Source organism: Marinicellulosiphila megalodicopiae (assembly GCF_045862395.1).
Lineage (GTDB): Bacteria > Pseudomonadota > Gammaproteobacteria > Pseudomonadales > Natronospirillaceae > Marinicellulosiphila > Marinicellulosiphila megalodicopiae.
The window spans coordinates 2,422,202-2,652,887 of record NZ_AP023087.1; the positions used below are offsets into that span (position 1 = coordinate 2,422,202).

Below are 230,686 nucleotides of genomic sequence, written 5' to 3' on the forward strand. Positions count from 1 at the left end.
CCAGCTATTAATCCAGCCAAGCACAGCAAAGCTGAAATTGAATCCATACAACCCTATTCAAACCTTCCTTTAAAACAAGTTAGCAATTTAGCCAAAGTATTTGATTTGATCAAAACCCATTACGTCGAAGAAATAGAAGATGACACTTTATTAAAATATGCCATTGAAGGTATGGTAGAACAACTGGATCCACACAGTGCTTACTTTGATTCAGAATCATTACAATCTTTCACTGAATCCACTTCAGGAAAATTCAGTGGACTGGGAATTGAAATCACAATGGAAAATGGCTTAGTTAAAGTTATTGCAGCAATGGACGGTTCCCCAGCTCAACAGGCAGGCTTGCAATCTGGCGATCTTATTTATGAATTAGATTCTCAAATCGTACAAGGAATGAGCCTAAGAGAAGCATCCGAAATAATGCGTGGCAAAATAGGATCTAAAATTCAGTTAAAAGCAAAACGCCCAGGACAAAAAGAACCGCTCACTTTTAATATCATCCGTGCTGAAATTTCAAACAGTTCAGTAAAATCTTTTTTACTTAATAATCAGATTGGTTATGCAAAAATCAGCTCGTTTCAATCTGAAACCGGGAATGATTTTGAAAAAGCAATATTAGATATGCAACAATCCAGCGATCAATTTAAAGCAATAATATTAGATTTAAGAAATAATCCAGGCGGCTTATTGCAGCAAGCAATTAAAGTCAGCGATATTTTCCTTGAAGAAAAATTAGTGGTTTACACTCAAGGTCGTTCTGAGCAAAGCAAAGAGCATCATTACACCTCTTTAAATACAATTGGTAAAGATTTAAAAGTCATAGTATTAATCAATCAAGGTAGCGCATCAGCATCTGAAATTGTCGCAGGCGCACTACAAGATCATAAGCGCGCTGTCATCATGGGACAAACCAGTTTTGGCAAAGCAAGCGTACAACAAATATTAAATTTAGATGATTCATCCGCAATTAAGCTTACAATTGCTCGATATTTTACCCCACTTGGCAGAACCATTCAGGCTCATGGTATTAAACCAGATATTACAATTATTCCTTCCGTTGTTTCAAAATTAGAAGACAGACAATATGTTTCTGAATCTCAACTTTCTGGACACTTAGAAGGTGATTTGGACCAATCAGCACAAGCCAACAACATTAATAACCTTGATGTTTTGACAGATGATTATCAACTGCAACAGGCATTTCAACTTTTACAAGGTGCATTAATTTTATAATGAATGTTTTGACACTTAAAAACCTAAGCTGTTTACTGTTTTTATTTTTCCATTTTAATTTTGCAAACAGTGCATCAACCCAATCCAGCCATGAATTTTCAAAACCCAAAATTGCAGTGGTGATTGATGATCTTGGAAACCAATATGACTTTGGCGAACAAATCATCAATCAATCAATCATCAAAACCGTTGCGGTAATGCCATTAAGAGCTTATACATTTTCATTATCTAAGTTGGCGTATGAAAACAAAAAAGAAATCATCATTCATATGCCAATGGATAATAATGGACGCTTTCCCATGGGAAAATTAGGCCTAAGTGTAGACTATGACAAACAGGAAACGTTTTATACTTTAGAAATGGCCTTTGCTGAAAACCCTTATGCTACTGGACTAAACAACCATACAGGCAGTTTTTATACCGAACAATATGATCAAATGGGCTGGGTGATGGAGTATTTAAAACTGAATAATATGTTTTTTTTAGATAGCAGAACATCTGCCAAATCTCAAGGTGTCATTCAATCTAAAGAAAAAAAACTACCATGGGCTGGACGCCATGTGTTTTTAGATAATAAAAAAGACTTCGACTCTTTAAATAAACAATGGCTCAAGGCGCTATCTCTTGCAAATAAAAATCAAAAAGTCATTATTATTGGACATCCTTATCCAGAAACCATTGCGTTTTTTAAACAGTTAAATCATTCAGATTTAGAAATGCACTTTGAATTTGTAAAAGTTTCAGATTTATTGGAACGTAATTTTCAGCAATAAAGTTTGCATCTATTGAGTACAACTTAAAACAGTTTCAAAAAATTATCTAAAAAAATCACCTGCCGTTTGGTACATCTTTATTGCCAATGCAGAATCGTAACGTTCACCTTCATCACGCATAAAAGCATGCTGAGCATCCACTTCTAACCATATATAATTCAACCCGTTTTGTAAAAAATGTTGATACAACTTTAATCGAGCATCTTGTGGCACATGAGGATCTTGTTTACCAAAAACCAAATACACCTCTGCTTTTATATCTTTCGAACGAGTCAAAGTGTCGTTATTTTTTTCACTTGGTAATGTATTACTATGAATATCTGTTGGATACAAACAAAATGCATGTTGGATATTTTTATTTAATGCGGCTCTGAAAGCCAAGTGCCCACCAATACAAACCCCCATTGCACCAATTTTACCTGTACAAAACTCATAGGATTGTAAAAACTCGACCATAGCTTGAGTATCGCTGTCATGGTCTTCTAAAGATTTTTCCCACTTATCGGCATTACCTTTATCTTTGCCTGCATCATCATAAGCAAGCACACAACCTATCGGATTCAGTTCATGAAACACTTCAGGCACAATCACCACATAACCTAATCCGGCTAATATTTGGGCACTTCTTTTAATCGGCGCTGTAATTTGAAAAATTTCTGAATAAAAAATGATTGCATTAAATTTCCCAGATTTTACTGGTCGGTATATCTCTGAGCGCATTTTTCCAGTTGGTGTATCTAAAATGGCAGTTTCAAATTGTGTGATCATAATTGGTTTACTTTTGTTCGAAATGGTTTTTTGCTTGCTGTTTAGCTTGAATAAAATGACTGTGATGCAAATGCAACAAATCATTTATTTTACGAATTATAAAATCTTCATGAGGATCAATCACTCCATCACTGTATGCAATCATCCACAATGCCACTATCATATTAAAACGCTGGGGTTCATCAAATTGATCGCGAATGCGTTTAGTAAAAGAATACACATCATGACTGTTTTGTTTGATTTCTAATGCACTAAAATATACCGATTGAACGTCCTGTTTTTCAACATTATATTGATCATGTAATAATTCAAATACGCGCTCACGTTCTCGCTCATCGGTATCTAAATCAACCATCATCACCTCAACCATCAACACACAAATAGCCTGTTCTACAGTAATTTCTGCTTGTTCTTGTTGATTTGAAGTATCTAGTGACAGCCATTGTTTAAATTTATTTAACATCGTTAGCTCCTTAAAAATCTATGCGTATACCAGCTGACAAATCATAAGCGCCCTGCTGATCAAATAATCGAGAATATTCAAAATATGCAACCCCCTGTTCACCAATTAAAAAATCCATGCCAAGCATTAAATTAGCTTCGACTAAATCAGGTAAATCTAAAACATGCAAAGAAGATTTAGTAATTAATGTATTACTTTGATAAGACAATGCAGTATCCCAAGTATTCACCCCTTCTCCTTTGGAATACGTGATTGCATATTTTGATTGAGCTGATCGATAATCCAAAGCAATTGCCCAATATTTTTCATTATTTATATTATCTTTGAATGTCATGTAAGTAATAGAACCTTCATCACTTACAATTCCAATGCCTGCAGTATAATCATTAAATAATTCATCCCCATCTTCTGCGTCCATTTCAAATTCGAAATAAGTCATTAAATTTTGTTCATATGGAAACTGCATTTGAAATACATTGGATTTATAAGGGGCTGCACTTTCAGAATGATTAAAAGCAATGTGTTCCATTGAACGCTGAGAATGCATAATATTATTCGGTTGAACCATAATTTGCGTCACTAACGACATGATTGACCCAATACGATAAAATCCGCCATTTTGCCCCAGCTCAACAAAGCTTTGTTTAGTAGTTAAGTTGCCTCCTAAAGTGGAACCGTTCATGTCTACTTCTAATCTGCCTCTGACATAAAACGTATCGTATCCAGAATAAGCATCCAAACCGATAAACGATCCTTGATCATTATATACTTCAAGATCTTTGCTTTGCGTTATAGGCGTACTATTAAAGCGCACCCCAGTATTAAAAGAGCCATACCACGTTGACTCAACTGCTGAAACAGCATGCGTTGAACAAAGTGCCATACAACACAACGTTAATGATGTTAAAAGTTTGTTAACGGACATAATATTTCCCACATATTTTTTTATTGCCAATTTTGACATGGTTAGTTTATTTAAAATCAATCCAAATAGGTTCAATTTCTTTTGGTACATGTTCGAATTTTCCTAATTCGCACCATGATAAATCTGGTTGATGAAAATCACTGCCACTTGAGCCTTTAAGTTCGAGCTCTTTGCACACTAAAGTTAGTCGCTTGCGTAATTGTGGATTCATTTGCGCAACGCCTAACTCGACGGCATTACCACCTGCTGATTTAAAATACTCAATACAACTTATCAGTTTTGTTTGTGTCATTTTATATTTATGAGGATGAGCAAATACGGCTATACCACCCGCTGCTTGAGTGATTTTAATTACTTCTTCAATACTAGGAAAATTGGTTTTAACATCACCGGGTTTGCCTGCCCCTAAGTACTTATTAAAGGCAGCTTGACTATTTTTAACCTGTCCAGAATCCACTAAATATCGCGCAAAATGTGGTCTTGCAGGATGGTTATCTCCACTTAATGCTTTCACATCTTCATAAGTAATGTTAAGTCCTGCCTTTTGCAAACGCTCAACAATAATAAATGAACGCTGATCACGAGTGTTTTGCAACTCATTGATTGCAGAAGTCACGGCTGGATGGTTAGCATCAAAATTCAAACCCACAATATGGATATTCATACCTTTGTATAAAGTTGACCATTCAATGCCACTGATTAATTTTGGGACACCTTCTTTATTAGCAAGCTCTTTGATCGATAAATAACCATCAACTGTATCATGATCAGTTAATGCGTAAATTTCGATTCCTTTTTCTTGAGCTCGCTCATACATCGCTTTGGGACTTAACATACCGTCTGATGCAGTACTATGACTATGCAAATCAGCAATTACATAGTTTTTTTGAGAATCAAACACATTAATGACCTTAGTTTGGTGGACAGCTGCCAAGTGTAGTTTTATTATGGCTGACTGTATAGTGCTTCATAGTGCTACGACATTGAACAAATATATGATTTTTGAAAAATCTCCATACACTAACAATTCAAAACACATTTATTTAGCATCTTTATATTACAATTTTATTTTACCAATGAACTTACTCAAAATAGTAAGTCAAAAAATATCCAGAATTTAAATTAACATTAAGGGTTTTCATGTTATACAGTATCATCAGTCAAGATGTGGAAAATAGTTTACCACTTAGAGTGCAATCAAGACCTGCGCATTTAGAACGACTTAAAACACTAAACGCTCAAGGCAGATTAATTCTTGCAGGCCCGAACCCTGCCATTGACAGTAATGATCCTGGTGACGCAGGATTTACAGGATCAACAGTTGTTGCGCAATTTGACAGCTTGGAAGACGCTCAAGCTTGGGCTGATACCGACCCTTATATAAAAGCAGGCGTTTATGCCAGCGTAGTAGTAAAACCATTCAAACTAGTACTACCTTAAAGGAACACAATATGAAATTTCAATTTAACATTGCGATCAGTATTTTAATTGCTTCTGTCTCATTATCGGCATTTTCAAAAAATGCATGGCTGTCAGATAATCAAGCCATTCATTTAAGAGATGTTCCAGCAAGTCAATATACACCATTAGAAACCTTGTATTCTGGTGCCCTACTTGAAGTAATCAGTGAAACTGAATCCAGCATTTACGATAAGGTCAAAGCCCCTTCAGGTAATATAGGTTGGATCAATAAACGATTTGTCTTAGATGAACCGGTTGCATCCGTTCAATTAGAAAAATTAAAAGAAGATTTTGAATTACTTCAAACTGAACATAATGAATACATTAATGTTCACAAGGACACACTAAAAGAACTTGAAGAGAAAAAAGCATTAAAAAAAGAATTAACTGAATTAAAAGCAAAATATAACAGTCTTGAATTATTATCTAAAAAAGAACTGACACTAGACAGTGAAAACTCTCAGCTACTAAAGAAAAAATCCATGCTTGAATCGGATCTAGAAAAAGCACAGATTGAACTTGCCTCCTATAAAGCCTCAAATACCACTCGCTCTTGGATTACAGGTGCAGCACTGGTTTGTTTAGGCGTGGTGTTAAGTTTAATTTTAATTAATCTTCCTAAGAAAAATAGCCGCAAAGACGGTTGGAGCTGATATGGCTTGGCAAGATGATCCAATCAGCAAAGCATACACAAAAGAATCGTTGATGGAAATTTTGGCCCAAGGTTTACTTGGGTCCATGTCACGGTTTACTCATTTTCAAATCATTGAGTGGTGTGTTCGTTTTCGCGAACAACATGAAAATGACGTAAAAGCTTTTCACATACAGGTATCAGATGATGTCATTGTGCAGTGGGAGCTTTTTATCGCAAGTTCCTACACACTTGAACAGATGCGCAGCTTTTCACTTAGCGATATAGTTTTGCCGAAAACCTATTTTGAGCAATGGCTAAATCAATTAATAGAATTTGAAGACACATTACCCGTACACTAGTGAACAGACCAATTATCCCAGCAAAGATCAGTTATAACCCTCGAGGCACACTAATAAGTGAGTTATATTCTGATCAATATTATTCCAATCAAGGTGCGTTAGAAGAAATTGAACATAATTTTTTAAATGCCAACAACCTCAAACAACGTTTTTCTCAATTACAAGACAATCAAACTTTCACTATTGCTGAAACGGGTTTTGGAACGGGGCTTAATTTTTTAAAAACTTGGCAATTATTCAATCTCGCAAATACTGCAAAATGTAGCACTTTGCACTTTTTTTCAGCTGAAAAACATCCACTAACAAAAAAAGATTTAATTAATGCCATAGCACCTTTTAATGAACTTAAACCTTTATATGATCAGTTGATCGCTCAATACCCAAAACTGTTGCCTGGGTTTCATACATTGTATTTTGGCAATGTGACATTAACATTGATTTTTAGCGATGCAACAATAGGGTTTTCTCAAGCTCATTCATCAATTGATGCATGGTTTTTAGATGGGTTCATGCCTACAAATAATGAAAAAATGTGGGACACGCAATTATTTGATCAAGTCAGCAGATTAAGTCATTTAGAAACTACCCTTTCAACTTTTAGCTGCGCTCGAGTAGTTAAGGATGGATTACTTGGTGCTGGATTCAAAATAAAAACAAAAAAAGGATTCGCAAAAAAACGTGAAATGCTGACGGCCACCTTTATTGGAAAATGTGGACCTTTACGCCCAAAAAGCAATCAATTTTATTCATTAGATCCAATCAAAAAACGTTTTAAAACTAAAAAAATAGCCATTATAGGAGCTGGATTTTCAGGATGCGCCACAGCCTATGCCTTGAATAAAAAAAATCACAGCGTCACAATTTTTGATCAGCAAGCTAAAATTGCACAAGGAGCCTCAAGCAATCCTAAAGCTGCCATTTATTTAAAACCCGGAAGTAAAAATAGTTATAACAATCGATTTTATCTTTCTGCTTTTTTTCATAGTTTGCGTCAAACACAATTGGATTCATTACCAATTGAAACTTGTGGCATGATTCAATTAATTCATAACGAAAAAGAATTAAAAAAACAACAAGAGTTAGTTGAGTGTGGTTTGTACTTTGATGATATTTTTCAAGTTAAAAATAACAGTGAATTATCTGAAATATCTGGAATTAACATCGATAAAAACGGATTATTCTATCCATTAGGCGCAATGGCAACACCTAAATCATTATGCAAATATTGGTCACAACATGCTGAGTTTGTTGGTAACACACAAATCACTTCAATTGATCAAAATACAGATAACACTTGGCGATTAACCTCAAACAATAATGAAATATTTGAATTTGATCAGGTGGTAATTTGTAATGCGTTTAGTGCCATACAATTTAAACAAACCAAGCACTTACCCTTAAAAAAAATTCGCGGCCAAGTCACCTCAGCGCCAACTGGTCGTTTATCTAAGGATCTTAAAACCATCATTTGTGGCGAACATTATATTACCCCTGCTGAAAATGGCGTTCATTGTTTTGGTGCCACTTTTGATTTAAAAGACGATGACAGTCAGGTACGAGATTCAGACAATATTAAAAATATTCAAAATATAGAAACCATGATTCCAAGCATTCAAGGGGAATTTGATCCAACTAAATCAATTGGCAATACAGGATTCAGATGCACAACACCTGACTATATGCCCATTGTTGGTCCTTGTGTCCCAGCTAAACAATACTCTTTGCAATTTCAACATATTCAAAATCCGCAGCTGCGGAGCATTAAGGCGGCACCAATTTATGAGGGTCTATATATTAATGTGGGATTTGGTTCAAAGGGGGCAAGTACAGCAAGCATGTGCGCAGATATCATTTCAAGATTAATTGATCATCAATCATTGCCACTTGAAATTGATTTACTCGATCATTTACATCCTGGTCGTTTTCTTATTCGGGATATTTCTCGTAAAAAATCCCAATTTATTTAATGAATTAATAAATAATTCCAGCATTTGCATAAAAAACCGTTTCCCATTTTTTATCTTCCCAGTCATGTAAATATCCAACACCTAGCTCAACCGGAAATTCAAATTTGGTTGTTTTAAATAAATTTTGACCCACACCAATTTGCAATCCTCTTTCATGATGCACAGTGGTATCATTTTTAAATTTTGGCACCTTATTAGCAAAATCGAACACAATATATTTCATTCTTTCATTATTGTAATGCTTAATAGACAATCCATAATTGATATTTTTATTAGGCTCCCAATAATGAGTTTCTATTGCCCAATCACCTATGATAAACATACCTACAAAAAAACCACCACGCGTTCCAGCGCCTGCGGAATAACTTAACCCCACATATGAATGCGCCATGACAGGTAAAATAAGGATTGCGATCAGTATGAATTTTTTAATCATGAGATTTCCAGTTCAATTTTTTTCATTAAGCTAAATGCGTCTTTTTTGTCATAATACGCAGCCTCATTAATAAAACAAGCGGTTAACATGCCAATTTGATCGTAATTATTTTCAAAACAGATATCTTGACCGTCTAACGTTTTAAAAATAGGGTCACCTTGCTCTAAAGGCTGATAATCTTGAGAATCAAAATCCTGATGAATCATTCCCACTATTTCATTTTGCTCGTTTAGCATAAATGGTATTTTCTGTATAAATTGATACGCACAAACCGACTTAGGTAAAGGTATTTGTATGTCTTCTTTATATAATTTTATAAATTTAAGACAAGCAAAAACAGCACTTAATGTTTGCTCATATACTTCTTGTTTTAATGTGCCTTGAGCGATTGGCCCTACTTCTATTAATAGTCCAGAATATTTTGCAATGGACAATAAAAAATTATCTTCAGTTTGTTCAGTTGGCTCAAAAAAGATATTCACTTCTGGAAGTTCTTGCTGAATGTACGCCACTAATTTACGATGAAACACGCTATCTTGGTTAATTACCAGGGTTAACCCCATATTTGTTGTGGTGGTATGCAGATCAATAATAAAATCAGTTTGCTGCTTGGCTTGGGTTCCAATCAATTGATTGATTTGTCTAGCACGATTCGCTTCGATATTTTGGATGGACTGACTTAATAACTCTAAAGAAAATTGACGATTTAAATCTTGATCCACATAACGCACATTCTTTTTAATGGCCTGTTCATTAGCCAATAAAAATTGAATATCTAAATCGTATTTTTCAAGTATTTGAGGTTGTGATTGAAGATATTTAACAACATAAATACCTGACAACTCGTTGCCATGAGTTCCACCGACTATCGTTACATTATTAATGTCCATCATTTACTTCCACAATTTAATAAAACAGCTATTCAATATGACCATCATTCAATATTACAATCATTCAATAAAACCACTATTGCAAATTTCATGACTGCCTAACCAAAGGCAATCATGTTAAAGGCAATTAAGCTTCGTATTTTTTAAATACTAAACTAACGTTAGTGCCACCAAATCCAAAACTATTGCTCATTGCGTATTTGATATCTTGATTTTCAAGTTTCTCTTGAACTAACGGCAATCCTTCTACTTCAGGATCTAATTCCGTTACGTTTGCAGAGGCTGCAATAAAATTCTCTTGCATCATAATTAACGAATATACTGCCTCATGGACACCTGCAGCACCTAATGAATGCCCCGTTAATGATTTAGTGGATGCAAATTTTGGAAAATTACCTTCACCAAATGCACGTTTCATTGCTTTAACTTCAACAATATCCCCAGCTGGCGTAGATGTACCATGAGTATTGATGTAATCAATTTTATCAGTGCCCGCTTGCTCGATCGCATATTTCATTGATTGATATGCACCATCTCCACTTGGAGCAACCATATCGTAACCATCAGATGCCGTGCCATAGCCAACTACTTCTGCCAAAATATTCGCGCCACGTGCTTTAGCGTGCTCTAATTCTTCTAAAACTACGATTCCGCCTCCACCTGCAATTACAAACCCATCACGGTTGGCATCATATGGACGCGATGCTGTTGTTGGGGTGTCATTGTATTTACTTGAAAATGCTCCCATTGCATCAAACAATACTGATTGTGTGTAATGTTCAGCTTCACCACCACCTGCAAAAACGATGTCTTGTTTACCCCATTGAATTTTTTCAAACCCTTCACCGATACAATGCGCACTAGTGGCACAAGCAGATGACATGGTCATATTTAAACCTTTAATTTTAAACGATGTTGCAAGACAGGCTGAAACTGTTGAACCCATGGTTGAGGTTACTCGATATGGCCCAACACGCTTAATGCCTTTAGTTTCTAAAATTTGATTCGCTTCAACGATATCTTGAGTGGTTGCACCACCAGAACCTGCCAATAATCCAGTACGTAAATTACTCACTTGATTCTCTTCAAGGCCTGCCATTTTGATCGCTTGTAACATAGCTTCATAAGTATACAAAGCTGAATCACCCATAAAACGCTTATGTTTACGATCTATTTCTGTTTCAAAATTTTGGATATTACCAGCAACATGAGAACGAAATCCTTTTTCTGCATAGATATCTTGAAAACGAATACCTGATTTACCCTCTTTTAAAGATTCAGAAACTTCTTTGATATTATTACCAATACTTGAAACCACACCCATGCCCGTAATTACTACACGCTTCAACATAACTTAACCTTTGATTACAAATTTATTTAAAGTTGCGATTATACGGAGCCTGTATGCATTTGTCAGCCTTTGAGAAGCGCCGTTACGGTACCTATTCGTGATTTTGAAAATTTCTTTAATCTAAAAAACAGCTAAGTGGCTTTTTTTGTTAAACTTGGCCCAAAATCAAACTCAATTAGCGATTCATTCGATGCAAACTCCCCCTATAAAACTGATCTCAATCGCCAAGCGCATTCACAAAAATCAACCCATGATTGAACTGAATCAAGCGTTAATCAGCAGATATTCAGGTCTAGAAAATGACACAAGAGGAAAATTCGGACCAAGACAGATCACTCTTTTAAGCCAAGAAAGTTGGCAACAAGCTTGTGACGCTATCCATCAACCTAATATAAGCTGGCTAACTCGCCGCGCCAACTTACTTGTAAGTGGTAAGCAATTTTCATCTTCTGACATTGGTAATTATGTTCGCATTGGAAAAGCTGTATTAGAAATCACTCAAGAGTGTGAACCTTGCATTCAATTGGATTTCCAATTTAAAGGATTACAAAACGCATTAAACACATCTTATGCAGCGGGTGTTTGCTGTAAAGTGATTAACAGTGGAAAAATAGAAATAAATGACAGGGTATTTTTTGAAGTTAGCCAACATCAAGAATGTTTGTTTGATTTTAAATAAATAAACCTCCGCATTTCAACTCATAAAAAAAATCCCACCACCATCCATTCAAACCTACCCAACAATAACATCCCTATCAATTCACTTAAAAATTAAATATTCAAGCTTAATTATTAATGAATTAAAAACTGTTACAATCGCGCAAAAATTCAAACCACTTTTTAATTGAAGGAAAAAACTATGCTGCATAGATTATTGCCAAAATCCATTATCCCCCTTATATTTTCAACCCTTCTGGTAGGTTGTATTGACAATCCATTTGAACAAAAAGACCCTGAAACGCCCATCAACCAACCGCCTATTGCTTCTTTTTTAAAGCAAGAAACCACTCTTTTAGCAACTTCAACAGACTCCGATTCAGCGACACTGACCCATACTTGGTCCGTGAATAATCAAGTTTTATCATCCGATGCACAACTTGATTTAACTCAACAATATTTTGTTAATGATGAAGTTTTATCTGGCAAACATACATTAAGATTAACCACTTCAGATGGTGAGTTGTCCTCAAGCATTATCATTGAAAACATAAGTTTTACTCCAGACATTACCGTGATTTTAAACAGGGCTCCAACAGCAATAATTTTAGCCGATACCCTTACTGCTAATACAACTGAGTCCATCACTTTTGATAGTACTGGATCAAATGATACAGAAGATGGCACTAACCTTACCTACCAATGGTTTATTGATGATGTGTTAATTGCTGCAGAAACAAACAGTACGCTCGAACATACGTTTGTATCAGCTAATACATATAGCGTTTCGTTAATAGTAACGGATACCGAAAACCTAGCGTCTGACTTAGTAAGTACTGACGTGATTATCACTGAAGTTATATCAAATAGCGCACCAATTGCTGTAATCACTTCTGATTTATCAGAAGCACTAATTAATGAAGTCGTTACTTTTGATAGCGCAGGCTCAAACGATACTGAAGACGGAACGACGCTAACTTATCAATGGTTTATTGATGATGTTTTAGTATTGAATGAAACTAACAGTACTTTTGAATATAGTTTTGAAACAGCTGAAACTTACAGCGTTTCGTTAGTTGTAACTGATACTGAAAACTTAGATTCAGATTCTGTCAGCATGGATGCTGTAATTAGCGATGTAGTTTTCAATAGCGCACCAATTGCTGTAATCACTTCTGATTTATCAGAAGCACTAATTAATGAAGTCGTTACTTTTGATAGCGCAGGCTCAAACGATATTGAAGATGGAACGACGCTTACTTACCAGTGGTTTATTAATGATGTTTTAGTATTAAATGAAACTAATAGTACTTTTGAATATAGTTTTGATACAGCTGAAACTTACAGCGTTTCGTTAATAGTAACGGATACCGAAAACCTAGCGTCTGACTTAGTAAGTACTGACGTGATTATCACTGAAGTTATATCAAATAGCGCACCAATTGCTGTAATCACTTCTGATTTATCAGAAGCACTAATTAATGAAGTCGTTACTTTTGATAGCGCAGGCTCAAACGATACTGAAGACGGAACGACGCTTACTTATCAATGGTTTATTGATGATGTTTTAGTATTAAATGAAACTAATAGTACTTTTGAATATAGTTTTGAAACAGCTGAAACTTACAGCGTTTCGTTAATAGTAACGGATACCGAAAACCTAGCGTCTGACTTAGTAAGTACTGACGTGATTATCACTGAAGTTATATCAAATAGCGCACCAATTGCTGTAATCACTTCTGATTTATCAGAAGCACTAATTAATGAAGTCGTTACTTTTGATAGCGCAGGCTCAAACGATACTGAAGACGGAACGACGCTAACTTATCAATGGTTTATTGATGATGTTTTAGTATTGAATGAAACTAACAGTACTTTTGAATATAGTTTTGAAACAGCTGAAACTTACAGCGTTTCGTTAGTTGTAACTGATACTGAAAACTTAGATTCAGATTCTGTCAGCATGGATGTTGTAATTAGCGATGTAGTTTTCAATAGCGCACCAATTGCTGTAATCACTTCTGATTTATCAGAAGCACTAATTAATGAAGTCGTTACTTTTGATAGCGCAGGCTCAAACGATACTGAAGACGGAACGACGCTTACTTATCAATGGTTTATTGATGATGTTTTAGTATTGAATGAAACTAACAGTACTTTTGAATATAGTTTTGAAACAGCTGAAACTTACAAGGTTTCTTTAGTTGTAACCGATACTGAAAACTTAGATTCAGATTCTGTCAGCATGGATGTTGTAATTAGCGATGTAGTCTTCAATAGCGCACCAATTGCTGTAATCACTTCTGATTTATCAGAAGCACTAATTAATGAAGTCGTTACTTTTGATAGCGCAGGCTCAAACGATACTGAAGATGGAACGACGCTTACTTACCAGTGGTTTATTGATGATGTTTTAGTCTTGGATGAAAGTAACAGTACACTTGAATATAGTTTTGATACAGCTGAAACTTACAGCGTTTCTTTAGTTGTAACCGATACTGAAAACCTAAGCTCAGACGCTGTATATACTGATGTCACCATTTCTGAATCGATGCTTCCAGTTGCAATGTTTACTGCCCAAACTGCTGATTTATTAATTACTGTCGATGCGGCATTATCTGCAGGCGACAATTTAACGTATGCCTGGGACTTTAACTCAGAATCCACAGGATCAGGCAGGACGTCTTTCTATCAATTCACAACCGAAGGCGAGAAAGTTATCACCTTGGTGATTAGCAATCTACAAGGACAAAGCGATTCCTATTCTCAAACTATCACTATCAGTGAAAGTGAAGTTAATCCAGCAATTATATTTGAAGAAAACTTTGAGCAGTATGATGATGATTCTCAACCAGCTGGATGGAGTATTTTTGCGGATTACCAAAAAAATCCTTACATTGGAAATTATAATACCAAAATTAATGTCATCTCCACCGACTCCAATTCTGGAGAAAAATCATTAAGAATAATTGGCCCTGAAAATGGACCAATGCAAATTTTCAAAGCTTTACCTGCGTCTGCAAACAAAATTTACACAAGGGTCTATGTCAAACAGACTCTGCAAATGGGAGGGTTAGCTAACACAAATCATGACCATATTATTGCTTTGCGAAGTGACGATCCAAATCCGGCTAACAAAGAAGTACGCTGGGGTGAAGCGAAAGGCGCAATTGGCACAACATTAGTAAATAACAATCCTAATATTGATGACGGTGCGCCTGATCCACAATCTGAGAATTTTGGTGAGCATATTGTGAATGCTGATCAATGGTATTGTTTAGAAGTTGGTTTTGATGACACTCAAGAGGTATCAAAATTATACTCTTGGGCAGACGGCGTGTTGGTTCACTCAATTGAACAAAACTCAGATTTTACAAATATCAAAGATAGCGTAGACGATCATTGGATGAGTGACATGTTCCATGAAATTGTATTTGGGTGGCATAGTTTCTCACAAAATCAAAACACATTATATTTTGATGACATTGTGGTTTCTACTGAAAGAATTGGTTGTGATGACACTCTTCAGCGTGTGATTTTAGAGCCTGCTTTTGAATTATCTCAAAATTCTATGGTTGTGACTGCTGACTCAACAGAGTCTGCTGGAACTGCTGCATTCACTTATTTGTGGGATTTTAATGGTGAGTATACTTCTATGGATGCGATCCCAAGTTATACCTTTTCTACCGGTGGTAACAAGACAATCACATTAACAATTACAAGTGGAAGCTCTAGTAAATCATTAGAGAAAACCATTAATGTGATTGATACTTTATACATAGAATTACTGCAAAGAGTGTCCACTAATATTGTTGAGCAAACTTGTTTTGAATGCCATGAAAGCTCACAAGCCAAACCTTTAATGTTTGATTCATTTGCACCGGAAGATGTGGAATTGGCATTAAAAAATTACATCAAGGACAATGACACTCAAACTTTAATTGATGTACCAAATGGTATAGACCATGGCGCGATGCCAGCAGATCAAATAACCGACGCAAACAACGAACAAGACTGGAGTGATTTAGTTTTAGCCATTGACGCGACACCAACAAGAGGCGAGCAACCTGAAAATGCGTATATTTTTGATAACTTTGAAAATCAAGAACATAACGCCATTCCAGCTGGCTGGAAAACCTGGGTTGAATATGGCGTTAATAGCTCACTTAACAATCCAGGAAACTCATCGTTTGTGTTAATTGATACGACCAAAGCCTACTCTGGAACAAATTCAGTAAGAGTGAAAACATCGAACTCAGTTATTAAACCCACCTTCTTAGTCCAAGATTTACCAACAGATCAAGATGCATTTTATTCTCGTGCTTGGATGTACCTTCCTGCAGAATTAGGCGGTGGAGAATACGGAGCAAGTGGGAACCATGTACACTTTATGGCGTATTCAACGGCACTTGATGGGTCAAATCAAGAAGAGTTACGTTTTGGCGCAGCAAAAGACAAAGTACTATCGGCATTTCTACCCAATTCAATTGATGACTCTACAACCAAAATTGTTCCAACCACCATCATTCCAGCAAATGAATGGGTTTGTGTGGAATTTGCAATGATCAAAGATCCAGTATTTGATCAAGCAATTGCATGGGTAAATGGCGTTCAAACCTTTGCAGCCATATCACCAACAGATTGGGAAAAAACACCCGCCCAATATTTCAGTGATCATCCTGAGTTAGGGAACTACATTACCTTTGGCTGGAGAGCGTTTGGTGACACTAAAGGGGTTGAAGATGTTTGGTTTGATGATATTGCGGTTTCAGATGAATATATTGGATGTAATTAAATAATTAAAGTTGAATCAAAAATCTGACACAGATAAATGTTAATTACATTTATCTGTGTTTTTAATCGTAAGCTTTAAAGACTTCCCTCCCCCATCAATAAACCCAACTCTCATACAACTCTCATACAACTCTCATAGACACCCATAATTATTTTTCAACTGCCAGTTGATATATTGAACTGAATCTCAAACTAACAAAGATGGAGAATAATCCCGCAAGAAATTGGGATTACACTCATTCAAGATATTCGAGAATGCACGAATAAATCTTGGGTATTTAGGCACACCTAAATTTATCGAACACATAGAACAACAGCTTAATATTCAAGCCAAACCAAAACCTAAAGGAGGCAATAAAAAACAAAAAAACTGGCAAGCTAAACGAAAAAAATACTTGTTTAACACCAAAAATTTAAGCAGTGTGTTTAGAGCTAAATTTATAGAATCCTTAAAAACTCAAGATATCCATTGCCCAACCACCTATCCAAAAAACTGGATTGCGCATTGCAAAAAAATAGGCAATGGTTCGCCTGCATTAAAATACCTGTCTCAATATTTATATCGAGGTGTATTCAGCGAAAAAAACCTACTGTCATTAAAACAAGACCAACTGACATGGCGATATAAAGACAGTATAAGTAAGCAATATGTCGTAAAAACAGAACCTATCATGAATTTTTTATTAAGATTATTGCAACATGTATTACCAAAAGGATTTCAGCGAGTTAGAAATTATGGATTATTGCATGGCTCAAATCGAACATTATTAATGAAAATCCAACTCATGCTAAGAGTAACCTTGCCTGAACTTTGTGAATCGTTTCATTACGAAGTCATCTGTCCTTGCTGTAAAAAAGTAATGACATTTTGTGGATTTATAAAATCAAAAATGAAGATAGAAAAAATGCGAACGATCAGGGCGTAAAAAAGGATAGGTATACGGGATAGGTTTAAATCAGAAAACTAATGGGGTAAAAATATTATATGACACTGAATTAATTAAGAATTACCCAAAAAAAGGAAACAGTAGAATGAGAGTAAGGATGCCTCTCAAATTTTAAACATGAAAAAGTTGAAGGAAGCCAAAACCCAGAAAAAGTCACAGAAAAGAAATACACTATAAATGAAGACCGGGTGATGACGTGCATGGATGCACTAATGGCATGACAGCAGGATGCTTTGGAATGACCAACAATAGGTTAATTTAAATCAAAGTAGTTGCGGCTACGCGCAACCTATTCTTATTTATTATGCGTATACGGGATAGAAGCCAGGATGCTGCATGCCGTTACCAGCTATATGGTCCCATTCCGCCCTGTCTGATACAAATATATGGTTTTTAATTTGCGCACCCTTCAATCCTAACATTGCCCCAGCGGGAACCCAATATTTATCACCCGAACGAAACATATTTGGAACAGTTGCGCCACAACAGCTACAAAAAGAATAACTGTAACCTGTTTGCTTGCTGTAGGTAATAATTTTATCTTCGCCAGAACACCATTTAAAATTTAGCGCACTAACAAATGCTCCGGTTTGGCACGATGAACCCGTCTGAATCTGACAAATTGAACAATGACATTGGTACAATGTTTCAATTTTTTCGTCTATCTCATATGAAATTTCACCGCAAACACACTTTCCATTATTCATATTTCTCTCGATCTAAGTACACGCAATCACGGTAGAACGACCCATTACTGAGCCGACCCCGTACAGATCCGGACGTGCGGAATTACCGCATCCGGCTCTTCAGTTTATTCACCCGTGTAAAGGCAAACTATTTAATACCAGTCAACAACTATGTATTTCTTGCTAACTCGCATCGGCTTAATTTTAAAATACTCTAACATCTTCATGTAATTTTGCCAGTTATAACTTTTACGACCACTTCGCCTATTCAACCACTTGAACAAACTGTGTATCACAAAATTTGATAACGTTGATAAACTTCGACTATTATCTGGAAGTCCAAAATAATTTTGAAATCCAATTAATTTCCTTCTCAGCTCTGGCAACCAACAATTTAACCTTCTTGATCGCGACGTCTTGATAAAATCATAATATTTTTCAAAACTAGCACGCATCTTTTTAGTAGAAGTTCGACGTCTTAATCTTGGTTTTCCCTTTTTATCTTTACACCAATTAAAGGCAAACCCAAGAAACTCAAAACGGTGCTTTCTACTCGGAAAATATGCACTAAACTTGATTAAGTTTGTTTTCTCTTTAGCTAATTCAAGACCAAACTTTCTTAATCTCTCGGGTAATGATTGATAAAATCTGGCCGCGTCTTCTTCCATTTCAAAAGCACAAACAAAATCATCCGCATAACGAATCAACATTGCCTTACCTTTTATTTTGGGTTTCACGACTTTTTCAAACCATAAATCCAGCGCATAATGTAAATAGATATTGGCTAGCACAGGGCTAATTACACCACCCTGTGGTGAACCTGATTTCGATTTTACACACTCACCTTCAGGTATTTTCACCTTCGCTTTTAACCACTAATTAATCAAGTTTAGAAACGCTTGATCATCCACTCGTAGTTTCAACATGTCCATTAACCATTTATGATCCAACTCATTAAAGAAACCTTTAATGTCTGCCTCAACAATATAATGATAATTCTTATATTGAAGATTTAGATTAAGACTATAAATCGCTTGATGCGCACTTTTGTTTGGGCGATAGCCATAGCTATTTGGTAAGAAATCCGCCTCACAAATACTTTGCAGAATTTGACTGGCGCACTGTTGCACTAACTTATCTTTTACCGTCGGTAATCCAAGCGGACGAAGTTTATCTTTACCTTTTGGGATAAAAATTCGCTTCACATGATCCGTTCGATACAGGGGCATTTTTTGAAGGGAGAGAGGGCGATTTATTTTAAAACATTGATGTGCTTTAAAACTAAGCACATCAATGTAAGTAGCTACTATTCTTTCAGGAACTTATCTGGATTAAACAAAATGCATTATTGCGAACGCGCTATTTCATCTATACCACCTTGATCAATTAAGCCCTCTGGTCCATATAATTTAAAATCCATAATGGATTCAAATGTAAATTCATATTCCGATCCTGATTTTAAACGGTCGTTACTTTTAGGTTGGCTGAGTAATACACCTATCCCACTTGTTCCATTAAATGCTTTTACTTCTACCCAAACTACTTCTGGTGCATCGGTTAATTCTGTTGCAATGAGCATTCTTATCCCATCAGCTTCTAGTGTATGTCCATTTTCTAAAATTGTTCTTGCTTTATTTCTTGCTTCGATAATAGCAGCTTCCAAACTTATGGATTGTGTGACATTAGATACTGCGCGGTCTTTGCCAAAAACTGATTTTAGTAATTCAGATTGTTCAGTCCATAGTGGTTCGCCAAGTTTTGATTTAAATCGAATTGCTAATAATTTTTGTGGGTCACCGTCTAATGGTTTAGCGATTTCTAGTGTAATGGTTGTTTTGCCAGTTCCGTTGGTGTCTATAAATTCGTTTATGTTGTTACGCACATGTTTATTTGTAATTGTTGAAACATCAATCGTCAGTTTACCTTCAGTTATTTTATGATCGGACTCGATAACCTGTTGTAGAACTAAGTTGAAAAATTTATCTATGTATCCCATATGATGTTCTGAAAAATTTTCAATGACCAAATTGTATTGACCAAATTTCTCAAGGCCCATGCTTACACTTCTGACTCCTTCTTCTACTCGATAAGCTCGTACGCCAAATTGCTTAGCACTCATCAGGTTTTGGTTTAATTCATTTAGTCGTATTTGTTGAAAGGCCTCAGGGGTAAATGTAAGTGAGTCGGCTACATCAAAAACAAAAGAATCATATGTGTTACTCATGCTTGCGGCACATTTTGATATTGTTTTGAATAGTGAGTGCTGTTTATCAAATGGCCCCATTGCTACAAGCGACACTGAAAATGCAGAACTCATTATTTTTTCGGCTTGGCTTTGATTAAACCCTCGTCCAAAATACTGTAATAATTGCATACTGGGAACAGCTAGCTCTTCAAGACTGTTTTTGCTAATGAACACACTTGGTCCTTTTACCGGTGAATCAAATGACTCTATTTGTGTCACTTCATTTAAATCACATTGTTCTAATAATGCCTCAGTGGTGAATGATTTATGTTTTGCGCTAAAGAACATCGCGTAGTGAATAAATACATCGGGCTCTGTAGTGGTTGATATGCTTTTCATAGACATTGCCGTAAAAAATATGAGTGTCATTAGTTTCGAGACAGCGAATGGATTATTTCGTATGTTCATATATAACCTTTTTGAATGTTTTAATTTCCTAATCCAATGGTCATCATAAATGATTGACCATTGGATTTCACTCAATTAGTCCTTACATTCATATAGAAAACAGTCGATGATTATTGCTTTGTAGGTGAGTTTTGATGGTATTTGTTGATAATCATGTAATTGATTTGTGACAGCTTATTTATCAATATTGCCATTTGGCAGTTGAAATATTTCTTAATGTCTATGAATCTTCAATTCCCCCATCTTTTCTTAGGAGTCTTCTTCCTATCGTGACTTCACTCCTTTATATTCTACAACTAATCATTTTTCCTTATTGTGAGCCAATTAATTTTTGAATCTTGCTATTATCGCTATCATAAACTACCATAAATGATACTTAATGTTTTAAATTTTGACTCAAAGTATCACAAATGATACTTTAAAAATATATAGAAGACGTATTATGAAATATCAATTAATGACTGACGCTCAAATTATGGAAGATTTAGGAAAGCAGTTTGAACAGTTACGCTTATTTAAAAATTTAACAGTTGATCAAGTTTGTGAACAAGGCGGTACTAATAAACTTACCGTCAATCGATTTACTCATAATAAAAATGCGATTCGTTTAGATGGTCTTATTTCTATTTTAAGGGGCATTGGCGAGCTTGATAAGTTGGAAACTCTGTTTGAAATGCCAGAAAAAATTACTTTTGAAAAAACAGACGTTATCAAAAAGAAAAGAGTTCGAAAACCTACTCAAACTTCAAAAGTAAATGAGATTAAGTGGGGCAATGATGAGTGATATTAATCAATTAGAAGTGTATTTATGGGGAACTAAAATTGGTGTAATTGGTTGGGCAAAAGCTGATAGTCCTACTATTTATTTTGAATACACAGATGAAATGATGTCCATCCCAATTGAAATTTCGCCAATCAAAATGAAACGTCAACAAAAACTCCACGCATTCACCGATATCAGTGAACGAACATTTAAAGGATTACCTGGCATTTTTGCTGATAGTTTACCTGATAAGTTTGGCTCTTCTTTAATTGATCAGTATATGGCACAAAAAAATATACCAGTTGAAGATATTACCGCTTTAGATCGACTCGCTTATATCGGTAATCGAGCGATGGGTGCTTTGGAATATGTACCTATGGTTAATTTGGGCGATAATGCCTCAAAGAATGTGTTGGATTTAAAATCTTTGGAACAACTAGCCGATATGGTATTAAACAATAAAAGTGAGTTAGCAAAAAATCTGCAATCGAATCAAGATCACGAACAAGCCATCAAATTTATTCGAGTAGGTTCTAGTGCGGGTGGTGCTAGAGCAAAAGCTTTAGTTGCTATTTCTCACGATAAAAGTGAAACCCTGTTTGATGGAACCGTTGACCATGGAGAAGGTTTTAGTTATTACTTAATTAAGTTTGATAGTGAAAGTAATTCTGATCGTGATTCTAAAGATCCTAAAGGCATGACTGAAATTGAATACAATTATTTTCAGATTGCAAATCAATGTGGCATAGCCACCCCTGCTACCAAAGTTATTAATACTCAAGACAGTGATAAAAAACTACATTTTCTAATTGAACGATTTGATCGTTATTGGGACAACAACAAAAAACGATTGGAAAAACTGCATTATGCTTCTTGGTGCGCCCTAGCCCATGCCCATCGCGATACTGCTGGGACCTATTCATACGAACAATTAGTGTTATTAGTCAAACAAATGAAACTTGGCCAATCTGCTGTGACAGAAATATTCAAACGTGCAGTATTTAATATTATTGGTCGTAACCAGGATGATCATACCAAGAACTTTGGTTTCTTAATGGACAAACAAGGTAATTGGTCGTTATCACCTGCTTTTGATTTAACCTACTCATATGATCCATTAGGGCAATGGACCAGTAAACATCAAATAACTTTAAATGCTAAACAAGATGATTTTACTCGTAATGATTTAATTGAGTTTGGCAATTACTGTAATTTAAAAGACAAACAGATTAATAACATTATTGATAAAACAATTGATGTATTTAAAAATCATGAATATTCAAATTACAGTGCATCGGATGAATTAATTACGTTGATAAAACAAAATCAACGTTTGGGTCTTTAATTAACATAATCAATCGGGAGGCATTAAGTCTATTCATGATTTTTCAGGAAATAAGTGTCGATTGCTCTCCAGGTTCAAATGCTATTTCTAAAGCTCTTTCGTAATCTTTATTGGCTATTGAAATTAGATATTCTTTATCAAAATTATCCCAAGTTTCTTGAATGTCATTTGAATAACTTAGAAAGCTTAAAACTGTAAAAGCTAGTAGTACAATTATTTGTTTCATAGATTACCTGGCAACTAACGCTCTAATAAACCACGCAACAACGCGGAGGCTTCTTTGTGTATACTTCGCGAAGCGAAACACAAAGAAGCCGGAGTGTTTTGCGTCGGTTTTGATTAGCTTTGTTATGTACCGCTTGAAATTACGGTGCCATACCCAATTATTGCACTACCTTCTCTAATAGTGAAGGTAGTCCCTATAGTAAGTTCAGTATAATCTACGTTTTCATACATCTTAATAGCTGTTGCAATAACTTCTTCTTCAGCAATTAATTTTTTTGATTGACTAATGAAGGCAACACCCAAATATTCTTCTGAATTTTTTTTATCGATTACAACAAAATGCGGTCGATACATACCACTTGATAACAAGTCTTCAGGTAGTACCTTTCTTCCTCCATTTTGATGGGATAAAAATTTTACATTTACTTTTAATTCGGAGCTCATAAGGTTCATAACGAGGCTGTAGAAAAATTAACTTTCTACAACCAGTTAAAAAATTGTTTATTTTATAGGCTAAAAATAGCCTCGTTTTTTAAAATCTAGATAGGTTATGGCATTAAAAAATAATTTTAAGCCACTCACCGCACGATGATTTTTTGTGGTTTTAATTTTTCTACAGCCTGAACGCCCAAATAAACCGCGCAACAACGCGGAGCCTTCTTTGTGTATACTTCGCGAAGCGAAACACAAAGAAGGTGGAGTGTTTTGCGTCGGTTTTAATTTGCTTTGTTATATGCTTTTTAACTCGGGGAAGCAAAATTCTAATTCTCGGATAGCATACATACAGCCAACAGCCTCACCTGTAAGCCTTATCAAATCATCACCTTCAAATTCTTCTAGTTCTTCTGATTTTAAAACTACCCATCCTTTCAATTCATTAAGTAATATACTTAACCTTTCATTATTATCAACATTATCTAAAGGTGATTTTTTCCACGACTTAGGTGTATCATCTTCACCCAATAGTTGCTGAGCAATAATGGAATTATTTAAAAATACTTTCAATGCATTTTCGTATTCAGTTTCATTAATGCGCATGATTTTTCCTTTGGATGATTTGCATATAACGAGGCTGTAGAAAAATTAACTTTCTACAACCAGTTAAAAAATTGTTTATTTAATAGGCTAAAAATAGCCTCGTTTTTTAAAATCTAGATAGGTTATGGCATTAAAAAATAATTTTAAGCCACTCTCCGCACGATGATTTTTTGTGGTTTTAATTTTTCTACAGCCTGAACGCCCAAATAAACCGCACAAAATGCGGAGCCTTCTTTGTGTAAACTTCGCGAAGCGAAACACAAAGAAGGAGGAGTGTTTTGCGTCGGTTTTAATTAGCTTTGTTATACGCTCATTAGTATATCAATAAATAAATTACTTTTTTCATCTTCTTTATAAATTGGAGTAAGTATTTTTTCTATTGGAATAATAATTTCAGTGCCATTATTTTCGAAAACCAATTCAAAAAACACTATTAATTTTGAGTGTTCTAATTCCAATTTATCGTCAGATGAAGCAGGTTCCCAGTATGCAAACCAATATTTACGATAATTTGACCACTCAACACCCACTATACCTCCTTGATTATTATAAATTGTATTATCATCCATTTTAATCGAAATATTTCTAAAAATTTTAGGTAGATTTTCTTTATTTTCAGAGTGGAATGAAATAAAAATCTTATATGGACTACCGTATGTTCCAGTTAATGAAAACAATCCTGAATATGTCCAATCAGGTACCAGTCTAACTTTATATTCTCCGCCATGAATCTGTGCATTAGTGCCATCAAATTCACGATACTTTGAAGTTGTGCATCCTTGAAATAAGGTAAAAGTTAAAATGCATATTATTAATTTGATAGTGACTCCAGCATATAACGCTCTAATAAACCGCGCAAATACGCGGAGCCTTCTTTGTGTATACTTCGCGAAGCGAAACACAAAGAAGGCGGAGTGTTTTGCGTCGGTTTTGATTAGCTTTGTTATATGCTTTATAAGCCATCAAAAATACTTCCAATTGCTTCACCTACAAATTCCAACGCTCCACCGTCATCATTTGAACAAGTTGAACCTTTGCTAGAAGACGATCCATTACCAAAAACAGTTAAACAATCAAGTGTATGGTACCATTTTAAATCATCCTTTTTACTTACGTGATTATTTTTTTCAGTAATAACATCTTCGCCAGCGTCAAGCCAAACACATTCGCAGTTTTGACATATATCGATTACAAATTTTTTATATGTAAATTCACGCATCTTCAGAGAGCAGTACGGGCAATATAATTCGGATGTTTTTAAAGAATTTAATTTACTCTGATTTAGATTTCTTATTGATGGAATATTTTTAATATCGATAAGTACACCTAAACATGAAGAACAATCATTTGTACCAATTTTATTTTCATCGTTAATTAAAGAGTTATCATCTCTCGGACATCTTAAATCAAAATTATTCATAAATTTGCCATAGTGTATTAATATTGATGTTCGCTTGCATATAACGCTCTAATAAGCCGCGCAACAACGCGGAGCCTTCTTTGTGTATACTTCGCGAAGCGAAACACAAAGAAGGTGGAGTGTTTTGCGTCGGTTTTAATTAGTTTTGTTATATTTACTTCATACCATTTTCAACGATTTCAGTCGCAATTGCTAATTTTATTTTTTTACTTTTCTTCAAACCTGATTTGTATTTAGAAAGTTCTATAAATTCAATAATGGGATCTATCGTTAAGTCGACTCTACTTAATTCAATTGAAATAATTTTAAAATCATTGACCAATACAACATAAATATCTTCATACTGCTCGTGAATATTGTGTAATATACATCCACATTTAAAGTCAGGATAGAATTTCTTTAACTCAGTTCTAAGCCTAAAATTCGATACATCATTTAACAAAGATTCATATGATTTTGTTAATTCTTCCCTTAAGTCATTTTCAGTTTTTGTAATTCCTAATTTCATATCAAATTATCGCTAAGAAATATAACGCCGTTATAACCTGCATTTTGGGTGGAGTGTAGTGCTGTGCAATAATGAGCGCAGCGAGTGCACAGAACGAAGCGTAGCCCAAAATGTCAGGTTTATAACCTTGTTATGAGAGACCACTAACCACACCTGCAACACCTTAAATTTTTAATACTAACCAAATAGATTAGCACCCCATATATGCTTTTGATCTTACTTAAGCAGCGTTACCCAAAAGCCAATAAAACAATACAAACCTGAAGACTATTTACCAAACAGGCACACACTTGATGACTAGCACCAACGAGGTTTAACTAATTTGTGTGTTTTTACAATTTAGTTAAACCGGGTTAAAACTGCCAAACAACGGCTACGAAAGCACGTTGTAATTGGCTAAGCCTATTACTTTTCTAAATGGAATGAAAGTGAAAATCAAAGAGAGATAGCCATTCCATAGCACGTAGAAAAACAATTCCAATTTAGGCCTTAAAACTGACCTTGGCGATACCTAGCTGGTAGCTCATAACGCTCTAATAAGCCGCGCAAAAACGCGGAGCTTTCATTGTGTATACTTCGCGAAGCGAAACACAATGAAAGCGGAGTGTTTTGCGTCGGTTTTAATTAGTTTTGTTATATGGCACTTATATCTCAAATTCTCGAGTTACCTTGAGCTCGAATATTTCAAATAATTTTACAATTGCCGAGTAAGGTACATTAGATTCAAATGTATTAAATTCAATTTTTCGAATCGAATCATTTCGGAATACTTCAGCTATGAATATCTCTTCATCTGAAATTATTTCATTTAATTCAACACCTAATCCATTCCGAATATTATCGGTAGCTATTGTGAAACTGAATTCCCTACCATCGATATTGATCATTACTTAATGCCATATAACGCCGCAATAAACGGCAAGATAAATGTTGGCTATAATTGTTGTGAGGAACGAACAGCAGCCAACGTTTAGCTGTCCGTTTTAATTGCCTTTGTTAGTTTTCGTACCAAAATTCTTCAATAGCTCTCTGAATATGTGGCTTTTCAAATTCATAATCTGGTTGCATAAAACACCATTCTAAAAATGTGACTACTGCATGGCTTTGCTCTGAATTCAAGATATTAAACTTATCTTTATGATATTTATAGTTATGTGTTAAATGAAATAAAACACTACCATTACCCTCTCTATTTAATTCTAATATTACAAATGCTGGTAAATGAAAACACATACCTTTTCCATCAAAGAACGATAAGCTACTATCGCAACGCGTTAGATCATCTGCAGATATTTCTTGCCAATTATCTTTAATGTCACGATTTCTTGCAACAAGTTGATTAGCTTTACTTTCATAATCATCAATTGCTTGAGCTTCCCAGAGTCCAACTCCATTCTCTAGTTTTATATCTTGAAATGCAGATAATATTAAATTTTTAATGTAATCGATAATTTTTACTCAGAGAACTAACGCCCAAATAAACCGCACAAAATGCGGAGCCTTCTTTGTGTAAACTTCGCGAAGCGAAACACAAAGAAGGAGGAGTGTTTTGCGTCGGTTTTAATTAGCTTTGTATGCTTCCACCACCAAAACTATCCTCAATGAGTAAATTTAGATCACCTATGGATTTAGCTTTTTTTCCAATATCATAATTGGATTCTACGGCATACGATTTAAAACTAATTAATACTAATAGTAAAATGATATATTTCATGTCTTGTCATCTAACGCCTGCCACAACGGCTTGGGTGAGGTGGCGGCACATTTGCGTTTCTTTGCAAAAGTGGTGACAGCTTACCCAAGTCCGATTTGATGGCACTTGTTATGCTTTTCATAGGTCTGCCTTAATTTTATTTACCTGATTATCAACAGGCTCGAAAATATAGGTGGTGCTTTTACCTTGTTTAGTTTTACTTGATCTATTTTCATAGTTCTCAATGTGAGTTTTAAGACTATTAGAATAGCTTTCTTTTAATTCAGCTAGATCACCCAAGGTTGAAACTGAGTTTAGATCATTGACAATTTTTTTAGCTGCTTTCAGGTTTTTATAATTCTCTGATAAGGCCGTAAGTTCATCTGTTTGTTTAATGGTCATTTTTATAAGGTCAGCTTGGTTGAACTTATAGGCCTCATAAAAGTGAAAACCAAAAATAAAACCAATTGATGCTGCCATTGAAATCGAAAACACAAACAAGATTGTTTTTTTCATAATTAATTCAACATTTCATTTATCGATCAAAGTTAGCCCAATTCATTAGCATAACGCTTCAATAAACCGTGCTAACACGGATCTTCTTTTGTGTAATACTGAGCGAAGCGAAACACAAAAGAAGAGGAGTGTTTGCATCGGCATTAATTGATTTTGTTATGTGTTTGGTAGTGTATCGTTAATTTTGAATGGCCACTCATCTTGATGTAGATATATTTGTCTTTCTTTTTCTCTTATACCAGAAATTTTTGCATAAACTGTAGAGCCAACAGGAAGATATTTGTCTTCTTTATAAATTGCAGGAGTCATACCTTTTACAACAATTGATTCTAATAATGCTGGAAAACCAAAACCTAAATCTATCCAGATACCGTATGGTGCTCTTGCGACAACAATTCCTGAAACATTGTCATTTTTATTTATTTTAGATTTCAGGGTATCCCATTCTTTAGCCATTTCGATAGATGAATAGTCTCCAAATAACTCTTGCAAAACTTTTGACCAGTTTATTACTTTCAAGAAATTCTCTCTAATTAACCAATGAATTGAGACACATAACGCTCTAATAAACCGCGCAACAACGCGGAGCTTTCATTGTGTATAATTCGCGAAGCGAAACACAATGAAAGCGGAGTGTTTTGCGTCGGTTTTAATTAGTTTTGTTATGTTTAATCGGAATCGTGAATCCAATTTACAACATCCTCATTATCATTTTCAATAATTGTGATATCTAATTTTGTTTCAGGATTAATTTTACTGTATTCCATTATCAAATAGGACTCTACCTTCTGAAAAGCCCCTTTTTTGACAACAAATTCTTGGACTACTTTGTTTTCATAAACAGTAAAATCGTAATTCACGAGTAAATTTTCAGCATCAAGTTTAACAGAAACTTCTTCAGCTATATCATATAACAAATCTGAATTAGCCATTAAACTTCCAGTAAAAATAAGTGTAATAATGAAATATATAATTTTATGCATAATTTAGAAACATAACGCTCTAATAAGCCGCGCAAAAACGCGGAGCCTTCATTGTGTATAATTCGCGAAGCGAAACACAATGAAGGCGGAGTGTTTTGCGTCGGTTTTGATTAGCTTTGTTATATGCTTTTAAAAAACTTTTCATTTGGATGCGGTGTAACTTTCGCCATTTTATCCATATGTGCTTTTTGCGTTTCTTTTTCTAATTTACGAATAGCTCGGCATTTTGGACACCTAGAAGCTTTTGACCAAATTGAACCTTTAGCCGACTCATACCACCATTTCTGTGATTTTGCTGTCCAAATAGATTTCGCTGAACACTCAATACACACAAAGTCTTGATCGAAGTAATATTCAGGTAATTTACCCTCTGTAATATTATGCTTCAATTCAGACTGATCAGCCCAAATTATACTGCCTGAAATTAACTTTGCTTCATCATAAGTTTTGCCTTTCAATAAAAGCTCTAATGGTAAGTCATTCTTTTTTCGCTTAGATTTAATTTCAGATTTACGTTGCTTGCCACTTTTCATAGAATGATGCCGAATTACGCATATAACGCTCTAATAAACCGCGCAACAACGCGGAGCCTTCTTTGTGTATACTTCGCGAAGCGAAACACAAAGAAGGCGGAGTGTTTTGCGTCGGTTTTGATTAGTTTTGTTAGGTTCTGACTCGTGATCTAATTTTTTCACCCTTTGCCGTATCACCAATAAAATCATAGAGATTTGCCATTCGTGTTAATAGCTCAGGTGTTTCACCATACTCTCTTATTTTGAATTGTATATTTTTAATCTTCATGAATGCCATACCTTTTTTTCATTTTCTGTAGTCATATGAACATTGAGACTTCCAGTTAGTATTCCTTTTTCGGATCCATTATCATATTCAAATGCTGTACACTTACCTTCATTCGCCCATTTTATAAGTTGAGCATTATTATTGGAAAAGTACACATTACTCTTACATCCATTACAGAAACGAACATCAGGTGAGGTACTTTCTTCTAATTCCTGCCAGAGCTTAGGGCACTTAAATTCCCATTCAAGAAAATCACATTTTATATGTCGAGAAATACTCATTGAAGACACCTAACGCTCTAATAAACCGCGCAACAACGCGGAGCCTTCTTTGTGTATACTTCGCGAAGCGAAACACAAAGAAGGCGGAGTGTTTTGCGTCGGTTTTAATTAGCTTTGTTAGGTTTTTCAATTAGTATTCTTCACCTTCATCACCAATTAAGATTCCACCCAATTCATTAGCAACTATTTTTAATGAAGGTATATCTTCATCATCTGGGCTAGATATTGTGATTAATATTTCATCTTCGCGCTCGTTAAACTGATAAATAATTCCAGTTGTAGAGATTGCAGAATTAGGAGTTTGCATAATTATTATTTCATTTGTAAAAGGATTTATAGCTTCAACCTGGTGCTGAATTTTTAAATCACTATTTTCAGAAACAAAACTCAGCCATTTTTCTAAATTTAAATCTGCTTGAACTATATGTAAATCATATGCCATTGAATTACTCGCTACTAATAATATTATTAACTTGATGATGAACTTCACTAGAAACACCTAACGCTCTAATAAGCCGCGCAAAAACGCGGAGCTTTCATTGTGTATAATTCGCGAAGCGAAACACAATGAAAGCGGAGTGTTTTGCGTCGGTTTTGATTAGCTTTGTTATGTGCTACGTCCGAAGTTATAATAATGGGTTAATGATTTCAAAGCAGTCATTATCTGGCATATTACCAGAAAAGAAACCTTCTATGACACATTGAAACCGTTCACTAAAATTATGTAAATCAATATCTTTAATATTCTTTAATGAAAAATAATCATTCGGATTATAATGAGCTTGAATGCTCATCATAATAAAGCTAAATATTCGAGTGATTGGCCACGCAATTTCTCTTGAGATATTTTCCTTGATCTGAATTTTAGATAAATCATAAATATCTTTTTCTAACTCCCAATATTTATCAAGATTTACAACACATTTCTCATGCCAAATACTGGTAAATGAATTTTCATCGAATTCATCGCAATGCGGAAAGTTTTTTAAAATATTAATCATATTGATGAACCAAGTTTAGTACACATAACGCCCAAATAAACCGCGCAACAACGCGGAGCCTTCTTTGTGTATACTTCGCGAAGCGAAACACAAAGAAGGAGGAGTGTTTTGCGTCGGTTTTAATTTGCTTTGTTATATTTCGTATCGAATTTTAAAACCAACGCCTTTTCATTGCACGCAAGAATTCTCTAGTAATCGGGACACCTGAATGATCACCTATTACAGAATCGATAGCACAATTTGGACAAAGTGCAGTGTCATTGTCATCAACTCATTCTACGACATCTTTATATTCGAACTCTGCTAAGCAATGGAAACAACCACAAAGATTACTATTCTTTAAATCGTCACGATGATAAATAGATTTCTTACGAGCTAATTTAATTAAAAGTCTAAATCTAGCATTCATTTTATTGCCTAGAAATATAACGCTCTAATAAACCGCGCAACAACGCGGAGGCTTCTTTGTGTATACTTCGCGAAGCGAAACACAAAGAAGGCGGAGTGTTTTGCGTCGGTTTTAATTAATTTTGTTATACGCTACGCTGGTGGTTTCATGTAAGAATCGAAGTTTTCAATATAATCATCAAGATTTTCTTCAAGCATTTTTTTATATTGAGTTACAAAATATTCTAAAGTTTCTTCTTTATTTTTAGCCATTTCATCTGAATTGTTCCACCCAGAAGCGCTCACCCAAGCATTAAATCTGGCTGTCGCAAACATATTTGAAGAACTAACTTTTCCGAGCGTAACTTCATCATTTATTTGTTCATTCGAAAGTCGAATATGTTCGTCTGCGCGCTTGTAAAAATTTTCGTCAACTTCTTTCATAATATTACTCGTGCGTATAACGCCTTTATAAACCGCACAATATGCGGAGCTAACTTGGTGTAAAATTCGCGAAGCGCAATACCAAGTTAGCGGAGTATATTGCGTCGGTTTTAATAAACTTTGTTATGTTTTTAGTTGCACCCCAATTTTAGCGCAGTAGTTTGCAATCAATTTCCACCGATGGCTATAAACTTCGGTAAACTCTTCTCTCCAGTCAGGACATTTCATTAAATATTCATCAGTAGCTGTACACAAAAAATTTTCAATACTTTCTGGATTAAATGAAACACCCATTTCCTTAAAATGATTACGATAGTTTTCTAAAATATTTAAAGATACCGAATCTTCTGATAACTTTAGTAATTTAATTAAGTCTGGATAGTATTCCATAGTATAAGTGAAAAAATGATCCCATCCTTGCATATCAGCGATTGATTCTAAATAAGCAACTGAGTAGATTAATTTTTCATCGTGATCTAATGAATTTTCGTCTTCCAATCCTTTATCTAATATATCATCGACTTTTAGAATTCTCATAATTTCAGAAACATAACGCCGCAATAAGCGGTCAGATAAATGTTGGCTAAAATTGTTGTGAGGAACGAACAGCAGCCAACGTTTAGCTGTCCGTCTTAATTGCCTTTGTTAGGTTTTGGGCCACAATACTTTTGTTCCAGAATTGTTCGAGACTGGATCACCCCATTGAATTGAAATCTCGTTATTTAAAGTATCGATAAATAGGATTACTTTTGAATCCAAGCTACATGCCTCCAGATATAACCAAAGTTTCTTGCCACCATGTGAAGTAATAGTTGTTGGCTGTAAACTTTTAATGCTATTTGGCATATCTTCAATATTGAAAATGCTACTTGATTCATTTCTATAAAATAAACTTTTCCCATCTTCAATTAATTCAACAAGTTCTTCTTCATTTAAATTCTGTGCTTTAAAAACCGATTTTGAATTTTCATCACAATTATCGCAAGAAGAAAGAATAAGTAAGGTAATTAATAAAATTTTAAAATTGATATAAACTTTCACTCGAGAAACCTAACGCTCTAATAAGCCGCGCAAAAACGCGGAGCCTTCATTGTGTATAATTCGCGAAGCGAAACACAATGAAGGCGGAGTGTTTTGCGTCGGTTTTAATTAGTTGTTATGTGCGTAACTCGAATTCTTCAATAGCTTCTTGGTAATATTTACGAACCCAAGAATATTTAGTTGTTGAAATTCTATTCTTAAGTTCTTTCAATGCTCTCTTGGATGACATTATACAATAAAGTCCAGATACAGCATCTATATAATCCTCATTTACTTCATCATAAGTTTCGTCAATCCAATTAAGAATTCTATTTTCTTCATCACTTGTTATTGCGCCCGCATATGATTGGTATGTAATTACATCATAAAAAGCTTCGGCATAATCCGTATTCGAACCTTTAGCATTATTTTTAATAAGATCGAAGACCAATGAAATTCCATTAGATAAATCACGTTGAGAAGTCGATATTGGTAAATTTTTTAATTCTTCCAGTGATCTCATGATATGCACATAACGCAAAGCTCACCGGCAAATATTGCGGAGAGCGTTTTTGTGTAAAATGGAGCTACGCGACATACACAAAAACGAGCGTAGCAATGTTTGTCCGGTGCAGCGTATTGTTATGCGATTCTCTGCTTACTCGACAATACAAAATTTTGTATATTCTCAAAGGTAACATCGTCTGTTTGGAACTTCACATCAAAAACATTGCCGTTTCTCGTGACCAAATTAAGAGATGTTTTTGTTAAATTAATTTCCTTAATTTTCTGCCCACCATCATAACCTTCTCCATCGCACCACTCTACCAAAGTGTCGCATGGAGGGAACTCGTAATTAGCTGAAAAAACTATTCCCTTAATAGGAGGCGGCATTACCTTAGAGTAATCTAAATCAGGATCTGGGTACTCCTGAAAAGAAACCTGAATGATATCACCACCAAGTGCTTCATTATAAGTAACCTCTAGGGCTTCAAAAACTAAATGCATAGTAAGCTATCTAAACCTCTGGTAGCGCATAACGCCCGGCTCACCAGCGCCCAAGCCGGAGAGGTTTTTGTGGTAAAGTGAGCGCAGCGAAACCCACAAAAAGCGCGCAGGTTTGGGCGTCTGCGTGGAGCCGCTTGTTAGGCATTGCTCGTATAGAAACATATTTTATTACTGTCTAAATCTCTTATATAAGCGGAATGCATATTAGAACGTATCCTTGGTTCACCTTCACTAACGCCACCTAAATCAAGTGCTTTTTTATGTAATCGATTTACTTCATTAATTGAGTCAACATGGAAACCAAGCATAGTGCCATTTCCGTTTGATGCTGGTTTTTCATCGAACGGCTCGGCTATGGCAAACATAAACTCTTCGTTTCCCCATAGCGTCATTCGACCTTGATCGTGAATTTTATTTAATCCACACCCATCAAATAACTCATCATAAAACCCAACGGATTTTTCTTTATTATTTGTTCCAAATACAAAATAATTCATTTTCATTGTAAATACTCTAGATGCCTAACGCCTTGCTAAGCGGCGCAGAATAGTTGGCTAAAATGTGCAAGGAACGAAGCGCAGCCAACTGTTATGCGTCCGTTTGAGCAACTTGTTATAAACCGCCGTTATTAACACTTAAAAATGAAGCTATTGCATTATTAACTTCTTCGGCTTGTTCAATGTTCACCCAATGCGCGGCATCTTCAATACTGACAACTTTAGCATGAGGAATTAGTTTCGAAAGTTTTTCCGTATTAGAATAAGGGAAGCTAACGTCCTGCTTGCCCCAAATGAACATTGTTGGTTTACCAAGATTTCCTAATTTCTTCCAACCATCAGTGTAATCCAAAACGGGAGAATTCCTAAGAGTAGAGAGCGCCGAACGCATAAAACCTGGATAACTTGCAAAAGTGTCCCACTCTTCAACGACTTCGTGAAATTTTGATAAGTTGAATAGATACGCTTCTACTTTAGGTCTTAGAATTTGTTGACCAAAGTAATGAAATACCAATTCACCGATAATTGGTGTATCTAATAGTCGATTACGCCCATTCTCGTTAGGCCAGCCTGCTGGCCCCACCATAACGATACTTTCTACTTTTTCAGGGTGGTGATTAGCATAATCAGATACAATGACACACCCGAAAGAAGAGCCAACTAGATGAACTTTATCTGCCCCAACTTCGCTTATAACTGAAGCTAGTTGGCGTCGAAAAAGCCTAAGATCGTAGTTAACACGAGGACGATCGGAAAGCCCTCTCCCAAAAAGGTCATAAAGTACAACTCGATAACCAGCATTTACTAGCGAGTTAACATTGGGATTCCATGACTCTAAAAAACCGTTAAAGCTATGAACTAAAATAACTGTTTTGGTATTTCTCTCACCAAATATCTGGTATCGAGTAACACCTGCTTCTGAATTGATAAGTTCGTCACCAGCTGCCTTTCTAGCCGCAACTAGTGTGGTCATATCCTCATTATGATATTGATAAATCGTTACCAAACTAAATAAGGAAAGGGCAGAAATAAAATATAAGAAAACCTTCGATTTCAAGATGCACTCCATTGAGGTTTATAACGCCCAAATAAACCGCGCAAAAACGCGGAGCCTTCTTTGTGTATACTTCGCGAAGCGAAACACAAAGAAGGTGGAGTGTTTTGCGTCGGTTTTAATTTGCTTTGTTAGATGTAAGGAGCCACTAAATTTTACTTATTTGATGAGATTGTAAAAATAATGTTTGTCCACATTTTATTTCATCGTCAGTATCTTTTATTAAATCTACCCAAGCACGATCATTTTCATCAATAAAGTCGAAAACCAATTTTTGGCCAACAGCCTCTCTAATTTCTTTAGCATAATGCGGTTCTAAAAATTCAAGGCTTTCCTCATTAATACTTAATATTTCAACATAGTCACCTTCAACGATAACAACACTTTTTGAATCGATCATATTTATCCTAGATGACATCTAACAGCTATATCTACCGCAACTGACAAAAAAGGTCACTTGCAAGTTGATTTTTAAATTTATAAAGGCCAACTATACCTTTGAATGCGCTAGAGGTCTATATATGGGGTTCATCGACTGTATAACCAAATGACAATGTCCCAATTACAAAAGCAAACACGGCTTCATTGTTTTCAGTGCAGGTTGATTTGGTTAAACACAGCAAAGTCTAAATTGCTTTAACCCTTATAAATACTGGTTTACATAATGTTACGCAGGTTGATTTAGTTTTCCACTGCATGGCGTTAAATTTACAAAAATGGTTATAAAAAATTCATATTTTACAAAAATATACAAAGTATTTTCAGAAGATTTTCAATACCTGTATATACTGTATATATATACAGTTATGTTGGTTTGTTTATTATGAAATCGTATGATTTAGAAAGTAATGATGTGATTGCCAAGGTAATCCCCAAAAATCCAGTCAGGCTGATGGATCAATTTCGCTATTATATACGAGCAAAAAATTACGCTTTAAAAACTGAAAAGACATACTGTTATTGGGTGCTCACATTTATTCGTTTTCATGAAATGAAACACCCAAAAGGCATGGATGCCGATGAAATTGATTTATTTCTATCTCATTTAGCGGTGGATTGTCATGTGGGTATTAATACTCAAAAAACAGCTTTGAATGCACTTGTTTTTTTCTTTACGAAATTTTTACAAAAAGAAATTAGAAAATTAGCATTTCGATACAGTAAAGTGCCAAGGCGCATTCCTACTGTTTTTTCTCATAATGAAGCAACTAATATTATTAACGTACTTAAAGGAGATAAGCAACTAGCAATACAACTAATGTATGGTTCAGGACTTAGGGTCATGGAGGTATGTAAGTTACGAGTGATGGATATCGATTTTGAAAATAATTACATTATCGTTCGTACTTCAAAAGGGAATAAATGGAGAAAGTGTTTACTTCCTGAAAACATAATTGTGCAGTTGCAAGATAGAATTGATCGTACAAAAAAAATGCATCAACAAGATTTAAAAAATGGTTATGGCTCTGTTCAACTGCCTAATTCTCTAAATAAAAAATACCCATCAGCGCCAACACAATTTAAGTGGCAATATTTATTTCCATCCAAAAAACTATCAGGTAATACAACAACAGGTGAAATTCAACGTTTTCATATGCACGAAAGTCAGTTACAAAGATCCGTTGCCCAAGCAATTATTCAGTGTGATATTAATAAAAAAGCAAGTTGTCATACTTTTCGCCATAGCTTTGCTACACGGCTTTTAGAAAATGGCACGGACATTCGTAATATTCAAGAGTTAATGGGGCATTCGGATTTATCAACAACTGAAATTTATACTCATGTAGTCGGGGTCAAAGACCGTTCTATTGTGAGTCCAATTGATTTGCAGGATACCTATGACAGTTTAAAAAAAGCGCTTATCTAACAGGATCAATAGTCGTTTTCCGTCCATCCGTAATCGTTCTAAACGTCAAATTAATTCGAGGCAGCTTACTCTTTAAATTAATAGGCAAGCTATGTAGCCAATATATTTGAGTCTCACCTTGCATCATCAGCAAGCTACCAGCTTCTAATTCGATAGAGCAGGAGTTTTTTTGTTTTTTGTTTTTTGTTTGATTGGAAAACTAGACAGACATTTTTAGAAATTTTTGCAGAGTTTGTATGATTGTTTTTGATTGAAACCGCTGGGTGATATTTTTCGTATTGATTTGGATAGTTTTTTGGAATGATTTAGATAGTTTTTTCGTAATGAATCACGAACCTACAGATATGGATACTAGACAAGCATTTTAGAAATTTTTGCAGAGTTTGTATGATTGTTTTTGATTGAAACCGCTGGGTGATATTTTTCGTATTGATTTGGATAGTTTTTTGGAATGATTTAGATAGTTTTTTCGTAATGAATCACGAACCTACAGATATGGATACTAGACAAGCATTTTAGAAATTTTTGCAGAGTTTGTAAGATTGTTTTTGATTGAAACCGATGGGGATATTTTTCGTATTGATTTGGATTGTTTTTTTCCGAATAAATCCGGAACCTACAGGTGCGATTAATTTCTGCATCGAGATCGTCTTTTGGAAGGTATTTTTTGAAATGATGTGGATTGTTTTTTCCGAACGATTGCATGCTCTTCGGCTTTGGCATCCCTGCGTCGCTCTACCACCTAAGTCGATTTAGGCGCGCACAATTCTAATTAGTCACATCCCTGTGACGATAATTCCGGAACCTACAGTTGAGATTAATTCTTTCTTCGAGGACAAACTTTGGATGATTTTTTTGGAGTGAATCACGTACCTTGTTTCTACCATATGGGAATATTCTGTGCTGTTGATTATGTGGGTATTTTCAATCGAATTGATACTTAACTCCTTTGATAAACAGACATCACCCAAAACTTGATGTATGATTTTATTTTTTCATTAATATTAAATAAGGGACAGCATGTCAGTTGAATCTTTGCATTATCAAATTAAAGTTAAAGACACGCACGCACATTTATTTGAGGTTTCTTTAACGTTTACGCCCATTAGCGACACAACGGTTTTATCATTGCCTTCATGGATTCCAGGTAGTTATTTAATTCGCGATTTTGCTAAAAATATCATCCAAATTCAAATTACCGATTCAAATCAAAGCGCTGTTCCATTGATTCAGCTGGATAAAAATCATTGGCAGTTTGAATCCACACAAACTGTGACTGTTTGCTACCAAGTTTATGCGTTTGATCTGTCTGTTCGTTCGGCTTATTTAGATCAAAATCAAGGTTTTTTTAACGGCACGAGTGTGTTTTTATGCCCCCAAGGTTTAGAGCATTATTGTTGTGAATTAAATGTTATTGAAAATCCTCACACCCCCACTTGGAAAGTGGCCACAAGCTTAAAAACTGAACACCTGTATCAATTTGGTTTGTATCAAGCCCAAAATTACGACGAATTCATTGATCACCCTTTTATTTTAGGCGACTTTGATTTACACAGTTTTTATGTAGGGGATGTTCAGCACGATGTGGTGTTAATGGGCAAACATTATTGCGATATGGCACGTTTATGTGATGATCTTCAAGCAATATGCCAAACCCAAATTGGCTTTTTTAATGACGATGCGCCATTTACAAACAAACGCTATGTGTTTATGACCTTGGTAACCCAAAGCGGTTATGGCGGTTTAGAACATAGAGACTCTACTGTTTTAATGTGTCCTCGAAATGATCTACCTCGTATTGGTGAAGACAAACAAACAATCAGCGATGAATACTTAAATTATTTAACGCTATGCTCCCATGAGTATTTTCATAACTGGAATGTGAAACGTATTAAACCCAAAGCCTTTGCGCCTTATCAATTAGACAAAGAAAGCTACACCACACAGCTTTGGGCCTTTGAAGGTTTCACCAGTTATTATGAAGCGTTAATGGTTGCGCGCGCAGGTTTAATTGACTCTCAACGGTTCATCAAGTATTTAGCGCAAACCTTAACTCGAGTATTTCGAACTCAAGGCCGCTTCAGTCAATCATTAAGCGACTCAAGTTTTAATGCTTGGACTAAGTTTTATCAGCAGGACGCTAATGCCAATAACGCCATCGTCAGTTATTACACAAAAGGGGCCTACATCGCGCTAGCGTTAGATTTAATTTTGCGTGAAAATCAATCCAGTTTAGATGCGTTAATGCAACTTTTATGGGACAAATACAAAGACGGCTCAGGTGTGCCAGAGGGTGAAATTGAATTATTAGCTGGGCAACTTGCGGGTATTGATTTAACCAACTTTTTTGATCAAGCGTTAAATGGGACACAGGATATCGATTTATTTCCATTGCTTGCACAAATGGGAGTTAAATTTGGATTAGGGAACGTATCTAGCTTATCAAAACTCGGCGGTCATAAAGCCAATTTAGATGGTAACGAGAAAGCATTTATTGGTGCAAGATTAGCCCCCCACCCTTGGGGCGCAAAAGTTGTATTTGTTGAAAACAATGGCGCCGCTTATAAAGCAGGTCTTGCAAGTGGCGATATTATTATTGCCTTGGACAATTTAAAAGTTTCTGATAAAACCATTGAAAAAGAATTAAGTAAATTCCCCCTTGGCACTAAAGTGAGTATTCACGCCTTTAGAGACAGTGAATTATTTGAAATGCAATTGCCCACCATAACCAGTACCAACCATACCGTTTGGTTAGATGTGCTCAATCAAGATTTGTTAGATAAGTGGGTTTTGACTTCTAATTAACCCAAGCAAAAAAAAGCCCTCACAATTTAAATTGTGAGGGCTTTTTTACATCTGTTTTTATCTATGGCGCTACTGCACGACCTGTTGATGGACTTAATACACCTGGGCACAACCCTTTAGCTTCCATGTTAGCTGAAATTTGAGCCAATGCGGCATTGGTATTCCAACCACCATTATCATGCATCAAAATCGAATCGCCATTTTGCATTTGATTGATCACTTCGGCAATTTGCGCAGAACTTGCCCCGTCCCAATCTGCTGAATCTGCATCCCAATTCATAGTGATCATACCAAGTGAAGTTGCAGCACTTCTGACATTATCATTGGCTTCGCCATAAGGCGGTCTAAAAATAGTTGGCCTTGGTGCGCCCACATTTTGAATAATATCACTGGTACGAGTCAATTCACTTAAAATGTCGTTATAGCTTAAATCCGTTAAATGCGGATGGGTGTAACTGTGGTTTTGCATGACTCCCACACTTAATAATGTAGGCGCCATATTTTGATTGTTTGCTAAATACTGCCCTTGAATAAACCAAGTAACGGGGGCCAGATCATGTTGATTAATTAAATCCACTAACGTTGATGTATTGCCTGTTGGGCCATCATCAAAAGTTAAAGCGATGTAACCGGCATCACATGAACGGGTACTGACTGTGTTGATGTTGGCATTGGCATTGGTGTTGGTGTTGGAAGCACCGGGATTATTCAATATCAACACTTCTTCTACACCAAAAAATGCAGGTTTTTTCTGAAGATTGTCGTTATACAATAATGGCCAATCAGGTAAGTTTGCATCGCCATTATTTTCATAATACCAGCTATCTACATCTGCAATACCCCAAATTGTAATGCCGCCTCGACGCGCCTCTGGAACCACATCGTAATAAGCTTGAATGATATCGATGTAGGTTTGTTTTTGCGTTTCAAGACCAGTACAACTATTTAAACAATCATTACGACCATTAAAATCATTGCTTGTATTATTATCATATGGATTATTAATTCTCACATCCATTTCGGTAATTTTAATCAATAGATCATCATCTAAATCCACAATTTTTTGCATTGATGTACGAATATTTGCAATGGATGGGAATCCATTAATAACGTGCATTTGAAAACCCACGCCATCAATAGGTACACCTTGATTTACAAGTTCTGAAATTAATCCAACTAATGCTGTAGTTTTTGATCCATTTTGTTCAGTATTGAAATCATTGTAATACAATATGGCATTGCCATCGGCTGCTTTGGCTGCTCTAAATGCTTCACCTATGTAGCTTTGATTACCGTATTGCTCATAGAAAACTGAATTGCGATACCCAGTACCATTGTCTCCACCCCCACTGTCTGCACCATCATATAACGCTTCATTTACGACATCCCAGCTATATACTTTACCTGCAAAATGCGTGGCGGTATTTGTAATTTGATTCAAGTATTGCTGTTTGAAATTATTACCTGGGTTGGTCGCCCAACTTGGTAGTTGATAATCTGGATGCCAAACTAAAGCATGCCCGTGTACCGTTAAATCGTTATCTAACGCCCAATTTACAAGTGCATCAGCATTAGCAAAGCTGTTTTCTAAATAGCTCATTTTCATAATATTTTCAGCGGTAATTTGCGTAAAATCACTTTTCACAATATTTTGACGTGGGGTATTGGTTAAAATATCCACTCCACTAGTGCCTGTTCCGTCTGGAACAGCAATACCTAAAGGAAATGGCACCAAGGCAGAAAGACCATTACCGTCAAACTCAGGTATAGGGGGCTCAATCACTAACACTTCACCATTTTGCGAATAGATAACAAACCCACTGATAGTGGCGTTATCTATAATTGATTCCAACTCAATGGTTAAGCTATTGTCATTAACGCTCACAACATTAGAGCTGAGCGAGTACATCGTATCGTGACCTACTGTATTGTATAAATCTATCTGAGAAACCACTGATGTATTTTCAACATTCACATTAAATGAACGCAGGTTCGAGTCTTCTTGATACATTTCAACAAAAAATAATTCCACCTGATATTGATCATTTGAAACGGGAATTTCATAACGATACGACCCATAACGTTCAGTTTGCAACATGGCAAATTCTTGGGCGCCAGCTATATCATCTGTAGTTGAATTGACTGTACCACCGGTAGAGTATTGATCCGCCTCAAAGGTAATGGAGTCATAGATGACTGAAGTATTTGAACCCGAATTAATCGCTTTTAATACAGGCAATGTATTTGCGATGGGATCTGTAACGTTGATTATTTTTTCAAACGCATCGGATGATTTGCCTTCATTATCTACCACAATTAATTCAATCGTATAGGTACCAGCCATTGTAAATTCATGACTAAACTGCTCCATTGTATTATCCGATACGCCATTGATACTCCATAGATATTGATCAATTTGTCCATCTTGATCACTTGAAAGCATGGCATCGAAATCCACTGTAAGCGGCGCAATCCCAGATAACACTGATGCACTAAATATTGCACTTGGTTCTTGATTTTCATTTACGCTTTGAGTTACCGTCACTTGGACAACATCTGTGGTAGTGCCGCTTACTGGGTTACTTGCAGAAAATTCAACATCGTAAATGCCGGCTGTTGCAAATGTATAAACTGCCGTTAATTGATCAAAATTTTCACCTTCAATCGTCCATTGATACGTTAATACACCATCGTAAGGATCACTAGCGGTTGCAGAAAATTGCGCTTGTTGGTTTTGCTCGATTGTAAAATCATCGCCGGCATAAACAATCGGTTGTGTACGTGGTTCAACTTTGACTGAAATGGCAACTGTATCTGACTCGCCTTCTAGATCTTTTACGGTCAACTCAACAGGGTATTCGCCAGCTTCAGTAAAAGTATACTCTAAAGTTGAACCGTTAAATGACTCACTGCCGATCATCCAAAGAAAACTGGTTACTTGTTTATCATCGTTAGATAAACTGCCATTAAGCATCACTGGCTGATTCACAAACACCACTTGATTTTGTCCCGCATTGGCTGTTGGAGCTAAATTTGTACTCCCTTGGCCAGCGCTGACATTGATAGTGGATGTTTGAATATCAGTCACCCCATTTGTATCCGTTACTGTTAATGTAATGGTGTATTCACCACTTGTATCAAACTTGTAATCTAATTCACTTAGATCAGAGACAAACTCCCCATTAACCGTCCAGGAATACAACACAATACCAGTATCATCAAATGAAGAGGTACCATCTAAATTCACAGTTAATGGCGCTGTACCAGCTAAAGTATCCGCTTTAATAATGGCTAAAGGTGGCTGGTTTTGTTGGTTATTTTGATCCGTTGGATTGTTATCAAAGGCTGTAGTGCAGCTTGAAGCGAATATTGTTGCTGATACTAATGTATATATTTTGTTCATATTGTTCTCATTTATTTCACATTATGTAAACTATACATAGGCGAAACATTATTAACAATGAAAGCGCATACAAAACAAAATACAACATTGCAAAATGTGAATCATGCACGTTTTTTAAGACCATTTAAAGGACAAGAAAATTGAAGTCCTAAGCACTTTTGGCAATGTTTTTCAGTAATTAAAACAATGATTCACTCAAAAATGTCATTCTTTGAGACTTAGTTGGATGGGCAAACTCTAGACTATACGCATTGAGCATTAATCGATTGGCTGATTGTTGGCATAATTCATCGCCGTATAAATCATCACCTAAAATACTATGACCAAAAGCTTGGCTGTGAATGCGTAATTGATGGGTTCTGCCAGTTTTGGGAGTAAATATCACCTTGGTGGAATTGGGAAAATCCGAAGAAGCATCATTTCGACCAACCACCTTATAATGGCTCTCGCTGTATTTACCCTGCAATTCGCACACAACATGTCGTGGAAATTCTCCCTTTTTAAGGGAAAACGTTAACACACCCTCTTCATTTACAACGGATCCCATCAATACTGCTTGGTAGGTTTTTTTAATGCTGCGTAATTCAAATTGGCGATTAATATGGGCAATTGCAGGTTTATTTAAAGCGATAATCATCACACCCGATGTGCCTAAATCTAATCGATGACACATTAATGCATTTGGGAAATCTTGCACAATTCGATGATGCACTGAATCCTTATTTAATGGATGTTTACCTGAAAGACTTAATAACCCTGAAGGTTTATCAATCACGACAATATCATCATCTTGATACAAAATTTCGATCGATTCTAAACACTTGGGTGCGACAAAATCATCTGCTGGGTTACTTTTCATAATAGAGAAACACTTCTTTACAAGTTTATGGGGTGTTTAATTAATGTCTGACTAAACTTAATATATCAAACTGGGATTTTTAATGATTAGGCTAAGCCAACTGCTTCAAATAGGCACACATAACGACGATATCGCTCTTAATTTCGCGAATCGAATGTTTAATATTTCTGCTCTGATATTAGGTTCAGCTTGCGCATTTTATGCTGTCATTTTTTTAATACTCGGCAATCACTATTTAGGTCTTTATGTCGGAGCGAATGCTTTAGTATACGCAATTTGCCTCACCCTTTCGTTTAATAAATTTTTTACTTTTGCTCGCCTATTAATGATCCATTGTTTCAACAGTGGTGCAGCGGTAATGGTGTTAGTGATAGGTTATGACAGTGGTTTAATCTATCTTTTCTTTTTTATCATTTCAGCAAGTAGTTTTTTTATCGTACACAAAGAAGTGAAACTTCGTGTGTATTGTATATTATTACCCCTGCTCATTTTATTTGCATTAACGTTCATCAAAGACATTTACACCCCCATTGTTGAAATACCTAAAGCATTATCCCTTGCTTTTATTGTCACGATTTTCTCATTTTTTGTCTGTACTGAATTTTGGCAGTTTATCTTTCATAATCGACACATCCATCAATTACGCATTGCCAGAGAAGAAGCCGAAAAACTTACAAAAGTGAAAACTGAATTTTTATCAACCATGAGCCATGAGATTCAAACCCCAATAAATGCTATTGTGTCGATGGGTAATTTTTTAAATGATGAATCACTATCAAAAAAAGAGCGAAACAATTTTACAGAAACTTTAAATCAAAACTGCCAAACCTTAATGTCGATTGTTGACAACATCATGGACTACAGCCAACTTGAAGATCCCCATGGATTGTCAATGTATATTGCAAAAAACAATCTAAACGACACATCAAAAAAGTTAGATAATGAATTCAAATTAAAATGTTCAGCTAAAGAATTAAAGTGGACACTATCAATCGATAGCACTCTTGAAAATAACCATTGCTATTACGATGAAAAAAGAATCTACCAAATACTGTCACACATAATCGATAACGCAGTTAAGTTCACATCAAAAGGGGCCGTCACCTGTAACATAGAACAACTTAGCATGGATACCACAACCATGACCGTGCGTTTTACCATCACAGACACAGGAATTGGCATAGATCGTGAAAAAATAATCGCCATCGACACCCCATTTAACCAAGGTGATAATTCCTTAAAACGTGAATTTTCTGGCCTAGGTTTAGGGCTGGCCCTTAGCAATAAAATTCTCAAAAATTTAAACAGCGAATTGGTTATCGAAAAAAGTGACGCCTCTGGCAGCAAAATTTCTTTCACATTAGTGCTCGATACTAGCGAACAACCCTTTAATATGAAAAGTTTAAATTTAATGGGTAAAAGAGGATTACTAGTTGAAGACAATCCCATTAACATTCAAATCACACGATTACTATTATCAAAATGGAATATGGACATCGACATTGCCACTGATGGATTACAGGCGATCAATTTATTAAAAGAGCGACCACTTAGCTATCACATAATTTTTATGGATTTGCACATGCCTGTTATGGACGGATTGGAAGCAACTCAACGCATTCGCGAATCAAATTTATTTGAAGGGCCGATACTTGCGATAACAGCAGAATCACAAAACAAAATACTTAATGGATTAAAAGAAAAAGGTTTTACCGATTTTATTACAAAACCGGTATCGCCTAAAATATTCGCTGCAAAATTATTACAATATTTAAAATAATTCAAGCCAGCCTTTTTGCCCAGTTTCCATTATGTTCACGTATACATTTTTCTTGTGTGTCAAAAAATATATGCTTATTAGTTATTTCAATATCTATATTTTTAAATTGTTTTTGAATATATCGCCCAAATGATACGCCATTATTTATGATTAAATAATCATTTAAATGTTCAATCGAATCAAATACACAGATAATTTTCAAACTTTTTGGAAAATGAGAAAAATTAACGCTATGGGTTAACCATATAAATCCATTTATTTCTTCTAAGGCAACCTCACAAATTTGTGTTAACGCTTTTATAATTTGATTGTCTATTTTTTTATCTATTTTACGCATTTTAAGATCCAAAAAAAAATGGCCTTTGACTTTACATCATAGGCCATTTTATTTTAATTTAATTCACTTTATCTAACTATAAATCTAACCTGCTAACCTGCTAACCTGAACCTGCTAACCATAGTGATTTATTGTATCGCTTTAATTTTAACAACGTGTTTCAACGTTTTTGTATATTCTTGATTTTGAGAAGTGATGACTAGTTTTACTTCATATAACCCATCATTAGTATAAACATGGTCAATCTGACTCAGCTCGATTCCATCATAGCTCGTGCCATCTCCAAGCTCCCATGTATAATTTAATGGCATTGCATTTAATGCAATGCCATTAAATGCAGCACTCGCAGTTATACTGACTTGATTACTATTTACTACAGCCTCCATACTCGCGATAATTTTGTCAATATGTTCAACCTCTACTTCAAAAGAATCCGTTATTTGTTCTCCTGTCATTAATGCAGCATTCACACTTATTTGATATGTTCCACCGACTACATATTCATGTTGATAGTAAGAACCGTATGCTTGATCTAAATCGGTGATATATTGAGTTGAGTCACCAAAATTCCATTCATACTGATATGCGAAATCCACATTAGGGGCCGGCAGTGTGCTTGGCATATCCGTGTCTTGGTTTTGTATCAATTCAGGCTGTTCGTTGTTAATTTTAATTTTGTGTGCCAAGGCTGAAAATTGCACATATTCATTTAAAAAATAATACTGGCTTCTTAATATAATCGTTGAAGAACCAGTGAGCGCCTGAGTATTCAGCTGAGCACTGACTTGATTATGATTATCAGTTTTTAACGTAATTAAATATTCCCCATGCTCTTCAAAATTATGAGTGACAACAGCTTGTGAAGTTTCATACTCTTGTGAATCACCAAAGCGCCAATGATAATTTAAACCCACACAACCTGAAGAAGTGCCACTTGCATCAAATCGATATTCAAATTCATTTAATTGAGTAATTGAAAACGTTGGGTAAGTCGTTTGAACACATTGATCATTATTTACAATAATGGTTTGACGATCCATTCCCCAAGGTGTTTGTAACAGAACATCATATTCACCTGGACTTTGATAGGTATGAATGATTGTAGATTCTTCGCTTTCAATAACCGTGCCGTCACCTAAATCCCAAACGTTTATTTCATTTCCATAACAATCAGAACGCTGAGTATTTGAAGTTAACTTAACGGTTAATCCTTCAATGTCAACATTTATAATTCGGGCATCTTCCAGTGGCGCAATAGACGCATATGAACAATAATCATACTTCACTTCATATTGAATTGAAGATGACCATATAAAATAATTCGGCCCTAATATTTCTACTGTAATAATGTAAATTCCATTTTCAGAAAAGGTAATATCAAATTCTGACTGCGTACTTGATTGTCCATCACTTGAATGCCATTGATAACTTAATTGCTCTGGAGTAAATGCATTTTGCTCAACTGAAAATTGAACCCTATCCGCATTTTGAATGATCGGATTTTGTTGTAATGTAAATGAATCACAATTTGGCAATAACACAATATTTTGAACGATTTCTTCATTTGACGCAGGTACAACTACATCAACACAACTGCCCACATCCTCTATGGTAATTACTTTTGAATAACTGGCTATTGGATTATGTGCATGATCACTTAATGTCACTTCATATTCACCATTATGTTGATATTGATGACTGATATACGCGTAATCCGTTGTACTGGTTGTTCCATCACCAAAATCCCAATAAAAATTATTTAATTCATTGTGTGTACTACAATCATAATTGTAGCTGGAAGATGCGTCAAAATTCACTGTACTTTTTTCACTATACATCTCTTCAAATTCCACATGTACATCATAAACAGTTATGCAATTTAAGTCTGTGTCCGAATGTGAAACTACGATTGTAATCGCATTTGAAATTTTCGCTTGACCCAAAGTGACAGTTAACGTGAGAGTGTAAAAGCCAAATTCTGGATAAACATATATGATTTCTGAACCTTTTGCGCTTTGGCCATTGCCAAAATCCCAATGATACTCAGTTGCAAATTCTGCACATTCAGGTAATAACATCGCCTTAAGTTCCGCTTCTTTACCCAGTATGTTGTTATGGATAAACATAGCCTCATCACAATCTTGCACTGACTTATAGTCAATATGTTCAATGTATTTAACTTCACGACCTTCATTAATAATTGTTAATTCCACGGTTTGTGGTCCAGAAAATTCATATGTATGTGAGATAATCGGTGTATTCGATTTTACAATCACTCCGTCACCAAAATCCCAGCTGTATTGCTCCACTGCTATAAACTGACAACCTTCGAAAAAATAACTTTCTGAAGCGTCAAATAACAACGCATCCTCAGTAATGGTGGTTTTAAATATTGCTTGCGATGCTAGGGCAATACACACATCGGTATCCGTTTGGGTTTCACAATTGCTTTGATTCAATGAAATATCTGCACATGCATTTTGTTCTGAAATGATAATTGTTTGAGTTACTTTTAAATCAGCTGACAGATTTAACGTAACTTCATACTCTCCCACACTTTGGTATTGATGTGTGATCAATGGAGAATTGGTTTCAACTATAGTGCCATCACCAAAATTCCATTTATACAAGCCTATTTCAAGGGTGTCATTACAACCTGTTACATAACTTGATGTCGCATCAAAATTAGCAGTTTTATTATGTATTTCACTTTCAAAACTCAAACTGGATGCTAATGCAACACATGTAATTGGATCATCATCAGTTTTGGTATTGGTATTGGTATTGGTATTGGTCAAAGTTTCAGTGTCATCATTTAATACATTTTTAAACTGATCTAAACAACTACTGAGTAATAAACAGGACAGTAAACTTAAAATTAGTGGGGTGATTTTCATATCAATGCCTTTTTAATATATATCTAAACAGAAGGTTGATATTGTAAATGGATTGTTTGCATAATAATGAGATAAGTGTCTATTTTTTATTCACTTATCATTTTGCTTCATTAATCTTTATCATTTTATTTTATTTTATTATTCTTTATCATTTTAAGAGTAGGTATATAGTTTTATTTGACTCTTCATTTGATCTGATTCAATCTTTTTTCGATCCTTTAAAACTAGGTCTTACTTTATTTTTTACTATTTTAGACAAAAAAAATCCCCGATGGGATTTTTAAAACACATTCAAATGAATCGCTTTAATTAAAACAATTCATCAATTTTCGCAATATCACTTGGCCAAACCTGCGCGCTTGCTTGATCAAATATTTTCATGAATTTCTCATTGGCTTCGTTAGCTTGTTCCATCCATTGACCTAACTTTGGCAACCCTGCGCTTTCTAAGTTTTTATCAAAGCCTTCTAAAAATCCTAACCATTGCTCCATCGCTACGGGTTTGTTTTGCTCTGGCACCATTTGTTTGTATTGATCAATGCCATGTTTAGCAGATTGGCTTTGTGGTATTTGCGCCCCTGCTGTAGAGGGTCCAAATGATGAGCGTGTCGTGGTTGAGCTATAACTTGATAAATTCAAGTCCATTGATTTTAATGAGGATCCATTAATATTTAAATCACGGGCTAAATCAAAGGCTTGATCCATGTTGCCTTTGTAAAATTGCTGGCTTAACTCAGACACATCTTTAAATAATGATTTGATGTCTTCTAATTCTTCTTCACTTAAATCCCCTACTACATCTAAGCGAAATTGATCCATATCCATTTGTGATAAATCTAGCCCTGACGCACTTTCACGCCCTTTTGAATGATGGGACTGATCAAATAACAATCGTACTTGATCGCCCTCTTTAGTGGTTAATTCTAAAGCAAAGCTTTTTTGTTGTTTGTGCTCAAAACTGGATTCAATTTTATTAAATTCACGTACGGATTGTTGATCATCTATACGCTCAAATAATTGTCCTTGGGCGCTGTCAATTTTGTCATTCAAAGCATCATCCATTTGACCAAATGACTTAAGCACGTCTTTAGCCTCTGCAAATCCTGCGGCAATACCTTCCTTGGCTTGTTGCCATAATGCCTCTTGCTCTTGCTCATTACCCTTTGAACGAAGTGTGACTTTTGAGGCGAGTTGATCATACAAATCTTTCACTAACGCATCGACATCAAAAGTTTTAGAAATCGCTTGCGCTTCCTTCACATCGGTTTGATCCGTCTTTTCAAGGGCGTTTTGCTTTTCTACTGTTTTGCTTTTGATATCGGCATGATTATCGTGATGCGCAAATGTTGGCGCACCGGTGTGTTGTGAGAAATTTGAATGACCTAATTGGGAAATCATAATGTTTTCGCTATTTTTCGAATTCCTTACATATATCGGCAGTTTTATTCATCCCTTTAGCGCTTTTTTGAACTTTTACAAATATTACTTCTAGTTAGCGCCTTGATTCAGTAAAATGCCCACCCTGTTTTGATTTGAGTGCCTGTTTTGTCCGATCTTCGATCTAATCTTCCCCATTTAACCGTTGCTAGCATCGTACATAATGATGGTAAATTTTTATTGGTTGAAGAACACAAATTTGGCAAATCCGTTTATAACCAACCTGCGGGCCATGTTGAAGGGAATGAAACACTCATTGAAGCCTGTATTCGTGAGACTGTTGAGGAAACCGGTTATTTAATTCGCCCAACAGCGTTGCTAGGCTTTTATCGTTACTTTGCAAAAAATAATCAAACTCACTATTTGAGATGTACGATAATTGGGGAGTTGCTTGAACAGAAATCGGATCAATTAGATCCTGACATTATGGCCATTCATTGGCTAGATTTAGATCAAATCAAAACACTTGAACAACAAAACACACTGAGAAGCCCGCTGGTTCTACAAAATATTGAAGATTATTTAGCCGGTCGCTCATTTGATATAAAGGCTCTTGATGAACCCATTAGAAACTAAACCTGCCACAGGCACTAAAGTCATTGTCGGTATGTCCGGCGGTGTTGATTCCTCGGTTAGTGCATATTTATTGATGCAACAAGGCTATCAAGTTGAAGGCCTGTTCATGAAAAACTGGGACGAAGACGACAACACTGAATATTGCACCGCAAAACAAGACTTAAAAGACGCACAAGCGGTTTGCGATACCCTTGGCATTAAGCTTCATCAAGCTAATTTTGCCAGCGAATATTGGGACAATGTATTTGAGTTATTTTTACACGAATACAAAGAAGGCAGAACGCCCAACCCTGATATTTTATGTAACAAAGAAATTAAATTTAAAGTATTTTTGGATTACGCAAAAATTCTAGGTGCGCAAAAAATTGCAACCGGTCATTACTGCCGTTTACGCACGGATGATCAGCAAACGTATTTATTACGAGGACTAGACACCAACAAAGATCAAAGCTATTTTTTGCACGCGGTGCATCAAGACCAATTAGCTCAGACGTTATTTCCTGTTGGGGAATTAGAAAAACCAGAAGTTCGCAGAATTGCCGAAGAGCAAAACTTAATTACGCACAATAAAAAAGACAGCACGGGTATTTGTTTTATTGGTGAGCGTCGCTTTAAAGACTTTTTACAACAATACTTACCTGCACAGCCTGGTAACATTGAAGCACCCAACGGCGATGTGATTGGCAAACACACAGGCTTAATGTATTACACATTAGGCCAACGCCAAGGTTTGCAAATTGGCGGATTAAAAAATTACCCTGAAGCGCCTTGGTTTGTTGGCGCAAAAGATTTAGATCGAAATGTGTTAACCGCTGTGCAAGCAGGCAGTGACAAAATGCTGTACTCTCACAGCTTAAGTTTAAGCGAGATTGATTGGGTAAAAGGCCAAAAGCCAGAATTACCAATGACATTGACATGCAAACATCGTTATCGCCAGCCTGATCAAGACTGCGTGATTGATTTTGTTGATGGCCAATACATTGTAAAATTCAATGAGCCACAACGTGCCATTACCCCTGGTCAATCCGCTGTATTTTATGACAATGACATTTGCCTTGGTGGCGGTGTGATTGAACAATTCATTCAATAATAAGAAATATTATGTCAAATGAACGCGCACTGGCGCTGGCGGGTGTTTTCCAAAGTGCATACCTTGTTGACCGTTTAGCCAATACAGGAAAATTGGATGATTTAATGTGTCAGCAAATAAGCAAAGGCACATTAAATACATCACCAGACAATACAATGGATATTTACGGTGGCATTGAAAATGTACAAGAAGGCATCGCGCAAATAAAATCCCATCTTAGCGATGGTAAAACTCAAGGCCACATTATGAAATACGCCATGAGTTTATTGCATATTGAAAGTAAAATTCGTAAAGACAAAACGCGATTGGCATTGATTGGCACCAACTTAAAGAAGGTGCAAAATCAAGCGGACTACTTTGATGACTTTACCCATGAATCGGTTATTTCTGGTTTAGCTAATACCTACAAAGAATCCGTCAGCACGTTGAACTTTAGCATTAAAGTACTTGGCAATAGTGAACATATTCGTAACGAACGTGTGGCAGATAAAATTCGTGCAACATTATTATTTGGTTTACGAAGCGCCATTTTATGGCATCAACTAGGTGGTCATCGTTGGCACTTTTTGTTTTATCGCGCAAGTATGGTTAAACAGGTTTTAGCTCTTAGAAACGTATGATTTTTTGAAGTCTGAAACATAAGGATTTTGTTTTAGGAAAGCTCTGTTTAAATAACACGCGCTATTAATTGGAACTATTAATTGGAATGATAACTTTGCATTTTTGATTGTATATTTTTCATTATGGACTTTTCTGATTAGATTCACTTCGACTGACACAAAAAAACATTCAATTAAAAAGTGCGCTGTCTGCTTTAATTTACATTTTAATTTAACCGTTCCACATCCACGCTGACTTTTAAACTGTGTCCACCTTGTGTATTCACTTCGCCTTGTAGTGGGCACACATCTTCATAATCGTTACCAAAAGCTAATCTTATATAACGATCGGTTGCTAAGCCATTATTAGTTGGATCAAACTCTACCCAGCCATAAATTGGCTCAAACAACGCAAACCACGCATGAGATACATCACATCTTTAATGGGTACATAGTTAATTTGACTATCCACTTTAGTATCCCTAATGATGATCTTGTGGTTTTAATCTATTTTAAAATTAACTGAAAGCAGAATGAATACTCCAATCTTTCACTTTAACAAATTGGAACCCTTTCATGTCAGTAGCTTGAATTTTTTCAACAATACTTTGATGAAATAATTTAATGTAAGCAGACTCATCTAAGAAAAAAATCTGCCTTTCTTCAAGTGGTATTTTATTTAAAATTTCCGCATCAATTGAAATGCTCTTAATACTATCTATATATCCAGTTTCATCAATATCTAAATCTGATTTTTTTTGATCAATACATCTTATCCTTCGATAAACATGCATATAAAAATATTTTAGTTTTAACTTTTCAACAATAGTCCCATGGGTGCCTTCTAAAAACTGTACACCACCTGTACCCAATGAAATTATAAAATCGACAAACGCTTTAGAGCAAATAGAATCACCACCTGATGAATGATAATCTACAAATTGGTCTTTTTTTCCATTTGTCAATGCTAGATTTAAATTCACACAAACTGGATCTTCATTATTAACTTTCATTCCTCGATATCTTGGCTGTAAAAACCCATCAATTGTTGGGTAGTAATCATTATTTTCTCTTAATATTAAATAATACTCTTCATTAAAATTAGTAGTCATATCATTTTCCAATACTTAAATTTCTTTTATTAATAATTATGTTTTTTCTTTTTTCAACATCATAAAACTGATGAGTCTCGTTATTCGATCGATAATTACACTCTTTATCTTTGTTATCACCTATATTTTCTACATTTCCACATCCAATTGGGCTATCCTTTTCAAAATCTTTTCCATCTCTACCAATTGTCCAATCGAAATTTGAAATATAACCCAAGATATTATTACTTATTTTATTTATTTGGCTCTTAAAATTTGCCCCACTATTTCCAGATTCACATAGACTTCCAGATTCAATCTCCGCAGATAATTCTTTAAGTAAAACAATAACAGAATCTGGATAATTATGACTAGCCAAACCCTCTCCTTGATCATGATTTCCTCTATGAAGCGGTACAGTTAAATGACAGGCTAGATCCATATAAAACGGTAACATCACACCATTTTCTTTACAATTAATATCATAGCCAAATTTCTCAAGAATAGGTTTATAACTTGATGGTGATCGAACTGATTCACTTACAATTAAATGATGCGCCTCAATAGAGCGCTTAACTTTACCTTTATAATACCATGGGTGCTTTTTATGCCAGTCATCTTTTTTAAGCCTATTACCCTCATCATCATAAGCTATTTTTTGTTTTGCATCCGTAACATTTGAAAAGAGAATATTGTCCATAATATTTTTTTTCTAATGTTTTACTATTTCCATCTAAATCAGATTTTAATGCTTTATCTGGATTACTACCTGGACAATCCGCATTATAAGCCTTACCACAAGTCTCACATTTTTTCTCTTGTTCGTCTTTTGGTTTTTCTTCTTCAGTTTTAGTTGCTGGGGCTTTTTCTTTTGACTCTTGATTATTTGAGTCATTCTTTTGAGAGTCTTTATTCTTTTCGTCTTGTTTACTCAAGCCTTCATTATATTTTACATCTTTATCTTCTGACTGATTTGTTGAATTGATCGATGATTGTTCATCACCTGAATTTCCTACATTGGCTTCGGAAAGCCAACTAAGACATACATAATAAAAAATTTCCATCCAAGCATTAACCATTAAAGGTGACCATTGGTAGCATCACCTTTAATGCTCAATCACATAAAAGCAGTTTTAGCATTATATTTTTCAATCGGTACAAAGCGTGCGCCTTCTAATCCTGCCTCATTGTACACATCAACAAATTTTTGATGAACGATACACGTCATTGGATCTTCTCTTAACCAAAATATTAAGCGTTGTTCTTCTGGAATATTGTCTAATACTTCGTAATCTAATACCAATTTTTTATATTGAATAATTCGCCCACTAAAACTCACATCAGCTTTAGCATTTTCTAAGTCCAAACACTTAATTGAATATAAATAGTGTAAATAATAATAATCCAGTTTTAACTCATTAATCACTTCCCCACCAGTGCCTTGTACAAATTGAATACCAGGAAAATCTTTAAATGCCTTAACAAATTTCTCCGATACACTTTGTTCTAAATCGTAGCTATGAAAATCCACGTATCTCGGATCTTTTGGAATTGGTTTTGCTAAATTTATTTCATAGGAATAAATCTCTGGCGCTAATTGACACTCCATTCGATTGTTAATTAATTTTATATCATCATTATCGTCAAGATATTTATCTGAGTATAGATACTTAAGCTTTGGCTTAGTTGAAGCCTGCATCATAGGAAAGTTTTTATTATTTACTGAATGAATTACATAATATTGATCATTTTTAGCCATTAAATTGTCCTTTTTTAAACAAATTTATTAAATTAATCATTTTCTGGAAGCCAACTAAGAAATACATAATAAATAAATGCTAACCAAGCATTACATATTCACTATTAAAGGTGATCATTGGTAGCATCACCTTTAATAATCAATCACATAAACGCCGTTTCTTCATTGTATTGTTCTATTGGTACAAAACGAGCGCCTTTTAAACCTGCTTCATTATAGATATCTACAAATTTTTGGTGGACTATACGCGTCGAAGGACGCTCCCATAGCCAAAAAATTAAACGTTGATCTTCAGGAATATTATTTAAAACTTCGTAATTAAGAACTAATTTTTCGTATGAAATAATTCTACCACTCTTGCTGGTTTTAACTTTTGATTTTTCCATATCCATACACTTAATAGCTTGTAAATAATGAACAAGGTAATAATCTAATTTTAATTCATTAATAACTTCACCTTCAGTCCCTTGCAAAAACTGTACACCCGGGAATCCTTCAAATGCTTCAACAAATTTATTTGATACACTTTGCTCCAAATCATACATATGAAAATCAACATATTCTGGTTTATTAGGTTTAGGAAACGCTAAATTAATATGATAACTATAATCTTCAGGCGCTAATTCTATTTCGATCCTATTATTTATTAATATTTTATCACCATTGTCATCTCTATATTTACCTGAACATTGAGATCTTATATTAGGTGTAATTTCCCCATTCATCATTGGGTAATTTTTTGTATTTTCAGAGTGTACTACATAATATTGATCTAAATTTACCATGTTATTTTCCTATTTCTAAAGTTACATTGCTAATTTCATTAATTTCTTCTTTTGGAAATATATGCTTTTCATTAGTTTCTCTTAAAGCGCACATTTTACCTTTATCTTTTCTTTTATCAGGTATCCCTCTTCTACTATTTATTTCAGTCTCACTTGCGTTTGGATTACCACAGCCGGTCCCATTTGACTTATAATCTATTCCATCAGAAGAAATTGTCCATGTAAATGATGAAATATTTCCTAAAATTATTTCACTTAATTCATTCATTTCTTCAATAAATTTATTACCACTTTCAAGAATACATTTACCACTCTCTTCAATTTCAACTATTATATCTATAACATTTTGCGCTACAGCTTGAGGATAAGGTAAAAACACCTCTGTATTTGTATTTGATTTCACATCTGTATAAGTAGCATCATGCGATCCTTTATGAAGGGGGATTTCTAGATGGCATGCTAGTTCCATTGCACTTGGAAGCATCACTCCATTATCTTTACTATTAATATTGTACCCAAATTTTTGGGCAACATTTCTTATTTTTGAGCTACTTCTTAATGTATTTGAATCTATTAAATGATGTGCTTGTAACGAAGGAATAGGTTTATCATCACTAGTTCTACCAATTTCGTAATTCCAAGGATGTTTATTGATATCATCTCCAAACCCCCAATTTTCAGCAATATATTCACCAAGTTTTGTACCTTTGCCAACTTCATAACCTTCAATTCTCTTAGCTTTTTTGTTAGACCCTGGGCACTCCGCATCATAAGCCTTACCGCAAGTCTCACATTTTTTCTCTTGTTCGTCTTTTGGTTTTTCTTCTTCAGTTTTAGTTGCTGGGGCTTTTTCTTTTGACTCTTGATTATTTGAGTCATTCTTTTGAGAGTCTTTATTCTTTTCGTCTTGTTTACTCAAGCCTTCATTATATTTTACATCTTTATCTTCTGACTGATTTATTGAACTGATCGATGATTGTTCGTCACCTGAATTTCCTACATTGGCTTCGTATATTCTTGCACTTAAAGGAGTGGGTTTGTCTTTGATCAGAAATTTTAGCCCCATTTTAAAGGCAGTTGGTAAACTTGAATTAATTCTTAAGCTTTCATGCACTAGGTCGGTGGTGTCATCAAATACTTGGTCTTTTAGTATATTATCTTTGTCATAGGTCACAGCAGGAAGCACGACATCATTTACTGAGTTTCGCACTAAAAACACCATGCCATTTTTGATTTGGTATTCTAAATCAGCAGGGATGGTCATCCAACGCTCTTTGTAGCTGGCTATTTTTGGTATGGACGCCAATTCACGCGGGGTTAATTGATTTAATGCAATTAACGCTTGAGTTGGGCTTTCGATTTGAAATATTTCTTCAGTTTGAAATTTAATTATTTCTACTAACTTCATATTAGTCATTGCTTGTTTTACTCACCCGTCTAAATTTTAAATACATTCCAATTATTAATTGGAATGATAACTTTGCATTTTTGATTGTATATTTTTCATTATGGACTTTTCTGATTAGATTCACTTCGACTGACACAAAAAAACATTCAATTAAAAAGTGCGCTGTCTGCTTTAATTTACATTTTAATTTAACCGTTCCACATCCACGCTGACTTTTAAACTGTGTCCACCTTGTGTATTCACTTCGCCTTGTAGTGGGCACACATCTTCATAATCGTTACCAAAAGCTAATCTTATATAACGATCGGTTGCTAAGCAATTATTAGTTGGATCAAACTCTATCCAGCCATGAATTGGCTCAAACAACGCAAACCACGCATGAGATACATCTTTGCTTGGAACATAGTTAATTTGACTGTCCACTTTAGTATCTACGTATCCGCTGATGTATTTTGCAATTAATCCTACACTTCGTAAACAGGCAATGGCCAAATGTGAGAAATCTTGACACACACCACCTTGGTTTTCAAAACAATCTATTGCGGTGCTGTTAACATTGCTAATGGTTGGATCAAATTTAAAATCATTATATATTCGTGTATTTAACTCTATACAACTTTCTAAAATAGGTTTGTTTGGTTTAAATGATTGTTGCGCGTATTGTTTGATCGTTTCATTGTATTGTATAAATTGACTGTCTTTAAAATAGTGTGATAACTCACTATTTTGTTCAATTAAATCTTTAGCATTGTATTGATTTAAATCAACGGATTGTTGCATATTTAATGGCGAAAAAGACTGAGTGACTACTGTATGAATGGTTGTTAATACTAATGATTTGATTGCATAATCAATTGTAAATTGTGCGTTAACATTACCAAACTGATCGGTTGTTTCTGTTTGTTGATGTTTATTTGGATTAATAATAAATTGCTTAAATATCACATTTTGATGTTTACTATTTGATACCGTTAAACGCGTTTGCAGTTGGCAATACGAGACTAATTTTTCAAATTTAAACTGATTTTTATGCAATACACGATATTTTGGCAACACAACCTCCTATCAAAACCACCTATTAAAACACCCCCCTTACCCTTACCCTCCCCCATTAAAACAGAGAGTTAAAAAACAGAGCTAAAACAAAATCGTTACTTTTGTTTGCGAAGGTAATGTATGAAAACCCACAGGCATATTCGCGTTATTTCCATTATGGCCAAAAATACAGGTTTGATAAATTGCAGGACTGCCTTCTACTTTTACTTTTGAACTGCCTTTAGCAGGTTTAGCAACCGAGCGTGATTTACCTGATATCAGTCCACCTAATGTACCTGGTTCATCTCCATTAGAAGAACCAACTTTACTTTTCATGGTAAACGCGCCTTTATTTTTTACTTTTACTTTTTTAGATTCTTTTTTAGCGCGATTTAACATTGCCATATTTGGATAAGGCAATGGAATAGGCGAAGGCGCCATGGGTGTCTTACACACATCAGGAAACGCTTGTGACATTCCGCCGCCTTTTGAGGACATTCCAAACATATTATTCTCCTACTTAACTTAACCTAAATTAATTTTTTCACCATCGATGTTTATATTTTTCTTAGCATGTATGGTGCTTGATTCTGATTTTAGCTGGTAATCTTTTTCAACCATTGTGCGCATACGTTTTGCTTTGGTTTGACTTAACTGCTCAATATTTCGATAGATATTTTTGGCATTTTCTAAAATTCGCCCCGCATGGGTTTCTAATTTAGTGACCATTAATTTTGAATGATCCAACACTGTATTAAGTGTTTTACCAACTAAATGGCTGTGATCTACATTTACTTGCGCCTGGTTAGCCTCTAAAGCCAATTGATTTGTACTGATACTCATCGCTTCGTTTGATAGATTTATGGCTGTTTGTTTTTCATGATTAGCCACACGTAATTGTGCAGCGGTGCTGCTTTGTAAATCAATAGCGCCTATTGAATGGCATTTAATGTGCTCTGCGCTGTATAGATTAATTCCGCCTTCTAACGCGCTAAAGGTTAAATCACCTTTTGGCGAAAATATTTTGCTTTGCTTTTTGACACTGTCGTATTCAAATAATAAGAATCCATTTTCATCTTCAACTGCTAAGCACTCACTGCCTTCTTTTGTATAAGATTTTGCCACGGCACCGTTTGTATTTTTAATTTCATTAATTTTATTTGGGTGAATTGTTGCTTCATTTTTTGTTACAGCATCAATTACGCCTATGATATAACACAATTTAAAATTATCACCATTTACCAATACAGTATCGCCGACACTTGGTTGATAGGTTTGCAACATGGCACATAAACACTCAACCACAAAACTTGCCTGGGCGTGTTCAAGTCTGACCCAAATTTTTTGATCATCCACTCTAGTGACTTTCGCTTGTTTGGTAAAACTGTATTGAACCGAGCTATTTTGTGATTCTAATAGATTTAACATATTCGACCTTTTTATACTGAGTATTTATTTAAATTTATACTTTTGCGGGTTTAGGTGGCTTAAAAGTCTGCGCATTGGACAATAATGGATCGGTTTCTAACCAATCTTGTTTATTTGCACCCTGCCAAATTACGTTTTGTTCTAACAATTGATGGACATTGACACCTTGCAAATCTGCATCCATAAAACTAGATCCAATACACTGTGCATGTGACAGATTAGCAAATATTAAGTTGGTATTATGCAGCACAGTATCATGAATTTTTGCATGACTTAAATCGCACTCTCTTAAATTCCCTTTAGAGAAATTAACTTTATTTAATATTGCTTTTTCAAAATTTGCTGCTAAAAAGTTCACATTTTGGCAATCGCTACTGGTTAAATTTGCATCGCAAAAATCAGCGGCTAATGCAGATACATCGGTCATATTACACAGACTTAAATCAGCGGATGTGAAATCAACTTGATCTAACATGCTTTTTTCAAAAATACAGGTGCTTAATTTGGCAAACGAAAAGTCCCCATCAGTAAAATTACAATGTGACAGATTCATCCCCATTAAATCAGATTTTTGAAAATTGCTGGCTAATATTTCACTATGATGCAACACACAATCCACCAATATTTTCTCAGACAAATCAATATTATAAACTTGACTATAACTGAAGTTTAACGCTGAAATTTCGCTATCTAATAAATCCATTACTGAAATAGTGGCATAACTGAAATTAACATTCTTAAAGACACTTTCACTTATTTCATTGGTTAAAAATTCGGCCTCTTTAAAGGTGACATCACTCATGTTGATTTGTGTCATTATGCAATCTTCAAATTTCGATTGCATCGCATCAACTTCAATAAATGCAGAATCCGTAAAATCTGTATTGGACACAACGGCCTGATTAAAACTGACATTATTTAATGTTAAATTCGAAAAATCGCTTTGATCAATTACACAATTTTTAAATTGAGTGGATAAGCATTCACTTTCACTTAATGTCCCCTCAGTTATTGTTGCGCCACTAAAATCACTGCCATTTAATTTACATCCACTAAAATCAGTGTTTATAAGATGACTGTTTAAAAATTTACTGCGGGTTAAATCTGCATTTACAAATACCGCATCAGTTAAATCTAAATTTGAAAAATCAGTATTTTCTAATAGAGCATCGGCAAAATTTGCACCTTGTAATTGCATCGATTTAAAATCTAAATTTGATAATTGACACTCAATGAATAAACAATCTGAATAATCACCTGACATTTTCGGCATCTGGGTTAAATCCATATTAATGTAGGATAATTTTTCAGCAGTACATTGTGATAATTCAATTTGTTTTGGTAAACATTGCGCAAATAATACTTGGCTTAATTGCGAGGTTCTGATTAATGTTTGATTAATTTCACAAGATTCAAATTTTACCTGGGTGATATCACAATCCACAAACGTCGTATCATTTAAAAGTACGGTATCAAAACTCAGTTGATCCAAAGTCGATTGTGTTAATGTAACATCACTTATATTACTTTGTTCAAACAGGCATTGTGTCATTGTGGTTTTAGTAAACACACTTTGCATTGCGTCGCATTGGCTGATTTGGACCTCATTAAAGTTAGATGAGCTAAAATCGGTTTTAGTAAAGCTACATTGCACAAGTTGTGTGCTAATCAAACTCACACCTGACAGGTCGGCCAAATCAAATTTACTTAATTTTATTTGGGCTTGATTAAAAATACTTAAGGTTAAATCTGCTCCAGAAAAATCACAGTAACTTTGGCTAAACCCTACTATTTGATTGTCTTGATAATATTGAGCGGCAGATTGGGGTAATTCTAATGACTCAATTAATGTGTCAGCTTGATTAATGTCACTGGTAAACTCGCGTGCGCCTTCAATCATTGTTTCGCTAAAATTACACCCTTTTAATTGTGCTCCTATGAATGAGCATTGTTTAAAGTGAGCACCAGTAAAATCAACTGAGTTTAATATGGCCCCATCAAATACCACCGAATGAAACTGGATATGAGATAAATCCGCATCACTTAAGTTTTTACCGGTAAAGTCAACATCGCAAATTAATGCCGTGTTTAATTTACCTGTTTGTTTTATTTGTGAGATATATTGGTCTGCAAGGTTGTGATCCATTATTGTTTACCTATTGCCAATTTAGTTTCGTGTAATATGGTTTTATTAATATTTAAACCTTGTAGTTGGGCTTCAAAAAACTCCACTTCGTAACAATTGCTGCCACTTAAATTTGTTTTATTCATATTGCTTTTTGCAAAAGTCGATTGAAATAAATGACTATTTGAAAAATCTGCTTCAATCAAAATCGATTCACTAAAATTGCTATTAGCGGCATCAATTGCAGTTAAATTTGCGCCGGTTAAATCTGTACCCAAAAAATTGGCATCCGTTAATTTGGAGTATGAAAAATCGGCATTTTGTAATTTTGCATATTCAAAAATCGCTTCAATTGCGCAAGTTTGACTAAAATTGGCTTGCTCAAATACCGATAACTCGCCAATTCTTAAATTGGTAATATCGCTAAAACTAAAATTAATATATTTAGCTTGTGCACCTGTGAAGTTTGAGTTGTTAAAGTCACCATGACTAAAATTGCATTTGTTAATATTTGACTCTGAAAAGTCTGATTGTTTTATGGTCGCTTTTTGAAAGTTAGAGTCTGTGATGGTAGTTTCAGAAAAATTAGCAAACTGGGCAAAGCTTTCGAAAAATTCACACTGTTCAATAATCGCCGCACTTAAATCCGTCTCAATCATGGTTGCTTGACTCACATCACAATGACGCATTTCAACTGAATTTAAATCCGCGTAGGATAAATCCGCTGAAACAAGCACGGTATGATTAAATGTGCTATTGGATAAATTCGCTTGCACAAATATACAGCGAGATAAATTGCAATTATTTAAGTTGCTATCTGATAATATTGCGCCTGTAAAATCACTATCTGATAAATCCAGCCCTGATAAATCAATTTCAGAAAGATCTAATCCTACAAATGATCGTTCACCATTTTTATATTGAATATCAATATATTCACGATCGATCATACTTAATTCTTGTGACATTTAATTTCCCCTAACTGCCTGATGGAAACAATATATCAATATGGGCACTTGATAACCCTTGATCAATGAGTGTCTGCTTAGTATTTTCTTTTGATTTTGCCATTAATTCATCTGCCTCTGCTGAGCTATATCCCATTGCTTGAATTTCTGCTGATATTTTTTCAGCTGGATTAGCACTTGAAAAAATACCATCAATGCTTACAGCTGAAAATCCAGCCGCTAGCAATTGAATTTTACTTTGCTCAATGGCGTTTTCAAATGGATCAGCTTTAATAGAATCGTCAGGCGCTTCTTGAACAGCGCTTTGGTCTTGTTCTTCAACTTCTGGTTCCATATCAAATTCAGTAGATGGCGTTATTAATACATTAAACGCTGCTTGATGATCATCTTTACTGGCATTGGGTCCTTCTAATGATTCTTGCTGCACATACACATGACTTAATTCAGTAAAGGTTTGGCTTTTAACCTGGGCAATACCGCGCCAAACTAACTGAACTTGCTGGACAGTCATATCGACATAAACTGTATCAAGTTTTAACTCGATCTCTCTAAAATCTTCATCACCATCAGGCTCAACCGCAAAACATCGCGGCAATATATTGGGTAAACGACATTCAAAATACTCATATTCGGGATGTAAATTTTCAAATGCCATGGATTCATCGCCATTTAAATATCCGTCAAACTGCATTGACTCATGGGCAGCATTAAAATATGCCCATTCAAAATCTTCGGGAAACCAAGGCCAGCGTTCTTTTTGCCATTTTTCATCGTAGGTGCCTAATTTTTTAGAGCGTTGCGCCCAGGCTCTGTTAATCGGACCAAAACTTGCGGGTTCTTTTTCACCAAGTGATGAATCAAACACATTATGCATCCACTTCACACCCGACTCATTTGAATTAATTCCTTTGCCTACTGTATTTTTTTCAAATCCGACGCCGCCGTAGCTGTGTTCAAAATTAATAGGCATGGTTGTAAATGGCTCTGGGTCAGAATAACTCTCCCCCATCATTGATGGCATTGCATAACGATCACCAATAACGGTTAAGGTACGTGACTGTCCTGCAACACTGAATGTCACATTACACTGAGTCATAGGCTGTTGTTGGGGTGTGTGACAATTTGCTTTTAATAACAAATCTGCATTTTCTTTAAAATAGGCAAAATCCGATTCATAAATTAATCCTTTGTTTGGGTTGAACAGATCAAATTCATCGCCGGTAACAGGCATTGAATCGATCTGTTTAGCTAATTCATTTTGAACTAACTCAAACGTACCTTTAACAATAAAACTCAAACAATCTTTGGGAAACTCTTTTTTATGAGCAATCCAGGCGACTTGTAACATCGTTGGGTTGACAACTTCAATACCCATTATTTAATCCTCAATACGTGTATTTAATTATTCAATGCGTGAATTACCGATTAATTATCCTACGGATAACTCACCTGCCTTGCCTAATTTAACTTTGCCTTTTACGTTCATTTCTTTAGATTTTACTTTAATGTTTTTACCATCAAACATAATCTGATTGCTGTTGTCATTGAGTACTTTTAGTTTTTTCTTTTTAGTTTGTAAAATGATCACGCCATCTTTGTTAATGTCTAATTCGCCCCCCCCCTTACGAGATAAACGAATACGGGCATCTTTGGCACAACTTAAATCAATAAAGCCTTTTTTGGTGATTTCCATTTTACTTTCTTTAAGTTTATTTTCTAACACCATTGATCCGTCTTTTTTCAAAACAATATCAGCGGCTTCTTTTTTGTCGCCATCATTTGTCGCTAAAGTTAATTGATCTTTTGCTAGTACTAATTGTGATGCGCGTTTGCTGTTATCTGATTTCGAGCCTTTAACGGTTGATTTACCTTTGATGTCTTTTGCAGACAATAACGCCGCTGCACTTATGGCTGCACTTAATGCAAAAATAGTATCGGTATTCTTGTTGTCTTTTTTGTTTGATTTGGATTTAACAATTTCCAAAATCGCATTGTCTTTTAATACGTTTTTAATTAGCTCTTCGCCTTTATCCGTATCTTTTTTAAGATCATCAATATGCTTTTTAAAATCCGAACTTGTTGAGGTATCCACATAAAGTTGGACTTTTTCTAAAGATTCAATATTTTCATTTTTAGAAATTTTATGCGCGTCACCAATAACGTAATCGAAAGTGTCTTCGTAAGAAAAACTCACTGAAGTGTTTTTAACCACATTCACATTGCTGGCATAGGATAATTTTAACTGACCAGATACATTAATATTTGTATTTAAACCGGTGTTAGCCTGACACAACAATCCGTCATAATATGTTTCATTATCGCCAAATTGAGAATGATCCGATTTAACATTCGCAACTGTTGAGCGTTTAAATCCATCGGTTTCATCATGATAAAAACTATCGTGGAAAGTGGTTTGTTTTTTGGTTTTTTTGTCACCGTTGTTAATTTTTAAATCGTACTCACCGCTGTTAATTAACTCGAATTTTTCACCCATAGTCACTGATAGCTTATCGCCATCGGTATAATCAAACCAGCTTGTGTTTTCTGTGTTAAATATGTGTTCTTTATCTTCAGTGCTTTGTGAGTTTTCAGAAAAATTATCTTCTTTACGATTAATCCCCATTCTTAAATAACTGTTTAAGCCTTCTTTATAAGGGACTTTTAATGAAAAGTTATTTTCAGATTCGGTATCTTTTTCTGTTTTACTATCCAACAAAACAAGTTTATGTTTATCGGATTTAGGTTTGGATTGTTTCTTCTCTTTTTCTTTTGAGGAATCAGCCATATGTTGTTGCTGCATGGTTAATGATTGCTTATTGATTAACTTAGCGTTTGACTGACTATGAATTAAACCAATATCTAAAGATTGATAAGCATCAACCTTATCATTTTCTTGAGTATTAATATCTTCATCACTAACGCTTAAAGGCTTAGCGGGGGTTTTGTTATTGTTAGCAACAAATCCAATTTTTTGCTTTGCGCCTTGTTTGGCTACTGATGAATCATTGGAAGATTCTTCTTCTTTTTTTACACCTTTGCCATCATTAAAACTCATAGTGATTCCACTGTAAGTTTTAATGATATTGCTTGTGCTGTTTTCAGTTTTTGAAACACTTTGATGCACGTCATTAGGTAATCCGGCCATAATAACTGGACGGTCAACATCCCCATTTAAAAACGCGATAATCACTTCAGTGCCAGGGGCTAACGGAAAATGGATTCCTCCATTTTCGCCGGTGTACGACTGCGCCATTGGAATTCGATGCGAATGTTTGCCATCCTCGGCATCACTGATATCAAACCCCATTTTCACTTTATAACGACCTTTTTCGTCAATATCCGCTCGGCCTGTGTCATCGCCTGCTGTTTCAATTGTGCCTATAATCATGTTGTTGCATTTTGGCACAGGCGTAGAGCGTTGTGCTCTATAGTTTAATGTAAATGGAATGCACTCAAATGTATTATGGTAATGAGTATTTCCGATGTTGCCCCAAGTGATAATATCTTGTGAACCCCGGTGATTAACCGATGTTAATAAGTACTTTTGATCAAAATCTTCTCTGTAACAATTTTGTAAATTAAAAAAGGCACCCGCGCAAAATAAATAATTATTACCTTCACCGCTTGAGCTGCCTTGACGACATAAATATTCCTGATTTCTTACAACAATGATTCGCTCTAATTCCTCTGGGGTTTTGTAGTTTTTAGCAAATTCAGTGACATGGCCAAGTCCTGGTATATCTGAATCTGCTGCTAAATCAATGTATTTTTGTAATGGCAAATCAGGGCGGTTTTCGTTTTTATCTAATATAATAAGGTTTTTTGGGTAATGGGTTTGAAAACGAGAAAAATGATAGACAACCAAATTATCATTATGACTGCCTTCTTTATCAGAATTAAACGGTACAATCGCATCGCTCTCATCACCATTAATACTGTATAAATCACCATTTCCATCTGCAATTATTAACTTTTCTTTTGCATCATCATGTTCAAAAAAGTAGAAAATGCCTTCGTGCTCCATCAATCGTGAAATAAAATCAAAATCCGATTCTTCAAACTGGGCTGTATACTCTCTAACCTCATAGTCTGAGTCAGTAATGCCTTCATGATCTTCATCAGCTAAAATTGGGTGTCCATCTTGATGTTCTGTACTTTTTAATTCATCTAAAATAATATCCAAAGCACTTTTATCTAAAAATACTCGATTTTGTGTGACCTGTGTTTTCATCCATATTCTGGGCACCATCACCAATTGATACTCAAATAATCCGCCAGTACGCAAATTTGTTAAATATAGGTTTTTAACCATTCCATTGAAATACCGAGTTTTGCCAGAAACTTCATCAACAATACTGAGTTGCACCCCTTCGGTTGCCATTTTTGAAAATTCAATATCGGGTTTTTGAGACACTAAGTTAATGGTGAATTGATATAATGATGACATGGTTTCGGTGCCACTAAACGAAAGTACCCGAAAGGTATCGTCATCATAAGCAGTTGATTTGAAGTGAAAATTAATCATAATCTTTCCTTTTCTAAATAATTTCAGCAAAAAAACATGAAATACACACAATAGAAGTAACAAGTGCAGCAGAAATATGTAACTACAAATATGTAACTACAAATATGTAACTACAAATTAGTTACTCTGCAGGCTTTAACAGCCCCATATTCTACTTGAAATTGCTTTTTTTGCATCTACTAAATTTATGGGGAATATGACAATTGGAACAAATGATTGATTATTTATTGAGCTGCATTCAACACAAAATAATCTATAACAATCAGGTATTATTTGTATGAATGAAGGGTTATATTCGCTAGTGGCGGGTTAATCTTGGATCATTTACTTATCAATAAATGGATAGTTCGCGCCTCATACATTATATGGCATGAATGACACGATTTAAAAAAGGGTGCGTCATTTTAATTCCAAGTGCACCCGATTGATTAAGCGTGCGCGGACCTTACCCTTCGTATTCACTTATTAATGTGAAATTCTCTTCAGCACACCCAACATCCAACAACTCCTCCATTAATGATTTATGAATAACAATATCACCCATGGCTGATTTATCCATTTCAAAAATTAACCGATCTTTTTCTTCAATTTTATCTAAAACTTTTTCATCTAATACATAGCAATAAATATGATGAGCGCCAGTAGCCTCAATAGATTTCTTAGAATATTCTGAATGTTCTCTACACCAACAATCTATGTTTTTTGTTACTCTGACATACCAATATTCTTCATGCCACTTTTCTTTATTGTCAATGTAAATTGCAGGCGTAAAATCCAAAGGCAAATTCTTTAAAACTATCTTCTTATAGACCTTATCTGAAATTAACAGATAACTAGAATCAAAAAGAATCTCACCAATATTTTCTTCTAAATTAGTTTGTAACTGATAGTCTTTAATTGAATTAAAAAACACCAATGGTGAATTCCCTTCTACTCTCCCAATTGTATAACCTCTGTTATTTGTATTTTTATCGGGAGCAAGTGACGGTATAGATTCATCATCACGAAAACGTCTTAATACATAATATTCTTCGTCATATTTACTCATTTGTCTGCCTCAATTTTATAGATTTGTATGCATACTAGTCTAAAATAAAAAAATCACTTTCGAACACCCTGTTGATTGTTGATATTGTAATTTTAACTTACTAGAACACTCTCAATCGCAATCGGCAATAGATTTACAATATTAAGAGCGCTTAACCATCACCCTCTATACTGACTAATCAGGGTAAAATTTTCTTTCGTGTTTTCAGTCAACAAATACTCTTCCATAAATGATTTATGGACAATGATATTACCCATTGCTGATTTATCCATTTTAAAAATCAACCGATCTTTTTCTTCGATTTTATCCAATACTTTTTCATCTAGAACATATCTAAATACATGAAATGCACCTGTAGCCTCTATCATTTTTTTTAAATACCGAGAGCGATCTCTGCACCAACAATCAATTCTTTGAGTGACTCTTACATACCAATACTCTTCATGCCACTTTTCATTATTATCAACATATATTGCAGATGTATAATCCAGAGGTAAGTTTTTTAAATTTATTTTTTTATATATGTTATCGGTTATTAAAAAATTACCAGCATCAAACAATATTTCAGAAATTTTTTCATCTAGATTATTTGTTAAATTATTTTTCTTCATTCTATTTGTGAAGTTTAAAGGGGCTAGACCCTCAACCTTTTTTATTGTGTACTGTCTATCTCTAGTATTCTCGTCAGGTATCAAAGACGGAATTGCATCATCAATAGGTCTTTCAAAAACATAGTATTCTTCATCGTATTTACTCATTTACCTGCCTCTATTTTATATCTTTCTGTATAGTTTTTTTAAGTGTAAATTCTTTATGGTTTCTCCCATGAATACAACTCTTTTTTTCGTCATGATCTCCCATATAGTTTGCTCCAGAACAACCAATATCTTTTAATAAGCCTTCATACTTAAAAGATTGATAAACTTGTGTTAATTGCGCCTTCTTACTAAATTCATGAATCATTTTTGCTAAAACTTTAGATACTGCATCTAAATTTTTCACAACACGTTTCTTTTCAGATTCAAGATCTACACAACTTGTAAGTTTATCAACTACTTCAAGAACTAATTTTTCTACCGTGACATGGTATTGTTCAGGATGTTCATTATCTGGATCATCATGCTCTAAGATATCTACTGTCGAGGTATGATTGCCTCTATGTAATTGACAACCTAAATGACACGCCCCAGCAAATGTACTGGGGATCAATGCAACATTGTTTTCATGATTAATATTATATCCTGAAGCTTTCACTAAATTTTTATTGGCTATATCTTTCACGCCATCACCGGATATCAGATGATGGGCCTGCATTTTAATTCCGTGGCTAATAGGGTGATCGTCATAATCATCTCTTTTTTTAATCACTTCTAATATGTTTTTTCTATAATTAGTGTCTTTATTAATATTTCCTGACATTTTGACCTCAAATAGAATACGTTAAGCTGCCACCCGATGCTTTTCTAGGTGTGCTATGTTTTTGGGTTTTACACATTCGGCAGCGTTTATCTCGTTTAATGGATTCTTTTTTCAATAATAACGTACCGTTATTATTTCCTTTAGATTTATATCCTGCGCCTCTGGCTTTATTTAGTTTCTGGCCAAGGTCATTTAATATATCCGCACTGTCTACAAAACTTTCGATGGTTTGTTTAAACGCTTTTTGCGCTTTTTGCGCTTGGTTAATGGTTTTTGCCACTCTTGTACTTGTGGTTAAAAATTTCGCTGCCAATGTGGCTAATCTAGCTATTGTTCCTACCCCTGCTGTCAAAAATGATACAACTAACAATAATATGATTTCAATGACAATATACGCTGCGGCTTTACCACCTGAATAGGCATAAAAATTCGGTGGCACTGACTCCATAAATAAATTTACATAAGCAAAATAGGTCAGTGCAGACTCATGATCTTCAATTAATTCAAGGGCAATATAAAATGTGGTTGACGTTAATATTTGTTCGCTTAAATCGGGGTGAATATCTTTTAACGGGCCTTCAATAAATTTTTGTACAGCTCGTGCATCCCCTTCACATATTTTATTTGGCAATTCTAATATATCATCCTGATATTTAATGAGCTTTTTAACCGACTGCGCACTTTCTTCTAAAAATTCTGAAATTTCTTCAATATCATCTTTTACTTTTTTAACAGCACCATCAACGGTGTCGTTCACCTGTGCATTCCACCAGCGCCAACTGATTAGATTGTCTTTATTTTCATCTATTGTTTGAATACTTTCATCAACGGATTGTTTAATTTTATCATAGGTCTCAGGAATGTAGTCGGCGGCATAAGACATGGCATCGGACGCGCCCTGCCCAATGGTATTACCCAGATTCTTCCATGTATCTACATCAAATATTTCGGCCTGATCTTTAGCCCATACACCCATCCCAAAAACCGCCTGTGTAATCTAAAACCAATGAAGCATAACTATATTTATCCCAATCTTCTTGAAATGATGTCATGTCTTCAACCAACCCACGATAAGCTCCATCTAATGTTGCGCTTAATTCATTTTTTAGTTGCTTAATATTTTCTTCTTCACCGGCATCTTTTTCAATCTCAGCAACAATTTTTCCATCTGGGATATCTTTAAATAATGCAACACCCGGTTCAGATTCAGTTGCCTGTGCTTGTTTTAACGTACCCGAATACGTGTTTTTACCTTCAGCACAGGCTAATTCGACCCCTTGCTCATGTACGTTATCATCTATATATAATGTGATTTTGGCAGGTAATGGTGTATCCCAAAGATCATCGTACATGGCTCGGATTTTGACCCAGTGGTTTGGCTCTTTCTTTTCTTTGGTTTTATCAATCTTGTAGTAATCTGCACTTTCATTACTTGATTGAGCAGCTGATTCAGTTTCATATCCATAACTGACTTGCTGTGACATGGCATTTATTGGCATTTGAGCATTTGAGTATAAAAACTTTAATTGCGATTGAATATGACTGGGAACACTGGAGTTAACCATAAAGTTTTTATGTATAGCGCGGCTTGCAGAAGCATTGGATTCGTATCGATCATCATCTACATCAAGCCAAATGATAGCTGGAGATTTCAACCAACAACGATGAAATTTCACTAAAAATATTTTACCGCTATTAAGTGCATTACTTAAATTTTGATAAGAACTCAGGTATTGAGAGTCATTGTTACCTAATTTATTTTGGATAAACCTTAATGAGTTCAAAGGCAGCCTGCATAGCTCTTGCATTGCTGCATCAGGGGATTCGATCAACAATAAATCTTCGGTTGTTAGCCATAATTGTTCAACAAGCTTCATGTCCTTTTTATACCTTCAACAAAGTTATGGGCGCATTATACATATTATAATATATGAGCAATACTTTAAGACACATAAAATACTTCTCAATTTTGAACTGATCGCTAAAAGTGACAATCAATTAAAAAGCACTTATATGATTAACAAACCATGTTCATTCACTATTAACTCAACTCTCCAAATCAACTCTCCAAATCAACTCTCCAAATCAACACTCCAAATCAACTACCAACCCAATTAGAGAAACAGGCATTGCAATTCTCATAACAGTTAATTAGGCATTGGGAAATAAACTGAAAAATCTTTGCCTTTCGCATTTTCTTTACATTCCTATGTTATTATTTTGACCTGAATCTTTTCTCATATTAAACACTTCGAGCCTGCTATGCCTTTTGATTTCAATAAAAAACTAGACCGTATAAATAACCACAGCATGAAATATAATGTATTTTCAAAGGAGCTTTTACCTATGTGGGTGGCGGATATGGACTTTGAATCTCCTGATTGTGTTAAACAGGCTTTAATTCAACGTTTGCAGCAAGGTGATTTGGGTTACACTAAAGCCTGGCCTGAATTAAATGAGTCCATTGTGTCATGGTGTAAAGCACGCTACGACTGGGAGATTCAGGCTCATTGGATTGCTTGGCTGCCTGGCATTGTTTCTGGGTTTAACATGGCTTGCTCGGGGTTTAATAAAGGTAAAGTGGTTGTGCAGACCCCCAATTACCCTCCGATGTTACAAGCTCCAAAATTAAGTGGACAGGTATCTTCTGAGTTATTCGTAACATTTAATGCAAACACTCAAAGATGGATGTTTGATTTCAATCAATTAGAAACTTTTTTATCGGACGAAACGTGCGGATTATTTTTATTATGCAATCCGATGAACCCACATGGGACGATGTTGAGCGAAAATGAAATTAAAAAAATCATACAACTTTGTAAGCAATACAATGTGCAATTATGCTCTGATGAAATTCATTGTGATCTAGCCTTTGAAAAACAACATATTCCAGCAGGAAAATTTGACCCTACCGCAATCACACTTATGGCCGCTAGCAAAACATTTAATATCGCAGGCTTAGGTTGCAGCTTTGCCATTATACAAGACACGAAAATAAGGAAAATTTTCACCAATCAAATGAAAGGATTAGTCAGCTGGCCAAGCAGCCTAGGATTAGAAGCCACGTTTTCAGCTTTTCAAGATGGCGAACCTTGGCGCATCGCATTAATTAAACAACTTAAAGTGAATCGAGATTTATTAGTTAACTCACTAAATAAAATGACAATTAACAATAAAGTTATTTTTAAAACACACTTAAATGATGCCAGTTTTTTATGTTGGATCGATTGTAATCATTTGGAATCATTAACCAAGCAAACGGCCATCGAATGGTTTAAAACTGCGGGCATTATGCCTTCAAATGGGGTGGATTTTGGAGCACAAAGTTTTGTCAGAATCAATTATGGCTGTCCTGAATTCACAATACTGAATGCTATTGATAAAATTAAAATTCACCTTTTAAAATTTAACTGATTTTTTATTTATAAATATGACAGACATAAAAAAGCCCCAAATTTCTTTGAGGCTTTTTGTTTAATCTAAAGGTTAGATTAATTTATTCTTCGCCAGTCTCAACAACTTTTTTACCTTTGTAAAAACCATCTGCAGACACGTGGTGACGACGATGAGTTTCACCTGTTGTTTGATCAACAGATAATGTTGGACCTGATAATGCATCGTGTGAACGACGTTGACCGCGACGAGAGCGTGTTACTTTACTTTTTTGAACTGCCATGACTAAGAGTCTCCAGATTTCAGTTGGTCTTTTAATGAACCAAGTACACTAAATGGGTTTACTTTTTGTGATGATTCTTCAACAACTGCTGAGGACTCATCTAAAAATTCGGTTTTAATTTTGCACTCACCTGAATCATGCATTGCAAATTCAGATATTGCTAAGATAATTTCATCTTCAACGATGGGTAATACATCGATTTTTTCATCCGGTGTAACAATCCAACCATCTAAATATTCGGGTAGACCCGCCGCCATTTCTTCATGTAGACAAATTGCATACATGAATTCAATATCAATATTTACTGGCATAGCTTGTAAACAACGCTGACAGACTTGCTCACCTTCTAGCTGTGCTTTACCACGTACAACCCTACGATTGTCTTCATCTCTAAAGAAGTCCAGCGTTGCTTGCGCGTGCTTGACACTTACGAGTAATTCGGGACAAGCCCGTTCGAACCAACTTTGTGCAAGTTCGCCAGAGAGGCTACCTTGCAAATCTGCAAGTTTGTATGGTTCAACGTATCGAGGTAACATGGTATTTAACATAGGCGCGGCATTTTAAGGATAAGGCCCTTTACTGTCAAAGAGAATTTCATTTTAATTACGTTTTTATTAACAAAAGTCACTAAATATGAGCCGATTACCCATAATTTTAGCTTCCACTTCAAAATACCGAGCACAATGCTTACAAAAATTGAATATTCAATTTCAACAAGCCCAACCCATTTGCGACGAAACACCATTTGAAAATGAGTCCCCAAAAGACCTAAGCTTACGCCTAAGCATTGAAAAAGCGAAAAGTCTAACCAAACAGTTTGACCACCATTTAATAATTGGATCGGATCAGACCTGTACATTTGATGATATAGGCATCATTGGGAAGCCCGGTAATTTTGAAAATGCAAAACAACAATTATTAAATGCTTCTGGAAAATGCATGACATTTTATACAGGCTTAGCTGTGTATGATTCTAAAAATGATATATGCACATCAACGGTTGAAATATACAAAGCGTATTTTCGAGTCCTAACAGAAAGCGAGATTGTTCAATATCTTGAACAAGATCAACCTTTCGATTGTGCAGGCAGTTTTAAATCAGAGGGACTGGGCATCACCCTATTTGAAAAATTACAAGGCGATGACCCAAATAGCTTAGTTGGCTTACCGTTAATAGCGCTTACCAACATCTTACGTTATAACAGAATTTTATAGGTCTTAGACTCTACTGGAGCGACAGGCTGTTTGATCTCGCTAGGCTGCTCTTGTGCCCCACTTGGACTCTCAACTGGCATTGAGTTAGTTGTTTGTCCAGACACAGGATTAGTCGCTTCTATCAGATCAAGTGATTGGGAGCTTGCTATAAAACTTTGAATTTCTTTGTCATCCAAACCTTTTTGCATCACTTTTATTAATGCATCTGAGACCATAGATTCAATGCTTTTTTGTGTTGGCAACAAAACAGTGGTCTGAGAAACCGTCACTTTAAAATTCTTTTGCATGTAACCTTTTTCATGCTCAATATAAAATGACATTTCAACTTTTACATCAGAATCTTTTGTTGTGGTATTTACTTCATTTACATCATAAGTTAATGATTCTAATTTAACCTGCATATTTGCAGGGGCCTTAGGAACCAATTGGTAACCTTGATTTTTCATGGCTTGAATAAAGTTATCACCTATTTGATCAACCAAAGCGTTATCAGTTGTAATCATTGAAGTCTCACTATACACCCCTCCTCTGCTACCTAATTGCTGTGTTCCCCGAACATCCTCAATACTGACTCTAACATCAAAGCCATTCACTTTATTTTGCGCTACAGGCACACCAATTGGCTGATTTAACCTTAAAGGTTCCACTGCACAAGACACAAACGCCAATCCAACAAGTACCATCGGCAGCGTCTTTTTATTTTTGAAAAACATGTTTTTAATCCCTCGATTGTTCTTTAAGAAATTGTTCAATTTGACTCATTTGACTCAGCACCACATGTGCACCATATTGCTTAACTGACTGATCATGATGAAAACCGATGACGTTCATTTTGGCTTTTTTTGCCGCCATCATACCAATTGGGGAATCTTCTACTACCCAGCAGTGATTTGGATGTACTTTTAATAATTCAGCTGCTTTTAAATACACATCTGGCTCAGGTTTTGGATTTAACACTTCTTGAGCCGCTACTACCACATCAAAAAAACCGCTTAATTTAGTGATTTTTAATTTATTTGCCAAAGATTGAGTACCTGAATTACTTGCACAGGCTTTAGGCAAACTAATGGATCTCAAAAGTGATTCAATGCCATCAATTAACACAAGCTCATGTTCAAATGCATGTTGAACCGCGCGGTTATGCTCAAGATAGAATGCTTCAGACAGTTTAGGGCCAAAACGTTCATTTAAAAACGATTGAAACACCTCAGTGGTTTGCCCAACGATTCGATCGTCAATATCATGCTCAGACAAACTTAAATCAAACTTTTTTAATGACTGATGCAGCACACCTGTCATCAAACGCTCACTGTCAATTAACACACCATCGCAATCAAATATCACAGCCTGCATCATGATTTTTTCACAGGTTTTTGCCAACCCGATATACTGCGCTGTTTAGTACGCGCTAGGGTTAACTGATTTTTTGGTGCATCTTTACTGATGACTGATCCCGCACCAATAAATGCGCCATCCTCAATAGCAACTGGCGCAATTAATGTAGAATTAGAGCCAACAAACGCACCATTACCAATAATGGTTTTAAATTTATTCACACCATCATAGTTACATGTGATCGTTCCAGCACCAATATTTGCCCCTTCACCGATTTCACTATCACCCACATACGACAAATGATTCACTTTACTGCCTTTTCCGATGATCGCTTTTTTAGTTTCAACAAAGTTTCCGATTTTAGCGTGATCAGCTAATTGCGTTCCTGGACGTATACGCGCAAATGGACCAATCATGCAATGTTTACCGATGTTTGCATCTTGTAAAACACAATTTGGCTCGATAATCGTGCCATCAGAAATACTGACGTCTGTTAAAATGCAATTTGCACCAATTGTCACATCACAGCCTAGCTCAACTTTACCGTTAAAAATCACATTTACATCAATTTGAACATCTTGACCCACACTCACTTCACCACGAATATCTACCCGTGCAGGGTCAAATAATGTCGCACCCTGTAGCATTAATTCATTTGCCAGTTGCAATTGTTGCCAGCGCTCTAAATATGCAAGTTGAACTTTGTCATTTACACCCATGGTTTCTTCAATTTGTTCAGCAGAAGCTGTATTCACCACAACACCATCTGCAACTGCTAAAGCGATAATATCCGTTAAATAGTATTCGCCCTGAGCATTTTGATTGGTCAATTTTGGCAACCATTTACGCAATTGATTACTTGTCACTGCCAAAATGCCAGTGTTTGCTTCATTGATTTTTAGTTGCTCAGTATTGGCATCTTTTTGTTCTACGATTTCAGTCACTTGATTTTGCTCATTACGCACAATACGACCATAACCCGTTGCATCTTGTAATGAAACAGTCAGTAATCCCATATTATCGGCATCGACTAATTCAAGCAGTTTTTTCATAGTTTGTTGCTTGCACAACGGTACATCACCGTACAAAATCAGCACTTTACTATCGTCTTTTAAGCTTTCAACGCACTGCAAAACCGCATGCCCGGTGCCTTTTTGCTCAATTTGCTCAATAAAGTTTATCGATTGCTCTGAAAATGCGGCTTTAACTTGCTCTGCTTGATGACCCACAACTACATGTATAAACGCATCTAATTTCACTGCATTGTCGATGACATAAGATAATAAAGACTTGCCAGCAAGGGACTGTAATACTTTGGCTTTTGAGGATTTCATTCTTGAGCCTTTTCCTGCGGCGAGAATGACGACTTCTGTGTTCATACAAATGCGCTCTAAATAAAAGAACGCATCATATCAAAGGGATTTGAGATAAAACAGTGAAAACAGTGGGTTATCGAGTAAAAATAAACAGCATTAAAACCGAAAAAAGCGTTAAAACCAATAACAACCATTGATTCAAATACTGCTGATCACACTTTCTTCTAGTGCGATTTTTCGCCACCACAATATTACCAAATAACAGCATAATCATGCCCAGTAATGTAATTTGAATCCAAAACACGATCGGCATTAACCAATGCTCGCGAATTTCCAATTCATGGTAGCGAACAATCCCCGTATCCATTTCTGGCTGAGCAATATGAGTTAAGGCCATAGTTAAAATAAATAACCCCCAAGCCACCATATTAAAGATGGGTAAAGATTTAATCCAAAAGTCAGGACCTTGACGTCTTTCATTATTCATTGATTCAAATACTCGTCAGTTAATTTATATTCGTAAACATTTGATTGCTTTTATAACAATATGAAACGAAAATACCCAGTATGATTTAGTAACAATCTAACCATGTTAAATATTACTTTCAGTTATCATCAGCCTTTTAACTGGATGCACAAATGTTACAAAATGTACGTTTTCCAACTCGATCACAGACTGCTTTTTATCCTCTAAAAGTTCCTTAACAACGATTAACAAAGCTTGAAGTTCTCCCTATAAAACAGGCATAATTCAGTTAATCACAATGTATTAAAAGGTTTTTATACATGTTTGCTAATAAATTTCTCCCATTTTTCATTTTTTGCTTTGCACTTTTATCGTGTAAAGATTCCAACAAAGCAAAAATTCAAGATTTCAATGCCGCACCAAAACGCGTTGAATTAATACCTGGTAATACATTAAAAACAGTCAAACAACGCGGTCGATTAATTTGTGGCGTCAGTACTGGAATCCAAGGCTTTTCAAATCCCGATCGCACAGGCCAATGGTCTGGTTTTGATGTGGACTATTGCAAAGCGATAGCCGTTGCTGTTTTGGGGGATCCAAATAAAGTTGAGTTTGTGCCACTCAATGCGGGGCATCGATTTACTGCATTAAGTTTGGGGGAAATCGACATTCTCTCACGAAATTCAACTTGGACATTAAGTCGCGAAACGCAACATAATTTATTATTTGCTGGAATCAGTTATTTTGATGGTCAGGGTTTTTTAATTGATGAACGCTTAGCTCAATCGATCACCAGCGCACGAGATTTAGATGGTACAGCCATTTGTATCAAAGAAGGCACCTCATCAGAACAAGTTATTGCCGATTATTTTAGAAAAAATAACATGCAATATCAGCCAGTTCTTTTTTCAACATTAGATCAAACAAAAGTCGGATTTGAAGCAGGTCGATGCAGCGTACTAACCAGTGATCAGTCTCAACTGTACGCAATTAAAAGTACATTAAAGAAAAATAAAAATTCAATTGTATTGCCTGAAATCATTTCAAAAGAACCTCTTGGACCTGTTGTCAGACAAGATGATATTGTGTGGTTCAACATTGCAAGATGGACATTAAATGCCTTAATTGAGGCAAAAGAGCTAGGGCTAAATAAAAATAATATCGATCAATATTTAGAAAATAAAGACCCTAGCATCGAACGTTTTTTAGGTAACAAAAATGATTTAGGCAATTCGTTAGGACTGAGCAACCAATGGGCCTATCTTATAATTAAAGAAGTTGGCAATTACGAAGATATTTTTGAAAAAAATATTGGTAAAGATTCAGAAATCCAAATTCATCGTGGCTTAAACAATTTATGGAATCGTGGAGGATTATTATATTCTCCACCAATGCGCTAATAATATGAAAAACATTATCCGCTTTCTAGCCTTTATTATCATCAGTTTCAATACAGCCAATGCATCAGTGGTGACGTTAAAAGATGATAAAAATGGCATCAATGTTACTTCATATTTAGATGTACTTATTGATGAAAGCGGATATTTTAATGAATTTAATGTGCTCTATGATCGAAATTTCAACCTCTGGAATTCGATTAAGCATAATGCAATAAATTATGGTTACTCAGATAAAACCTACTGGTTTAAAATAAAATTAGACGCAAGTGAATCCAAATCAAAAAAATGGGATCTTATATTTTCAAATTCGTTACTTAGTACGTTAGATATTTACAAAGTCACTGAAAATGGACCACGTTTAATATATCGATCAGGAAGCAATCGAGCCTTTGCAAACAGAGAAGTCGATCATCATAAAATGATTGTGCCTGTAGATTTATACGAACCCTCAACCCTTTTGATTAAAATACAAACCGAATTGGATTTTAGCTTAAATATAAAAGCCTGGCCTGATAATCAATTTTGGCAAAGCCTTCAATTTGCTGACAACATGAATTGGCTTTACTTTGGATTGATCGCAACAATGGTCATCTATAATTTATTTTTATACCTTTCAGTAAATGATCGCAGTTATTTGATTTATGTATTTTTCATAGGTTCTTATGGCGCCTATATCATGACTATTGATGGTTATGTGTTTCATTTATTTTGGCCAAAACAATTAGCCTTTGATAGCAACATGGCACACTTTAGTGCCGCAATCATGATCACAACTGGGTTTCTTTTTTGCTTATCTTTTTTGAGGTTAAGACAATATTCCACCCATTTATTTTGGCTCTGCCAGTTCTCTGTAGTGATCAGCTTAATTAACATTCCTGCTATATTTTTCTTATCGCCTCAGCTTTTATCTAAAATAATGATTGTACAAAGTATACTTGCTATGGCTATTGCAATCCTATGCTCTGCAGTTTGCACGATAAAAGGGTACAGACCCGCAATTTTCTTTTTATTGGGTTGGGTAGCATTATTTGTTGGTAATTTATTATTATTAATGACAAAAACGGGGTTAATTTCAACCTTGGATGCTAGCACCACATTAATTTCAAAAATCGGTTCATCGTGCGAAGCATTATTTTTGTCATTCGCCCTTGCCCACCGTATTCGTGTATTAAAAAGCCAAAGCGAAGAAGTGCATTTAAAATCAGAGGCACGCAAACAATTTTTAGCGAAAATGAGTCATGAAATTCGAACGCCACTTAATGGTATTTTAGGTATTGCAGAATTACTAAAAAACTCAAAATTAAATAGCGAACAAAAAACCTATGTCCAAACTATAAAAGATTCCGGCACATCATTATTAAGTTTAATTAACGACATTCTAGATCATAGTAAAATCGAATCTGGTAAATTAGAATTAGAAAACACCACATACAATTTAAAATTAATTATCGAGCAATGCAAAAACACCTTTTTACACGAAGCAAATCGAAAAAACATACAGTTAATTAGTAATATAGATCCTAATATTCCAGATTATTTATTAGGAGACAGTAATCGATTACGTCAGGTCATTATTAATTTACTAGGCAATGCATTCAAATTTTCAGACCATGGAAAAATTGAAGTGAATGTTCAGTTAATTCGAAGCAAGGCGCCTTTACTTTTAAAATTTGAAATAATCGATCAAGGCATAGGGATTCCTGAACATATCCAACAAACATTATTTGAAGAATACCAACAAGCTGACTCATCCACTTCAAGAAAATACGGTGGTACTGGCTTAGGACTCACTATTTGCAAACAATTAGTTGAATTGATGGATGGCACTATCGGCATATTTAGTAAGCCTGACAAAGGATCAACCTTTTGGTTTACAATCAGCGCTCAAACATCACAATCCGTAGACACCAACAAAGACCCCATTGAAATTACACAATACGAATCAGGACTAAATATATTAATTGCAGAAGATAATTGTGTAAATCAAATGGTCATAAAAGGGTTATTAACACGAGAAAATCATAACACCACAATGACTGCCAATGGCGAAGAAGTCGTTGACGCCTTTAAAAATAATCCAGGGAAATTTGATTTGATATTAATGGATTGTGAAATGCCAATAACAGATGGATTTGAAGCCACAAGAAAAATTCGATCACTTGAGAAACAAAACAATTTAACAGAAACGAAGATTTTTGCCTTAACTGCCCATGCAACAAATGAGCACAGAGCATTAGCTATTGAATGCGGAATGGACGATTTTTTAATTAAACCGATAGCCATTGAAAAATTACGATCGGCATTATCCAATGCACACTGTTCAACTAAAAAACCAACAATTACAGCTTAGTTATTGATCATTTTTTGATTTATTTGCACAAACTAAAGCGCCCAATGCACATTAAATCCTAAGCGAATAATTTGTGTGGTATGTTTTGGGTACTCCACAACGGTTGTGATATCGAACTCATCATTAAATGGCTCTACAACTGTCAATTCAACGGCATCACGATATAAATAATCCCATTCCAGTAAAAACCCAGCATGCACTTTATGAGTTAATTTCTTACTGATTCCAAAATTTGAATGAATAGAATACCCTCTGGCATTATCAAAAAAAAGATCCGTGTATTGAGTATTTTCAGCTCGAGTAAATGCTGGGATACCAAATAACAAATGACCATAATAGCGCCAATCATTATGAGTTAATCGCCCTGAATCAAAATCAAACCCTGAATTTAAAATAATTTCAGCTTTGGTTTCTTCAATTAATTGCCAATCAAAATCGATATATTGCGATGTTGGATCAAAGCGCTTAAATGTATGTAATGAATATTCTAAACCTGCCACCCATTTTAATCGGGAAAGCATTTGTTGATAATAATAAATACGTTTTGTATTTAAAGTATAGGTCATTGAATTTTCTTGAAATAATAAATTATTATTTGATAACCGCCATTGTTCGTCCACCCTTGAAGGATAAATAGTCGATATTGATTCAATCATTAATAATTGAGTGTCAGATAATTTATGAACCCCACCATTTCGCATAATAGGATTATAAATCACAGTTTTTGACTGAACAGGCAATACATTTGCCAACTCTTGATACTCAATTCGCTCGACATTAATCGCTGAAAAAAAACTAAATTTTTCTAGTTTCTCTGCAGCATTTAACTTAAAAGCAAACGCCGAATGACTCAAGACACATCCAAGAATACATGTAATAAAACGTAACCAAACAACCATAGTAATTTATACTGTCAACACACTATTTTACTGTAGCAGTGAGACTTAAATTTTAAGGTTTTTTATGAAGTTATTTGGCAACGTTTTGTAAAGACTCTAATTACTAAAGCTCAAATATTAAACATTTCATTGCATGTATTTTCAATATTACAAAGGCTATGTTTAAAAATTATGTTGCTGTATCTGCAACAGCTTGAATTCTAACAATTTTTCCCGCTCATTTAAATTTTCAGAAAACACCTGATATTTATGCCAAGCCAACATCCTAAACCAGCCCAGATATTTCGGTAAATACTTACTCGCCACCCCATGCATTTTTAAATACCACTGTTTCAATTGTGAGTGATAATTGTTGATATTTTGAATATGAAACACGCCTTCTTTAGTACGCGCATTGGTTAACACAACATGATGCAAATGATGATTTTCACAAATTCGATGATACGCAGGCTGGCCGTCAGTACATAAAATGGATTCATCCACAATTTTTGAGCCTAAATACATCTCGATTTCGTCACCGGTTACTTGCTTTAATACATGATCAAACTCGTGATGATTCCGGTCCATCGCGGTTAACACTGCCACCCAATCTGTATTATTAAGCCCTTTTGTTGAGGCGTTTGTGCCGCGTTTTCGCGCTGGCCGATTAAGGTGTTTGTTGCCTTTTTTAGATTCTCGAAAGTAAGTTTCGTCAGCCTCAATAATGCCTTCAAGCCTGTCTTCAAAGGTGTTTTCGGCTGCATTCATATAACGGTGGCGCCAGTTAAAAGACGTCACCGAACTGATGCCCACTTTTTTAGCACAAACCCGAATGCTGTCTTGGTCCAACATATGCTCTAAATAGGTTTGCCAGTCATCGGCTTTATGCTGATAAAAATACGCGCTGCCTCTTGTGCACACAAATGTCTTTTGACAATTATTACAATAAAACCGTTGGCGGCCGTTGCTTTTGCCGTATTTTCGCAAACGCTCACTTTCGCAGTGAATGCACTTTCCATGAGAAATGCACTCTTTTGCTAAACGCTCTAAAATGGGGTTTTCTTGCAATGTTAGTGTTTGGACAAGCTTTTGTTTTTGTACCGGATCTAATTTAGCGGCTTGTTTTATTAATTTTTGAAATTGTTGACGGTTCATATTACGACCCTTAGTTAATCTATAACTTTAGGTTAGATCGTGAAATGAATTTTGCTAGTAGCAACAAAAATGTTAAACATAGCCATTACAAAAGTATCAATTCAGCTTTCCAGGAACCACATTGATGTATTTCATGTGCTGTTGTATAGATTGCTTTGTATCAATTTCAAAGGTTACATTTTTAAACTCTTCCAAAGCCATCTTAGGAAGCATTTGATAGGTTTGGGGCGGGTTAATCCAAAATGTAGAAACCTTTAATGTTTCAGGGTTAAATGTTTTAAATCCATAAAACCAAACATCGTCCAAATCAACAAGTAACGATTTATAAGTAAATCGACGAACAGTGAATTCTAATTCTGTCCAAGGATCCATCGGCTCTTTATGTGTATTGAAGGTTTCAGGATACTCTAAATAATCTTCATAAAAAGTACTTACCAAACCTAATGGATTGATTGCATACCCAACATAGCTAATTAATTCAAAAGTGCTTGCAGGATATTTAACGCCTTTTATATCACCTGTATTCCATTGATGGATCCAGCCGTTTTGAAAATACAAATTAAACTCTTGGCTGACTGCTTCATTTTTATACATGGTCACGAAAAAATCATTCGCGCTGTAGAACACCTCTTGAGTAGTAACGCGCCCTTCGCTTGACTCGACTTCCATTTTTAAATAACTTTTTTTATGTGTTTTCAGTAGTCGTTCGGTTAATAGCTTGGTTTTAGCAATTATGGGTTTATCTTTATGTTTTAAAGCCTGTTGTTCTATATTACTTAAAATAGTTTCAATTTGTTCATCCCATGTATTAGCTGAACTAAAAAAAGACACACTTAACACACCCAACATTAACATCGCTTTCTTGAACATCTATTTACTCCAACTAAACTCGAAATGAAAAATTTAAACCTATTAAAATTTCTGAATTTTTGAAAATAACCAAGGAATCATGAACGTAACCCAAACGCCTAAACATACATAACGCAGCTGGTAAATGAGATTGGCTATTAACGTTTGAGTATCGTTAAATACCCGATAAAATATCATACTCATTAAAACATATAGCCCAATTAATAAAATCAAACCAAGTACAATTTTGATAGATTTAATTACCCACCTATTTGATTCGCTAGAAATTAAATAGCGTCGATCTAAAATCAGCCCTAACACACCACCAATTAACACGCCAGAAGCGGACAATAGTGATTTTCTAAATTCAAAGGTTTCATGCAACACTACCGCCATCAGCTGCATCAAAAGCATAAAGACGATCATATACAGAACTTGAGTCAAGATTGGCTTCATTTCAAACCATGTAAATACACGTTGATGCCATTTAATAAATACAATCAATCCAAAAACCCCCATTAACAAACCTAATATGACATCTTGTAAAAAGTGTACACCTAACACCATTCTTGAAAGACTCATAAGTACAATCCAAAAAACCGCCAAAACCGCAATCTTTTTGTGGGTGCGATAGAAGAAAGCTAAAAACCCGACAAACACGACACTTAACCAAACATGACCGCTTGGCAAACCATATCCAGATTGATCAACGGTAGCTTCAAATAAATGAGGCGCTACATCAAAAGGCCTTGGTCTTGCAAAAAACAACTTCAATACATTCATCACAATCGCATTGCTCATTATTAAAATAAATAATTGAACACCTAATCGCTTATTTAAAGCCCAATAAATGATAGGCAAAAGAATTAAAAACCCTCGTTCACCTCCTGCAAAATGCATAAATTTCCACAACCCACTTGTGATTGGCAAATACCATGAATGAAAAAACAAAACAATATCCAGCCCTACCCCTGTTTCCAAAGCACTCATTTAAATCACCTCTATATATTGAATTAACCATTGTACTGAAAGTTGAGACCTGAAATCATTCACATCTAACTGATACACCACCTTTGCCTGAGTCGCTTGATTTGGCCAAATATTTAAATCCACATTGAAGCAAATTGCATCAAATTGCGCATTGGTCCCTGTGGGATTAACCACCAATTTCAAATGATTTTTTCCAACTATACGTTGTGAAACAATATTTACATTGGCATCAAAACAAGGACTTGGAAAATGCTGTCCCCATGGCTGAACAGCCTTTAACAGGCTTGCTATTTCGATGGTCATATCTTTTTGAGCCAACTCCCCGTCGGTGTAAAGAATTTGAGTTGGCGATTCGCCATTAAATGCCTCACTGACAACCCTGGCAAATTGTTGCTGAAAACAGTCAAAATCTTCACGCTGAATACTTAAACCAGCGGCCATCGCATGTCCGCCAAATTTCGATAATAAAGCAGGAAACCGCTTAGCAATCACATCCAATCCATCACGAATATGAAATCCTTCAATGGACCGAGACGATCCTTTGATCATGCCGTTTTCAGCTCCAGCAAAAATAATGACTGGGCGATGCAAACGCTCTTTAATACGAGACGCTAAAATTCCAATCACCCCTTCATGCCAATCTTCTTGAAACAAACAAACCCCTAAAGGTAAATCATCCGTTTGAATTTTATCTAAATACATTAATGCCTGTTGTTGCATCGACTGTTCGATCTGTTTGCGCTCTTGATTTAAATCATTTAATTCAGAAGCCATTTCTAATGCGATTTGTGGGTTGGTTTCTAACAAACAATTAATACCCAAGCTGATATCATCTAAACGGCCGGCTGCATTTAATCTCGGCCCTACAATAAACCCAAAATCTGAAGACACGATTTTCTGGTAATCTTTTCCTGCAATTTTAACTAACGCTTTTATTCCCTCTAAACAATGGCCCTGTCGAATTCTTGCTAATCCCTGTTGAACGAAAATTCGATTATCTTTACTTAAACTCACCACATCGGCAATGGTCGCTAACGCGACAAGATCAAGTCGTTCACTGATATTAGGGGCTGTATTTTTATCAAAAATGCCAATTTCAATTAGTTTAGCTCGAAGCGCGGCCATAACATAAAACGCCACAGCGCAACCGCAAGCACTTTTATTTTCAAATTCACAACCGGGTTGATTTGGATTGACAATAGCATCGGCATTGGGCAATTGATCACCGGCTAAATGATGATCCGTCACCAATACTTTTACCCCCATCTGTTTCGCCCTAGCCACCCCTTCAATGCTTGCAATCCCGTTATCTACTGTCATGATAAGATCGGGATTTTTTAGCATGACAACATCAACAATTTCAGGACTTAATCCATAACCAAATTCAAAACGATTAGGCACCACAAACTCAACATGATTCGCCCCTAACTGCTTTAATAACAACACACAAAGTGACGTAGAAGTGGCGCCATCCACATCAAAATCCCCAACTATAATAATATGCTGTTGTTGAATTATGGCCTCAACCAACAGATCAACCGCTTGTTCGATGCCTTTTAATTTTTTATAGGAAGTTAAGTTTTTAAGAGAAAGCGCTAAGTCATCAATACATTGAACAGCACGGTTTTCATAAATACGTTGCAATAATGGCGTGTGATTTAAATCACTAAGATTAGATTGAGGTTTTCTGCGAACGATGAGCTTATTCATACATATAAATCGATAAATAAAAAAGTCAGTATAAACGATGTGGATTATTTGCCCAAACCAGATTTATGAACTACCTTATAAAGTGGATTTTACATTTAGGGGATAAATGTAGAAATTAATCTATTTTTTAAAAGGGAACGATTTATGAGCCTAGCATTTGCCGATTTATTTAATTTATCTTCGGATCAACTATACGAGGACGTATTGCGCGGCCTAGTGCACCCAAAACAAAAATTCATTCCCAATCATTACTTTTTTGATACCCAAGGCACCACTTATTACGATGAAATGATCGATAGCGCTGAACATTACCCAACTCATTGTGAAATCAGTATTTTGCATAATCAATCTGATGAAATTAAAGAGGCCCTAGGATCCAACGTTACTTTGTTTGAATTAGGCTGCCAAGACAGTATTAAAACTCGATTATTATTAGATAGTTTAGAAGAAAATACCCATTATATTGCGATTGACAGCAACCAAGAATCTTTAATCAATCATGTTGATCAACTTAATTGCATCTACTCAAGCATGACCATTTCAGCATTTGAGCAAAATTATTTTGAAACAATCTATCTTCCAGAGAAAATATGCCACAAAAGCAATAAAGTCATTTTTATTGCAGGTTCTCATATTTGTAATCTTGCCCCTGAAAAAGCTGTTAGATTTTTAAGAAATTTAAAAAAACAATTTAAAAATGGAACAAAAATACTTATCGGCCACGATTTACCCAAAGCCCCAAACATACTAGAAGCCGCTTATAACGACAAAAAAGGCTGTGCAGCCCGATTCAATTTAAATTTATTAAGTAGAATCAACCGCGAACTAAAAAGCGATTTTGATCTTTCTTCTTTTCAGCATCGCGTCATTTATAATCAACAACAAAAAAGAGTCGAAACGCATCTTGTTTCCCTTGCTCATCAATCTGTGAATATTAATGGTCATAAAATTTATTTTACTAAAGGCGAAAGCATACTGACTCAAAATATTTATAAATACAATCACTTACAATTTACCCAATTGTTAAGTGAAGCAGGATGGAAAAGCATCGAATATTGGGGAGATTCAAAAGGTTGGTATAACCTGCAACTTGCAAAATGTTAATTTAAATTGAAATGATTCATAAAAAATAGAATTCAATAAAAAATAACTGAATCCAGCCTTAATAAATACAAGCTAATTATTGAGAGGCTTTAACGCCTCTGATATGCTTGTCATACTTTTTAATTTATGAGATCTACAATGAAAATCAATCCAATTATTTACCTACTTTGTTTTGTTTTAGTATTAAATGGCTGCAAAACTCTAAATAAAGATGAATGCAAAACGGGTGACTGGGAAACTATTGGTTACGAAGATGGATTACGCGGCGAACTTCGCTCAAGAGTTGGGCAACACAGAGAGGCCTGTGCTAAGCATGGCGTGAAGATTGATTTACAATCCTATAATGCAGGCTATGATTCTGGTCTTACACTTTATTGCCAAGCATCAAACGGCTATAAAATGGGATTAAGTGGACGCGTGTATAATTCAGTTTGCCCTGTTGAGTTAGAAGCCGATTTTTTACTTGGTTATCATGAAGGCCGTGATATTTATGACTTAAAGCGCCAACTTACTCAAATTGAACAAACTCTGATCAATAATACAAAATCCATTGAAACTGCGGATACGCAAATTAAACTTTATAAAAATGAAATGCTTTTAGATAGCACAACAGCTGAGCGTAGATTGCAACTTTGGGAATTAATAGAAACTGAAAACATTAAAATTGATGAGCTAGAACAAAATAGAACTGAATTAGAAGATGAATTAGATGTAATCAAACAAGAAATTGATACCAACGTTTCATCAACTTCATTTTAATATATTTACGAGCAGGTATAACCTGCTCTTTTTTTATGTTTGATTCCCACTGTCATTTAAATTTCTCTGAGTTCGATAACCGCCTCAATGACGAATTAAATCAATGCAAAGCGCTCAATATCAATCATTGGATGATTCCTGGCGTCAAACTTGATAGCATTCATCAGTTTCAAAACCTACTGTTAACATCAGCCAATCAGTTTAACCTATATTTCTGCCTAGGTTTGCACCCCTATTTTATTGAACAACACAGCATAGAATCATTAGTAGATTTTGAAAAACAAATCCATGATTTCACCTTTCACGGCATTGGTGAAACGGGTCTTGATGCAAGTTGTACCAATCACACATTACAAATAAAATTGCTTCGTAGACATTTCGAATTAGCCAAACATTCAAACCTTCCAATTATTTTACATCATCGTAAAACTCAACCAGAATTATTGAAAATGGCAAAGCAATACCCAACTGTAAAAGGTGTGATACATGCATTTAGCGGCAGTTACGAACAAGCAAAACAATGGGTTGATTTAGGATATTATTTGGGAGTGGGAGGAGTAATTACTTACGAGCGAGCGGTTAAAACAAAAAATGCAATTTCTAAAATAGATTTATCGCACCTGCTACTTGAAACTGACGCCCCTTCAATGCCAATTTTTTTAAAACAGGGGGAAATAAATTCGCCAAGCAATCTTCATATTATTGCACAAAATCTTGCTCTACTTAAACAAACAGAGTTATTAATAATTGATCAAGTGACCACTCAAAATGCAATGCAATTATTCGGGAAACTGTAATTCTAATTTAAGTGTATTTGCTTTTTTAATAGCTTGATCTCGAAATGACGCCCTTGCAGCAGTGCCTTGTGTTTTTAATCCATAATAATACAGTTTAGAAATGATTGATGGATCTATGTCAGGGTGTTGTTTGATTTTCAACTCAATTAAATCAACACTATCAGCTTGTCTGGTGGTATTTGAAATTGTTTTAATTGGGGATTTTTCAAAAGGTTCATCTTTAAAAAATTGCTCACAAGCTTTCTCGTAATTTTTCTTAAAAATCGGCAGCATATAAGATTCAGGCTGAGATTTTAAACTAAAAAAATCCGTAACATTTGCAGCGTGCCGAATCACAGGGTGAGACCATTGAAAGGTAACCGGCTGATGAGAACCCAAACAAGCTTCAACATAGGCATTTCGTGTCGAGGGCAATCCCATTTGCTGCGAAGAAGGTTGAATTAATGCTTTAAACTCACTAATACTAGGCGGCCATGCAAACTTATCTTTACACTGCTCGATCGCCCACTCTATTTGCTTTTGATTAAAATCTCGCAACGAAAGCGCCCATTCTTTTTTTGCATAATTTAACGTTTGTGTATCCGAATAAGCCGAATCGTATTTATGGGTATAAATATGATGAAAACGAGCAAACAACATATTGATTAATACGATCGTTTCGTGGGATATTTTATTTGAGGTATCAGTCTGCCCAGCTTGTGTCGCTGATGTCTCGTAGTTTTTGTCTAACTTCTTCTTTACGCTGTTTAGCGTTTTGTCCAGAGTCTGTATTGAATCGGTTGGTTTGCTCATTTTGACCTTCAAAAGTGCGTGCACTTGCTTTGGCACGTTGTACCCAATTTATAAATCGTGAATCCCATGACATCGCTGTTTTACCGCTGTCGATATAATATTGCTTAAATACAGGAAGCTGATCTTTTGCAAATTGAACCGGTATATTATGCAAGCGCAGCATTTCATGAAACTGCTCACTTGGCTCCCAGCTTTTATCCATTTTGGATAATGCATGTGAAGATAAAGAATTTTGAGAGTATATCGGTGTCGATTTCGGTTGATGTAAATGCCCAAGCGGATTACCACGGTTCTGATTGTACATTCTGGCTTCATTTGCGCTATCAGTTTTAGCCTGTGTCATTCTCTCTGGTTCAATAACATTAGAAGCAGAAACTGACTCAATTGATTCGAGGTTTCGTTTCTCGAAACTAGAGTCTAGGTTTGAAGTCTCTGTTGTATTTGGTGTTTTGACTGAAGACTCAGCTTCATTGATGGACTTCTCAACTCCCACTAAAACCAAACCTTTCCAGCAACCACCATGAGATTGAGAAATCGTCAATAAACCTAAACCTTGCAAACTCATTAATACTTGATGGGTTTGCTCAATTGACCAAAACCCTAATATTGAACGTTGTTTTTCATGATTTAATTCAAACTGACCATTTGAAAGTAACGTGCATTGTTGTAAAAACTGCAGCAATATAGATTCATTTAAACCTATTGTCTGAGCCAATGAAGATGAAAAAAGTAGCGGTTGTTCAGTAACCGACATATACAAAAAACCTTTAAAAACTTACAAATTTAATTCATTTTATCAGCGCAAAGGCACTACGTACAATGGTTTCTAACTCTAACATTTTTGCTTGGCACACAACCCACTGTACATCACGACTCAGCCTAAATATATTTATCCTCACATACTTACTTCAAACAAAACGGGCCAACCTTGCTGAAATTTCACCGAAAACAACTCCCATTGCAATTGATTATTTTCCACATCTAATACATTTGCGATTCTAGAATCATTTGCAACCTGTAAAATAGATTGAAAACCTAATGCGACGTATTGGTTCGGGGCCGAAGAATATTGGGTTAAATAATGTTCAACCAACCAATCATTAGCCAAATTTAAATCGCCCTGTTCCTCTTGCTGATAATGATAAAAACCTAGAATAGACAAATCATTAAAAGCAGAAAACAACATTGTTTGCTTAAGGGTGGCATTTATTAGTACCCATTTCACAGACAAACTTAATAATTTTTGAATGTCTAAATCATCAGATTGTTGCAAAGCGGATAAGAATAAAGCTTGTTCTTTCGGGTAGATCAATAGATGCTGGCAGGAATCAACTTGGCAACTTTGAGTGACAAATTGTGCAAAATTTAATGTTGGATTCGTTTCTTGAAACTGCGTTAAATTCACATGTGCCTGCCACAATCGATAAATATTCGAAAATAGAATATTCCCTTCAGTATTTGTAAGATCTGAAATTTTAACTTTTAATAAATTGGCACTAATACCAGCATTATTTTGAATGTCTTGCCATATTGTAAAACTGAGTAATTCTAGTAAGGAATTACTCTTTCTTATTTGATTTAAATACTCAAAATTAGATAATTCCTTTGAGTCCGGACCAAGCATAACCACATCAATTAACGAGGATTGTTCAAAATCCATTGCAGCCAATTGGTGATAAGAAACCAATTCAAAGTCAATATTTACCTCTTGATCACGTAAAAATTCAACAGCGAGCAACATGCCTGATTGCAAGTCCAATGCAATGGAATTAGAAGCACTCAGTTTTTCAGTCATCCAAACAACAGATAACGCTTTTGCCTTTAAATTAAAGCTTATCGATGAAAATACGGTTATAAAAAAAAGGAAGGTGATGCACACCTTCCTTTTAGGGTAACGATTAAAACTTAACAATTATGCTAATCCTTTTAAATAAAGGTTTTCATATACATAATTGGTTGCCTCAACAAACCCTTCTACTGAACCGCAATCAAAACGATTGCCTTTAAATTTATAGGCAATCACACATCCATCTTTTGCTTGTTGCAATAACGCATCGGTTAATTGTATTTCACCGCCTTTTCCAGGTGGCGTTTTTTCAATGATAGAAAAAATATCAGGTGTTAAAATATAACGACCGATAATTGCAAGATTTGAAGGCGCCTCTTCTTTTGAAGGTTTTTCAACCATATCACTGACTTTATAAAGCCCATCTTTTAACTCTTCGCCTTTAATGACCCCATATTTATGAATTTCATCTTCTGGCACTTCCATCACGGCAACAATAGAGCATCGAAATTGATTAAACACTTTAACCATTTGCTCTAACACATTGGCCTGAGTGTTATCTTCTTGAAGACATAAATCATCTGCTAACACCACACCAAACGGCTCCATACCGGTTAATGTCCTCCCAGTCAAAATAGCATGCCCCAAACCTTTCATTTCTGCTTGGCGTGTGAAAGAGAAAATACAGCCTTTCATAACTTTACGAATGGAATCTAAATATTGTTCTTTGCCTGTTCCTGAAATTTGATGTTCCAATTCGTAGGAGATATCAAAGTGATCTGCGATGGCTCGTTTGCCTCGTCCTGTGATAAACCCTACCTCAGTCAATCCAGCTGATAACGCCTCTTCAACACCATATTGCACTAAAGGTTTGTTCACTATTGGCAGCATTTCTTTGGCTAATGCTTTGGTTGCAGGTAAAAATCGAGTCCCATAACCACCTACTGGGAATATACATTTTTTAATCATAATAGTTACTCTTTTAATCCAGATTCAATTTGTTCCGATCGCTGTCGGTCCCATAACTTTGCATACATCGAGGCATTTAATAAAAGCGCCTCATGTGTCCCTTGTTCGATGACCTGCCCTGCATCCAACACCACTATCTTATCGGCATCAACTATCGTAGACAACCTATGCGCGATAACTAGCGTACTTTTCTGTTCACTTAACGCGTTAAAACTTGCCATAATTTTTTGCTCTGACAAGGTATCTAATGAAGAAGTTGCTTCATCAAAAATTAAAATTTTCGGATCTTTCAAAAAAACTCGAGCAATCGATACTCTTTGTTTTTCTCCACCTGATAATTTTAATCCGCGCTCCCCCACCATAGTGAGTTCTTTTTCTGGTAACGCTTGAATAAAATCATATAAATTTGCATCTTTTATCGCACGCCACACATCTTGCTCAGTAGCCTCTAAATTGCCATATTGCACATTGGCAAAAATTGTATCGTTAAATAGCACAGTGTCTTGAGGCACAACACCTATGTTTTTGCGTAATGATGCCTGGGTGACCTGATGTATATTTTGCGAATCAATGATTATTTGCCCGCTTGTGTTTTCGTAAAAACGAAATAACAATTTAGCAATAGTTGATTTTCCTGAGCCAGATGCACCAACTAATGCAACTTTTTGACCAGCATCAATTTTAAAGCTCACTTCATTTAATATTTTACGTTTAGCATCGTAATGAAAATCGACGTTTTTAAACTCAATATTCGCATTTTCGCAAATCAATGTTTTGGCATTTGAGACATCATTAACTTGGCTTTTTGTATTTAATAATCCATGCATATGCTCCAAATCCGTCATGGCCCGTTTGATTTCACGATAGATAAAACCAAGCATATTTAAAGGACCAAACAATGTCATCATTAATGCATTCACAGCCACTAAATCCCCTTGACTCATATTTCCAGAAATCACTTCAAAACAAGATAAAACAAGGGTTCCCACCCAACTCAAAGTAATAATCAAACCCTGGCCTGAGTTTAAAAATGCAAGGCTTAATCGATTTTTTAAACGTGCGTTTTCCCATTTTTGTAAGGAATCGCTAAAGCGGTTTGACTCTGCTTGTTCATTTGAAAAATATTTAACTGTTTCATAATTTAACAATGAATCTACTGCACGAGTATTAGCTTTAGAGTCTTCCAAGTTTGTTTGGCGAATGAATTTCGTTCGCCACGCTGTTACCACAACAGTAAATAATACATAGGCGATAATTGAGCTTAAAATGATCGAGCCAAACCAGACAGAATATAGTCTTGTCACAACTTCCATTGTTAAAATCAAAGTTAAAATAGTAGGCGCAATATTAAGCAATAAAGCACGCATGATAAAGCTAATCCCCTGAGCACCGCGCTCCATATCTTTACTGATTCCCCCGGTTTGCCTAGATAGATGAAAACTCAAATCTAATTGATGCAAATGGGCAAATAATTTCAAATTCATTTTACTGATCAATCGTTCGGTAACTCGAGCAAATAACACATCTCTAAATTCAGCTAAAAAGGTAAGCGAAAACCGAAACAACCCATATAAAACAAGCGCCGCAACAGGCAATACCACCACATTAACCTGTTCAAAATGATCAACAATACCCCCTAACAAAAAAGGCAAAGTAACGTTGATTTTAGCCGCTAAAAACAACGTAACCAAAGCAAATATGACTCGCCATTTAAACTGCCAAATATAAGGCCAAAGCATCAAAATGACATGCTTAATCATTAGGGTATTAACGGGTTTTACTTCTTCTGTACTTTTCGAGCCGCGCATAGAATTCCTAAGGGTGAATCAAAGTAAATCTAACTGGTTTAACATGAAATCAAACTCTATAGATCTTGGAGCCTCAATGGAAATGAGATGTTGTGAATAAGGATGTAGGAATTGCATTTTATTTGCACGTAATGCAAGGCGAGACCAATTTAACCGATCTTTTAATGTGCGATTGGTTTTATTACAACCATGGCGCGTATCCCCCAATAATGGATGATGAATATGTTTAAAGTGACGTCTAATTTGGTGCTTACGCCCTGTTTTGGGTCGAATAGAGACAAAAGAAAAACGCCCCGTGGGATGTCCATTTAGCTCAATTTCAATCTGACTTTGCTTTAAACAGGTAAAATGGGTCAGCGCATCTTGAGCTTCTTTAACAGGATTTGAAAATTTATTGGCAATTTTATCGTGCTCAGGCTTTAACGCATAATCAATTTCTCCTGATGACGGCGCCCAACCTCGACAAATGGCGATATAATTTTTTTCAATTAAGTTTTGTTCAAACATCAAACCTATTTTTTGAGCTGCATCAACATGCTTTGCAAACAATAATAAACCGCAAGTTGGACGATCCAAACGATGGACATTATGAATTTTATCAACATTTAAATATCGCTTCATTTGATCCACAGCAAAATCGTCATCGTTTTTACTTAACCAACTAGGATGCACTAACAATCCAGACGGTTTATCCATAACAACAAAATCATCATCTTCAAAAACGATTACAGGCAGATTATTCGTCATCAAAAGCCAATTCAGTGGTGACAACTGAGTGACATTTCACGCATTTTCCATCAATAAAGATCTTACCTTCAATTTCATATTCCTGAGGATCTTCCATTCCTAAGTCTTCTTTCATACAGGTATTACACCAAGTCATTTGTAAAAATTCAGTTTTCTCTTCTTGATTACGTAGTGAAAAATCTCGCTTAATTCGATCAGTCATAAAATATCTCTCGCGTTAATTAGGTAGGCGATTATAATTGAGCCTCTTTTGCTTACCAACCTTTTTTAAGTCAGTTGAACTAATCATGCCTTCAAAACAAAATTACCCATGTATCGTTTCATTCCAATCCAGTGATTTAAGTGAACTCAGTGTACCCATTTGCTTGGGCTGGAGTCTAAGTGATGGTCAATATAAATGCATCACCATCATTCCAGAAGATGAATGGCTCGATGGCATTGATCAAGGCGAGTACAATCTGGAAGATCTATTTGATTTTGGTGTCACTGCTCAAGATTTAATCAAAGAATTGAATCAGGATTGCGATAAGCAAATCATTTATAGCTCAGATCCTGCTTGGTTGGATGATGTGTTAAATTGCTTGTATTCAAGTATCGAACAACCCCACCCTTTTCAAATTGAAAGCGTATTTGATTTATTCGAAAATCATGACTATCAAACCATCGTTGACACATCAACAGAGCTGTATTTAGAGCTAGGGTTAGCTCCTTTAGAGCCAGAAGATCAGATCAAAATGTGGCTACACCTCTATAATGAATTAATATTAAATTGAACCATAAAAAAATATTTCAAATTCAACATTTATTTTACTTGATCTAATTAAGCAATAGGCGTATATCTGCGCGACTTTTTATTTACTTGAGCGAAATGGCACCATGGATATTTTCTTTATCTTTCTTTTAATCTGCTTTGGTGCGTTTTTTGCCATTTGTGAAATATCAATGGCAGCGTCACGAAAAGTGAAATTACAAATATTATTAGATAATGGCGACCCTCGAGCATCACTTGTGATGCAACTTCAATCTCATTCAGGCTCTTTTTTTGCCGCTGTGCAAATCGCTTTAAATGCCGTTGCCATTCTTGGTGGTATTATTGGTGAATCTGCCTTCACCCCTATTTTTAAAGATTTGATTTCCATTATTTATGAAGGTAAGTGGCTAAACTCCATTGCATTTACTTTTTCCTTTATTATGGTCACAAGCTTATTTATTTTATTTGCTGATCTTATCCCTAAACGCATAGGTATGGCTTTACCTGAAAAAGTTGCCATTTCGTTTATACGAATCATGTTATTAAGTGTGACAGTCTTAAAACCCCTAGTTTGGTTTTTTAATATTATTTCTGACAGCGTGCTGCGCTTGTTTAATATGCCATTTGTAAGGGACGAGCAAGTCACCTCTGATGATATCTCAGCGGTTATGGATGCAGGCATGGAGCATGGTGCCATTCAATCCCATGAGCATAAAATCATTGAAAATGTATTAGAACTGGAACAAAGAACCATTGGAAATGTGATGACATTTAGAGAAGAGGTTTGTTTTTTCAGCACAAATCAAAGCGATGAGCAAATTAAACAATTAATTTTAAAACATAATCATCATTTTTACCCTTTATGCGATGGCGAACTTAACAATGTGGTCGCGCTAGTTGAAGCAACTACGATATTGCACCAATTAATTCAAAATGATCATTTTGAAATTGATAAAATCGAAAATGAACCAAATGTATTATTTCTTCCACAATCATTAAACTTATCCGATGCGTTAGGCGCATTTAAAAGACAACCAGTTGGTTTGGCATTGGTGATTAATGAATTTTCTACAGTGGTAGGTGTTGTGTCATTAAAAGATATTTTAAATGTTGTTGTTAACCATAAAAAAGAACTTCAAGAATTTCATATTCATCAAATTGATGCCAATAGCTGGGAATTAGATGGAGCGCTTTCATTATTGGATGTAGAAAAAATAATCAGTACGACCGGATTATACAGCGAAGAAAACATCGACACACTTGGAGGATTAATGATGCATTTATTTAAGCGCCTACCTAATCAAGAGGAATCAATTTCATTCAACCACCTTCACTTCAAAATTAAACAGGTCAACAATATTAGCATTGAGAAAATTATAATAAGTACTCAACCAATTTAAGTACGCACCTTTTTGATGCAAAAATAAATTAAAACCAAACTATCGCACCAAATAAGCACAAAGAAATTACTCAAACTCAAATTAAAATTAAGATAACACCTTAATAAATTCGTTCAATAAGGATAATTTCACTTATAGAATAAGTTGGCTTATTTTTTGCGTTAGCATAAACATTACAATTTACAAATTATTTTCAAATTAATTAAAACCAAAAAATCAGAGGTAAAAAATGAGTGCAAATGATTCAAGACTTTCGGCAATAAGTGCAATAAACGCTAGTGTCCCAACTAGTACAACACCTACTGATCCGTTAAGTAAAATCTGGGCAACAGATGTATTCAATTTAGCAAAAATGGAAGAATGCCTATCTAAAAATGCATTTAAAGCGATTAAAAAAACCACACAAACAGGTGAAACTTTAGATCCTGTCGTTGCTGAAGTTGTTGCTGCGGCAATGAAAGATTGGGCAATGTCTAAAGGCGCTAAGTTCTTCTCACATATTTTTTACCCAATGACTAACGCGACGGCTGAAAAACATGATGGCTTTGTCGTAACAAATTCTGAAGGTAATGCAATTACTGAATTTACTGGCAGTTTATTAATTAAAGGCGAACCTGATGGGTCTTCATTCCCTAACGGTAGCTTACGTATGACTAACGCAGCGCGAGGTTATACTGCATGGGACCCTACAAGTCCTGCTTACATTATGCATACACCAAACGGTGCTGTTTTAATGATTCCAAGTGTATTCATGTCTTGGACAGGCGAAGCATTAGATAAAAAAATTCCATTATTACGTTCAAATTCAGCTATGAATAAAGCCGGTCAACGTGTTTTATCATTAATGGGCGAAACTGAAATCGCGACATTAAATTCAAGTTGTGGGGCTGAACAAGAATACTTCCTAGTAGATGAACACTTCACAAACGCTCGACCTGATCTTATCCAAGCTGGTCGTACATTATTTGGTGCCCCACCTGCTAAAGGCCAGCAATTTGATGATCATTACTTCGGTGCCATTCCTGAGCGCGTACAAGTATTCATGCAAGATTTTGAAGATCAACTATATCGTTTGGGCATCCCAGCTAAAACTCACCACAATGAAGTAGCTCCTGGCCAATTCGAAATCGCACCTTATTATGAGGCAGCAAACGTTGCTGCTGATCATCAGCAATTGCTAATGACTATCATGAAAAAGACAGCGAAGAAACACGGCATGACCGCGCTTTTACATGAAAAACCTTTCGCTGGTGTAAACGGTTCTGGTAAGCACGTTAACTGGTCAGTTGGCAACTCTACCCAAGGAAACTTATTGGATCCAGGTGATACTCCTGAGAAAAACTTGAACTTCTTGTTATTCTGTGGCGCGGTAATCCGTGGCGTACATAAGTTTGGCCCATTATTACGTGCGGTTATTGCATCTGCATCTAACGATCACCGTTTAGGTGCAAACGAAGCGCCTCCAGCTATTTTGTCTGTTTATTTAGGTGATCAACTAGAGAAATTATTTAAAGATATTCAATCTGGTGAAATCAAAGCTACCGTAGATGGCGGCAAGATGGACTTAGGTTTATCTCAAATTTTAACATTCACTCGTGACCCAGGTGATCGTAACCGTACATCTCCGTTTGCCTTTACAGGAAACCGTTTTGAATTTCGCGCTGTGGGTTCTGCCCAGTCTGTTTCTGGCCCATTAGTAGCCATGAACACAATGCTTGCTGATTCATTAAACTGGATTGCTGACAAATTAGAAGCATCTTTAAAATCAGGCAAAGCGCAAACAGAAGCAGTTATTGAAGTATTAAAAGAGCTGATGGACGAACATTCAAACGCAATCTTTGGTGGTGATGGTTATTCAGCTCAATGGCATAAAATGGCTGTTGAAGAGCGTGGTTTGAAAAATTTACCAAACACCGCTGATGCATTACCTGCATTTCTTGACCCTGAAGTGGAAGCGTTATTCAAAAATACTGAAGTATTATCGCCTTTGGAATTAAGCAGTCGTTATGAAGTGTATGCAGAACAATACATTGAATCAATTATGGTTGAAGCTAAACTGGTAGCTGAAATGGCAACTACAACCATCTACCCTGCTGCAATTGGTTACTTTAATGAATTAAGTTTAGCTTTAGGTTCAGCTTTAGATTTAGAAATTGAATTAGATAATCGCGTTGCTAAAGAAGTGGCAACAGCTGCAAATACAATGATTGCTAAAGTCGCTGAATTGAAAACAGCAATTACTAAACATGATTTTGATTCCATCGATACTCATATGCATTTCTGTGCGAATGAAATATGCAGCTTGATGCTAGAAGTGCGTGAACAAGCTGATTTACTAGAAGTATTGGTTGATGATACAGCGTGGCCTTTACCAAAATATGCTGAAATGATGTTTATTAAATAAACTATTTTAAACCAAATCAATCCTCGCTTTTGCGGGGATTTTTTTTACCCTGAAATGATTCATTCCCATATGCAACAGAATTAGCAGCATGACACACATTAATGAAACTCGTTTCTTTCAAATTTTTACACTTACTGGCACAATGCCTTTTTTTTAAACCTTCAATAGGATGCTTATGCAAACTACTAACAATCCAGTTAAAAAACGTGAACTGTTTGGCTGGGCAATGTATGACTTTGCCAACTCGGCATATACCACTGTTATTATTTCCATTGTATTTTCAGCTTACTTTGTTGCACATGTTGTCCCTCAAGGATACAACGCCAATAGCTACTGGGGATTAGCCATTGGCTTATCCAGTTTATTAGCCTTAATTCTATCTCCATTTATTGGCGTGTTATGTGATTTAAGTGGACACAAAAAAATCTACTTAATGGTGTCTACTTTTATATGTTCCTTATTTACAGGATTATTATTTTTTGTGGGCCCTGGTGATATATGGTTAGCAATAGGCATTATTATTATCAGCAATGCTGCTTGGATGATCGGTGAAAGCTTTTGCGCTTCGTTTTTATCGGATATTTCATCACGAAAAAATATGGGATTAATTTCTGGTCTGGGCTGGGCTATTGGCTACCTTGGCGGTTTGATTTCTTTAATTGTCGTTAAATTTGTAATTATGGATGGTGCATCTGATGCAACAATTGATGAACAAGTAGCCATGAATCAAAATGCGATGCTATTTATTGCTGCATTCTTTTTAGTTTCAGCCATACCCACTTTTATTTGGGTAAAAAGTCGAATCTCACCTAAAGAAACACTCAATACTAAACAAGTCTTTAAACTGGGTATATCCCGATTGGTGCATAGCACCCAAATCATTAAAAAATATCCTGTTTTGTTTAAATTTTTCATTGCTTTTACAATTTATATTGCCGGTTACGCCATTATCATTAAATTTGTTGGTATCTATGCAACCCAGGCATTAACTTTAACGGATGGGCAACTTGCAATGATGTTTATCCTTTTGCAATTGTCTGCCTTTTTTGGCGCATTATTATTTGGAGTGATCGACAAATTCATAGGCCCAAAAAAATCCATCCTCATCACATTGGTTTGGTGGATCATGGGCGTTTTGAGTATTTTTAATATTGAAAAAGTCGGATTATTGTTAGGTACGGATGCAAATACTGCTTTTACTTATTTATCAATTGCTATCGGATTAGCAATGGGCGCCACCCAAAGTTCAAGCCGTGCTGTTGTTGGCATGCTTACTAAAAAAGAAGACTCGGCTTTAATGTTTGGCTTTTGGGGCATGTTCAGTCGATTAGCCATTCTACTAGGCATGACATACGGTTTTGTTGCAGATGCCGTCGGCCTAAGAAACGCCCTTTTACTAATCATTGTATTTTTTGTTGTCGGGGGCATTTTATTTCTATTTGTTGACATGAAAAAAGGCATTGAGCAAGCTCAAGATTAACCCAATTAAACTTTTTAAATGCAGATCAAGGACGATTTCTTGCATTGAATTTGTTTACTTTTCAGTCAACCCTCCATTTCTCATAATTAAATTTTTAAAGATTATTAGATAAATGCTGTTTATTTTGTATTAACTGATTAAAATTACGCATTAATTTGCAACCCATTGATCCTTACTAGGAAACTTATGAATAAATTTAAATTCCCAATCATCATAATTGATGAAGATTTTCGCTCTGAAAATATTTCAGGCTCAGGCATTCGCGATTTAGCCGATGCTATAAGTTCAAGGGGCATTGAAGTCATTGGGTTCACAAGCTACGTTGATCTGTCATTATTTGCTCAACAATCCAGTCGAGCATCTGGATTTATTGTATCCATTGATGATGAAGAATTAATTCAAAATAATGAAGATTCAATCGACGCAATTGAATCATTACGTAAATTCATTATAGAAGTGCGCAATAAAAACAATAACATCCCTATCTTTTTATACGGCGAAACCAAAACAAGTCGCCATATACCGAATGATATTTTAAGAGAATTACATGGTTTCATTCACATGTTTGAAGACACCCCAGAATTTGTCGCAGGTCATATCATTCGTGAAGCAACCAAATATTTAGATTCATTAGCGCCACCGTTTTTTAAAGCATTAATGAATTATGCTCAAGACAGTTCATATTCTTGGCATTGCCCTGGGCACTCAGGTGGCGTTGCCTTTTTGAAAAGCCCTGTCGGTCAAATGTTCCATCAATTTTTTGGTGAAAACATGTTACGTGCCGATGTGTGTAATTCCGTAGATGAGCTTGGTCAATTACTGGATCACACAGGACCGGTTGCATCTAGTGAAAAAAATGCTGCACGAATTTTCAATTGTGACCATTTATTTTTTGTCACTAACGGCACCTCTACTTCTAATAAAATTGTTTGGAACTCGATGGTTGCTGCAGGTGATATTGTGGTGGTTGATCGTAACTGTCATAAATCCATTTTACACGCAATTATCTTAACGGGTGCGATTCCAATTTTCTTAATGCCGACCCGTAATCACTACGGGATTATTGGCCCGATTCCTAAAAAAGAATTTTCAATGGAATCCATCCAAGCAAAAATTGAACAAAATCCATTTGCACGTAACGCAAAAAATAAACAACCAAAAATACTAACCATCACCCAAAGTACTTATGATGGCATTGTTTATAATGTGGAAGAAATTAAAAGCATGTTAGGAGAACAAATTCCAACCCTGCATTTTGATGAAGCTTGGTTACCTCATGCTACATTCCATCCATTTTATAAAAACATGCACGCTATTGGGCAAGACAGACCAATATTAAAAGACACATTAATATTGGCAACACAATCTACCCATAAATTATTAGCAGGTTTATCTCAAGCTTCGCAAATATTAATTCAAGATGGCCAGAATGAAAAATTAGACACTCATATATTCAATGAATCTTATTTGATGCATACATCCACCAGCCCTCAATATTCAATCATTGCAAGCTGTGATGTTGCCGCTGCCATGATGGAGCAACCTGGTGGCGGTGCATTAGTCGAGGAATCACTAACCGAAGCATTAGAATTTAGACGCGCCATGCGTAAAGTTGACGAAGATTTTGGTGATGATCAATGGTGGTTCAAAGTTTGGGGGCCGGATAATTTAGCGGACGAAGGGTTTACTGAACAAAAAGATTGGATTTTACATGCAGATGAAAAATGGCATAACTTTGAAAACATTGAGACTGGCTTTAATATGCTCGACCCTATTAAAGCGACCATTATCACACCAGGCTTAAATGTGAACGGTGATTTTGATGATGCAGGGATACCAGCTTCAATTGTTTCTAAATATTTGTCAGAGCACGGCATTATCATTGAAAAAACAGGGCTCTATTCATTCTTTATCATGTTCACTATCGGCATCACAAAAGGTCGTTGGAACTCATTGGTAACTGAATTGCAACAGTTTAAAGATGACTACGATCAGAACCTTCCACTTTGGCGTGTCATGCCTGAATTCGTTAAAAAATGCCCACATTATGAACGCGTTGGTTTAAAAGACTTATGTCAGCAAATTCATGAAATGTACAAAGAACGCAGCGTGGCTAAAATCACAAGTGAAATGTATTTGTCCAACATCCAAACAGCCATTTTACCTGGCGACGCTTGGGATAAGATGACACAAAAACAAATTGAGCGCGTTTCAATTGATCATTTAGAAAATCGTGTGACAGCCATATTAGTCACACCATATCCTCCAGGCATTCCATTAATGGTTCCAGGTGAGCGTTTTAATTCGACCATAATTCATTATTTGAAGTTTGTTCGAGATTTTAATACTCGTTTTCCTGGCTTTGAAACCGATGTTCATGGATTATTAAAACAAGAAATTAATGGCGTAGAAGATTATTACGTTGATGTTATTTTAGAATAATAAACAAAAGAGAGTACAAAAAAAATTGTACTCTCTTTATTAAATCACTTAGTAAGATAACGTTAACACTGAATTAGATTGATCGATATTAAATTTAAAATACTCCAAAAAATTCATCCCTAGTAGTCCTTGAGCACTTGATCCATCATCTGGTAAATCTAACACAATAAATTGAATATTATTAACCGAATAATCTCCAATTTTAATTTCAAACACTTCATACATTTGCGCTTCAACCTGACCATTTGCCGTATTAGCGGTCACCATTGACGTGCGTTTCTTATCAACGTATAAAAAATAATCGTCAAATACCTGTTGATCAATTACAGTATAACTTGCTCCTGTATCAATTAATAATTTCACATCAACAACATCTGGTGTAATGCCATTATCGGAAAAAACTGCATCCACTAAATAATGCGAACCTACTTTTTCTAAATTAATACTTTCATTTGAATTATAATTCATATTAATTTCAGAAAAAATTTGACTGATTTGATCTTGATAATCCCATTCAAATTGAACGGGGTCGATCACAGATTTAGCCTGTTTGTATCTGTGCTGCCAAACTAAAATCTGGGCCAACTGCACTGTCCATTTAACATTTTGTGTGTCGTATTTTAATAATTTTTGCCAAACCAACTCAGACACATCATCACTATTATTACCGTGCCACACCAATAACTGCTTATCTAACCATTGATCAAAAGAATCAGTAAATACTTGTTTTTGTTCAATATCGCTAATTTCAGACGATTTCAAAAAATAAACATCAATGGCTTGATTGATTTTGCCTTTTTGAATTAATCCCATCATTTGAAATTGAATAAATTCAACTTTTTGAGGGAACCAAACAACCAAATAATTAGCTAAAGTCGAAAGATGTTCCGTTTCATTTTCTGCTAATAAATACTGCAAGGTAATCAATAATTGACTTGTTAATGGATGATTTTGCTCTGTCACTCCATTTAATTTTAAAAAACTTGCGTACTCATTTCGATAAAAATCCACTGCATCTCGCCATTTTTTTTGATTGAGCATCAACAAAAATGCATTAAATTGATCAGTGAATACTTCATTATGTTCAATGACTTGAGCCACCTCCTTTGAAAGCGCTTTTTGTTCTTGAATTGTTTTCACTTCTTCAACGTCATCAGGCATGGTTGCCAAAAAATACCAATTAATGGCAAGGGCAAAAAATAGCGCAAAATATATAAAACCTTTCATAGTTAATCACTCAATAATTTAATTTTTAAATCATACCTTTTCAGGATCCAAATAAGCAAAAAGCCCAGTAAAATACCAACGGCATTAGCAACGGCATCCATCATTGATGGGAATCTTGCAGGTACAAATCCTTGCAACACTTCAATTAAAATACCATACCCGATTAAAGCCAAATTTACAGAAATTATCTGCATTGTTTTTTCTAATGTTTTATAAAATCCAATCCAAAAACATAAAGACAACACAAAATAAGAAAATAAATGAACGACTTTGTCATATTGACCAACTTGAGCAACTGCCTGCCCATCTGATAAAGAAAACAACGCAATTAAAATAAAACAAAGCAAAAATCCTAATTTTGAACACAATTGAAACAAACCGACCATAACAAACCTTGTACAAATTAATGTAACTTGTAAAATGGCTATTTTTTCAGAAGATCAACTTAATGACCAGCTTAAAAACTTTTCTCTTTATTTTTTTCCAATACATTGTGCCACAACATTTAATTTCACGAATTGTCGGCAAACTCGCCGCTAGCGAAAATATTTGGATTAAAACTAAATTTATATCCATTTTTGCTAAAAAATTCGGTATCACATTAGAGCAAGCTCAAATTGAATCCTTTGATCAGTTTAAAAGCTTTAATGAATTTTTTACTCGCGCATTAAAAAAGGATGCACGTAAAATATGTGATGACAACAATGGATTCGCCTGCCCTGCCGATGGTGCAATTAGTCAATTGGGGGATATCAAACAAGGTCGCATTTTTCAAGCCAAAGGGTTTGATTTTACTTGTGAAGAGTTATTAGCAGGAGAAAACGTAGCTCTTTATCAAAATGGTAAGTTTGCAACAGTTTATTTAAGTCCTAAGGACTATCATCGAGTGCACATGCCATGTGATGGTAAATTAACTGCGATGACTTACATCCCTGGTGATTTGTTCAGCGTAAACACTCAAACTAGCGAAAACGTACCTCGTTTATTTTCAAGAAATGAACGTGTAGTGGCGCATTTTGAAACACCTCATGGGCCAATGGCAATGGTTTTAGTTGGTGCGATGGTTGTAGCAAGCATTGAAACGGTTTGGGCTGGATTGGTCGCTCCTCTTAAGCGCCAGATAAAACACCAACCATATCCATTGGAGCAAATAGAGCTTAAAAAAGGCGAAGAGATGGGCCGTTTTTTATTAGGCTCTACCGTTGTGTTATTGTTTGGAAATGAACAGATTCAATGGTTAGATTCATTAGAATCTCAAAGTGAAGTCACAATGGGCGAAAAAATCGCCAAAATATAACATTTACACATTATTCGCCTTTTAATTACCCTAAGATTTGGGTATATTGCGCGCCTTAAGAATTAACTGCGGAAATGACATGTCTGATACTCCCAAGACAACAGAACAAAACAAGCCTTTAAGCGATAACGAAAAACGCCGAAAAGCAGTCGAAGCAAATCGTGCAGCCATGCAACTTTTATTAGATGCTTATCCGCAGGTTTTTGATCTTGAAAATACTCGACCATTAAAAGTAGGCATTCATGCGGATTTAGCAGTAGATGAAAAATTATCTAAAACTAAAATTCGCAAAGCATTATCTTCATATGTACGCCAATATACTTATTATCAATGTATCACTGAAGGTGCTCAACGTATCGACCTAGCTCAAAACGAAGCTGGACTTGTTACTGCTGAAGAAGCAAAACACGCTCAAGAAAGCATCGCTCAAATTGAGGCTAAACGTGAAGAACGCTTAAATAAGCGCAAAAAAACTCAGCAGTTCAAAAAAGTTAAACAAGAAAAAGAAGTGCGTTTAACCAATAAATTACAAGACTTGGTTTCAAAAACCAATCAAAGAACTAGCTAAACCAATATATTATGCTGATTATCAAACGGTTTTATCTGCATAATTCATTGCGAAATTACAACTATTGCTTGGTTAATGAAAATAACCAAGCAATAGTGATTGATCCAACGGATGCTCAACAAAGCATCCGTTTTTGTATCGACAATCAAATTATTCCCTCTCAAATCTGGATCACTCACGAAGATTTAGATCATTTTGCAGGCGCTGATGCAGTAAGCGAACATTTTAACATCCCTATTCACTGCCCAGCGGGTATGAAAACGTTATTTAAACAAGCCATTGGTTTTAATCAAGATGATGTTTTAAGCTTCAACCAGTACATATTTAGCATTAAGCATTTACCTGGCCACACACCATTACATCATGTGTTTTTAGAATCCAATCATAACTGGTTAATTTCTGGAGATATCGTATTCAATTATGGAATGGGGAGAGTCAGAGCGAATCACTATAAAAGTATGTTTGATGCCATACAATGGCTTAAAACAATTAAAGATGACTGTAAATTTTTAAATGCCCATGATTATGATTTAACTAACTTGTCTTTTGCTCAAACATTGCAACCCAATAATAAAATCATTAAACAAACGATTGAAACACTTAATCAATTCAGTGAATCAAACCGACCAATGAGTACAATCGGTGCTCAAAAACAGTTAAACCCATTTTTCAATACAGATCAACGCGCTATAATTGATGCTGTATCCAAGCAATCCATGCCTTATAACAGTGAATTAGATGTATTTACTTCCCTGCGAAAGTGGCGTGATCATTTTTAGGAGCATGTATCATGTCTCGCACTAAAAAAACGCGCAGTTTAAAAACTGTCAATTCCGTCAAAACAGGTTCTAAATCTCAAATTTTAGATAATGACGGAAATCGTGGGAAAATCCCATCTAAAAATAAATTAAGCAAGCACAAGAACAAACCCCTCAGTGCGTATGCAAAATCTCTTTTAGCACAAGGGAAAAAAGACGAATCTTCAGGTAATGCAAAAAAACAACCTACTGAAGCTAAAATTGTCGAAGAAAACATCAAGCAACCAATTAAAAATGCACAACAAAAATCAGATCAAAAGCCTGAAAAAAAGTCAAATAAAGACTTTAAAGATTTAGATGGAGACGAGTTATTGGACTACTTTGATAATTTCTAATTATTGCCTAAACTAAAAACAGGCATTCAATAACTTCATAATGGAAACAACTAAATTTATAAGTTTACTGATTTTTTAATACGACTTTAATTAATCAGATTCATTTTTAGTCTCTCTTTTAAAAATATAGTTATTGAATGGTTTCACCTGTTTTTAATTTGGACAAAATTATGATTTTTAATGCAAAGTACTCTGTATTATTTTTTATTAGTATTTATAGTTTAAGCATAAATAGCGTTGCTACTGATTTCGCTTCAGGCAACTGGGGAGATACCAAACAAGATATTATTTCAATAGAAACACGTGAAAACTACACCCCTCCTGGTAACCAAAATTTCCTAGTATACAAAGATAAAATTTCTATATTTAAACACAGTAATATCGTGTATTTATTTGAAAACAACCAATTAACCGATGGATATTTTGATTTTCAAGATGAACATATATTATTTCAAGATTATGTTGAAGATTATTTTATCGTTCAAAAACAACTTTCAAAAAAATATGCTCTACCCGTTAGCAATGAACAAATTTGGCACCCTGACGCGCAAATCATAGAAAAACCACAATGGGGTAACGCCATTGCTAATGACGATCTGATACTTAAAAGTATTTGGCATAGCGACAATAGCATCATCACTTTGCAACTCTCCTTCCAAAGCAATAAAATGCATCACCTATTAAGCTATCAATCAACACGTCCTGACATAGAAGTTATGACACCGGATGCATTTTAATCTTCATACTGAAAAAAAACCGACTTTAACGTCGGTTTTTTTATATTTCTATTAAATACAATTAAAATGATTTTATTTTAAAATAAATGCTACTTTTTTAAAGGATACGTTCATCTCTTTAAAAGTTTCTGTTGGCGTATTTGCTTCGAACGTGTCAGAAATTGAAGCACGAACCACTTTTCCTGTTTGAGTTTCAGGGTTAATACGCAAACCTAACACCTGTGTTTGTGCGAACTCTACAGGGTCAATTGAAGTTTGCCCCCAATTTTGCTCAGTAAAGTAATTTAAACTACTTGCTGGAATGGTAATACGCACCCATTGATCAAAATAATCGGCTTGATCTAATTCCAAATAAATATTTGCGTTAAAAGATGCTGTTGATTGATCATTAAAACCCGCTTCAAAAATTGTAATACCAAAGTTGATTTTATTATCATCTAATTGAGCTAGTTGATCTGCATTTAAATAAGATTGATATAAATCAGAAATTTGTTTTTTAGAAGGAATACTGGATTTGTTTTTGCTGACTTTAAGTTCTAATACAATACTTTCAAGCTGCTCTAGCTTAATATCATCCGCTGAAAATTGAGGTTCAATGCCATTTACATGCTGCGCATCCCAATTAGCATATTTTTTAACCAATACATTTTGGTATGTAGCGGCATTATTACAAGTAGAATCAGCAACCACTTTTGCACTGTAATTATCAGAGCTTAATTTTAAACCCTCAATATTTGATGCATGGGACCATCCTGTTAAGCGGTTAACGGTTTGATCGAATAACACAAAGTCCTTTACAGACTTTTCAGGAGCCACACCACATTGATCGATCAACTCAACTGAATATCCATTTTGCATTTTTTTATTTGAAAAAGATTCCATTTGCATACCTGCTACTGACGTCAACGAAGCTGCAATTAAAGCACTAGAAAGTGCCAATTTTGTAAATTTCATATCTTTTACCTAAGTTTATAATTGTCATTAATTTTACACATCGCGCAGAATAATCGACCCTCACAACAAATGCAAACCACAATGTGAATGCAGATCAAAGTTTGCTTCGATATATTTATTACACTTTTTTTTATACAATGGCATTTTTTTAACGAGTATTTATTGTAATGCATCAAGTGGTTATTCATACAGATGGAGGATGCCGTCAAAATCCAGGTCTCGGCTCTTGGGCCTTTGTATTAGAAACAAAGGTGAACGGTAAAGTTTACAAAAAACAAGCCAGTCAATGTTATAAATTAACGACTAATAATCGCATGGAATTAATGGCTGTCATTTTTGCATTAAAATCATTAACCCAGCCTTGTCATGTTGATTTCCACAGTGACAGCAAATATGTGATCGATGGTATCCAAAAAAACTGGGCGGTAAATTGGAAGAAAAAAGGTTGGATCAAATCTGATAAAAAACCTGCTGTCAATATCGATTTGTGGCATGAATTAATTCTCGAAGTAGCTAAACACAAAATCACTTGGCACTGGGTTAAAGGTCACAGTGGTAATGCGGGCAACGAATTATGCGATTTAATGTGTAACCAAGCCATGGACGAAGCTAAAAATGTGAAAGTTGACGAGTATTATATCAGCCCAGCAAAACCCGCTGATTTCAAATAAATTTTAAAAAGTAAAAAAAAAGCCCCTTAAGTCTGCACTTAAGGGGCTTTTTTACCATTTCCCACTATTCACTTGGAAGTAAATCACCACCAAATACATCATCATAACTTGGGGCAATTAAATCATTCCCACCTACTTTGATATCAAATACTTTTAAATATTTACGCTGGGTAACCTCATCCACTTCATCACCGGCTCCTGTAATAATGGTAGGACGTAAAATAACCACTAAATTTGTTTTAGTCATAGAAGTCGTTTTAGATTTAAATAATACCCCAATAATTGGAATACGACTTAAAAATGGAACACGAGATTCACCTTCTGAATAGGATGTATTCACCAAACCGCCTAATACTATTGTTTTGCCACTTTTGATTAATACTTCAGTTTCAATCGTACGTTTATTAGTAATCAAATCCGCAGCGCCATCAACTTGCTTAGAAGCAATGGAATCTGATGACTGACTCACTTCTAATCGAACAATATTATTACGCTGAATATGCGGAATCACTTTTAAAGTCGTACCAACATCCTGACGAACAATAGTAGCTGATGTAGTGTCAGTAGCAGAACCCGTCACAAATGGTACATTTTGACCAACTACAATCGATCCTTCTTGATTATTAATCGTAGTGATCGAAGGGGTAGCTAAAACTTGAATCGCATTATTTTCTTCCAAAGCAGTAATAATCAATCCAAAATTTGGTACATCAGAAAACGGATCAACAATACCAATCGCAGCACCACTTACATCTGCTAAATTACTCACTACAGCAGTAGTTCCTAATGCCGCACTTTTCAAAATACTTCCAGAACTACCAAAACTACTAATCGCAGGTACTAATCCATTTTCAACAACTGCTTCAGGATTAGTTGCCCAAGACATATCCCATTGATTGCTTAAATCCCCATAAATTTCAACAATGGCCGCCTCAATTAACACTTGCTCCCTTACCACATCAAGCTGTTCAATAACTGATTCAATTTCAAGCATTAAAGCAGGCTCAGCTCGTATAATTAATGCATCTAAGCTTTCATCTGGAATGATTGCCGTAGCTGATGTTGCGGCTTGTGTTGTCGCGTTATTTTGCTGAGTTTTTTGTACAACTCCAGCAAAACCTTGAAGCATCGTCGCCATTTCTTTTGCATTGGAATTTTTTAAGAATATAACTTTTGAGGAGCTGTTTACTTCGCTTTTAACATCCAGTTTTTTGATTAATGCTTTTAATTCCGTTCGAACACCCTCTTCGCCTTTTAGGATAATTCGATTTGAACGCTCATCTGCGATCACTCGAACGATTTGAGAATCAGGAGTCGTTGAATTCGCAGTACCTGAAGTCACTGTTTCTGGATGCACTTTTTCAAGCAAAGGAATAATTCCTCCAACCCAAGCATTTTCTAATTCAATAATTTCAATTGTGGATTTATCTGCAATATCAAACTGTTCAATCAACCCTCTAAAACGCTGAATGTTATCCGCGTGATCCACAATCACAACAGAGTTAGTTATTTTTTCAGGGGCTATATGACCATACTTTGCAATGATCGGACGTAAAATTGCAATAATATCATTCACATTTGCATTACGAACTGGGATTACCGCTGTAATAAATTCGTTACCTTCAACCTCACCAGTGTAATCAATCTTCGAGGCTAAATTACGCATTTGGTTAGTTGGAACAATAGATGTAAACCCGTCTTTTTCAATGACACCGTAGTTATTTGAAGCTAAAACTTCTTGGAACAACACATAAATTTCATCAGCAGTTAATGTTCCACCGCCTGAAATGATTTGTACTTTACCTTTCACACGTTGATCAACAACAAAGTTTTTGCCTACCACTTTACTGACAAAATCCACAAGTTCAGAAATATCATTATCAGGAAATTTTAATCCCCAACGTGGCTCATCGTCATCTTCTTGTGCCAAGCTTAATTGGGCAAACATAACCACACTGATCACTGTCAAAATCATAAAAAGGCGTTGAGCCAAAGTATTGATCGTATTCATTATTTTATTATTCCTGTTTATGTATGCTTAAAATTGTAAAAGTGCTTGCTTCATAACCAGCACTTTACCATTACGTTCGTATTCAATTAAAATTTCACCACTGCTCATGACACCATCAATCAATTGAATATCTTGTTCCGGTGTCGTAGCTTTATTTCCATTTATGCTAATAATAATATCCCCAGCCCTTAAGCCTAAAAGCATTAAATCTCTTGCTCTTGATGTGACTTGATAACCTTTGCCTGGAATATGTTTTAAACCATATTGAGATAACATAGAAACTGGATTAGATTTAGTGATTTGGTTACTCACATATCGCTCTACTTGATTTTTCACATTAGCGTTTTCATTTATTGTTGACTGTACTTTTTCAACAGAGGATTCTCTTTGATCCAAAGTAGTGACAATTTCAGGTAATTCATTTGAGTTAGATGACACCCCTCTAGCCACTCCAGATGGTTTAAAGGTTGGATTTTCTCTGCTTGAATAAGATTTGTTTTCGCTGCTTGATTCATCATATTCATATTCAAATTCAGAACCTAAATTCGCACCCCGCTCAGGAGCGACATACTCTTTGTAATCAAACAGTTTGTCTTTTTTAAATTCTAAAATCTCAATCTCACCATTGTCGCGCTCAAATTCGACTTTATCTGCATAAACAGCATGTAATGTGGCTTTTTCAAAGACATCATCGCCAACACGAAACCATTGAGTGTCTCGCCCTTCAGCAATAGATGCCATTCCATTTTTTAGGGAAACATTGGCAGCAGTTGCCATCAAAACAAACTTAAGCGGAGTCGCTTTTGGTTCAACTTTTGGTTGAACGACCTCTATTGGTTGCTCAACCACAATCTCTGCAAACTGACCAAACAAATGTACATTGGCAATACGACTTGCATTCACTGTATCAGAAACCATTGCCGTGGACTTCACATCTCTTTTTGGCAATTCAATTTCACTTGAATATGAATAGCTTGGTGTCACAATCAACCCCCAAGTTAATAGCGCAAGTATATGAGCGATCACTGCGACCGTTAAAATAAATCCAATCGATATCAATCGTCGAACCCAAATATTTTGTAAATTTAATACCGCCACATTACAACCCTATTTAAATGTCGGAAGATCATAATTTAGGATAGAGATCGGATCACTTCCCCTAAATTGTTGACCGATAATTGGAGACCAAGCTTTATAAGTTTGCACCACTAAACTGCCATCTGAAGATACATCAACTAAATTGAGTAAATTTTCATTATCATCATTCAATGAAATTTTCCAAACACCTTCAGCTTCATTTATTTGAGCCACCAATCTAGGAATTTCTTTTTGACCAAATTGAGGGTGAGTGACCTTTCCTCCTGTATAAATCATGCGACCATCAAGTTGGTGTAACGTTTTAACATTAGAAATGTCACCTGATTCATTTTCCATCGACGCTTGAGTAATTTTAAAGGCAATATTTTGGATACTCACATCCCCTTCCACTTCAAGACGTTGAGACTGACCAAGTTTTGAAATAGTGGCATAACTTAATTGTCCATTTACATGTTGAATATTCAATGAGTTCAAACCTAACACAACATTTGCAGTTAATTGAGAATCCAAAATTGAAATAATTACATCTGCTTTTACTTTACCTAGCAATAATGCACCAGGCTTTAAAGACCAATCGACTTGAGTTTTTATTCCTTCATAATCCACTACGATTGAACCGGTTGAAATACTCCCATCAATTGATTGAATATTCACAGGTAACATTTCAATCGGTCCTGCAAATTTATTCACTAAATAGGAATTTGGCACAGTCAAAACCAAGGTGACCAAAAAGACCACTAATGCGATTATGATACTGGTTTTGATTTTAAACATACGTTGTAAGCCATTAAAATTATAAAAAAGCACAGCATTCTACAAAATGAAGCGCAATGACGCAAAAAATCCCTGCCTTTTTAATGACATACTTTTAATTTAAAAGTTTCATGACAATTAAAAAAACAAGGATTTAAAAACTAAACTTAATAATTTAAGCCAGTTTTATTACATCATTCCGCCCATACCAGGCATATCCATACCATTTGTACCCGCATTATTAGCATCACTCTCATCAGTTAACTCAGTAATCATAACTTCTGTAGTAATCATCAAACCAGCAACCGAAGCAGCCGCTTGTAATGCCGAACGTGTTACTTTTGCAGGATCCAAAATACCCTCTTCAATCATATCCACGTATGTGTCATTACCTGCATTATAACCATAGTTTGCAGTACCTGCTTTCACTTTATCAACAACAACCGCAGGCTCGCCACCAGCATTTGATACGATTTGACGCAACGGTGCCTCCAAAGCTCGTAACGTTAAAGCAATACCTACATCTTGATCTTCGTTAGCGCCTTTAGCAGTCACGCCAGCTGCTGCTCTAACTAACGCAACACCACCACCTGGTAATACACCCTCTTCTACTGCTGCTCGTGTCGCATTTAAAGCATCATCAACACGGGCTTTTTTCTCTTTCATTTCAACTTCTGTCGCTGCCCCAATTTTAATTACTGCCACGCCACCTGCTAATTTTGCAACGCGCTCTTGTAATTTCTCTTGATCATACTCGGATTCTGATTGAGCGATTTCAGTTTGGATTTGAGAAACACGAGCTTGAATATTTTCAGCAACACCCGCACCATCAACAATCGTTGTTGTTTCTTTTGTTAAAGTTGCACGCTTAGCAGAACCTAAATTTTCAATGGTTGCTGTTTCTAAAGACATACCAATCTCTTCAGAAATTACAGTTGCACCTGTTAAAATTGCGATATCTTGTAGCATTGCTTTACGACGATCACCAAAACCAGGCGCCTTGACAGCACATACCTTTACAACGCCGCGCATATTATTCACAACCAATGTAGCTAAGGCTTCACCATCTACATCTTCAGCGATAATCAGCAATGGACGACCCGCTTTAGCCACTGCTTCTAATACAGGCACTAATTCGCGAATTTGAGAGATTTTTTTATCAACGAGTAATACTAATGGGTTTTCCATATCCGCTGACATCGTTTCTTGATTATTAATGAAATATGGGGACAAATATCCGCGATCAAATTCCATACCTTCAACGATTTCTAGCTCATCTTCAAAACCTGAACCTTCTTCAACTGTGATCACCCCTTCTTTACCCACTTTTTCCATAGCTTCTGCAATGATGTTACCTACAGAAGTATCAGAGTTAGCAGAGATTGTAGCTACTTGAGCAATCGCTTTAGTATCAGTACAAGGCTGAGCTAATGCTTGTAATTGTTTCACAACATCACTAACCGCTGCATCAATACCGCGCTTTAAATCCATTGGATTCATGCCAGCAGCAACGGATTTTAAACCTTCATTTACAAATGCTTGAGCCAAAACTGTTGCTGTTGTTGTACCATCACCCGCATTATCATTTGCTTGTGATGCCACTTCTTTAACCATTTGCGCACCCATGTTTTCGAATTTATCTTTTAATTCGATTTCATTTGCTACAGATACACCATCTTTTGTCACTGTTGGTGCACCAAAAGATTTATCTAATACTACATTACGACCTTTTGGCCCTAATGTTACTTTAACTGCATCGGCTAATAAATTTACACCACGAGCCATCTTTGCGCGTGCGCTATCACCAAATAATACGTCTTTTGCCGCCATTTAAATTTCCTACCTTAAAATTATGTGATTAATAGTTAATTATGCAATTACTGCAAAAATGTCAGATTCATTTAAAATCAATAAATCTTCGCCTTCATGTTTTATCACGTTACCAGCGTATTCAGCGAAGACAACTTTGTCCCCTACTTTTACTGATAATTCACGCACTTCACCGGATTCCAAAGTAAAACCTGGACCAACTGCTACGATCACACCTTGAGTGGGTTTTTCTTTTGCAGAACCAGGCAATACAATACCACCAGCTGTTGTTGTTTCTTCTTCTTGTTTGCGGATAATAACACGCGCATGTAAAGGACGAATATTCATCTATATTTTCTCCAAAAGTTAAAATAAACAGCGATCGACTATTTTTTTGATTTTGATAGTTTCAACCGCTTCGCGCTGTTTAATGGGGATGAGCAATAATAATTTCAACAAATAAATTTATATTTATTTAGAATCATCGTTTAAATGTGATTTTCTTGGCACTTCTTCGTAAAACTCGCCCTCTACGACATCTTCCTCAGGTTCATTTTGAGGTCTAAATCCAGAAAATGGCATATTAAACTTAGGTGCATATCCTTTAGCGACTAACCACTGCCTAATAAAAGGAATAAGCAGCATTACGCCCACCACATCAGTTAATAATCCAGGCACCAATAACATTAATCCACAAATTAACATCCAAATCCCTTCAGCAACGACTTCTTGTGGATTTCTCCCAGCCTGAATCGCTTGTTGCAACTTAAACATTTGTCGCTTAGTTTGTCCTGCTAAAATATTCAATCCAACAATTGCAGTACCAATAGCAAGCCCAATCGTCCCTAAAACACCTACGACTTCGGCCACAGCTACCAATGTATATAATTCAATGACCACCAATGCAATTAATGCAAAAATAAAAAAACGAAACATACAAACTCAATTATTATAAATGAACACGTTATATAAAGTCCTTTGAATTAAATTCAAGCAACATTTGTATTTTGATGACCTTCGTCCAATATAGAAATTGTTTATTGTGGACAACTTAGCTCACAAAAAGATATAATTCGGCAAATTTTGTGACTAGAAATACGCTAGTGCAACAACCGAACGATAACCAAACGACAACCATACTTCTAAGCGGATTGAAGTTCACTTCATTCCGCTTTTTTTCGAGTTTATAAAGAGGACACAGCATTGAGCACGCCCGCCATTCTAGCGCTTGCCGACGGTAGCATTTTTCACGGCATCGCTATCGGAGCCGAAGGTATTTCAACTGGTGAAGTGGTTTTTAACACTTCTATGACTGGTTACCAAGAAATCCTAACTGACCCATCTTACGCTGAACAGATTATCACTTTAACGTACCCGCACATCGGTAATACAGGTGTTAACAAAGAAGACGAAGAGTCTCGCAGCGTTTTCGCAAAAGGTTTAGTCATCCGTGACCTACCATTACTTGCTAGCAACTTTCGCAGCGAACAATCATTAGATGAATATTTGAAAGACAACAATGTTGTTTCAATTGCCGATATTGACACTCGACGATTGACTCGAATATTACGAGAAAAAGGCGCACAAGGCGGCTGCATTGTAACTGGCGAAGCTGATGTAGAAAAAGCATTAGAACTTGCTAAGAATTACAAAGGCCTTAAAGGTCTGGATTTAGCAAAAGAAGTAACCACACCTGACACATACACTTTTAACGAAGGTGTTTGGAAGTTAGGCGAAGGTCACAGCGTTAAAACTGACGAAGAACTTCCTTATCACGTAGTTGCTTATGATTTTGGTGCAAAAACCAACATATTACGCATGTTAGTTGAACGTGGATGCAAATTAACGGTTGTTCCTGCTAAAACCGCGGCTGCCGATGTTTTAGCAATGAATCCAGACGGCATATTTTTATCAAATGGCCCAGGCGATCCAGAGCCTTGTGACTATGCAATTGAAGCAACCAAAGCATTCTTAAAAACGGATTTACCGATATTTGGTATTTGCTTAGGACACCAAATTTTATCCATTGCTGGCGGAGCCAAAACTGAAAAAATGAAATTTGGCCATCACGGTGCCAACCACCCTGTTGAAGAAATTGAATCCAACACCGTTATGATTACCAGTCAAAACCACGGCTTTGCTGTTGATGAAAAGTCATTACCAAGCAACATCAAAATGACTCATAAATCATTATTTGACGGATCACTTCAAGGCATTCATTTTATCGACAAACCAGCATTTAGTTTCCAAGGTCACCCTGAAGCTAGCCCTGGCCCGCATGATTGCGCACATTTATTTGATCACTTTATTGATTTAATCAAACAACGTTAATTTTCACAGGGCAATGCATCGCCCTGTTGCGTCAACACAGTAAGTTGGAAGACAAACCATGCCAAAAAGACAAGACCTCAAAAGTATTTTAATCTTAGGTGCTGGACCAATCGTAATTGGCCAGGCCTGTGAATTTGATTACTCAGGCGCTCAAGCCTGTAAAGCCTTACGCGAAGAAGGCTATCGAGTAATTTTAGTAAACTCAAACCCAGCTACGATCATGACCGATCCTGCTATGGCGGATGCAACCTACATTGAACCAATCACTTGGCAAGTTGTAGAAAAAATCATCGAAAAAGAAAAGCCTGATGCAGTATTACCAACAATGGGTGGCCAAACGGCACTTAATTGTGCATTAGATTTAGAAAAACACGGCGTACTAGAAAAGCACGGCGTTGAAATGATCGGTGCCAATGCCGACACAATCGATAAAGCAGAAGACAGAGACCGTTTTGACAAAGCTATGAAGGCAATCGGCCTTGAATGCCCGCGTTCTGGCATTGCTCATACAATGGAAGAAGCGTGGAAAATTCAAAAAGAATTAGGCTTCCCTTCTATTATTCGACCGTCATTTACAATGGGCGGCACCGGTGGCGGCATCGCTTATAATAAAGAAGAGTTTGAAGAAATCTGTTTACGCGGACTTGACCTTTCTCCTACTAGCGAATTATTGATTGATGAATCATTAATCGGCTGGAAAGAATACGAAATGGAAGTGGTTCGTGACAAAGCGGACAACTGCATCATTGTTTGTGCGATTGAAAACTTTGACGCAATGGGCGTTCATACAGGTGACTCGATCACCGTTGCCCCTGCTCAAACATTAACTGACAAAGAATACCAAATCATGCGAAATGCATCTTTGGCTGTTTTACGTGAAATTGGTGTTGAAACAGGTGGATCAAACGTACAGTTTGGTATTAACCCTGAAGATGGTCGTATGGTCATCATTGAGATGAATCCACGTGTATCACGCTCATCTGCATTGGCATCAAAAGCAACAGGTTTCCCTATTGCTAAAATCGCTGCAAAATTAGCAGTAGGTTTCACATTAGACGAATTGCAAAACGACATCACTGGCGGTCGTACTCCAGCGTCGTTTGAACCAAGCATCGATTACGTTGTGACTAAAATTCCACGTTTTGCTTTTGAAAAATTCCCTCAAGCAAACGATCGCTTAACCACTCAAATGAAGTCGGTTGGCGAAGTCATGAGCATCGGTCGCTCATTCCAAGAATCTATGCAAAAAGCATTACGCGGACTTGAAGTTGGCGCAATGGGTTTTGATCCGATCTTAGATTTAACCGACCCAGATTCTAAAAACATATTATTGCGTGAATTAAAAGAGCCTGGACCTGAGCGTATATGGTACATTGCCGATGCATTTCGTATGGGCATGACCCTTGAAGAATTATACAAACATACCGCTGTAGATCATTGGTTTTTAGTTCAAATTGAAGATTTAATCAAAGAAGAAAAAGCCGTAACTAAATTACGCATGTCTGAATTAGACAAAAACACTATTTTCCGCCTAAAACGCAAAGGCTTTTCTGATTTCCGTCTAGCTAAACTATTAGGTATCAGCGAAAAAGAGTTCCGCAAACGTCGTTACGATTTAGGCGTACACCCTGTCTACAAACGCGTAGATACCTGTGCTGCTGAATTTGCATCTGACACAGCCTATATGTATTCAACTTACGAAGAAGAATGTGAATCAGCGCCTTCTGATAAAGATAAAATCATCATTTTAGGTGGCGGACCTAACCGTATTGGTCAAGGTATTGAGTTTGATTATTGCTGTGTACATGCTGCATTTGCTGCAAAAGAAGAAGGCTTTGAAGCAATCATGGTTAACTGCAACCCTGAAACTGTTTCAACAGATTACGATACATCTGATCGCTTATACTTTGAACCCGTTACTTTAGAAGACGTATTAGAAATCGTTCGAATTGAGAAACCAAAAGGCGTAATCGTTCAATACGGTGGACAAACACCACTTAAACTAGCTCGTGCTTTAGAAGCAGCTGGTGTACCGATAATAGGTACAAGCCCAGAAGCGATTGACCGCGCCGAAGATCGTGAACGTTTCCAGCAAATGGCTGAGAAATTAGGCATCAAACAACCTGAAAACGCTACGGTTCGCTCTGCAGATGCGGCTATCGCTAAAGCAAATGAAATTGGTTATCCACTAGTGGTTCGCCCATCTTATGTATTAGGTGGTCGCGCAATGGAAATCGTTTATAAAGAAGAAGAACTAGCTCGATACATGCGTGAAGCGGTTCAAGTATCTAATGACTCCCCAGTATTATTAGACCATTTCTTAAACGCTGCAATCGAAGTCGACATCGATGCCATTTCTGATGGCAAAAATGTAGTCATTGGCGCAATTATGCAGCATATTGAACAAGCAGGCGTTCACTCAGGCGACTCAGCCTGCTCACTTCCGCCTTACAGCCTACCTCAAGAAGTGCAAGATGAAATTAAAGACCAATGTAAGAAAATGGCCTTAGAATTAGGTGTAATTGGCTTAATGAATGTTCAGATGGCATGGCAAGACGGTGAAATTTTCGTCATTGAAGTGAATCCGCGCGCATCTCGTACCGTTCCATTTGTATCTAAAGCAATTGGCGTATCTTTAGCTAAAGTTGCCGCCAAAGTGATGATGGGCAAAACATTAGAAGAAGTTGGATTTACAGAAGAAATCATTCCTAAGCACTTCAGTGTGAAAGAGTCTGTTTTCCCATTCAACAAATTCCAAGGCGTTGACCCGATTTTATCTCCAGAAATGAAATCTACTGGAGAAGTAATGGGTACTGGCGACACATTTGGCGAGGCCTTTGGTAAAGCATCTCTTGGCGCAAGTGCAGCCATACCAGAATCGGGAAATGTTATCATTTCAGTTCGTGATACCGACAAACCTTTCATTGCTGATTTAGCTAAACGCCTAAAAGCTTTAGGTTTTAACATTCTAGCTACAGGTGGAACAGCAACAGTCATTGAAGAAGCTGGTCTTGACGTTAAAATTGTAAATAAAGTACGTGAAGGCCGCCCACATATGGTTGATATGATTAAAAACGATGAAATTGCATTTATAATCAACACAACAGAAGGTCGTCAATCCATCGAATCAAGTGCTGAGATCCGTCGAAGCGCATTGCAACACAAAGTTTTCTATACCACCACATTTGCTGGTGCTGAAGCCTCTGTATTAGCTATTGAATTTGGCAAAAACACAACCGTACGTCGCTTACAAGATTTACATAAATAAGGGATTTTAGATATGCAACGTTTTCCAATGACACAAAAAGGTGAACAAGCCTTAATTAAAGAGCTTGAACAACTTAAAACCATAGAACGACCACGCATTATCCATGATATTGCTGTGGCCCGTGAACATGGTGATTTAAAAGAAAATGCTGAATACCACGCTGCACGTGAAGAGCAAGGGTTTGCCGAAGGTCGTATTGCTGAGATTGAAGGTAAACTATCAAATGCACAGGTAATTGACATTACTACCCTACCAAAAGACGGTAAAGTGTACTTTGGCGCCACTGTAACTTTGGTTAACGTTGACACTGAAGAAGAGGTGATTTATCAAATTGTAGGTGAAGATGAAGCCGACATTAAAAATCATAAAATCAACGTCACTTCACCGATTGCTCGCGCCTTAATCGGCAAAGAAGAAGGCGACACCGCTACAGTTAAAGCCCCTTCTGGTGAAATTGAATATGAAATTGAAAAAGTTGAATTAATCTAAACCTTTCAATTCTAAAAAAACAGGCTTTGTGCCTGTTTTTTTTCTTAAAATTTACTTAAACACCGCTTATTCTAGCGAAAACAATTCAATTCACTTTTCTGTTGGGACCTCAAAATATTGAATGATCTTTTTTGCATATGGCTATGTTTCAAATTTATGTTGCTGCACCTGTAACAGTTTGAATTCAAACAGTTTTTCGCTTTCGCTCTTAATGTCGCTAGAAAAGGTCTGATATTTGTGCCAGTCCAGCATTCTAAACCAACCCAAATACTTCGCCAAATACTTACTGGCCACTCCATGCATCTTCAAATACCAACGCTTTAACTGACTGTGATAATTATTGATATTTTGAATATGATACAAACTTTGCTGCGTTTGATTGTTGGTTATCACCGCATGATGCAAATGATGTTCTTTGCAAATTTGATTATAAGCCGGCTGCCCATCGGTACATAAAACAGATTCGTCGGCAATTTTGCAGCCTAAGCATTGATTGATTTCAGCGCCATTTACGTGAGTTAATATTTGATCAAATTCATGATGATTTCGATCTTTAGCGGTTAACACTGCCACCCAATCGTGCTGATTAATACAGGGTGTGGATGCTTTAGATCCTCGTTGTCTTGCAGGTCGGTTTAAGTTTCGTTCGCCTTTTTTAGATTCTCGAAAATACGTTTCATCTGCTTCAATAATACCTTCAAGCCTTGATTCATAGGTGTTTTGAGTAGCATTCATAAAACGATGACGCCAATTAAAAGAGGTCGTCACACAAATATTTAAATCTTTTGCGCAACGCCGAATGCTATCTTGGTCAAGCATGTGCTCTAAATATTTTTGCCAAAGCTCAGGTTTGTGCTGATAAAAATAAGCACTGCCTCGAGTGCACACAAAACTTTTGCGACATTCGTTGCAAAAAAATCGCTGTCTGCCATTACTAAAACCGTATTTTCGCAAGCGGTTACTTTGACAATGAATGCATTTTGAGTGGGTGATCACTTCTTTAGACAGCCGCGCAAGAATGGGATTTTCTTGTGCAACTAAAGCGGTGGATAGAGTTTGTTTTTGAACAGGATCGAGCTTGCTTACCTGCTTAAGTATGTTTTGAAAATGCTGTGGATTCATAGGTTATGTCATTGTGGGTGTATAAATCTCAGCTTAGATCAGCATTATGATTTTGCATCCTGCCACAACAATTTAAAACATAGCCTTGCATATTACCAAAAGCCACCCTTCCATTAAACGATGCTCAACAGTTAAGCTGGTTTTACTGTTTTACCGCATCAACTTACTATCAATTACATGCGGTATATTGATTTACCCCCCTACACTTTCTATTCGCACCCTGAATATTTCTAGATTATTTTTTAGCTTCGTTTTTGGCTTATTAATCAACAATCAATTTTGTGAGTTTGTACATTTTCAAATTCATTACAAGCTTCATAAAAAAGTTATTTGAAGTTCATACAACAATTTCACTTGTATCACTATCAAGTTCACTGGAATGAAAATTTTGGCAATACCAGTATTCTTTGGGATATTATATTCAACAGTTACGACCCAAGCTACAAAATGATTAAATTCAACAAAGAGATACAGTCTCATCTCATCAAACATGACTCGTCAAATGATCATCAATCAAAACAACCATTTTCTACTTAACAAACATCAGACATAAAAAAACAGGCATAAAGCCTGTTTTTTATTTAAATCGATTTAATTAAAAAGCCAAATCCACATTCACCAATTCACCTTGAAGCGAGTTTGCATGACCATGAGTAATTTTGGTTTGCACAAATTTACCAATCAAGCTGTGATCATCTGATTTAAAAAACACTAATCGGTTATTTTCAGTCCGACCACATAATTGACTTGGATCTTTATTTCCTGCATTTTCAACTAATACCACTTCAACATTTCCTACCATTTTACGGCTAATATCGGTATTTTGTTGAGCGATGCGATTTTGCAACAATGCCAATCTCTGCTTTTTTAATTCTTCAGGGGTTTCATCTTCTAGACTGGCCGCAGGTGTTCCAGGCCTTGCGCTATAAACAAAACTATAACTAAAATCAAACCCAATTTGAGCAATCAGATCCATCGTATCCATAAAATCTTGCTCAGTTTCACCAGGAAACCCCACAATAAAGTCAGAAGAAAAACAAATATTTGGTCGATTTTTACGAATACGCTCCATTTTTTCAATGTACTCTTCACGAGTATGTCCACGCTTCATTTTACTTAAAATCGAGTTCGAACCAGACTGAACAGGCAAATGCAAATGAGACACCAACTCAGGAACATCAGCATAAACATCCACCAATGCATCAGAAAACTCAACCGGATGACTAGTAGTAAAACGAATTCGATCGATCCCTTCAATTTGAGCAGTTAACGTTATTAATTCTGCCAAATCCGCAGGCTGAACGCCATCACGCGTACCTTGATAAGCATTCACATTTTGACCTAGAAAATTAATTTCACGCACGCCTTGCTCAGCTAGATGCACAACCTCTTCAATCACATCATTAAATGGACGACTGACTTCTTCACCTCGTGTAAACGGCACAACACAAAATGTACAATATTTTGAACACCCTTCCATAATCGAAACAAACGCCGAGATACCATCGGATTTTGGTGCAGGTAAGTGATCAAATTTTTCAATTTCAGGAAACGTCACATCCACAACCGCAATCTTATTATCGTTTGCGGTTTTTTTATCTAACATAGCTGGTAAACGATGCAATGTTTGTGGTCCAAAAATCACATCTACTTCTGGTGCGCGCTTTGAAATCGCCTCGCCTTCTTGACTGGCCACACATCCACCGACACCAATTTGAATATTCGGGTTTTTCTTTTTAAGTTTTTTCCAACGCCCTAATTGGTGAAATACTTTTTCCTGTGCTTTTTCACGAATTGAACAGGTGTTTAATAACAAAACATCCGCTTCAGTTTCATCAAAGGTCTGCACCATATCATGACTTTCGCCCAACAAATCTGCCATACGAGACGAATCGTATTCATTCATTTGGCAACCATGAGTTTTAATAAAGACTTTTTTGGACATGTTACTTCATACTTAAAAAAAGGGAGCGCAATTATAACAGCAACCTTGCTAGCACTAAAGAGCCAATATGTAGCTTATTTCCAGTCAAACAGATCTTATTTATACAATATAATTGTAGGATTAATGTTATAACGGGGATTGTTCTCACTTTGACTAATAAAGTTTTTTTGAACTGTGCACTACAGCACATACTGCCTGAGTTGTGAGGCATTTAGAATATTAATTAGAATACAATCAAGCTTTAACTATTATCGGTAAAACATAAGTGATAATTAAATACAAACACACACTTCATGTATTCATTTTTCTTTTGCTCATTTTTAGCGCTAGTGCATTTATTTATATTTTTTTAAAAGACTCAAATCAACCCCAAAAAAATGCAAAGCAAATTCATGTTAAAACCAATACACCCCAAAATGAAACAATCACTGATTTTACAACGATCAATAGTAACCTAACAAAAACAGAACTCATCAAGCAAAAAACAAAACACACTCATAGCCACTCATCCATTAATATACCCAACACCCATATAACCGAACTAAACCAATCATTAGAAAATAATCTATCGGTTAATGGTGTTACTGCCACTACAAAAAAAGACGGCACCGTTATATTACACAGCCAAGATCGGTTAAAAACCATATCTGTCGCCCACAAAGATGAACACGGAAACTTAGTATTCAGCGAGTTTAATCAAACCATTCCAGTTGGCATCAAAAAGGACACCCAATGAAATTTTATACCAATAAAATCCTATCTATTATCAGTATTGCCGCACTGTTTTCATTTACATCTATTTATACTTTGGCGGCAAATATCGAAATTCATATTGATGATGAGGCAGGCGAAGGATTTAATGACCCAACTTTTGGGGCAAATCGATTAAAAGTATTTGAACAAGCAGCAGCGATGCTTTCAAATTACTTAAGATCCGAAATAGACATCATCGTACTAGCTCGATTTGACGAATTAACATGTACACCAAGTAGCGCAACCCTTGGCAGCGCCTCACCTTTTAGCACTGCGTATAATTTTAAAAATGCCCCTCACCAAGACACCCTTTATCCAATCGCCCTTGCAAATGCCATTGCAAAAGAAGATTTAGAACCAGAAAAACCAGATATCACCGCTATTTTTAACTCAAATTTAGATTCAGGAAACTGCCTTGGCGGAAGCACTTGGTATTACGAATACGACCAAGCACCCAATAACAAAGTCAGTCTTTTAGAAGTCGTTTTACATGAATTAATTCATGGCTTAGGTTTTATCTCAACGGTTTCTGAAGATGGCTCACGACTTTTTTATCAATGGATTGATGCGAATGGAAACGTACTAGATACGATTTATTTGGATGATCCATTTATGAAACATTTAGTAAATGGTAATGGACAAAACTGGGGAGACCTAGATGGCACACACGACGAAGCAGGCAATAATATTCGTGCACAAGATTCCATTTCTAACAATTTATTTTTCACAGGCCCAAATACAAATTTAGCAACAACCACAAAATCAGATGGCGTCACAAACAATTTAATAAAAATGTACACCCCTTCCACTTATAAATCCGCAAGTAATGTGTCCCACTTTGATACATCTGCTACACCAGATGAAGTAATGGAACCATACAATACAGGTAAAGCTGATGGTATCGGCCTCGCCTTTCATGTTTTAAAAGACATTGGTTGGCCAAGTAAAAATATCGCTCCGATAATTACTGGACAATCAACAATCACCACAAATGAAGACACAGCACTGACACTTAATTACAACAGCATTCAAGTAACAGATAACGATAGCAATTATCCACTTGTATTTTCATTAACCGTTTTTAATGGCGATAATTACACTTTAGCTAATGACCAAATCGTCCCTGCGAAAAATTTTTATGGAACCTTAACCGTTCCCATTCAAATAAATGATTCCAGTGATGACAGCAATATCTTTGATCTTTCCATTGACGTATTACCCATCAATGACTCCCCTGTCATCTCAGGTCAAACTGGCATATCCTTGCTTGAAGACTCATCAATTTCAATTAACATTGATCACGTGCTTGTGACGGACATTGAAAACGACGATATTGAATTAATCATTCTAGAAGGTGAAGACTATCAAGTATTTAATGAACAAATTACACCAAATGTGGATTTTAACGGCGATTTAAGGGTCAATATTCAAGCAACTGATGGTCAATCAATCAGTGACACCTATGAGTTATCTATTGCTGTTCTACCAATTAATGACAGCCCTTCGTTTGATATGCCATTTGAATACCTAGCAGCCATTGATCAATCAACAACCATTAGCTTAATCGCAAACGATGCCGACCAAGATGATTTAATATTTTCAGCAACAAACTTACCTAATTGGCTAATCATTCATAACCAAACTTTATATGGCACCCCTACTATTTCAGATCTTGGAAAGCACGTAGTAACAATAGAAGTAACAGACAATGAAGCAACCATAACTCAAGAAATCACAATCAATGTAAACGAAACCCGCCCAATAGATTTTTCTATCACCACTATTGATCAAAATTTACTGACAACCATAAATTCAATTAAAACCGTTTCATTTCAGATTTCTGGCTCAGGACAAAAAGAACAGCAAACTATTTATGTTGATATCACCTCTCTAAGCCCAATCAAAAATGATCAATGCAGTGAAATAATTAACGGATTACGCTGCCCTGTCAGTTTATTCAATGACCAAACATCATTAGATGTAACAATCACTTCACCTGATTTTGGTAGCATAAAGATAGATGCAAACATAAGTGATATTCCAACGGGCACACAAGATTCAAATTTAGCCAATCAATCCAATAGTTTATGGGTGAGCTTTTTAAGCAAATCCACTTTAAATCTAAACAAACAAGCAAATATTAAATTTGAAAATGAAATCACTCACCTAACGAGCATTTTCGATGAACAATTACTATCACTAAGTTTCAAAAACCAAGACAGCCAATTAATAATTCCTAACACCCAAAGCCAGTACTCTATCATTTCTCATTTTGCTCAAAACCACGACACAAACAAAGTTGAAATAATGGATCTGAACGAGGACAATCAATTTGATTTGGTAGTGACCTCAAACCTCGAACCAAGCAAAGTCTATTTAGGTTCTCAAAACACTTTAATTGAAAGCAATACCTTTAATGAACTCCCAATTGAATCAATCAACCAAAGCGCTGTGATCAACAATCAAACAATAATAATTTCAGACGACCAAACTTTATACATCCTTCAGTCGAACTTATTGGATCGTTTTATTGAACAGTCTCGATTAACAATTGAAGGAGTCAGTGGCATCCAGGTGATAGACATAAACAATGACAACTACAAAGATTTAATTTTAACTACCAACACCAATCAACTATATATATTTTCCGGAACCGACTCGCAAGAATCTTTATTTGAATCCACAGGAAGAGGTTACAATATTAGCGACATTAAATTCGCCCACGCCATAAATTTTGACCAAACAAATCTATTATTAATTAGTGACGCTTCTGGTTTAAGCATTCACTCTGTTATCGATAGTGCGTTAATATTTATGCAAAAACTGAATATTGGCGAAATAACTTCTATTATCACCAACTCGCAAAACAACACATTCACCGCACTTAATCAATCAGGCAGCCTTTTTGTATTCCAATGGGACAACAATTCAATTTCACTAAAGGCAGCGGCGCACTCAAGCTTTACGACACACATAGCTCAACTGCCAAATACCAATGGTTTTTTCACAATATGGACTGCAAGTAATCGAGATTTAAATGCGTTCACGTTTGAACAAACAATCACTGACACTCCAAATCAAACTGACACAACCACTCAAATTGACCCGATATCTAATACCGACACAGACACCCAAACTGAAACCGAAATCTCTCATGAAATTTCAGATTTAATTGAACCGGAAGAACCAACTAAGAGTAACAATATCAAATTAGGACATATTAATTTAATTTGGCTAGCGCTGTGTTTAGCCATCGTATTAAGAAGACGCATTAGAAAAATATAATTGAAAAATTGGATACTAGGTGGGTGGCCCACTTAATATCCAATCAATAGCAATTAAATACTTTTTAGACAGGCACAAAAAATAAACCATACAATAATAATTGATGATTTTTTTAAATTTTATAAGTAAGGGATTTTGAAACTAAGAGATAAAAAAAACAATGGTTCGAAAAATTGGCTGGGATGGCAGGATTCGAACCTGCGGTACACTGGATCAAAACCAGATGCCTTACCGCTTGGCTACATCCCAACATTTTTCTGCATTTTCATGGTAGCAATAACTGGACTTGAACCAGTGACCCCAGCATTATGAATGCTGTGCTCTAACCAACTGAGCTATATTGCCCCGAAAACGTGAGGCGTATTATGAAGATTTTATTTTTATTGTCAACTAAAAAAATCAATTTATTTAAAAAAAAATATAATTAATTCAATAACTTACAAGTGACGACTGAAAAAATTCGTTAAATCATGGATTTTTTATGATTCGACCCCAAATACCCATCGCCAGAAATATCATAAGACTATAAATCATTCACTTTCAAACAAAGACGCATCATCAAACTGCAACTTACGCCCCACCCAATGGCATTGTCCATCAAAATACAACCATGAACACATTTGAATCCGAGGCTCTAACCAAGCCCTAAACTGCTCTAGATCATCCACAGTTAGCAAAACATGCGGCATCGGGTGCTCACCTTCCAAGCGATCAACCAAATCACCAGCACTCGCCCCTGATACATTTTGATTAATATCGTCACACAACAAATCCACAAACAAACGTTGATTTAACGGATAGTACAAATAGGTTTTAAACATTTTGATTCCTAAACTCACTAATAGATTGAATTTTTTATGCAAGTCGTAAACTTGCTATGCCAAACAAACTAGATATTTCGACAACTTTCACAATTCACTCACTGCAAAAGCCAAATTTTGTTTCACGTCCTTTAACACAATACCTTGTTTTAACAACAGACTTACAAGTTTCTTTTGAATGATTTTCTTATCTTTTTTACTATTATCTAATGCAGCCTGATCTTCAAAATAACAGGTCACCAACAAACTGCCCGGGAACAAATCAAATGCTACGGTATGCTCCAATTTTTTGAAACCAACAAGTTCTTCACATGCAAACTCATTTAATATTTTTAATGCACCGACCAACTTGTCGTTTAATTTTCGTACAGTTTTTGACATTTTCATATTTTTAATTTCTGCAGATAAAATAATGGACAGACTATAGCATCCCGAGCATAAAGAAGGCTTTTAATTAATTACAGGTCAAGCTACTCATTCTTATTTAATTGACAATACATCCAAGCAGTAACATTTATAATGTATATTATTTGTGCAAAAAAAAGGCCATTAACAAACAGCCCTTAAAATATATCTTTTTAAACTATTTCTTAAGGATACCACTTACCCCCAATACCCACTCACCATCTAAAGAGCCATTAAAGTACCATTTAGTTGAAGCCATTAATCCAACTTTAAAAATAGGAGTCACATCCCACAAATACAAATCAACGATAGGTTGCAAATAATCACCACCAATTACTTCATTTATAACAGCTTCACAATTTTGGCAAGTATTTGATGCTTTCCCACTGATTAAGTAATCCACACCATAAAGCATGCTGACTCTTAATGTTCTTCCATGTAAATATGTCGCCCCCATTGCTGCCGACAAATTTAAATTCACTAATGTTTCATCAACATTATTACCATCTACTTCAATCGCATAAATACTATCACTACCCAATAGCACCATAAAATAACCAAGAGTCAGATTAAAATTACTACCACTTGACACACCGTAATCGAAATAATTTGCTTCTTGAGCAAAACCGGACTCAAATTTATTCACCCCACTATGCAGATCAACTCCCATAGAATATTCAATCGCCATTGAATTAAATGACACAACCGACATTACGATAATAGTTAAAAAACTTTTCACTTCATTCTTCCTATAGATTGGTTAATTTTTTCGACATTTAATAATAAATGAAACATTAAGCGCTATATAATACAAGATCCCTTCAATACCTTCTATGATTCGCTCAAATAAAAAACACAAAAAGGCATTACATATGAAAGTAGAAATTTGAAAAGACACAAAACATGAGACAACTCGTAGAAAGTCTTATTTTTGAAAAAGAATTTAGAAAGGCGAAAAGAATTTAAAAGGCATTTTCAATTATTCTAAGAAAAACAATCCTAAAACTGACACTCACTTTTGTACTCACTTTTGCAAAAAAGCCCCCCCCTGATCACCGATAAAAATCAAACAAAGGTGACAACTCGCAGAGATGTAGTGTGTCACAGCAAACAGTTGACCTACAAAAAAACATCTACTCAACGTTTTTAAGTCGAGAATCCTACGACCTAATCTGAGCGCAGAAGTGCGTAATTTAATTTTGGATATTACTACTTATTCAATTGCGCAATCTTATAACTAACTGTCATGTAAAATGCAAAACCAGCCCCCGATCATTGGGCAATCAGTTTTTCACTATAATGATGGTTTTTATGCATTTACACTGATTCAAATGAGTCTATTTTGAGATTAAATGTGAATAATCGCTCAATTTCATACACTCAAAACTGATGACGAAGATTTCACTAGATTTCCTATACACTTCGTGCAATTGTTACTCAAAAGTTATAAACACAAAACAAATGTTACTATAGGTATTGCAAATGTTAAAAATCACACTTATTTTCAGCACCATTATTGCACTGACCGCCTGCAATATTGAAATACAAGAGCCTCAAGACAATCCAACTAACCCCTCGTCAAACACTGAATACACAGTGACAGAAACGCTACTTAATACAGTTACACAAACCATAACCTCTGACACCGAAACAGATACCGTCACTCAAACCCAATCCAATACCATTACACAAACCAATCAAACAACCCAGACTAAGACTGATTCAGTGACTCAAACGCAAACGCAAACTCAGACTCAGACTCAGACTCAGACTCAGACTCAGACAATAAGCGAAACAGAAACATCGAGCCAGACACACACAACTACGCAAACAGAAACAGAAACAGAAACAGAAACTCAGACCCAGACCCAGACCCAGACACAAACTCAGACTGACATCAATATTGAGTGTCCTGAACATCATTATTCTGATTCAAATAATACCTGTATCCCAAATCGTTTTGATCAACAATTTATTATTGGCATGGACATTTCCAGCATTGCTGAACTAAATGATTATAATGTTTGGTTTGTGGACACCGACGGTGTCGGTGGAAAATCCATGCTCGACATCTTAAAAAATCATGGCGTGAACTATATTCGTTTACGCACGTTTGTTGATCCATTTGCCATGTATGGATACGCAGCGTCCGATGATGTATGCACAGGACGTGCAGAAGCTTATAACGACAAACAACATACCATTGAGTTTGCAAAACAAGTGAAAGCTAAAGGCATGGGATTTTTATTAGACATTCAGTACAGCGACAGTTGGACCGATCCAGACAGCCAAGTAATTCCTGAATCATGGCGTCATATTACAACCCTTTCAGAAATGAAAAAACAAATCAACGCCTATACCACCGACTTAGTGCAATCACTAATTAACGAACATGCCCGCCCAGATATGATTCAAATAGGCAATGAAATTACAAGCGGGACACTCATTCACATCCCGACATCCACTTCAAATTGTTACGGTGAAAATTTGAGAATTAATGACAGCATAAATGGCAGCGCTCAAGATTGGGACACCCTAGCTCAGTTATTACAAGCAGGCTCACAAGCTGTCAAACAAGTAGACAGCGAAATTCCCGTCATGATGCATATCGAGAATTCTGGCAGCTTATTAGGTATGCAATGGTGGGTAGACAACGCGTTTGCGCGCCATGTCGAATTTGATATTTTAGGGTTATCTGCATACGAAACCTTTCAAGGACCCAGTAATCAATGGCACGCAAGCTTCCACGCCATGGCACAAAAATATCCAAACTTAAAATTTGCCATTGTCGAATACAACCAACAAATGACACTTTTAAATGACATTATGCACTCATTACCCAATCATCAAGGTTTAGGCACATTTTTTTGGGAACCTACCCAATCGGGATATTGGGGTGACGCGCTTTTTGATTGGTCAGGCAATACAGCCACCGCCAATATTGAAAAATTCAAAGAGCTTGATGCCTTAACTCAAAAACATCTGAATCATCAAAAAAAATAGATATTGTTTTAATTTATTAAATCTACAAAACTGGATAACCAATCCAGTTTCGATCGTCATCTTCAGCGACTTTGTTGCTGGAGATCCAGTGTGTGTTTTTTAATTTTTTGAGTTTTATTAAATAAAATGCACTGGAAATCAGTACGTAAACGTGACGAGCATGACGCGAATTGAGTTTTTAAAATTGTAAATCCCACGCTTAATAAATAAAGTGTATCACCCAAAATAAATACTAACCTCTTGCAAAATAAAATCATAACCATTCGGCAAGAGGGTTAGAGGGTTACCTTTGTTATTAATGATCACAGATTATGTTCATCTAAAGGCAAGCTATAGATTGCTTTGCCTGCAGCTTCTAATGTTTCTTTAATCCATACGTTGTAAACAAATAGATTTCTTTTCGCTATTTTTGCTACCTCAGAGGCGTCGACCAATTGCCTTTCGCTCAATATACGAAGCGATTCAAAGTCACATTCTTCAGAACCTACTTGAGATGCCCATTTTTTTAAGCTTTCAACACACTCTTTCAAAGTATCATCATCATATGATGCGATGAGGTATGTGATAAGGCTACATCGCCAGTCATAATCTGCTTGCTCAGCGACGTCCAAAACAGTGGATAACTCAAGCTTACCCAGCTTTTTAAAGTATTCATAAATTGAACCTGCAATAGGCCAATTTGAATCACAGGTCCATGTAAGTAATTCAGTCATGTATTCTAAATTTTCGGGATAACCCATCGCGATGATTTTATTCACTGCCTCTTGATCACACTTATCAGATATTTTTATTGTCATTTTTATTAACTCCCATTCGCTAAAATACAAAACCAAACTCTCTTCATTTAGCTTTATTGTTTATTTCAATTTTACACTACGCCACTTGCCAAAACTCGATGCCCAAACTTTTTTGATCGTCATCGTCAGCGTCTTGTTGCTGGCGATCCAGTGTACTGCTCTTAATGATTTAATAAGTTAAGATCCAAATCATTCGCCCTCGATTATTTTAGGATTGAGCTAATCATTGCGGTTATTTAGATTTCATATGTCATTTCAATTCCGCTTTTTTCCAGTGCTAATTCAATTTTTAAGGCGTCACGAACATCATCAATGACTATGCAATAAGAATGTTTTCCGGACACCATAATTTCAATATAGAATTCTTCAGGAACTAAATGAATACGCATATTCACACCATTAAAATTTTGCCAATAATTTGCCTTTAGATATTTGGATTGACCATTAATTATTATTTCCCATATCCTACTTTGGTGATCAGACTGTTGATCATGACTACCAACATGATCACGATCATACAGAGAATACTCGACATTCAATAAATTTAAAACGGTGAAAAAATCACTGAAGTCTCGAGTTGATATTTTACCAATAAGTTCATCACCATTATCGTGCCCTCCTTGTTTAAGCACTTTTACTTTAAATAATTTACAGCAATTTAAAAGTCGATAAAACTCTTCACTTGCCGTGAAGTTTGGACCGATACCATCCATCGTAATTTCCTCTTATCAATAACCTAATTTAACCCAATTAACCACGCCCTATTGAAACATGCATAATACTTAAAATCACCCACTTCACTCAGTTAGATACCATTTACTGTATAACTAATGTACTAGTTCTATACAAAATACAAAACCTAATCCTGTTTATTTAGCTATATATTTTATTTCAATTTACACTGAACACATTGGTCCGAACTCGATGCCGATCTTTTTTGACCGTCATCTTCAGCATCTTTTGACTGGAGATCCATTGTGGTTTTCTTGATTTTTTAGTGATATTAGATTTAAAAGCACTGGATGCCCGACGAAAAAAACTCTCGAGCATGACTGAAATCATTAAGATAATTTGGTTTGTAAAATTTAAAAATGAGTATTTATGTCAAGTGTAAATCGCAACCCCATAGCCTTCGAAATCCATATTATTAATCATGCCTTACTTTTTTGTTTTAAAAAACAAAAAAACAACTAACTTTGCCATCCGGCTATCCAAACATCACTGTCTTTTAATATATTCCAATCAATTGACTCGACACGTTTTGAAAAAACAGCTTCAAACTCACAGGTGTAAATAGAAGTTCCCTCATCAAAACTTAACAGGGTAACGATAAAGTGCTTTTCTTTTAGCGAATCTACCACTTCAGTTTTGTCTCCATTAAGTTGTAAATCTAATTTACCCAAAACTTGTGTTAACACTTTATATGATGCATCTGTTTCATTTTTACAAAGAATCACTAAATCGTCAGCGTATCGGACTATTTTCGCTTTTAATTTAAATGCTAAATTGTGTTTGTCCCATATTCTATCCAATACATCCAGATAGATATTGGCCAATAATGGCGAGATAACACCACCTTGAGGTGTGCCTAATTTACTTTTCTTACCACCTGCAATAACCGTTTGTTTTCCGCTCTTTTCTACTTTGATCACCACCGACTTTAACCATTGATTTAATAACGCTAATACTTTCTTATCAGAAACTCTCAGCGATACTAACTTCATGAGCTTAACGTGCGCGATGGTATCAAAGTATTTCGACAGGTCAGCATCAATCACTTGTGTATGTCCCGATCTTAACGATTGAGTAATACTGTTCATGGCTTGATGAGCCGATCGATTAGGACGAAATCCGTAACTGTTATTACTGAAGCCCGATTCAAAAATTGGTTCAATGACAATTTTAACAGCCATTTGGATGATTCGATCTTCAATATTCGGGATACCCAACGGACGAGTTTCGCCATTACCTTTCGGTATGTCGACACGTTTAATTGGACTGGATTGATAGGAATTAAATTTAAGCTTAGATTGTAAAATATTTAAGTAACGCCACTTTGATATTTCTCGTTCTATTGTTTCAAATGTCACCCGATCTAAACCAGGTTTGCCATTGTTTTTCTTAACAAGTTCGTAAGCATATTGCAGGACATCCAAACGATAAACCTTGTCATAGATTGAATAAAAGCAAAATGTGGATTGTTGTTTGGCTTTTTGAAATAGTTTCCTCTGAAGGTCACCGACTCGTTTTTTCAAACTGGAAGATGTTAATAGCATAATGCAATCATCTGAGCCTTTTCCTCTTTGGTTACATGAATAAAGTAGAGCCACTTCCCTTGGGTGTCGTTATGTTGTCGCTCACCCTCAAACGGTACTATTAGCCCCTCTGACTTCCAATAAAGCCCGTCATCATTTCGCTCTTCGCTTATAAATGACCGTTGATTCTGCAAAAATCACCTTATTGGATCTCCCGTCCTGCACAATGTATCTTCCACCACATACCACTCTTATAACCCCGAAGGACTCTTTCGTTCATGCTCATTAAACATGTTTGTGACTGTCTAAAAAAGACAGATTAGAAATCATATTTTTGATTGAAAGATGACAGCTTTCCCCTTCAAATCAGAGAGTCAGCGTCCTTATTTAGTTAACGAGGCTAAACAGATTCACTTGCGTTGCGGTCTGCGGTTTCGCCTTTGAAAAACTTACAGCATCCAATTACTTGAACACTGCTTTTCAGTGCTACCTAGGTGAATGAGTAATTCCTAGGACAGGACTTTAACCTGCTAGATATATTGCCGGTAACGGCGTACGACCTGACCCTCGGCCTATCGACCTCTTTTTAATAAATACCTTTCAGATTCAGAAACCATTTCAAAGATCCAAAAATCATCTATGGCACCTCTTGAATGAGGTGTAATTGTTAAATAGTGACTTTCTCCATTAACCTCTTTGGTTATTAGCCAATGCCCTGTCATTCTTTTTTCCTTACTTGCATTCAAACCACTTACTTCACTTTCAAATTTTTCAACATTTAAAGTTAAATCTTCCTGATCAGTATAATTAATTAGCCTTTTTTTATTTTTCACCATGAAATTCAAGTATGAATTAGGTAATAACGACAAATGAGAGTGTTTATAGTTTTTAAATAACTTACACCCATCAAATTTAATATTATTTTTTAATAGACTGGTTGAGTTAGCTGAGTATTTATCGCCTTCAAGCATTTTAACTACATCAAAAAAAACTTCTGTATTTAATTGGCATTTACGATTAATTGTAGCCCTACGTAAAAATGTTATTTGAGAAAGTAAAAACAACGATATTCTCTTAGAATATTTTGAATTATAAATATCATAATTAGACCGCTTTACTTCATCTAACCACCAATGCTTATTTTCAATCCCTCTAAATAAATTAAATTCACGCCCCCTTGGTAATTTATCACCTATTTTATGCCGATATAAATATTCAACAACCCGATTTCTATCATACACTTTAGGGATTTTTTTAAATTGTTTATCAAAAGCATCATTTACTTCATTGTCAGCTATCATTTCATTCCTATTTATCTTGTAATGGTATAATGAATTTAGGCTAGAATTTTTTTATTTAGAACAAAGAAAAAATTAAATGATTTAAATAATTGAATAAAACAAACCAAATTTGAGCCCTGAAGTTTAACAAACATGTATTCAATAGAATTAGCATTCACAGACATTAATTCGCGCCCTTTCATGCCATCAAGTATTTCCACCTTAAGACTTGGATGTATCTTATCCAATAAAAACAAACTAATATCAAACTCACTAATAAGAACTTGTTTAAATTCTTTAAAAAATAAACCTTTAACAATCCGCTCAATTGAAAATATAAATTCACTTTTATATTCTTCGGGGATTTTAAATATTCCTATATTCTCCCCTGACTTTCCATTCATTTCATAACGAGTATTTTCATCGACCAGTCGATCAAGCCTCTTATTATTACTAAGTGTAGAGCCAACACTTTTATAAATTTCATCAGTCCACGGGCTAGATGCAATTAGACCTATTATTACCTTTGTAAGCTCATCAGAATCACTAGAACCATTATTACATTGAGCGCATGCTAGCAAAGTATTAAAAGGTACAATTTTAGATCTTATTGATTTTGGGTAAAGTGATCTTTGAGGTAAATGTTCCTTCGTTAATTTATCTTGTTTTCCACATAATTGACATTTTTTCATATTTCATTAACCATAAATAATAAGACTAAATTAACTGGATGAACACTGAATACAACACATCATCAGATAGATATAATTTTTTCATTAAATAGGGTAAATTGACTTCAGACCGCACGAACACCTTAGTGATGCCCGGAGTCAAACTTTGCCCCCTTTTTTTTATGCAATCTAGTTGTTCGAATTAATTTACAAACTTACATTCAAAGGTATCGAATTGCTTTATATCTTTAATTTTATTTATTTCGTCCAATATAAATAGATGTGTATTGAAGTACTCCATGTCCCCATCATATTCACCCCAAAAATCAACTCTGGCATTTATGTGAAAATATTCAATCAATGATTCATCGTAACTGAAACACTCTAAATAATTTAAACTCTCTTCTTTTACCCAATCATTACTATTAAAGTAAAAGTGAAATTTATATTCATTTATTTTAATATAAAAATGCCTATCACTCACCTTTTGAAGCTTTCCAGATATACTTTCAGAAAATCCGTCTAAAGTTACATACAATTCTTTAAACTGCTTTAACGTCTCAAACGTGAACCAATACTTATATGAGGAAAAATCACCATAATATGAGTGTCGTTCAACTCTGTTATTAAATTTTTCAATGAAATCATTTCGTGCATTTGAATTGGTTATTTTATAAGGCTTAAATTTCGTAAGCTTTAATTCATTCCATAATCGCTCTTTATTAAGATTCTGTGTATTTTCAATCGCTTCAAAATCACCATCCTTAATTATTTTTATTATATGATCAAAATCTGTAGATTTTTGTCGAATCCTTTTTTCTAGCTCTCTATCATATATATAATCATCTATTGATTCTAACTGACTCAATGCCTTATCCCATTCTTTATTAGCCATGTATAAATACGCTAAGTCATCTCTATCAAATATTGCATTATGAATATAGATTCCAGAATCTGTATTTTTAATATCACTCATTAAATCATGCATTTCTAACAAACTATTAACATCACCAGTTGAATCAAACCACGGTAAAATTATACGTAGTATTTCAGATTGTAACTCTTCAAAACATAATTGAGCTTTGATTCTAATTTCGAATGAAAATGGAAAAATGAAACTTGAGAACCCTCCAAGTCTTTCTCCACCCACAGGAAAAAACCTTGAATTGTAAAACTTTATTGGCGTATTAGAGACGGCAACATAAAACATTCCATTACCCCACCTTGATTTGTCAAAATTTATTGCTTGTAATACCCCACCCTCAGTTAATCTAACAACATTATTTGTATTGTACTTCCTAAATCCATAGTCTTTTAATGGCTTAGAAATATATTGAGTAATTGCTTTTCCGAAATATTTTTTTGAACTATACATTTTTAAACCTTAATCTAATTATTTAAAATAATTTCATACCTAATACATAAAAAATAGAGCAAAGCCAATAGAGTCAGATCTCGACTTCATACTTCACTAGTATAAAAAATAATCTAACAGTATCAATCTGCACTGAGTCATCAGAATGAGATAGCAATACTTTCATACAAAAATGAGAGCAAGCTCTCACCCACATAAATCAAACTAACAAGCACATGGATGTGCGTAATGCGTAGCTTTGCTCTTTAAGTTTTATTAATTAAAAAACTATTAATAAAAGAGTCAGAACGACTTGAATTAAACTTAAAGAGCAACTTTTAAAGCTCTTCCAAAAAATCCAACTCAGCCTGCTTACGAATAATCTTACGATGGTTCGCCCATAACGTTTTTATATTCTCTTCATTACAAGTTTGTCTATCCACCAACACTCGAGTATTCAGTGTCCCAATTTTTTTACCATTGGCCATGGGCACTTTGGTGAATACAAATTGGTTTGAGATCAAATCCATAAAGGGTCCTGACTTGCTGGTTGGCATAATGAACAACAATTGCAGACCTTGGGTTTTGGTTAGGTAGTTGATGACTTCTTTTGAACGGGTTTCGTCCATTTTTGAGAAGGCTTCATCAACTAATACCATTCGTAAATGGCTGTCCCCTTCGTTAAATTTAAACGCGCTGGTGATGGCGGCTGAACGAATAATGTAGGCTGGGGTTTCTAGCTGTCCACCTGAGCCTGTACCATATTGGCTTAATGCTATTGGGTCTTTACCTAATGGCTCTTTGTAGATTTCGTAGTTTCTGTAATTACGGTAATCACTTAAACGCTCTAATTCGCGCATGGCTTTTTGGGCGTCTTCGTCAAGTAACATGCTTAATAATTGGTCACGCACACGCTTAGATTGATCAGACAATTCACTATTAAATAAATTTTGCCCTTCGCCTAGTTCCGGATTATTTATAATCTCTTTAAAGAAATTCCAGTATTCTTTAAATTCTGGAATCCACTGCCAGTCGAATCTGTATTTTTCTTGATCGGCACCAAAACGGTGATGCTCTAATTCTTTGTTTAAATCTTGTAATATGTTTTTACCATCGTTAATGGCTTGGTAAATACTGTGACATAAATTTAAGACAAAGGCGTTGGAGAAATCGTCTTTTAGTTTTAATAACTGGTCTGATTTTTCTACCAATATGTTGTTTTCAAGTTTGTTTTGCACGCGATCAATTTCACGGGTTAGGTGACATATTTGCGCAAAAAATTCTTGGTCGTGATTTAAGCTGTGATTGGGGGTAAACACAATTAAATGCGAGCCTTGCGCGTTTTGGTTATGTTCCACCACTTTGCGCTCTAAATCGTACGACTTAGAGTTTAACTCTTGTAATACAGTGTTTAATTGCTGATCAATAATTTGTTGGGTGACTTGCCCTGCTTGTTCATCTGCTTGCTCTAAACGTTTTTCGTAATCAAAATCCGCCCATATTTTTTGAATCGCTTGCAAATCTTCTTCGCGTTTTTCTACAATTTCTAATGAATTTTCTTGATCTTTGGATAAGTTTTCACAATCTTTGTCTACTAATTTTAATGAGTTTTCAAGCTCACCTGACAGCACATCAAATTTTGAAATAATTTGATCAATTTCCACTTCTTTTTGTTTTAATTGAGCAAACTCCACTTCTAAGTCTTTAAAATCCGCTAAATCCATTTGTTGTAATTGGTTTTCAGCCTGTTGAATTTTACGACGAGTTTGCAGCATATTTTCAATGGTTTGCCCGTAAGACAACGTACGCAATTGATTCACTGAAAACAAAAATTGTTGCACGTCTTTTAAAACTTGCTCTGCCTGATTGGCAAGTATCGCTAATTGATTTAACTCTTTCTTTTTAGCAGCTAACGCGCGCTCACGTGCACCTTGACCAAACACTAATTCGCTGTCGGCCATATCACAACGAAACATCGCATAACCGCCTGAACCCATGCCATTTGCTGTGAGTCCTCGACGTGTTTTTGCTAATTCTCGTGCGTCTTTTACTTGCTCGACATTGGCGTACATGGCGGTTAAATAACTTTTAGCCGTGGCGTGTTCAAACTGCATTAAATGAATAATCGATTGTTTGCTTAAGCGTACTTTGTCACTGTCTTGTTTGGTTTTTGAGCCTTGAATAATACGTGCACGGGAATCTGATTTACTCATGTTTCGTACAATGGAAATCGCTTCGGCTTCAAATTCGCTATTCACCAAAATTGAATAACGCGCCCCACCAATGTAGCCTTCAATAGACGACTGCCAGTCTGGGTCGATCACTTCAACGTAATCACATAACACACGCGGATCAGCCTGTGGACACTCACGACGAATGGCCTCTAGTGCTGCTTTGGTGTACATCGGATAATTGACCTGCGCGGTTTCTAGTGCGTCGGTGTCGACTTGTTTTTGTTTAATTTGACGACGAATTTTTTCAAGATTTTGTTCTTTAGTGGCTTTTAAGCTTTGTAATTGATCGCGCAGTGACTGTCCTGATTTTTGAGTATTAGGATTAAACCAAACCTCATACCAGTCGTTTACTTTTTTCTCACTGATTAACGCTTGGTCTAAATGATCTTCTAATGGCGCAATATCAATCCAGTCTTGACCCAAAAGTTGATTCACATCTAATGGCGTTTGTTCGGCTAAATCTGCCATGTCTTTTGCTTGTTTCATCAATAATTTGTCATTTAACGCAGGTACATCCATAGCAAATGATTGATGATTTAATCCTTTAAATATTTCTTTAGAGGCTTCTAACGCTTTTTGCATGGCGTGATTTTGCTCTAACAATGGTTTGGCTAATTGTTGTAATTGGTCATTACCTTGGTTAATTAACTGCTCGCAATGATCTTTTTCTTGTAACGTTTCGATGCCTTGACGCTTGGCCTCTAATGCTAATAATTGATCACGAATGGCAATTCGACGATCTTGGTTAATGATTTTATCGCGCCCGGTGTTTTCGATTTGGTCACGTAATTGTTTTTGTTTTTCTTTAATTTCTAAGTATTGTTTTTGCTGTAACACGTAGCGGTTTTTTTCAGCCAAATAACTTAATACATGATGCTCGGTCCATTGGTCGATATAACTTTGTGCTTTAATTTTTGAGTGGCTTAAATTTTCAATGGTGGCTTTTAATTGGCTGGCGTCGGACTCCATGGCATAAATGGTTTTCATTAAGTCCGACACATTTCGAATGGCCTCACCTAAATCTTTACGCTCTAAAATTTCGTTAGCCACAAATCCGTTAATGGATTTAACCGGTTTATAGGCCATAAAACGCGAAAATGCACGGGCGGCATTTAACGCTTCACGCTCTGACACACTCTCATGCATCCCTTTTAACGCACCATAAAAACGTCTTAGGTATTGGCGTTTGGTGTCGTATTTTTCAACTGCCTTTTCGCCTAGTTTGTGTTGCAGTTTTTTACGCAAATGATCTAAACGCACCACTTGTTTGGTTGAGCCTTCTTCGCTGACTAAATCATTCAAATGCAATTGCGTGTCTTGTAATATAAAAAACTGCAAATCGTTTTGACGCGCTTGTGCAACCGCGCCTGCTTTATCTAACGTGGCACTGATTCCAATTAATGCGGTAAACGGTAACGCCGATTCACCTTGAGTCGGTGCAAAATACGCGGCTAAATATCCCACTGCGCCGTCGGGTCTGGCGTATGCGCCGTCATCACAACCTAAAACATAACTGGCCAACGTTCGTACAGTTTTATTACGCCCTCGTTGTGAGGCTTCGTCTTGACCTGGGTTGTAGGCAAACACATTGTCGTGCGCCGCGGTCATAATGGTTTGGATCGCATCGGCTGCGGTGGTTTTACCTGAACCGTTACCACCTGATAATAAATTAATTGGCCCAAAGTCAAATTCTAAGGCTGGGATGTTGCCCCAGTTAACGTAAATAAACTTCTTAAGATACATCGCTTATTCCTTTTTCTTGGTCGTGGCTTTTATCAGAGTTTTGTTCAGAGTTTTGCTCAGAGTTTTGCTCAGTGTCTTGGTCTTCATTTTGTTGATGATCGTCATTGTGGTCGTCATCGCCATCGAGAACGTAGTCATCTTCTTTATCGGTTATTTGAACCACTTCTGCCGCTTCAAATAACTCACCGCTTTGTTCACTGGCTTTTTGTTTTGAATCATTTTCTTGAGTGTCGTTAAGTAAATCGTCTTCCAAATCACTAGGCGCTAATAATAATTCTGATAACACCGCATCACTGACAAAGCTTAATATTTGTGGGCGAATACGTAACCATAAATCGTTGCTTTCAAATTGACTGTCTTCGGTATTCATTTGAATTAATCGCAATTGGCGTAAACGTTTAAACAATACTTTGCGATCATTCATTTGTTCTGGTAACTGACGCTTTAACATATTTTTCATGGCAATGGCGATGTCTTCTAACGACGTCAGGGCATTGGCTGACTCGTCGATTTCACCTTCGCGTACTGCTTTATCGTAGAGCGCACGTAGTATTAAAACAAGGGCCACTTCAGACTGTGACAGTCTTGTTCTTAAGCCTGTATTAAAAGGCCCTTCTTCGTCTTGCATACCCGGAATTTGCGCCCCTGGTGGAAATAAACGCACGTATTTAAAACGCGTTTGATGTTCAATACGAATACCCGATAATGAAAAATAATCACCAATTAACTCTTCGACACGCACAAAACGGTCATACAATATTTGTTCAACTTGGCTGTCATCGCGACATAACACGCCGTAATCCATCAGACGAATAATTAATTCACTCAGCTCTTTTTGGCTTAAGCCTTCTTTTTCTAATTTTTGTTCAATTGCATTTAACATAGTTTGTTCACTTTTTTTTAACTGTCTTATATTTATTCGCAGTTAATTCGTTTAAATTTATAATGTTTCGAACCTTTTTATTGACGCAAACACGAATTTTGTTCCAGACAAATTCGATGTACCTACATCCCTGTAGGCAACGCTCGAGCTACGGTATTTCGCTTTCGTGAAACGAAATCACAAATTCATCATAAGATTGTAAATATTCATTGCTGACAATATTGCCAGTAGGTTCAATATTAAATAGACGTGCAGCACCATCACTGGATTGACTGGCCGCTTCAATGGCGTGGGTTAATACCAATAAGTCTTGTGCACTTTGTATGGGAATGTCTTTAGTGCTGACTTGATTGTGCGTCATTAATTGTTCGGTTAAAAATGTGCGAATGGCACTGTCATTAATAAAAAACGCTTGATCCAACATTTGTTGAATGTACATTTCTTTATGAGCCATCGGGTCAAAATCGCCGCCCTCGTCCATAAACATATCAATATTATTGTGTTTACGTTTAGCGTGTAAAAACACATTGGCCGGATCAATAAACCCAACATTCATTTGTGTGAGTTTTGTGCCTGTCCTGTCTAAACGCTCCGCTTGTTCTTCAGGCGATAACGCGCTTAATTTTTGGCAAATATCAATGACATCATTATGTTGTTGGCTGGCTATAAAACTCATTTGACGAATAATAATGTCGGCGCGTTTTGTAAAACTTTGCAGCGCACTTCGCACTTGGGGCAACATCGCGTCGCTGGCGTTTTTAATTCGTTGTTCGATGGTGTCTAATAAATCGATATAAATTGAATTGTTGTCCTGAAGCATTTCAGGAAATAACTGACGCAAACGACGCTCGGCCACCACTTTAAAATCATTCTTTTTGCGTTTTAATTTTTGGGTAATATCGCAAATACGGTCGCGGTATTTTTCAACACTATCAGCTGATAAACGAATCGACAAATCCGACTCAAAGCGTTTTTCCATAAAATCAAAAAACTGTTCGGCGGCTTGTTCCACCATTTGCGAATTACCCGCCTCACGAATTAAATCGCGACGACGCTCTTCAAGCTCGGCAATCACATCGGTAAAATCCGACACAATACGCTCCGAAAACTCCCAAGCATCAATCAAATCGTATACATCGTCGCTGACTAAAAACGCATTTAACGCATTTAATGTGTTACGCGTATTACGTTGGCGTGTACGAGAAGCGCGAGCGGTGTGAATAAACGGCTCAGTAAATAGTCGGCCATAGCGCGAAAACGCAAAGCTTGATTGCAACGTGGCGTCATCGACTTGTTTTTCGATCCAACCACATTCAATAAGCTGATTTAAGATGTAACCGGCTTGTTCGCGCTCGTTTTTAAAACGCTGTTCGTTTTCTTCAAAGCCTAACAATATGGGCGCACGCACCAGCGCCTCTTGGAAAACGTCCAAAATTTGCTCACGAGTCAGTAACTGCGCGTAATCAACCTTACTGGCACTAAACTGAACTTGATAAAGCTGCGTAAGACATTCACGAATTTGCTCGCGATACTTACTCGTTAACGGCCTAAAAAACTGCTGACGTTCGTCTTGAAAGAACATATCATCCTGTCGATGCAAAAAAGTCGTCTAATTTACTGCATTTGCCCCATTGGATGCCACTGTAAAATCCATTTTTTTTTGCGACAATTCGGCTTGCGTCCAACTTTGCGCATGAGTTCGTTGGAAAATTCGCTTTTACATCGGTAAACTGTTTTTTTAAGCGTTGAATCGCCCTTATTTTGTACACTATTTAAACAGATGCACAGCGAGCTGTTTTTAAATGATGTAACCCTACCCGACCCATTTCTAATTGGAGCCCCACCTATGAGTTTAAATTTACCCAAAATTGGCAACAAAGCCCCTGCGTTTACCGCACTGAATCAACACGGCGAAAAAGTTAAACTAAGTGATTTTAAAGGCAAAAAAGTAGTATTGTATTTTTACCCAAAAGCCATGACACCGGGCTGTACCACACAAGCTTGCGGCATTACATCCGCTAAAGATGCGTTTGCTGCAAAAAACGCAGTAGTATTTGGCATGAGCCCCGACGCGCCAGAGCGTTTGGTTAAATTCATCGACAAGCAAAACTTGAATTTTGATTTATTGTCAGATGAAGATCACTCAATTGCAGACAAGTATGGCGTGTGGGCACTTAAGAAGTTCATGGGCCGTGAATATGATGGCATTCACCGCTTGACGTTTATCATCGATGAAGAAGGCAAGCTTGAGCATATTATGGAAAAGGTAAAAACTAAGACTCATCATGATGATGTTTTGGCGTTGTTGTAGGCTGACGGCTTAAAATTGTAGGTCGGACTTTAGTCCGTCAATGCTATTTTTTCTTCTTGCCTCTATGAATGGAGGTACATCGATTTTGTCTGGATTACTATAGGGATATAGTTATTAGAGCAACGTAGGATGCCAAAGCCGAACAAAAAATCGTGAGCTTCTGGCGTAAAATGATGCTTTAGATTTAAACGAAAAGCCGAATTAAATTTCTTTAATTCGGCTTTTTTTGTTTTTTATTCTTTATTTCCGTCATCCTCTAGGTGTACTTTCTCGGGGATCCAGTTGTTTACTATCCATTATTTCATGTCAGATTTTGACTTAATTTTTGCCTGTGTTTTTTAGGGGCATTGGTTCATTGGAATTGATTCAGAGAATCCATTTCTTTGAGGCATAAAAAAGGCCAGTACTGTAGTACTAGCCTTTATCGAATAACAAAATACAAACTCTTAGCCAGTTAACATAAGGGGTTTAGGCTTATTGTGTGTCAGAGTAAGTTCTTAAAGCAGCGAATAAAAAGGTGCCCCACAACACAGTGCAGGGACGAAGTGGTATTTTACTAGTTTACATCGAAACTATATTGGATATCTGGCAGTCCGGTAGCTCGAATTGTACCTGTTTGTTTGCCAGTTAAAATTCTATCTATCTTTTGCTCACCAATGTAGATATCACCATTTACTCTTTTCCCAGCGGGTATGTAAATTTTCCCTTCATTATTGGGTTTTATGATAAGTGGGATAAGTTTTCCCGTGGCGAAACTAAATTCAACTGTCGCCTGAAAATTACTAGGCAGTGTTGTTTGACCACAAATAACTTCTGTTTCTGCCATTGCGCTATTAGTAAAGTTTTGTGGATTTGGCACCGAACAAGTAGGTCCTACGAAAAATGAAACATCAGCAGGCGCAAAACCAGAGCTTTCAACCGTCATATTAATGTATTGGCCAAGCTCAGGGTTGTTTAACACTTTTACTGGTGGTTTTATTTTGACTATTTTAGTATCTACAACTTTATATGTGTAAAGATCCATATACCCAACTTGATCGCTTTGCGGTCCTGTTACATACCAAGTTGGACTACTTCCAGGAAATTCAAACGGGCTATTAGCAGCAAAGTCAAAAGTATAAGTGTAATTACTTGGAGTAATTTTTCGTTCAGGGTCTAAACATTGAGTGAATGTTTGAATCTGTGTTTGGTATTCACCCCATCCAAGGTTCTTCCCATTATCGGGAGAATTGACTTGGCACTGTGGAAAAAAGAAACAGTTTTTAGGAATATTAGGAGCAGGGTCTGAACCGAAAGTAGCTGGAGCACAGGAAAAAGCAGCACCGCCAGTTACGTTTTTAGTTAGGAACTTATTGTGAACCCCATACATAACCATACCATTACCAGGTGGAGTAAAGGTGCCAAAATCTTTTGCGCGGGATGGGATGACACGTATATCAGTACCCGAAACAAAGCATTTTTTAGGGACATTTGGCACAGGATCAATTCCAAATGTATTTGGCTCACATTGCATGGGGGACTTGCCAGTACCAGAAAGCGTTACAAAGGTCCCGTTAGCACCATAGTAAACAGTCCAGTTTTTACCGTCGATCGCGACTTTTGTAAAATCGCCTCCAATTTCAAGTGCGTTTGCTGGTGGAATTGAAGTCGCATTTGCTTGCAAGCCTAATGTCGCCATAGTAAAAGCGATACTAAATATTTTTATTATTCTATTCATTTGATTAACTCTAAAGTTGGTTAAGTTATTGATGGTCATCAAATTATATATGTACTTCTGAATAAATTGAAACAGATTCAAGAGGTCAGAATAAATAGGTGAAAACCAATGAGCTTGAAATCACCCTCTATTGGCAAAATAACCCTGCGTTTACAGCATTAAATCAACAAAGCGAAACAGTAAAATTAAGTGATTTTAAAGGCAAAAAAGTAGTATTGTATTTTTACCCAAAAGCCATGACACCGGGTTGCACCACTCAAGCTTGTGGTATTACGTCAGCTAAAGATGCGTTTGCTGCAAAAAACCCAGCAGTATTTGGCATGAGCCCAGACACGCCAGAGCGTTTGGTTAAATTCATCGAAAAACACGATTTGAATTTTGATTTATTGTCAGACGAAGACCACTCAATTGCAGACAAGTATGGCGTGTGGGCACTTAAGAAATTTATGGGTCGTGAATATGATGGCATCCATCGTTTGACGTTTATCATCGATGAAGAAGGTAAGCTTGAGCATATTATGGAGAAGGTTAAGACCAAAACTCATCATGATGATGTGTTGGCGTTGTTGTAATAAGAGAAGGCTTGAGGCTTGAGGCTTGAGGCTTGAGGCTTGAGGCGATTAATATTCTCTTGTCTCATTATTGATTCAAATAAAAAGCCGAATTAAATTTCTTTAATTCGGCTTTTTTGTTTTTACTTTTAATTCTTTATTTCCGTCATTCTCGAGGTGTTTTTTCTCGGGGATCCAGTGTGTTTTCTATCCATTATTTTAAATCAGTTTTCTGCTTAATTTGTGTCTTCGTTTTTCAGGGAAATTGATTCAGAGAATCTATTTCATTGAGGCACAAAAAAGGCCAGCATTTAAAATACCAGCCTTGATCGAATAACAAAATACAAAGTCTATGCCAGGGTTAGTCTTATTGTATGCGTCAGACTACCCCCTATTCTACAGTAACAATCTTTATAACATTCACACAAAGTAATATGGATATCCATGCAGTGCTTTGTTCATTAAGGCCAACGTTTTTTATTTCTTATTTGAGATTCACTCCCATCAAAATCCAAAAAAAACTCTGCTAATAATGGAGTGTAAGGCCCCCCTTTACTATAAAATGTCTCTTTCGTTAATACTCCCAATATCTTCACCAACGGTCTTAGTATATTAAATATATACGGCATTAAATACGGCGTTGCCAACTTCTGCTTTGCGGGGAAATCAATACAATCGAAGATCGTCATTGGCTTACCATCCATCCCCATTTGATTAGCGTTAACACTATCTTTAATCATACTATAATGCATTTTCACTTCTAAATTTTTCTTTTCTTTTATCTTTACAGGAACATCATTTTCGTAAATCTTATCAAGAATATTACCCCACCGATTTAATGGGTCATTTTTTAAATTACCATTACCACTAAGTTCATCCAAATTATAATATCTTGACCCTTTTGCAAAATCGCTAAAAAAACTTAATATATTTAATTCTACTGTTTCTTTTTTAAATCTATTTACATGCGAAATATCATGCTTTTTTCCAATAGCAACACACGATAAATAAAGGGCCTCCAAGTTATGGCCATAAGACTTTAAATCTTTTACTGAAGGTGCATCAAAAGAATGATCCAGCATATAATCAGAAATCACAATTAACTTCATAATCCTTTCCAAAGATGTTGAAGTATTAAAAAAACCAGAATAAAAATTAGACTTTTCTGGAAGCTCTGCGTTTCTTAACGTTGTTAAACCAGTTGCTAATGTACCCTGGGCTAACCCTCCTTCTTGTAACAATAAAGTAAATGTAGCTGAAAACTCATTATATTTATTCATTTTGAATACCTGATTATTTTTAACTTCATATCACTCATACCAATGGGCAGGAATAAGAGCATCTTTCCCGCGCCACTTAGTATCACGAACTGCATCTTGGAACCATGTCTCATCAATATCAGCATGGTCAGTAATAATAATTTGAAGGTCTGGAGATAATTCCTCAACAACTTTAAATATCCATTTAAATAATTGTCTCACTGTTTCTCTGTCTTCATCTTTTTCTATTACAGATAAGTCACCAGAATCTGATTTATCAGCAGGAAAAAATGCTTGTGAAGGCTGATCAAAAAATATGAACCTACCAACTGGCCTAGCGCGCTTTATAAACCATTTGGCTAAAGCTAGATAAGTCACAACGTGATACCCCATCCAATTTTCACCACTCCCCATTTTTTCAAGCGGTACTGGGCCATCAGGTGTATCGGATATTACCGTAAGTTTTGTTGCATCCAACCTAATTCTGTTTCCACTATATCCAAGCCCAAGTTCCTTCGCCCATACTGTCATGTCTTCAGCGATACAGCTCAATTGAGCTTCTAATTTTTCCTTTAATGCTGAAGGATCTAATTTCGCAGATAAACATTCTATTTTTTCCTCAAGTAAATTTAACTCACTTTCGAGGTCACCGCTATTGTCACTCCAGTTCACGCTATCTATATACAGTGATGCTTTCCCAGCCAATTTTGCTCGCATGATATTCAAATCTACAAATTGTTCTTGCTGATAATCTTGCTCGCGAATTTTACCAATTGCGCCTTTGACTCGTTTAATTTCGAGGTTTATTTCACTTTGTTTCTGCTTAAGTTTCGCCATGTATTTAGAAATACGAGGCTTAGTTCTATTCATACCTTCAAGCTTGGATGAAAGATCCTCCAATGCAGTATTTATAATCATACTAAAACGTGATTCACCAACTTGTACGTTATCGCATGCAGGACAATGACTAGAACTTGATTCAAATTTTTCAAATAATCCTACAGACTTGAGTCTATAACTTTGATCATTAACGGCTTTCTCAAATCCAGATTCCGATTCACTATAATCTTGCACTTCACGTATACGCATTTTAAGGGTATTTCGTTGGTTTAATAACGACTGGTTTTCTCTTTCTAATATCACAAGCGGATCACTTGTGTCATCGGAAACACTATCGCTAGGCGACCATTCATCTATGCGACGTAAGTTTTCAAGTAAAATATTTTCGCTCGGTATCAGGTTCTTTGATTCATATAAACCTAACTTGGCAGCTTCTGATAAAAGCTCATACCCCTTCTGTAACCCATCCCCTTTTACGGATTCGATTTCTTTTATTTGTTTAACTAACCGAGCTTTATTTCGCTTCAATAAACGTAATTCCTCAAGTTCTGCTAAACGATCATCTTCAGCCGCACCAATAAAATAAGGCAATGTATCTTTTATATTTTGGGGTACTCTATCTCTCGCTTGTTGATGAAATAAAATATCATTATTAGCAATTTCATTTTGACTTTGAAAGAGATAATAGCGTGAGTGTCTGAAACTGAGATTAACCGTTGAACGAGTTTGACCTTGCGGCACCTCTGTTACATTTTCAGGTACACCTACCATTCGAGTTAACAATTTAACAACACTGTCCATATTAGTATTTTGCGACAAGTCACACCTATTTGGGATAACAACTTCTTTTTCGGTTAACAAACAAGCGGACGAGTTGGATTTCACTCCTGACAATGGCGCGGCTCTGGCAATAAAAACTTGGCAATCAGGGAATTGTAATAAAACAGAATACCAATCCACTGTTTTTCTAATATGCCCTTCAGCAACCATACATTCACTAGCCCCTAAACAATATTCAACTATATGTATTAGAGATGTTTTACCACGCTGAGAAGCACCTGTAATTATATTAACTTTCCCAGGCTCCAGTATGATATCTCTACGCTCTCTATTTTTTCCATACAATGAAATCGCAAGTATTTGCATAGTCATGGTGTTACTCCTAATTGTGAATAAATTACCTCAGCTGAGCCAGCACATGAAAACCAGCGCCCCAAAAACCCTGCACTTTGAAATCCGTGTTTAAACTCTGAATTGTTTTTAACTTTAGAAGGATTTTTAGCCAACCGATCATCCACTATATTTAAAAACCCGTCAGCTTCCAGAATAATTGCACCGTTATTAAGTAGAAAATATAACGCTGTATTTGTAATATCAATAAATGCATTAACTGAAGAAGGAAAACCTACTAACGTACCTTCATTATCAGAAAACCAACCTGCTAAAGGTGTTGTTATATGTTTTGGTAGAATTTGAGAATAACGATTGGATAATGCTAATGGCACTAATAAGTAAGGCAATGAGCAATGCAAACCTTTACTGTTCTTTGTTTGACACTCACGTATTGCATGATAAAGAATAGTCCCAACATAAGCTGGGTTAAAAAGGTTTTGCTCTTCAGATGAAAACGCTGATGCTAGATTCATTATGCCACGTCCTCATTAGCAGCGACCAATTGTTTATATTCGGGGTGCCATCCAATTTTTAAATTATCGGCCAATATATGGTAACTTCCTTTTGATAAATACCCTTCGATAAACTCTGGTCTAATAGGCTCAATACCATCAACCTGACAAGATTGATAAAGCTTTGCCGAATATACTAATTTTTCCTGCTCTGTACCTATGATTTCAAACAGTTCAAGGAATGACTGCTTCTCTTTCCAATTATCTTCTAATTTTTGATCAAATGAGCCTAATTCTCCGGGATTAAGTAACCCGTCTTTTGACCATTTATTTCGTTGTTCAAATGCTCTGTAATAATTTTTAATAGCTAGCTCCAACATGTTTTTTGAAGCTTTAAACAACCTCAGTTGTTGAATAAAAACCCTTAAATCACCATCAACATCAATAATATCTGGCAATGCATCAGTAAATTCAGCTGGCAGATTAGTAGATAAGTATTGTGGCCTGATTAAATCGATAAGATCCTGAAGGTTGCCTAGATTAATGACCCCCGTAGGAGTTTGGCTTAGCAGATCAATACACCATGCAAACCATTGCCCCTCAATATGATTAATGAATGCATCAGCGGCATTATTTGGCACTGATTGTCTTGCTATAGGTTTCATTTTCTCTCTAATTCTAAGTAAATCATCCGATGCACCAATCATATAGATAGAGTTTAAAAATGCTTTTTTTTGTACCTTTGATAAAGTTTTAAATGCTTGATAGCCTTTCGCATTGGTTTTATTTTCACCTTCAGAAATTTCTAACATCGTTTTTAAAGCGGATTCTATATCGCGTTCATTCCCCATTCCTAGCTGTATTGCAATAGATTTTTTTGGTAAGGCCTCAGTTGTAACTAGTGTTAATACCACTTTACCCAGCTCTATTTTACCAGTATTAATAGCTTCTACCCATACACGAATAGTCTTCCATATATCAGGACTGCTATTCGTTAAATTACCTGGTTTACTATGAAATTTGGTTTGCAATAAATCTTCTGGCACACCTTCTTTATCAAAGCTAACATCATCAAGCAACTCAATAGACATATTTATCAATTCAGGATCAGCGACTTCTGCTAGTTTTTTTAATGAAAGTAACAACCCATAACGAATTTGATAAAGATATCCTAGCATTGATGCTGAGGCATTAAATTGATCATTTTTTGACATAAAATACATCCTAATAAATTAATATGTTACGTAGAATATCTCAAATATAACATTTGGGAATTTATAACATTTTGATGGCAGTTCATTTAATTTGACATAGACACTTACAAATAACTAGATTATGTCATCAATAGTCAACTTCACCAAATATACTTACAGACATATACTTACACAGACCACCATATTAATTCAGCCTAAATTCCATATTGATCTAAAAGTGACATCCACTTTTGAATAAACTATACAAATCAAAAAATTGAATAAAACCCTAATATTACAGGTTATTCACACAAAAAGCGGATCATTTTAAAGTTAAGCCATCTTGACTTGTAGATTCGCTGCTTGCTGCGATTTAACTTATTTTTCTTATTTGTCATCTACTTTTAAGTGATCGATTCGAATCGATTTTGAATTACATTCTAATATTTCTAATATTTCACGCAAAAAAATTTCCCTGTAGGCAAAGCTTGCACTCACTTACACAGACACCCATACTAATCCAACCTAAATCCCATATCAGCAACTTCAATTCAACGCTTACCTAACAAACAACTCTTAATGCTCACCCCACACAACCATGCCTGCCTGTGTTAAGGGTCATTTATCAAGTTACGCGTTAACCTCATAACCAAATTCATTTCCACAATCATGCTCGGACTGTATTAAGTAAACACAGTTTTGTTTATTAAGTGCTTTAAATGAATCCAGTTTGATAACTTCAGTCATCACATCAAAAAATATGGCCTTGGTGGGAATGTATTGGAGATGATCGTAGTGATCAAGATCAAAGCCATTATCAGAGTATGCATAATACGGCCTAATTAAACTGCCGTCATCATGGTCAAAGTCCCATTCAAGTTTTAACTCTCCAAGTGGCTCTGTTGTGCTTGCGGCTATTTTTTTAAAAATATCATCCCATACGGGTAACCAAATTTTTGTAAAGTCGATGGTCGCCTCTATGTATCCATCTATTTTGTATTGTTTAATGATATCAAACAAACAGATGATTAAATGGCCTAAGTCACTAAAAGACAGCTCAGTTGATTCGTGTTTTGTACCATCAAATTTAATCTGTTCAAATTCATCGTTGGATCGTGAGTAAAACGTAATGCTCTCATGGCCTTTTGTCATGTATTTATAAACGACGTTTTCTTCTGCAAACTCAAGAAGCGTTTGAAATTTTTCTGAGGTTCTAATATCTTTAAAACATGGGTCATCAAAATCTGCTTTTATATAACCTTTCCCAATGGCAAGAGCGCTAAGTGAAATAGTGTTATCGACATCGTTAATGGCGGCATATAAACATGCTACATTGAAAAACATTAACCCAGGTTTGCTTTCTCTTGTATCTTTAGCATCTTCAATCAAATCTTTTAATTGATTAATGCCTTGTTGTTGTAGTCCTAACTGATCGTATGCAATCACAATATGCGCAATGGTATTCGCCGCAGGGTCACTTGTTGGGTTAAAGTTTGGTTTGTGTAGTTCAAAAAAGGTTATGGCTTCAGTATATTTTTGTGAAAGTACGTAAATAAATACCATGTTATCAATCAGGAAATTATTAGCACCAAAGCGCTCAATAGCCTCTAGCCCAAATTTTATTTGATTAGCAATATCTCCTGTTTTTCGATATGCAAAAGACAAATGATGCATCGTTTCCCATTCTAAATCTTTATCTGGTATTTTAAAAAACCATTCAATCACTTGGTTATAATCTTGATTTAGCATAAATGTATTGATAAACGATTTTTTTGTGGCAGATGATAATATGTCTGACTGACTCTCATCATAAAATAAATCAATAATATCTTCGTTTTGATATTTTAAGGCAACATCAAGTGTGGTTGTCCCGTTTTTAAATACTTGGTCCGATTTTGCATCAATAGATAATAGATACTCAACAATACTTGAAGACTTAGCCAAAATTGCAAAGTGTAGGGCTGTCCATCCGTTTCTTTCAGATGTGTCGTCGTTAACTTCAAGGTGAATATCTGCCCCTAATTCGATGTATCGTTGAACGGTTTCAAGGCTTGTATCACTGTTATAACATTCTTGTAAGAAATACATTAAAGGTGTGATTGACCTTGAAGTGCTGTCATTAATGTTAAGACCTTGGCTTACGAGTAATGTGGCGGCTTTTGGGAATATAATAAGAGGGTGAAGTAACGATTTATTGTTTTTGAGTTTTTTGTGTATATCAAACCCTTTGTCTATTAATATTTTAATAAATTCTAATGAAAAATCATCAGAATTATCAAGATACCGAGCCTCACTGATTAAACTATTAATAATGGTGGTGCCACTTTTTGATGTGCTATTTATATCCAGCCCTTTGAGGTTAAGGATTTTTCTCAGTAGTTCGATATCACCATCAATGTCATCAATAAACCCAAACCAATAAGGTCGGCTGTCAAAACTTACTTTTTTATTGACATCCAGCCCAAGGTTAATTAATTTTTCCATTGAGGATATTTGAAAATCGCAGTACTCAATGGTTTCAAATACACTCTTGTGATTGATATCAAATCCTTCTTTTAACAACCGTTCTAATTTTGAGAAGTCTTCTTCGGTGTATGCTGAATATACAGCATCGCTGGTATCACGTTCGTTGAATTCTTTGGTTGTCATAAGTCCTCTATATTGAATGCTAATTACTTTTAGGCCATTGTAACAAATTTAACGCAGTTAAACGTTTCGTATTTCCCTAATCCATTTAGAACAATTCAAAATAAAGGAAGCCTTGGCTGAAGAAAGGTTAGAAATAATAACGGAGTCACATAACGGGGTCGCGCCTTACATTTGACATAGACAGCCAGAAACTAAATACTTTTATTCAAATTTCCAATAGAAACACGACAACTGACACCCATACCACATTATCCACTCAAATCTAAATCATTAACTTTTTTATATCAAATTAAAGAAGCGATAAAACGTGTAAAAGGCACGATGTCGCCTTCAACGCTTGCGCATTCAAGTGCTTGCATATACTCCTCTCGCCTCTCAACAGGCACTACTGTCCAATCAAGTCCGGCAGACGCCATCATTAAATTCATTATGAATCGGCCCATACGGCCATTACCATCGAAATATGGTGTATGTAAACAAACATAAAATGGCCTAATACAATACGAACGGGCCCATTTTTTTCTTGCATCAGTAAATCAAATAAAGTCGGCATCATATCGCGAAGCGCTTCTTTGTTTGGCGGTGTGTGTTTTGATTGTCTGATAAACACAGGCCCTGTTCGATAGCCTGCTAAATCTGACTGTCTTGCAATACCTGCGACCACGCTGGGGCCAAATAAAGCTAAATACCAATCTAGGTGATCGGCCTCTAATACTTCTCCTGAATTTTTACCCTGCAACACTTGCTCGACACTGTTTTTTACTTTTGCAAATGCATCCCAATACCCTTTTACAGCCATGCCGTCTAAGTGCTTTTTATGTTCATCCGATTGTTCAGGATTCCACTGACCTTTTTTTACTCGCTCAATTAATTCAGGAGTCACTTTGTAATCTTCAATAAAAAGAGAGTGATAAGCGTCACTGACGAATTTGTCTTCAAGCTTTAATAGATAGGCTTGCACATCCACTGCTGTGGGTTGTATATCTGGGAAATGTTCAATGACTTTGCTACGCATAGTTTGCCACAACAAAGAAAGCCTGTTTGCGTGTACAGAAACTTCACGACGACCAAATTGTATGGTTGATTTGTCTTCAAATGGGTCTATTTCTTTTATATTGTAATCGGCGGCACTCATCCCTTTAACGTTATGGTCGGCGATTAAAGGACGACCTATATTTCTAAACCCGCCCGCCAAACGTGCCGCACTTGCCATGTACCCAACACTAAGTAATACAGGAAGTATTTCTGACGCATCTGGCACTGTGGAAAGTAACGTTCTCATCTGAATTGGTTGTTGAATAAAGTATTGTCTAGAGCAAAACACCAAACTGGCGGCCACGGTATACAAACGTAATCTATCAACGGTTATGCAATGTTCAAAATTAGGTAATGTGGTACGAATGTCTAGCACAGACGTATTATGAATATACAAAGTGGGTTGGTTGCGACCTTTAGGCGAGCGCATTAACAATTGCGCTGGAACGGTCTTGTCGCCAACATGCAATTGTACCGATTGCTCAGCAGACAAACACCAATTCTTCTCTAGTCGTTAATCTAAATAATCAACACAAAAACCCAAAATGACCTGTACCAAGTGGTACTGTCACCCTTGCGCTCATTTGAATTGCTGGCAATATACCAACCACGCATCACCTCTTTGATAAAACCGTGTTTACTTAAACGCTCTGGATCGCTGCGTTCAAACATTTTTGAGCGAAGTGCGACTGCCCCACTGTCTTGATGTTGTTTTAACACCGCTAGAGAATGTGCAAGCTTGAGGGATACTTGATCCATTTGATTCACCAATGGTTAATTAATAAATAGTTACTATCGCTTTTAGTGTAATTGTTTATTCGCTTTTAGTGTTTTTACGCATTCGCTTTTGAAGTGACACTCTATAAAATAATCACTCTAATTCGGGTTATTGAGCTTAAAGTCGATTATTTGCTAACCCACGGCCAAACGTATGCCGTTATTATTTTGTCCTGCAAATAGACCACTTGATGCCAATCTTATACAATCTGAACCCATTAACCTTCATCACCTATTACACCCTCAATTTGAGCACCCATGTCCAAACTATTCATCATAGGCTTACCCCGAACGGGCACCACCAGCATCAGCGCGACATTGCTTGAGCACTTTACAGTCGCCCATACTGCTTACACCAAACACGCATTTCATTTAGCTGATGTGATTTCTGACTGCCCTTGTTTTAGCGATTATCAACAGCTTGATGCACTATTTCCAGATGCGAAATTTGTTTATTTACAACGCGGTCTTGATCAGTGGGTACCGTCTATTCAGATGTTGTTGACCAAGATGATTCCTGCTTTTAATAGCACCAATTATATCAACCCTATTTTGAAGCGCAGTTTTGAGCAAACCTTTGATTTGAATATTGCTGAAAATTCTTTAGATATCACACATCTCACAAGCTGCTATAAACGTCACGAACAAGAAGTGATGACTTATTTTGAAGGCAAAAATACACTGCTTAGTATTGATATTAGTCAACCTAATAGTCTGCCCTCGTTATTGGAATTTTTGGGCTTGCCTTTTACAGGTGACGAGGTATTTCCGCATTTGAATATTGGTAAACGGGTTGATAATTGGAAAGAGATTAAACACTCTAATAAGGTTAATCCTAATGCGGCGGGGCGTGAGGGGCGTAAGTTTTTTGATTATTGATTTTGTTTTATTGTTTTTTAGGGTTAGATCGATGTGGGTTTTAGGACACTCAAAAGTGACAGTCCCCCTCCAAAGTCACTCTAAAGTGACACCCACTTTTACTATCGCGATCACGTCATCAAATTTGCACAGCAAACTTTAAAGGTCCAGCGCCTTTAGCAACTTTGCTAGTTAACCCACTAACCAAACTGGATCTCCAGCCAAAATACACTGAAGATGACATATAATCCCTGTTTTATTTTTACGAATACACCAAAGGATCAAACTTCTCCATAAATATTTCAGGACGATTCAATGGATTAAACCCAAACTTCGCATACATCGCTTGCTTGTCAGACGTTGCAGCATCACACGCCTTAAGCCTTGCAAGTCAGGGTGATCGTTAATTGCGGTTAATAACTGTCCTGAAATCCCCTGCCCTCGAAAATTTTCTAATACAAATACATCCACCACATTACCAAAGGTGGCGTAGTCGGTGACCATTCTTGCAAAGCCTACTTGTTGGCCATTTATAAACGCAGCAAAACACATGCTATTTTCAATAGCGGTTTGTACTACGGATTTTGGAATACCTAAACACCATCTTGCTTGCGAACTTAAAAAATTATGAATCAGATCAATATCCAATTTTGATTTGTCTGTGGTGATGATTATTTTTTGCATATTTCACTCGCTTTGTTTTGTGTTTAATACTATACAATTTCTAGCAAGAACACTTAAAAAACTCAGCTTTAACATTCCATTAAAAAGCACTATTATCTATTCATTACCCATTCATTGCAGATTATTATGACCACTCACAAACACCCTGAAGTAGACAACTTTTTAATACATTCCACAAAATGGACAGATGAGCTTTCAGCATTGCGTGAGATTTTGCTTGAATGCGATGTAGAAGAAACCTACAAATGGCGTCAACCCTGTTATACGGTCAACCAAAAAAACAGCTTTATATTAGGCGGTTTTAAAGACTTTTGTGTGTTGAGTTTTTTTAAAGGGGTGCAATTAAAAGACAAGCATAAAAAACTATCACGAGCCGGCGAGCATACTCAATCGGCACGAATTTATAAATTCACGAATGTGCAACAAATACTTGATGACTCTAAAATCATTAAACACTATATTTTGGAGGCCATCGAAATTGAAAAATCGGGTATGACCGACGAGCCAAAACCAAAAGTGCAATACGAATTAATTGATGAATTAAAAGAAATGTTTGAAGCGTTACCTGAATTAGAAACCGCATTTTATAAATTAACACCGGGCAGACAACGTGGATATCATTTGCATTTTAGTGGTGCTAAACAATCTAAAACTCGAACTTCTCGCATAGAAAAATGTTATGACAAAATAATGGACGGATTTGGTTTTAACGACTGTAATTGCGGGCTTTCAAAACGTAAACCCAATTGTGATGGTTCACACAAAGCGCTTTTGTAAATTGATAGAAAATCAAATTCAAAAAACGAGAGTGGGTTTATAATATTGTTATTTTAAATTCACATATATATGATGCCAACAAATCTAAGAATGGATCTTAGAAAACTTAAATTTGGAACATATCATGACTATTAAACCATTACTTTTTTTAATCCCTTCGCTTACATTTTTGGCTTGCAATGATTCATTTCTTGATGAAAATGCTCAATTATTGAAAAGCGACTCTCAATTAATCAATGAAGATCATTATTGGGTACAGGTTTTTGATGCTAAAAAAACCGGTGATTTTAAAATTAAAGCTGAATTAAAATCAGGCCCCAGCGTAGAAATTTATTTCTTAGATAATTCAAATTATAATTTATGGGAAACTCAAGTAGCAAACGGCCAATATTCAAGTGCTACTTTTAAGTATTATAAAGATCTATCTATTATTCCGCTTGCCAGTTCCGATGAATCTGAATGGACGAAAATCGAAGAAGGGCGATACGCAATAATAGTGGAAAATACCGACTATGGCACTGTGGCACCACCATTTAATTTAGTTGATGACAGTGCATTAGTAGAACTTGAAATTTGGGGTTATTGATTCCAAAACAATGCAAATAAGACTGTCTAAAATACTATTTTAATAAATCATTCACCCTGACACCGAAATTGAATGAGTAATATCATAAGCATCTAACATAGTTTTATAGGCATCTAACATAGTCTTATAGGCATCATTAAACCCATAATTTTCTGTAATACGCACCGAATTCAACAAACCACTTGGCCAGCAACAGCATGAAAAACATTACTGTTGACGTCATGATTTTTACAGTATTCAACTCCTAACACGACACAACTGCTACCTAAGAAGGTTTGCCCATTACCCTTTACTAAACTGACCATTTTTTCAATACATAGGTTAACTGACTGACCGCATAATATTGAAAGACTCGCACAGAGTCTTTTTCGTAATTATGAAAAATACCTCAGAATTCAGCCTTCCCGTCCCTCTTCACTTGATTAACGCTGTTTAAACCGATTAAACTGACAATCCCTATTTATTTAGAAGTAATTTGTGACCAATCCACCTTTAAAATCAACTTACAACGAATATTTCAAAAGTGGTTTTTATCAAAAACGCTACCCTAGTGCTAACAGCAAAGTTCTTAAATTTATTCAACGATATTTAAAAGTTGATTCAAAAGACAATGCTATACACTCTTTTTTAGATTTTGGTTGCGGTAATGGGCGCTATCTTGTGCCTTTATTACAACAATCCAATTGGCAAGCATTCGCATTTGATATTTCTGATGTGGCCATCGCCCAACTTAATGAACATGTTAAAATGCACGGGGTAGCACATAGATGTCATTGTTTAGCTGCATGGCCTTCTGAGTGTCATTATGATATTGCATTATTAATGTATGGGGTGTTGGGACATATAAAAACAAAAATTCAACGCATTGAATTACTCAAACAAATCCGCAACGGTCTAAATGGCCCACTTATTTTGTCTGTGCCCAATATTAAACGTCGGTTTATTTTTAAAAAACAAGCGGATATTGAATATGTACGCAACAATCAAGGCAGCACGCTTGCGTTCAATTATCATTTGTATGACATTCAAGACTTAAAATCAGAATTAGGCATGGCAGGGTTTGAAATTGAAACTATTCTAGCTGAGAGCATCTTGCCTGAAAAATGGGTAACCAATAGTAAAATATTAAGTACACTGGATAAATTATTATGTGTCATTATTCCAGCTAAATTCGGCTATGGATTACTTGTGTGTGCATCAAAACAAAACAATGGGAATTAATATGTTAAAGCCCGTTTTTTTAACGATCATTTTTTTATTTACTTCACTTAATAGTTATTCAAATATTGATCGATATGAACGAATTCAAAGTCGCGGTGAAGTTATTATTGGAGTTAAAAATGATTATCATCCTTGGTCTTATGTCGATATAAACAATCAATTAATTGGATATGAACCTGATTTAGCAAAATTGATTGCTGAACATTTAAATGTCCAACTTAAATTAGTTATGGTCAATTCATCCAACCGACAAGCCAAATTATTAGATGGCGAAATTGATATTATTTTAGCCACAATGGGCGACAGCGAAAATCGTCGCGATCAAATGGGCATGATTACACCCGGTTATTATTCATCGGGTGTTAATATTTTAACCAATAGCATCACACAATGGGATCAACTTTATGGACAAAAAATTTGTTTAACAAAAGATGCTTTTTACAATGTCGATTTGATTAAGCGCTTTAACTTTAGTCCTTTACAATTTAGCGATAATTTAAAAAGCCTTCAAAGTCTGATCAATTCTCAATGCGACGGCTGGATTTACGATGACACCGCTTTAATTAGAATATTAAAGGAAAAACCTGAATTAAATTTAACCATGCCTTTAAATACAATTATGGTGACACCTTGGGTGTTGGCAGTTAGACCAGAAGAACGCACGCAAAGACTTGGTATTGAATTGCAAAATTTAATCATTAATTGGCATCAAAAAAATACATTAATCGAACTTGAAAAAAAATGGGGATTACCAGAAACTTCGTTTTTAAAAAAAATGGCAATAAAATGGAACAGTAACGATTGCATATTAGATCAAACTGGAAGACATCAATATTACTGCCAAGGACATGATCAACCCATCACTCAAGCCTCTAACGATAATATATTATTTTTAGGTCTAAATTTCCCTCCTCTTTATGACCAATTTAGTCAGCAACAATTAATACAAGGCACATTAATTACATTTTTATTAAGTATCAGCGCTATTCTTGGATCGTTATTGATTGGGTTATTATTTTCATTATTACTTTTAAAATCCCCCAAACCCATTCGTTGGTTAGTAGCTGGATTAACTTACATATTTAGAATGACCCCACCAATATTAAATTTATACATCGTGTTTTTTGGTATTGGCGGTATTTTAGCTAGTAACTTTGGCATCAGTTTAAACGCTTTATGGGTGGCTATTATTATTTTAAGTTTATATGCAGGTACAAGTAATGCAGTCATGCTGCAACAAGCATTTGATGGCAATATTAAAACCACGATAGTAAAAGCCTACGACAATTTGGTTTCAAATTCGGTAAACATAGTTAAAGCATCAGGAATTGCAAGCACCATTGCCGTTGCAGAAATAATCAGTGTCACAAAATCAATCATTGTTGAATTAGGTCAAGGGTTATTAATGATGACCTTTTTACTTGTTTTTTATTATGTATTGGTTTCAATTATTATCTTTTTATTAAACCAAACCAAAAGTTGGGTAGCGAAATGGAATTAATATTTTCAGTGATCAGTTACACTCCAAATTTATTCAAAGGACTGAGTTTAAATCTATTAATTTCAATTGTTGCCATGAGTATTGGCACATTCTTGGGGTATTTTTTAGCTAAGCTTAGAAGTGCTCGTTATGTGTATTTGTCACAATTAGGAAATACTTTAAATAATATTTGCCGCAACGTCCCAAGTTTCGTACTTATTTTTTATATGGCATTTTTAATACCTGTTGAAATTATCACTCCTATTCAATGGCCATTAATTGGGACGGTTTCATTTTGGACCGATACGATTGAAGTGTACTCCATTAGCCCTTGGATTAAAGGGTCTATGGCATTAGTGATTCCAGTAATCGGTTTTAGTGGTGATCTATTTTTTAATCAACTTTTTAAAAATAGTCATCTAAATCCCAATCAAGAAAAAATAGACATTTCTTATTTATGCGTGAGCTGGGTAAATTATTTGATTATCATCATTATGGCTTCTGCCACTGTGTCAGTAATTGGTATTCAAGAAATAGTCGGGGTAGCAAATAGTATCATCGCGACTCAAGCTGACGATGCGTATTTTAGATTGGGGTTATATATTTATGTGGCCTTTTGGTTTTTATGTTTGGGGATTTTGGTAAATGGTTGTCTTTTTATAATTAAAAAGACAGCCCATTGAGGTTAGTCTACTGAGGTTAGACCATAGAAGTTAAATTTAAAAACTGCCTTCTCCGAATTTTTTCTCCATAGCCGAAGTCCAGGCTGGATGTCTAAGGTATTCCATTAAATATTGATTAATTTCATCGCGATAAACTAAATTATTTTTTAATCCAAACCCATAAGGTTCAAACATTAAAGTAATATCTTGCACGATTAATTTATCTGGAAAATAATTTCGTGACAGATATTGTAATTGTGCCCAATCACCAATCACTACTGATTTAGGCATTGTGTCCAACATGGTCAATACATCTAACCAGTTATCTGCCAATTCAATGGATGAGTACATCGATTGAGTCTTTGTACAATTCTCAAGTATTTCGTGGGTAGATTGATTGCTTTTATCTTGATCCAAACAGGTTTGTAATAAAAATTTATGCGCGGTTGAACCTTTCATTGTGATCATTGTTTTATTTAATGTATCTTCTTTATTAATGTCATTATTTACAGAAATACTTTGAGTTAATGCTGCTGTTAACATACTAAAAAAACTGGCAGATAACGTAATACCAAAAATCAATATCACAATTGAAAAAAACTGGAGACTAGTTTTAGTAAAGGCAAACACGTCTTTTCGAATACCACTGGTATTTAAAATTGAGTTAACCACAATATGAATAAAGCGCCCAAACCAAGTACGTTGTTTTAAATCTGCTATTTGATAGTCTTCAAGATTTTTATAGGTTGCATAAAAAAGCCCTGCGCATAATGAAATAAAAATCCCCGCCAAAATTAAAAAACGATCTAAATTCAAAGATGAAGTTAATGTCGAATAAGCGGCTGTAAAGTTAAATTCAGAATCGGGTTTTTTATAGGCATAGACCAAACTGGAATTCATATATTGATGACTAAAATCAAATAATTGCTCTCGTTGTTGCGTAATTGTTAAAGGTGAAATCACCATATCAATAGTGCCACTTTCTAATGCTAAGACACCATCTTCGAATGCGAGGCACTTAATGACAATATTCAAAGACGGATGATTTTGTTGAAGACGTTTTTTTATGTGAGTCCATAACTCCCAAGATAACCCTTGATAATCCACAATAGGACCTTCGGTTTGATCTATAAAAGGTGGCGAATAACGGGCAGCAACACTAAAAGTGTTACTGTCGTTTTTTTGAGTATTTTTGGATTCTAGACAAAGTGAGTCGTCTAATTGAGTGGCCTGAGCACCGATAACATAGGTAAAACTAATTAAAATAAACAAAAATTTACACATGAGCAGGTTCTTATTATTATCATTAAGTTGAATTTAAAACAATTCACCTTAAATTACCAAATAATTTACCTGCCATTAAATCTTAAATTAGCTCACTGGTTTAATTTTTCTAGCTATCACAATTGAAATCAACCCCACTACAATACTTAAAGCTCCCACCCAAGGGTAATTTAAAATTTCTCCTGAATCGGCCTTAATTAGAATCATGCCTCCTACAAACGCAGCCAAACCTGATCCTAAATTTTGCATCGCTGAATTAAATGCCATCACACGCCCACGAAATTTTGGTTCGCAACTGGCAGTTACCATAGCCGATGTTGGAATAAACCGCCCACTTACAAATATAAAAAACAAAGCTGAAATTAACAAATGACCATAAAGTGGAATATTCAATGAAAATGACATCAACATTATTGGAATAAAACTGACAATAACTAAAACTAAAAACACATTTGCGTGGCGAAATTTATCGGTTAATTTTGCTATATAAGGACGCGACACTAATGTTACTGCTCCTCCAACAAGATACACAAACGTTAAGTCTTTTTCTAACATGCCACCGTTTGCAACCAGCGTTGGCGCAATATAAGGAATCACTAAAAACCCACCAAACATCACCAACATGGTGGTTAAAAAACCCCACCAATGATTAGGTACTGACAACAGCCCCATGTAACTTTGGACCATAGATTGTTTTGGCTGATCTAAATGCTCACGTACATTTGGCAAACAAAACCAGCAAATTGCTAAAATAAAAATACACGCCACCGTTAATACTAAAAACGGGGTTTGCCAATGATAATGTGCTGAAATCCACAAACCTAATGGCACACCAAAAATAGCAGCCAATGAAAATGCTAACATCACGATTCCCATCGCATATCCGCGACGCCTAGGCTCGATAACATCACCAATAGTGGCTAATACCAACGAGCCCACTATGCCACCAAAAAAACCAGCAACTACTCTTGAAATTAATAACCAGTTATAACTATCTGAAATCGCGCATCCAAATGTTGCGATAATTAAACCAATATAACAGGCCACTAATGCGTATTTACGATCAAATCGATCTGAGTACCCGGATGCTAATAATGAACTGACACATGCTGATAAAGAATAGGCTGAAACTAATAGCCCAAATTCAGTCGTACCAATATTAAATGCATCGAGAAGCTGTGCAGACAAAGGCATCATGATCATAAAATCCACGATGACTGTAAATTGCAATGCCATTAATGCATACAACATGATTTTTTCACGAACTGGAGATAAAACGATAGCCATAAATACTACTTTTTAAAAGGGGAGAAGTTCAAAGGAGGCGTAGTATTCTGGTGAATTTTAGATTGATTGCAATAGGCAGAAGTCACAAAGGCTATTTTTTTAGCCTGTGCTTCAATTCCCGAATTAGAAATATTTATATAGTTTATTTTCCAACTATGACATTGTCTTTTAATAATTTAGACGCATCTCTTACGCTTCCTACATTAATGACATTTGTATAGCCCAGTTTTTGCATAACTGACATCATCTGCCCTGCTCGATTACCGCTTCGACAATATAAAACAACTTGTTGAGACTTGTCAGGAACCAGTAATTCAATATTTGTAGGCAACAATTCCATAGATAAATGCGTGGCACTTTCTAAATGCCCTGTCTGCCATTCACTGGTTGTTCGCACATCAAATATTTTCACATCTTCGTTAATTTCCACATCCGCTTGTGCACAAGAAATGACTGTAAAACTTGCAAGTAAACCTAATATAAAATTTTTCATTTTTATTTCTCGTCTATTTGAAAATGATTTTTAATTTAATTGAATTATTCAACGTGACCTTAACCACCAACCTTCACCACCAACCAATACCACAACAATCAAACCAATTCAAACACCCTTAAGATTCAAGTTTTTTAAGATTAAAACATAGCCATTAAGTTGGCTATGTTTCAAATTTATGTTGCTGCACCTGTAACAGTTTGAATTCAAACAGTTTTTCGCTTTCGCTCTTAATGTCGCTAGAAAAGGTCTGATATTTGTGCCAGTCCAGCATTCTAAACCAACCCAAATACTTCGCCAAATACTTACTGGCCACTCCATGCATCTTCAAATACCAACGCTTTAACTGACTGTGATAATTATTGATATTTTGAATATGATACAAACTTTGCTGTGTTTGATTGTTGGTTATCACCACATGATGCAAATGATGTTCTTTGCAAATTTGATTATAAGCCGGCTGTCCATCGGTACATAAAACAGATTCATCGGCAATTTTGCAGCCTAAGCATTGATTGATTTCAGCGCCATTTACGTGAGTTAATATTTGATCAAATTCATGATGATTTCGATCTTTAGCGGTTAACACTGCCACCCAATCGTGCTGATTAATACCGGCAGTGGATGCTTTAGATCCTCGTTGTCTTGCAGGTCGGTTTAAGTTTCGCTCGCCTTTTTTAGATTCTCGAAAATACGTTTCATCTGCTTCAATAATACCTTCAAGCCTTGATTCATAGGTGTTTTGAGTAGCATTCATAAAACGATGACGCCAATTAAAAGAGGTAGTTACACAAATATTCAAATCTTTTGCGCAACGCCGAATGCTATCTTGGTCAAGCATGTGCTCTAAGTATTTTTGCCAAAGCTCAGGTTTGTGCTGATAAAAATAAGCGCTGCCTCGAGTGCACACAAAACTTTTGCGACATTCGTTGCAAAAAAATCGTTGCCTGCCATTACTAAAACCGTATTTTCGCAAGCGGTTACTTTGACAATGAATGCATTTTGAGTGGGTAATTACTTCTTTGGACAGCCGCGTAAGAATGGGATTTTCATGTGCGGCTAAAGTGGTGGTTAGAGTTTGTTTTTGAACAGGATCGAGCTTGCTTACCTGCTTAAGTATGTTTTGAAAATGCTGTGGATTCATAGGTTATGTCATTGTGGGTGTATAAATCTCAGCTTAGATCAGCATTATGATTTTGCATCCTGCCACAACAATTTAAAACATAGCCATTAAGTTTTATTATTTGAAATATTTCGGTTCATTGATTTGTATTGAAAAGGGATAATTAATAATACTGATATTAAACCAAATACATGGGCAGCAACTGATACTTTGGCACCAATTTGACCAGGAATACCAAAAAGATCCCACCCCATAACATCTGATGCCACTTTTAAAACAGCTAAAGAAATAAATATCACTTTATGAAGGGTATCAAAATACACACAACGCAATGCCGCAAGTACAATCCACCCATAAACCACACCAGAAATACCTCGATAATAAGTACTGTCCCCCATTATCCAAATTCCAATTCCAACCACAATAAAACTCAGCCATAACTGAATCATGCCTTGTTTATTTAATCCTATTGGAGACAGCATTGCTGCGATGATAATGGCAATAAAATCTAATACCCAGTGCGTCCAACCAAAGTGCGTCCATTGCCCTGTAATTAACAACCAATAATGATGCTGTGATACTAAATTTCGATCAAATTGTAGGGATAAAGTTAAGCTAGGTATTAATAAAATAAGGGATCCAACTATTGCAATAGTAATTTCTATCGCATAAGTGTGAATCCACTTTGAAAAGGATTGTCTATTTAGATTAGAAACAAACCCAATTTTATTGTTTATTTCGATTTGTGAGAGATCGGCATCCTTTGGATAGGTTTTGGACTGCGAATCTTTTTCTGATTTTTTTGAAAACAAGGCCATAAAACATCATCAATACTAAAGCGCTTAACCATATCATATTCATATCCCCGACATGAAGTGGAGATTGCGCAACAGGCGCATCCTCAAAAAAGGTAATGCCTACTGAATTCGTACTTTCATCTATGGTTGAAAACATAATAGAAACCGAAGATGGACCTTTAGAATAACTATCGCTATTAGGTGTGGTATCTTCTGTAAAACTCCACTGTGAGTGATTGGTGGCAAAAAGATCCGACGCGCTGCCATAATTTCTAAATAAATCCAATCCTTGATCGCCATCAGCCTCTTCAATGTCTAATAATTTATGATGTTCATTGTCATTAATACTTGAAACTCGCTCATCAATATGGGTGATTAATATTCCTGAGCCCGATAAACTTTGATCAAAACCCGATTGTTCTCGATATTCAACAATAAAATACTCATCTTCATTTTCTGTTGTGACTTTAACTGGGCGATCATGTGTAATTTCAACGCCTTCTTTTGGCTCAGACAATTCTACAAATCCAATTTGGTTGCGACTCCAAGCGAGCATATTTACTGGTCGATCACCAAGTTGATTACCAGAAGAGCCCCATGTTCCATAACTCATAACCCCCCAATTTCCTGCACCTGCTGATGATCCATCGCGATCATATAAATCAGGCAAATTAAAATACAGATGTCCTAACTCATGGCAAATAATCCCTATTGATGCTTGCTTGGACCCATGTTTTTCACCAAATAACACGTATCCTGCCGCCCGGTATTTACCTGAAAACAAATAACTGGATGATTGATGCCCCCAAACATTGGGGTGCGAAGCATTATCACCGCCAAATGACTTTTCATAACCAGCAGCAACCAATACAAATGCTAATTCACGCACTTCTATTTGTTGATTTAAATTGGTATCAAATTGAGATAAATCTATCTGCTTACCCACCTGCTCTAACGCTTTGTTAGCCAGTTTTGAGCTAAAGGAATAGTCTGATCCGAAATCAGGATGATCGATGTCTACAGATACGTTAATCACACCTGATTGGGTAGCCGGAGTAACAATAAACCCTTCATTTGAATTGGTTTGGAAAAACGATTTAACCGAATATTCATTATTAAAAATACGATCTGCCCACTCAGTACTGCTTGTAGAAATTTCAATGTTATTAAATGAAATCAACACCACTAAAGTTGGCTGCTTAATTTGGCCAATATATTCTTTAGTTCCTAAACTTAAACGCTTTTGAGAGACAGACAATGGCGCATGCTGAAAATCATTTTCAGGAGCGATTATCAGTGCACCATTTTCAATGCCCGGTGAGCGAGAATGGCTAGTTAAGCTCACCAAAACCAAAGCAATAGTAAGCATCCCTTTAAAGCGTTCTATGAAATAAAAAACAACCTTCATAATTATTCCAACAATATGTTAATGACCGATAAAACGGGCCTTCACTACATATAAAAGCAGGAATATTTGACGTTGCAGGCTAAAACTACGTTTTAACACAATTCAATATTTTATTGACACAGCTCACATTTCATAAGAAATTAAAAAACTCAAAACTTTGCTTGAGCTTTGTTTCCACTTATGAATAATGAGTCGCTTTTTACAATATGACTAGAGAGTAGAATTTATGTGGTTTAAACAGATTTTTGTGTATCAATTCAATGAAGGATTTAATGTCACAAGTGAGCAAATTCAGACCGCATTAGTACAAAAACCATGGCGTCCATGCAGTCAACAAGAGGCGTCATCGATGGGTTTTCGCAGTGTCAAAAAACACGACGATTCGTTAATTTACGTTACTGGTTCGCAAACTTATTTTAAAATCACCAAACAGGAACGTATTTTGCCAAGCTCCGTTATAAACGAAGCGTTACAAGAAAAAGTAGAAGAGATCAAAAACAACGAACAACGTAACGTTTCGAAAAAAGAACGAACAGAAATTAAAGACGAAATTATTTTTGAATTATTACCCCGTGCCTTCACTAAAAACCGCGATTATTTAGGTTTCTTTTGCTCTGACAGCCAACGATTAATTTTAAACTGTTCGTCTGCATCAGCAGCAGATGACATCACAGCCATGTTGCGAGATGCATTAGGCAGCCTTGCCGTTACACCTTGGCAAAACGTGTTAGACATCAAAAGTAAATTAACATCATGGTTAGATGAAACCCCAGTAGGTTTTGAATTATTAGAGGATTTTGAATTAACCTCTTCAAGTGACACCCAATCAAAACTCAAACTAAAACACCTGCCATTACACAGCAAACAAATTGAAGAATACGTAGCAGAAGGGTTATTGATTTCACAATTACGTGTCAACTTTGAAGAAAAGATTGAATTTTCAATCAAAGAAAACGCCACCATTGGCCGTATTAAATATGGTGATGAGTTATTACAGTCTGAGCAATCAGAAGATGAAGATGCGCAATTTGATGCGGATTGTATATTACACAGCAAAGAAGTATTGAATATCGTAGCAAAGATTGAAGAGTTGTTTCAGGTTGCCCCTGGGATTTGATTTTTAAATTTTTAAAAGCAAGAGCTGAATTATGGCTTTTGCTTTTTAATTGGTATTACTGCACGTACTATTAAGCATCTCTATTAGAGTCGTACCAAAAAAAACACATTAAAGAGTTCCCCATCCACTTTGATTTTGAAAAGCTGTAAAAAGAAAGTTTTGCACGTGTGCCTTTCCTTATTTCACTAAAAATTTAAACCTGATTTTTACAACTGAAATTGATTGCTATTCAACACTACTGCCTAAACAATGTATATTTTTAAGATAATGCTCAATTCTGAGAAAGTTCAAAAAAACTAAGTATGTCTAAAAATTCATAACGTACGAAACAATCAAATTTGAATATTTCACTATTCAAACTCTCTCCAACCTACTAACAACTAATATAACAAATGAAGTACCCGCGCTTGAAACCTCCACTAACTCCACCTCAAACGCTTCCCACTTAAATATTATTTCACTATCATAAGGATCACTAAGTTTTGTAAAAATAAATTCTGTTGATTCACCTGCATAAATTGCAGATAAATAGACAGTCACACCACTTCCAGCTGGATAAGCCTCTGAGTCAAACGGATCCGCTTCAATACTTTCAAATACGATATCGGTCACTTTAATTGTAAGACTCTCAAACACAATAATACTTGAGTTATTTCCTAATGATATCTGTTCGCTTTTCATCAATACTGCCTCTGGACTTTTATTTGAATTTATCTCTGTGCTTTTAGATATTGGGATTAGCAGCATAAAGCTGATCAACCACAGGTAATACATTTTCACTTTACATCCCAAAATAACAAGTAGAATACTTCTCACAATTTGACTCTCACTGAACAGGCTCATTAAAAATTAATTTTAGCTTTTTAAAACCAAGTTACCCTCGAACTCAATATGATCGAACATTTAAATCCAGTCATATTTTTTTGCGAAACCAAAGCGCATTAACTTAACCATTTATTTATGAAGCAACTATTTATAAAGCAACTATTTATAAAGCAGCTATTTATGAAGCAGCTATCAATCGAGAATAAACCGCAGGCACAATCGCTGCTAAAACAAACCCAACTATGATCATCCATAGTAAAGAAGCATCAATCCAAAACAATGCACTTAATCCCATTACCGCTGCAAACACAAAAAGAAACCCTGCCAAGCGGTGTGTTTTTCGCCAAACGTTTTCATCGGACAATGTCGCTTTTGTTCTTATACCAAACGAATGATTGGATTGTATTTTTCCCATAAAATTACCCATAATTAAAAACACAAAAGACAATCCTGCTACTACCCAATGCCCCAGACTTTGAATCACATCCAATCCAGCCAATATAGAAATAATTTGTAACACCACTAACAATAAAGCTATGGCCCCCACTACATAACTGAGTGCTTTTTTAGATTGTTTTAAATTTTCTTTTCTAGATTCAAGCTTAGCCACAAACATCATCACTAAAATCAATATGATGAGTATGAATGGAAACACCGCTAACGCTATCCATTTATTAGCAAATTGATCTGGCTCGCCGGCCAAATTCCAATGTATAGGCAAGTGATTCACATCAATTGAAATACCAGCGCAGATAAAAATCATAAACGACAAACCGATTAGCTTTAAATACAAACGACCAAAGCCGTTTAAAAAAAATTCATTCATGTTCATTTTTTCGCTCCCAAATTAAATACGTGCATTAATTGCATTAATGATTCTTCTAATACCGATACATTTAATCGATAAAAATTATAATTGCCCTTTTTATAGTCAGTCACTAAATCGGCTTTTTTTAAAATGGCAAAATGTTTTGAAAGTGCAGGCTTACTTAAGTCAAAATGCGAGGCTAAATCCCCTGCGCATAAATCATGTTCACGCAACAATCGCAAAATTTCTCTTCTTGTTGGGTCACCCAGTGCTTTGTAAACTTGATTCATTGTTAAATTCATTTAACCAAAAGGTAAAACAATTCTAGTTAACCTTTTGGTTAAATGCAAACTTTTTTTAATGCAAAAAAAAAGCAGCCAATCGGCTACTTTATCAAAACGTGGAGAGCTTTGTTTTAAATACTTTTTATAAATCTAAACTAAATTCTAATCCGACGGTTTGATACATTTTGTCAGAAAGATTTAAATTACTTTGCGAATAATTTAGAGAGATCAGTTGATTTGCTGCTAAGTGGTAGTTAAATTGAACACTTGGTTCTAAAACTAACATTGTGCATTCACAATTAACTGGTCGATCAATTCGCTTACCTTCTGCCCAATTTAAAGCTGTACCCATTAACATCGTAGCTGAGGCGCTTAATTTACCGGATTGTTTTGTATTTAATTGATAGGCCACATATGGCATTAAATACACATCAAAATTTTGTGGATCTTCTTTATAAAGTCTTTCTTTACCTGCGTTAGTTGCTAATGCAACAGTAAAGCCTCTATAAAAATTACCTACCATATGCTCTTCCATGGTGGCATCTAAAAATTGTGCATTATGATTATAAAAGTTTGTATCTTTTACTTCAAAGTCTACTGACCAGTTTTCTAAGTTAATGGTTGGTTGTTTTGCTATTGCTGCATGAGTCAATAATGAGAATGCTAACGTTGCGATAATTGGTTTTATAATGTTCATCTTAAAATACACCTTTCTTTTCAAGAATGGGGCAATAGCCCGTTGATTAAGTTGAGCGGATTATTACCTAATTTTTTTACTTCCACAAATGCCACTCAATGCATTTTACATAGTACAAAAGTCTAAAAAAAAATTGGCGCTTTTGTATTTATAACCTACCAAGACCACTATCTATTTGGGTTGCAAAGGGATTAATAAAATTCATTGTGTCAAAAAAGTAACTAACATTTCTTTACAGTTTAGTTGAGCTAAAAAATATCATTACACTGATTTACACCTACTTACTTTAATTAAATCATTGAACCCCTTGATTCCACTGATGCATTGTATTTTTGCGTCAGAAAACATTCTTTTTTCAATAAAATGTAACTTTTTAATTCTATTTATTGTAATTTTTTGTGACATTTAGAATGACTTTGTAATGTGTGAAGTACGACAACATTATTAACCGACAATTTTTTGATTTTTTTATCAGAACCTAAATAGTTTAATGGGATATAAAATATTTTCATTAAACAAAGCCACTTTTTAAATGTGATTTTTAAGCTAATCTGAAAAATGAAGTAATCAAACTTACAATAAAGTTAACGGAGCGATTAGATGTCTCAACTTTCAATATCACACATGTACACACAAAAAGGTTTCACTTTAATAGAACTTATTATGGTGATTGTAATTCTTGGAATTTTATCTGCCTTTGCAATTCCCAAATTTGCCGATTTGGGCGACAGTGCAAAAGATGCAATTTTAGATGGCGCACGGGCATCCGTATCCTCTGGTAATGCGATTGCCCATTCTGCATCCCTTGCAACAAATAGTCCCACAACGGTCACATTGGAAGGCACAGCTTACGCCCTAAGTAATGGTTATCCAACAACCGCTACCATTTTAACCATTGCAGGTATTTCTTCAGGTGCTGGTGGCGATTATGCCGTTTATGCTGATTCAGCATCGCCTGATGTTGTAGCAATTACAGTAAGCGGTGCAGTAACTGGTGATAATTGTTTTGCATATACTGAAGCTGCATCTGGTGGTGCATCAAGCATAACCATAATGGGGGTATGGACGGACGTAGATAGTAGCGGTACGTTAAATGCTGCCGACACATGTTCATCTGTGACCATGCAATAATTGAGTGACTTATGCTGCTTAACTTTCGCTTCGTGCAGCAACATCAAAATGGCTTTACATTAATTGAATTAATTATGGTCATTTTGGTGTTATCCATTTTAAGCGCAGTCACTATTAGTAAATTTCCAAACACAGCAATATATGATCAACGATATTTTGTAGATGAAACCATCAGTGCCATTAAATTTGCTGCAAAAAAATCAAAAACCAGCGGTTGCCCAGTTAAATTAACTTTAACTGTCAATAGTTATCAGATCACAATTGATCCTGCTTGCTCTACCAATTTTACTCAAACATTAACTTTGCAAGACCAATCCACCGCCTTACAAAATAGCAATTCAGTTGGGGTGGTTATCACAAGTAATCCTTTAGAAATTATTTTTCATTCAAATTTTACTATAACAAATACAAGTGATGTTTTATTGGTAGCCCACCCTATTAATTTTTCTAGCGCACTAGGTTTGAATCAAACCTTATATTTAGAAGGACAAACGGGATTGATTTATGAATAACAAAAATATCCATAATCAAATTGGCGTAACACTTATTGAACTAGTAATTAGTATGGTGATTCTTTCAATTATGATCGTTGCCATGTTTGAAGCCATGGCCTCCATTTCAAAATCAAATGCCGATCCAATGCTAAGAGCACAGAGTTTAAGTATTGCGCAATCTTACTTAGAAGAAATTCAGTCTAAAGCCTTTTTAGATCCAACTACTAACTCTTGGTGCGGTGTATCCATGCCAACTGATTCAAGTCGCTCAAGCAGAGCGCGTTTTGATGATATTTGTGACTACCAAAGTTTACCTGACACCGTGGTTAGAAATTTAAATAATACTGCAATTGCGTCTTTAGCTAATTATCAAGTCACCGTATCAATAACAGCAGATGCAAGCGTCGATTTAGAAGGGTTATTAGGCACAGCAAATGATTCAGCCCTTATAACAGTAAACGTCACATCTGCTGACAATCAATCTGTACAACTGAATGTATATCGAGCAAATAATGATTAATATTAAATCCAAAACCAATTTAAATGGGTTTACATTGATTGAATTAATCATGGTCATTACTTTAATGTCAATTTTAGCTGTGGTTATAACCCCAATTCTTTCTAGACCATTTGCAAATTATCAAACGCAATATGCAAGACAAGAGTTAGTGCATTTAGCCCAAAGTAGCGCCGATAAGATTTCACAAGAACTAAAACAAGCGCTGCCTAACTCTATTAGAATTTCAGCCGATGGATCCACTTTAGAATTTATATTAATTGAACAAGGAGGAAGATACCGCTCGTCTATCATTGCTAGCGATAACACCGCTTTAACAGCTTCTCAAGCTGACAGTCAATTTACAGTGCTTGGCGAATTTGGATCATATAACAACGATAATGTACGCTTGAGTTTATTTAATACCAATGCCACGCAACTGTATAATCAAATAGTATTAAGCACCGACCAAACCACTGTAACTGCTGCTAATAACAATATTCAAGTCAGCCCATTAGCTGTCACAGCCTGCAGTGATGATTGCTCACAAACAGCCAATACTGCACCGATTACATCGGTTACTTTACAACGAGCTCATCAATTTGACAGCCAAGGATTTGGCTCACCTAGAAATAGAATTTTTTTATTTTCAACGGGAGTGATCTATCAATGTGGATTAGATACCGCGGCGGCTGACGGGTCATTAAATATCGTACGTTATCAAAATTACGATTTTGCAAGCGATCAAATTGACTTAGATACTCGAACTGAAATTGAAGCCTCTACTAATGAGTCAAGTTCAATATTGAGCCAAACCCTTTCTGATTGTGAATTTAGTTACACGCAGGGCAATAGCACAAGATCTGGTGTGATTGAAATTTCTATCACCATGGAAAATTCTATTGCAGGAACCATCACATTATTAAAACAGGTCTTAGTTCAAAATGCGCCTTAAAATCAGTGAGAAATCCAATCAATCTGGAATGGCGTTAGTTGCCGTGATATTCATCATGCTTGTAATTGGCTCATCGATCGTCATGATGATGAAATTTTCAAATATCGCTCAAGCGGACATTGACCAATCCTTACAAGCAAATCGTGCCGACTTATCAGCAAAATCGGCATTAGCCTGGGGTATTTACCATGCAAAAAATGACAATAATTGTGATAATGCAAGAATCCCTAATACAGCTAACCCTACGGATACGATTGAGTTAACGGCATTTGTTGGTTTTGAAATGACTGTCAGTTGTGTTTTAAATCAATACAATGGCGGAATTAATATCATGGTATTAACCGCAACATCCGAATTTGGATCGAATCCAAGCTCAAATGATTACGTATGGCGCTCTATTTCAGCGTCAGTAGAAATTTATTAATTGGCTAATATCGCTATTTTTATTGCTTCGAGATTATTTTCATCCATTGTTGCTTCGACCTTACAATAATACAATCCATCAATATTGTTTAAATCAAACCCTCGACACTTAACAAAATCCTTTTCTGTCATAATAATATTGCCTTTCAATTTTTTTAAATCCTGTTCAATAAAACCATGATGATCCCTAAATTCTAAAGTTGAATATTGAGGCACAAATTCATTAACCAACTTATAAAAAGATTCAGGATTAGCAATAGCACTGACCAATGTAATATTTTGCAAATCTGCAATATTGATTCTTTCATTTTTTTGATTGTAAAAGCCTAAACACTTTATATTAAAACTCGGGATAGTCGGCTGAATTGAGTGATGTGATTTTTCACCTTTACAAAAAACAAAGTCTGCTTGTTTTAAAAATGCTTTTGTTTGCCTTAAGGGCCCTGCTGGCAACAACCAGCCATTGCCAAATCCACGCAATCCATCTATCAAAACTATATTTAAATGTCTTGGCATTTGCCAATGCTGTAAACCATCGTCAGATAAAATGACATCCACATCATATAATTGGTTAATTTTTTTGATGGCTAACATTCTTTTTTTAGAAATCACAACGGGAATATTTAGATTTTGTGCATGGGTTAATGCTTCGTCCCCTGCATGTTTAGCAAGACTATCAGGCAAAACCACAAAGGGCTCCCAAGGTGGCATCGCCCCATAACCTCTTGCAATAATAGCAACACTTATATTTTGAGAAATTAAATAGTTTGCTAACAGTTGAATAAAAGGTGTTTTACCTGTTCCACCCGCTGTTATATTTCCGACAACCACTATTTTTGTTTGATTGTTTAATTCTATTTTTTTTCCTTTATTTTTTTTTATGGCAATATCAATGTATGACAAAACAAAATACAACGCTGAAAAAGGCAATAACAAAAGTGATTTAAAATTTTTAGTTTGCCAGAGCTTCATGAATTCATTCCGTTTGATTTAACATCAATTTAAACAACCCATCTTGCTGACTTAATTGTTCGTAATGACCAGATTGTTTAATTTGCCCATTTTCTAACACAATAATTTTATCTGCATTTTTGATTGTCGATAATCGATGTGCAATCACTAATGTGGTTTTGTTTTGCATTAAATCATTTAACGCTTGCTGTACTTTGGCTTCTGATTGGTTATCTAAGGCAGAAGTTGCTTCATCTAATAATAAAATTGGCGCATCTTTTAAAAATGCGCGAGCAATAGCAATGCGTTGTTTTTGACCACCAGAAAGATTTGAACCATCTGCTTGTATCATAGTTTGCAACTGGCCATCCATATGCTCAGCAAACTCCCAAACATGGGCATGAATAGCCGCTTTTTTTACATTTTCTTCATTGGCATGAGGCTGACCAAATGCGATATTGTCATATAATGTTCCAGCAAAAATAATTGGCTGCTGTGTCACTAAAGCGATATGACTTCTAAGACTGTGAAGTGTCAACTGATCAATAGACTGATTATTTATTTGAATACAACCAGATTGAGCATTATATAATCTCACAATCAATTGAATTAAAGTACTTTTACCTGAACCAGAACGTCCAACAAGAGCAACTGTTTGACCGGATCGAATTTCGATATTAATTTTATCTAGCACCGTTTTTTCTGATTCGGGGTATGTAAATTCTAAATTTTTGATAGATAAATCACATTTTTTTTCATCTAAAATATCTGTGCCACTGTCTTGCTCTTTGACTAAATCCATTTGAGAAAACACCATTTTACTGGCTTCAGAGATTTTATTGTAACGATCATTCAGTTTAGATAAATTTTTAAACGGCCTTGCACACCCAACTAATGCAGTAAAAACTGCAACCAATTTACCCACTTCGACTTCAAGGTTAAACGATGCCCAAATAACAATCCCCAATCCAACACCTGAAATAACATTGACAATTAAAATAGAAAAACATTTGGTTACCACTACTTTAATACTTTGAGATTTGGTTACTTTGCTTTGAGATGAAAACTTACCAAATTGATTATCTTGCTGAGTAAAGACCCTAATTACTTCTTGACCTTTTACATTTTCATTAAATGTTTCTGTCAAAACTCCAAGTGATTTTTGTACTTTTCTATTATATTTTCTAAAAAACTTAGTGCTATAGCTCACTGAAAAAGCAATAAATGGAAATACTGTAAAAAAGACTAACGTTAACTCCCAACTTTGATACAAGGCAGCACCAATAAAGGCAATTATACCTAATGCATCTCTTAGTATTACCGTTAAAAAACCAGAGTAAAAAGTTCGCATTTGCTCAATATTAAAAATAAGTTTACTGAGCATTTCTCCTGTTGATATATTTTTTATAAATTGAATATCAGTAAATTGCAGTTTTTTAAAATAATCAATTCGAATTTTATGGCCAACTTCAAATCCAATTCGTTCAATGAAATAAACGGCAATGAAATTACTCAAGCCCAAAAACACAAATAATAAAAATATTTTAAACGGCAAAGTTAATATCGAATACTGTATTTCTTCGGATAAAAAATCAGGTGATCCAAATGTTTTTGCTGTTGATGTTAATTCGGCAATCATTGAAATTTGTAATGATTGAGCAAAAGCAGCGCATAAAAATCCAACAACCGTTAAGATCCAATATAATTTATATGTTTTTGAATAGCTAAAAATCCGACTGAATATACTCATAAATACTAATGATTACTCTTGAAGTTGTTGCGTCACTATAAATAAGTTTTGATAACCCATGCTTGCTAAGGTTTGTGTGACAAGTACATAACTTTCGATTGGAGATTTTTGATCGGCTCGGTAATAAAACTTTGTGTCTTTTGGCAGACTCATTTCACCTAATACATACTTTAAATTATTTTCACTGTTTTTATTTAAAGTTTGATCATTCACTGAAATCTTCCCTGAAGCATCAACAATTATTTCAATTTTCTTATCATCAGATTGCACTGTATTGCTCGATGATTGTGGCAAAGTGATGTCTTGCTCATAATTTTTATTAAATGTCGTACTGACCATAAAAAAGATAAGTAATAAAAAGACGACATCTATTAGAGGCGTTAAATTGACTTGCGCCTCTTCTCTTTGTTTGGTTCGAAATCTAATCACGAATCAATCGTCCTTTTCAGTATGGATCGCATCAACTAATTTAGTACTGGCCTGCTCCATAGAAATCAACAGGTTATCGACTTTACGCTGAAGGGCTCGGTGAAAAATCATCGCAGGGATTGCAACCGTTAAACCTGCTGCTGTGGTTATTAATGCTTGCTGTATTCCGCCAGCTAATGGCGCAGGGTTTCCAGCACCTCCTATCATTAATTCACCAAATACATCAATCATTCCAATAACTGTGCCTAACAACCCCAATAATGGCGTTACCATAACAATGGTGCCTAAAAGACTTAAAAAACGTTCTAATTCGTGAGATACGTGAGTTCCGCTTTCGATAATGGCGTCTTTCATGGCTTCACGACCGTGTTTAGATGCGGTTAAACCTGAAGATAAGATTTGTCCAAATGCAGAAGATTGCTTTAATTGTTTGAGCTTATTACCATCTAATTGATTGTTTTTAATCCAACCCCAAACCTGAGGTAAGGTTTCTTTTGGTTGAACAGCATTTTGGCGAAGCGCCCAGTATCTTTCTGCAATAATAGCAATGGATAAAATAGAACTTGCAACAATGGGGATCATTAACCACCCACCTTGACGAATAATTTCAAACACAGTGAACTCCTATAAAAAAACAGCGGGCACTTTACCATAAAACCTTTGAATTTCGTAACACTGTTCATCACGTTTTCGGCTCAAATTTTAGACTGTTTTTTATGCAACCCCATCCATATATCATTTGTATTTTCAACATTTATTTTTAATAAATAAAGGCAAAAAATTGTTGCTTTTCGTTCAAGCCAGACAATATCTAGGCTCAACTCTGTCAACGGTTATACACAATATTTTGAAAGTATCATTTTTCTGTCACATGAGCCGAATATCGAATTTTGACCGTCAAAACTCTGCTAACCCCTTGATTTGTATGGGTTTTGAGCTGACTATTTTTTAACCAAAGGTAAACATCCTTGTGTTTTTCTATGCGCGAGCAGGTTAAATAACAGTTACTCACAAACTTATCCACAAATTCTGTGGACAACATTAATGCACCATTTTAGTGAGCTGTACAATAATGCACCAACATAAATTCTTTAATTCCTTCCAAAGCTCCCTCACGGCCATATCCCGAATGTTTGATACCACCAAATGGCGCATAGGCATTAGAAATTACACCTGTATTTATAGCCAACATTCCTACTTGGATATTACGTGCACCCTTTTTAATCTCGGCATCGTTTTCGGTGAATAAATAAGCGGCTAACCCCATTTTAGATTGATTGATATGTTCGATCAGTTTGTCTAAATTTGAATAACTACTCATGGACAAAACAGGAGCAAACCATTCTTTATGCTCATTGTGATCAGGGTATAAATTTTGTTTAAGCAGCATAGGTGTAAAACAAGTGCCGTCATAAGCATTTTGCCCTACTGCTAAAATCTGTGCGCCAGATTGCATAAGCTGCGCTACCCACTGTTTAGTTTGCTCATACGCCTTTGCGTGAATCATTGGGCCAATTGATGTGTTTTCATCTAATCCATCACCACATACAAGCTGCTGGATTTTTTCGCTCAATTTGGCTGTTAATTCCGCTTCAACGGACTCATGAACATACAAATGATTAATAGCCACACAGGTTTGACCTGCATTTCGAAATTTTGCCTGCATGATGCCAGCTACCGCTAGGTCAATATCTGCAAATTGCGACACAATACAAGGCGCGTCGCCCCCAAGCTCTAAAGATAATCGCTTAATATCAAAAGCAGATTGCGCAATTAATAACTGCCCTACTCGTGTTGAACCTGTAAATGATATTTTACGAACACGACTATCTTGCATAATGATTGAACTAAACAATGCAGCATCACTGACACATAGCTCTAACAAACCCGATTTATTAAACGCCTGATCAAATAATTGAACCATTGCTTTTGCGGATAACGGGGTTAATTCTGAACATTTGGCAATCACTGTATTTCCTGCTGCAATGGCAGGTGCAATTTTACGAACCAACATTGCGATAGGAAAATTCCATGGCGTGATAAACGCACAAACACCCATTGAACGCAGGGACACCCAAACGGAATCAGCGGTTTGTTTGGCCTCAAAAAACGACTCATCTTTGATTAACTGCGCATAATACTCAATATAAGACAGCGCGTAATCCACCTCACCTATCGCCTCAATTAAAGGCTTACCCTGCTCTTGAGTGATCAACCCTGCCAATAGTGGCTTTTGTTGGGTTAACAGTTGCGCCCAACGCTCTAACCCTTCTATCTTTTGTTTTAATGTGAGTGGTTGTTTGTAGGCATCGGCGCATCGATCTATTTTTTGTTTGATGATTAATTCATCATCTAAAGGACATTCACAAATTATTTCTTGAGTAAATGGATTCTTAACTGAAACTGTATTCATAACTCACCTTAGACATTTAAAATAAACACACATAAAAAAAGCCACATAAGTGGCTTTAATTAAGACAATTTACATTCTTGGCATTCCGCCACCGCCGCCTGGCATCATGCCATTCATAGAGCGCATCATTTTAGACATGCCGCCTTTTTGGCTCATTTTCTTCATCATTTTTTGCATTTGCTTAAACTGCTTTAACAAACGATTCACATCTTGAATCTGCTTACCTGCACCTGCTGCAATTCGCTTTTTACGTGAGCCTACAATCTTGTCTGGAAAACGACGTTCCATGGGTGTCATTGAATTAATCAATGCTTCCATTTCAACGAACATTTTGTCATTTACCATGCCAGCTGCCTGTTTCATACCGCCCATGCCAGGTAATTTGTCCATTAAGCCGCCAATGCCGCCCATGTTTTTCATTTGCTCTAATTGATCTTTAAAATCAACTAAATCAAAGCCTTTGCCTTTTTTGATTTTTTTAGCAAGTTTGTCGGCTTTGTCTTTATCAACTTTACGCTCTACTTCTTCAATCAGCGATAACATATCGCCCATATCTAAAATACGAGACGCGATACGATCTGGATGAAACGGCTCTAACGCATCGACTTTTTCGCCCATACCCATAAACTTAATAGGCTTACCAGTAATTTGACGAACAGATAACGCCGCACCGCCTCGAGCATCACCATCGGCTTTGGTTAAGATCACACCGGTTAACGGTAAAGCATCGTTAAACGCTTTAGCCGTATTCGCCGCATCTTGACCGGTCATGGCATCAACCACAAACAATGTCTCAATTGGCGTAATGTGCGCATGTAGATCTTGAATCTCAGTCATCATGGCATCATCAATTGCCAAACGACCTGCTGTATCGACGATTAACACATCCGCATAAGACGTTTTAGCGCTTCTTAATGCAGCAGATGCGATGTCTTTTGGATCTTGATCAACAGTAGATGGAAAGAACATTGCGCCCACTTCAGCACTTAATGTTTCTAGCTGTTTAATCGCCGCTGGACGATAAACATCCGCAGACACCAACATGACTTTTTTCTTTTCACGTTCAATTAAGAACTTAGCTAATTTAGCAGCAGAGGTGGTTTTACCCGCACCTTGCAAACCTGCCATTAAAATTACTGCTGGCGGTTGAGCGGCTAAATTTAAGGATTCGTTTTTCTCGCCCATTACCATTTCTAGTTCAGATTGGACGATCTTTAGAAATTGCTGACCTGGGTTTAACGCTTTTGCGACTTCGCTGCCAACAGCACGTAGCTTAACGGCTTCAACAAATGTCTTTACCACAGGCAATGCAACATCCGCCTCTAATAAGGCCATACGCACTTCACGCAACGTGTCTTTAATATTGTCTTCTGTTAATTTTGCCTGCCCAGTTATTGACTTTAAACTGGCCGACAAGCGTTCGCTTAAGCTTTGAAACATCGGTTAGTAATCCTGATATTTAATAATTCGCGCGATTATATCCTTTGAGGACACAAGGCTCAATGGCTGGATGTAAATCAACGGGGCTAACGAGCTTTTTATCAATATTGAACCACGATTCAATTTAAAGCAGCACCCTAATATTTAAATAGTATTTATTATTTAGATTTATATAATGCCTCATAAAATAACGAGCATTTTATGCTATTAAACTTTATAAAGAGGAACGAGAAAATGAAAAAAATACTTTTAACTGCTGGTATCTGTAGTGTGTGCGTGACAGCCATGTCCGCAAACATTGGTGAAAACTTTGAAGCGGGCAGCTTTCAATTAGGTGGACATGCATCTTTTTACAATAATGACGGCGAAACAACTTTTAGATTTGAACCTAATGCCACCTTTTTTGTTTCTGAAGGTGTTTCAACAGGTGTCAACTTTAATTATAGATCTACAAATAATAGCAATGACATAAAAGACTCTTACTTCTCACTAGGCTCTTCAATCAATTACACATTTGGTTACGTTGCTACCGCTCAATCTGGTATAGCTTATAAAGTAGGAGCAAGTGCATACTTAAGTAAATATAAATATGACGGTGTAGGCTATGATGCAAATATATGGGTTAATCCGTTTTTTAGAGCTGATTATTTCTTAAGTCCTAGAATCAGCGTTTACGGTGTTACCTCACCAATAGACTTTAATTTAACAGCTGGCGAAAATGAGGATTTCGTAAATACTGAATTAAGTTTTACAGTTGGCTTAAGTTATACATTTGCAAGAAAAGACATTATTTGGGATAACGTAAGCAAATAAATTATTACACTTAAAAAAAAGGGTTCAACTTACCAAGGTTGAACCCTTTTCAATACTTAATTAATACAAGTGCATCTTGAAAAATTCTTAAATATTTTTACCTGCACAATTAGGCGAAACAGGTACTGTTTGTTTTTTAGCCCATTGATCAATGGTAAACGGATGAATTGCCAAAGCATGAATCTCTCCTGCCAACTCTTCTTTTAATATCTCATAAATCATTTGATGACGCTTAACGGGCATCACGCCTTTAAAATGATCACTGACAATCACTAATTTAAAATGTGAGTTTTGTGCAGGCCCAGAATGCATGTGTGACTCATTTTGAATATCTAATAATTCAATTGGGTTTATGGCGTTTTGTATTTTTTGCTCTAACAGTTCAATCATCAGTTTTGGCTCGTTTCGTTTACATTGACATATAAAGTCAGTACTTGTTTGGGTTGTAAATATTTACCCATAGGTTGATTCCATTGTTTAATTTCATCCAATGTCACATTAAATTTTAAAGCAATGGCAAATAATGAATCTCCGTTTCGCACGGTGTATCTTATTTTTTTGATGACTGCATTATTGTCAGTATTTTTTTGCCATATCACCAATTTTTGTCCAAGTCGTAATGTATCACTTGGTGCTAACCCATTCCATTTGGCTAACGATTGGACACTTACATCATAAGCTTGAGACAAACTCCAAAACGAATCGCCTTTTTTTACCACATGGGTCGACTTCATAGTATTTTGTGGCTGTCTTGCTTGTTTTTCTTCGATGCGATTAGATTCGCTGTAAGCATACAAACTACTTTTCTGCGAAGCCGTTGGAATCAATAACGTTTTACCTAAGGAATCTCTGATTTAGAATCCTAAAGACTCAATAAAAAAAATCTTACAATTTTTTTCTAAAAAACACCCTGAAATTGCGAAAAAACTCGCATACTTCCTAGAATTTGACTGGTTTGCCAAATTCTAGGCACAACTCGCCTAGTTCATTTATAAATTCCTCATCATATAAATATTGGCTAACGTAAATAACATCGTCAGCTGTGCCGCATTTTTTGCCAGCCCTTTGTATTTCACTTTTCGAAATCCAAACTGACACTTTACGATTCTAAAAATATGCTCCACCTTCGCTCTTAATTGCGCCTTTATTTTTTCCGTGGCTTTTTTGTCATTGTAAATTGTGCCCGTCCCGTGTTTTTTTACTAATGAACTTGGTCGCTCTGCGATCAGCCATTGGGCTGAAACATCTTTATTTTCTTCACGCTGATCCGCACCTAAATACCCGCTGTCACCACCTATTAATTTTTCTTCACCGTGCAATAAATTATGCGCTTCGGTCACATCATGATGATTAGCCGATGTAAATGTCATGCTGTGCGCCACGCCTGTGTGCATGTCGACACCCACGTGCGCTTTCATTCCAAAATAATATTGATTCGCTTTTTTGCAGGAATGCATTTCTGGATCGCGTGCTTTCGATTTGTTTTTGGTTGAAGGTGATGCGTGAATAATTGTGGCGTCCATCAGTGTCCCTTCTTTTAATAATACACCTTGATCAACCATAATTTGGTTCATGGCTTGTTGCATTTTTTCTTGTAATTTATGCTTCTCAAGCAAATGCCTAAATTTTAAGATGGTCGTTTCATCAGGAATTTTATGTGTTAATTCTAATCGAGCAAATTGTCGCATAGATGCAATTTCATAAAGTGCATCCTCCATTGATGGATCACTCATCGTATACCAGTTTTGCATTAAATGAACACGAAGCATCGTTTCAAGCGGGTAAGGCTGACGACCTTTTTTATGCATTTTTGGATAAAATGGCTCGATGATAGGCAGAAAAACGCCCCAAGGAACAAGTTCTTCCATTTGATTAAGGAATTTTTCTTTTCGAGTTTGTTTTCGTTTTAAATGGGATTCTGCGTCTGTAAAGCTGAGTTGTTTCATGTGATATATAGGTTTTATTTAAAATTAATGGACACTCATATTTTAGCATTATTTAAACAGAGTTTCCCTAAGCGAATTTTATCATTGGTTAAATTATTATATTCACGAATTAACTCTTTAGTTGAACCATATTTAACCGCTAATGAACTAACAGTATCTCCAGATTTAATTTTGTGATGCACCCAAGCAATGCGCTTTTCAGGTGGCACATCAATTAAGGCTTGTTCGAATATTTCTTTTTTATCAATGGGGACTAATAATTGATGCGGTCCATTTGGACTGGTTGCCCAACGATTAAACCCAGGATTTAGTTTATATATTTCATCTAAATCCGTTTGCGCCATATTGGCAGCTTGAGCTAAATCGATTTGGCTTTGAGTATCAACTTGAGCAAAGTACGCTTCATTTTTAACCGAAATTAAATTCACGCCATATCGATTAGGATCTTGAAAAATCTTTGAAATGGCAATTAATTTAGGGACGTAATCTCGGGTCTCCTTTGGTAGTGATAACGACCAAAAATCAGTGGGCTTACCCAATGCTTTATTTTTACGCATTGCTTTTTGTACGGTACCAGGGCCAGAATTGTAAGCCGCCAAGCCTAGCATCCAATCACCACCAAAGTAGCGAGTAAGCGAAGTTAAATAGTCTAATGCGGCATCTGTTGAAGCCACGACATCACGCCTACCATCGTACCACCAATCTTGTTTTAAGCCTTTTTCTTTACCTGTACCTGGAATAAATTGCCACATGCCACTTGCTGCTCCATGTGAATAAGCAAATGGATCAAATGCGCTTTCAACAATTGGCAATAATGCTAATTCAGAGGGAATGCCACGTTTTTCGATTTCTTCAATAATATGATAAATGTATCGAGAAGAACGATTGACCATTTTGTCGATATAATTTGGGTAACGTAAATAAGTGGCTAAATGCTTTTGGATTTGTGCGTTATCGATTGAAAGGTTTAATTGGCTATTACGGCGCACACGCTGCCAAACATCATCTGGATACAGAGCATATTCATCAAATTCATAAGCAATGATTTGCTGAATATTAGAATTAGGTAAAACAGTAGCTACGGGCGCTTGCATTAAATCCAGAAGATCATCCATTTGCGTAGGCTCAAATAAACGATCAGCTATAGATTGAGAATTGGAAGGGTTAGAGTGATACTTTGAAGTCGAAATGCTTTGACAGCCACTGATCATAAGGTAACTGAGAACAACCAATATTGTAATTTTAAATTTAACTACCATCATTTTTTACTCTTTTCATCCCATTTATTAACAACATTGCCTTTTATAGAACCCAATTCTCAATAAAGAACGAAGGTGGCAACTTATTAAATTATAACCTGTGTGCAAGAAGTTTTGCTATATATCTGAGCATTTGTAAAAATAGCGTTTTTCATTTTCTAGGTTGCGTCATGGTTAAACGAGTTACCAAACCAATCAAGCAGTGGTTCAGCTCACGGGGTGATTTACCACAAAAGCGCGAAAACGATTTAAATCATTGGTTTCAAACCCCATTAGGTCAATATGTATTCGCTCAAGAGCGCAAACAGATCCAATCAATTTTAAGTAGCAAAGTAGGACAACATATTTTGCAATTAGATTCCGGACTGTATCAACCTTTGTTTGATAACCACCGTTTTGGTTGCGGGACATTGATTTCAGTCAATGAAAATCGAGCCCCCTGCCCCACCATTTGTTGCAAACCTGAAGCTCTAGGCATTGCCAATGAAAGTGTGGATGCCATACTTGCCCACCACCTATTAGATTATTGTGATAATCCATATGAAAGCTTAAGAGAAATTTCTCGCGTTTTAATTCCAGGTGGCGATTGTATTTTTGTGGGGTTTAACCCTTACAGTCTATGGGCGTTACGTGGTCTGTTAGCTCGATTATTTAAAAGAGCCCCTTGGAATGCTCGGTTTATTTCATATGGTCGCATACAAGACTGGATGCAATTATTAGAATTTGAAGTGCAAGAACGTTACTCTTTAGTGTATGCGCCCCCTTCAAGTAAATTTGTAGGCTCCAGTAAATTAGGTAAATTATTTTCACCCCTGCGCTATATTTTCCCATGGTCAGGTGCTGTGAATATTATTGTTGCAAAAAAGAAAACACCGGGCATGATTATGACCCCTCAATTTGAAAAAGCCATGATTTTAAATGCCGTACAGAATCAAAAAGTATCAGCGGCCAATCCAACACGAAAAAATTAGGACACGTAAATGAGACAAGTTGTACTGGATACCGAAACCACAGGTATCAGCGTAAGAGACGGCAACCGTATTTTAGAAATTGGTTGTGTAGAAGTGATAGACCGAAAATTAACGGGAAATCATTACCATGTTTATATCAACCCACAAAGAGAAAGCGAAGAAGGTGCGTTGCGCGTTCACGGCATCACTACAGAATTTTTAAATGACAAACCATTATTTGAACAAGTCGCTCAAGACTTTTTTGATTTTATTAATGGGGCACAACTTGTCATTCATAATGCGCCATTTGATATTGGTCATATGGATGCCGAATTTAGACGCCTAGCAAAAAAAGGCGGTAAAGACTTTGGTAAAACAGAAGATTTTTGTACTGTTGTTGACACTCTTGCTATGGCAAAAAAGATGTATCCGGGAGCTAAAAACAACCTTGATGCATTATGCAGAAGATTTGGCATTGATAATTCACACCGAACTCTACACGGCGCATTATTAGACTCTGAAATTTTAGCCGACGTTTATTTATTAATGACAGGTGGGCAGTCAGACCTATCATTAGATGCAAGCCAAGATGAAGGTGCAATCAATTCAGAAACTCGTCGCGAAAATACAATTTCAAACTTAAAAGTCATCAGAGCATCACCAGAAGAAATTGCTTCACATATTTCATTTTTAGAAATGATGGACAAGCAAAACGATGGCAAAACCCGTCAATTTTAAATGGATGTCCTTTATTTATTTATACATTCACTGATTGCCTCCACAATTATCCCAATCTCTTCTGAGATTGGATTAGCAGCATTAGTTCATCAATTTCCACATAATGCAGTTATCTATTTAATTTTTGCAACAATTGGCAATACATTAGGATCGATCATCAGTTATTACTGCGGACGACTATTAACTAAATGGCAAACAATCAATGCCTATTCAAATAGTCAAACCAAATTAATGGCATTATTAAAACGATACGGTGTTTGGGTTTTATTATTTGCTTGGCTACCGATTATTGGAGATTTTTTATGTGTGGGTGCCGGTGTATTACGATTGAATATTTGGCTGAGCAGCTTACTGATTTTAATTGGTAAAAGTCTTAGGTACTGTTTAGTGATTGTACTGGTTATCTAGAAACAAACACACTCCTCCCGTTTTTCCTTAATGTGTCCCCACTTTTCATTCCACCTACCTTTCATTCCACCCACTTTTCATTAACTGCAAATCACTTGTCCAACCAAGGATTAAATCCACGTGATTCTTTAATTTTCTTTTGTTTTTCTAAGAATATTTTGCTTCTTTCACTGGATGGTGGAATGTAGTTTTTATCAACAAATGTCCACACCCACAGGGTTTCAACCTTTTGTCTTGCCCAGGGAGTTTTTCTTAAAAACTTAAGGGTCGACTTTACAGACTGATTACTTTTAAAACAATTTAAAGGGATTTTTTTCGCCAATATTTCCCAAGAAAACCTCTGAGTTAATTCAGTGACCACTCGGTCCAACCTCACTCCATGAAGTGGATCATTAGAAGGCTGTTTTTTTTCAGGATTATCTTGCTCACTCATTTGCTGTATTCTTACTTATAAAAAAGCGGATTTTACACTTTTTCTACTAAAACATCCCTTTTTGTTGTTATATTTTCACAAAATGTGATTTTAGCAAAAAATAACTTTCCTATTGCATTCATACAGCTATAATTCGCAAGTTTGCCTTTAAGCATCTCGGCTTGGCAGTAATCGTCTTCTTTTATAAGGGTGCCCTCGTGGATTTGAACAACGCTACTTCAGAACAACTGATTCAACTTGAACAATCATTATCCGAGCAATATCAACAACTTCAAGCTTTGAAATTAAACTTAGATTTAACTCGCGGCAAGCCATCGGCTGAACAATTAAGTTTATCAAACGCGTTGGATGGCATATTAAACGGTGACTATATAAGCAAAGACGGTACAGACACTCGCAATTATGGTGGACTTGAAGGCATTATAGAATCCCGCGAAATGGGCGCTACAGTATTAGATATGCCAATTGAAAACATTCTTGCCCAAGGCAGCAGTTCATTAACGTTAATGTACCAACTTATGAGCACAGCTTATTTCTTTGGTTTAACAGGTAAACAAAGCGCTTGGCACTTAGCCCAAGAAGTTTCGGTGATTTGCCCGGTTCCTGGTTACGATCGCCATTTTAGTATTTGTGAACAGCTTGGCATCAAAATGATTAACGTACCAATGACCTCAAACGGCCCTGATATGGATGTCGTTGAATCATTAATCAAACAAGATAGCAGTATTCGTGGTATGTGGTGCGTACCTAAATATTCCAATCCGACAGGTGTGGTATATAGCGATCAAACCGTTGAGCGCATTGCTAAATTAGGCCAAATTGCCCATAAAGATTTTCGTGTATTTTGGGACAACGCTTACGCTATTCACGATTTAAGCGACAACCCAGTTAGCCTGTCTTCAATTTTTTCAGCCTGCGATCAAGCCAACACCCAAGACAGCGTATTGCAATTCGCCTCTACCTCTAAAGTCACTTTAGCGGGTGCAGGTGTAGCATTTTTAGGAGCAAGTGAAACCAACTTAAAAGGGTTCAAAGCGGTACTTGGGGTTCAAACTATCGGACCTGACAAAACCAATCAATTACGCCACGCTCGTTTTTTTGAAAAACCAGAAAGCTTAAAAGCGCACATGAAAAAACACGCTCAAATCATCAAACCTCGTTTTGACAGTGTTTTGGCACATTTAGAAAAAGAATTTTCTAATACCGATTTAGGAAAATGGGAAAGTGCCGATGGAGGGTATTTTATATCCTTTGACACCCAAAAAGGTCTGGCTAAAAAAGTCGTACAACTTGCAGCCGATGCAGGCGTAAAACTGACCCCTGCTGGTGCGACCTTTCCTTATGGTAACGACCCAGAAGACAGCAACATCCGCATTGCTCCGACCGTCCCTACAGTCAAAGAAGTGGATCAAGCGATGCAGATCTTTACTTTATGCGTTAAACTGGCTAGCGTACAACAACGTTTATAATCATTTTAAAGTTAATTAGGTCACACCTTTTTTAAGTTATCGTTCCATAAGGTGTGATTTATGTTCTGTCTTTGTAGTATGAGTGTTTGCCCACAGAAAACTACACGACACTGAGCAATAATGATTTCAGTTAATACCTTTATAGGGGAAGGTCATGATCAAAACAATTTCAGCATTTACAATTTCAGCAGTAACATCCGTTTTACTTTTATCATCATGTGTCGACGAATTTGAAGCGCAAGTTGAGGAAATCGCCAGAGGTCAAGAAGTTTTTGAAAATTATTGCGCCGACTGTCATGATTTAGGCGAAGAAAATGGCAAGTTTTATTTAGGTGTCACCTACCATTTATCTGATCTTGAAGAATACATCCAAACGGATATGCCGTATAACGAAGCAGATGATTGTGATGCACAATGCGCATCGGATGTTGCAGCTTATATCCAAGATCAAATGTGTACAGGCGAAGAGGACCTAACACTTTGCGATGAAAATGGCAAAACTGGAACAGCTACTATCACCAACTCAGAAATTGGTGCAAAAATCGCACGAGGCTCAGTTGAATTTAAATACGTTTGTAGTGATTGCCACGCAACACCAAATTCAAATGAAGTTAAAAATGGCCCTGATTTATTTGCAGCCAATGCCCCATTCTTTTCTGGCGAAGGCATGAAAACTTATATCACAGCCAATATGCCAAAACCATTTGCCGAATTCCAGCAATACGCACCTGAAGATTGCGACGCAACTTGTGCAGACGAAGTCACTTTATATTTACAAAGCGAATATTGTGACAGCAATCCAGAATATGCATTTTGTGCCGACTACGACAAAACATTATATACTGGCAAATAGTTTAAACTCATTCCAAAAAAGCCTGAATCCTGATAGGATTCGGGCTTTTTTATACCCAAGACAAAAAGGTTTATTTATGCGTTTACTTTCAATTTTTTTACTTTTCTTCTGCTTAGTTAGCTGTAACAAGTCAGCTCAAAGCCCGAGCCTTTCTCCTGAAGTTGTCGCTACTTCATTTATACTTGAAGTATTTGCTAAACATGACACCATTAAAGCAGCTGAATTTGCAACAGGTGAGTTTAAAGACAAAATTGCTAATTCAAATGAAGAAGAAATTAAGCAATTAAATCAAATTTCCAATTTCACTTATTCTAATGTCGTCACCGAAACCAAACAATCAACAGGCCTTAGCGTTGTGACGATGGATACGATTATGAACATTCAAGATCAACAATTCAAAGGTAAAAAAACAGTTGTTTTAAAATTAGTAGACAACCAATGGCTGGTTTATAGCCTTTAGGAAACATCATGAGCCGCCCTTTAAAAGTTGTATCCAATTACAAACCTGCTGGTGACCAACCACAAGCGATCAAACTATTGGTCGAAGGAATTAACGCAGGTTTAGCCGCGCAAACCTTACTTGGGGTAACGGGCTCAGGCAAAACATTTACCATTGCAAACATCATCGAACAAACCGGTCGCCCTGCGATCATTATGGTGCACAACAAAACCTTAGCAGCCCAACTTTATGGAGAATTTAAAGAGTTCTTCCCTAATAACGCCGTTGAATATTTTGTGTCTTATTACGATTATTATCAGCCTGAGGCATATGTTGCGGCCTCTGATACGTTTATTGATAAAGACTCCTCCGTTAACGAGCACATCGAACAGATGCGTTTATCTGCTACCAAAGCACTACTTGAACGAAACGACTGCATTGTGATTGCAACGGTTTCGGCCATTTACGGCCTTGGCTCTCCTGAATCTTATTTAAAAATGATTTTGCACATTAGCGTTGGTCAAATCGTAAATCAAAGAGATATTTTGCGTCAGTTAGCGCAATTGCAATATGTTCGAAATGATGTGGATTTTTTTCGTGGGCAATATCGCGTTAAAGGTGATGTGATTGATATATTTCCTGCTGAATCTGAAATTGAAGCACTGCGTATTGAGTTATTTGACGACGAAGTTGAACGCCTTACATTGTTTGATCCATTAACTAATGAAAACTTAAGAAAAGTGCCGCGCTTTACGGTTTACCCTAAAACTCATTACGCAACACCTAAAGACATTATCTTAAAAGCCTGCGACCAAATTAAAGTAGACTTAAAAGCGCGTCTTGAGTTTTTTCATCAAGAAAATCGATTAGTCGAAGCACAGCGTATTGAACAACGCACCAATTACGATTTAGAAATGATGCAAGAGCTTGGGTTTTGCACAGGCATTGAAAACTACTCGCGCTATTTAACCGGAGCAGAACCAGGTCAAGCGCCGCCTACTTTTTTTAATTACCTACCAAAAAACGCATTGTTGTTTATTGATGAATCTCACGTCACCATTCCGCAAATTGGCGCCATGTATAAAGGCGATCGATCTCGAAAAGAAAACTTAGTCAATTACGGCTTTCGTTTACCCTCTGCATTAGACAACCGCCCTCTTCGCTTTGAAGAATGGGAACGCCTAGCACCTCAAGCGGTTTATGTGTCGGCAACGCCATCTAAATACGAAGCAGAACACGCACAAGCAGTAGTTGAGCAATTAGTTCGCCCAACTGGCTTATTAGACCCTATCATTGAAGTGCGTCCACAAAGCACACAGGTTGACGATTTACTTGAAGAAATTCGAGTAATTACTGCAAAAGACGAGCGTGTATTAGTCACCACCCTCACCAAACGTATGGCCGAAGATTTAACCGATTACTTCACCGAGCACGGCATTAAGGTTCGATATTTACATTCTGATATCGACACAGTTGAACGCACCGAAATTATTCGCGATTTACGCTTAGGTGAATTTGACGTGCTTGTTGGTATCAATTTATTGCGCGAAGGATTAGATATGCCTGAAGTATCTCTAGTGTGTATTTTAGATGCAGACAAAGAAGGTTTTTTACGCTCAGAGCGATCGTTAATCCAAACCATTGGTCGTGCTGCTCGTAACATTAATGGTCGTGCGATTTTATACGCCGATAAAATTACAGACTCCATGCGTAAAGCCATTGATGAAACTCAGCGCCGCCGTGAAAAACAAATCATTCATAATAAAAAATTAGGCATTACACCTCAAGCCATCGTTAAATCGGTGCGAGACATCATGGAAGCCGTGCCTGGAAAAGCGGCAAGACGCGAACAGGTTAAAGAACACAATTTAAAAGAATACGACCGAAGCACTGAACAGATGAATCCATCACAACTCGTTAAAGAAATAGGCCGATTGGAAGATTTGATGTACAAAGCCTCTAAAGCAATGGAGTTTGAAAAAGCCGCCAGCATTCGCGATCAGTGGATCAAACTGAAAGAAAAACTAAAATAATCGCACATAGCCTTTAACAAGACACTCATATTTTTGGAATTTCTGAGGTAATTTTAATAAATTGCCAGATCCTAACAACAAATACTTGCACCTTTTTTAAAATTTCCTTAGAATCCGCGCCTCTTTGAGATTATCTCAATAGGAACGTAGCTCAGCTGGTTAGAGCACCACCTTGACATGGTGGGGGTCGTTGGTTCGAATCCGATCGTTCCTACCAAATTTCATAATGCTGTTACGACAACATTATCCTAAAAAAGCGCACCTACTGCGCTTTTTTTATAAATAAAAGAAACACATCCACATAATGTGCTTCGTAATATGACAAGTGACTCCTAGTATGAGTCACCACTGCAAAAGAGGATGACAACATGCCTATTATTACCCTACCTGACGGTTCCACACGTGAATTTGAACAAGCCGTAACTGTATTAGAAGTCGCTCAAAGCATCGGAACCGGTTTAGGCAAAGCAACCATTGCAGGCCGAGTAAATGGTTTATTAGTAGATGCTTGTGAAATCATTTCTGAAGATTCAACATTAATGATCATCACCGCAAAAGACAAAGATGGCATAGAAATCATTCGCCACTCTTGTGCGCATTTATTAGGCCATGCCATTAAGCAATTATGGCCAAACACGAAAATGGCAATTGGTCCTGTTATCGACAACGGTTTTTACTACGATGTTGACATGGAAGAGCCTTTACACGAAGACGACTTGAAAAAACTTGAAAAACGCATGAAACAACTTGCGAAAACAGGTTACCAAGTTGTTAAAAAGACCGTACCTTTAAGTGAAGCAAAAGCCGTATTTGAAGAACGCGGCGAGCCGTACAAATTAGAAATTATTGAAGGCATCGACGCAGATGCAACTCCAGGCTTATATCACCACGAAGAATACATTGATATGTGCCGCGGCCCTCATGTACCTAGCATGAAATTTTGCCAACACTTTAAGTTAATGAAAGTAGCCGGTGCATATTGGCGTGGCGATAGCGACAATAAAATGTTGCAACGTATTTACGGCACTGCTTGGGAAGATAAAAAACAATTAGCAGGTTACATCACACAACTTGCTGAAGCTGAAAAACGCGACCACCGTAAATTAGGTAAAACACTTAATTTATTCCATTGGCAAGACGATGCTCCTGGCATGGTGTTTTGGCACAATGATGGATGGACAATCTACACAGAATTAGAAAAATTCATTCGCTCAAAATTACGCGAATACGATTACGACGAAGTGAAAGGCCCTTTAATGATGGACCGTACACTTTGGGAAAAATCAGGTCACTGGGAAAAATACGCCGACGGCATGTTTACTACCCATTCCGAAAAACGCGAATACGCTATTAAACCTATGAACTGCCCAGGGCACGTTCAAATATTTAACCAAGGTTTGAAATCTTACCGTGACCTACCATTACGTATGGCTGAATTTGGCTGCTGTCACCGTAATGAGCCTTCTGGTTCATTACACGGACTAATGCGTGTACGTGGATTCACTCAAGATGACGCGCATATTTTCTGTACAGAACAACAAGTTCAAGAAGAAGTGAGCAAGTGCATCAAGTTAGTCTATGATGTGTACGAATCATTTGGTTTTGAAGATGTGATTGTTAAGTTATCAACACGCCCAGAAAAGCGCATTGGTTCTGACGAAATGTGGGACAAGGCAGAACAAGGGTTAGCCCAAGCATTAACAGACAGTGGTATTGAATTTGAATATTTGCCAGGAGAAGGTGCGTTTTACGGACCTAAGATTGAATTCACATTAATGGATTGTTTATCTCGTGCATGGCAATGTGGTACAGTGCAGCTCGATTTTGCACTGCCTGAACGTTTAGGTGCAACTTACGTTGGTGAAGATAACGAACGTTACACACCAGTCATGATTCACCGAGCGATCTTAGGATCACTTGAGCGATTTATCGGAATTTTAATTGAGCAATACGCAGGAGCCATGCCACCTTGGTTAGCCCCTACCCAAGCAGTAATTTTGAATATTACTGACAAACAGGGAGAATATTGCACAAAAATACACGATTCTTTGAAAAAACTTGGGTATCGAGTGAAATCGGACTTGAGAAATGAGAAGATCGGCTTTAAAATCCGCGAACATACTTTACACAAAGTTCCATTCTTAATTGTAGTGGGCGACAAAGAAGTAGAAAACGACGTCATTGCGGTTCGTTCTCGTAAAGGAGATGATCTAGGCCAAATGAGCTTAGAAGCATTTACCGAATTACTTGATAACGAAATTAAAAAAGCAGGACGAATTTAGAACTAATCGGAGAGATAATTATTAAACGCGAAACACCAGCCAAAAAAGGTCGTAATTTAGTTAACGATCAAATCGAAGCGACAGAATGTCGTTTGATTAATGAGAAAGGCGAACAAGCCGGAATCGTCACTATTGAAGAAGCTCGAACGGCTGCGCGTAGCGTATCTCTAGATTTGGTTCAAATAGCCAATTCTGATCCCGTTGTCTGTAAAATAATGGATTTCGGGAAAAAGGTCTTTGAAGAGAAAAAAGCGAAAGCGGCTGCTAAAAAGAAACAAAAGCAGACTCAAATCAAAGAAATGAAATTTCGTCCTGGGACGGAAGAAGGGGATTACCAGGTAAAACTACGCAACCTGGTACGTTTCCTTGAAAACGGCGATAAAGCCAAAGTATCACTTCGCTACCGCGGAAGAGAAATGGCACACCAAGAGCTCGGAATGAAATTACTCAAGCGAATTGAGGAAGATCTGAAAGAACTCGGCACAGTTGAGCAATTCCCGAAAATGGAAGGCCGTCAATTGATGATGGTGTTAGCGCCTGTTAAGAAAAAGTAACGTAGTAAACTAGACTCCCCTAAGTGTGGTTGCTTAGGAGGTAATTCATCGGAATCATCCGGTTAATTATTTGGGTCTTTTGGTAAAACGAATGCGGAGTATTTAAAATGCCGAAAATGAAAACCGTTTCAGGTGCTGCAAAGCGCTTCAAGAAAACTGCGAATGGCTTTAAGCATAAGCAATCTTTCCGTAGCCACATATTGACCAAGAAAAGCACAAAACGTAAGCGTCAGCTTCGTGGAATGCTGCAAATCGCGAAAAGTGATATTGCCTTAGTTAAACGTATGTGCCCATACATCTAATTTAATTTAGTAGGAAGATAGAATATGCCTAGAGTAAAACGTGGTGTGACCGCTCGTAAGCGTCACAAAAAAATATTAAAGCAAGCTAAAGGTTATTACGGAGCACGTTCACGTGTTTATCGTGTTGCCAAACAAGCTGTTATCAAAGCTGGACAATACGCTTACCGTGACCGTCGTCAACGGAAACGTCAGTTCCGTGCACTATGGATTGCGCGTATTAACGCAGCAACTCGTTTGAACGATATGTCTTACAGCCGTTTCATCAACGGTTTGAAAAAAGCAGACATCACTATTGACCGTAAGGTTTTAGCTGATATCGCTGTTTTCGATAAAGAAGTATTTGCACAATTAGTAACTAAAGCAAAAGAAGCCTTAGCTGCATAATTAGCTTTATGAAAAAATATAAAATGGTCACTTGTTTTCAAGTGGCCATTTTTTTTACCCAAAATAAACGCTATAGTAAACAGCATAAGGAATCACCTAATTGTAATAAGGTGCACCCTATTCATTTTAAACTGGAAAAATAACTATGACATTAACAAAAACACTATCAAGCTTAACCCTACTTTGCGTAACGAGCTTTACATTAAACGCTGCTGACATGAAAGAAATGACGATCACTGAATCCATCGAAGCTCGTCAAGAAATCATGAAAAAATACAAAAGCTGGGACAAAAAACTAGACAGCCAATTCAAAGCGGAACAAGCAGACTCAGCTATTCTAAAAGAAGCCGCTAAATTTTTTCAAGCGAACTCAAGTGATGCATTTTTAGCATTCTTTCCTGAAAAAGTTACACCTGATGGCGTAAAAACCGCAGCAAAAAGTGGGATTTGGCGCTCATGGGAAGAGTTTTCTGCAATTACGAATGATGTAAACTTACAAGCAAGCGAAGCCTTACAGTTTCTAGAAAATGGCGACATTAAAAGCGCAACAAGCTCAATCAGTGAGATAACTAATAGCTGTCGCTCTTGTCACAAGAAATTCAAGGCTCGATAAACTTATCGGCAAAAGGCCGTAGTGAATAATTTTAAGGTGTAATTTCCCCTGCACCTTAAAATTTTCAATAAAAAGAACAACTTACAACAAAAAAACATTGACTCAAAATGAAATTCCCTTAGAATGCGCAGCTCTTCAACGCAATCTATTTAAAGCGTTAAGCCGGTGTGGTGAAATTGGTATACACGACGGATTCAAAATCCGTTGCCGCAAGGCGTGGCGGTTCGACTCCGCCCACCGGTACCACTATTTAAAATCCTGTTTTTAAAATCCTTTATTGAATAATCGTTACTCTTCTAACTTCAGACTTCTCTGGAGAATTAGGCACCCCTATTTGCACATCATACACTCCAGGTATTAATTCAAAATTAATCGTGTAAGGATAACTTGCCGTTTGATACACTTCAGAATTCACATACCAAACAATCTGCTCCAATCTTGGTGAAACCTGCGCTTTGAATTGAGTAAACTGCATAGATTTTGGCATTTCAGGATTCATTATGAGAATTGAATCGCTCTTTGGCTGTCTGATATCAAATTTTATTTTTGTCTGATCACTTAAAAACTCACCTTGATTACCCTGCAAATGTTTTAACTGTGAATACTGGTTATGACTAGACAGCCATAAATCATAACGCGCAGGCAAATTCACTTTTAATGATTGTGATTGATCTTCATTTAGCACTTTTTCAAAACTATGATCAAACTCAGTAGGAATTTGAGAAGGCAACATCCACTCTTGCGTTTTACTTGGACAATTTTTTGATGCAAGCAATCCAGAGACAGAACACAGTAAAACCGATTGATAGCCTTTAGGTGTCACAAACTCATCTGAAGCGGTGGATGTATCTTGAAGCGACAACAACACATCTTTTGCTAATACTGCAGCACTTGCGCTACCACTTAAACCATCCATACTTGTCATGTTTGCATTGCCTACCCATGCCGCAACAATGTATTTTTTTGAATAAGCAACCGTCCAAGCATCTTTAAAATGTTGCGAAGTACCTGTTTTTACTGCCACGTCATAAGGGTATTCACTGGTCCCCATTCTTGGAAACGTGGGAAGTCTTGCCTGTGAATCACTTAAAAATAATGAAATTAAATCCCCTACCTGCTCACTTAGAATCTTAACCTTATGCGGATTTTGCCATTCAAACCACTTTAACGCTTGGTAATGCCCTTTTTGAGAGTAAACACTGTATGAGTTAATCAACTCCTCTAACGTCACAGACATCGACCCAATCGCAATGGCGTTACCATAAAAACTAGAAGGCTGATTATTTTGATGCAACTGCAATTCACTTAAAAACGAGTAAACACGACTTAAGCCAATTTGGTTCGTTAAATTGACGACAGGCACATTTCTAGAATTTGACAGTGCCTGTCTTGGTAGCATCGGTCCTAAAAACTGATAGTCGGCATTTCTAATTAATGTTTCTGAATTCGGCAAATCATCCAAAACCGTTGCAGGAGTAATAATATTTTGATCAAGCGCCATGGCATAAATATGCGGTTTTAATGTGCTTCCTGGTGAGCGTTTAACTTGAGTGTAATCAATTTTGCCAAACTGCTGATCATTAGAATAATCATCCGAACCTAACCAAGCTTTCACCTGCAAATTAGATTGATCTAAAACAATAATCGCAACGTTACTGGCGCCTTTAGCGCGAAACCAATTGATATATTGCGATGACACATCATTTACTTTTTTTTGAATCGCCAAATCCAAAGAAGAAACCAACAACGGCTGTTTTTTGATTGTATCGTCTAAATTTATTGCATTATTTTCTAACAGCTTCTGGACATGCAAAATAGCATGCATAGCCAACAACGGTCTATTTTCTGACTCAGGTGGTAAAATTTGTTCAATCTGAATCATAGCCAATTCATATTGAACTTCATCAATTAATTGTTGTTGATGCAGATACAACAAAATTGATTTGCCGCGTTTAATTGCTCTTTGACGGGAGGTGTATCTCAACGGATTCATTAATGTAGGGTTTTGCGGAATTGCAGCTAACAAAGCAATTTGCGCCCAACTTAAATCAGCAGTTGTTTTATTGAAGTATTTTCTTGAAGCGTATTGCGCGCCGTGAATTTGATTGGCATAGGGTACAATTTTTAAATACTGATCTAACACAGCATCTCTTCCATAACGCTGTGTCATAATAATTGCTGCGACCGCTTCAATTAATTTATTCCAATAATTTCGTTCAGCTGGATTCTGGCCACGCACAACTTGCATGGTAATGGTAGACGCACCAGAAATACGCTGTGCATTTATTAGATTTTGCCAAAATGCTCGAATAACTGCAGAAAAATCCACACCAACATGGGAATAAAAATCACGGTCTTCCAAGGCTAATGTCGCATCAACAAATCGCTTGGGCAGTTGATCATGAAACCAATACCCGTACCCTTTAGATTCACCTTGATGCTTTGATTCAAATTGCGCTAAAAAATTTTCATTGGTATCAAGCAACAACACACTTGGCTCATAAGCTATTAATGTAGACTTTGGCCAAGCCTGTATAACCACAACCAAAATAAAAACTATGAAACTTATAATCAAATAAGCACATAGTTTTAAAAAGTTTTTATTGATCCAACGCATTGATTACAACTTTTGCACCAAATGATTGAGCCCATACTCCATCGTTATACATCATTTGAACATTGGCAGGGGGTTGAGTAAATTCACCTTGAGTTGTCGCTCTAACTCTAAAGAAGAAATCAAAACTGCCTTTTGGTAATTGATCATAATAATAGGACACTGAATCATCTAAATATTGCACATAGGATGGTTTTAAAGTGATTTGTCCACTTGGTTTAGCGTCAGAACTTGAAATATTTAATTCAGGATTTAAAGGCTCAAATCCAGCAGCAATTGGAATTTGAATCGCCACCTGAACTCTATTTTCTGGATTAATAATTTGAACATGCTCTTCAATCACCTCACCTAATGAAATATTTAATTGTTGCCCTACCTGATCAATTGGAATTTTTTTATTATCTTTAACTGCAATCCAATTACGATCAATCACAAAACCTTGATTAACATTTGCTGCAACTGAACCACTTAATTTAGGCATATACTGCCTAACTAATTTAACAGTCACTTCAAAGTCATTTGGATTAGTTATTTTAATTTGATTATTATCAGTGACACGTAAACTATCCATTGTAATCACTTCAACAGACTTACCATCAACCATTAACTCAAAAGCAGAATCATTCACTTTGTTTTGCTTAATCCATGTAATAAGCGCATCTAAAGCCGTGGCATTAGCACGAGTACTGCCCCACCCTTGTGTTGAAGATAAATTAAACAAACCATCTAACAAAACTTTCACTCTAGGATGATTCGGATTCACATTAATTAATGCTTGTAAGCTTGAAGCTAATGTTTGAGTGTCACTTGGTAATATTAAATCTTGGCTAATTTGTGAAGATTGAAATCCTGACCACACCTCTTCATTTTGATATAAAGTAAACACCATATCATCCCACAAACTTTGTTCGATTGAAGCATCCATTTTAGCTTGCTTAGAGGATAACACTTGTAGCAATAAAGCTTTTGCCTGTGTATTCATAAATTGAGCATTACGCATTAATTCTGCCACATAACTGTCATCAAGTTGACCCACTTGTTTTAATGTTAACAGCGACATCACACGCTCTGAATACTCTTCACCCGTTATAAAATAAGCATAATCTTTTCTAAGTGAACGTTTTAAACTATCAATTAATTGGCGTTTAAATGCTTTATCAACATTAAAACCAACTTGTTCAGCTTGATGCATAAATCGCACAGAGATCGAAGTTAAAAATACATAACCGGTTGACCCTGGCCAAAAACCAATTAAACCATTCTCGTCTTTAGCAGTTTTAATCCAATCTAATGTTTGATTCACAATATCATCAGTTTGTTTGTCAGACTGTCCTGTATTTAACCAATCAAATTGTTTGTATGATAAAACCGATTGCGCCTTGCTGATTCTTTGCTCAGTACAGCCATAAGGATATTGAATCAAATAAGATAACGCCGATTGTAACGATAATAATCGCTCGTCCTGAGTGATATATAATGCGCCTTTCAAAGTTTGCTCACGCACTTCAGATTGAATAGCTTCAATCACTTTAGTCTCATTTGGTTTTAAAGTAATCAGCTGTTGCTCAGTTACCATTTTTTGATCAGACAAAATCGGCAACGAAACTTTAAAGGCGTCTTTTGCTTTATCTTTTATACGCGCGACTGCAACTTGAAAGTCTGCAGTTTGTTTGGATTCAAGATTTAACTTTGTGGGTATGGCAACATCAAAATTCAACGCAACAGGTGTATTACTTGGCAATACGAATTCTTGAGTATCCTCTGATTTTAAATCGACATTATTAACTTTAATATTTGCAACAGAATCCCCTGAGGTATTATCAATCACTCGAGCAATCGCTTTGGCAACAAATGCATCACCTAATCGAACAAATCTTGGTAACGCTGGCTGCACCAAAACAGGTAACTTAACCGCCACCTCACTTTTCGCAACACCAAATAATTGATCGCCACTTTCTACTTTTGCACGAATTTTAAATTTGGTTAAATTATCAGGCATCATTATTTTAACGGTTGCTTGACCGGATTGATCAACAGAAATCACATCGTAAAATGCCACATCTTTGAAATTTTTTCTTACAGTTACATTATCAGTTAGTGCCTTTTTTTCTTTTGCCATATCGCTCATGGCCAATCCACCACCAACTTTTGTATCTAAAGGTATAAAACCAAACCCAAGATTTCGAGTATCGGTTATGGACATATAACTGTCTCGATACATAATAAAATCATCAATAATACTCAATCGTTGCTCGTTGCCTAAACTCAGCACTGCTTGATCAACTAACCATAACGTCACTTCTGCTGAAATCGGCTGGTCTTTATAATCTGATAAATTAATTTTAATTTCTAACTCTTCACCAGGTTGTTTTTGTTCAGCATGATCTAATTCAACGTTAATTAGATTATTAATAGGTGAAACATTAATCCATTTAGTAGACGCTACGGTTGTAGGTTTACCTAAATCCATTCTGGCTTGTACATTAAAATTACCTTGTCTTCCACGCCATAATAAAAAATGGACAGGTAACTTCGGCATAAATTGCTCTTCAATTTTTAATTCTAATGATGCTTTGCCATTTACAATTTCAATTAATTCATAATCAAACCCAAGCGGTTTTTCAATCACAGCCATCGCCATCGCATTTTGAAATGGACTTTCCAATATCATAGTTGCCACTTCGCCTGGATTATATTGGCTCTTATCTAAACTTACTGTAAATACATCACTTGGTGGTTTAGACCACGTCACTGCCTGAGATCCATCAACAAAAAAGTCAAGCGCAATTTCTTGTCGTCTGCCCAATTTATCAGAAGTAGACACCTCTAAAACATACACACCGGCTTGCTCTAAAGTGACAGGTAATTTTAAAATGTCATTTAAACTAACTAACGTATCTTCGTACACAGTTGATTCACTGACTTGAGTAATATATTTGGCCTCACCATTTGAAAAATCTGTTGCTTGTAAATGAGACTGCCAAACACGTTTAATTAATCGCACTTGCATTTTTTGCCCTTCAATTATTTTACCTTGGTAATCAAGGGCAATTAAATCAGCAAAATATTCACCTGTTTTTTCAAAATATCGATCAACTTTTAAACCCAATACTAAAGGTGGCACTGCATTCACTTTTTGCGTATTGGTCACTTGTTGTAAATCAATATCCGTCACGGTCGCTTCAATCACATAACTTCTTGGATTTAATGACGCTTCTATAGTGGGATCAATACTTAATTTTGCTGAACCGGTTTGATCAGTTTTATCAGTTAAATAAATATTGGAACTGGCTCTAAATGCATTTCGACCACTAAAACGACTATCCGATGAAAATGAAAAGTCTTTAAATTCTGTAGTTTTAGGAGTCCAAGTATAAGGCACTTGCGTTACTTTCCACGAAATCTGTTGATCAACTACCTGACCTCCCGCGTAATATTCTGCAATGGCTTCAACTTCAAATTCTTTATCTAACGCAACCACGTCATCACCATGAATTTGTACTTCAAATTTCGGTACTTTATACGCTTCTTTTTTAAAACTCACTTGGCCACAGTTTTGATAGCCAAAACGATAAGTTGCACTGTAATAACCAGTTGGTAAATCATCATCTTCAAAAATTTGTCTTAAATCCTTTGAGTTATTCGCTTCAATTTCAAACAACCATTCACGTCCACTAGGACCATTAACCACAAGGTGACCTTTAGGATTTTTTTTGCTAAGTTTCAAAGTTTGTAAATCATACCAACGCACATAACCATTTAAATACACTTTATCTTCAGGCTTATATACTGGTCGCTCCGTATATAAATGACACACATAACGCCCATTCTCATCGGTAGGCGCTCGATAATAACTTAACCAGTCAAGCCATCCATATTGTGTTTGCCATACCGCGTTTTTATATTTGTTAGGGGCATTATTTGGATTTAAAACTAAATTATCTTGACCAGATGAAATTGAAATTCTATCTAATTGTGACTGTCTGGCAATATCCCAATGATTCAACGTAGCCATACCATTTTCATCGGTAATTAATGTGGCTAATGTCGATCTGGTTGCTGCATTGCCTACACGTCCATCAATATCAATTACTGCAGATTTAATTGGTAATCCTGAATTTAATGAGGTCACTAAAAATTTAACTTTATTTTTTTCCTCAAACACGGATAACGATAAATCAGTCACCTGTACTCTTACCCAGCTTCTAGATTCGCTTTGATCTAACGTTCTGACACCCACCAAATATGAACCCGGTTGATTTGCGCCATAAATTCGAGCTAAGTGTTTTGAAATATCTAATCCAAAAGACACTTCTTGACCTTTTTCAATGGGTAAATTTACAATTTCAGAAATAACTGGTGAACCCAATTCTTTAATTTTTAACGCTAATCCATTTGAAGTAATAGACGAAGTGGATTTTGCATTATCATCACTTAACTCACCAGGTCCTGCTGGTCTTGTAGATTCATTAACTACAATAGGTCGATCATCAAACGGCCAAAAGTTATAATCTAACGCATCAATTGGGTAGATTCTTAAATCTACTTTTTCAAAACCTCTGCCGGACATAGGTAGCATTTGAGGCCCAAACACTTCCATAATTCCATCGCCTTGTTTCCATGATAGAAAAGATGATTTTTTAGGAAAGTGAACAAAAAAATGATTGCTGTTTTCTAAATTTAGCGTTTGTTTATTTTGGCTTTTAATGTTACTTGGCACGACTTCAATTTCGTATAACTGCTCAGTTTTAAAATTAGCGTATACATATAAGTTTTGTCCCGATTGGCTAATTTCTAATCCTTCTACCATCGGTCTGATTCTTATTAAGTTTTTAACATCCACTATCGATAATGGATCAATTGGTGCGCTAAATTCAAAATTCAAATAGGGTTTATTGGTCCCATAAGCATTTTCACACAACAACGCCTGAGCTTGGCTATAAGATATGGAATGAGCATTAAAAGGTAATAAATGATACGCACAACCGGCTTGAGTTAATTGAAACTCCAATTGAGTTTGAAATTGATAACTGACAAAAGAATGATCCAGCGTTTCATTTTTACCTAATTGAATGTGCAACGTGACTTTAAATCCAGAGTGAATGGTTTGATTTAAAGTGACAATAAATCTGTGTCTATCATTTTTATTTTTGTTCTGAATTTTTTTGATTGTAAAATCACGATAATCTAACCAAGTAGAATGCTGTGAATCAAGTGCAGGTAATGGCGTCACTTCAATTTTAAGCATATTTGCCAAATCATTTAAATCTAACGACTCGGTAAATTCCAATTCAATCTGTTCAATTTTTTCTAAATTGTTCGCACCGTCATAGGGTAATACTGAATAAGGTTTACGCATTAATGTATCAAGTACAACAGTAGTTTCATCAAACTTCCAACTGGTTTGCCTAAGCGCAGGCCATGGCTCAATCGGTTTAAATTGTAAGGTTGTATCATTTAACCATGTATACACACCAGGATGGTATGGCGACATTTCAACCCATTTTTCTGGTTGTCTTTCTTCTGTACCTGCTGTTTTACCAACTGAAGATTTGAAAAATAAAGTCACAGGGTCCCAACGTCGGACGAATTGTTCAGGGATAATATGCGCTTGATCAGGTTGTATTACTGCAACATCTTTTGTGTGATTCATACGATCAGATTGTGTTGCAAGGACATCTGTAGAAAGGGCGTCTGTAGAATATCCAATCGTACTTGAACATAATAAACACAAAGCCAATAAGCTATTTGCTAATTTAAAATTTTTCATATTATTTTACCCATCCTGCTTTTTGTTTATATTCATTAATCAAATTACTATCTATGGCATCATTTTCAGTTAATCCTAAAATGACAGGCTCAAATTGCACCGCTTGATTTGAATCATTATTTTTCACCACCACATAATAAGTCCCAGGCTTTATTGCTTGCATTAACACATTGGCTTGAACTAACAACATGCCACTTTCATCATATAATCGGCTGCCTAGTTGATCGCTGTCTGATCGATTAGCAAATCCAATCGATCCAGTATGTGTCATGTTAAATTGATATAATTGACTTTGATTTGACGCCATAACGCTTAATGGATTAACACCTTGAGCTAATATTTGCGCTTTAATCGGATTAGTAAAAATATTCGCCTCTGTTTGATTTATCGATGATTGATTAACTCGTTGCATACTGATGACAGGCACATCCTTTCCAATAAATAATGCCTTTGTTTGATAGGCATCAATCAATTCGTGTTCGATTGAACCGTTTTTGTGTATCAGCTCAACACTAATCATTTGATCCGAGGTTATCTCAAGTAACTGATTGGCCAATGCATCCACATTTAAATATTGTTTCGCATTGATTTTAAATGCATCTTTTAAATTTTGTGCCATAGCTTGCTTGCTTGGCACATCAATAAAAACAGATGACTGCCATAAAATAGTAGGGATTGTTGTTTGATGGATATACATTTTCGCATCATTTTGAATGTTAAAGGTTTTACCAAATTGCACATTCATATTTTCATCAAGCAAAATACTGTCGTGAGATATTTCAATCACTTGGCGAATAGATTTTGGATTAGTCACATCATATTCACTGGTTAATATTTTTTTCGCATCCAATCTATGAGTGTTCACTATTTCGTTTTCATCGGATAAATTGGTTTCAAAGGTTTTAATTGTCTCAATGGAAAATGGTTGTGACTGATCATTCATCGAAAATAAATATACAGCATCGGCGCCACCGGAATATAAAACCGTTTGCATATCTAAGTGGTGATAAAAACTGGCTTGAATTTTTTTATCTAAAACAAATTGAACCAATGTTTTCGCTGGCAACACAACTTGAATAGCTTCACCAGCATTGTTTAATTGATATGCCAAACTTTGATTCACATTCAATTTTGAACTTAAACGCTGTTTGAACGACTCTTTATTGGGTACATCAAATTCAAAGTGCTGTAACTTCACTAAAATTGCATAATTAGGATCTAACGCATTTTTAAGGGTTAACACCTGATCTTTTACGGGCACATTTAAAGTTGATGTCACCGCAATTGTGCCATCTATTGCCATAGTATTTTGTTTGTCTTGGGATTTTGTATCATAAAAAATACTGGCAAAATCTTGCACAACATTTGCCCTAGTTACATTTATTTTTGCTTTATCCGATAATGGCTGATTAATTAACAACGCCTTTGAGTTAGGTTTGATTTGAACTTGTCCTAAATTTTGTAGGTACTGCATTGACGCTTGTATCGAAGCATTATTAGCAGCCACCCACATCGTATTATTTTCATTGTAAATAAAACTATCACGACCAGACAATGATTGACTTACAATAAAAGAGGTCATCACATCTTGATTGAATTGATAGCCAGATAACAATACATCTTCTATTTTTGCCACATACCAATTAGATGCATTTAATATTTTTTTGCCTACTAATCCATTTTTCAAAAAGGCACTGCCATCATAAACAGGTACATCTTCAATCGTTGCTTTTAAAGCAATATTTAAAGGCTGATTCAATAAAGAAAATAATTTTAATCTTAAGGGTTTAGGTGTTTTTCTAATTGGCAATAAAATATCAATATTTTCACCTGATTGGGAAGCGACTTGTTGCCAAGAATTAAATTGCAGCTCTTCAACAACCACGTACACTGACTGTTTAGATTGTGCCACCAAATTCAATACCGAAGCATCACTTAATTCATCTAAAATCACTAATGGTAAAATGGTGCTTGCTTCATCTTTAATGATTTGATTGATCGGCAAACTTTGAGCATCACGTTCGCTCCATTTGTTTTTATCATAACGCAATGTAGTGATTTGGGCTTGACTGATTGATTGCAATTCAATTTTATACAAACCTGCATCTAACACAGAATTAATCAGTACATTCCAATTTTTTTGCGTATCGTCAAATTGACTGATTAATTGATTGTCTTCATCAAATAGTTTGGCTTTAACATCACTCATGCCATAGGTTGAAAAATTAATCTGCTCCGCTTTTGCCAATTCAAATTTAGCTTTATAGGGTAAATTCACTATTTGTTGTTGACCAAATAATAATTGAGTTGAAAACACAGAAAACTCATAACCTAATAAGTTATTTTTACCCTTCGCCATAAAACTTAATTCATACTCTCCTGCACTTAAACGTTGTTGCCAATTTTGTGTATTGTAATTTTGCTTGATATCAAATAACGCAATGTCTTTACCGGTACTTAGATTAGTTAATGCAATATTCATAGTATCGGAATATTCAAACTCTATAATAGAAGGGGTATTAAGCGTAAACTGCCAACGATCCGATAATCTTTGTCCTTGGGCATCTTCTCTTTCTAGCCAGGTGTATCGGATTTTATTAGCGGTACTCATTTGATGTATATCAATGTTTTTCACTTCATCATTTACTGAATACTCAGGCTCTTCAGGCACAGGTTCAACTAAAAGTGATGTCATTTGCTCAATGGAGTTTGGCAAAATCGTAATAATATATTTCCCTGCATTTAGCTTGATGGTTTGATCACCATATGAATACGGTTTAATGACAGGCCAACCGTCAGCATCATCTAAACGAATTTGCATAGTTTGATCCACTGCATAACTTTGTATTCTGTATCGGTCGGTTTGCTTAACATTTAATTCATATTTCAACACCTGCGTACTTTTAAGTGTCTCATAATATTTAGCATTTAATTTAATTTCACCTTTATCAATCACTTTTGAAAACGCCAGTTTCAGCCCTAAATTACCATGACTGCTGCCTTGCGTATTTACTTTTAATTGATACTCACCAGCTAATAAGTAAGGCTGAATATAAAAGTTTCGACCGGTTCCGCTATGGTTTAGATCTTGGTATTTATCGTTTAATTTATTTCGCACAACACCAGTGGTTGACAATAAACCTGTCGATTCAACGGCATACAAACCAGGTTCATCCACCTGCATTGAATAGGTTTTTCCACCATGTAAATTGATAAACGGCTGGGTGTTGACATCAATTTTGTCATAATTCACCGTTGCGTTGACTTTTAAGCGTGTTGCACTTTTTTTTGTTTGAATTTCATTACTAATAAATTTAACAGTAAATTCCACAGGCTGATTACTGGTATTTTTAAATTCTATTTTTTTGGATTGATTACTTTTAATAATCTGTTGAGACATTGAGTATTTCTTGCCATCAAGTGTGATTGACACAGATTTTTCTATACTTTGAGCTAAAACAATCTGTCCATTATGGGTAAATATTGTATCAAAGCTGATGATCTGATTAGGTGCCAATATAAGATTAAATGGTACATCTAAATTAACCGGAGATTTTCGAATATCCACACCATTGATATTGCCATTATCAAAAAGTGTCAGTCTTGATGAAGTGGACATTTTATTAATTGCAAAAAACATCTGAGCAGATGCAATTAAATTAGCAGTATTTTTATTGGCATCAAACGACTTTGACTGTCCTTCATATCCGCTATGATGAATATTTAAATCTAAAACACCTGACGCGACTGGCTCAATTGTCAGTCTATAATACCCTTTGTTTAAATCCCAAGATAAGTCAGTGGTTTTATATTGAGCATTATTTTTAGCGTTATATAATAAAAAAGGCTCAATCTTAAATTTAACCTTCAGATTATTTTTATTAGTAATATGATAAACACCAGCTTGTTCGATATTAATTAACATATCGATTTTTTTAAGCACGTTAAATTTACGGGCGTAATATTGTTCTTGATTTAATGCTATGGCTTTTACATGTACTATTTCATTTTTATGAGTTTTTGTATTGTATTGACTGATGTATCCGGTGACGTCTGCATAATCATTTGGTGAATTCGCACTCATGCTAGAGATGATATAGCTTTGGTTATAAAACTGTCCGTATTGAGATTGTGTTTTAAAATTAATCAGTTGATACGTTTGTTTCGCCATACTTTTTACGCTGATGATTTTTTTAGAATTGGCGTACACATTTAGTGACGCTACGGGGGTTTTATTAGATTGTGATATTTTTGCTCGTTCAAAATATTGGGTAAACACATCGCTTTTTTCATCCGAATAGTTTGCCACCCCCAATTCAAAATTATTATTTTTAGCTAAATTGACTTGAAAATAATCGCTACCAGTTTCAATCAAATAAAAATCTTCACCAAATGGTGACACTTCTAAGAAGTCTTTGGCATTCACATTTAAATCAGCAAAACCCTTGCGTAAATATAATGGATGACTGTCGTCTTCATTTGCCCACTTTAAACTCACCCCACCATAAGCGCTTAATCGATAGATACCTGGTTGTAAATAAACAGACAGTCTAATTCTAGTCAGCGGTTTACCTACCACAGGGTCAATAGTTTGTTTAGTAATAGTCGACTCAACCAACCATTGTCCATTTTGAAACAACTGCAAATGCTCTAAATTTCTACCTGCTGCTTCAATGTTTACCATTTGAGCTTGTTCAATATTGATCGCCCAATCATAATGTTCAGTGTCTTGAAGTTGTATTGTTTGAATTTCAGAATCTGGCAATATTAATAAATCATCCGTGTTATTAATTGCTGTAGATTGCTTAATGTCAAAATTCACTGTGTTGGTATTGCTTAAAACAGTACTAGTAAATAATTGATATTGCCCGACATCTAAAAAACCAGAATAGCGACCATCTTGTTTAGCTGCTTGCCCGTACAATTGACTCTTTCCATATTTTTTATCGTTTAAACCAAATGCCACACCTTGATCACTTTTTGCTTGAATGATGTATCGTCCAAACTGATCAATATCAACAATAGATGTCGCGTTTTTATTTGCTGGTAACACATTAGGGGTGATTTGTTGCTTTGCGCTCAGTCCAATTGAGCAAACCATAAAACATAGACCGATCAAAAATTGGGGTAATTTCATTATTTTTCCTTTAAAGGGATGGCAATTGTTCTGGTATGATAAGCCTTCCTGTTTTAAGTTCCAAGTATGAAGTTTGAATATGAATAAATGTCTAGTTGTTGATGATTTACCCTTTAACACTCAAGTGTTAAAAGCCCAGCTCACCCATTTAGGTTTGCAGGTAACCACTTGTTTTAGCGGCAAATCAGCCATTCAAGCGTGTATAGACGATCAATTCGATTGCATATTTATGGACATCACCATGCCTGATATGTCAGGCACACAAGCAGCCGAACAAATTCTGCATGCCACCACACAATTACCGCCCCCAATCATTTTTGCCCTAAGCGGACACGACGCCCCTGCTGTGATTCCAGATTGTTTTAACCTTTGGCTTACTAAACCCATCAACAAAGACCAACTTGCTAATATTGTGCTAACCCAATCATTTGAGGATTAACCGTTAAAGTTGACCTTATACATTTCTAATCAAGCCGCTTTGTTTTACAATTCGCCCTTTATTTTAATGTGAGTCAAATTATGCGTCGTGAATTAGCCTTCGAATTTTCCCGAGTAACTGAAGCTGCTGCCCTTGCAGGATATAAATGGTTAGGCCGTGGTGATAAAAACATCGCAGACGGTGCTGCCGTTGAAGCCATGCGTGCCATGCTAAACAAAATGAACATTGCTGGTGAAATCGTAATTGGTGAAGGTGAAATTGATGACGCGCCAATGCTATACATTGGTGAACAAGTAGGTTGTGACAAAAACGGTGAGCCCGTTGATATTGCAGTTGATCCAATTGAAGGCACCCGCATGACCGCCATGGGTCAATCAAATGCCGTGGCTGTTTTAGCGGCAGGTGAAAAAGGCGCGTTTTTAAAAGCCCCTGATATGTACATGGAAAAAATCGTTGCAGGTCCTGGCAGCAAAGGCGCACTGAATTTAGATATGCCCATTACCGACAACATTCGCTTGGTCGCGGCACGTTTAAATAAAGACATAAAAGACATGACGATCATCACATTAGCCAAACCGCGTCATGATGCTGTAATTAAAGAAATTCATGCATTAGGCTGTAAAGTATTTTCCATTCCTGATGGCGATGTAGCCGCATCGATCATGGCATGTATTCCAACTAGCGAAGTAGACATGATGTACTGCATCGGTGGCGCACCCGAAGGCATTATTTCTGCTGCTGTGGTTCGTGCATTAGGCGGAGACATGCAAGGTCGATTAATGTTGCGCAGCGACGCAAAAGGCCAAAGCGAAGAAAACGATCGCATGTCTGCTGATGAATTAGCGCGTTGTAAGCAAATGGGTGCGGTTCCTGGTAAATTATTAAAACTAGAAGACATGGTTCGCTCAGACAATATTGTGTTTTCAGCAACCGGTGTCACCAAAGGCGATTTATTAGAAGGCGTCACACGCCACGGTGATGTCGCAACCACCGAAACGTTATTAATCCGTGGTAAATCTCGCACCATTCGTACGATCAAATCAACGCATTTTTTATCGCGCAAAGACGATGAAATTTTAAAAGTGGTTTTATAAAAACGATTCCAGCTCAAGATAACTTAATGCCACGAATACCGTGGCATTTTTTTATCTGTCGTATGTCAACAAACGCAATTTTGCTTTTTTAAGCCTTCACTTTTTTCAACTCAATCATTCAACTCAATCATTCATCTCAATCATTCAACTCAATCATTCAACTACACAATTTTAAAGTGCATGTACGCAGCGTTTGCGGTATGGTCAATGCTGGTTTTTCCTCTCACGCTACCTATAAAATATTAGTCACTATTCAGCACAAACCGAAACCATACAAATTGGGCGTGTGTAGAATATTGAAAAGCATTAATAGGATGGAGCACGACATGCAAAGCTTTAAAATCACCCATCGCACGTACTATAATTATCCGCAACCGGTCACCTTAGGTGAACAAATTTTATTATTACGACCGCGTGAAGATCACAGCCTGCGCATTCAATCCTTTGAATTAAACATAGAACCTAAAGCCACCGTTCGTTGGCATAAAGACGTACAAAATAATTCTGTCGGAATTGCAACGTTTCACACACAAACTCAACAACTACTAATAGAAAGCCAAAGCATCGTGCAGCAATATAATCAATCGCCATTAAATTTTTTAGTGTCGGATTACGCGCAGGGGTATCCATTTACCTATTTACCCCACGATTATTTTATGTTGGCGCCCTACCTGACTCTGCCCCCAATGGATGTCATTAACGTATTAAACAAATGGATTTCGCAGTTTTGGCAAGTGGGCCAATCAATCCAAACCTATCAATTATTAGAAAAAATGGCCGAATGCATTTTTAAAAATATGCACTACAACATTCGCGAAGAACCCGGTGTGCAAACTGCGAAATACACCATTAAAGAACAGTCTGGCTCCTGTCGAGATTTTGCCTATTTATTTATGCTAAGTGCACGCTGCTTAGGATTTGCCGCTCGTTTTGTCAGTGGCTACTTATACGCGCCATTAATGTCAGACCAAGTAGGCTCGACCCATGCGTGGAGCGAAGTGTACGTACCAGGAGCAGGCTGGATTGGCTTTGACCCCACTATTGGTAAAATTGTAGGCTCCGATCACATCGCTGTGGCTGTCGCTGATTTACCAGAATCGATTCCACCTATTGGTGGCTCATTTTCAGGAGCAAAAGAATCGACTATGTCCGTTGGGGTTTGGGTGAGTCAGGTTTGATTGGTTCAGTTGGATTGGTTCAGTTGGATTGGTTCAGTTGGATTGCTTTGTTAACGGATTTTGTATTTAGAATAAAAAAAGACCACTTTTATGTGGTCTTTTTGGCTTAGTTTTTTTGATTATGATCTTGTGCACTTCCATGATCGTTGATTATTGCATCGATTTTTCTCTCAGCGCGATGTTGCTTATTATGGTTGAAGCGACTGATGAAAAAGCACAACGATATGTTTCATTTCAGTTGTAAATACACCTACATCCGTATGTACAAAATAAACAACATCGCCTTCAACAAACGCCTCTCTAATATTACACATTTTTGAAACAAGGCTATTTGAATGGGGTGGATTTTTAATAAATTCTAAGCGTTTATTAAATTCGTCTTTTGAAGCATACTCCTCTTTTACCAACGTAAATCGATATTTTGCATCAGGTATTTCTTGGCTATTGTTTATCGACTTTATGTATCTGTATTCCTGTTTTTTTGGTGCAAATCCAATTAGGCAAGTGTTTTCTCTATATGTTTTATTTTCAGTGTCTTCGTATCCCCATACATCAATATCAATTTCACCTAATGTTTCAGCATAAGATAATGAGGTAAAAATTAACATTACTAATAGAAATAAACATTTCATAATTATTGAGTCTTAACGAGGCTGTTGAAAAACAATTATAAGGGAAATCCAAGTCTTAGTTTAGAAAGTTCATCATCTAAACAGCCATTTACATTTTAGTTTCCCCATTGAGTTTATAATTTTAAAATATGGTAAATTATATTCAATGGTTTGGGTTGTACCTATCTACTTACCTGTCTACTTAACTGTCTACTTAACTGTCTACTTAACTGTCTACTTAACTGTCTACTTAACTGTCTACTTAAGCTTCCACAAAATTGATTACGATGTCACTCATTTTTCGAAAATCAACAACGTTTTTTAATGGATATGTAACTGAATGCTCAAGTTTAGTATACGCTTTGATTCGAATTGGATTTAAGCCTACATACATCATGCAACTTAATATGGTTTTCATCGAACTGAACGAATCAAGGTCGCTTAAAAATAACTTTAGGCGACATCTTTCTTGAAAAATACGGGCTGAAAATTACGGACATCCTGCATTTTTACAACTCTAAAATCAAACACTACACGTTATATTTCACTCAACACTTTCAAACCTTTTTGCACACCAGGGCGCGACGATACTTTTTCAACCCACTTATTTACAAATTCAAAGGTCGGTAAATCAAGTTGATCTGAGCCATTGTAAAATTTATCTAAACAAATCACCCAAGGCACTATTGCCATATCTGCAATGCTGTACTCGTCCCCTGCTATGAATGCATTTTTTGATAATTGCGTGTCTAGTACAGCTAATAGACGCTTGGTTTCTTTGGTATAACGCTCAATACCATATGATTGATCACCTTTGTCTGTCGCGTATTTATAAAAATGACCAAACTGTCCAAACATTGGACCCACACCACCCATTTGGAAAAATAACCACTGCATGACTTTTGCACGTTTCACAGAATCTGTTGGTAAAAACTGTCCTGTTTTTTCAGCCAAATAAAGCAAAATGGCGCCTGATTCCATCATTGCAAATGGATTACCGTTATCACCTGTTAAATCCACCAGCGCAGGAATTTTTGAATTTGGGTTAATTTTAATAAACTCCTCAGTAAACTGATCGCCCTGCATTATATTGATCAAATGCGCATCGTATTCCACTCCCATTTCTTCTAGTGCGATGGATACTTTTTGGCCGTTTGGGGTAGCTAATGAATAAAGTTGGATATTGGCAGTCATGATTAAATCTCAGATTGTTTTTAGTGAATACATTAATAGTGGTTCAAAAAAATAACTCAATGGCGATTAATTAAAGAACATCAAGAAAGTGCCAAAAGTACTCTTGTCCTTCTAAACAGCATTGGTATTGCGCATTAAATACAATAATTTGACAAACCTATTTAATCAATTTGACAAAACTATGTAATCAATTCGACATAAATCTGCAATCTTTTTGAAATATTTCAGTATTGTCACAAAACTGTCATAAAACAAACCTATGATGTCGCCAACTTAAAGCAAAGGGCAAACAAAACGCCTTTGTGATTTTTTGAAATTTAATAAAACTCTAAAACCATTGAGGTTAATATGAAATTAAAATTAGCAAGCATCAGTATCATTTTAGCAGCAAGCGCAGTGTCTTCTGTAGCTGTAGCACGTGACAATATTTGGATTGTCGGTTCTTCAACTGTTTATCCATTTGCTACCGTTGTAGCTGAAAAATTTGGCAAAGAAACAACATTTAAGACACCTTCAATTGAATCAACAGGTTCAGGCGGCGGCTTAAAAATGTTCTGTGAAGGCGTGGGTGAAAACACACCAGACATCACAAACTCATCTCGTCGCATTAAATCTTCAGAAGTTGAATTGTGTGCTAAAAATGGCATCACTGAAATCATCGAAGTAAAAGTAGGCTACGACGGCATTGCATTAGCTAACACGAAAAAAGCCGTTCGTTTTGAATTAACTCGTAAAGATATCTTTTTAGCATTGGCAAAACAGGTTCCTACTGAAAAAGAAGGGGAATTAATCGAAAACCCATACATCACTTGGAACGAAGTGAATCCTTCACTTCCAAATCAAAAAATTGAAGTATTAGGCCCACCTCCTACTTCTGGCACACGTGATGCGTTTGTTGAATTAGCAATGGAAGGCGGCTGTAAAAAGATCGCTTGGATTGCAGAACTTAAGAAAACAGACAGTTCAAAATACAAAGCAATTTGTCACGGTATCCGTGAAGATGGCCACTTTATTGAAGCGGGTGAAAACGACAATTTGATCGTTAATAAACTAGAAGCTAACCCAAATGCTTTAGGTATTTTTGGTTTTTCTTTCTTAGATCAAAACGCTGAAAAAGTTCAAGGCTCTTTAATTGATGGCGCAGCCCCTACGTTTGATAGTATCGCTGATGGTGAGTATGTGGTATCTCGTCCTTTATACTTCTATGTTAAAAAAGCACATTTAAATGTGATCCCGGGTATCTCTGAGTATTTAGCGACATTCACTGACAAAAAAGCAATGGGTGAAGAAGGCTACTTAACTGACAAAGGTATGATCCCTTTACCAGCTAGCGAATTTAAGAAAGTTCAAAACGCTGTTAAAAACCGCACAAACTTAACACTATAAACTGTCATAATTACAGTTTAGAATACGCCACTTTTGCAGCTTTTAACTCGCTCAAAGGTGGCTTTTAAGTTCTAACCCTTACTCTGCATCATTTAGCGGAGTTTTTTTTGACTAGAGAAATTCGGTATGTCTTCAAGCACGTTAGTATTAGCGCTGATCATATTTTGTGCCCTTTATTATGTTTTTGGTCGCATGCGCGCCATTCAAATAGCAGGACCAATTGGTGGTATTCGCTTCTTACCTTCTTTACCTAATTATTATGGCTTTTTTGCTGTTATTTTATGCGCTGTTCCAGCAGTTATATTTATGCTGTTTTGGCTAATTTTTGTTGATATGTTTATTCAAAGCAAAGTGTTGATGCATTTTGGTAAAGAAGTCATGGTGAATGGTGAATTAGCCTTAGTAGCTTCAGACCAAAATTTTTGGCATTTATTAAGAACGGCCAACACAACTGATCAAAACTTAATCATTTCTAAAATTCAAGTGGCGGACATCATGACTACCCCGCCCGCTTATTTACTAGAAGCAAACGAATACTTCAAACAATTAACCGACAAAGCAATGAACATTAAAAGTTCTTTATTTATTACCATTGCCTTACTTTGTGGTGCAGTCGGTATTTTTGTCATTACACCAAAATTCAATAGTCGTAATCGTGTTGAAAAAGTAATCCTGACTTTTTTCTTCGTCAGTTCAATTTTAGCAATTTTAACCACGGTTGGTATTATTTACGCGGTATTACGTGAGTCTTATCATTTCTTTAAATTGGTTCCAATTACTGAATTTTTATTCAGTACAGAGTGGTCTCCTCAAACAGCATTACGTGCAGACCAGCAAGCAAGCTCCGGTGCATTTGGTGCTATTCCATTAATAACGGGAACCTTATTAATTTCGTTTTTAGCATTATTGATCTCGATTCCTTTTGGTTTGTTTTCTGCTATTTACTTATCAGAATACGCAAACTATAAAGTTCGCTCCATCGTTAAACCATTATTAGAAGTTTTAGCAGGTATTCCAACGGTTGTGTATGGCTTTTTTGCTGCATTAACTATGGCACCTTTTATTCGTGATACCGCTCAATCAATGGGGTTTACAAACGTATCCAGTGAAAGCGCTTTAGCAGCAGGTATTGTGATGGGCATTATGATCATTCCAATTATATGTTCATTAACAGATGATATTATTTCGGCCGTACCCCAAAGTTTACGAGATGGTTCATCAGGTTTAGGTGCAACTAAAAGCGAAACGATTCGTAAAGTGGTATTACCTGCTGCATTACCGGGGATTGTTTCTTCGATTATTTTGGCAGCATCGCGCGCCATAGGTGAAACAATGATTGTAGTTATGGCCGTGGGCACCGCTGCAAATTTAACTGCCAATCCTTTGGAGTCAGTGACAACGGTTACTGTGCAAATTGTTATGTTATTAACTGGTGACCAAGAGTTTGATTCAGCAAAAACTCTATCGGCATTTGCCTTAGCATTATTATTATTTACAGTGACATTAGGCATGAACTTTTTTGCCAATCACATTGTTAAAAAATATCGCGAACAATACGATTAATACGAAGTTTATAAGAGAATTAACATGAACGCACTAGAACGCATTGCAGCGAATAAAGACGAACTTTTACGCGCTGGTATGAACAAACGCATTTGGTCAGAACGTATTTTCCAAGCCATTGGTATTGGATCCATTATGTTGGGTTTGATATTTTTGGTGGTATTACTTTCATCCATAACTTTAAAAGGCGCTGGGGCATTTACCACTTATGATTTACGCCTAGATGTCACTCTGGATAATGACATTTTAGAATTACCTGAAAACCCGACCCAATCTCAATGGTTAGCAGCAGATTACGAAGGCTTAATCAAACAAGCCCTACGTGAAAAATTTCCAGAGGTCACAAGTCGATCCGAAAAACGCATGTTGTATCCGTTAATCAGTACATCTGCAGGTTACCAAGTGCGTGATTTTTTAATGGCCCATCCTGAAAAAATGAACACAACTCAATCGTTTTGGTTAACTGCTGGCGCAGATTCCATCGCGTTTATGAAAGGCTACATTGATCCGCAATTAGAACAGGCTGATCGTCGATTTAAAGACAATCAAATTCAATGGTTAAAAGAATTTCAAGACAACGATGATGTGGATCACAGCTTTAATCTTGGTTTTTTCACCTCTACGGATTCACGTGAACCAGAACAAGCAGGTCTTCGTGGCGCGATTACTGGCTCACTGTTTACGATGTTAGTAACGTTAGTATTGTCCTTTCCTATTGGTGTGGCAGCGGCTATTTATTTAGAAGAATTTGCAAAACGCAATAAACTGACTGAATTTATTGAAATCAACATTGCAAACTTAGCGGCGGTACCTTCCATTGTGTTTGGTTTATTAGGTGCTGCGATATTTATCAATGTCATGCATTTACCAAGAGCGGCGCCAATTGTGGGTGGCTTAGTATTAACACTTATGACATTACCGACGATCATTATTGCATCACGCGCCGCGATTAAAGCGGTTCCGCCTTCTATTCGTGATGCAGCAATGGGCATTGGAGCCTCTAAAATGCAAGTAGTTTTACACCATGTATTACCGCTTGCTATGCCTGGTATGTTAACTGGCACCATCATTGGTATGGCTCAAGCACTGGGTGAAACGGCCCCATTATTAATGATCGGAATGGTGGCGTTTATAGTGGATATTCCAGGCTCGATTACCGACTCTGCCACTGTGTTACCAGTACAAATTTACATGTGGTCCGATTTACCTGAGCGACTATTTGTTGAAAAAACCTCGGGTGCAATTTTAGTTTTGCTGATGTTCTTAGCGTGCATGAATATCTTAGCAGTCATTCTTCGTAAAAAATTCGAACGTAAGTGGTAATCAAAATGTTTACAGAAAATACAGAACAAACCGTTGGCAAATTCAAAGTTGACAACGCAAAAATGACAGCAGATAACGTTGATGTTTTCTACGGTGATAAACAAGCTATTTTTGATGTGTCTTTAGATCTTGGTCAAAACGAAGTGCTTTCCATGATTGGCCCATCCGGCTGTGGTAAATCCACATTTTTACGCTGCTTAAATCGTATGAACGATACCATTGAGATATGTAAAATGACTGGGGACATCAAACTTGAAGGGCTTGATATCTACAAAGGTGGATTAAATCCTGTGCAATTACGTGCACGCGTGGGCATGGTATTTCAAAAACCCAATCCATTTCCAAAATCAATTTACGATAATGTGGCCTACGGCCCTCGAATTCATGGCTTAGTTAACCGTCGCTCTGAATTAGATGAAATCGTACAAACCGCATTAGAAAAAGCAAGCTTGTGGAATGAAGTGAAAGATCGTTTAGATCAACCAGCAACAGGTATGTCTGGTGGGCAGCAACAACGTTTATGTATAGCTCGTGCCATTGCAGTGAGTCCTGAAGTGATTTTAATGGATGAACCTTGCTCAGCACTTGACCCAATTGCTACGGCTAAAATTGAAGAGTTAATTGCTGAATTAAGCCAAAATTATTCCATTGCGATTGTGACTCACTCAATGCAACAAGCAGCGCGTGTATCCAACCGTACGGCGTATTTTCATCTTGGCAAGCTTATTGAAGTGGGTAAAACACAAGACATATTTACGTCACCTAGGCATAAGCTTACTGAAGATTACATTACTGGCCGTTTCGGTTAATTGGGAGAGTAAAATGGACAAGTTAAACCTTGATCAACATATATCGAATAAATTTAACGAAGAATTAGAAGAAGCCCGTCAGCATTTAATGCAAATGGGTGGCATGGTTGAGCAACAGGTTAAAAATTCAATCACCGCTATTATTGAAGCAGACTCCGCATTAGCTCAAGAGATTCGTGCAAAGGACGAATCTGTCAATGATATGGAAATGGATATCGATGAAGAATGCGCTCGAATTTTAGCACTTCGCCACCCTGCTGCCAGCGATTTACGTTTTGTTTTAGCTGTCACTAAGGCTGTGAATGATTTAGAACGCATTGGTGACGAGGCAAGTAAAATTGCCAAACAAGCAATCGAGTTAACTGAAAACGGCGCAGCACCAAAAGGCTATATCGAAATTCGTCATATTGGTAACTTAGTGGTAAGTATGCTGAACAAAGCACTGGATGCATTTGCTCGCTCCGATGCAGAACTTGCGCTTGATGTATTACAAGATGACAAAGTCGTCAACATGGAATACGCAAGCGCCATGCGTGAAATGGTGACATTGATGATGGAAGATCCGAGAATGATCAGCCGCGCATTAAATGTAATGTGGGCATTGCGATCATTAGAGCGTATTGGTGATCATTCACAGAATATTTGTGAATACGTAATCTATTTGGTCAAAGGCAAAGACATACGCCACAAAAAACTCTCTAAAGTTAAAAAAGCCGTTAAAAAGTAAGGCATTTAATAATTGAGCCCGCACTGAGAATTCATTGCGGGCTTTTTTTGAGCTTTATTTTGGCTATGTTTTAAATTGTTGTGGCAGGATGCAAAATCATAATACTGATCTAAGCTGAGATTTATACACCCACAATGACATAGCCTATGAATCCACAGCATTTTCAAAACATACTTAAGCAGGTAAGCAAGCTCGATCCTGTTCAAAAACAAACTCTATCCACCGCTTTAGCTGCACAAGAAAATCCCATTCTTACACGACTGTCCAAAGAAGTGATCACCCACTCAAAATGCATTCATTGTCAAAGTAACCGCTTGCGAAAATACGGTTTTAGTAATGGCAGGCAGCGATTTTTTTGCAACGAATGTCGCAAAAGTTTTGTGTGCACTCGAGGCAGTGCTTATTTTTATCAGCACAAACCTGAGCTTTGGCAAAAATACTTAGAGCACATGCTTGACCAAGATAGCATTCGGCGTTGCGTAAAAGATTTGAATATTTGTGTGACTACCTCTTTTAATTGGCGTCATCGTTTTATGAATGCTACTCAAAACACCTATGAATCAAGGCTTGAAGGCATTATTGAAGCAGATGAAACGTATTTTCGAGAATCTAAAAAAGGCGAGCGAAACTTAAACCGACCTGCAAGACAACGAGGATCTAAAGCATCCACACCCGGTATTAATCAGCACGATTGGGTGGCAGTGTTAACCGCTAAAGATCGAAATCATCATGAATTTGATCAAATATTAACCCGCGTAAATGGCGCTGAAATCAATCAATGCTTAGGCTGCAAAATTGCCGATGAATCTGTTTTATGTACCGATGGGCAGCCGGCTTATAATCAAATTTGCAAAGAACATCATTTGCATCATGTGGTGATAACCAACAATCAAACACAGCAAAGTTTGTATCATATTCAAAATATCAATAATTATCACAGTCAGTTAAAGCGTTGGTATTTGAAGATGCACGGAGTGGCCAGTAAGTATTTGGCGAAGTATTTGGGTTGGTTTAGAATGCTGGACTGGCACAAATATCAGACCTTTTCTAGTGACATTAAGAGCGAAAGCGAAAAACTGTTTGAATTCAAACTGTTACAGGTGCAGCAACATAAATTTGAAACATAGCCTTTATTTTCATATGGATGAGTGAATGATCTGAATTGTGCATGCATTAATTAATTTAGGTGCCAAAACAATTCAGGAACATACTGCCTATAAGCAATAATCGAAAGCACACATTATTTTTTTATTAAACTCAAAAAAAAGCCTCGATCACTTGCATGACCGAGGCGGTGTTAAGTCATTTAAATCTTAATTAAAACTCGATTTTTTGATGTACCGTTTTATAAGTGTTTGCGTCACTTACTTTTAACTTCACATAATAAGGCTGATTATCTGGAAACTCGTGCACAGGATGCTGATCGGTGCTGGTTTCAAAATCCCCAAAGTCCCATTCAAATGACAAATTATCGCCTTCTGGATCTGAACTTGTATTAGTAAACGTCACTTGCGTGCCAGATACGCTGTAACTGAAGCTCGCAACAGGAGGTTGATTGGCTCCACTTACATCAGCTGCAACTAAACGCAATAAATTTAACCAGTGGGTTTTATTGACCTCAGTCACGATAGACCCCGAACCTCTGTGTCCACTATAATCAACTGGGTAAGAGTAAAAAGTATTCACCCCCATACTAGATACTCTGCTGCGAATATCACTATCATAATCTGACATATCCCCTTCAGTAGCAAATGGTTGCCCTCCATTATGACAACTCTTACATTTCAAATACGAAGAAGCAGCCTCAAACAATTCAAGATCATAATCACGATCAATTCGATCATTCATTGGATTAATCGTAGTGACGGATTCAGCGCGATCTTTTGAATCCGACAAAATCAAGGTCGCTTCGATGCTTGCGGTTGATGGCGCTTCATAAAAAAACTTACCGCCATTAAACACTTCACCGGTTGACAACTCCCATGCATAGGTCATTAAATCTCCATCGTTATCATAAGAATTATTGCCATTAAATAATATATAAGCACCATACTGCACGGTACTTAGAATATAAGGTGAAGGCGGTGTATTGGCTATGATTGACTCATCGACCACTACCATTTGAGTAGAAGTATCTGTATTGCCTGCATTGTCTTCAACGGTTAAAGAAATTTCATAAGTACCAGACTGATTATAGGTGTAGTTTCGAGTCACCCCTGTGTAGTTTGTATTATTAATCAACCATGTGTAAGCGACAATCGTTCCGTCTGAGTCACTGGAATCCGACGCATCAAGCTGCACTTCTAATCCATTAACTGTTGCTATAAATGATGAAATTAACATGTTATTTGTGGTGGTTACATTTTTTGTAATTGAGTCTTCGTTTCCATGTATATCCCGTACGGTTAATTTTACTGAATAGGTTTGCGCAATACTGAAGGTATATGAAGTGTTCACGCCTTCAGGAGATTGTCCACTGAATTGCCAGAAATACTCTAACGCATCACCATCTGGGTCCGATGATTCACTTGCATCAAACATAACACTTAACCCGTTTACATCCGCTTCAAATTTAGCGATGGGATCGGCATTCACAATTTCAGCTTCAACCGTTACATTCTCAGAAATTTCATGACTTAAATCCCCTGTATCCGTCACTTTTAAACTCACTGAATAGGTTCCAGCTTGATCAAAGGTATGATTACCTGAAACCGTCGTGTAAGTAACTGAGCCATTGTTTGTTTCAATGGTCCACAAATAAGACAGCTGATCTGAATTTTGATCGGTGGATTTACTGCCTGAAAATGAAATAACCAAACCTTGTTTATCCATTTCAATCAGAGCAACCGGAGCAATATTGCCAATTTCTTGATCACTAACAGTAATTTTACCCGAAAATTGATCTTCATCATTTGAATCTGACACCGTTAAGCGGTAATCGTAGGTTCCAGGTGCTAAAAAAGTGTGAGTGATTTTTTCAACATAATAATCGGTACCATTAATGTCCCATAGGTAAGCTAACTCATCACTATCAGCGTCGATAGTAGATGACGCATCAAAGGTAGCAACTAAGAAATTAGTAGAAACTTGAATGCCAATTTGTGGGGCATTATTAACAGGTAAAGCCACCGTAACTGATTGATTGGATGCGATAGAGTCTAAAGTACCGTCGTTAACTGTTAAGGAAATTACATATGTGTTGGAAGCACTAAATTCATATTCAAATACTTTTTCATCAAATGATTTCCCATCAATTGACCAGCGATATGTAAGTGCATCAAATTGCGCATCGCTGCTGCTGGATGCGTCAAATTCGTATATTGAATTGGTTTTTTTAGTCATCGTGAATAAAGCAACCGGTGCTTGATTAGCAACTGTAGGCATAACTACTGTGATGACGGCATCTTTAACGGTGGTCAAACCACGAGCATCAGTAACAGTTAACTGAATATAATACTGACCTTTTGAATTAAACGTATGTCCGACAATTGCATTTGTATACGTTGTATTATCAATATTCCAAAGGTAACTTAAGTTATCACTATCTGGGTCGCTGCTATTTGATGCATCAAAAATATATACATTACTTTTAAAATCATTGGTATATACCATTGACACAACTGGGCTTGAATTGGGGGCATCATTCTCAGGCACACAACCTACCAAAAACAAAACGCAACTTGTAAAAATCACAGTCAAAATACGGTAAAACATACACTTTTATCCAATAGAAAAATTAAAACGCTATTTTATCTAATATTAAAAGTTTTCCCTGTGAAGGTTTTGTAATTTTGTGACCAAGGCACATTAAGTTTTG

211 protein-coding genes, 4 tRNA genes and 2 pseudogenes (1 of these 217 only partly in view) are annotated in these 230,686 nt (G+C 36.1%); 79 read left to right on the plus strand and 138 right to left on the minus strand.

Features of this window, described 5'->3' with window-relative positions:
- Both TYM08_RS10300 and TYM08_RS10305 read left to right on the plus strand, forming a co-directional pair.
- Positions 1-1,233: the 3' portion of a S41 family peptidase gene (locus TYM08_RS10300; protein ID WP_422379061.1), read on the plus strand. The gene continues 117 nt to the left of window position 1, outside the view; the window shows 1,233 of its 1,350 coding nt (coding positions 118-1,350); the start codon falls outside the window, past its left edge; the stop codon is at positions 1,231-1,233.
- Positions 1,233-2,006 (plus strand): divergent polysaccharide deacetylase family protein, encoded by a 774-nt coding sequence (locus tag TYM08_RS10305; protein ID WP_422379062.1) that lies wholly within the window; start codon positions 1,233-1,235, stop codon positions 2,004-2,006. The genes TYM08_RS10300 and TYM08_RS10305 overlap by 1 nt, the downstream gene beginning before the upstream one ends.
- A 42-nt stretch (positions 2,007-2,048) precedes the next feature.
- Here the strand turns inward: TYM08_RS10305 and TYM08_RS10310 are convergent, their stop codons facing one another.
- Genes TYM08_RS10310 through TYM08_RS10325 form a run of 4 tightly spaced genes read right to left on the minus strand, consistent with a single transcriptional unit; the run spans position 2,049 to position 5,063 of the window.
- Positions 2,049-2,774: a dienelactone hydrolase family protein gene (locus TYM08_RS10310; RefSeq protein ID WP_422379063.1), complete on the minus strand. Its 726-nt coding sequence runs from the start codon at positions 2,772-2,774 to the stop codon at positions 2,049-2,051.
- Between the two features lie 7 nt (positions 2,775-2,781).
- Complete coding sequence (locus TYM08_RS10315; protein ID WP_422379064.1) at positions 2,782-3,237, minus strand: TerB family tellurite resistance protein; 456 nt, start codon at positions 3,235-3,237, stop codon at positions 2,782-2,784.
- Positions 3,238-3,247: 10 nt separating this feature from the next.
- Positions 3,248-4,162 (minus strand): hypothetical protein, encoded by a 915-nt coding sequence (locus tag TYM08_RS10320; protein ID WP_422379065.1) that lies wholly within the window; start codon positions 4,160-4,162, stop codon positions 3,248-3,250.
- 46 nt (positions 4,163-4,208) lie between these two features.
- A complete protein-coding gene (locus TYM08_RS10325) occupies positions 4,209-5,063 on the minus strand; it encodes a PHP domain-containing protein (protein ID WP_422379066.1) in 855 nt (284 codons plus the stop codon).
- 239 nt (positions 5,064-5,302) lie between these two features.
- Between TYM08_RS10325 and TYM08_RS10330 the strand changes: the two genes are divergently transcribed.
- The 4 genes from TYM08_RS10330 to mnmC are packed head-to-tail and all read left to right on the plus strand — an operon-like array spanning position 5,303 to position 8,583.
- Positions 5,303-5,602: a YciI family protein gene (locus TYM08_RS10330; protein ID WP_422379067.1), complete on the plus strand. Its 300-nt coding sequence runs from the start codon at positions 5,303-5,305 to the stop codon at positions 5,600-5,602.
- Positions 5,603-5,613: 11 nt separating this feature from the next.
- Positions 5,614-6,276: a TIGR04211 family SH3 domain-containing protein gene (locus tag TYM08_RS10335; protein ID WP_422379068.1), complete on the plus strand. Its 663-nt coding sequence runs from the start codon at positions 5,614-5,616 to the stop codon at positions 6,274-6,276.
- A 1-nt stretch (position 6,277) separates the two neighbouring features.
- A complete protein-coding gene (locus tag TYM08_RS10340; RefSeq protein ID WP_422379069.1) occupies positions 6,278-6,616 on the plus strand; it encodes a hypothetical protein in 339 nt (112 codons plus the stop codon).
- On the plus strand, positions 6,616-8,583 hold the full coding sequence (mnmC, locus tag TYM08_RS10345) for a bifunctional tRNA (5-methylaminomethyl-2-thiouridine)(34)-methyltransferase MnmD/FAD-dependent 5-carboxymethylaminomethyl-2-thiouridine(34) oxidoreductase MnmC (protein ID WP_422379070.1): 1,968 nt from the start codon (positions 6,616-6,618) through the stop codon (positions 8,581-8,583). The genes TYM08_RS10340 and mnmC overlap by 1 nt, the downstream gene beginning before the upstream one ends.
- Positions 8,584-8,587: 4 nt before the next feature.
- On the opposite strand, the gene TYM08_RS10350 is transcribed toward mnmC, so the two are convergent.
- From TYM08_RS10350 to TYM08_RS10360, 3 genes are all read right to left on the minus strand, one after another.
- Positions 8,588-9,019: a hypothetical protein gene (locus tag TYM08_RS10350; protein ID WP_422379071.1), complete on the minus strand. Its 432-nt coding sequence runs from the start codon at positions 9,017-9,019 to the stop codon at positions 8,588-8,590.
- Positions 9,016-9,912 (minus strand): aspartoacylase, encoded by an 897-nt coding sequence (locus tag TYM08_RS10355; protein ID WP_422379072.1) that lies wholly within the window; start codon positions 9,910-9,912, stop codon positions 9,016-9,018. Before TYM08_RS10355 ends, TYM08_RS10350 begins: the two co-directional genes overlap by 4 nt.
- Positions 9,913-10,036: 124 nt before the next feature.
- Entirely contained in the window at positions 10,037-11,257 is a 1,221-nt protein-coding gene (locus TYM08_RS10360; protein ID WP_422382829.1) for a beta-ketoacyl-ACP synthase II, read from the minus strand.
- A gap of 148 nt (positions 11,258-11,405) precedes the next feature.
- On the opposite strand from TYM08_RS10360, the gene TYM08_RS10365 reads away from it, so the two are divergent.
- The 3 genes from TYM08_RS10365 to TYM08_RS10375 all read left to right on the plus strand — a co-directional run bounded on the left by TYM08_RS10365 (position 11,406) and on the right by TYM08_RS10375 (position 17,637).
- The gene (locus TYM08_RS10365; RefSeq protein WP_422379073.1) at positions 11,406-11,939 is read left to right on the plus strand and encodes an MOSC domain-containing protein; all 534 of its coding nucleotides are present in this window, start codon (positions 11,406-11,408) and stop codon (positions 11,937-11,939) included.
- Between the two features lie 180 nt (positions 11,940-12,119).
- Complete coding sequence (locus TYM08_RS10370) at positions 12,120-16,712, plus strand: PKD domain-containing protein (RefSeq protein WP_422379074.1); 4,593 nt, start codon at positions 12,120-12,122, stop codon at positions 16,710-16,712.
- A 223-nt stretch (positions 16,713-16,935) separates the two neighbouring features.
- Entirely contained in the window at positions 16,936-17,637 is a 702-nt protein-coding gene (locus TYM08_RS10375; protein ID WP_422379075.1) for an IS91 family transposase, read from the plus strand.
- Between the two features lie 323 nt (positions 17,638-17,960).
- Here TYM08_RS10375 and TYM08_RS10380 read toward each other — a convergent pair whose 3' ends face one another.
- The 3 genes and pseudogenes from TYM08_RS10380 to TYM08_RS10390 form a co-directional block, all read right to left on the minus strand.
- A complete protein-coding gene (locus tag TYM08_RS10380) occupies positions 17,961-18,365 on the minus strand; it encodes a GFA family protein (protein WP_422379076.1) in 405 nt (134 codons plus the stop codon).
- Between the two features lie 131 nt (positions 18,366-18,496).
- Positions 18,497-19,573 (minus strand): annotated as a pseudogene (gene ltrA, locus TYM08_RS10385) (group II intron reverse transcriptase/maturase).
- A gap of 116 nt (positions 19,574-19,689) precedes the next feature.
- Positions 19,690-20,928, minus strand: a complete 1,239-nt coding sequence (locus TYM08_RS10390) for a hypothetical protein (protein WP_422379077.1) — start codon at positions 20,926-20,928, stop codon at positions 19,690-19,692.
- Positions 20,929-21,439: 511 nt separating this feature from the next.
- Between TYM08_RS10390 and TYM08_RS10395 the strand changes: the two genes are divergently transcribed.
- Together TYM08_RS10395 and TYM08_RS10400 are read left to right on the plus strand one after the other, a co-directional pair.
- Complete coding sequence (locus tag TYM08_RS10395) at positions 21,440-21,781, plus strand: hypothetical protein (RefSeq protein ID WP_422379078.1); 342 nt, start codon at positions 21,440-21,442, stop codon at positions 21,779-21,781.
- The gene (locus TYM08_RS10400; RefSeq protein WP_422379079.1) at positions 21,774-23,105 is read left to right on the plus strand and encodes a type II toxin-antitoxin system HipA family toxin; all 1,332 of its coding nucleotides are present in this window, start codon (positions 21,774-21,776) and stop codon (positions 23,103-23,105) included. The genes TYM08_RS10395 and TYM08_RS10400 overlap by 8 nt, the downstream gene beginning before the upstream one ends.
- A 43-nt stretch (positions 23,106-23,148) precedes the next feature.
- On the opposite strand, the gene TYM08_RS10405 is transcribed toward TYM08_RS10400, so the two are convergent.
- From TYM08_RS10405 to TYM08_RS10515, 23 genes are all read right to left on the minus strand, one after another.
- Complete coding sequence (locus tag TYM08_RS10405; protein WP_422379080.1) at positions 23,149-23,331, minus strand: hypothetical protein; 183 nt, start codon at positions 23,329-23,331, stop codon at positions 23,149-23,151.
- A 122-nt stretch (positions 23,332-23,453) separates the two neighbouring features.
- Positions 23,454-23,774, minus strand: a complete 321-nt coding sequence (locus TYM08_RS10410) for a hypothetical protein (RefSeq protein WP_422379081.1) — start codon at positions 23,772-23,774, stop codon at positions 23,454-23,456.
- Between the two features lie 285 nt (positions 23,775-24,059).
- Positions 24,060-24,368, minus strand: coding sequence for a hypothetical protein (locus tag TYM08_RS10415; RefSeq protein WP_422379082.1), 309 nt, complete (start codon positions 24,366-24,368; stop codon positions 24,060-24,062).
- A 302-nt stretch (positions 24,369-24,670) separates the two neighbouring features.
- Positions 24,671-25,270: a hypothetical protein gene (locus tag TYM08_RS10420; protein ID WP_422379083.1), complete on the minus strand. Its 600-nt coding sequence runs from the start codon at positions 25,268-25,270 to the stop codon at positions 24,671-24,673.
- 50 nt (positions 25,271-25,320) lie between these two features.
- The gene (locus TYM08_RS10425) at positions 25,321-25,788 is read right to left on the minus strand and encodes a zf-TFIIB domain-containing protein (RefSeq protein ID WP_422379084.1); all 468 of its coding nucleotides are present in this window, start codon (positions 25,786-25,788) and stop codon (positions 25,321-25,323) included.
- A 154-nt stretch (positions 25,789-25,942) separates the two neighbouring features.
- Positions 25,943-26,296, minus strand: a complete 354-nt coding sequence (locus TYM08_RS10430) for a hypothetical protein (protein ID WP_422379085.1) — start codon at positions 26,294-26,296, stop codon at positions 25,943-25,945.
- Positions 26,297-26,940: 644 nt separating this feature from the next.
- Positions 26,941-27,183, minus strand: coding sequence for a hypothetical protein (locus TYM08_RS10435; RefSeq protein ID WP_422379086.1), 243 nt, complete (start codon positions 27,181-27,183; stop codon positions 26,941-26,943).
- Between the two features lie 109 nt (positions 27,184-27,292).
- Entirely contained in the window at positions 27,293-27,748 is a 456-nt protein-coding gene (locus TYM08_RS10440) for a DUF6714 family protein (RefSeq protein ID WP_422382830.1), read from the minus strand.
- A gap of 379 nt (positions 27,749-28,127) precedes the next feature.
- Entirely contained in the window at positions 28,128-28,505 is a 378-nt protein-coding gene (locus TYM08_RS10445) for a hypothetical protein (RefSeq protein WP_422379087.1), read from the minus strand.
- Positions 28,506-28,661: 156 nt separating this feature from the next.
- The gene (locus TYM08_RS10450) at positions 28,662-29,024 is read right to left on the minus strand and encodes a hypothetical protein (protein WP_422379088.1); all 363 of its coding nucleotides are present in this window, start codon (positions 29,022-29,024) and stop codon (positions 28,662-28,664) included.
- A 149-nt stretch (positions 29,025-29,173) separates the two neighbouring features.
- Positions 29,174-29,437 (minus strand): hypothetical protein, encoded by a 264-nt coding sequence (locus TYM08_RS10455; RefSeq protein WP_422379089.1) that lies wholly within the window; start codon positions 29,435-29,437, stop codon positions 29,174-29,176.
- A gap of 170 nt (positions 29,438-29,607) precedes the next feature.
- The gene (locus TYM08_RS10460; RefSeq protein ID WP_422379090.1) at positions 29,608-30,021 is read right to left on the minus strand and encodes a zinc-ribbon domain containing protein; all 414 of its coding nucleotides are present in this window, start codon (positions 30,019-30,021) and stop codon (positions 29,608-29,610) included.
- 264 nt (positions 30,022-30,285) lie between these two features.
- On the minus strand, positions 30,286-30,570 hold the full coding sequence (locus TYM08_RS10465) for a hypothetical protein (protein ID WP_422379091.1): 285 nt from the start codon (positions 30,568-30,570) through the stop codon (positions 30,286-30,288).
- 130 nt (positions 30,571-30,700) lie between these two features.
- Entirely contained in the window at positions 30,701-31,060 is a 360-nt protein-coding gene (locus tag TYM08_RS10470; RefSeq protein ID WP_422379092.1) for a hypothetical protein, read from the minus strand.
- Between the two features lie 136 nt (positions 31,061-31,196).
- Positions 31,197-31,571 carry an Imm41 family immunity protein gene (locus TYM08_RS10475; RefSeq protein WP_422379093.1) on the minus strand — a complete coding sequence of 125 codons (375 nt, stop codon included), beginning with the start codon at positions 31,569-31,571 and terminating at the stop codon, positions 31,197-31,199.
- 540 nt (positions 31,572-32,111) lie between these two features.
- Positions 32,112-32,402, minus strand: coding sequence for a DUF3144 domain-containing protein (locus TYM08_RS10480; RefSeq protein WP_422379094.1), 291 nt, complete (start codon positions 32,400-32,402; stop codon positions 32,112-32,114).
- Between the two features lie 123 nt (positions 32,403-32,525).
- Complete coding sequence (locus tag TYM08_RS10485) at positions 32,526-32,939, minus strand: DMP19 family protein (protein WP_422379095.1); 414 nt, start codon at positions 32,937-32,939, stop codon at positions 32,526-32,528.
- A gap of 108 nt (positions 32,940-33,047) precedes the next feature.
- Entirely contained in the window at positions 33,048-33,443 is a 396-nt protein-coding gene (locus TYM08_RS10490) for a hypothetical protein (RefSeq protein WP_422379096.1), read from the minus strand.
- A gap of 115 nt (positions 33,444-33,558) precedes the next feature.
- Positions 33,559-33,945: a hypothetical protein gene (locus TYM08_RS10495; RefSeq protein WP_422379097.1), complete on the minus strand. Its 387-nt coding sequence runs from the start codon at positions 33,943-33,945 to the stop codon at positions 33,559-33,561.
- A gap of 119 nt (positions 33,946-34,064) precedes the next feature.
- The gene (locus TYM08_RS10500) at positions 34,065-34,430 is read right to left on the minus strand and encodes a hypothetical protein (protein WP_422379098.1); all 366 of its coding nucleotides are present in this window, start codon (positions 34,428-34,430) and stop codon (positions 34,065-34,067) included.
- A 137-nt stretch (positions 34,431-34,567) separates the two neighbouring features.
- Positions 34,568-34,933, minus strand: coding sequence for a VOC family protein (locus tag TYM08_RS10505; protein ID WP_422379099.1), 366 nt, complete (start codon positions 34,931-34,933; stop codon positions 34,568-34,570).
- Positions 34,934-35,042: 109 nt separating this feature from the next.
- On the minus strand, positions 35,043-35,984 hold the full coding sequence (locus TYM08_RS10510; protein ID WP_422379100.1) for an alpha/beta fold hydrolase: 942 nt from the start codon (positions 35,982-35,984) through the stop codon (positions 35,043-35,045).
- 145 nt (positions 35,985-36,129) lie between these two features.
- Positions 36,130-36,381, minus strand: a complete 252-nt coding sequence (locus TYM08_RS10515; RefSeq protein WP_422379101.1) for a hypothetical protein — start codon at positions 36,379-36,381, stop codon at positions 36,130-36,132.
- A gap of 423 nt (positions 36,382-36,804) precedes the next feature.
- On the opposite strand from TYM08_RS10515, the gene TYM08_RS10520 reads away from it, so the two are divergent.
- Positions 36,805-37,848, plus strand: a complete 1,044-nt coding sequence (locus TYM08_RS10520) for an integron integrase (protein ID WP_422379102.1) — start codon at positions 36,805-36,807, stop codon at positions 37,846-37,848.
- Here TYM08_RS10520 and TYM08_RS10525 read toward each other — a convergent pair.
- A pseudogene (locus TYM08_RS10525) lies at positions 37,841-38,017 on the minus strand (alpha-ketoglutarate-dependent dioxygenase AlkB); the annotation flags it as partial. The gene TYM08_RS10520 and the pseudogene TYM08_RS10525 sit on opposite strands and share 8 nt — an antisense overlap.
- Before the next feature lie 851 nt (positions 38,018-38,868).
- On the opposite strand from TYM08_RS10525, the gene TYM08_RS10530 reads away from it, so the two are divergent.
- Positions 38,869-40,653 carry a M61 family metallopeptidase gene (locus TYM08_RS10530; RefSeq protein WP_422379103.1) on the plus strand — a complete coding sequence of 595 codons (1,785 nt, stop codon included), beginning with the start codon at positions 38,869-38,871 and terminating at the stop codon, positions 40,651-40,653.
- A gap of 61 nt (positions 40,654-40,714) precedes the next feature.
- Here the strand turns inward: TYM08_RS10530 and TYM08_RS10535 are convergent, their stop codons facing one another.
- Both TYM08_RS10535 and TYM08_RS10540 read right to left on the minus strand, forming a co-directional pair.
- Entirely contained in the window at positions 40,715-44,056 is a 3,342-nt protein-coding gene (locus TYM08_RS10535; protein ID WP_422379104.1) for an endo-1,4-beta-xylanase, read from the minus strand.
- A gap of 178 nt (positions 44,057-44,234) precedes the next feature.
- Positions 44,235-44,915 carry an RluA family pseudouridine synthase gene (locus TYM08_RS10540; RefSeq protein ID WP_422379105.1) on the minus strand — a complete coding sequence of 227 codons (681 nt, stop codon included), beginning with the start codon at positions 44,913-44,915 and terminating at the stop codon, positions 44,235-44,237.
- Between the two features lie 82 nt (positions 44,916-44,997).
- Between TYM08_RS10540 and TYM08_RS10545 the strand changes: the two genes are divergently transcribed.
- Complete coding sequence (locus TYM08_RS10545) at positions 44,998-46,695, plus strand: hybrid sensor histidine kinase/response regulator (protein WP_422379106.1); 1,698 nt, start codon at positions 44,998-45,000, stop codon at positions 46,693-46,695.
- A gap of 1 nt (position 46,696) precedes the next feature.
- Here TYM08_RS10545 and TYM08_RS10550 read toward each other — a convergent pair whose 3' ends face one another.
- The 3 genes from TYM08_RS10550 to TYM08_RS10560 form a co-directional block, all read right to left on the minus strand.
- Entirely contained in the window at positions 46,697-47,032 is a 336-nt protein-coding gene (locus tag TYM08_RS10550; RefSeq protein WP_422379107.1) for a Fis family transcriptional regulator, read from the minus strand.
- Between the two features lie 128 nt (positions 47,033-47,160).
- Positions 47,161-49,929 (minus strand): PKD domain-containing protein, encoded by a 2,769-nt coding sequence (locus tag TYM08_RS10555; protein ID WP_422379108.1) that lies wholly within the window; start codon positions 49,927-49,929, stop codon positions 47,161-47,163.
- 309 nt (positions 49,930-50,238) lie between these two features.
- Positions 50,239-51,327, minus strand: coding sequence for a DUF5610 domain-containing protein (locus tag TYM08_RS10560; protein WP_422379109.1), 1,089 nt, complete (start codon positions 51,325-51,327; stop codon positions 50,239-50,241).
- 147 nt (positions 51,328-51,474) lie between these two features.
- Here TYM08_RS10560 and TYM08_RS10565 point away from each other — a divergent pair, with 147 nt between their 5' ends.
- The 3 genes from TYM08_RS10565 to hflD are packed head-to-tail and all read left to right on the plus strand — an operon-like array spanning position 51,475 to position 53,652.
- Positions 51,475-51,942 carry an NUDIX hydrolase gene (locus TYM08_RS10565; RefSeq protein WP_422379110.1) on the plus strand — a complete coding sequence of 156 codons (468 nt, stop codon included), beginning with the start codon at positions 51,475-51,477 and terminating at the stop codon, positions 51,940-51,942.
- Positions 51,923-53,032, plus strand: coding sequence for a tRNA 2-thiouridine(34) synthase MnmA (mnmA, locus tag TYM08_RS10570; RefSeq protein WP_422379111.1), 1,110 nt, complete (start codon positions 51,923-51,925; stop codon positions 53,030-53,032). Before TYM08_RS10565 ends, mnmA begins: the two co-directional genes overlap by 20 nt.
- A gap of 11 nt (positions 53,033-53,043) precedes the next feature.
- Entirely contained in the window at positions 53,044-53,652 is a 609-nt protein-coding gene (gene hflD / locus TYM08_RS10575; protein WP_422379112.1) for a high frequency lysogenization protein HflD, read from the plus strand.
- Between the two features lie 206 nt (positions 53,653-53,858).
- Here the strand turns inward: hflD and TYM08_RS10580 are convergent, their stop codons facing one another.
- From TYM08_RS10580 to TYM08_RS10670, 19 genes are all read right to left on the minus strand, one after another.
- The gene (locus tag TYM08_RS10580) at positions 53,859-54,041 is read right to left on the minus strand and encodes a hypothetical protein (RefSeq protein WP_422379113.1); all 183 of its coding nucleotides are present in this window, start codon (positions 54,039-54,041) and stop codon (positions 53,859-53,861) included.
- Between the two features lie 108 nt (positions 54,042-54,149).
- Positions 54,150-54,743 carry an imm11 family protein gene (locus TYM08_RS10585; protein ID WP_422379114.1) on the minus strand — a complete coding sequence of 198 codons (594 nt, stop codon included), beginning with the start codon at positions 54,741-54,743 and terminating at the stop codon, positions 54,150-54,152.
- 1 nt (position 54,744) lies between these two features.
- Positions 54,745-55,422: an AHH domain-containing protein gene (locus TYM08_RS10590; RefSeq protein WP_422379115.1), complete on the minus strand. Its 678-nt coding sequence runs from the start codon at positions 55,420-55,422 to the stop codon at positions 54,745-54,747.
- Positions 55,367-55,801: a hypothetical protein gene (locus tag TYM08_RS10595; protein WP_422379116.1), complete on the minus strand. Its 435-nt coding sequence runs from the start codon at positions 55,799-55,801 to the stop codon at positions 55,367-55,369. Before TYM08_RS10595 ends, TYM08_RS10590 begins: the two co-directional genes overlap by 56 nt.
- 38 nt (positions 55,802-55,839) lie before the next feature.
- The gene (locus tag TYM08_RS10600) at positions 55,840-56,481 is read right to left on the minus strand and encodes a hypothetical protein (protein WP_422379117.1); all 642 of its coding nucleotides are present in this window, start codon (positions 56,479-56,481) and stop codon (positions 55,840-55,842) included.
- Positions 56,482-56,624: 143 nt separating this feature from the next.
- Entirely contained in the window at positions 56,625-57,266 is a 642-nt protein-coding gene (locus tag TYM08_RS10605) for an imm11 family protein (RefSeq protein ID WP_422379118.1), read from the minus strand.
- A 1-nt stretch (position 57,267) separates the two neighbouring features.
- Positions 57,268-58,674: an AHH domain-containing protein gene (locus TYM08_RS10610; protein ID WP_422379119.1), complete on the minus strand. Its 1,407-nt coding sequence runs from the start codon at positions 58,672-58,674 to the stop codon at positions 57,268-57,270.
- Between the two features lie 183 nt (positions 58,675-58,857).
- Positions 58,858-59,727 carry a transglutaminase family protein gene (locus TYM08_RS10615; protein WP_422379120.1) on the minus strand — a complete coding sequence of 290 codons (870 nt, stop codon included), beginning with the start codon at positions 59,725-59,727 and terminating at the stop codon, positions 58,858-58,860.
- Between the two features lie 84 nt (positions 59,728-59,811).
- On the minus strand, positions 59,812-60,216 hold the full coding sequence (locus TYM08_RS10620; RefSeq protein WP_422379121.1) for a DUF4150 domain-containing protein: 405 nt from the start codon (positions 60,214-60,216) through the stop codon (positions 59,812-59,814).
- 18 nt (positions 60,217-60,234) lie between these two features.
- On the minus strand, positions 60,235-61,137 hold the full coding sequence (locus tag TYM08_RS10625; protein WP_422379122.1) for a DUF3540 domain-containing protein: 903 nt from the start codon (positions 61,135-61,137) through the stop codon (positions 60,235-60,237).
- A gap of 34 nt (positions 61,138-61,171) precedes the next feature.
- Positions 61,172-63,283 carry a pentapeptide repeat-containing protein gene (locus TYM08_RS10630; protein WP_422379123.1) on the minus strand — a complete coding sequence of 704 codons (2,112 nt, stop codon included), beginning with the start codon at positions 63,281-63,283 and terminating at the stop codon, positions 61,172-61,174.
- Positions 63,283-64,230 (minus strand): pentapeptide repeat-containing protein, encoded by a 948-nt coding sequence (locus tag TYM08_RS10635; RefSeq protein ID WP_422379124.1) that lies wholly within the window; start codon positions 64,228-64,230, stop codon positions 63,283-63,285. The genes TYM08_RS10630 and TYM08_RS10635 overlap by 1 nt, the downstream gene beginning before the upstream one ends.
- 10 nt (positions 64,231-64,240) lie before the next feature.
- Positions 64,241-65,605: a DUF2169 family type VI secretion system accessory protein gene (locus TYM08_RS10640; protein WP_422379125.1), complete on the minus strand. Its 1,365-nt coding sequence runs from the start codon at positions 65,603-65,605 to the stop codon at positions 64,241-64,243.
- Positions 65,606-65,659: 54 nt separating this feature from the next.
- A complete protein-coding gene (locus TYM08_RS10645) occupies positions 65,660-68,755 on the minus strand; it encodes a type VI secretion system Vgr family protein (RefSeq protein ID WP_422379126.1) in 3,096 nt (1,031 codons plus the stop codon).
- Positions 68,756-69,200: 445 nt separating this feature from the next.
- Entirely contained in the window at positions 69,201-69,803 is a 603-nt protein-coding gene (locus tag TYM08_RS10650; RefSeq protein WP_422379127.1) for an imm11 family protein, read from the minus strand.
- Between the two features lie 158 nt (positions 69,804-69,961).
- Positions 69,962-70,561 (minus strand): hypothetical protein, encoded by a 600-nt coding sequence (locus TYM08_RS10655; RefSeq protein WP_422379128.1) that lies wholly within the window; start codon positions 70,559-70,561, stop codon positions 69,962-69,964.
- A gap of 10 nt (positions 70,562-70,571) precedes the next feature.
- Positions 70,572-71,222 carry an AHH domain-containing protein gene (locus TYM08_RS10660; RefSeq protein WP_422379129.1) on the minus strand — a complete coding sequence of 217 codons (651 nt, stop codon included), beginning with the start codon at positions 71,220-71,222 and terminating at the stop codon, positions 70,572-70,574.
- A gap of 7 nt (positions 71,223-71,229) precedes the next feature.
- Positions 71,230-72,198, minus strand: coding sequence for a hypothetical protein (locus TYM08_RS10665; RefSeq protein WP_422379130.1), 969 nt, complete (start codon positions 72,196-72,198; stop codon positions 71,230-71,232).
- A complete protein-coding gene (locus tag TYM08_RS10670; RefSeq protein WP_422379131.1) occupies positions 72,182-73,099 on the minus strand; it encodes a hypothetical protein in 918 nt (305 codons plus the stop codon). The genes TYM08_RS10665 and TYM08_RS10670 overlap by 17 nt, the downstream gene beginning before the upstream one ends.
- Before the next feature lie 385 nt (positions 73,100-73,484).
- On the opposite strand from TYM08_RS10670, the gene TYM08_RS10675 reads away from it, so the two are divergent.
- Positions 73,485-74,636 carry a MalY/PatB family protein gene (locus TYM08_RS10675; RefSeq protein ID WP_422379132.1) on the plus strand — a complete coding sequence of 384 codons (1,152 nt, stop codon included), beginning with the start codon at positions 73,485-73,487 and terminating at the stop codon, positions 74,634-74,636.
- An 82-nt stretch (positions 74,637-74,718) separates the two neighbouring features.
- Here TYM08_RS10675 and rpmF read toward each other — a convergent pair whose 3' ends face one another.
- Positions 74,719-74,898, minus strand: coding sequence for a 50S ribosomal protein L32 (gene rpmF / locus TYM08_RS10680; protein ID WP_422379133.1), 180 nt, complete (start codon positions 74,896-74,898; stop codon positions 74,719-74,721).
- 2 nt (positions 74,899-74,900) lie between these two features.
- On the minus strand, positions 74,901-75,446 hold the full coding sequence (locus tag TYM08_RS10685) for a YceD family protein (protein WP_422379134.1): 546 nt from the start codon (positions 75,444-75,446) through the stop codon (positions 74,901-74,903).
- Positions 75,447-75,531: 85 nt separating this feature from the next.
- Between TYM08_RS10685 and TYM08_RS10690 the strand changes: the two genes are divergently transcribed.
- Positions 75,532-76,113 carry a Maf family protein gene (locus TYM08_RS10690; protein ID WP_422379135.1) on the plus strand — a complete coding sequence of 194 codons (582 nt, stop codon included), beginning with the start codon at positions 75,532-75,534 and terminating at the stop codon, positions 76,111-76,113.
- Here TYM08_RS10690 and TYM08_RS10695 read toward each other — a convergent pair.
- The 4 genes from TYM08_RS10695 to TYM08_RS10710 all read right to left on the minus strand — a co-directional run bounded on the left by TYM08_RS10695 (position 76,095) and on the right by TYM08_RS10710 (position 79,251).
- Entirely contained in the window at positions 76,095-76,826 is a 732-nt protein-coding gene (locus TYM08_RS10695) for a YajG family lipoprotein (RefSeq protein WP_422379136.1), read from the minus strand. The genes TYM08_RS10690 and TYM08_RS10695 overlap by 19 nt on opposite strands.
- Before the next feature lie 4 nt (positions 76,827-76,830).
- Positions 76,831-77,469, minus strand: coding sequence for an HAD family hydrolase (locus TYM08_RS10700; RefSeq protein WP_422379137.1), 639 nt, complete (start codon positions 77,467-77,469; stop codon positions 76,831-76,833).
- On the minus strand, positions 77,466-78,827 hold the full coding sequence (glmU, locus tag TYM08_RS10705) for a bifunctional UDP-N-acetylglucosamine diphosphorylase/glucosamine-1-phosphate N-acetyltransferase GlmU (protein ID WP_422379138.1): 1,362 nt from the start codon (positions 78,825-78,827) through the stop codon (positions 77,466-77,468). The genes TYM08_RS10700 and glmU overlap by 4 nt, the downstream gene beginning before the upstream one ends.
- A 70-nt stretch (positions 78,828-78,897) precedes the next feature.
- On the minus strand, positions 78,898-79,251 hold the full coding sequence (locus tag TYM08_RS10710) for a hypothetical protein (RefSeq protein WP_422379139.1): 354 nt from the start codon (positions 79,249-79,251) through the stop codon (positions 78,898-78,900).
- Positions 79,252-79,550: 299 nt separating this feature from the next.
- Between TYM08_RS10710 and TYM08_RS10715 the strand changes: the two genes are divergently transcribed.
- Together TYM08_RS10715 and TYM08_RS10720 are read left to right on the plus strand one after the other, a co-directional pair.
- Positions 79,551-80,630: an amino acid ABC transporter substrate-binding protein gene (locus tag TYM08_RS10715; protein WP_422379140.1), complete on the plus strand. Its 1,080-nt coding sequence runs from the start codon at positions 79,551-79,553 to the stop codon at positions 80,628-80,630.
- A gap of 4 nt (positions 80,631-80,634) precedes the next feature.
- The gene (locus TYM08_RS10720) at positions 80,635-82,980 is read left to right on the plus strand and encodes a hybrid sensor histidine kinase/response regulator (RefSeq protein ID WP_422379141.1); all 2,346 of its coding nucleotides are present in this window, start codon (positions 80,635-80,637) and stop codon (positions 82,978-82,980) included.
- Positions 82,981-83,012: 32 nt separating this feature from the next.
- On the opposite strand, the gene TYM08_RS10725 is transcribed toward TYM08_RS10720, so the two are convergent.
- The 5 genes from TYM08_RS10725 to recJ all read right to left on the minus strand — a co-directional run bounded on the left by TYM08_RS10725 (position 83,013) and on the right by recJ (position 88,562).
- Positions 83,013-83,834, minus strand: coding sequence for a hypothetical protein (locus TYM08_RS10725; RefSeq protein ID WP_422379142.1), 822 nt, complete (start codon positions 83,832-83,834; stop codon positions 83,013-83,015).
- Between the two features lie 207 nt (positions 83,835-84,041).
- Positions 84,042-85,013 carry an IS1595 family transposase gene (locus TYM08_RS10730; RefSeq protein WP_422379143.1) on the minus strand — a complete coding sequence of 324 codons (972 nt, stop codon included), beginning with the start codon at positions 85,011-85,013 and terminating at the stop codon, positions 84,042-84,044.
- A gap of 96 nt (positions 85,014-85,109) precedes the next feature.
- Complete coding sequence (locus tag TYM08_RS10735; RefSeq protein WP_422379144.1) at positions 85,110-85,883, minus strand: hypothetical protein; 774 nt, start codon at positions 85,881-85,883, stop codon at positions 85,110-85,112.
- Positions 85,884-85,925: 42 nt separating this feature from the next.
- The gene (locus tag TYM08_RS10740; protein ID WP_422379145.1) at positions 85,926-86,852 is read right to left on the minus strand and encodes a phosphatase PAP2 family protein; all 927 of its coding nucleotides are present in this window, start codon (positions 86,850-86,852) and stop codon (positions 85,926-85,928) included.
- Positions 86,853-88,562, minus strand: coding sequence for a single-stranded-DNA-specific exonuclease RecJ (gene recJ / locus TYM08_RS10745; RefSeq protein WP_422379146.1), 1,710 nt, complete (start codon positions 88,560-88,562; stop codon positions 86,853-86,855). It abuts the gene before it with no gap.
- A gap of 144 nt (positions 88,563-88,706) precedes the next feature.
- On the opposite strand from recJ, the gene TYM08_RS10750 reads away from it, so the two are divergent.
- The 3 genes from TYM08_RS10750 to TYM08_RS10760 all read left to right on the plus strand — a co-directional run bounded on the left by TYM08_RS10750 (position 88,707) and on the right by TYM08_RS10760 (position 91,222).
- Positions 88,707-89,666 carry an L-histidine N(alpha)-methyltransferase gene (locus TYM08_RS10750; RefSeq protein WP_422379147.1) on the plus strand — a complete coding sequence of 320 codons (960 nt, stop codon included), beginning with the start codon at positions 88,707-88,709 and terminating at the stop codon, positions 89,664-89,666.
- A gap of 138 nt (positions 89,667-89,804) precedes the next feature.
- Positions 89,805-90,425, plus strand: coding sequence for a DUF2799 domain-containing protein (locus TYM08_RS10755; protein ID WP_422379148.1), 621 nt, complete (start codon positions 89,805-89,807; stop codon positions 90,423-90,425).
- A gap of 35 nt (positions 90,426-90,460) precedes the next feature.
- A complete protein-coding gene (locus TYM08_RS10760) occupies positions 90,461-91,222 on the plus strand; it encodes a TatD family hydrolase (RefSeq protein WP_422379149.1) in 762 nt (253 codons plus the stop codon).
- Here the strand turns inward: TYM08_RS10760 and TYM08_RS10765 are convergent.
- The 7 genes from TYM08_RS10765 to TYM08_RS10795 all read right to left on the minus strand — a co-directional run bounded on the left by TYM08_RS10765 (position 91,205) and on the right by TYM08_RS10795 (position 97,526).
- Positions 91,205-92,014 (minus strand): hypothetical protein, encoded by an 810-nt coding sequence (locus TYM08_RS10765; protein ID WP_422379150.1) that lies wholly within the window; start codon positions 92,012-92,014, stop codon positions 91,205-91,207. The genes TYM08_RS10760 and TYM08_RS10765 overlap by 18 nt on opposite strands.
- Positions 91,905-92,696, minus strand: a complete 792-nt coding sequence (locus TYM08_RS10770) for a DnaT-like ssDNA-binding domain-containing protein (protein ID WP_422379151.1) — start codon at positions 92,694-92,696, stop codon at positions 91,905-91,907. The genes TYM08_RS10765 and TYM08_RS10770 overlap by 110 nt, the downstream gene beginning before the upstream one ends.
- A gap of 213 nt (positions 92,697-92,909) precedes the next feature.
- Positions 92,910-93,809 carry a hypothetical protein gene (locus TYM08_RS10775; RefSeq protein WP_422379152.1) on the minus strand — a complete coding sequence of 300 codons (900 nt, stop codon included), beginning with the start codon at positions 93,807-93,809 and terminating at the stop codon, positions 92,910-92,912.
- Positions 93,810-93,926: 117 nt separating this feature from the next.
- Positions 93,927-94,769 (minus strand): UTP--glucose-1-phosphate uridylyltransferase GalU, encoded by an 843-nt coding sequence (galU, locus tag TYM08_RS10780; protein WP_422379153.1) that lies wholly within the window; start codon positions 94,767-94,769, stop codon positions 93,927-93,929.
- A 5-nt stretch (positions 94,770-94,774) separates the two neighbouring features.
- Entirely contained in the window at positions 94,775-96,577 is a 1,803-nt protein-coding gene (locus TYM08_RS10785) for an ABCB family ABC transporter ATP-binding protein/permease (protein ID WP_422379154.1), read from the minus strand.
- 18 nt (positions 96,578-96,595) lie between these two features.
- Positions 96,596-97,324, minus strand: a complete 729-nt coding sequence (locus tag TYM08_RS10790) for a pseudouridine synthase (RefSeq protein ID WP_422379155.1) — start codon at positions 97,322-97,324, stop codon at positions 96,596-96,598.
- Positions 97,314-97,526, minus strand: a complete 213-nt coding sequence (locus TYM08_RS10795) for a hypothetical protein (protein WP_422379156.1) — start codon at positions 97,524-97,526, stop codon at positions 97,314-97,316. Before TYM08_RS10795 ends, TYM08_RS10790 begins: the two co-directional genes overlap by 11 nt.
- An 85-nt stretch (positions 97,527-97,611) precedes the next feature.
- On the opposite strand from TYM08_RS10795, the gene TYM08_RS10800 reads away from it, so the two are divergent.
- The 5 genes from TYM08_RS10800 to TYM08_RS10820 all read left to right on the plus strand — a co-directional run bounded on the left by TYM08_RS10800 (position 97,612) and on the right by TYM08_RS10820 (position 105,801).
- Complete coding sequence (locus TYM08_RS10800) at positions 97,612-98,097, plus strand: hypothetical protein (protein ID WP_422379157.1); 486 nt, start codon at positions 97,612-97,614, stop codon at positions 98,095-98,097.
- A 103-nt stretch (positions 98,098-98,200) separates the two neighbouring features.
- The gene (locus tag TYM08_RS10805) at positions 98,201-99,475 is read left to right on the plus strand and encodes a hemolysin family protein (RefSeq protein WP_422379158.1); all 1,275 of its coding nucleotides are present in this window, start codon (positions 98,201-98,203) and stop codon (positions 99,473-99,475) included.
- 229 nt (positions 99,476-99,704) lie between these two features.
- Positions 99,705-101,879 carry a glutamine synthetase III gene (locus TYM08_RS10810; protein ID WP_422379159.1) on the plus strand — a complete coding sequence of 725 codons (2,175 nt, stop codon included), beginning with the start codon at positions 99,705-99,707 and terminating at the stop codon, positions 101,877-101,879.
- A gap of 175 nt (positions 101,880-102,054) precedes the next feature.
- A complete protein-coding gene (locus TYM08_RS10815; protein WP_422379160.1) occupies positions 102,055-103,359 on the plus strand; it encodes an MFS transporter in 1,305 nt (434 codons plus the stop codon).
- Between the two features lie 186 nt (positions 103,360-103,545).
- Positions 103,546-105,801, plus strand: a complete 2,256-nt coding sequence (locus TYM08_RS10820) for an Orn/Lys/Arg decarboxylase N-terminal domain-containing protein (protein ID WP_422379161.1) — start codon at positions 103,546-103,548, stop codon at positions 105,799-105,801.
- 48 nt (positions 105,802-105,849) lie between these two features.
- On the opposite strand, the gene TYM08_RS10825 is transcribed toward TYM08_RS10820, so the two are convergent.
- Both TYM08_RS10825 and TYM08_RS10830 read right to left on the minus strand, forming a co-directional pair.
- A complete protein-coding gene (locus TYM08_RS10825; RefSeq protein WP_422379162.1) occupies positions 105,850-107,028 on the minus strand; it encodes a retropepsin-like aspartic protease family protein in 1,179 nt (392 codons plus the stop codon).
- A 2-nt stretch (positions 107,029-107,030) separates the two neighbouring features.
- Positions 107,031-107,414: a VanZ family protein gene (locus TYM08_RS10830; protein WP_422379163.1), complete on the minus strand. Its 384-nt coding sequence runs from the start codon at positions 107,412-107,414 to the stop codon at positions 107,031-107,033.
- Positions 107,415-107,476: 62 nt separating this feature from the next.
- Here TYM08_RS10830 and asd point away from each other — a divergent pair, with 62 nt between their 5' ends.
- The 5 genes from asd to TYM08_RS10855 all read left to right on the plus strand — a co-directional run bounded on the left by asd (position 107,477) and on the right by TYM08_RS10855 (position 110,783).
- Positions 107,477-108,325, plus strand: coding sequence for an archaetidylserine decarboxylase (gene asd, locus TYM08_RS10835; RefSeq protein ID WP_422379164.1), 849 nt, complete (start codon positions 107,477-107,479; stop codon positions 108,323-108,325).
- Positions 108,326-108,404: 79 nt separating this feature from the next.
- A complete protein-coding gene (locus TYM08_RS10840; RefSeq protein ID WP_422379165.1) occupies positions 108,405-108,893 on the plus strand; it encodes a ProQ/FINO family protein in 489 nt (162 codons plus the stop codon).
- Positions 108,894-108,904: 11 nt separating this feature from the next.
- A complete protein-coding gene (locus TYM08_RS10845) occupies positions 108,905-109,672 on the plus strand; it encodes a hydroxyacylglutathione hydrolase C-terminal domain-containing protein (RefSeq protein ID WP_422379166.1) in 768 nt (255 codons plus the stop codon).
- 11 nt (positions 109,673-109,683) lie between these two features.
- Positions 109,684-110,046 (plus strand): hypothetical protein, encoded by a 363-nt coding sequence (locus tag TYM08_RS10850; protein ID WP_422379167.1) that lies wholly within the window; start codon positions 109,684-109,686, stop codon positions 110,044-110,046.
- A 170-nt stretch (positions 110,047-110,216) separates the two neighbouring features.
- Positions 110,217-110,783 carry a hypothetical protein gene (locus tag TYM08_RS10855; protein ID WP_422379168.1) on the plus strand — a complete coding sequence of 189 codons (567 nt, stop codon included), beginning with the start codon at positions 110,217-110,219 and terminating at the stop codon, positions 110,781-110,783.
- A gap of 72 nt (positions 110,784-110,855) precedes the next feature.
- On the opposite strand, the gene TYM08_RS10860 is transcribed toward TYM08_RS10855, so the two are convergent.
- Complete coding sequence (locus TYM08_RS10860; protein ID WP_422379169.1) at positions 110,856-111,737, minus strand: hypothetical protein; 882 nt, start codon at positions 111,735-111,737, stop codon at positions 110,856-110,858.
- Between the two features lie 167 nt (positions 111,738-111,904).
- Here TYM08_RS10860 and rnhA point away from each other — a divergent pair, with 167 nt between their 5' ends.
- The gene (gene rnhA, locus TYM08_RS10865; protein WP_422379170.1) at positions 111,905-112,408 is read left to right on the plus strand and encodes a ribonuclease HI; all 504 of its coding nucleotides are present in this window, start codon (positions 111,905-111,907) and stop codon (positions 112,406-112,408) included.
- 64 nt (positions 112,409-112,472) lie between these two features.
- Here rnhA and gspD read toward each other — a convergent pair whose 3' ends face one another.
- The 6 genes from gspD to TYM08_RS10895 all read right to left on the minus strand — a co-directional run bounded on the left by gspD (position 112,473) and on the right by TYM08_RS10895 (position 119,015).
- Positions 112,473-114,419: a type II secretion system secretin GspD gene (gspD, locus tag TYM08_RS10870; protein WP_422379171.1), complete on the minus strand. Its 1,947-nt coding sequence runs from the start codon at positions 114,417-114,419 to the stop codon at positions 112,473-112,475.
- A 27-nt stretch (positions 114,420-114,446) separates the two neighbouring features.
- Complete coding sequence (locus tag TYM08_RS10875; RefSeq protein WP_422379172.1) at positions 114,447-115,517, minus strand: type II secretion system protein N; 1,071 nt, start codon at positions 115,515-115,517, stop codon at positions 114,447-114,449.
- Between the two features lie 9 nt (positions 115,518-115,526).
- Positions 115,527-116,291, minus strand: coding sequence for a type II secretion system protein N (gene gspN / locus TYM08_RS10880; protein ID WP_422379173.1), 765 nt, complete (start codon positions 116,289-116,291; stop codon positions 115,527-115,529).
- A 168-nt stretch (positions 116,292-116,459) separates the two neighbouring features.
- Positions 116,460-118,100: a chaperonin GroEL gene (gene groL, locus TYM08_RS10885; RefSeq protein ID WP_422379174.1), complete on the minus strand. Its 1,641-nt coding sequence runs from the start codon at positions 118,098-118,100 to the stop codon at positions 116,460-116,462.
- A 39-nt stretch (positions 118,101-118,139) separates the two neighbouring features.
- A complete protein-coding gene (locus tag TYM08_RS10890; protein ID WP_422379175.1) occupies positions 118,140-118,427 on the minus strand; it encodes a co-chaperone GroES in 288 nt (95 codons plus the stop codon).
- A 123-nt stretch (positions 118,428-118,550) separates the two neighbouring features.
- The gene (locus TYM08_RS10895) at positions 118,551-119,015 is read right to left on the minus strand and encodes an FxsA family protein (RefSeq protein ID WP_422379176.1); all 465 of its coding nucleotides are present in this window, start codon (positions 119,013-119,015) and stop codon (positions 118,551-118,553) included.
- A 267-nt stretch (positions 119,016-119,282) separates the two neighbouring features.
- Here TYM08_RS10895 and carA point away from each other — a divergent pair, with 267 nt between their 5' ends.
- Genes carA through greA form a run of 3 tightly spaced genes read left to right on the plus strand, consistent with a single transcriptional unit; the run spans position 119,283 to position 124,167 of the window.
- Positions 119,283-120,410, plus strand: a complete 1,128-nt coding sequence (gene carA / locus TYM08_RS10900; RefSeq protein ID WP_422379177.1) for a glutamine-hydrolyzing carbamoyl-phosphate synthase small subunit — start codon at positions 119,283-119,285, stop codon at positions 120,408-120,410.
- Between the two features lie 58 nt (positions 120,411-120,468).
- The gene (gene carB, locus TYM08_RS10905; RefSeq protein WP_422379178.1) at positions 120,469-123,678 is read left to right on the plus strand and encodes a carbamoyl-phosphate synthase large subunit; all 3,210 of its coding nucleotides are present in this window, start codon (positions 120,469-120,471) and stop codon (positions 123,676-123,678) included.
- Positions 123,679-123,690: 12 nt separating this feature from the next.
- On the plus strand, positions 123,691-124,167 hold the full coding sequence (greA, locus tag TYM08_RS10910) for a transcription elongation factor GreA (protein ID WP_422379179.1): 477 nt from the start codon (positions 123,691-123,693) through the stop codon (positions 124,165-124,167).
- A 141-nt stretch (positions 124,168-124,308) separates the two neighbouring features.
- Here greA and TYM08_RS10915 read toward each other — a convergent pair whose 3' ends face one another.
- Positions 124,309-125,289: an IS1595 family transposase gene (locus TYM08_RS10915; RefSeq protein WP_422379180.1), complete on the minus strand. Its 981-nt coding sequence runs from the start codon at positions 125,287-125,289 to the stop codon at positions 124,309-124,311.
- 595 nt (positions 125,290-125,884) lie between these two features.
- A complete protein-coding gene (gene miaB, locus TYM08_RS10920) occupies positions 125,885-127,234 on the minus strand; it encodes a tRNA (N6-isopentenyl adenosine(37)-C2)-methylthiotransferase MiaB (protein ID WP_422379181.1) in 1,350 nt (449 codons plus the stop codon).
- A gap of 310 nt (positions 127,235-127,544) precedes the next feature.
- Between miaB and TYM08_RS10925 the strand changes: the two genes are divergently transcribed.
- Both TYM08_RS10925 and TYM08_RS10930 read left to right on the plus strand, forming a co-directional pair.
- Positions 127,545-127,970, plus strand: a complete 426-nt coding sequence (locus TYM08_RS10925) for a hypothetical protein (RefSeq protein ID WP_422379182.1) — start codon at positions 127,545-127,547, stop codon at positions 127,968-127,970.
- On the plus strand, positions 127,967-131,272 hold the full coding sequence (locus tag TYM08_RS10930) for an Ig-like domain-containing protein (protein WP_422379183.1): 3,306 nt from the start codon (positions 127,967-127,969) through the stop codon (positions 131,270-131,272). Before TYM08_RS10925 ends, TYM08_RS10930 begins: the two co-directional genes overlap by 4 nt.
- A gap of 174 nt (positions 131,273-131,446) precedes the next feature.
- Here the strand turns inward: TYM08_RS10930 and TYM08_RS10935 are convergent.
- From TYM08_RS10935 to TYM08_RS10955, 5 genes are all read right to left on the minus strand, one after another.
- Positions 131,447-131,521 (minus strand) — tRNA-Gln (locus TYM08_RS10935).
- A gap of 19 nt (positions 131,522-131,540) precedes the next feature.
- Positions 131,541-131,617, minus strand: a tRNA-Met gene (locus TYM08_RS10940).
- Positions 131,618-131,802: 185 nt separating this feature from the next.
- Positions 131,803-132,093: a hypothetical protein gene (locus tag TYM08_RS10945; RefSeq protein ID WP_422379184.1), complete on the minus strand. Its 291-nt coding sequence runs from the start codon at positions 132,091-132,093 to the stop codon at positions 131,803-131,805.
- Positions 132,094-132,180: 87 nt separating this feature from the next.
- Complete coding sequence (locus TYM08_RS10950; RefSeq protein ID WP_422379185.1) at positions 132,181-132,474, minus strand: hypothetical protein; 294 nt, start codon at positions 132,472-132,474, stop codon at positions 132,181-132,183.
- Between the two features lie 202 nt (positions 132,475-132,676).
- Positions 132,677-133,237 carry a hypothetical protein gene (locus TYM08_RS10955; RefSeq protein WP_422379186.1) on the minus strand — a complete coding sequence of 187 codons (561 nt, stop codon included), beginning with the start codon at positions 133,235-133,237 and terminating at the stop codon, positions 132,677-132,679.
- A gap of 743 nt (positions 133,238-133,980) precedes the next feature.
- Between TYM08_RS10955 and TYM08_RS10960 the strand changes: the two genes are divergently transcribed.
- Positions 133,981-135,501 (plus strand): glycosyl hydrolase 53 family protein, encoded by a 1,521-nt coding sequence (locus TYM08_RS10960; RefSeq protein ID WP_422379187.1) that lies wholly within the window; start codon positions 133,981-133,983, stop codon positions 135,499-135,501.
- Positions 135,502-135,803: 302 nt separating this feature from the next.
- Here TYM08_RS10960 and TYM08_RS10965 read toward each other — a convergent pair whose 3' ends face one another.
- The 9 genes from TYM08_RS10965 to TYM08_RS11005 all read right to left on the minus strand — a co-directional run bounded on the left by TYM08_RS10965 (position 135,804) and on the right by TYM08_RS11005 (position 148,300).
- Complete coding sequence (locus TYM08_RS10965; protein ID WP_422379188.1) at positions 135,804-136,298, minus strand: DUF5071 domain-containing protein; 495 nt, start codon at positions 136,296-136,298, stop codon at positions 135,804-135,806.
- Positions 136,299-136,534: 236 nt separating this feature from the next.
- Complete coding sequence (locus TYM08_RS10970) at positions 136,535-137,011, minus strand: hypothetical protein (RefSeq protein ID WP_422379189.1); 477 nt, start codon at positions 137,009-137,011, stop codon at positions 136,535-136,537.
- Between the two features lie 477 nt (positions 137,012-137,488).
- Positions 137,489-138,574, minus strand: coding sequence for a group II intron reverse transcriptase/maturase (gene ltrA, locus TYM08_RS10975; RefSeq protein WP_422379190.1), 1,086 nt, complete (start codon positions 138,572-138,574; stop codon positions 137,489-137,491).
- Between the two features lie 551 nt (positions 138,575-139,125).
- The gene (locus tag TYM08_RS10980; RefSeq protein ID WP_422379191.1) at positions 139,126-139,854 is read right to left on the minus strand and encodes a hypothetical protein; all 729 of its coding nucleotides are present in this window, start codon (positions 139,852-139,854) and stop codon (positions 139,126-139,128) included.
- Positions 139,855-139,889: 35 nt separating this feature from the next.
- Entirely contained in the window at positions 139,890-140,525 is a 636-nt protein-coding gene (locus tag TYM08_RS10985; protein WP_422379192.1) for a hypothetical protein, read from the minus strand.
- A gap of 181 nt (positions 140,526-140,706) precedes the next feature.
- Positions 140,707-141,879, minus strand: a complete 1,173-nt coding sequence (locus TYM08_RS10990; protein WP_422379193.1) for a hypothetical protein — start codon at positions 141,877-141,879, stop codon at positions 140,707-140,709.
- A 317-nt stretch (positions 141,880-142,196) separates the two neighbouring features.
- Positions 142,197-145,835 carry an ATP-binding protein gene (locus TYM08_RS10995; RefSeq protein WP_422379194.1) on the minus strand — a complete coding sequence of 1,213 codons (3,639 nt, stop codon included), beginning with the start codon at positions 145,833-145,835 and terminating at the stop codon, positions 142,197-142,199.
- Positions 145,825-146,718, minus strand: a complete 894-nt coding sequence (locus TYM08_RS11000; protein ID WP_422379195.1) for a DUF4194 domain-containing protein — start codon at positions 146,716-146,718, stop codon at positions 145,825-145,827. Before TYM08_RS11000 ends, TYM08_RS10995 begins: the two co-directional genes overlap by 11 nt.
- A 148-nt stretch (positions 146,719-146,866) precedes the next feature.
- The gene (locus TYM08_RS11005) at positions 146,867-148,300 is read right to left on the minus strand and encodes a Wadjet anti-phage system protein JetA family protein (protein WP_422379196.1); all 1,434 of its coding nucleotides are present in this window, start codon (positions 148,298-148,300) and stop codon (positions 146,867-146,869) included.
- 264 nt (positions 148,301-148,564) lie between these two features.
- On the opposite strand from TYM08_RS11005, the gene bcp (TYM08_RS11010) reads away from it, so the two are divergent.
- On the plus strand, positions 148,565-149,029 hold the full coding sequence (bcp, locus tag TYM08_RS11010; RefSeq protein WP_422379197.1) for a thioredoxin-dependent thiol peroxidase: 465 nt from the start codon (positions 148,565-148,567) through the stop codon (positions 149,027-149,029).
- 556 nt (positions 149,030-149,585) lie between these two features.
- Here bcp (TYM08_RS11010) and TYM08_RS11015 read toward each other — a convergent pair.
- Complete coding sequence (locus TYM08_RS11015) at positions 149,586-150,746, minus strand: hypothetical protein (RefSeq protein WP_422379198.1); 1,161 nt, start codon at positions 150,744-150,746, stop codon at positions 149,586-149,588.
- A gap of 98 nt (positions 150,747-150,844) precedes the next feature.
- Between TYM08_RS11015 and bcp (TYM08_RS11020) the strand changes: the two genes are divergently transcribed.
- On the plus strand, positions 150,845-151,318 hold the full coding sequence (bcp, locus tag TYM08_RS11020) for a thioredoxin-dependent thiol peroxidase (RefSeq protein ID WP_422379199.1): 474 nt from the start codon (positions 150,845-150,847) through the stop codon (positions 151,316-151,318).
- Positions 151,319-151,758: 440 nt separating this feature from the next.
- Here the strand turns inward: bcp (TYM08_RS11020) and TYM08_RS11025 are convergent, their stop codons facing one another.
- From TYM08_RS11025 to TYM08_RS11060, 8 genes are all read right to left on the minus strand, one after another.
- Positions 151,759-152,577, minus strand: a complete 819-nt coding sequence (locus TYM08_RS11025) for a hypothetical protein (protein ID WP_422379200.1) — start codon at positions 152,575-152,577, stop codon at positions 151,759-151,761.
- Between the two features lie 30 nt (positions 152,578-152,607).
- A complete protein-coding gene (locus TYM08_RS11030; RefSeq protein WP_422379201.1) occupies positions 152,608-154,548 on the minus strand; it encodes a DUF3732 domain-containing protein in 1,941 nt (646 codons plus the stop codon).
- On the minus strand, positions 154,545-155,042 hold the full coding sequence (locus TYM08_RS11035; protein WP_422379202.1) for a three component ABC system middle component: 498 nt from the start codon (positions 155,040-155,042) through the stop codon (positions 154,545-154,547). The genes TYM08_RS11030 and TYM08_RS11035 overlap by 4 nt, the downstream gene beginning before the upstream one ends.
- Positions 155,042-156,235, minus strand: coding sequence for an ABC-three component system protein (locus TYM08_RS11040; protein ID WP_422379203.1), 1,194 nt, complete (start codon positions 156,233-156,235; stop codon positions 155,042-155,044). The genes TYM08_RS11035 and TYM08_RS11040 overlap by 1 nt, the downstream gene beginning before the upstream one ends.
- Positions 156,236-156,844: 609 nt before the next feature.
- Complete coding sequence (locus tag TYM08_RS11045) at positions 156,845-158,863, minus strand: ankyrin repeat domain-containing protein (RefSeq protein WP_422379204.1); 2,019 nt, start codon at positions 158,861-158,863, stop codon at positions 156,845-156,847.
- Between the two features lie 284 nt (positions 158,864-159,147).
- Complete coding sequence (locus TYM08_RS11050) at positions 159,148-159,306, minus strand: hypothetical protein (RefSeq protein ID WP_422379205.1); 159 nt, start codon at positions 159,304-159,306, stop codon at positions 159,148-159,150.
- A complete protein-coding gene (locus tag TYM08_RS11055) occupies positions 159,291-160,391 on the minus strand; it encodes a hypothetical protein (RefSeq protein WP_422379206.1) in 1,101 nt (366 codons plus the stop codon). Before TYM08_RS11055 ends, TYM08_RS11050 begins: the two co-directional genes overlap by 16 nt.
- A 26-nt stretch (positions 160,392-160,417) precedes the next feature.
- Entirely contained in the window at positions 160,418-160,657 is a 240-nt protein-coding gene (locus tag TYM08_RS11060) for a hypothetical protein (RefSeq protein WP_422379207.1), read from the minus strand.
- Positions 160,658-160,933: 276 nt separating this feature from the next.
- Here TYM08_RS11060 and TYM08_RS11065 point away from each other — a divergent pair, with 276 nt between their 5' ends.
- Positions 160,934-161,554, plus strand: coding sequence for a sulfotransferase (locus TYM08_RS11065; protein ID WP_422379208.1), 621 nt, complete (start codon positions 160,934-160,936; stop codon positions 161,552-161,554).
- A 291-nt stretch (positions 161,555-161,845) separates the two neighbouring features.
- Here the strand turns inward: TYM08_RS11065 and TYM08_RS11070 are convergent, their stop codons facing one another.
- On the minus strand, positions 161,846-162,217 hold the full coding sequence (locus tag TYM08_RS11070) for a GNAT family N-acetyltransferase (RefSeq protein WP_422379209.1): 372 nt from the start codon (positions 162,215-162,217) through the stop codon (positions 161,846-161,848).
- A gap of 126 nt (positions 162,218-162,343) precedes the next feature.
- On the opposite strand from TYM08_RS11070, the gene TYM08_RS11075 reads away from it, so the two are divergent.
- From TYM08_RS11075 to TYM08_RS11095, 5 genes are all read left to right on the plus strand, one after another.
- A complete protein-coding gene (locus tag TYM08_RS11075; RefSeq protein WP_422379210.1) occupies positions 162,344-162,994 on the plus strand; it encodes a DUF1801 domain-containing protein in 651 nt (216 codons plus the stop codon).
- A 124-nt stretch (positions 162,995-163,118) separates the two neighbouring features.
- Complete coding sequence (locus TYM08_RS11080; RefSeq protein WP_422379211.1) at positions 163,119-163,580, plus strand: hypothetical protein; 462 nt, start codon at positions 163,119-163,121, stop codon at positions 163,578-163,580.
- 477 nt (positions 163,581-164,057) lie between these two features.
- The gene (locus tag TYM08_RS11085) at positions 164,058-164,801 is read left to right on the plus strand and encodes a class I SAM-dependent methyltransferase (RefSeq protein ID WP_422379212.1); all 744 of its coding nucleotides are present in this window, start codon (positions 164,058-164,060) and stop codon (positions 164,799-164,801) included.
- A gap of 1 nt (position 164,802) precedes the next feature.
- A complete protein-coding gene (locus TYM08_RS11090; RefSeq protein ID WP_422379213.1) occupies positions 164,803-166,302 on the plus strand; it encodes an ABC transporter permease subunit in 1,500 nt (499 codons plus the stop codon).
- Positions 166,293-166,964 carry a hypothetical protein gene (locus tag TYM08_RS11095; protein WP_422379214.1) on the plus strand — a complete coding sequence of 224 codons (672 nt, stop codon included), beginning with the start codon at positions 166,293-166,295 and terminating at the stop codon, positions 166,962-166,964. Before TYM08_RS11090 ends, TYM08_RS11095 begins: the two co-directional genes overlap by 10 nt.
- Before the next feature lie 36 nt (positions 166,965-167,000).
- On the opposite strand, the gene TYM08_RS11100 is transcribed toward TYM08_RS11095, so the two are convergent.
- The 6 genes from TYM08_RS11100 to TYM08_RS11125 all read right to left on the minus strand — a co-directional run bounded on the left by TYM08_RS11100 (position 167,001) and on the right by TYM08_RS11125 (position 173,335).
- A complete protein-coding gene (locus TYM08_RS11100) occupies positions 167,001-168,227 on the minus strand; it encodes a substrate-binding periplasmic protein (protein WP_422379215.1) in 1,227 nt (408 codons plus the stop codon).
- A gap of 87 nt (positions 168,228-168,314) precedes the next feature.
- Positions 168,315-169,514 (minus strand): MFS transporter, encoded by a 1,200-nt coding sequence (locus TYM08_RS11105; protein ID WP_422379216.1) that lies wholly within the window; start codon positions 169,512-169,514, stop codon positions 168,315-168,317.
- A 142-nt stretch (positions 169,515-169,656) separates the two neighbouring features.
- Positions 169,657-170,007, minus strand: coding sequence for a rhodanese-like domain-containing protein (locus tag TYM08_RS11110; RefSeq protein ID WP_422379217.1), 351 nt, complete (start codon positions 170,005-170,007; stop codon positions 169,657-169,659).
- A 163-nt stretch (positions 170,008-170,170) separates the two neighbouring features.
- Positions 170,171-171,151: an IS1595 family transposase gene (locus TYM08_RS11115; protein ID WP_422379218.1), complete on the minus strand. Its 981-nt coding sequence runs from the start codon at positions 171,149-171,151 to the stop codon at positions 170,171-170,173.
- 86 nt (positions 171,152-171,237) lie between these two features.
- Positions 171,238-171,948, minus strand: a complete 711-nt coding sequence (gene rrtA / locus TYM08_RS11120) for a rhombosortase (protein ID WP_422379219.1) — start codon at positions 171,946-171,948, stop codon at positions 171,238-171,240.
- On the minus strand, positions 171,857-173,335 hold the full coding sequence (locus TYM08_RS11125) for a M6 family metalloprotease domain-containing protein (RefSeq protein ID WP_422379220.1): 1,479 nt from the start codon (positions 173,333-173,335) through the stop codon (positions 171,857-171,859). Before TYM08_RS11125 ends, rrtA begins: the two co-directional genes overlap by 92 nt.
- 226 nt (positions 173,336-173,561) lie before the next feature.
- On the opposite strand from TYM08_RS11125, the gene TYM08_RS11130 reads away from it, so the two are divergent.
- Entirely contained in the window at positions 173,562-174,452 is an 891-nt protein-coding gene (locus TYM08_RS11130; protein WP_422379221.1) for a recombination-associated protein RdgC, read from the plus strand.
- 354 nt (positions 174,453-174,806) lie between these two features.
- Here the strand turns inward: TYM08_RS11130 and TYM08_RS11135 are convergent, their stop codons facing one another.
- From TYM08_RS11135 to TYM08_RS11150, 4 genes are all read right to left on the minus strand, one after another.
- Complete coding sequence (locus TYM08_RS11135; protein ID WP_422379222.1) at positions 174,807-175,133, minus strand: hypothetical protein; 327 nt, start codon at positions 175,131-175,133, stop codon at positions 174,807-174,809.
- A 322-nt stretch (positions 175,134-175,455) separates the two neighbouring features.
- Positions 175,456-176,109 (minus strand): SdpI family protein, encoded by a 654-nt coding sequence (locus TYM08_RS11140; protein ID WP_422379223.1) that lies wholly within the window; start codon positions 176,107-176,109, stop codon positions 175,456-175,458.
- On the minus strand, positions 176,106-176,375 hold the full coding sequence (locus tag TYM08_RS11145; protein ID WP_422379224.1) for an autorepressor SdpR family transcription factor: 270 nt from the start codon (positions 176,373-176,375) through the stop codon (positions 176,106-176,108). The genes TYM08_RS11140 and TYM08_RS11145 overlap by 4 nt, the downstream gene beginning before the upstream one ends.
- Before the next feature lie 136 nt (positions 176,376-176,511).
- Positions 176,512-177,066 carry a hypothetical protein gene (locus TYM08_RS11150; protein ID WP_422379225.1) on the minus strand — a complete coding sequence of 185 codons (555 nt, stop codon included), beginning with the start codon at positions 177,064-177,066 and terminating at the stop codon, positions 176,512-176,514.
- Between the two features lie 600 nt (positions 177,067-177,666).
- Here TYM08_RS11150 and TYM08_RS11155 point away from each other — a divergent pair.
- From TYM08_RS11155 to TYM08_RS11175, 5 genes are read left to right on the plus strand one after another with little or no spacing between them, the layout of a single operon-like run.
- Positions 177,667-178,197 (plus strand): pilus assembly FimT family protein, encoded by a 531-nt coding sequence (locus TYM08_RS11155; protein WP_422379226.1) that lies wholly within the window; start codon positions 177,667-177,669, stop codon positions 178,195-178,197.
- 11 nt (positions 178,198-178,208) lie between these two features.
- The gene (locus TYM08_RS11160; protein WP_422379227.1) at positions 178,209-178,709 is read left to right on the plus strand and encodes a pilus assembly FimT family protein; all 501 of its coding nucleotides are present in this window, start codon (positions 178,209-178,211) and stop codon (positions 178,707-178,709) included.
- The gene (locus tag TYM08_RS11165; protein ID WP_422379228.1) at positions 178,702-179,211 is read left to right on the plus strand and encodes a type IV pilus modification PilV family protein; all 510 of its coding nucleotides are present in this window, start codon (positions 178,702-178,704) and stop codon (positions 179,209-179,211) included. Before TYM08_RS11160 ends, TYM08_RS11165 begins: the two co-directional genes overlap by 8 nt.
- Entirely contained in the window at positions 179,204-180,142 is a 939-nt protein-coding gene (locus TYM08_RS11170; RefSeq protein WP_422379229.1) for a pilus assembly FimT family protein, read from the plus strand. The genes TYM08_RS11165 and TYM08_RS11170 overlap by 8 nt, the downstream gene beginning before the upstream one ends.
- Positions 180,132-180,566: a hypothetical protein gene (locus TYM08_RS11175; protein WP_422379230.1), complete on the plus strand. Its 435-nt coding sequence runs from the start codon at positions 180,132-180,134 to the stop codon at positions 180,564-180,566. Before TYM08_RS11170 ends, TYM08_RS11175 begins: the two co-directional genes overlap by 11 nt.
- Here the strand turns inward: TYM08_RS11175 and lpxK are convergent.
- From lpxK to ffh, 6 genes are all read right to left on the minus strand, one after another.
- Positions 180,563-181,537: a tetraacyldisaccharide 4'-kinase gene (lpxK, locus tag TYM08_RS11180; protein ID WP_422379231.1), complete on the minus strand. Its 975-nt coding sequence runs from the start codon at positions 181,535-181,537 to the stop codon at positions 180,563-180,565. The two genes, TYM08_RS11175 and lpxK, sit on opposite strands and share 4 nt — an antisense overlap.
- A gap of 4 nt (positions 181,538-181,541) precedes the next feature.
- Entirely contained in the window at positions 181,542-183,266 is a 1,725-nt protein-coding gene (locus tag TYM08_RS11185) for an ABC transporter ATP-binding protein (RefSeq protein ID WP_422379232.1), read from the minus strand.
- A gap of 12 nt (positions 183,267-183,278) precedes the next feature.
- Entirely contained in the window at positions 183,279-183,695 is a 417-nt protein-coding gene (locus TYM08_RS11190; RefSeq protein ID WP_422379233.1) for an ExbD/TolR family protein, read from the minus strand.
- 3 nt (positions 183,696-183,698) lie between these two features.
- Positions 183,699-184,310, minus strand: coding sequence for a MotA/TolQ/ExbB proton channel family protein (locus tag TYM08_RS11195; RefSeq protein ID WP_422379234.1), 612 nt, complete (start codon positions 184,308-184,310; stop codon positions 183,699-183,701).
- Between the two features lie 439 nt (positions 184,311-184,749).
- The gene (locus TYM08_RS11200) at positions 184,750-186,108 is read right to left on the minus strand and encodes an aldehyde dehydrogenase family protein (protein WP_422379235.1); all 1,359 of its coding nucleotides are present in this window, start codon (positions 186,106-186,108) and stop codon (positions 184,750-184,752) included.
- A gap of 69 nt (positions 186,109-186,177) precedes the next feature.
- The gene (ffh, locus tag TYM08_RS11205) at positions 186,178-187,548 is read right to left on the minus strand and encodes a signal recognition particle protein (protein WP_422379236.1); all 1,371 of its coding nucleotides are present in this window, start codon (positions 187,546-187,548) and stop codon (positions 186,178-186,180) included.
- A 234-nt stretch (positions 187,549-187,782) separates the two neighbouring features.
- Here ffh and TYM08_RS11210 point away from each other — a divergent pair, with 234 nt between their 5' ends.
- A complete protein-coding gene (locus TYM08_RS11210; protein ID WP_422379237.1) occupies positions 187,783-188,361 on the plus strand; it encodes a hypothetical protein in 579 nt (192 codons plus the stop codon).
- 87 nt (positions 188,362-188,448) lie between these two features.
- On the opposite strand, the gene TYM08_RS11215 is transcribed toward TYM08_RS11210, so the two are convergent.
- From TYM08_RS11215 to TYM08_RS11230, 4 genes are all read right to left on the minus strand, one after another.
- Entirely contained in the window at positions 188,449-188,751 is a 303-nt protein-coding gene (locus TYM08_RS11215; RefSeq protein ID WP_422379238.1) for a BolA family protein, read from the minus strand.
- Entirely contained in the window at positions 188,751-189,188 is a 438-nt protein-coding gene (locus TYM08_RS11220) for a LysM peptidoglycan-binding domain-containing protein (protein WP_422379239.1), read from the minus strand. Before TYM08_RS11220 ends, TYM08_RS11215 begins: the two co-directional genes overlap by 1 nt.
- Positions 189,189-189,350: 162 nt before the next feature.
- Complete coding sequence (locus TYM08_RS11225) at positions 189,351-190,307, minus strand: IS5 family transposase (protein ID WP_422379240.1); 957 nt, start codon at positions 190,305-190,307, stop codon at positions 189,351-189,353.
- A gap of 35 nt (positions 190,308-190,342) precedes the next feature.
- Positions 190,343-191,569, minus strand: a complete 1,227-nt coding sequence (locus TYM08_RS11230) for a transglycosylase SLT domain-containing protein (protein WP_422379241.1) — start codon at positions 191,567-191,569, stop codon at positions 190,343-190,345.
- A gap of 167 nt (positions 191,570-191,736) precedes the next feature.
- Between TYM08_RS11230 and TYM08_RS11235 the strand changes: the two genes are divergently transcribed.
- Genes TYM08_RS11235 through TYM08_RS11245 form a run of 3 tightly spaced genes read left to right on the plus strand, consistent with a single transcriptional unit; the run spans position 191,737 to position 193,662 of the window.
- Complete coding sequence (locus tag TYM08_RS11235; RefSeq protein ID WP_422379242.1) at positions 191,737-192,537, plus strand: class I SAM-dependent methyltransferase; 801 nt, start codon at positions 191,737-191,739, stop codon at positions 192,535-192,537.
- A gap of 9 nt (positions 192,538-192,546) precedes the next feature.
- Positions 192,547-193,254: a DNA polymerase III subunit epsilon gene (gene dnaQ / locus TYM08_RS11240; RefSeq protein WP_422379243.1), complete on the plus strand. Its 708-nt coding sequence runs from the start codon at positions 192,547-192,549 to the stop codon at positions 193,252-193,254.
- Entirely contained in the window at positions 193,255-193,662 is a 408-nt protein-coding gene (locus TYM08_RS11245; RefSeq protein ID WP_422379244.1) for a YqaA family protein, read from the plus strand.
- A gap of 91 nt (positions 193,663-193,753) precedes the next feature.
- Here TYM08_RS11245 and TYM08_RS11250 read toward each other — a convergent pair whose 3' ends face one another.
- Complete coding sequence (locus tag TYM08_RS11250) at positions 193,754-194,095, minus strand: VF530 family DNA-binding protein (protein ID WP_422379245.1); 342 nt, start codon at positions 194,093-194,095, stop codon at positions 193,754-193,756.
- Between the two features lie 197 nt (positions 194,096-194,292).
- On the opposite strand from TYM08_RS11250, the gene TYM08_RS11255 reads away from it, so the two are divergent.
- From TYM08_RS11255 to TYM08_RS11305, 11 genes are all read left to right on the plus strand, one after another.
- Positions 194,293-195,564, plus strand: a complete 1,272-nt coding sequence (locus TYM08_RS11255) for an aminotransferase class I/II-fold pyridoxal phosphate-dependent enzyme (protein ID WP_422379246.1) — start codon at positions 194,293-194,295, stop codon at positions 195,562-195,564.
- A gap of 154 nt (positions 195,565-195,718) precedes the next feature.
- Positions 195,719-196,417, plus strand: a complete 699-nt coding sequence (locus tag TYM08_RS11260) for a c-type cytochrome (protein WP_422379247.1) — start codon at positions 195,719-195,721, stop codon at positions 196,415-196,417.
- A 76-nt stretch (positions 196,418-196,493) separates the two neighbouring features.
- Positions 196,494-196,877, plus strand: coding sequence for a hypothetical protein (locus TYM08_RS11265; RefSeq protein WP_422379248.1), 384 nt, complete (start codon positions 196,494-196,496; stop codon positions 196,875-196,877).
- 8 nt (positions 196,878-196,885) lie between these two features.
- Complete coding sequence (gene uvrB, locus TYM08_RS11270) at positions 196,886-198,889, plus strand: excinuclease ABC subunit UvrB (RefSeq protein WP_422379249.1); 2,004 nt, start codon at positions 196,886-196,888, stop codon at positions 198,887-198,889.
- Positions 198,890-199,029: 140 nt separating this feature from the next.
- Positions 199,030-199,106 (plus strand) — tRNA-Val (locus tag TYM08_RS11275).
- Positions 199,107-199,257: 151 nt separating this feature from the next.
- Positions 199,258-201,171: a threonine--tRNA ligase gene (gene thrS, locus TYM08_RS11280; RefSeq protein ID WP_422379250.1), complete on the plus strand. Its 1,914-nt coding sequence runs from the start codon at positions 199,258-199,260 to the stop codon at positions 201,169-201,171.
- A 20-nt stretch (positions 201,172-201,191) separates the two neighbouring features.
- Positions 201,192-201,725 (plus strand): translation initiation factor IF-3, encoded by a 534-nt coding sequence (gene infC, locus TYM08_RS11285; RefSeq protein ID WP_422382831.1) that lies wholly within the window; start codon positions 201,192-201,194, stop codon positions 201,723-201,725.
- A gap of 107 nt (positions 201,726-201,832) precedes the next feature.
- Positions 201,833-202,027, plus strand: coding sequence for a 50S ribosomal protein L35 (gene rpmI, locus TYM08_RS11290; protein WP_422379251.1), 195 nt, complete (start codon positions 201,833-201,835; stop codon positions 202,025-202,027).
- Positions 202,028-202,051: 24 nt separating this feature from the next.
- A complete protein-coding gene (gene rplT, locus TYM08_RS11295) occupies positions 202,052-202,411 on the plus strand; it encodes a 50S ribosomal protein L20 (protein WP_422379252.1) in 360 nt (119 codons plus the stop codon).
- 145 nt (positions 202,412-202,556) lie between these two features.
- Complete coding sequence (locus TYM08_RS11300) at positions 202,557-203,024, plus strand: cytochrome c (RefSeq protein ID WP_422379253.1); 468 nt, start codon at positions 202,557-202,559, stop codon at positions 203,022-203,024.
- A 161-nt stretch (positions 203,025-203,185) separates the two neighbouring features.
- Positions 203,186-203,270, plus strand: a tRNA-Leu gene (locus TYM08_RS11305).
- Positions 203,271-203,298: 28 nt separating this feature from the next.
- On the opposite strand, the gene TYM08_RS11310 is transcribed toward TYM08_RS11305, so the two are convergent.
- From TYM08_RS11310 to TYM08_RS11320, 3 genes are read right to left on the minus strand one after another with little or no spacing between them, the layout of a single operon-like run.
- Positions 203,299-205,641 (minus strand): transglycosylase domain-containing protein, encoded by a 2,343-nt coding sequence (locus tag TYM08_RS11310; RefSeq protein ID WP_422379254.1) that lies wholly within the window; start codon positions 205,639-205,641, stop codon positions 203,299-203,301.
- Positions 205,625-211,408 (minus strand): alpha-2-macroglobulin family protein, encoded by a 5,784-nt coding sequence (locus tag TYM08_RS11315; protein ID WP_422379255.1) that lies wholly within the window; start codon positions 211,406-211,408, stop codon positions 205,625-205,627. Before TYM08_RS11315 ends, TYM08_RS11310 begins: the two co-directional genes overlap by 17 nt.
- Before the next feature lies 1 nt (position 211,409).
- Positions 211,410-216,545 carry a hypothetical protein gene (locus TYM08_RS11320; RefSeq protein WP_422379256.1) on the minus strand — a complete coding sequence of 1,712 codons (5,136 nt, stop codon included), beginning with the start codon at positions 216,543-216,545 and terminating at the stop codon, positions 211,410-211,412.
- A gap of 79 nt (positions 216,546-216,624) precedes the next feature.
- Between TYM08_RS11320 and TYM08_RS11325 the strand changes: the two genes are divergently transcribed.
- The 3 genes from TYM08_RS11325 (at position 216,625) to TYM08_RS11335 (ending at position 219,256) form a co-directional block, all read left to right on the plus strand.
- Positions 216,625-216,984 (plus strand): response regulator, encoded by a 360-nt coding sequence (locus tag TYM08_RS11325; protein WP_422379257.1) that lies wholly within the window; start codon positions 216,625-216,627, stop codon positions 216,982-216,984.
- Positions 216,985-217,064: 80 nt separating this feature from the next.
- On the plus strand, positions 217,065-218,078 hold the full coding sequence (gene glpX / locus TYM08_RS11330; RefSeq protein WP_422379258.1) for a class II fructose-bisphosphatase: 1,014 nt from the start codon (positions 217,065-217,067) through the stop codon (positions 218,076-218,078).
- A gap of 326 nt (positions 218,079-218,404) precedes the next feature.
- A complete protein-coding gene (locus TYM08_RS11335; protein ID WP_422379259.1) occupies positions 218,405-219,256 on the plus strand; it encodes a transglutaminase family protein in 852 nt (283 codons plus the stop codon).
- A gap of 188 nt (positions 219,257-219,444) precedes the next feature.
- Here TYM08_RS11335 and TYM08_RS11340 read toward each other — a convergent pair whose 3' ends face one another.
- Both TYM08_RS11340 and TYM08_RS11345 read right to left on the minus strand, forming a co-directional pair.
- On the minus strand, positions 219,445-219,888 hold the full coding sequence (locus TYM08_RS11340) for a hypothetical protein (RefSeq protein WP_422379260.1): 444 nt from the start codon (positions 219,886-219,888) through the stop codon (positions 219,445-219,447).
- Positions 219,889-220,404: 516 nt separating this feature from the next.
- Positions 220,405-221,061, minus strand: a complete 657-nt coding sequence (locus TYM08_RS11345; RefSeq protein ID WP_422379261.1) for a glutathione S-transferase N-terminal domain-containing protein — start codon at positions 221,059-221,061, stop codon at positions 220,405-220,407.
- Positions 221,062-221,409: 348 nt separating this feature from the next.
- On the opposite strand from TYM08_RS11345, the gene TYM08_RS11350 reads away from it, so the two are divergent.
- From TYM08_RS11350 to TYM08_RS11375, 6 genes are all read left to right on the plus strand, one after another.
- Positions 221,410-222,447, plus strand: coding sequence for a PstS family phosphate ABC transporter substrate-binding protein (locus TYM08_RS11350; RefSeq protein ID WP_422379262.1), 1,038 nt, complete (start codon positions 221,410-221,412; stop codon positions 222,445-222,447).
- A gap of 126 nt (positions 222,448-222,573) precedes the next feature.
- Complete coding sequence (pstC, locus tag TYM08_RS11355) at positions 222,574-224,010, plus strand: phosphate ABC transporter permease subunit PstC (protein ID WP_422379263.1); 1,437 nt, start codon at positions 222,574-222,576, stop codon at positions 224,008-224,010.
- A gap of 24 nt (positions 224,011-224,034) precedes the next feature.
- A complete protein-coding gene (gene pstA, locus TYM08_RS11360; RefSeq protein WP_422379264.1) occupies positions 224,035-225,333 on the plus strand; it encodes a phosphate ABC transporter permease PstA in 1,299 nt (432 codons plus the stop codon).
- A 5-nt stretch (positions 225,334-225,338) separates the two neighbouring features.
- Entirely contained in the window at positions 225,339-226,142 is an 804-nt protein-coding gene (pstB, locus tag TYM08_RS11365) for a phosphate ABC transporter ATP-binding protein PstB (protein ID WP_422379265.1), read from the plus strand.
- Positions 226,143-226,155: 13 nt separating this feature from the next.
- The gene (phoU, locus tag TYM08_RS11370) at positions 226,156-226,869 is read left to right on the plus strand and encodes a phosphate signaling complex protein PhoU (RefSeq protein WP_422379266.1); all 714 of its coding nucleotides are present in this window, start codon (positions 226,156-226,158) and stop codon (positions 226,867-226,869) included.
- Between the two features lie 146 nt (positions 226,870-227,015).
- Positions 227,016-227,996, plus strand: coding sequence for an IS1595 family transposase (locus tag TYM08_RS11375; RefSeq protein WP_422379267.1), 981 nt, complete (start codon positions 227,016-227,018; stop codon positions 227,994-227,996).
- Positions 227,997-228,186: 190 nt separating this feature from the next.
- On the opposite strand, the gene TYM08_RS11380 is transcribed toward TYM08_RS11375, so the two are convergent.
- Positions 228,187-230,583 (minus strand): PKD domain-containing protein, encoded by a 2,397-nt coding sequence (locus TYM08_RS11380; RefSeq protein WP_422379268.1) that lies wholly within the window; start codon positions 230,581-230,583, stop codon positions 228,187-228,189.
- Between the last annotated feature and the right edge of the window lie 103 nt (positions 230,584-230,686).

Bases quoted from the DNA above. Each gene is read 5' to 3' on its own strand.
- TYM08_RS10305 (WP_422379062.1), top strand. From the start codon at position 1,233: ATGAATGTTTTGACACTTAAAAACCTAAGCTGTTTACTGTTTTTATTT.
- TYM08_RS10310 (WP_422379063.1), bottom strand. From the start codon at position 2,774: ATGATCACACAATTTGAAACTGCCATTTTAGATACACCAACTGGAAAA.
- TYM08_RS10315 (WP_422379064.1), bottom strand. From the start codon at position 3,237: ATGTTAAATAAATTTAAACAATGGCTGTCACTAGATACTTCAAATCAA.
- TYM08_RS10320 (WP_422379065.1), bottom strand. From the start codon at position 4,162: ATGTCCGTTAACAAACTTTTAACATCATTAACGTTGTGTTGTATGGCA.
- TYM08_RS10330 (WP_422379067.1), top strand. From the start codon at position 5,303: ATGTTATACAGTATCATCAGTCAAGATGTGGAAAATAGTTTACCACTT.
- TYM08_RS10335 (WP_422379068.1), top strand. From the start codon at position 5,614: ATGAAATTTCAATTTAACATTGCGATCAGTATTTTAATTGCTTCTGTC.
- TYM08_RS10340 (WP_422379069.1), top strand. From the start codon at position 6,278: ATGGCTTGGCAAGATGATCCAATCAGCAAAGCATACACAAAAGAATCG.
- TYM08_RS10350 (WP_422379071.1), bottom strand. From the start codon at position 9,019: ATGATTAAAAAATTCATACTGATCGCAATCCTTATTTTACCTGTCATG.
- TYM08_RS10355 (WP_422379072.1), bottom strand. From the start codon at position 9,912: ATGATGGACATTAATAATGTAACGATAGTCGGTGGAACTCATGGCAAC.
- TYM08_RS10370 (WP_422379074.1), top strand. From the start codon at position 12,120: ATGCTGCATAGATTATTGCCAAAATCCATTATCCCCCTTATATTTTCA.
- TYM08_RS10380 (WP_422379076.1), bottom strand. From the start codon at position 18,365: ATGAATAATGGAAAGTGTGTTTGCGGTGAAATTTCATATGAGATAGAC.
- TYM08_RS10390 (WP_422379077.1), bottom strand. From the start codon at position 20,928: ATGAAAAGCATATCAACCACTACAGAGCCCGATGTATTTATTCACTAC.
- TYM08_RS10395 (WP_422379078.1), top strand. From the start codon at position 21,440: ATGAAATATCAATTAATGACTGACGCTCAAATTATGGAAGATTTAGGA.
- TYM08_RS10400 (WP_422379079.1), top strand. From the start codon at position 21,774: ATGAGTGATATTAATCAATTAGAAGTGTATTTATGGGGAACTAAAATT.
- TYM08_RS10405 (WP_422379080.1), bottom strand. From the start codon at position 23,331: ATGAAACAAATAATTGTACTACTAGCTTTTACAGTTTTAAGCTTTCTA.
- TYM08_RS10410 (WP_422379081.1), bottom strand. From the start codon at position 23,774: ATGAGCTCCGAATTAAAAGTAAATGTAAAATTTTTATCCCATCAAAAT.
- TYM08_RS10415 (WP_422379082.1), bottom strand. From the start codon at position 24,368: ATGCGCATTAATGAAACTGAATACGAAAATGCATTGAAAGTATTTTTA.
- TYM08_RS10425 (WP_422379084.1), bottom strand. From the start codon at position 25,788: ATGAATAATTTTGATTTAAGATGTCCGAGAGATGATAACTCTTTAATT.
- TYM08_RS10430 (WP_422379085.1), bottom strand. From the start codon at position 26,296: ATGAAATTAGGAATTACAAAAACTGAAAATGACTTAAGGGAAGAATTA.
- TYM08_RS10435 (WP_422379086.1), bottom strand. From the start codon at position 27,183: ATGATCAATATCGATGGTAGGGAATTCAGTTTCACAATAGCTACCGAT.
- TYM08_RS10445 (WP_422379087.1), bottom strand. From the start codon at position 28,505: ATGAAAAAAACAATCTTGTTTGTGTTTTCGATTTCAATGGCAGCATCA.
- TYM08_RS10455 (WP_422379089.1), bottom strand. From the start codon at position 29,437: ATGGCTAATTCAGATTTGTTATATGATATAGCTGAAGAAGTTTCTGTT.
- TYM08_RS10460 (WP_422379090.1), bottom strand. From the start codon at position 30,021: ATGAAAAGTGGCAAGCAACGTAAATCTGAAATTAAATCTAAGCGAAAA.
- TYM08_RS10465 (WP_422379091.1), bottom strand. From the start codon at position 30,570: ATGAGTATTTCTCGACATATAAAATGTGATTTTCTTGAATGGGAATTT.
- TYM08_RS10475 (WP_422379093.1), bottom strand. From the start codon at position 31,571: ATGATTAATATTTTAAAAAACTTTCCGCATTGCGATGAATTCGATGAA.
- TYM08_RS10480 (WP_422379094.1), bottom strand. From the start codon at position 32,402: ATGAAAGAAGTTGACGAAAATTTTTACAAGCGCGCAGACGAACATATT.
- TYM08_RS10485 (WP_422379095.1), bottom strand. From the start codon at position 32,939: ATGAGAATTCTAAAAGTCGATGATATATTAGATAAAGGATTGGAAGAC.
- TYM08_RS10495 (WP_422379097.1), bottom strand. From the start codon at position 33,945: ATGAGATCACTGGAAGAATTAAAAAATTTACCAATATCGACTTCTCAA.
- TYM08_RS10500 (WP_422379098.1), bottom strand. From the start codon at position 34,430: ATGCATTTAGTTTTTGAAGCCCTAGAGGTTACTTATAATGAAGCACTT.
- TYM08_RS10505 (WP_422379099.1), bottom strand. From the start codon at position 34,933: ATGAAAATGAATTATTTTGTATTTGGAACAAATAATAAAGAAAAATCC.
- TYM08_RS10515 (WP_422379101.1), bottom strand. From the start codon at position 36,381: ATGATCGATTCAAAAAGTGTTGTTATCGTTGAAGGTGACTATGTTGAA.
- TYM08_RS10520 (WP_422379102.1), top strand. From the start codon at position 36,805: ATGAAATCGTATGATTTAGAAAGTAATGATGTGATTGCCAAGGTAATC.
- TYM08_RS10530 (WP_422379103.1), top strand. From the start codon at position 38,869: ATGTCAGTTGAATCTTTGCATTATCAAATTAAAGTTAAAGACACGCAC.
- TYM08_RS10535 (WP_422379104.1), bottom strand. From the start codon at position 44,056: ATGAACAAAATATATACATTAGTATCAGCAACAATATTCGCTTCAAGC.
- TYM08_RS10540 (WP_422379105.1), bottom strand. From the start codon at position 44,915: ATGAAAAGTAACCCAGCAGATGATTTTGTCGCACCCAAGTGTTTAGAA.
- TYM08_RS10545 (WP_422379106.1), top strand. From the start codon at position 44,998: ATGATTAGGCTAAGCCAACTGCTTCAAATAGGCACACATAACGACGAT.
- TYM08_RS10550 (WP_422379107.1), bottom strand. From the start codon at position 47,032: ATGCGTAAAATAGATAAAAAAATAGACAATCAAATTATAAAAGCGTTA.
- TYM08_RS10555 (WP_422379108.1), bottom strand. From the start codon at position 49,929: ATGAAAATCACCCCACTAATTTTAAGTTTACTGTCCTGTTTATTACTC.
- TYM08_RS10560 (WP_422379109.1), bottom strand. From the start codon at position 51,327: ATGATTTCCCAATTAGGTCATTCAAATTTCTCACAACACACCGGTGCG.
- mnmA (WP_422379111.1), top strand. From the start codon at position 51,923: ATGAACCCATTAGAAACTAAACCTGCCACAGGCACTAAAGTCATTGTC.
- hflD (WP_422379112.1), top strand. From the start codon at position 53,044: ATGTCAAATGAACGCGCACTGGCGCTGGCGGGTGTTTTCCAAAGTGCA.
- TYM08_RS10585 (WP_422379114.1), bottom strand. From the start codon at position 54,743: ATGACTACTAATTTTAATGAAGAGTATTATTTAATATTAAGAGAAAAT.
- TYM08_RS10590 (WP_422379115.1), bottom strand. From the start codon at position 55,422: ATGGACAATATTCTCTTTTCAAATGTTACGGATGCAAAACAAAAAATA.
- TYM08_RS10595 (WP_422379116.1), bottom strand. From the start codon at position 55,801: ATGGTTAATGCTTGGATGGAAATTTTTTATTATGTATGTCTTAGTTGG.
- TYM08_RS10600 (WP_422379117.1), bottom strand. From the start codon at position 56,481: ATGGCTAAAAATGATCAATATTATGTAATTCATTCAGTAAATAATAAA.
- TYM08_RS10605 (WP_422379118.1), bottom strand. From the start codon at position 57,266: ATGGTAAATTTAGATCAATATTATGTAGTACACTCTGAAAATACAAAA.
- TYM08_RS10610 (WP_422379119.1), bottom strand. From the start codon at position 58,674: ATGAAGTTAGTAGAAATAATTAAATTTCAAACTGAAGAAATATTTCAA.
- TYM08_RS10620 (WP_422379121.1), bottom strand. From the start codon at position 60,216: ATGTTTGGAATGTCCTCAAAAGGCGGCGGAATGTCACAAGCGTTTCCT.
- TYM08_RS10625 (WP_422379122.1), bottom strand. From the start codon at position 61,137: ATGTTAAATCTATTAGAATCACAAAATAGCTCGGTTCAATACAGTTTT.
- TYM08_RS10630 (WP_422379123.1), bottom strand. From the start codon at position 63,283: ATGGATCACAACCTTGCAGACCAATATATCTCACAAATAAAACAAACA.
- TYM08_RS10635 (WP_422379124.1), bottom strand. From the start codon at position 64,230: ATGTCACAAGAATTAAGTATGATCGATCGTGAATATATTGATATTCAA.
- TYM08_RS10640 (WP_422379125.1), bottom strand. From the start codon at position 65,605: ATGGGTATTGAAGTTGTCAACCCAACGATGTTACAAGTCGCCTGGATT.
- TYM08_RS10645 (WP_422379126.1), bottom strand. From the start codon at position 68,755: ATGATTAATTTTCACTTCAAATCAACTGCTTATGATGACGATACCTTT.
- TYM08_RS10650 (WP_422379127.1), bottom strand. From the start codon at position 69,803: ATGAGTAAATATGACGAAGAATATTATGTATTAAGACGTTTTCGTGAT.
- TYM08_RS10655 (WP_422379128.1), bottom strand. From the start codon at position 70,561: ATGAGTAAATACGATGAAGAATACTATGTTTTTGAAAGACCTATTGAT.
- TYM08_RS10660 (WP_422379129.1), bottom strand. From the start codon at position 71,222: ATGTCAGGAAATATTAATAAAGACACTAATTATAGAAAAAACATATTA.
- TYM08_RS10665 (WP_422379130.1), bottom strand. From the start codon at position 72,198: ATGGGTGTATGGGCTAAAGATCAGGCCGAAATATTTGATGTAGATACA.
- TYM08_RS10670 (WP_422379131.1), bottom strand. From the start codon at position 73,099: ATGAAGCTTGTTGAACAATTATGGCTAACAACCGAAGATTTATTGTTG.
- TYM08_RS10675 (WP_422379132.1), top strand. From the start codon at position 73,485: ATGCCTTTTGATTTCAATAAAAAACTAGACCGTATAAATAACCACAGC.
- rpmF (WP_422379133.1), bottom strand. From the start codon at position 74,898: ATGGCAGTTCAAAAAAGTAAAGTAACACGCTCTCGTCGCGGTCAACGT.
- TYM08_RS10685 (WP_422379134.1), bottom strand. From the start codon at position 75,446: ATGTTAAATACCATGTTACCTCGATACGTTGAACCATACAAACTTGCA.
- TYM08_RS10690 (WP_422379135.1), top strand. From the start codon at position 75,532: ATGAGCCGATTACCCATAATTTTAGCTTCCACTTCAAAATACCGAGCA.
- TYM08_RS10695 (WP_422379136.1), bottom strand. From the start codon at position 76,826: ATGTTTTTCAAAAATAAAAAGACGCTGCCGATGGTACTTGTTGGATTG.
- TYM08_RS10700 (WP_422379137.1), bottom strand. From the start codon at position 77,469: ATGATGCAGGCTGTGATATTTGATTGCGATGGTGTGTTAATTGACAGT.
- glmU (WP_422379138.1), bottom strand. From the start codon at position 78,827: ATGAACACAGAAGTCGTCATTCTCGCCGCAGGAAAAGGCTCAAGAATG.
- TYM08_RS10710 (WP_422379139.1), bottom strand. From the start codon at position 79,251: ATGAATAATGAAAGACGTCAAGGTCCTGACTTTTGGATTAAATCTTTA.
- TYM08_RS10715 (WP_422379140.1), top strand. From the start codon at position 79,551: ATGTTTGCTAATAAATTTCTCCCATTTTTCATTTTTTGCTTTGCACTT.
- TYM08_RS10720 (WP_422379141.1), top strand. From the start codon at position 80,635: ATGAAAAACATTATCCGCTTTCTAGCCTTTATTATCATCAGTTTCAAT.
- TYM08_RS10730 (WP_422379143.1), bottom strand. From the start codon at position 85,013: ATGAACCGTCAACAATTTCAAAAATTAATAAAACAAGCCGCTAAATTA.
- TYM08_RS10735 (WP_422379144.1), bottom strand. From the start codon at position 85,883: ATGTTCAAGAAAGCGATGTTAATGTTGGGTGTGTTAAGTGTGTCTTTT.
- TYM08_RS10740 (WP_422379145.1), bottom strand. From the start codon at position 86,852: ATGAGTGCTTTGGAAACAGGGGTAGGGCTGGATATTGTTTTGTTTTTT.
- recJ (WP_422379146.1), bottom strand. From the start codon at position 88,562: ATGAATAAGCTCATCGTTCGCAGAAAACCTCAATCTAATCTTAGTGAT.
- TYM08_RS10750 (WP_422379147.1), top strand. From the start codon at position 88,707: ATGAGCCTAGCATTTGCCGATTTATTTAATTTATCTTCGGATCAACTA.
- TYM08_RS10755 (WP_422379148.1), top strand. From the start codon at position 89,805: ATGAAAATCAATCCAATTATTTACCTACTTTGTTTTGTTTTAGTATTA.
- TYM08_RS10760 (WP_422379149.1), top strand. From the start codon at position 90,461: ATGTTTGATTCCCACTGTCATTTAAATTTCTCTGAGTTCGATAACCGC.
- TYM08_RS10765 (WP_422379150.1), bottom strand. From the start codon at position 92,014: ATGAGCAAACCAACCGATTCAATACAGACTCTGGACAAAACGCTAAAC.
- TYM08_RS10775 (WP_422379152.1), bottom strand. From the start codon at position 93,809: ATGACTGAAAAACTGAGTGCTTCTAATTCCATTGCATTGGACTTGCAA.
- galU (WP_422379153.1), bottom strand. From the start codon at position 94,769: ATGATTAAAAAATGTATATTCCCAGTAGGTGGTTATGGGACTCGATTT.
- TYM08_RS10785 (WP_422379154.1), bottom strand. From the start codon at position 96,577: ATGCGCGGCTCGAAAAGTACAGAAGAAGTAAAACCCGTTAATACCCTA.
- TYM08_RS10790 (WP_422379155.1), bottom strand. From the start codon at position 97,324: ATGACGAATAATCTGCCTGTAATCGTTTTTGAAGATGATGATTTTGTT.
- TYM08_RS10795 (WP_422379156.1), bottom strand. From the start codon at position 97,526: ATGACTGATCGAATTAAGCGAGATTTTTCACTACGTAATCAAGAAGAG.
- TYM08_RS10800 (WP_422379157.1), top strand. From the start codon at position 97,612: ATGCCTTCAAAACAAAATTACCCATGTATCGTTTCATTCCAATCCAGT.
- TYM08_RS10805 (WP_422379158.1), top strand. From the start codon at position 98,201: ATGGATATTTTCTTTATCTTTCTTTTAATCTGCTTTGGTGCGTTTTTT.
- TYM08_RS10810 (WP_422379159.1), top strand. From the start codon at position 99,705: ATGAGTGCAAATGATTCAAGACTTTCGGCAATAAGTGCAATAAACGCT.
- TYM08_RS10815 (WP_422379160.1), top strand. From the start codon at position 102,055: ATGCAAACTACTAACAATCCAGTTAAAAAACGTGAACTGTTTGGCTGG.
- TYM08_RS10820 (WP_422379161.1), top strand. From the start codon at position 103,546: ATGAATAAATTTAAATTCCCAATCATCATAATTGATGAAGATTTTCGC.
- TYM08_RS10825 (WP_422379162.1), bottom strand. From the start codon at position 107,028: ATGAAAGGTTTTATATATTTTGCGCTATTTTTTGCCCTTGCCATTAAT.
- TYM08_RS10830 (WP_422379163.1), bottom strand. From the start codon at position 107,414: ATGGTCGGTTTGTTTCAATTGTGTTCAAAATTAGGATTTTTGCTTTGT.
- asd (WP_422379164.1), top strand. From the start codon at position 107,477: ATGACCAGCTTAAAAACTTTTCTCTTTATTTTTTTCCAATACATTGTG.
- TYM08_RS10840 (WP_422379165.1), top strand. From the start codon at position 108,405: ATGTCTGATACTCCCAAGACAACAGAACAAAACAAGCCTTTAAGCGAT.
- TYM08_RS10845 (WP_422379166.1), top strand. From the start codon at position 108,905: ATGCTGATTATCAAACGGTTTTATCTGCATAATTCATTGCGAAATTAC.
- TYM08_RS10850 (WP_422379167.1), top strand. From the start codon at position 109,684: ATGTCTCGCACTAAAAAAACGCGCAGTTTAAAAACTGTCAATTCCGTC.
- TYM08_RS10855 (WP_422379168.1), top strand. From the start codon at position 110,217: ATGATTTTTAATGCAAAGTACTCTGTATTATTTTTTATTAGTATTTAT.
- TYM08_RS10860 (WP_422379169.1), bottom strand. From the start codon at position 111,737: ATGAAATTTACAAAATTGGCACTTTCTAGTGCTTTAATTGCAGCTTCG.
- rnhA (WP_422379170.1), top strand. From the start codon at position 111,905: ATGCATCAAGTGGTTATTCATACAGATGGAGGATGCCGTCAAAATCCA.
- gspD (WP_422379171.1), bottom strand. From the start codon at position 114,419: ATGAATACGATCAATACTTTGGCTCAACGCCTTTTTATGATTTTGACA.
- gspN (WP_422379173.1), bottom strand. From the start codon at position 116,291: ATGTTTAAAATCAAAACCAGTATCATAATCGCATTAGTGGTCTTTTTG.
- groL (WP_422379174.1), bottom strand. From the start codon at position 118,100: ATGGCGGCAAAAGACGTATTATTTGGTGATAGCGCACGCGCAAAGATG.
- TYM08_RS10890 (WP_422379175.1), bottom strand. From the start codon at position 118,427: ATGAATATTCGTCCTTTACATGCGCGTGTTATTATCCGCAAACAAGAA.
- TYM08_RS10895 (WP_422379176.1), bottom strand. From the start codon at position 119,015: ATGTTTCGTTTTTTTATTTTTGCATTAATTGCATTGGTGGTCATTGAA.
- carB (WP_422379178.1), top strand. From the start codon at position 120,469: ATGCCAAAAAGACAAGACCTCAAAAGTATTTTAATCTTAGGTGCTGGA.
- greA (WP_422379179.1), top strand. From the start codon at position 123,691: ATGCAACGTTTTCCAATGACACAAAAAGGTGAACAAGCCTTAATTAAA.
- TYM08_RS10915 (WP_422379180.1), bottom strand. From the start codon at position 125,289: ATGAATCCACAGCATTTTCAAAACATACTTAAGCAGGTAAGCAAGCTC.
- miaB (WP_422379181.1), bottom strand. From the start codon at position 127,234: ATGTCCAAAAAAGTCTTTATTAAAACTCATGGTTGCCAAATGAATGAA.
- TYM08_RS10930 (WP_422379183.1), top strand. From the start codon at position 127,967: ATGAAATTTTATACCAATAAAATCCTATCTATTATCAGTATTGCCGCA.
- TYM08_RS10945 (WP_422379184.1), bottom strand. From the start codon at position 132,093: ATGTTTAAAACCTATTTGTACTATCCGTTAAATCAACGTTTGTTTGTG.
- TYM08_RS10950 (WP_422379185.1), bottom strand. From the start codon at position 132,474: ATGTCAAAAACTGTACGAAAATTAAACGACAAGTTGGTCGGTGCATTA.
- TYM08_RS10960 (WP_422379187.1), top strand. From the start codon at position 133,981: ATGTTAAAAATCACACTTATTTTCAGCACCATTATTGCACTGACCGCC.
- TYM08_RS10965 (WP_422379188.1), bottom strand. From the start codon at position 136,298: ATGACAATAAAAATATCTGATAAGTGTGATCAAGAGGCAGTGAATAAA.
- TYM08_RS10970 (WP_422379189.1), bottom strand. From the start codon at position 137,011: ATGGATGGTATCGGTCCAAACTTCACGGCAAGTGAAGAGTTTTATCGA.
- ltrA (WP_422379190.1), bottom strand. From the start codon at position 138,574: ATGCTATTAACATCTTCCAGTTTGAAAAAACGAGTCGGTGACCTTCAG.
- TYM08_RS10980 (WP_422379191.1), bottom strand. From the start codon at position 139,854: ATGATAGCTGACAATGAAGTAAATGATGCTTTTGATAAACAATTTAAA.
- TYM08_RS10985 (WP_422379192.1), bottom strand. From the start codon at position 140,525: ATGAAAAAATGTCAATTATGTGGAAAACAAGATAAATTAACGAAGGAA.
- TYM08_RS10990 (WP_422379193.1), bottom strand. From the start codon at position 141,879: ATGTATAGTTCAAAAAAATATTTCGGAAAAGCAATTACTCAATATATT.
- TYM08_RS10995 (WP_422379194.1), bottom strand. From the start codon at position 145,835: ATGTATCTTAAGAAGTTTATTTACGTTAACTGGGGCAACATCCCAGCC.
- TYM08_RS11000 (WP_422379195.1), bottom strand. From the start codon at position 146,718: ATGTTAAATGCAATTGAACAAAAATTAGAAAAAGAAGGCTTAAGCCAA.
- TYM08_RS11005 (WP_422379196.1), bottom strand. From the start codon at position 148,300: ATGTTCTTTCAAGACGAACGTCAGCAGTTTTTTAGGCCGTTAACGAGT.
- bcp (WP_422379197.1), top strand. From the start codon at position 148,565: ATGAGTTTAAATTTACCCAAAATTGGCAACAAAGCCCCTGCGTTTACC.
- TYM08_RS11015 (WP_422379198.1), bottom strand. From the start codon at position 150,746: ATGAATAGAATAATAAAAATATTTAGTATCGCTTTTACTATGGCGACA.
- TYM08_RS11025 (WP_422379200.1), bottom strand. From the start codon at position 152,577: ATGAATAAATATAATGAGTTTTCAGCTACATTTACTTTATTGTTACAA.
- TYM08_RS11030 (WP_422379201.1), bottom strand. From the start codon at position 154,548: ATGACTATGCAAATACTTGCGATTTCATTGTATGGAAAAAATAGAGAG.
- TYM08_RS11035 (WP_422379202.1), bottom strand. From the start codon at position 155,042: ATGAATCTAGCATCAGCGTTTTCATCTGAAGAGCAAAACCTTTTTAAC.
- TYM08_RS11040 (WP_422379203.1), bottom strand. From the start codon at position 156,235: ATGTCAAAAAATGATCAATTTAATGCCTCAGCATCAATGCTAGGATAT.
- TYM08_RS11045 (WP_422379204.1), bottom strand. From the start codon at position 158,863: ATGACAACCAAAGAATTCAACGAACGTGATACCAGCGATGCTGTATAT.
- TYM08_RS11050 (WP_422379205.1), bottom strand. From the start codon at position 159,306: ATGGGCCGATTCATAATGAATTTAATGATGGCGTCTGCCGGACTTGAT.
- TYM08_RS11060 (WP_422379207.1), bottom strand. From the start codon at position 160,657: ATGGATCAAGTATCCCTCAAGCTTGCACATTCTCTAGCGGTGTTAAAA.
- TYM08_RS11065 (WP_422379208.1), top strand. From the start codon at position 160,934: ATGTCCAAACTATTCATCATAGGCTTACCCCGAACGGGCACCACCAGC.
- TYM08_RS11070 (WP_422379209.1), bottom strand. From the start codon at position 162,217: ATGCAAAAAATAATCATCACCACAGACAAATCAAAATTGGATATTGAT.
- TYM08_RS11075 (WP_422379210.1), top strand. From the start codon at position 162,344: ATGACCACTCACAAACACCCTGAAGTAGACAACTTTTTAATACATTCC.
- TYM08_RS11080 (WP_422379211.1), top strand. From the start codon at position 163,119: ATGACTATTAAACCATTACTTTTTTTAATCCCTTCGCTTACATTTTTG.
- TYM08_RS11090 (WP_422379213.1), top strand. From the start codon at position 164,803: ATGTTAAAGCCCGTTTTTTTAACGATCATTTTTTTATTTACTTCACTT.
- TYM08_RS11095 (WP_422379214.1), top strand. From the start codon at position 166,293: ATGGAATTAATATTTTCAGTGATCAGTTACACTCCAAATTTATTCAAA.
- TYM08_RS11100 (WP_422379215.1), bottom strand. From the start codon at position 168,227: ATGTGTAAATTTTTGTTTATTTTAATTAGTTTTACCTATGTTATCGGT.
- TYM08_RS11105 (WP_422379216.1), bottom strand. From the start codon at position 169,514: ATGGCTATCGTTTTATCTCCAGTTCGTGAAAAAATCATGTTGTATGCA.
- TYM08_RS11110 (WP_422379217.1), bottom strand. From the start codon at position 170,007: ATGAAAAATTTTATATTAGGTTTACTTGCAAGTTTTACAGTCATTTCT.
- TYM08_RS11115 (WP_422379218.1), bottom strand. From the start codon at position 171,151: ATGAATCCACAGCATTTTCAAAACATACTTAAGCAGGTAAGCAAGCTC.
- rrtA (WP_422379219.1), bottom strand. From the start codon at position 171,948: ATGGCCTTGTTTTCAAAAAAATCAGAAAAAGATTCGCAGTCCAAAACC.
- TYM08_RS11125 (WP_422379220.1), bottom strand. From the start codon at position 173,335: ATGAAGGTTGTTTTTTATTTCATAGAACGCTTTAAAGGGATGCTTACT.
- TYM08_RS11130 (WP_422379221.1), top strand. From the start codon at position 173,562: ATGTGGTTTAAACAGATTTTTGTGTATCAATTCAATGAAGGATTTAAT.
- TYM08_RS11135 (WP_422379222.1), bottom strand. From the start codon at position 175,133: ATGAAAAGCGAACAGATATCATTAGGAAATAACTCAAGTATTATTGTG.
- TYM08_RS11140 (WP_422379223.1), bottom strand. From the start codon at position 176,109: ATGAACATGAATGAATTTTTTTTAAACGGCTTTGGTCGTTTGTATTTA.
- TYM08_RS11145 (WP_422379224.1), bottom strand. From the start codon at position 176,375: ATGAATCAAGTTTACAAAGCACTGGGTGACCCAACAAGAAGAGAAATT.
- TYM08_RS11150 (WP_422379225.1), bottom strand. From the start codon at position 177,066: ATGAACATTATAAAACCAATTATCGCAACGTTAGCATTCTCATTATTG.
- TYM08_RS11155 (WP_422379226.1), top strand. From the start codon at position 177,667: ATGTCTCAACTTTCAATATCACACATGTACACACAAAAAGGTTTCACT.
- TYM08_RS11160 (WP_422379227.1), top strand. From the start codon at position 178,209: ATGCTGCTTAACTTTCGCTTCGTGCAGCAACATCAAAATGGCTTTACA.
- TYM08_RS11165 (WP_422379228.1), top strand. From the start codon at position 178,702: ATGAATAACAAAAATATCCATAATCAAATTGGCGTAACACTTATTGAA.
- TYM08_RS11170 (WP_422379229.1), top strand. From the start codon at position 179,204: ATGATTAATATTAAATCCAAAACCAATTTAAATGGGTTTACATTGATT.
- TYM08_RS11175 (WP_422379230.1), top strand. From the start codon at position 180,132: ATGCGCCTTAAAATCAGTGAGAAATCCAATCAATCTGGAATGGCGTTA.
- lpxK (WP_422379231.1), bottom strand. From the start codon at position 181,537: ATGAAGCTCTGGCAAACTAAAAATTTTAAATCACTTTTGTTATTGCCT.
- TYM08_RS11185 (WP_422379232.1), bottom strand. From the start codon at position 183,266: ATGAGTATATTCAGTCGGATTTTTAGCTATTCAAAAACATATAAATTA.
- TYM08_RS11200 (WP_422379235.1), bottom strand. From the start codon at position 186,108: ATGAATACAGTTTCAGTTAAGAATCCATTTACTCAAGAAATAATTTGT.
- ffh (WP_422379236.1), bottom strand. From the start codon at position 187,548: ATGTTTCAAAGCTTAAGCGAACGCTTGTCGGCCAGTTTAAAGTCAATA.
- TYM08_RS11210 (WP_422379237.1), top strand. From the start codon at position 187,783: ATGAAAAAAATACTTTTAACTGCTGGTATCTGTAGTGTGTGCGTGACA.
- TYM08_RS11215 (WP_422379238.1), bottom strand. From the start codon at position 188,751: ATGATTGAACTGTTAGAGCAAAAAATACAAAACGCCATAAACCCAATT.
- TYM08_RS11225 (WP_422379240.1), bottom strand. From the start codon at position 190,307: ATGAAACAACTCAGCTTTACAGACGCAGAATCCCATTTAAAACGAAAA.
- TYM08_RS11230 (WP_422379241.1), bottom strand. From the start codon at position 191,569: ATGATGGTAGTTAAATTTAAAATTACAATATTGGTTGTTCTCAGTTAC.
- TYM08_RS11235 (WP_422379242.1), top strand. From the start codon at position 191,737: ATGGTTAAACGAGTTACCAAACCAATCAAGCAGTGGTTCAGCTCACGG.
- dnaQ (WP_422379243.1), top strand. From the start codon at position 192,547: ATGAGACAAGTTGTACTGGATACCGAAACCACAGGTATCAGCGTAAGA.
- TYM08_RS11245 (WP_422379244.1), top strand. From the start codon at position 193,255: ATGGATGTCCTTTATTTATTTATACATTCACTGATTGCCTCCACAATT.
- TYM08_RS11250 (WP_422379245.1), bottom strand. From the start codon at position 194,095: ATGAGTGAGCAAGATAATCCTGAAAAAAAACAGCCTTCTAATGATCCA.
- TYM08_RS11260 (WP_422379247.1), top strand. From the start codon at position 195,719: ATGATCAAAACAATTTCAGCATTTACAATTTCAGCAGTAACATCCGTT.
- TYM08_RS11265 (WP_422379248.1), top strand. From the start codon at position 196,494: ATGCGTTTACTTTCAATTTTTTTACTTTTCTTCTGCTTAGTTAGCTGT.
- uvrB (WP_422379249.1), top strand. From the start codon at position 196,886: ATGAGCCGCCCTTTAAAAGTTGTATCCAATTACAAACCTGCTGGTGAC.
- thrS (WP_422379250.1), top strand. From the start codon at position 199,258: ATGCCTATTATTACCCTACCTGACGGTTCCACACGTGAATTTGAACAA.
- rpmI (WP_422379251.1), top strand. From the start codon at position 201,833: ATGCCGAAAATGAAAACCGTTTCAGGTGCTGCAAAGCGCTTCAAGAAA.
- rplT (WP_422379252.1), top strand. From the start codon at position 202,052: ATGCCTAGAGTAAAACGTGGTGTGACCGCTCGTAAGCGTCACAAAAAA.
- TYM08_RS11300 (WP_422379253.1), top strand. From the start codon at position 202,557: ATGACATTAACAAAAACACTATCAAGCTTAACCCTACTTTGCGTAACG.
- TYM08_RS11310 (WP_422379254.1), bottom strand. From the start codon at position 205,641: ATGCGTTGGATCAATAAAAACTTTTTAAAACTATGTGCTTATTTGATT.
- TYM08_RS11315 (WP_422379255.1), bottom strand. From the start codon at position 211,408: ATGAAAAATTTTAAATTAGCAAATAGCTTATTGGCTTTGTGTTTATTA.
- TYM08_RS11320 (WP_422379256.1), bottom strand. From the start codon at position 216,545: ATGAAATTACCCCAATTTTTGATCGGTCTATGTTTTATGGTTTGCTCA.
- TYM08_RS11325 (WP_422379257.1), top strand. From the start codon at position 216,625: ATGAATAAATGTCTAGTTGTTGATGATTTACCCTTTAACACTCAAGTG.
- glpX (WP_422379258.1), top strand. From the start codon at position 217,065: ATGCGTCGTGAATTAGCCTTCGAATTTTCCCGAGTAACTGAAGCTGCT.
- TYM08_RS11335 (WP_422379259.1), top strand. From the start codon at position 218,405: ATGCAAAGCTTTAAAATCACCCATCGCACGTACTATAATTATCCGCAA.
- TYM08_RS11340 (WP_422379260.1), bottom strand. From the start codon at position 219,888: ATGAAATGTTTATTTCTATTAGTAATGTTAATTTTTACCTCATTATCT.
- TYM08_RS11345 (WP_422379261.1), bottom strand. From the start codon at position 221,061: ATGACTGCCAATATCCAACTTTATTCATTAGCTACCCCAAACGGCCAA.
- TYM08_RS11350 (WP_422379262.1), top strand. From the start codon at position 221,410: ATGAAATTAAAATTAGCAAGCATCAGTATCATTTTAGCAGCAAGCGCA.
- pstC (WP_422379263.1), top strand. From the start codon at position 222,574: ATGTCTTCAAGCACGTTAGTATTAGCGCTGATCATATTTTGTGCCCTT.
- pstA (WP_422379264.1), top strand. From the start codon at position 224,035: ATGAACGCACTAGAACGCATTGCAGCGAATAAAGACGAACTTTTACGC.
- pstB (WP_422379265.1), top strand. From the start codon at position 225,339: ATGTTTACAGAAAATACAGAACAAACCGTTGGCAAATTCAAAGTTGAC.
- phoU (WP_422379266.1), top strand. From the start codon at position 226,156: ATGGACAAGTTAAACCTTGATCAACATATATCGAATAAATTTAACGAA.
- TYM08_RS11375 (WP_422379267.1), top strand. From the start codon at position 227,016: ATGAATCCACAGCATTTTCAAAACATACTTAAGCAGGTAAGCAAGCTC.
- TYM08_RS11380 (WP_422379268.1), bottom strand. From the start codon at position 230,583: ATGTTTTACCGTATTTTGACTGTGATTTTTACAAGTTGCGTTTTGTTT.